The organism is Sorangium sp. KYC3313 (assembly GCF_052075895.1).
GTDB classification, from domain to species: Bacteria; Myxococcota_A; Polyangia; order Polyangiales; family Polyangiaceae; genus Sorangium; species Sorangium cellulosum_B.
Map to the genome: position 1 here is coordinate 2,296,627 of NZ_CP197255.1, position 230,686 is coordinate 2,527,312.

Annotated in this window: 172 protein-coding genes, 1 tRNA gene and 4 pseudogenes (2 of these 177 running past the window's edge); 78 read left to right on the forward strand and 99 right to left on the reverse strand. The window is 71.1% G+C overall.

Features of this window, described 5'->3' with window-relative positions:
* Positions 1-29 carry the 5' portion of a VIT domain-containing protein gene (locus tag ACSRUE_RS09015; protein ID WP_441290633.1) on the reverse strand. The gene continues 4,603 nt to the left of window position 1, outside the view, so 29 of the gene's 4,632 nt are visible here — the first part of the coding sequence; its start codon is at positions 27-29; its stop codon lies off the left edge, out of view.
* 5 nt (positions 30-34) lie between these two features.
* On the reverse strand, positions 35-613 hold the full coding sequence (locus ACSRUE_RS09020; protein ID WP_441290634.1) for an RNA polymerase sigma factor: 579 nt from the start codon (positions 611-613) through the stop codon (positions 35-37).
* 263 nt (positions 614-876) lie between these two features.
* On the opposite strand from ACSRUE_RS09020, the gene ACSRUE_RS09025 reads away from it, so the two are divergent.
* Positions 877-2,070: a S1C family serine protease gene (locus ACSRUE_RS09025; RefSeq protein WP_441290635.1), complete on the forward strand. Its 1,194-nt coding sequence runs from the start codon at positions 877-879 to the stop codon at positions 2,068-2,070.
* A 173-nt stretch (positions 2,071-2,243) separates the two neighbouring features.
* The gene (locus ACSRUE_RS09030; RefSeq protein WP_272102167.1) at positions 2,244-3,017 is read left to right on the forward strand and encodes a Stp1/IreP family PP2C-type Ser/Thr phosphatase; all 774 of its coding nucleotides are present in this window, start codon (positions 2,244-2,246) and stop codon (positions 3,015-3,017) included.
* A gap of 20 nt (positions 3,018-3,037) precedes the next feature.
* On the opposite strand, the gene ACSRUE_RS09035 is transcribed toward ACSRUE_RS09030, so the two are convergent.
* The 7 genes from ACSRUE_RS09035 to ACSRUE_RS09065 form a co-directional block, all read right to left on the reverse strand.
* The gene (locus tag ACSRUE_RS09035) at positions 3,038-3,475 is read right to left on the reverse strand and encodes a hypothetical protein (protein ID WP_441290636.1); all 438 of its coding nucleotides are present in this window, start codon (positions 3,473-3,475) and stop codon (positions 3,038-3,040) included.
* Positions 3,472-4,194: a sigma-70 family RNA polymerase sigma factor gene (locus ACSRUE_RS09040; RefSeq protein ID WP_441290637.1), complete on the reverse strand. Its 723-nt coding sequence runs from the start codon at positions 4,192-4,194 to the stop codon at positions 3,472-3,474. The genes ACSRUE_RS09035 and ACSRUE_RS09040 overlap by 4 nt, the downstream gene beginning before the upstream one ends.
* A 225-nt stretch (positions 4,195-4,419) precedes the next feature.
* Positions 4,420-4,493: transfer RNA gene (locus ACSRUE_RS09045), tRNA-Gln, on the reverse strand.
* A gap of 39 nt (positions 4,494-4,532) precedes the next feature.
* Entirely contained in the window at positions 4,533-5,834 is a 1,302-nt protein-coding gene (locus ACSRUE_RS09050; RefSeq protein WP_441290638.1) for a hypothetical protein, read from the reverse strand.
* A 220-nt stretch (positions 5,835-6,054) separates the two neighbouring features.
* A complete protein-coding gene (locus ACSRUE_RS09055; protein WP_441290639.1) occupies positions 6,055-7,389 on the reverse strand; it encodes a hypothetical protein in 1,335 nt (444 codons plus the stop codon).
* Complete coding sequence (locus tag ACSRUE_RS09060) at positions 7,386-7,691, reverse strand: hypothetical protein (protein WP_437763709.1); 306 nt, start codon at positions 7,689-7,691, stop codon at positions 7,386-7,388. Before ACSRUE_RS09060 ends, ACSRUE_RS09055 begins: the two co-directional genes overlap by 4 nt.
* A gap of 372 nt (positions 7,692-8,063) precedes the next feature.
* The gene (locus tag ACSRUE_RS09065; RefSeq protein WP_441290640.1) at positions 8,064-10,913 is read right to left on the reverse strand and encodes a hypothetical protein; all 2,850 of its coding nucleotides are present in this window, start codon (positions 10,911-10,913) and stop codon (positions 8,064-8,066) included.
* 183 nt (positions 10,914-11,096) lie between these two features.
* On the opposite strand from ACSRUE_RS09065, the gene ACSRUE_RS09070 reads away from it, so the two are divergent.
* The gene (locus ACSRUE_RS09070) at positions 11,097-12,101 is read left to right on the forward strand and encodes a PEGA domain-containing protein (protein WP_441290641.1); all 1,005 of its coding nucleotides are present in this window, start codon (positions 11,097-11,099) and stop codon (positions 12,099-12,101) included.
* Between the two features lie 28 nt (positions 12,102-12,129).
* On the opposite strand, the gene ACSRUE_RS09075 is transcribed toward ACSRUE_RS09070, so the two are convergent.
* The 3 genes from ACSRUE_RS09075 to rseP all read right to left on the reverse strand — a co-directional run bounded on the left by ACSRUE_RS09075 (position 12,130) and on the right by rseP (position 17,103).
* Positions 12,130-13,668 (reverse strand): serine/threonine-protein kinase, encoded by a 1,539-nt coding sequence (locus ACSRUE_RS09075; RefSeq protein WP_441290642.1) that lies wholly within the window; start codon positions 13,666-13,668, stop codon positions 12,130-12,132.
* Positions 13,669-13,952: 284 nt separating this feature from the next.
* Positions 13,953-15,440, reverse strand: a complete 1,488-nt coding sequence (locus tag ACSRUE_RS09080; protein ID WP_441290643.1) for an RsmB/NOP family class I SAM-dependent RNA methyltransferase — start codon at positions 15,438-15,440, stop codon at positions 13,953-13,955.
* Positions 15,433-17,103: an RIP metalloprotease RseP gene (rseP, locus tag ACSRUE_RS09085; protein ID WP_437763714.1), complete on the reverse strand. Its 1,671-nt coding sequence runs from the start codon at positions 17,101-17,103 to the stop codon at positions 15,433-15,435. The genes ACSRUE_RS09080 and rseP overlap by 8 nt, the downstream gene beginning before the upstream one ends.
* A 399-nt stretch (positions 17,104-17,502) precedes the next feature.
* Here rseP and ACSRUE_RS09090 point away from each other — a divergent pair, with 399 nt between their 5' ends.
* Positions 17,503-17,835, forward strand: a complete 333-nt coding sequence (locus ACSRUE_RS09090) for a polyhydroxyalkanoic acid system family protein (RefSeq protein WP_441290644.1) — start codon at positions 17,503-17,505, stop codon at positions 17,833-17,835.
* A gap of 165 nt (positions 17,836-18,000) precedes the next feature.
* On the opposite strand, the gene ACSRUE_RS09095 is transcribed toward ACSRUE_RS09090, so the two are convergent.
* From ACSRUE_RS09095 to ACSRUE_RS09105, 3 genes are all read right to left on the reverse strand, one after another.
* Complete coding sequence (locus tag ACSRUE_RS09095) at positions 18,001-18,981, reverse strand: sigma-70 family RNA polymerase sigma factor (RefSeq protein ID WP_441290645.1); 981 nt, start codon at positions 18,979-18,981, stop codon at positions 18,001-18,003.
* 19 nt (positions 18,982-19,000) lie between these two features.
* A complete protein-coding gene (locus tag ACSRUE_RS09100) occupies positions 19,001-20,290 on the reverse strand; it encodes a phytoene desaturase family protein (protein ID WP_441290646.1) in 1,290 nt (429 codons plus the stop codon).
* A gap of 121 nt (positions 20,291-20,411) precedes the next feature.
* On the reverse strand, positions 20,412-21,035 hold the full coding sequence (locus tag ACSRUE_RS09105) for a Dps family protein (protein WP_441290647.1): 624 nt from the start codon (positions 21,033-21,035) through the stop codon (positions 20,412-20,414).
* A gap of 176 nt (positions 21,036-21,211) precedes the next feature.
* On the opposite strand from ACSRUE_RS09105, the gene metG reads away from it, so the two are divergent.
* Both metG and ACSRUE_RS09115 read left to right on the forward strand, forming a co-directional pair.
* Positions 21,212-23,299, forward strand: coding sequence for a methionine--tRNA ligase (metG, locus tag ACSRUE_RS09110; RefSeq protein ID WP_441290648.1), 2,088 nt, complete (start codon positions 21,212-21,214; stop codon positions 23,297-23,299).
* A 183-nt stretch (positions 23,300-23,482) separates the two neighbouring features.
* On the forward strand, positions 23,483-25,099 hold the full coding sequence (locus tag ACSRUE_RS09115) for a hypothetical protein (protein ID WP_441290649.1): 1,617 nt from the start codon (positions 23,483-23,485) through the stop codon (positions 25,097-25,099).
* A 126-nt stretch (positions 25,100-25,225) separates the two neighbouring features.
* On the opposite strand, the gene ACSRUE_RS09120 is transcribed toward ACSRUE_RS09115, so the two are convergent.
* Positions 25,226-25,870 carry a TetR/AcrR family transcriptional regulator gene (locus tag ACSRUE_RS09120; protein ID WP_441290650.1) on the reverse strand — a complete coding sequence of 215 codons (645 nt, stop codon included), beginning with the start codon at positions 25,868-25,870 and terminating at the stop codon, positions 25,226-25,228.
* 87 nt (positions 25,871-25,957) lie between these two features.
* Between ACSRUE_RS09120 and ACSRUE_RS09125 the strand changes: the two genes are divergently transcribed.
* A complete protein-coding gene (locus ACSRUE_RS09125) occupies positions 25,958-27,466 on the forward strand; it encodes an FAD-dependent oxidoreductase (protein WP_441290651.1) in 1,509 nt (502 codons plus the stop codon).
* A 96-nt stretch (positions 27,467-27,562) separates the two neighbouring features.
* On the opposite strand, the gene ACSRUE_RS09130 is transcribed toward ACSRUE_RS09125, so the two are convergent.
* Positions 27,563-27,979: a thiol-disulfide oxidoreductase DCC family protein gene (locus tag ACSRUE_RS09130; protein ID WP_012240487.1), complete on the reverse strand. Its 417-nt coding sequence runs from the start codon at positions 27,977-27,979 to the stop codon at positions 27,563-27,565.
* 91 nt (positions 27,980-28,070) lie between these two features.
* A complete protein-coding gene (locus ACSRUE_RS09135) occupies positions 28,071-28,547 on the reverse strand; it encodes a hypothetical protein (RefSeq protein ID WP_441290652.1) in 477 nt (158 codons plus the stop codon).
* Positions 28,548-28,739: 192 nt separating this feature from the next.
* Between ACSRUE_RS09135 and ACSRUE_RS09140 the strand changes: the two genes are divergently transcribed.
* The 3 genes from ACSRUE_RS09140 to ACSRUE_RS09150 all read left to right on the forward strand — a co-directional run bounded on the left by ACSRUE_RS09140 (position 28,740) and on the right by ACSRUE_RS09150 (position 30,991).
* Positions 28,740-30,335, forward strand: a complete 1,596-nt coding sequence (locus tag ACSRUE_RS09140; protein ID WP_441290653.1) for an ATP-binding protein — start codon at positions 28,740-28,742, stop codon at positions 30,333-30,335.
* A gap of 52 nt (positions 30,336-30,387) precedes the next feature.
* Positions 30,388-30,639: an addiction module protein gene (locus ACSRUE_RS09145; RefSeq protein ID WP_441290654.1), complete on the forward strand. Its 252-nt coding sequence runs from the start codon at positions 30,388-30,390 to the stop codon at positions 30,637-30,639.
* Between the two features lie 148 nt (positions 30,640-30,787).
* Positions 30,788-30,991, forward strand: coding sequence for a hypothetical protein (locus ACSRUE_RS09150; protein WP_441290655.1), 204 nt, complete (start codon positions 30,788-30,790; stop codon positions 30,989-30,991).
* A gap of 410 nt (positions 30,992-31,401) precedes the next feature.
* On the opposite strand, the gene ACSRUE_RS09155 is transcribed toward ACSRUE_RS09150, so the two are convergent.
* On the reverse strand, positions 31,402-32,859 hold the full coding sequence (locus ACSRUE_RS09155) for a hypothetical protein (protein WP_441290656.1): 1,458 nt from the start codon (positions 32,857-32,859) through the stop codon (positions 31,402-31,404).
* 1,695 nt (positions 32,860-34,554) lie between these two features.
* Between ACSRUE_RS09155 and ACSRUE_RS09160 the strand changes: the two genes are divergently transcribed.
* The 3 genes from ACSRUE_RS09160 (at position 34,555) to ACSRUE_RS09170 (ending at position 38,730) form a co-directional block, all read left to right on the forward strand.
* Positions 34,555-36,453, forward strand: a complete 1,899-nt coding sequence (locus tag ACSRUE_RS09160; RefSeq protein ID WP_441290657.1) for a DUF3696 domain-containing protein — start codon at positions 34,555-34,557, stop codon at positions 36,451-36,453.
* 1 nt (position 36,454) lies between these two features.
* Entirely contained in the window at positions 36,455-37,492 is a 1,038-nt protein-coding gene (locus ACSRUE_RS09165) for a hypothetical protein (RefSeq protein WP_441290658.1), read from the forward strand.
* Positions 37,493-38,265: 773 nt separating this feature from the next.
* On the forward strand, positions 38,266-38,730 hold the full coding sequence (locus tag ACSRUE_RS09170; RefSeq protein ID WP_441290659.1) for a PPC domain-containing protein: 465 nt from the start codon (positions 38,266-38,268) through the stop codon (positions 38,728-38,730).
* Positions 38,731-38,967: 237 nt separating this feature from the next.
* Here the strand turns inward: ACSRUE_RS09170 and ACSRUE_RS09175 are convergent, their stop codons facing one another.
* The 3 genes from ACSRUE_RS09175 to ACSRUE_RS09185 all read right to left on the reverse strand — a co-directional run bounded on the left by ACSRUE_RS09175 (position 38,968) and on the right by ACSRUE_RS09185 (position 41,670).
* Complete coding sequence (locus ACSRUE_RS09175; protein ID WP_441290660.1) at positions 38,968-39,783, reverse strand: ExeA family protein; 816 nt, start codon at positions 39,781-39,783, stop codon at positions 38,968-38,970.
* The gene (locus tag ACSRUE_RS09180; RefSeq protein WP_441290661.1) at positions 39,780-41,150 is read right to left on the reverse strand and encodes a DDE-type integrase/transposase/recombinase; all 1,371 of its coding nucleotides are present in this window, start codon (positions 41,148-41,150) and stop codon (positions 39,780-39,782) included. Before ACSRUE_RS09180 ends, ACSRUE_RS09175 begins: the two co-directional genes overlap by 4 nt.
* Before the next feature lie 118 nt (positions 41,151-41,268).
* On the reverse strand, positions 41,269-41,670 hold the full coding sequence (locus ACSRUE_RS09185) for a hypothetical protein (protein ID WP_441290662.1): 402 nt from the start codon (positions 41,668-41,670) through the stop codon (positions 41,269-41,271).
* Positions 41,671-42,299: 629 nt separating this feature from the next.
* Here ACSRUE_RS09185 and ACSRUE_RS09190 point away from each other — a divergent pair.
* The 8 genes from ACSRUE_RS09190 to ACSRUE_RS09225 all read left to right on the forward strand — a co-directional run bounded on the left by ACSRUE_RS09190 (position 42,300) and on the right by ACSRUE_RS09225 (position 51,742).
* Positions 42,300-44,321, forward strand: a complete 2,022-nt coding sequence (locus tag ACSRUE_RS09190; RefSeq protein ID WP_441290663.1) for a proprotein convertase P-domain-containing protein — start codon at positions 42,300-42,302, stop codon at positions 44,319-44,321.
* Positions 44,322-44,336: 15 nt separating this feature from the next.
* Positions 44,337-45,545 (forward strand): cytochrome P450, encoded by a 1,209-nt coding sequence (locus ACSRUE_RS09195; protein ID WP_441290664.1) that lies wholly within the window; start codon positions 44,337-44,339, stop codon positions 45,543-45,545.
* Positions 45,546-45,773: 228 nt separating this feature from the next.
* Entirely contained in the window at positions 45,774-46,112 is a 339-nt protein-coding gene (locus tag ACSRUE_RS09200; RefSeq protein WP_437763736.1) for a carboxymuconolactone decarboxylase family protein, read from the forward strand.
* Between the two features lie 185 nt (positions 46,113-46,297).
* On the forward strand, positions 46,298-46,897 hold the full coding sequence (locus ACSRUE_RS09205) for a DUF488 domain-containing protein (RefSeq protein WP_441290665.1): 600 nt from the start codon (positions 46,298-46,300) through the stop codon (positions 46,895-46,897).
* Between the two features lie 55 nt (positions 46,898-46,952).
* Positions 46,953-47,834 carry a DNA-3-methyladenine glycosylase family protein gene (locus ACSRUE_RS09210; RefSeq protein WP_441290666.1) on the forward strand — a complete coding sequence of 294 codons (882 nt, stop codon included), beginning with the start codon at positions 46,953-46,955 and terminating at the stop codon, positions 47,832-47,834.
* Positions 47,835-47,905: 71 nt separating this feature from the next.
* Positions 47,906-49,291 carry a sigma-54-dependent transcriptional regulator gene (locus ACSRUE_RS09215; protein WP_441290667.1) on the forward strand — a complete coding sequence of 462 codons (1,386 nt, stop codon included), beginning with the start codon at positions 47,906-47,908 and terminating at the stop codon, positions 49,289-49,291.
* Between the two features lie 292 nt (positions 49,292-49,583).
* Positions 49,584-50,357: a hypothetical protein gene (locus ACSRUE_RS09220; protein WP_441290668.1), complete on the forward strand. Its 774-nt coding sequence runs from the start codon at positions 49,584-49,586 to the stop codon at positions 50,355-50,357.
* A 341-nt stretch (positions 50,358-50,698) separates the two neighbouring features.
* Positions 50,699-51,742: an alpha/beta hydrolase family esterase gene (locus ACSRUE_RS09225; protein ID WP_441290669.1), complete on the forward strand. Its 1,044-nt coding sequence runs from the start codon at positions 50,699-50,701 to the stop codon at positions 51,740-51,742.
* Positions 51,743-51,794: 52 nt separating this feature from the next.
* On the opposite strand, the gene ACSRUE_RS09230 is transcribed toward ACSRUE_RS09225, so the two are convergent.
* A complete protein-coding gene (locus tag ACSRUE_RS09230; RefSeq protein ID WP_441290670.1) occupies positions 51,795-52,604 on the reverse strand; it encodes an SIMPL domain-containing protein in 810 nt (269 codons plus the stop codon).
* A 645-nt stretch (positions 52,605-53,249) separates the two neighbouring features.
* Here ACSRUE_RS09230 and ACSRUE_RS09235 point away from each other — a divergent pair.
* A complete protein-coding gene (locus tag ACSRUE_RS09235; protein ID WP_441290671.1) occupies positions 53,250-54,515 on the forward strand; it encodes a hypothetical protein in 1,266 nt (421 codons plus the stop codon).
* Between the two features lie 54 nt (positions 54,516-54,569).
* Here the strand turns inward: ACSRUE_RS09235 and ACSRUE_RS09240 are convergent, their stop codons facing one another.
* Positions 54,570-55,391 (reverse strand): hypothetical protein, encoded by an 822-nt coding sequence (locus tag ACSRUE_RS09240; RefSeq protein WP_441290672.1) that lies wholly within the window; start codon positions 55,389-55,391, stop codon positions 54,570-54,572.
* A 166-nt stretch (positions 55,392-55,557) separates the two neighbouring features.
* Positions 55,558-56,865 (reverse strand): hypothetical protein, encoded by a 1,308-nt coding sequence (locus ACSRUE_RS09245; protein ID WP_441290673.1) that lies wholly within the window; start codon positions 56,863-56,865, stop codon positions 55,558-55,560.
* On the opposite strand from ACSRUE_RS09245, the gene ACSRUE_RS09250 reads away from it, so the two are divergent.
* The 4 genes from ACSRUE_RS09250 to ACSRUE_RS09265 all read left to right on the forward strand — a co-directional run bounded on the left by ACSRUE_RS09250 (position 56,851) and on the right by ACSRUE_RS09265 (position 60,343).
* Positions 56,851-57,120, forward strand: a complete 270-nt coding sequence (locus tag ACSRUE_RS09250) for a hypothetical protein (protein ID WP_441290674.1) — start codon at positions 56,851-56,853, stop codon at positions 57,118-57,120. The two genes, ACSRUE_RS09245 and ACSRUE_RS09250, sit on opposite strands and share 15 nt — an antisense overlap.
* A gap of 106 nt (positions 57,121-57,226) precedes the next feature.
* On the forward strand, positions 57,227-58,921 hold the full coding sequence (locus ACSRUE_RS09255) for a recombinase family protein (RefSeq protein WP_441290675.1): 1,695 nt from the start codon (positions 57,227-57,229) through the stop codon (positions 58,919-58,921).
* A 660-nt stretch (positions 58,922-59,581) separates the two neighbouring features.
* Complete coding sequence (locus ACSRUE_RS09260; RefSeq protein ID WP_441290676.1) at positions 59,582-60,046, forward strand: hypothetical protein; 465 nt, start codon at positions 59,582-59,584, stop codon at positions 60,044-60,046.
* A 21-nt stretch (positions 60,047-60,067) separates the two neighbouring features.
* Positions 60,068-60,343, forward strand: coding sequence for a hypothetical protein (locus ACSRUE_RS09265; RefSeq protein WP_437300383.1), 276 nt, complete (start codon positions 60,068-60,070; stop codon positions 60,341-60,343).
* 460 nt (positions 60,344-60,803) lie between these two features.
* On the opposite strand, the gene ACSRUE_RS09270 is transcribed toward ACSRUE_RS09265, so the two are convergent.
* Positions 60,804-66,077, reverse strand: a complete 5,274-nt coding sequence (locus ACSRUE_RS09270) for an AAA family ATPase (RefSeq protein ID WP_441290677.1) — start codon at positions 66,075-66,077, stop codon at positions 60,804-60,806.
* A 481-nt stretch (positions 66,078-66,558) separates the two neighbouring features.
* Here ACSRUE_RS09270 and ACSRUE_RS09275 point away from each other — a divergent pair.
* Positions 66,559-66,762, forward strand: a pseudogene (locus tag ACSRUE_RS09275) (hypothetical protein); the annotation flags it as partial.
* 110 nt (positions 66,763-66,872) lie between these two features.
* Here ACSRUE_RS09275 and ACSRUE_RS09280 read toward each other — a convergent pair.
* The 5 genes from ACSRUE_RS09280 to ACSRUE_RS09300 form a co-directional block, all read right to left on the reverse strand.
* Positions 66,873-67,241, reverse strand: a complete 369-nt coding sequence (locus ACSRUE_RS09280; RefSeq protein WP_441290678.1) for a hypothetical protein — start codon at positions 67,239-67,241, stop codon at positions 66,873-66,875.
* Between the two features lie 1,767 nt (positions 67,242-69,008).
* On the reverse strand, positions 69,009-69,221 hold the full coding sequence (locus ACSRUE_RS09285; RefSeq protein ID WP_441290679.1) for a hypothetical protein: 213 nt from the start codon (positions 69,219-69,221) through the stop codon (positions 69,009-69,011).
* Positions 69,218-69,778: a sigma-70 family RNA polymerase sigma factor gene (locus ACSRUE_RS09290; protein ID WP_441290680.1), complete on the reverse strand. Its 561-nt coding sequence runs from the start codon at positions 69,776-69,778 to the stop codon at positions 69,218-69,220. The genes ACSRUE_RS09285 and ACSRUE_RS09290 overlap by 4 nt, the downstream gene beginning before the upstream one ends.
* 56 nt (positions 69,779-69,834) lie before the next feature.
* Positions 69,835-70,722, reverse strand: coding sequence for a helix-turn-helix transcriptional regulator (locus ACSRUE_RS09295; protein WP_441293070.1), 888 nt, complete (start codon positions 70,720-70,722; stop codon positions 69,835-69,837).
* A 128-nt stretch (positions 70,723-70,850) separates the two neighbouring features.
* Entirely contained in the window at positions 70,851-71,969 is a 1,119-nt protein-coding gene (locus ACSRUE_RS09300; RefSeq protein ID WP_441290681.1) for an RNA polymerase sigma factor, read from the reverse strand.
* 212 nt (positions 71,970-72,181) lie between these two features.
* On the opposite strand from ACSRUE_RS09300, the gene ACSRUE_RS09305 reads away from it, so the two are divergent.
* The 3 genes from ACSRUE_RS09305 to ACSRUE_RS09315 all read left to right on the forward strand — a co-directional run bounded on the left by ACSRUE_RS09305 (position 72,182) and on the right by ACSRUE_RS09315 (position 76,603).
* A complete protein-coding gene (locus tag ACSRUE_RS09305; protein ID WP_441290682.1) occupies positions 72,182-73,372 on the forward strand; it encodes a hypothetical protein in 1,191 nt (396 codons plus the stop codon).
* A gap of 221 nt (positions 73,373-73,593) precedes the next feature.
* Positions 73,594-75,036 (forward strand): hypothetical protein, encoded by a 1,443-nt coding sequence (locus ACSRUE_RS09310; protein ID WP_441290683.1) that lies wholly within the window; start codon positions 73,594-73,596, stop codon positions 75,034-75,036.
* Positions 75,037-75,073: 37 nt separating this feature from the next.
* Complete coding sequence (locus ACSRUE_RS09315) at positions 75,074-76,603, forward strand: hypothetical protein (protein ID WP_437552191.1); 1,530 nt, start codon at positions 75,074-75,076, stop codon at positions 76,601-76,603.
* A gap of 11 nt (positions 76,604-76,614) precedes the next feature.
* Here the strand turns inward: ACSRUE_RS09315 and ACSRUE_RS09320 are convergent, their stop codons facing one another.
* The 9 genes and pseudogenes from ACSRUE_RS09320 to ACSRUE_RS09360 form a co-directional block, all read right to left on the reverse strand.
* The gene (locus tag ACSRUE_RS09320) at positions 76,615-77,730 is read right to left on the reverse strand and encodes a hypothetical protein (protein ID WP_437552190.1); all 1,116 of its coding nucleotides are present in this window, start codon (positions 77,728-77,730) and stop codon (positions 76,615-76,617) included.
* Positions 77,727-78,449, reverse strand: a complete 723-nt coding sequence (locus tag ACSRUE_RS09325) for a hypothetical protein (protein ID WP_437552189.1) — start codon at positions 78,447-78,449, stop codon at positions 77,727-77,729. Before ACSRUE_RS09325 ends, ACSRUE_RS09320 begins: the two co-directional genes overlap by 4 nt.
* Positions 78,446-78,988, reverse strand: coding sequence for a hypothetical protein (locus ACSRUE_RS09330; RefSeq protein WP_441290684.1), 543 nt, complete (start codon positions 78,986-78,988; stop codon positions 78,446-78,448). The genes ACSRUE_RS09325 and ACSRUE_RS09330 overlap by 4 nt, the downstream gene beginning before the upstream one ends.
* Before the next feature lie 714 nt (positions 78,989-79,702).
* Positions 79,703-82,399, reverse strand: coding sequence for a protein kinase domain-containing protein (locus ACSRUE_RS09335; protein ID WP_441290685.1), 2,697 nt, complete (start codon positions 82,397-82,399; stop codon positions 79,703-79,705).
* Between the two features lie 274 nt (positions 82,400-82,673).
* Positions 82,674-83,993 (reverse strand): non-reducing end alpha-L-arabinofuranosidase family hydrolase, encoded by a 1,320-nt coding sequence (locus ACSRUE_RS09340; RefSeq protein ID WP_441290686.1) that lies wholly within the window; start codon positions 83,991-83,993, stop codon positions 82,674-82,676.
* 244 nt (positions 83,994-84,237) lie between these two features.
* On the reverse strand, positions 84,238-84,747 hold the full coding sequence (locus ACSRUE_RS09345) for an LUD domain-containing protein (protein ID WP_437763747.1): 510 nt from the start codon (positions 84,745-84,747) through the stop codon (positions 84,238-84,240).
* Positions 84,748-85,185 (reverse strand): annotated as a pseudogene (locus tag ACSRUE_RS09350) (fumarylacetoacetate hydrolase family protein); the annotation flags it as partial.
* A 102-nt stretch (positions 85,186-85,287) separates the two neighbouring features.
* Positions 85,288-85,470: pseudogene (locus ACSRUE_RS09355) on the reverse strand (enolase C-terminal domain-like protein); the annotation flags it as partial.
* A gap of 23 nt (positions 85,471-85,493) precedes the next feature.
* On the reverse strand, positions 85,494-86,591 hold the full coding sequence (locus ACSRUE_RS09360; protein WP_441290687.1) for a non-reducing end alpha-L-arabinofuranosidase family hydrolase: 1,098 nt from the start codon (positions 86,589-86,591) through the stop codon (positions 85,494-85,496).
* 740 nt (positions 86,592-87,331) lie between these two features.
* On the opposite strand from ACSRUE_RS09360, the gene ACSRUE_RS09365 reads away from it, so the two are divergent.
* Positions 87,332-87,940, forward strand: coding sequence for a hypothetical protein (locus ACSRUE_RS09365; RefSeq protein WP_441290688.1), 609 nt, complete (start codon positions 87,332-87,334; stop codon positions 87,938-87,940).
* Positions 87,941-87,952: 12 nt separating this feature from the next.
* On the opposite strand, the gene ACSRUE_RS09370 is transcribed toward ACSRUE_RS09365, so the two are convergent.
* Complete coding sequence (locus ACSRUE_RS09370; protein WP_441290689.1) at positions 87,953-89,335, reverse strand: MFS transporter; 1,383 nt, start codon at positions 89,333-89,335, stop codon at positions 87,953-87,955.
* Complete coding sequence (locus ACSRUE_RS09375) at positions 89,328-91,856, reverse strand: PEP/pyruvate-binding domain-containing protein (RefSeq protein WP_441290690.1); 2,529 nt, start codon at positions 91,854-91,856, stop codon at positions 89,328-89,330. Before ACSRUE_RS09375 ends, ACSRUE_RS09370 begins: the two co-directional genes overlap by 8 nt.
* Before the next feature lie 162 nt (positions 91,857-92,018).
* On the opposite strand from ACSRUE_RS09375, the gene ACSRUE_RS09380 reads away from it, so the two are divergent.
* Positions 92,019-92,621, forward strand: coding sequence for a TetR/AcrR family transcriptional regulator (locus tag ACSRUE_RS09380; RefSeq protein WP_441290691.1), 603 nt, complete (start codon positions 92,019-92,021; stop codon positions 92,619-92,621).
* Between the two features lie 12 nt (positions 92,622-92,633).
* Here ACSRUE_RS09380 and ACSRUE_RS09385 read toward each other — a convergent pair whose 3' ends face one another.
* The 3 genes from ACSRUE_RS09385 to ACSRUE_RS09395 all read right to left on the reverse strand — a co-directional run bounded on the left by ACSRUE_RS09385 (position 92,634) and on the right by ACSRUE_RS09395 (position 97,063).
* Positions 92,634-94,019, reverse strand: a complete 1,386-nt coding sequence (locus ACSRUE_RS09385) for a DUF362 domain-containing protein (RefSeq protein WP_441290692.1) — start codon at positions 94,017-94,019, stop codon at positions 92,634-92,636.
* A 34-nt stretch (positions 94,020-94,053) separates the two neighbouring features.
* A complete protein-coding gene (locus ACSRUE_RS09390) occupies positions 94,054-96,300 on the reverse strand; it encodes a glycosyltransferase (RefSeq protein WP_441290693.1) in 2,247 nt (748 codons plus the stop codon).
* Between the two features lie 82 nt (positions 96,301-96,382).
* Positions 96,383-97,063, reverse strand: a complete 681-nt coding sequence (locus ACSRUE_RS09395) for a methyltransferase domain-containing protein (protein ID WP_441290694.1) — start codon at positions 97,061-97,063, stop codon at positions 96,383-96,385.
* Between the two features lie 524 nt (positions 97,064-97,587).
* Between ACSRUE_RS09395 and ACSRUE_RS09400 the strand changes: the two genes are divergently transcribed.
* The 4 genes from ACSRUE_RS09400 (at position 97,588) to ACSRUE_RS09415 (ending at position 99,276) form a co-directional block, all read left to right on the forward strand.
* Positions 97,588-97,875: an RNA recognition motif domain-containing protein gene (locus tag ACSRUE_RS09400; RefSeq protein ID WP_437527485.1), complete on the forward strand. Its 288-nt coding sequence runs from the start codon at positions 97,588-97,590 to the stop codon at positions 97,873-97,875.
* Between the two features lie 246 nt (positions 97,876-98,121).
* A complete protein-coding gene (locus ACSRUE_RS09405; protein WP_441290695.1) occupies positions 98,122-98,418 on the forward strand; it encodes a hypothetical protein in 297 nt (98 codons plus the stop codon).
* Positions 98,419-98,594: 176 nt separating this feature from the next.
* Positions 98,595-98,810, forward strand: coding sequence for a hypothetical protein (locus ACSRUE_RS09410; RefSeq protein WP_441290696.1), 216 nt, complete (start codon positions 98,595-98,597; stop codon positions 98,808-98,810).
* Positions 98,811-98,919: 109 nt separating this feature from the next.
* Positions 98,920-99,276, forward strand: a complete 357-nt coding sequence (locus ACSRUE_RS09415; RefSeq protein WP_437763760.1) for a hypothetical protein — start codon at positions 98,920-98,922, stop codon at positions 99,274-99,276.
* 77 nt (positions 99,277-99,353) lie between these two features.
* Here ACSRUE_RS09415 and ACSRUE_RS09420 read toward each other — a convergent pair whose 3' ends face one another.
* From ACSRUE_RS09420 to pheA, 11 genes are all read right to left on the reverse strand, one after another.
* Positions 99,354-100,607 (reverse strand): CotH kinase family protein, encoded by a 1,254-nt coding sequence (locus tag ACSRUE_RS09420; protein WP_441290697.1) that lies wholly within the window; start codon positions 100,605-100,607, stop codon positions 99,354-99,356.
* A complete protein-coding gene (locus ACSRUE_RS09425; protein WP_441290698.1) occupies positions 100,594-102,018 on the reverse strand; it encodes a TolC family protein in 1,425 nt (474 codons plus the stop codon). Before ACSRUE_RS09425 ends, ACSRUE_RS09420 begins: the two co-directional genes overlap by 14 nt.
* The gene (locus ACSRUE_RS09430) at positions 102,006-104,135 is read right to left on the reverse strand and encodes an HlyD family secretion protein (protein ID WP_441290699.1); all 2,130 of its coding nucleotides are present in this window, start codon (positions 104,133-104,135) and stop codon (positions 102,006-102,008) included. The genes ACSRUE_RS09425 and ACSRUE_RS09430 overlap by 13 nt, the downstream gene beginning before the upstream one ends.
* 102 nt (positions 104,136-104,237) lie before the next feature.
* A complete protein-coding gene (locus ACSRUE_RS09435; RefSeq protein WP_441290700.1) occupies positions 104,238-104,921 on the reverse strand; it encodes a DUF4956 domain-containing protein in 684 nt (227 codons plus the stop codon).
* A gap of 79 nt (positions 104,922-105,000) precedes the next feature.
* Positions 105,001-107,076 carry a PEP/pyruvate-binding domain-containing protein gene (locus ACSRUE_RS09440; RefSeq protein WP_441290701.1) on the reverse strand — a complete coding sequence of 692 codons (2,076 nt, stop codon included), beginning with the start codon at positions 107,074-107,076 and terminating at the stop codon, positions 105,001-105,003.
* An 84-nt stretch (positions 107,077-107,160) separates the two neighbouring features.
* On the reverse strand, positions 107,161-108,261 hold the full coding sequence (locus ACSRUE_RS09445; RefSeq protein ID WP_441290702.1) for a hypothetical protein: 1,101 nt from the start codon (positions 108,259-108,261) through the stop codon (positions 107,161-107,163).
* Positions 108,262-108,322: 61 nt separating this feature from the next.
* Entirely contained in the window at positions 108,323-109,309 is a 987-nt protein-coding gene (locus ACSRUE_RS09450) for a hypothetical protein (protein WP_441290703.1), read from the reverse strand.
* A gap of 174 nt (positions 109,310-109,483) precedes the next feature.
* Positions 109,484-110,647: a tetratricopeptide repeat protein gene (locus tag ACSRUE_RS09455; RefSeq protein WP_441290704.1), complete on the reverse strand. Its 1,164-nt coding sequence runs from the start codon at positions 110,645-110,647 to the stop codon at positions 109,484-109,486.
* Positions 110,644-111,327, reverse strand: coding sequence for an RNA polymerase sigma factor (locus ACSRUE_RS09460; RefSeq protein WP_012240442.1), 684 nt, complete (start codon positions 111,325-111,327; stop codon positions 110,644-110,646). Before ACSRUE_RS09460 ends, ACSRUE_RS09455 begins: the two co-directional genes overlap by 4 nt.
* A 75-nt stretch (positions 111,328-111,402) precedes the next feature.
* On the reverse strand, positions 111,403-112,746 hold the full coding sequence (locus tag ACSRUE_RS09465; RefSeq protein ID WP_441290705.1) for a hypothetical protein: 1,344 nt from the start codon (positions 112,744-112,746) through the stop codon (positions 111,403-111,405).
* Between the two features lie 170 nt (positions 112,747-112,916).
* Positions 112,917-113,996 carry a prephenate dehydratase gene (gene pheA / locus ACSRUE_RS09470; protein WP_441290706.1) on the reverse strand — a complete coding sequence of 360 codons (1,080 nt, stop codon included), beginning with the start codon at positions 113,994-113,996 and terminating at the stop codon, positions 112,917-112,919.
* Between the two features lie 232 nt (positions 113,997-114,228).
* Between pheA and ACSRUE_RS09475 the strand changes: the two genes are divergently transcribed.
* On the forward strand, positions 114,229-115,617 hold the full coding sequence (locus ACSRUE_RS09475) for a YecA family protein (protein ID WP_441290707.1): 1,389 nt from the start codon (positions 114,229-114,231) through the stop codon (positions 115,615-115,617).
* Between the two features lie 134 nt (positions 115,618-115,751).
* Here ACSRUE_RS09475 and ACSRUE_RS09480 read toward each other — a convergent pair whose 3' ends face one another.
* Positions 115,752-116,732: a hypothetical protein gene (locus tag ACSRUE_RS09480; protein WP_441290708.1), complete on the reverse strand. Its 981-nt coding sequence runs from the start codon at positions 116,730-116,732 to the stop codon at positions 115,752-115,754.
* Positions 116,733-117,165: 433 nt separating this feature from the next.
* Here ACSRUE_RS09480 and ACSRUE_RS09485 point away from each other — a divergent pair, with 433 nt between their 5' ends.
* Together ACSRUE_RS09485 and ACSRUE_RS09490 are read left to right on the forward strand one after the other, a co-directional pair.
* Positions 117,166-117,411, forward strand: a complete 246-nt coding sequence (locus tag ACSRUE_RS09485; protein WP_441290709.1) for a hypothetical protein — start codon at positions 117,166-117,168, stop codon at positions 117,409-117,411.
* Positions 117,405-117,632: a hypothetical protein gene (locus tag ACSRUE_RS09490; protein WP_441290710.1), complete on the forward strand. Its 228-nt coding sequence runs from the start codon at positions 117,405-117,407 to the stop codon at positions 117,630-117,632. Before ACSRUE_RS09485 ends, ACSRUE_RS09490 begins: the two co-directional genes overlap by 7 nt.
* Before the next feature lie 48 nt (positions 117,633-117,680).
* Here the strand turns inward: ACSRUE_RS09490 and ACSRUE_RS09495 are convergent, their stop codons facing one another.
* The 3 genes from ACSRUE_RS09495 to ACSRUE_RS09505 form a co-directional block, all read right to left on the reverse strand.
* Positions 117,681-118,244, reverse strand: coding sequence for a sigma-70 family RNA polymerase sigma factor (locus ACSRUE_RS09495; RefSeq protein ID WP_441290711.1), 564 nt, complete (start codon positions 118,242-118,244; stop codon positions 117,681-117,683).
* Between the two features lie 37 nt (positions 118,245-118,281).
* Complete coding sequence (locus ACSRUE_RS09500) at positions 118,282-119,175, reverse strand: helix-turn-helix transcriptional regulator (RefSeq protein WP_441290712.1); 894 nt, start codon at positions 119,173-119,175, stop codon at positions 118,282-118,284.
* A 116-nt stretch (positions 119,176-119,291) separates the two neighbouring features.
* Positions 119,292-120,377 carry an RNA polymerase sigma factor gene (locus ACSRUE_RS09505; RefSeq protein ID WP_441290713.1) on the reverse strand — a complete coding sequence of 362 codons (1,086 nt, stop codon included), beginning with the start codon at positions 120,375-120,377 and terminating at the stop codon, positions 119,292-119,294.
* A gap of 231 nt (positions 120,378-120,608) precedes the next feature.
* Here ACSRUE_RS09505 and ACSRUE_RS09510 point away from each other — a divergent pair, with 231 nt between their 5' ends.
* The 3 genes from ACSRUE_RS09510 to ACSRUE_RS09520 are packed head-to-tail and all read left to right on the forward strand — an operon-like array spanning position 120,609 to position 124,947.
* Entirely contained in the window at positions 120,609-121,721 is a 1,113-nt protein-coding gene (locus ACSRUE_RS09510; RefSeq protein WP_441290714.1) for a hypothetical protein, read from the forward strand.
* A 15-nt stretch (positions 121,722-121,736) separates the two neighbouring features.
* Positions 121,737-123,383 carry a hypothetical protein gene (locus tag ACSRUE_RS09515; RefSeq protein WP_441290715.1) on the forward strand — a complete coding sequence of 549 codons (1,647 nt, stop codon included), beginning with the start codon at positions 121,737-121,739 and terminating at the stop codon, positions 123,381-123,383.
* Between the two features lie 37 nt (positions 123,384-123,420).
* On the forward strand, positions 123,421-124,947 hold the full coding sequence (locus tag ACSRUE_RS09520; RefSeq protein WP_441290716.1) for a hypothetical protein: 1,527 nt from the start codon (positions 123,421-123,423) through the stop codon (positions 124,945-124,947).
* Positions 124,948-124,958: 11 nt separating this feature from the next.
* Here the strand turns inward: ACSRUE_RS09520 and ACSRUE_RS09525 are convergent, their stop codons facing one another.
* Entirely contained in the window at positions 124,959-125,165 is a 207-nt protein-coding gene (locus tag ACSRUE_RS09525; protein ID WP_441290717.1) for a hypothetical protein, read from the reverse strand.
* 147 nt (positions 125,166-125,312) lie between these two features.
* Here ACSRUE_RS09525 and ACSRUE_RS09530 point away from each other — a divergent pair, with 147 nt between their 5' ends.
* Together ACSRUE_RS09530 and ACSRUE_RS09535 are read left to right on the forward strand one after the other, a co-directional pair.
* Positions 125,313-125,444: a hypothetical protein gene (locus ACSRUE_RS09530; RefSeq protein ID WP_441290718.1), complete on the forward strand. Its 132-nt coding sequence runs from the start codon at positions 125,313-125,315 to the stop codon at positions 125,442-125,444.
* 482 nt (positions 125,445-125,926) lie between these two features.
* Entirely contained in the window at positions 125,927-127,642 is a 1,716-nt protein-coding gene (locus tag ACSRUE_RS09535; RefSeq protein ID WP_441290719.1) for a trypsin-like serine protease, read from the forward strand.
* A gap of 47 nt (positions 127,643-127,689) precedes the next feature.
* Here ACSRUE_RS09535 and ACSRUE_RS09540 read toward each other — a convergent pair whose 3' ends face one another.
* The 3 genes from ACSRUE_RS09540 to ACSRUE_RS09550 all read right to left on the reverse strand — a co-directional run bounded on the left by ACSRUE_RS09540 (position 127,690) and on the right by ACSRUE_RS09550 (position 134,324).
* Complete coding sequence (locus ACSRUE_RS09540; protein ID WP_441290720.1) at positions 127,690-128,829, reverse strand: UDP-N-acetylmuramate dehydrogenase; 1,140 nt, start codon at positions 128,827-128,829, stop codon at positions 127,690-127,692.
* Complete coding sequence (locus tag ACSRUE_RS09545) at positions 128,826-132,947, reverse strand: hypothetical protein (protein ID WP_441290721.1); 4,122 nt, start codon at positions 132,945-132,947, stop codon at positions 128,826-128,828. Before ACSRUE_RS09545 ends, ACSRUE_RS09540 begins: the two co-directional genes overlap by 4 nt.
* 138 nt (positions 132,948-133,085) lie before the next feature.
* Positions 133,086-134,324 (reverse strand): PAS domain S-box protein, encoded by a 1,239-nt coding sequence (locus ACSRUE_RS09550; RefSeq protein WP_441293071.1) that lies wholly within the window; start codon positions 134,322-134,324, stop codon positions 133,086-133,088.
* A 278-nt stretch (positions 134,325-134,602) separates the two neighbouring features.
* On the opposite strand from ACSRUE_RS09550, the gene ACSRUE_RS09555 reads away from it, so the two are divergent.
* The 3 genes from ACSRUE_RS09555 (at position 134,603) to ACSRUE_RS09565 (ending at position 136,707) form a co-directional block, all read left to right on the forward strand.
* Positions 134,603-135,076, forward strand: coding sequence for a macro domain-containing protein (locus tag ACSRUE_RS09555; protein ID WP_441290722.1), 474 nt, complete (start codon positions 134,603-134,605; stop codon positions 135,074-135,076).
* 516 nt (positions 135,077-135,592) lie between these two features.
* Positions 135,593-136,387, forward strand: coding sequence for a glutathione S-transferase family protein (locus ACSRUE_RS09560; protein WP_441290723.1), 795 nt, complete (start codon positions 135,593-135,595; stop codon positions 136,385-136,387).
* A 146-nt stretch (positions 136,388-136,533) separates the two neighbouring features.
* Positions 136,534-136,707, forward strand: coding sequence for a hypothetical protein (locus ACSRUE_RS09565; protein WP_441290724.1), 174 nt, complete (start codon positions 136,534-136,536; stop codon positions 136,705-136,707).
* Positions 136,708-136,797: 90 nt separating this feature from the next.
* Here ACSRUE_RS09565 and ACSRUE_RS09570 read toward each other — a convergent pair whose 3' ends face one another.
* Together ACSRUE_RS09570 and ACSRUE_RS09575 are read right to left on the reverse strand one after the other, a co-directional pair.
* Positions 136,798-137,241, reverse strand: coding sequence for a DUF4419 domain-containing protein (locus tag ACSRUE_RS09570; RefSeq protein ID WP_441290725.1), 444 nt, complete (start codon positions 137,239-137,241; stop codon positions 136,798-136,800).
* Complete coding sequence (locus ACSRUE_RS09575; protein ID WP_441290726.1) at positions 137,124-137,654, reverse strand: DUF4419 domain-containing protein; 531 nt, start codon at positions 137,652-137,654, stop codon at positions 137,124-137,126. Before ACSRUE_RS09575 ends, ACSRUE_RS09570 begins: the two co-directional genes overlap by 118 nt.
* Before the next feature lie 94 nt (positions 137,655-137,748).
* Between ACSRUE_RS09575 and parA the strand changes: the two genes are divergently transcribed.
* The 3 genes from parA (at position 137,749) to ACSRUE_RS09590 (ending at position 139,579) form a co-directional block, all read left to right on the forward strand.
* Positions 137,749-138,432, forward strand: a complete 684-nt coding sequence (parA, locus tag ACSRUE_RS09580) for a ParA family partition ATPase (protein WP_437763787.1) — start codon at positions 137,749-137,751, stop codon at positions 138,430-138,432.
* Positions 138,383-139,051: a hypothetical protein gene (locus ACSRUE_RS09585; RefSeq protein WP_441290727.1), complete on the forward strand. Its 669-nt coding sequence runs from the start codon at positions 138,383-138,385 to the stop codon at positions 139,049-139,051. The genes parA and ACSRUE_RS09585 overlap by 50 nt, the downstream gene beginning before the upstream one ends.
* 105 nt (positions 139,052-139,156) lie before the next feature.
* Positions 139,157-139,579 carry a response regulator gene (locus ACSRUE_RS09590; RefSeq protein WP_012240421.1) on the forward strand — a complete coding sequence of 141 codons (423 nt, stop codon included), beginning with the start codon at positions 139,157-139,159 and terminating at the stop codon, positions 139,577-139,579.
* A gap of 71 nt (positions 139,580-139,650) precedes the next feature.
* On the opposite strand, the gene ACSRUE_RS09595 is transcribed toward ACSRUE_RS09590, so the two are convergent.
* Positions 139,651-142,608: a HEAT repeat domain-containing protein gene (locus ACSRUE_RS09595; RefSeq protein ID WP_441290728.1), complete on the reverse strand. Its 2,958-nt coding sequence runs from the start codon at positions 142,606-142,608 to the stop codon at positions 139,651-139,653.
* Between the two features lie 164 nt (positions 142,609-142,772).
* Entirely contained in the window at positions 142,773-143,903 is a 1,131-nt protein-coding gene (locus tag ACSRUE_RS09600; RefSeq protein ID WP_441290729.1) for an alkene reductase, read from the reverse strand.
* Positions 143,904-144,045: 142 nt separating this feature from the next.
* Here ACSRUE_RS09600 and ACSRUE_RS09605 point away from each other — a divergent pair, with 142 nt between their 5' ends.
* The 5 genes from ACSRUE_RS09605 to ACSRUE_RS09625 all read left to right on the forward strand — a co-directional run bounded on the left by ACSRUE_RS09605 (position 144,046) and on the right by ACSRUE_RS09625 (position 153,534).
* The gene (locus ACSRUE_RS09605; RefSeq protein ID WP_441290730.1) at positions 144,046-144,468 is read left to right on the forward strand and encodes a winged helix-turn-helix transcriptional regulator; all 423 of its coding nucleotides are present in this window, start codon (positions 144,046-144,048) and stop codon (positions 144,466-144,468) included.
* 382 nt (positions 144,469-144,850) lie between these two features.
* A complete protein-coding gene (locus tag ACSRUE_RS09610; protein WP_441290731.1) occupies positions 144,851-146,443 on the forward strand; it encodes an ATP-binding protein in 1,593 nt (530 codons plus the stop codon).
* Positions 146,440-146,880 carry a response regulator gene (locus ACSRUE_RS09615; RefSeq protein ID WP_441290732.1) on the forward strand — a complete coding sequence of 147 codons (441 nt, stop codon included), beginning with the start codon at positions 146,440-146,442 and terminating at the stop codon, positions 146,878-146,880. Before ACSRUE_RS09610 ends, ACSRUE_RS09615 begins: the two co-directional genes overlap by 4 nt.
* Positions 146,881-146,993: 113 nt before the next feature.
* On the forward strand, positions 146,994-151,328 hold the full coding sequence (locus ACSRUE_RS09620; protein WP_441290733.1) for a HAMP domain-containing protein: 4,335 nt from the start codon (positions 146,994-146,996) through the stop codon (positions 151,326-151,328).
* A gap of 16 nt (positions 151,329-151,344) precedes the next feature.
* Positions 151,345-153,534: an ATP-binding protein gene (locus tag ACSRUE_RS09625; protein ID WP_441290734.1), complete on the forward strand. Its 2,190-nt coding sequence runs from the start codon at positions 151,345-151,347 to the stop codon at positions 153,532-153,534.
* 853 nt (positions 153,535-154,387) lie between these two features.
* On the opposite strand, the gene ACSRUE_RS09630 is transcribed toward ACSRUE_RS09625, so the two are convergent.
* The 7 genes from ACSRUE_RS09630 to ACSRUE_RS09660 all read right to left on the reverse strand — a co-directional run bounded on the left by ACSRUE_RS09630 (position 154,388) and on the right by ACSRUE_RS09660 (position 161,061).
* Positions 154,388-155,626 carry a VWA domain-containing protein gene (locus tag ACSRUE_RS09630; RefSeq protein WP_437763796.1) on the reverse strand — a complete coding sequence of 413 codons (1,239 nt, stop codon included), beginning with the start codon at positions 155,624-155,626 and terminating at the stop codon, positions 154,388-154,390.
* Between the two features lie 183 nt (positions 155,627-155,809).
* Positions 155,810-156,196 (reverse strand): AgmX/PglI C-terminal domain-containing protein, encoded by a 387-nt coding sequence (locus tag ACSRUE_RS09635; RefSeq protein ID WP_441290735.1) that lies wholly within the window; start codon positions 156,194-156,196, stop codon positions 155,810-155,812.
* 50 nt (positions 156,197-156,246) lie between these two features.
* Complete coding sequence (locus ACSRUE_RS09640) at positions 156,247-156,876, reverse strand: OmpA family protein (protein ID WP_441290736.1); 630 nt, start codon at positions 156,874-156,876, stop codon at positions 156,247-156,249.
* Between the two features lie 23 nt (positions 156,877-156,899).
* Positions 156,900-157,598 carry a UPF0158 family protein gene (locus tag ACSRUE_RS09645; protein ID WP_441290737.1) on the reverse strand — a complete coding sequence of 233 codons (699 nt, stop codon included), beginning with the start codon at positions 157,596-157,598 and terminating at the stop codon, positions 156,900-156,902.
* 178 nt (positions 157,599-157,776) lie between these two features.
* Positions 157,777-159,162, reverse strand: coding sequence for a sigma-54-dependent transcriptional regulator (locus ACSRUE_RS09650; protein ID WP_441290738.1), 1,386 nt, complete (start codon positions 159,160-159,162; stop codon positions 157,777-157,779).
* Positions 159,159-160,619, reverse strand: coding sequence for a sensor histidine kinase (locus tag ACSRUE_RS09655; protein ID WP_441290739.1), 1,461 nt, complete (start codon positions 160,617-160,619; stop codon positions 159,159-159,161). The genes ACSRUE_RS09650 and ACSRUE_RS09655 overlap by 4 nt, the downstream gene beginning before the upstream one ends.
* A gap of 169 nt (positions 160,620-160,788) precedes the next feature.
* On the reverse strand, positions 160,789-161,061 hold the full coding sequence (locus tag ACSRUE_RS09660) for a hypothetical protein (protein WP_441290740.1): 273 nt from the start codon (positions 161,059-161,061) through the stop codon (positions 160,789-160,791).
* A gap of 868 nt (positions 161,062-161,929) precedes the next feature.
* Between ACSRUE_RS09660 and ACSRUE_RS09665 the strand changes: the two genes are divergently transcribed.
* Positions 161,930-162,271 carry a LysR family transcriptional regulator gene (locus ACSRUE_RS09665; RefSeq protein ID WP_441290741.1) on the forward strand — a complete coding sequence of 114 codons (342 nt, stop codon included), beginning with the start codon at positions 161,930-161,932 and terminating at the stop codon, positions 162,269-162,271.
* Positions 162,272-162,403: 132 nt separating this feature from the next.
* Positions 162,404-163,360 (forward strand): hypothetical protein, encoded by a 957-nt coding sequence (locus ACSRUE_RS09670; RefSeq protein WP_441290742.1) that lies wholly within the window; start codon positions 162,404-162,406, stop codon positions 163,358-163,360.
* Between the two features lie 73 nt (positions 163,361-163,433).
* On the opposite strand, the gene ACSRUE_RS09675 is transcribed toward ACSRUE_RS09670, so the two are convergent.
* From ACSRUE_RS09675 to ACSRUE_RS09695, 5 genes are all read right to left on the reverse strand, one after another.
* Positions 163,434-165,923: a DUF5682 family protein gene (locus ACSRUE_RS09675; RefSeq protein ID WP_441290743.1), complete on the reverse strand. Its 2,490-nt coding sequence runs from the start codon at positions 165,921-165,923 to the stop codon at positions 163,434-163,436.
* A 9-nt stretch (positions 165,924-165,932) separates the two neighbouring features.
* Positions 165,933-167,018, reverse strand: a complete 1,086-nt coding sequence (locus ACSRUE_RS09680; protein WP_437763805.1) for an ATP-binding protein — start codon at positions 167,016-167,018, stop codon at positions 165,933-165,935.
* Positions 167,019-167,097: 79 nt separating this feature from the next.
* Positions 167,098-168,633: an Eco57I restriction-modification methylase domain-containing protein gene (locus tag ACSRUE_RS09685; protein WP_441290744.1), complete on the reverse strand. Its 1,536-nt coding sequence runs from the start codon at positions 168,631-168,633 to the stop codon at positions 167,098-167,100.
* 102 nt (positions 168,634-168,735) lie between these two features.
* Positions 168,736-169,719 (reverse strand): hypothetical protein, encoded by a 984-nt coding sequence (locus tag ACSRUE_RS09690; RefSeq protein WP_441290745.1) that lies wholly within the window; start codon positions 169,717-169,719, stop codon positions 168,736-168,738.
* A 53-nt stretch (positions 169,720-169,772) separates the two neighbouring features.
* Entirely contained in the window at positions 169,773-170,198 is a 426-nt protein-coding gene (locus tag ACSRUE_RS09695) for a MarR family winged helix-turn-helix transcriptional regulator (RefSeq protein ID WP_441290746.1), read from the reverse strand.
* A 314-nt stretch (positions 170,199-170,512) separates the two neighbouring features.
* Here ACSRUE_RS09695 and ACSRUE_RS09700 point away from each other — a divergent pair, with 314 nt between their 5' ends.
* Positions 170,513-171,619: a formylglycine-generating enzyme family protein gene (locus ACSRUE_RS09700; RefSeq protein ID WP_441290747.1), complete on the forward strand. Its 1,107-nt coding sequence runs from the start codon at positions 170,513-170,515 to the stop codon at positions 171,617-171,619.
* Between the two features lie 76 nt (positions 171,620-171,695).
* On the opposite strand, the gene ACSRUE_RS09705 is transcribed toward ACSRUE_RS09700, so the two are convergent.
* Entirely contained in the window at positions 171,696-174,008 is a 2,313-nt protein-coding gene (locus ACSRUE_RS09705; protein WP_441290748.1) for a sulfatase-like hydrolase/transferase, read from the reverse strand.
* A complete protein-coding gene (locus tag ACSRUE_RS09710) occupies positions 174,005-175,063 on the reverse strand; it encodes a tyrosine recombinase XerC (RefSeq protein WP_441293072.1) in 1,059 nt (352 codons plus the stop codon). Before ACSRUE_RS09710 ends, ACSRUE_RS09705 begins: the two co-directional genes overlap by 4 nt.
* A gap of 508 nt (positions 175,064-175,571) precedes the next feature.
* On the opposite strand from ACSRUE_RS09710, the gene ACSRUE_RS09715 reads away from it, so the two are divergent.
* Positions 175,572-177,095 carry an MFS transporter gene (locus ACSRUE_RS09715; RefSeq protein WP_441290749.1) on the forward strand — a complete coding sequence of 508 codons (1,524 nt, stop codon included), beginning with the start codon at positions 175,572-175,574 and terminating at the stop codon, positions 177,093-177,095.
* Positions 177,096-177,171: 76 nt separating this feature from the next.
* Here ACSRUE_RS09715 and ACSRUE_RS09720 read toward each other — a convergent pair whose 3' ends face one another.
* The 4 genes from ACSRUE_RS09720 to ACSRUE_RS09735 all read right to left on the reverse strand — a co-directional run bounded on the left by ACSRUE_RS09720 (position 177,172) and on the right by ACSRUE_RS09735 (position 188,516).
* Positions 177,172-177,786: a hypothetical protein gene (locus ACSRUE_RS09720; protein ID WP_441290750.1), complete on the reverse strand. Its 615-nt coding sequence runs from the start codon at positions 177,784-177,786 to the stop codon at positions 177,172-177,174.
* Positions 177,786-180,989: a hypothetical protein gene (locus tag ACSRUE_RS09725; RefSeq protein WP_441290751.1), complete on the reverse strand. Its 3,204-nt coding sequence runs from the start codon at positions 180,987-180,989 to the stop codon at positions 177,786-177,788. The genes ACSRUE_RS09720 and ACSRUE_RS09725 overlap by 1 nt, the downstream gene beginning before the upstream one ends.
* Entirely contained in the window at positions 180,986-184,663 is a 3,678-nt protein-coding gene (locus tag ACSRUE_RS09730; protein WP_441290752.1) for a protein kinase domain-containing protein, read from the reverse strand. Before ACSRUE_RS09730 ends, ACSRUE_RS09725 begins: the two co-directional genes overlap by 4 nt.
* 319 nt (positions 184,664-184,982) lie before the next feature.
* Positions 184,983-188,516 carry an AAA-like domain-containing protein gene (locus tag ACSRUE_RS09735; RefSeq protein WP_441290753.1) on the reverse strand — a complete coding sequence of 1,178 codons (3,534 nt, stop codon included), beginning with the start codon at positions 188,514-188,516 and terminating at the stop codon, positions 184,983-184,985.
* A 614-nt stretch (positions 188,517-189,130) separates the two neighbouring features.
* Here ACSRUE_RS09735 and ACSRUE_RS09740 point away from each other — a divergent pair.
* The 6 genes from ACSRUE_RS09740 to ACSRUE_RS09765 all read left to right on the forward strand — a co-directional run bounded on the left by ACSRUE_RS09740 (position 189,131) and on the right by ACSRUE_RS09765 (position 199,402).
* A complete protein-coding gene (locus ACSRUE_RS09740; protein WP_441293073.1) occupies positions 189,131-191,077 on the forward strand; it encodes an alpha-amylase family glycosyl hydrolase in 1,947 nt (648 codons plus the stop codon).
* A gap of 39 nt (positions 191,078-191,116) precedes the next feature.
* Positions 191,117-192,196 (forward strand): ABC transporter ATP-binding protein, encoded by a 1,080-nt coding sequence (locus ACSRUE_RS09745; protein ID WP_441290754.1) that lies wholly within the window; start codon positions 191,117-191,119, stop codon positions 192,194-192,196.
* A 7-nt stretch (positions 192,197-192,203) separates the two neighbouring features.
* Positions 192,204-194,528: an extracellular solute-binding protein gene (locus ACSRUE_RS09750; RefSeq protein ID WP_441290755.1), complete on the forward strand. Its 2,325-nt coding sequence runs from the start codon at positions 192,204-192,206 to the stop codon at positions 194,526-194,528.
* Complete coding sequence (locus tag ACSRUE_RS09755) at positions 194,525-195,385, forward strand: sugar ABC transporter permease (protein WP_437763820.1); 861 nt, start codon at positions 194,525-194,527, stop codon at positions 195,383-195,385. Before ACSRUE_RS09750 ends, ACSRUE_RS09755 begins: the two co-directional genes overlap by 4 nt.
* A gap of 238 nt (positions 195,386-195,623) precedes the next feature.
* On the forward strand, positions 195,624-198,485 hold the full coding sequence (locus ACSRUE_RS09760; RefSeq protein ID WP_441290756.1) for a response regulator: 2,862 nt from the start codon (positions 195,624-195,626) through the stop codon (positions 198,483-198,485).
* On the forward strand, positions 198,479-199,402 hold the full coding sequence (locus ACSRUE_RS09765) for a response regulator (RefSeq protein WP_441290757.1): 924 nt from the start codon (positions 198,479-198,481) through the stop codon (positions 199,400-199,402). The genes ACSRUE_RS09760 and ACSRUE_RS09765 overlap by 7 nt, the downstream gene beginning before the upstream one ends.
* Positions 199,403-199,430: 28 nt before the next feature.
* On the opposite strand, the pseudogene ACSRUE_RS09770 reads toward ACSRUE_RS09765, so the two are convergent.
* Positions 199,431-199,889 (reverse strand): annotated as a pseudogene (locus tag ACSRUE_RS09770) (SDR family oxidoreductase); the annotation flags it as partial.
* Entirely contained in the window at positions 199,829-200,074 is a 246-nt protein-coding gene (locus ACSRUE_RS09775; RefSeq protein ID WP_441293074.1) for a glucuronyl esterase domain-containing protein, read from the reverse strand. The gene ACSRUE_RS09775 and the pseudogene ACSRUE_RS09770, both read right to left, overlap by 61 nt.
* 286 nt (positions 200,075-200,360) lie before the next feature.
* On the opposite strand from ACSRUE_RS09775, the gene ACSRUE_RS09780 reads away from it, so the two are divergent.
* A complete protein-coding gene (locus tag ACSRUE_RS09780) occupies positions 200,361-202,460 on the forward strand; it encodes a substrate-binding domain-containing protein (protein WP_441290758.1) in 2,100 nt (699 codons plus the stop codon).
* A gap of 120 nt (positions 202,461-202,580) precedes the next feature.
* Here ACSRUE_RS09780 and ACSRUE_RS09785 read toward each other — a convergent pair whose 3' ends face one another.
* Positions 202,581-203,762, reverse strand: a complete 1,182-nt coding sequence (locus ACSRUE_RS09785) for a serine hydrolase domain-containing protein (protein WP_441290759.1) — start codon at positions 203,760-203,762, stop codon at positions 202,581-202,583.
* A gap of 172 nt (positions 203,763-203,934) precedes the next feature.
* Between ACSRUE_RS09785 and ACSRUE_RS09790 the strand changes: the two genes are divergently transcribed.
* Positions 203,935-204,408, forward strand: coding sequence for a MarR family winged helix-turn-helix transcriptional regulator (locus ACSRUE_RS09790; RefSeq protein ID WP_441290760.1), 474 nt, complete (start codon positions 203,935-203,937; stop codon positions 204,406-204,408).
* Positions 204,409-204,478: 70 nt separating this feature from the next.
* Here ACSRUE_RS09790 and ACSRUE_RS09795 read toward each other — a convergent pair whose 3' ends face one another.
* The 3 genes from ACSRUE_RS09795 to ACSRUE_RS09805 all read right to left on the reverse strand — a co-directional run bounded on the left by ACSRUE_RS09795 (position 204,479) and on the right by ACSRUE_RS09805 (position 208,644).
* On the reverse strand, positions 204,479-205,957 hold the full coding sequence (locus tag ACSRUE_RS09795; RefSeq protein ID WP_441290761.1) for a hypothetical protein: 1,479 nt from the start codon (positions 205,955-205,957) through the stop codon (positions 204,479-204,481).
* 194 nt (positions 205,958-206,151) lie between these two features.
* Positions 206,152-207,690, reverse strand: coding sequence for a hypothetical protein (locus tag ACSRUE_RS09800; RefSeq protein ID WP_441290762.1), 1,539 nt, complete (start codon positions 207,688-207,690; stop codon positions 206,152-206,154).
* 183 nt (positions 207,691-207,873) lie between these two features.
* Positions 207,874-208,644, reverse strand: a complete 771-nt coding sequence (locus tag ACSRUE_RS09805; protein ID WP_441290763.1) for an SDR family NAD(P)-dependent oxidoreductase — start codon at positions 208,642-208,644, stop codon at positions 207,874-207,876.
* A gap of 140 nt (positions 208,645-208,784) precedes the next feature.
* On the opposite strand from ACSRUE_RS09805, the gene ACSRUE_RS09810 reads away from it, so the two are divergent.
* The 3 genes from ACSRUE_RS09810 (at position 208,785) to ACSRUE_RS09820 (ending at position 210,998) form a co-directional block, all read left to right on the forward strand.
* Positions 208,785-209,696 carry a LysR family transcriptional regulator gene (locus ACSRUE_RS09810; RefSeq protein ID WP_441290764.1) on the forward strand — a complete coding sequence of 304 codons (912 nt, stop codon included), beginning with the start codon at positions 208,785-208,787 and terminating at the stop codon, positions 209,694-209,696.
* A gap of 241 nt (positions 209,697-209,937) precedes the next feature.
* Positions 209,938-210,381 (forward strand): IS630 transposase-related protein, encoded by a 444-nt coding sequence (locus ACSRUE_RS09815; RefSeq protein ID WP_441290765.1) that lies wholly within the window; start codon positions 209,938-209,940, stop codon positions 210,379-210,381.
* Positions 210,382-210,413: 32 nt separating this feature from the next.
* Positions 210,414-210,998, forward strand: coding sequence for a transposase (locus ACSRUE_RS09820; protein WP_441290766.1), 585 nt, complete (start codon positions 210,414-210,416; stop codon positions 210,996-210,998).
* Here the strand turns inward: ACSRUE_RS09820 and ACSRUE_RS09825 are convergent.
* The 5 genes from ACSRUE_RS09825 to ACSRUE_RS09845 form a co-directional block, all read right to left on the reverse strand.
* Positions 210,995-211,615, reverse strand: a complete 621-nt coding sequence (locus ACSRUE_RS09825) for a DUF1349 domain-containing protein (RefSeq protein ID WP_441290767.1) — start codon at positions 211,613-211,615, stop codon at positions 210,995-210,997. The genes ACSRUE_RS09820 and ACSRUE_RS09825 overlap by 4 nt on opposite strands.
* A 103-nt stretch (positions 211,616-211,718) precedes the next feature.
* Positions 211,719-212,093, reverse strand: coding sequence for a response regulator (locus tag ACSRUE_RS09830; protein WP_437763833.1), 375 nt, complete (start codon positions 212,091-212,093; stop codon positions 211,719-211,721).
* Between the two features lie 14 nt (positions 212,094-212,107).
* A complete protein-coding gene (locus ACSRUE_RS09835; protein WP_441293075.1) occupies positions 212,108-213,541 on the reverse strand; it encodes a sensor histidine kinase in 1,434 nt (477 codons plus the stop codon).
* Positions 213,542-213,736: 195 nt separating this feature from the next.
* Positions 213,737-215,032: a c-type cytochrome gene (locus ACSRUE_RS09840; RefSeq protein ID WP_441290768.1), complete on the reverse strand. Its 1,296-nt coding sequence runs from the start codon at positions 215,030-215,032 to the stop codon at positions 213,737-213,739.
* Between the two features lie 5 nt (positions 215,033-215,037).
* Complete coding sequence (locus tag ACSRUE_RS09845) at positions 215,038-215,625, reverse strand: hypothetical protein (protein WP_437763835.1); 588 nt, start codon at positions 215,623-215,625, stop codon at positions 215,038-215,040.
* Between the two features lie 337 nt (positions 215,626-215,962).
* Here ACSRUE_RS09845 and ACSRUE_RS09850 point away from each other — a divergent pair, with 337 nt between their 5' ends.
* The 8 genes from ACSRUE_RS09850 to ACSRUE_RS09885 all read left to right on the forward strand — a co-directional run bounded on the left by ACSRUE_RS09850 (position 215,963) and on the right by ACSRUE_RS09885 (position 229,355).
* Positions 215,963-216,997: a BMP family lipoprotein gene (locus ACSRUE_RS09850; RefSeq protein ID WP_437763836.1), complete on the forward strand. Its 1,035-nt coding sequence runs from the start codon at positions 215,963-215,965 to the stop codon at positions 216,995-216,997.
* A 19-nt stretch (positions 216,998-217,016) separates the two neighbouring features.
* Positions 217,017-218,132 (forward strand): ABC transporter permease, encoded by a 1,116-nt coding sequence (locus ACSRUE_RS09855; RefSeq protein WP_437763837.1) that lies wholly within the window; start codon positions 217,017-217,019, stop codon positions 218,130-218,132.
* A gap of 55 nt (positions 218,133-218,187) precedes the next feature.
* A complete protein-coding gene (locus ACSRUE_RS09860) occupies positions 218,188-219,270 on the forward strand; it encodes an ABC transporter permease (protein ID WP_437763838.1) in 1,083 nt (360 codons plus the stop codon).
* Positions 219,267-220,823: an ABC transporter ATP-binding protein gene (locus tag ACSRUE_RS09865; protein ID WP_441290769.1), complete on the forward strand. Its 1,557-nt coding sequence runs from the start codon at positions 219,267-219,269 to the stop codon at positions 220,821-220,823. Before ACSRUE_RS09860 ends, ACSRUE_RS09865 begins: the two co-directional genes overlap by 4 nt.
* Positions 220,820-222,811 (forward strand): DUF1585 domain-containing protein, encoded by a 1,992-nt coding sequence (locus tag ACSRUE_RS09870; protein ID WP_441290770.1) that lies wholly within the window; start codon positions 220,820-220,822, stop codon positions 222,809-222,811. The genes ACSRUE_RS09865 and ACSRUE_RS09870 overlap by 4 nt, the downstream gene beginning before the upstream one ends.
* Positions 222,811-223,545, forward strand: a complete 735-nt coding sequence (locus ACSRUE_RS09875) for a hypothetical protein (protein ID WP_441290771.1) — start codon at positions 222,811-222,813, stop codon at positions 223,543-223,545. The genes ACSRUE_RS09870 and ACSRUE_RS09875 overlap by 1 nt, the downstream gene beginning before the upstream one ends.
* A gap of 292 nt (positions 223,546-223,837) precedes the next feature.
* Positions 223,838-228,715, forward strand: a complete 4,878-nt coding sequence (locus ACSRUE_RS09880) for a hypothetical protein (RefSeq protein WP_441290772.1) — start codon at positions 223,838-223,840, stop codon at positions 228,713-228,715.
* The gene (locus ACSRUE_RS09885; protein WP_441290773.1) at positions 228,696-229,355 is read left to right on the forward strand and encodes a nucleotidyl transferase AbiEii/AbiGii toxin family protein; all 660 of its coding nucleotides are present in this window, start codon (positions 228,696-228,698) and stop codon (positions 229,353-229,355) included. The genes ACSRUE_RS09880 and ACSRUE_RS09885 overlap by 20 nt, the downstream gene beginning before the upstream one ends.
* 265 nt (positions 229,356-229,620) lie before the next feature.
* Here the strand turns inward: ACSRUE_RS09885 and ACSRUE_RS09890 are convergent, their stop codons facing one another.
* Together ACSRUE_RS09890 and ACSRUE_RS09895 are read right to left on the reverse strand one after the other, a co-directional pair.
* A complete protein-coding gene (locus tag ACSRUE_RS09890; protein WP_441290774.1) occupies positions 229,621-230,106 on the reverse strand; it encodes a hypothetical protein in 486 nt (161 codons plus the stop codon).
* An 11-nt stretch (positions 230,107-230,117) separates the two neighbouring features.
* Positions 230,118-230,686: the 3' portion of a hypothetical protein gene (locus ACSRUE_RS09895; RefSeq protein WP_441290775.1), read on the reverse strand. 142 nt of this gene lie beyond the right edge of the window; only the last 569 of its 711 coding nucleotides appear in the window; the start codon falls outside the window, past its right edge — the gene reads right to left on this strand; its stop codon occupies positions 230,118-230,120.

The following is a 230,686-nucleotide window of genomic DNA, read 5'->3' on the forward strand; positions in this document are numbered from 1 at the left end:
CCAACCGAACCCGTCTCTGTCGCGCCCATCGCCCTCACTCCTCGCCCAGCTCGGCCCTGAGCCGCGAAAGCGCGCGGCTCACCCGCTTCCGCGCCGCCGCCTCGTCGATCCCGCACGCGATGGCCACCTCCTTGAAGGAGAGGCCCGCCTCGAAGCGCAGCACCACCGCCTCGCGCTCGCTCGGCTTGAGCCGCGAGAGCGCGGCGCGGGCGCGCTCGGCCCGCTCGCGCTCCGCGGCGAGCTCGCTCGCGTCGGGCCGCGGCCGGGTGTCGTGGACGAGGCGCAGCCGCGCCTCGCGCCGCGCCCTGAGCTCCGTGTGCCGCCCGCAGAGGCGCCGCGCGATCCCGAAGAGCCAGGCCCGCACGCTCCCCTCGGCGCGGTACTGCGGGAACGCATCGAACGCCGCGAGCAGCGTCTCCTGCACCAGCTCCTCGCTCTCGGCCTGCGACCCCGTGAACGCCATGCACAGCCGGCCCAGCGGCATGGCGTAGGCCTTCGCACACCGCGACAGCGCTTCCCGGAAGTCGCCTGCCCCGATCAGCACCTCGATCGCGCGCGCCTCGTCGGCCCGCGTGTCGCCCTCCGACCCAACGAGCGCTAACCCAGCTGCCATCGCTGCCTCATCGCCGGCCATGTGCCCCCGTCCCCCGAGTTCGTGACCGGATTTTTTTTCGCCCCCGCCCCCGGCGGACTCCGGTGCCCGATCCCACGGTACAGCGCGGTCCGGCCTTTGCCTTTTGCAATGCGATCCCCGCCGCAGCAGAATCGGCCGTCGCCTCAGGAGCCGCGCTTATGAACGAGACAAGCCCGCCTGGTGTCACAAAGGCCGCCGCGCCCCGAGGCGCGGCGCCGAGCGATCCCGTTGACAGGTCGCGTGTGAAGCGATGGAGACGGTCGCTGGCGCTCGCCGCTGCCGTGTCCGCCGCCGCAGCGCTCGCCGCCCCCGCGGCGCTCGCGCAGGGCGCGCCGGGCGAGGCGCAGGGGGAGGGTGAAGCCCCGCCGGCCGGCAAGCGGGGGGTGCTCCCGACCCGGGCCAGCGCGGGCGGGAAGGAGAAGAAGGCGGCCGCCGCCGAGCCGAAGGGGGGCCTGGCCGAGAAGGACAAGGCGGAGCCGCCGGTGGAGGAGCGCGCCGCGCGCGGCGTGGTGGTCATCGAGCGCGGCGGGCAGGTCCTCGGCCTCGGCGCGGCGCTCGCCGGCGACGGGCGCATCCTGACGGCGCTCTCGCCGCTCGGCGCGGGCAACGACCTCACGGCGCGCCTCGCCGACGGGACCACCGTGCGGGTGAAGCTCGGCCACCACGACCGCGTGTGGGATCTCGCGCTGCTCGTGCCGCAGACCGGCAAGTGGGCCGAGGGGCTCACCGCCTCGTCGCGCGATCCGGTGCGGCCGGACGCGCAGATCCGCTCGTTCTCGGCGGCGCGCGGCAAGGTCGCGGCGACCTCGCTCGTGCTGCGATCGCACCGGACGCTGATCGGCGGCGACGACCGGCCGCTCGAGCGCGCGATCGAGCTCGGCTCGCGCGTCTCGCCGCTCGATCTGGGCGCGCCCATCATCGACGAGGACGGCCGCGTTGTCGCGATCCTGGGCCGCGGCTGCGTCCCGAACGAGGGCAAGCCCTGCACGCCCGTCGCGTTCGGCGTGCCGATCAGCGCGATCAGGGCGTTCCTTCGCGCGGTGCCGCCGACGGCCGTGCCGCCCGCGGCGTGGCTCGGGATCCAGGGCGTGAGCGAGGCGACGCCGGTCGCGAAGGGGGTCCGGGTCACCGTGGTGCACCCCGAGAGCCCTGCGGACGAGGCCCGCTTGACGGGCGGCGATCGCGCGGAGAGCGACATGATCCTCGCCGTCGACGGCGTGCCCGTCACCAGCCCCGAGGCGCTCTCCGACGCGATCCGGACGCACGCGGTCGGCGAGAAGGTCCCGCTCACCTTGCTGAGCCGCGGGAAGTACCGGCAGGTCACGGTCGTGCTCCGCGCTGCGCCGGAGCCGTCGGCCGCCGCGGCGAAGCGGCCGGAGGCCGAGCTCCCGCCGCCGAGCTCAAGCGGCAAGTCGACCGAGGAGTACCGCAAGTAAGCAAAAAATGATGCGGGGCCGCGCGCGGATTCTATAAGCTCGGCGCTCGGGCCCGACCCGGTTGACACCCCGTCGACCGAACCTCCAGGATCGGGCTCGAGCGGCTCGGACGGGCGCGCTCGCGGTTCTCATTCAACCCCGCGCCTCGCGCGGGGCCATCGATCGGGTGATCCGTGTCCCAAACGTTTCGAATCGAAGTGGCCGGCGAGACGAACGTCGGGCGCAAGCGCAACCACAACGAGGACAACTTCGGCATCATGGTGGAGTACGGCCTCTTCATGGTCGCCGATGGAATGGGGGGGCATGCGTCGGGCGAGGTCGCGTCGAAGATGGCGGTCGACGCGATGCAGGACTTCTTCGCCCAGACGCAGGACGACCCGGAGCGGACCTGGCCCTACAAGATGGACCGGTCCAAGGGCTACGAAGAGAACCGGCTGATCACGGGGATCAAGCTCGCCAACCTGCGGATCTACGAGACCGCGCAGCGCGAGGCGAAGAAGCGGGGCATGGGGACGACGTTCGTCGGCATCTTCACGGCGAACGACGGCGTCTACGTCGCCCACGTCGGCGACAGCCGGGTCTACCGCTTCCGCGAGGGCCGGCTCGAGATGCTCACCGAGGACCACTCGCTCCTCAACGACTACATCAAGATGAAGCGCCTCACGCCCGAGGAGATCGCGAACTTCCCGCACAAGAACGTGATCGTGCGCGCGCTCGGGATGAAGGACACGGTCAAGGTCGACACCCGCTTCGAGGTGCCGCAGCTGAACGACACGTACATCCTCTGCTCCGACGGGCTCTCCGGGCCGGTGAGCGATCTGGAGATGACCCAGATCCTGACGGAGCATCAGGACATCCAGGTCGCGACCGCCAAGATGATCGAGCGCGCCAACGAGAACGGCGGGCCCGACAACGTCACGTGCGTGCTCGTTCGTTGGACCCAGTGACCGCCGCTCGGCGACGGTGATCAGGGCAGGGCGCCGCCGCTCCAGGGGATGAGGACCAGGAAGACGAAGGCGATGAGCGCGAGCATGAAGAGGCTCGTCATCAGGTAGGTCGAGCGCGGCGAACGCGCGGTGCTCCAGCCGTCGCCGTAGAACTTCCCCCGCGAGCGCACCCGGATCCGGCGCTGCACGCCGCGGAGAAGGCTCGGCGGCGCCGCTGGCGGCGGACGCATCGCCCCCCGGACCAGCTCGCGCAGATCCAGCTCGTCGACGAGCGGCAAGTCGCCGTCCTCGGGGAGATCGCCGTCCTCGGGCAGGTCGCCGTCCTCGGGCAGGTCGCGCAGGGGCGCGGCGGGCGGGCGCTCGATGGGGGGCGCCGGGGGACGGCTGCCGCTCTCCGCGCCCGAAGCGGCCGGCTCCTCGGCTCGCCCCGTGCGCTTCGGGTCGTCCGCTCCGCTCATTTCCCGCCCCTCACCTTCTCGCCCATCATCTTCTCGACCAGCGCGCGGAGCTGGCCGCGCGCGCGATGGATCCGGCTCTTCACCGTCCCGTCCGGCAAACCCGTGACCGAGGCGATCTCTTCGTACGACATGTCCTCCACGTCGCGAAGGATGAGCGCCTCCCGGAACTCGGGATCGAGCTGCCCGATGGCGCGCTTCACGACCGCCTCGAGCTGCATCCCCTCCACCAGCTCGTCGGGGCGGCTCACGTCGCCGACGCTCACGCCCTTGGCCGCGGACAGCGGCACCCGCTCGGCCATGGCATCGACGTCGTCCTGGGCGCCGGCGTGCCGCCGCGAGAGGTACTTCGTCCGGTTTTTGCAGAGATTCACGGCGATCCGATAGATCCACGTCGAGAGCTTCGATTCGCCGCGGAACTGATCGATCGCCTTGAAGACCTGCACGAAGACTTCCTGGGACACGTCCTCGGCCTCGTCACGCCGGCCGAGCATGCGGTAGACGAGCGCGAACACGCGGCGCTCGTACATGATCACGAGCTCGTTGAACGCGCTCTCGTCGCGCGCGACGAGCCGCGCGATGAACTGCGCCTCGCCCGCCTCGAGCGGCGCCGACGACGCGCGCCCGAGCTCAGCGCCCGCAGGGGGCGGAGAGCCGCCTCCGCGGTCCGTATCTACATGGGTAGGGGCTCCGCGTCCGCGGGCCCCTTCATCGCTCGCCACGCCGTCCGGTCCTCCAGGAGCCAGGGGCTCGCGCACGCCCCGCGGCAGGCGCAGAGCCCTCGGTGAGACCACGGTAAACAACCCCGGCTCGACCGCGCCAGACAATAGCGAGCGGGTGACGGCGCAGGACGCACCCGCGAGGCGGCGCGACCTCGCCCGAGGCGCTCTCGCCCACGCGATGAAGATCGGCCGCCATGACCCCCCTCAGAGGGCGTGAGGGCTCGATGGTTCCGGCGCGTGGATTCGAACCACGATTAGGGGATTCAAAGTCCCCCGTCCTGCCCTTGAACGACGCCGGAGTGCTGCGGGACGGAGCCGACCGCCGCGCGGCGCGCACCTTAGCGCGAGTCGCGCAGGATGGCACCCGTCCCGGTCCATGAGTCGGCTCTGCGGGCCGGATGGCTGATGCCGCGCGTGGCGTCCGCCTCGGATCGGCCTCGCCTCAGGCGGAACTGCCCGCGCTCGCGGCGACCCGCCGGCGCCGGCTTCGCGCCGGACACCGAGGCCTTCTCCGCCCGGTGGAGCGGCAGCGCGGGCGCGCCGGTGTCGTCGCCCGGGGTCGCGGCCGCTTCCTCGCGCGCCGAGGTCGCGTCGGCCGCAGCGCCGTCGCGCGCCGGGGCCGCCGCGGCGAGCGCCGCAGCGCCGTCGCGCGCCGGGGCCGCCGCGGCGAGCGTCGCAGCGCCGGCGCTCGCGGCGAGCTCCGGGGCGGGCAGGGCGACCTGCGCGGCGGCAGCCGCGACGCCCTGGGCCACGCCGAGGTGCGCCGCCGGCGCGGCCGCAGGCCTCGCAGGCGAGGCCGCAGGGGCGACCACGCTCAGCACCGAGAGGCCCAGCACGAGCACGAGCGCCGCGCTGCCCGCGGCCGCGCCGGCGGCGCCGCGAGAGACGCGGGCGCGCCGCGCGAGCCGCGACCAGGTGCCCGACACGCGCCCGCGCGGCGTCTGATCCGCGTCGCGCGCGCCGCGCGCCGGCCCGAGCCCGGGCCTCGCGGCGCCGGGCCTCGGCGCCACGGCGCTCGGGAGCGTGTCGGGCGGGGACGAGGGGGCCGAGGGGAAACAGGACGGAATGTCAAGAGAAATCGGCTGCGAGGGGCTGTCCCGCCGCAGCACGGCCTCGGCCAGCGGGAACCGGCCGAGGGTGAAGGCCTCGGCGCGCTCGCCGCGCGCCTTCGCGGGGGCGCCCTGGTGGAAGCGGGGCGCGACGGAGCTGAGGTCGTCCGGCGTCAGCGCGAAGCTGAGCGGGCCGGTGGACTCAGGCGCCTCGCCCGCGGCGGAGAGGGCGGGCGCCTCGTCGCGCGGGGGCGGCTGGGAAATGGTCCAGCCGAGCGCCTTCACGTCGCCGGCAGGCGTCCAGCACTCGAGGCCTTCGCGCCAGACGCGCGTGCTGTGGGGGAGCTCCCCCAGCTCCAGCGCGCGCCAGAGCGCGACCGTGCTCATCGCCTCGAGAAAGTCGCCGCGGTCGATGCACCAGGGCTTCGACTCCGCCGGTGCCTCCTCCGCGCCGCCGGCGTCCGACGTGAACGGCATCGTGGGGGCGCTGCAGAGGCTGCTCAGCTGCCCCTGCTCGCGCCGCTCTGCGCCGCCCGACGCCGGCACGCCGTCGCCAAGCCCCTCCACCTTGTACGCTGCGCTCGGGCCCATCGCTGTCTCCCTAGCGAGCCGCGGCGGCCCACCCGATGCTGCTTCCGGGTGCACCTCCGCTGCTCTCGTGCGTCGGTAGCGGATGCTGGCGCGGTGGGCCAAGAAAGGTGCCGGGCGGGGCAGGCGCCCAGGCCGGGGGCGCGGCGACGCTGCGCGGGCGAGGGCGCGGCGACGCACGCTGCGCGGACGAGGCGGCCGCGCAGCGTGTCGCGGCCCGACGTCAGAGGTCGGTGTAGTTGTCGGCGAACATCGCGCGCTGGCCGAGGAAGGCGATCTCGAGCGTGCCGCTGACGTCCGTCCCTCCGGTCGAGCTACGGATCACGTTGAGCGCTGGCATCAGCCGGATGAGCCCGCGGTACTCCGTCCCCACCGGCGCGCGCGCCAGCGTCACGTGGACCGGGGCGCGGAGGCTGAGGCGGACATCGGCGGGCGCCTCGTCGTTGAGCGCGACCGCCACCTTCGCGCCGAGCGCCGCGCGGAACGTGGCGTTCGCCACCTTGTCGACGAGCCCGGCGTGCGCCGTGATCGTGAGCTCCTGGCTCTGCACCGGCGCGCCGAGCACCTCCTGCCTGCAGCGCGTGGCAGGGACGAACGCGGTGGACTGGGTGACCGGATCCACGCCGTGGACGACGTCGCCCGCGGGCTCGCACCACTCGAGCGTGTCCGTCGACGCGGTCCAGCGCGAGTCGAACTTGATCTCCCCTTCGAGCGTGGGCGCGACCTTCTTCCCGCCCTCGCCGACGTAGACCGCCGCCGCGCCGACGCTCCAGGGGACAGCGGTGAGCTCGCGCGGCGCGTAGGTCGGCGGCAGGCTCTGGTCGCGCCGCTCGGGGCCCGGACCCAGGTAGCTGAACCGGGTGCGGCCGATCGCGCCGCCGACGTAGAGGATCAACGGGGGATAGGCCGAGCTGCCCTCCCCCTCGAAGTCGAGCCGCGCGAACGAGGCGGACAGGCGCAGGGTGCCGGTGGGCGTCTGGGCCGCGTCGCCGGCGCCGGAGAACCCGAACAGCGTGGCCAGCCCGTCCTCGGCCGCCACCTCGGCCTCGAGCACGGCGCTCACATCCCATGCCGTCGGATCCGTCACCTCACCGAACCCGGCCAGCACGCCGAAGCCGGCCCGCGCGAGCGCCGCGCCCCCGGAGCTGCTCGTGACCCCGACCGGAACGAGGTAGACGAGCTCGCGGCCCGTGGCGGCCGGCGAGATGGCCGCGCCCCCGGCAGGCGCGAGCGGCGCAATGGGGGCGATGGGAACGCCCGACGCGGCCGGGGCGACCGGCGCAATCGCGTGGCCCGGCTGCGCGGGCGCCACGGCCGCGCCAGCGCCCGGCGCCGGCGCGGCGGGTGTGCTCGGCGCGGCAGACGGGACCGGCGCCGTGGGGGCGCTGGCCGCCGCGGGGGCGCCGGGCGCGGTGGCGGCCGGCGGGATGGGCGCCGGCGGCGCTGCGCCCGGCGGCACGGGAGCCGACGGCTGCCCAGCGCCCTGGGCGAGCGCGGGCGCGGCCAGCGTGAGCGAGAGCAGCGCCGCGGCGCGCTGGAGCAGCAGGGCGCCCCTCACGGCGCCACCGTGAAACGGAACGTGAGGCAGTCGGCGCCGCTCGACGTGTCGTAGTCGGCGCGGGTGCTCTGGTTCGTCTTGGGATCGAAGGCGAAGATCTGGAACTTGCCGATTCCGTTCCGGACCCTGAAGCGGAACACGTAGTTGCCGGGATCCAGATCGAACTCGGAGAAGACCGTGTTGCGGATCGAGAACGGCCTCACCCCCGCCGGATCCGCGGTGGGCGCCGGGTCCTCGAACAGATAGCCGACGGCGCTGAGGTGGTACTCGTCGCTGTGGAGCTTGAGCTTGATCCTCTTCATGATCGAGAGCGATCCTCTCACACGCGCGCGGCACGGTACAGCGGCTGGAGGGCGCGCTACATGGCATCGATCGGGCCCGCCCGCCCGTCCGGGCCATTTCTGACGAGCGCAGGTGGCTCATTTCTCGTGAGCGCCGGAGGATACCGGAGCGGTAATGTTTTCAACTGGGCATATACATAGGGGAGCGTCGGGGGCGCTCGGGTATCCGTGATAGTTTTGACTTCAGGTGGTACCGGTCATCGGGTGGTGGGGGCATTTGCCCAGAGAGATGTCCCATGAAGGCGGGAAGTCGGGAAGATCATTGATGATTTTCTTCCCGCCTTGATGTTCAAATGACCCCACCATCGGGAGGAGCGTAGCGCCTCGAGGCGCTCAGCCGCCGCTGGCGCGCCGCACGGCGACGCCGACGCCGGCGGTGCTGTAGCAGCCGCTCACCGTCCAGGAGATGGTGGTGTTGGAGTTGGCCACGAGATAGCCGGCCAGCGCGACCATGGTCGTCGGATCGGTCAGGCGCCGGTTCATGGTGGAGGTCGCCGCGGTGGGGCTGATGGTGGCGCCGGTGTTGCCGTTGCGCGCCGCCATCACCGTGTACACGAACGAGTTGGTCGCGCTGAAGGTGGTGCTGACCCCTCGGGTCACCGTGCCGCTGCAGTCCGTCGCGTTGGCGTGGGTGCCGGTCGAGGTGGCGTTCGCGAACGGGTTCGACTGGTGCACGCCCTTCAGCTCCACCACGTTGGCGAAGTACACGCCCCAGGTGTTCGCGTTCGCCATCTGCACCACCACGGGCTTGTTGCCGGTGGCGGCCGGAAGCTGGCTGTCCAGGAGGTAGTAGATGTGCGCGGCGGAGTTGTTGTCGGCCTGCCGCGAGTTGAAGAGCGTCATCGGCGTGCCGTCGTAGGTGACGCTCACCGGCACGAGCGAGTTCTCGGAGGCGACGATCCCGACAAGGACCATGCGATCGTTGTCCCGTGGTGTCTGCAGGGCGTGGGTCACGTTGATGATGGGCGCCGAATTCCCAATGGTGCTCAGGGTGCCGGTCGTGCCCGAGTTGACGACGACGATGTCCGGCGAGACGACGCAGTTGCCGTTCGAGCAGATGGACCTCGTCCCCGAGCACACGTGGCCGCAGTCGCCGCAGTTGCTGGCGGTGCCGAGCTGGGTCGTGCAGCCCTCGCGGGGGTCGCCGCAGGCCTTCCAGCCCGGGTCGCAGGTGGGCACGCAGGTGCCGGCCGTGCAGGCGGTGGCGCTCGCGTGCGCCTGGAGGCACTGGGTGTTGCAGGCGCCGCAGGCGTTGACGTCGCCGGAGACGTCCTTCTCGCAGCCGTTCATGCCGTTGCCGTCGCAGTTGCGCCACAGGCCGCTGCACACCGGGGTGCAGCCCGACGAGCTGCATTGATTGCTGGTGACGTGGGCGCTGGCCCCGCTCTGGCACACGAGGTTGCAGCCGAGGCAGTTGCTCTCGTCGTCCCACAGGTCGATGTTGCAGCCGTTCCTCGGTACCCCGCAGTCGTCGTACTGCGCGCTCGTGCACACCGGGTTGCAGGTGCCGTCGAGGCACAGGTTGCTGGTGGTGTGGATTGGGTTGCACTGGGTGCCGCAGGCGCCGCAGTTCCCCTCGTCGGTCCTGACGTTGGCCTCGCAGCCGTCGGTCAGCGAGCTGTTGCAGTTGCCGTAGTCCGCCTTGCAGCCGGCGAAGGAGCACGCGCCGCCCTGGCAGGTCGCGGTGGCGTTCGCGTAGATCGTGTTGCAGTTGACGCCGCCGGCGGCCGCGCAGGCGCCGCAGTGGGTCTGGTTCGAGTTGACGTTCGTCTCGCAGCCGTTGTCCGGATTGCCGTCGCAGTCGCCCATCCCGCTGTTGCACGTCCGCACCTTGCAGTCGCCGCCCTCGCACTTGGGGGTGCCGCCGGCGATGGTGCAGGTCTCGCCGCAGGCGCCGCAGTGGCTGAGGCTCGTGTCCGTGCTCGTCTCGCAGCCGTTGTCGTAGCTGCCGTCGCAGTCGGCGAAGCCCGGCTCGCAGCTGCCGATGGCGCAGCCGGTGGCCGTGCACTTGCCGGTGCCGTTGGCGACCGTGCACAGGCCGCCGCACGTGCCGCAGTTCTCCGGATCGGCGGCCAGATTCACCTCGCAGCTGTCCTCGGGGTCGCCGTTGCAGTCGCCCCTGCCGGCCGGGCAAATCGTCTCGCCGCAAACGCCGTTGCGGCACCAGGGCCTGCCGCCCGCCTCGGGCACGCACTCGATGCCGCACCCGCCGCAGTGCAACACGTCACGGGTAGTCGCCCTCTCACAACCGTCGACGACCTGGCCGTTGCAGTCGGTGAAGCCCGCGTCGCACTCGACCTTGCACTCCGACGCCTCGCAATACGCGTCGCCGTTCGCGGCCGGGCACAGCTCGTCGCACCCGCCGCAGTGGCTCGAGTCCGTCGCAGTGTTCACCTCACAGCCGTTCTCGGGATCGCCGTCGCAGTCGGCGTAGGGCGCTTCGCACGCCTTGACCTTGCAGGCGCCGCCCTGGCACTCGGCGGTCGCGTTCGGCAGCGCGCACTTCAGGCCGCAGCTGCCGCAGTTGTTCGTGTCGGTGCGGACGTTCACCTCGCATTCGCCCTCGGCCTGGCGATCGCAGTTGGCGTAGCCGTCCGAGCAGGTGGGGCCGCACACCCCGTCGATGCAATCGTCGCTGAGGCAGTCCCCGCTCGAGCGGCAGTTCCTGCCGTCCTGGCAGCCCCCGCAGTCGGCGCCGCAGTCCACGTCGCTCTCGGTGCCGTTGGGAACCCCGTCGGTGCAGGTCGCCGCGACGCATTGGCCCTCCTGGCACACGCCGCTCTCGCAGTCGCTGGCCCGGTTGCACTTCTGGTCGGTCGCGCACTTCTTGTCGCAGCTGCCGCCGCAATCGATGTCCGATTCCGAGCCGTCGCGGGCGTCGTTCATGCAACCCGCTTCCTGGCAGACGCCGTCGATGCACTCGCCCTCGGCGCAGTCGCGGCTCGCCGCGCAGCCGGAGTCGAGCGGGCATGGATCACACTCGCCGCCGCAGTTCAGGTCCGTCTCGCCGTCGGACTGCACGTCGTCCGTACAGTGCGCCGGCGGGCCGGATACCGACGCGAACTCGAAGTCCGGCACGCTGCACGAGGCGGCGGCGGCGAAGATCCCCGCCGTCAGCGCGGCGGCCGAGAACGCGCGGAGCAGCGCGAAGCGACGCAGAAAGCCAAAGCTAGGGGTCGACATCCAGCGACAAAAGTACCATTCGCGGGCGGATTTCGCGGCCATAAAGTGAGAAGGCGGCGTCAGGATCCGCGCATGAAAGCTCCGCCGGCGCGCGCGCACCTCCGACCACGACGCGGTGCGGCGTCGCGCGAGGCGAAGGCCGCGGCGCCGCGTTGACGCGCGCGGCGAAGGCGCGCCGCCACGTTGACAGGAGAGGAGGCGTCAAGTCACCATGGCGAGCGCCGCATGAGGAATTCCCCGCGAATTTTCCGCGTCGCAGCGGTGCTGCTGCTGCTGCTCGAGGCGCCCGCGCTCGCCCAGGACTCCGACGCGCTCAAGCAAGCCCGCGCGCAGTTCCAGCAGGCGACCGAGCTCGAGCAAGCGGGCAACTGGGCCGCAGCCCTGCAGCGGTTCCGCGAGGTCGGCCAGGTGCGGATGACCCCGCAGGTGCGCTTCCACATCGCCGTGTGCGAGGAGAACCTGGGGCGGCTCGTGGCCGCGCTCGGCGGTTACGAGCTGGCGCTCGCGGAGGCCGACGCCGTCGGGCCCGATTTTCGGGCCGAGGTCGATCAGTCGATCGGCCGGCTGCGCGCCCGGATCCCGAAGCTCGTCATCGTGCGCGGCAAAGGGGCGGCTTCCGCGGCCATTGCGCTCGACGGCATCGCCCTCGGCGGTACGTCCATCGGCGTCGAGGTGCCGCTCGATCCCGGGCCTCACGCGCTCACCGCCAAGGCCCCGAATTACAGGCCGTTTCAACAAACGGTGGAGCTGAAGGAGGAGGGGGTGACGCGCGTCGAGGTGTCGCTCGAAGCATTGCCGCAAGAGCTGCTGATCCAGGCGGGCGCCTTGCGGGAGAGGCCGCCGTCCAAGGTGGTGCCGTACGTGATCGGGGGCGTCGGCGCCGCGAGCCTGATCGGCGCCGGGGTGCTGTTCGGGCTCCGCCAGGGAGCGCTCCAGGACCTGGAAGACGCCTGCGGCCCGGACGGCAAGTCGTGCCCGCCCTCCCTGCAGTCGCGCTACGACGACCTCAAATTCTATCACTACGGCGCGCAGGTCGCGCTCGGCGTCGGCGTCGCCGCGCTCGGCACGGCGACCGCGATCTTGCTTCTTCAGAACAGGAAGCCAAAGCAGCCCGAGAAGACCTCGCTCCAGCTCGTGCCCATCACGAGCGGATCCGAGATCGGCGCGAGTCTCTCAGGGACATTCTGAGGGAGCCGAGTTCGTCCAGAGCGGGGTGCTAGAACCCCGGATCGTGCTTCCACGACTTGGGCGTCGTGGGGGCTGGCGTCGGGCTCGGCGAGCTGGTCTGCTCGGCGGGCTTGGTCGGACGGCGGGGCGCCGGGCGCGCGGGTGACGCCGGGAGCGGAGCCGGCGTCGTCGGGGCCGGCGCAGCGCTGGCCGAGACGGAGGCAGAGGGCTCGCCGGGCTCGGTCGCAGGGGGCGCCTCCGCCTTGGAGGGCGCGGGCGCCGGGGCGGCGGACGCCGGGGCGGCGGGCGCGGCGACGGAAGGAAGAGGGGCGGGCGCGTCGCCGCTCCGGAGCAGCACGGCGAGCACGCCGGCGACGAGGAGACCGAGGATCACGACGACGGGCAGCGCGCGGCTCCTGGAGCGCGCGAACGGCGGGATCTCGTCGTCGAGCGCGCTCATTCCGGCCACGTCTCGGGCCGCGCCGCGGAAGACGACGGTCCTGAAGGCGCTCACCGACGAGGGGCCCGCGCCGGTCACGTCGGAGCTGCCCCGGTTGTTGCTCAGCTGATTGCGGTCGGCGCGCTCCAGCGCCTCGGTGAGGGCCGCGCGCGTTTGCTCCTGCTGATCCTCGAACAGCTCGCGGACGAAATTGGCGACGTCCTCGTCGGTGGCTCGCTGGTTCGGCGGAAGCGCCTTGTCGAGCGCTCGCATCAGCTCGTTGGCCGTGGCGTAGCGCTCGTCGCGCTCCTTTTCGAGCGCGCGCATCAGCACGGCCTCGAGCGACGCCGGGTAGTCGGCCTGGAACTCGTGCGGCGCCTCCACCGGGTCCGTGGACGAGATGGCGAACAGCGTCGCGCCCTCGGATTCCCTGCGGAACGGGTGTTTGCCGGTGGTGAGCGTATAGAGCACGATGCCCATCGCGAACACGTCGACGCGCCGGTCGATCGCGTCGCCGCGCACCTGCTCCGGCGCCATGTAGCTCACCTTGCCCTTGAGCTGCCCGGCCTGCGTCGTGCTGTCGTTGAGCGCGGTGGCCTTGGCCACGCCGAAGTCCACCACCTTGGCCAGGCCGTTGTACGTGACCAGGATGTTCTGCGGGGAGATGTCGCGGTGCACCAGGCCGACGAGCTTGCCGCTCTTGTCCTTGAGCTCGTGCGCGGCGTGCAGGCCGGCGCAGGCCTGCGCCACGATGCGCACCGCGATCGGGATCGGCATGCCGCTCTGCCGCTTCGCGACCTTCATCACCTGGTTGAGCGGAATGCCGTCGATCCACTCCATCGCCAGGAACAGCACGCCGTCCTGCTCGCCGAGGTCGAGGATCTCGACGGCGTTCGGGTGGCGGATCTGGGACGCGAGCGACGCCTCCGAGAGGAACATGCGCTCGAACTGGTCGTCCTCGGACAGCGTCGGCAGCATCGTCTTTACTGCGACGATCTTCTGGAAGCCGCGCGTTCCCTTCAGCCGCGCCGCCCACACCATGGCCATGCCGCCTGCCGCGATCGGCAGCAGCAGCTCGTAACGACCCAACACGGACCCGGGCCCGAGCTCGGCCGGGGTGTTGGGCAGGAGGTTCGGCGCAGGATTCACGCTACTCAGAAGGTTTGTTAAGTGCCCTGACCGTACGAGTGTGCGGCGTCACGGAGCGAGTGACTAGCGATAAGAAACACCGCGGAGACGAATTGCGGCTGTCGCACCAATGACCCCACCTCCTTACATCTGCCGACAGCTGCGGCGGCGCTTCGTGGATGGGCAGCTGCCGCCAAAGCGTCGTTAGGAAGTCCAAACGCCGTCCGGAAGTCAAGCTGCTCTTATCCGCCTACCATCGTACAAGGACGGCGGACGGGCGCGCCGTCACGCGCCGTCGCACGTCGTCATCGCCGCACGACGAACATCGCGGCGAAATACCCGTCCGTGCCGTGCACGTGCGGCAGCAGCCGGAACGCGTCGCCGCCGCCCGCGAGCTCGCGCGCGAGCTCCGCGTCGAACGGCGCCGGCTCCAGCCGGACGCCGAGGTCGTCGTCCGCCGGGGCCGCGAGCCGCGCCGCCACGGCCTCGCACTCCTCGCGCAGCACGCTGCACACGGCGAACACGAGCCGGCCGCCGTCCCGGGCGCGGGTCGCGGCGCGGCGCGCGATCGCGACCTGGAGGTCGGCCAGGCGCGGGAGATCGTCCGCCTCGCGCCGGAGCGCGATCTCCGGGCGCCGCCGCAGCGTACCCACCCCGGAGCAAGGGGCGTCGACGAGCACCCGGTCGTAGCCCTCGGGGACGTCGCCCGCGCCCACCGTCCAGTCGACGGCGTAGGTCTCGCGCACGGAGGCCGCAGCCCGTCCGAGCCCGCCGCGCGCGCCGGCCTGCGCATCGCCGGCCTCCGCGCCCTCGCCCTCGCCCTCCGCGCTCGCGGGAGGCGCGCCCAGCGCCGCGCGGAGCTGCGAGAGCTTCGCAGGGTACAGATCCGCCGCGTCCACCGCGCCGGAAGGCAGCACCGCGCGCGACAGGAGCCACGACTTGTTGCCCCGGCCGGAGCAGGCGTCGAGCACCGCCTCGCCGGGCCGCGCGCCGAGCGCGAACGCGAGCGCCTGCGCCCCCTCTTCCTGGCCGATCCACGCGGCGCCGAAGCCCGGGAGCCGCCGGAGATCGCCCGCCCCCCGCGCGACGATCGCGGCCGGCGAGACGCGCCCCGCCTCGAAGGTCGCGGTGGGCGCGGCGGCCCGCAGCGCCTCGAGCCACGCGCCGCGGTCCTCGCCAGGGGCGAGGCAGAGGCCGGTCGGCGGCGGCACCGGGCCGGCCGACAGGAACGCCTCGGCCGCGGCCCGGCCGAGCGAGCGGCGCAGGGCGCCCCGCAGCCACCCCGGCGCGGAGGCGACCACCGCGCTCGCGAGCGGCGGGCGACCGCCGGACTCCACGGCCGCCGCGAGCCGGCGCAGCACGGCGTTCGCGAACGCGCCGACCCGCGGCCCGCCGGCCGCCTGGGCGCCGTCCACCGCCTCCGAGACCGCGGCGAACGCGGGGACGCGATCGAGGAAGCAGAGCGAGTACGCCCCCATCAGCACGTGGGCGCGCACCAGCGGGTCGGCCGTCCAGCGGCTCTTCGCGGCGAACTCGGCGATGCGCGCCTCGAGCGCCGCCTGCGCGCGCAGGACGCCGTAGACGAGCTCCGTCGCGAGGCCTATGTCCCGCGGGTCCAGCGCCGGCGCCCGGCGCAGCTCGGCGTCGAGGGCCGCCGAGGCGAAGGCCTCCGAGCCCCACACCCGCGCGAGCACGCGCGCCGCGACCGCGCGCGGCGCGCTCTCGGCCGGATGCGGCGGGCGCGCCGCGCCGCGGCCCCCGTCGCGCCCGTCACCTTGACCCCGGTCAGCCAACGAGCTCCTTGAATTGCCCCTGGATCACGTCCCAGCGGCGCTCGACGTCGTTCTTGAAGGCGATGCCCATCAGGCCGATGAGCACCACGAGCCCGACAAGGCTCGCGATCTCGCGGACGCGCAGCGGCAGCGGGCGCCGCAGCACGGCCTCGAACGTGAAGAACAGGAGGTGGCCGCCGTCGAGCACCGGGATGGGCAGCAGGTTGATGAGCCCGAGGTTGATCGAGATGACCGCCATCGCCCAGACGAAGTAGCTGACCCCCTTCGCGCCCTCCTCGCCGATCACGTCGTACACCGTGATGGGGCCGCCCAGCGTGGAGATGCTGACCTTGCCCTCCATGATGCGGACGATCCCGACCACGATGAACCGGATGACGTCGTACGTCTCGTCGACCGCGCTCTCCAGGGCGAACTGGAAGGCCGACGGGCTGTCGACGAACGGCTCGGCCACCATCGGCGACCAGTTCGATGCGCGCAGGTAGAAGCGCGGGCGGTGCTGGCCGTACTCGTCGATCCAGTCCTCGCGGCGGAGCTCGATGGTGCCGCTCTTGCGCTGGCCCGAGCGCTGCCACGTGATGACGTGCGGCCTGTCCGGGGCCGCGAAGAGCCGCTCGACGAAGGTCGACCAGGCGGTGACCTCGACCCCGTCGACCTCCGTGATGCGATCGCCCGGCCGGAGCTCGGCGTCCCACTCGGCCGAGCCCTGGGGGACCTCGGCGACGTAGAGGTCGGCCGGCTCGATGCCGGTCCGCGCGAGCAGGTCGCCGTGGCCGCTCTCCGGCGTCAGCGCGGCGACGCCCGACTCGTAGACGGCGAGCTCGGCCAGGCCGCCGAGCGCGCGCGGCACCGTGATCGGCCGCAGGTACGTGACCGGCACCGTGGCGCCGCGGCTCTCCTCGAGCGCGAGCTCCAGGTCGGCGAACGTCTTCACGGGCGTGCCGCGCACCTCGGTCACGACGTCGAACGTGCGCAGCCCCGCCCGGAACGCGGGCGAGTCGGGCCGCGAGACGCCCACCACGGCGGCGGGGCGGCTCGGCCGGATGCCGATCTCGCCCACCCGGTCCACGATCTCGAGCGGCTTCTGGACGACCTTCTCCTCCGGGACGACCGTGACCTCGACGTGCGTCTTGTTGCGGAACACCTTGAGCCGGAGCTCCTGGTTGGGGCTCTTCGTCACGATCCGGTGCAGCTCGGCGAAGGTGCTGACGCGCTCGCCGTCGACCTCGAGGATGCGATCGCCCGGGACCAGCCGGCCCTCGGCCGGGTGCCCCGGCAGGACCACGCCGACCGTCGGCGGGACGAAGCGGGTCTCCCCGATGAAGACGGCGAAGTAGAGCAGCACCGGGAAGAGCACGTTCATCGCCGGGCCGGCCATGACGATGATCACGCGCTTCCAGAGCGCCTGGGACTCGAAGGTGCGCTTGCGATCCTCGGGGAGCACGGCCTCCTGCCGGTTCTCCTCGAGCATCTTCACGAAGCCGCCGAGGGGCAGGAGCGCGACGCAGTACTCCGTCTCCCGGCCCCGCAGGCGCAGCACCCGGGGGCCGAAGCCGATCGAGAAGGTGAGGACCTTCACGCCGAAGATCTTCGCGCACACGAAGTGGCCGAGCTCGTGCACGAAGATGAGCACGGAGCAGAGCAGCGCGAAATACAGGAGGTCCACGGCGGCGGCTCTCTTTACGCGAGGCCGGGCTCGGTGACCACTGGCCACTGAGGGGCGCAGGGCCGCGGCGCCCCCGCGCGAAGGGCGGCCTCCGGCGCAGGGCCGGCGTCCGGTCCGTGGAGAGGCGCCCTCCGGCGTGACGATGCCTTCACGGCGATGGCCCCGGCCGGCCGCCCACAATCACCCGCAGCGCCGCCGCGTGGCGAAATGTCACAGAGCGGGCGCGCCATGCGCGATGCGCGATGCGGACGAGCGCCAGAGGGCCGCAGGCGCCGCCCATCCGTGTTATCTCACCGATGGAACTCGGCCGGGCGCCGCGCCCGCGAGCGACGCCTCGCGGCGCGCGATCCCCTGGCCGGTTCTCGCGATGTGCCCTGATACGAACTGCGAGGTCCCATCATGAAGCACACGATTGAGCACGACCTGAGCGACAGCGAGGCAAAGCTGGCCACCGAACGAGCTATCGCGCAGTACCGAGAGCGGTACGCCGAGTACGAGCCTTTCCTCGTGTGGCGCGACGCGCGGCGCGCCGAGCTCGGCTTCTCGGTGAAGGGCGTCAAGCTGAAAGGCAGCATGGAGCTCCGCCCCGGCGCCGTGGACGTGGATCTCGACGTGCCTCTCCTGATGCGCCCCTTCAAGGGGGTAGCGATCGCCGCCATCGACAAGGAGGTTCGTCACTTCATCGCAGAGGCGCACCGCGAACGGGCCCAGGGAGGCGGCAAAGCCACCTGAGCGAGCGGGCTGTTCCACTATGGACATGAGCGCCGGCCGGCGCTATGTTGCTCCAACAGTATCTACTTCGCCGGCCGAAGTACGCCCCGCGACACGACTCACTCCAGTGCTCGGCCGGCAGGGGGCTGTCTCCTCGCTGCTCACCTGCCGGTCTCGTCGTCGCGCTCACGGAGCGAGCGCCTTCACGGCTGTCAGCTTGTGCGAGGCCAGCACGGAGTGGATCGCCGTGATGAGGCCGCTCGCGTCGATCTCGCAGCGCATGACGAACCGCGGCGCCAGCTTCTCCACGGGGGTCGTGCGCTCGATGACGACCGCCGGGAGGCCGTTGATGAGGCGCACCTCGTGGCGGAGCGCTCCGGGGTCGTCGAGCCTCAGCAGGCCGACGTAGAACCGCGCGACGCGGTTCGGGCCGACGACGATCCGGCGCGCCGCCTTGAACTCGCCGTTCGCGTCGTTGACGACCCGGACGCCCTCGCTCAGGAGCGCCTCGATGGCGGCGACGTCCTGCGTCGCCAGCGTCTGCAGGAAGCGCACGAGCGCCGCGCCCGAGCGCTCGACGAGCTCGGGTGAGGGGCGGCAGCGGTCGCGCTCGTACGGCTCGAGGGCGCGGCGGGCGCGGTGGTGGGTCGTCTTCACGCTGGCCTCCGACAGGTCGAGCGCGGCGGCGGTCTCCTGCACCGAGTAGTCGAAGACGTCGCGGAGCAGGAGCACCGCGCGCTGCTGCGGGGTCAGCGCCTCGAGCGCGATGAGGAAGGCGAAGGAAGCGCTCTCGAGGAGGTCGTAACGGCCCTCGGTGCCGTCCTTGCCCGGGATCTCGAACGACGGGGGCTCGGGCTCCGCCTCGATCGGGGAGGGGAGCCACGGTCCGTCGTAGGCGAGGCGCTTGCGGCGCCGGAGGGCGTCGCGGCCGAGGTTCAGCGCGACGCGCGCGAGCCAGGGGCGGACGGGCTCTCCGGTGCGCGCGGGCGGGCGCTCCAGCGCGCGGACGAACGTCTCCTGCACGATGTCGTCCGCGTCCGCGGCGCTGCCGGTGAGCCGGTAGGAGAGGGCCCAGAGGAAGCGCTCGTGCTCGCGGTAGCTCGCGGCGACGAAGCCGGGGGCGGCGAGCCCGGCGCTCGGGGCAGGAGAGGCCGTGGAGCTGCTCATGGAGCGTCGGGTAACCCCGTCACGCCGCGCGGTCGAGCGCGCGGCGCGAGAGGATGGCCCGCGCGGCGTCCCGCGCGCTGGCGAGGCTCGCGTCGGCGAGCATGCCCGTCGGCCCGACCCAGTCGCCCGCGAGGAAGAGCCCGTCGAGATCCGGGACGCGGGCGCCGGGGCGCCCCGCGGGGCCGCCGCCCTCCGCCGTGACCACGGCGTTGGAGACGATGAGCGACGGCAGGAAGCGGCGCTCGACGATCGCGCCGCGGTAGCCGGGCTGCGCGCGCTCGAGCAGATCCTCGAGCTCGCGCTCGGGGTCGCCGCCGGCGAGCTCGGGGCTGTACTGGGCGGTGTGGATCACGGCGCCGCCCGCGGGGGCGAGGCGCGCGGCGTCGGTGTGGACCGACAGGTAGAGCGGGCGGTCGATGCCGAGCACGAAGCCCGGGCGCTGGCGAGGGAGCCTCGACAGGGCGACGTCGAGGCACGCGGCGCGGACCGGGACGGCGCGCTCGGCGTGCGCGGCGAGCGCCGCGCTCGCGGGCACGAGCGCGGCCGCGGCGCGCGGGCTCGCGGCGACGAGCACGGCGCCGGCGCCGAGGCGGTCGCCGTTCGCGAGCTCCACGCCCGAGGCGGCGCCGCCCTCGGCCGCGATCTGCGCCGCGCGCGCGCCGGTGAGGATCTCCACGCCGGCCGCGACGGCGGCGTCGCGCAGGCCGGCGACGAGGGTCCTCCAGCCGCCGTCGAGGTAGAGCACGCCGTGGCTCAGGGCGAGCTGCACCTGCGCGAGCGCCGCGCCGGCGCTCTGGCGATCGTCGTCGGCGCAGTAGGTCGACAGCCGGACGAGCGCGCCGACGAAGCGGCGCGCCTCGGGCGTCCGGAAGGCGTCGCGGAGCCAGGCCGAGACAGGGACCGCCGCGAGCGGCGCGGGGTTCGCCGCGGCGAGGCTGCCAAGGACGCGCCCCATCTCGATCTTCGCGGCGAGGGGGAAGAGGCCTGTCGTGAGGAGCGACAGGGCGCCGGACGGCAAGGTGTGGAGGGCGCCGCGGTCGAGCGCGAGCGCGCCCGACTGGGACGGCGCCGCGCCGGTGAACCGGACGCCGAGCTCGCGGAGCACCTCGTGCGCCGCGCCCCCGCGGTAGAGCGCGTGGGCGCCGAGGTTCAGCGAGAAGCCGTGGCTCTCCTGCGTGGAGGCGCGGCCGCCCGGCGCGTGCGCCTTCTCGACGAGGGCGACCGACCGGCCCGCCCGGCCCAGGTACGCCGCCGCGGCCAGGCCCGCGAGCCCGCCGCCGATCACCACCACGTCTTTTGTAGTGCGCATCCCATGATCCCTTTCCTGGCGGTACCACGATCGGCGGGCCGGAAAGGTTACCCGCGCCCCGTCGAATTTTCGGAGCGCGCCCGGAGGGCTGGACGGCGAGGGGGAAGCGGCGCGCCGGCGCTCAGGTGGCGCGGACGAGCGGCGTGTCGACGAGGTGCTCGGACAGGAACCACACATGCATCTCGTTCGTGCGGAGGACGTCGCTCATGAGCAGGTCGGCGGTGCCGTCGTCGCGGTTCTCGGTGGCGAGCTTCACCGCCTCGCGCGTCTCCGCGAGGATGACCTCGTGCGCGTCGAGCAGGCGCGAGAGCTGGGCGGGCACCTGCTCGCGGCCGCGGGGCGCCCGCTCGATCCTCGTCGTCTCCGCGACGTCGTGCGCCATGGCGATCGCGACGCCTCCCAGCATCTGGACGCGCTCGCCGAGCATGTCGATCAGCGCGGTTTGCTCCTTGAAGTGCTTGTCGAAGAGCAGGTGGAGCTGGAAGAAGGTCGCCCCGGACACCTGCCAGTGGTGCTTCTTGTACATGTCGCGCAGGACGAGCGTGTCCGACAGGATCTGATTCAGCGCCCGGATGCTCTCCGCGCGCGACTTCGCGGCGAGCGCCAGCGGATAGTCCACGACCGTCCCGAAAGGCTGGATCTCCTTGCCTCGCTGGCGGAGGAGGGGCTGGGCCTCCAGCGCCCGCGCTCCGCCTTCCTTGCCGCCACGCCTCTCTTTCCTCTGTTGCTTCCTCTGGACTGCCATGCTCCCCTCCCCGTCGATCGGTTCACTACGTATCTAGAGCCCGAGCCCGCTCCGTCCATGGCTGCACGTCCGCTGTCGTGTCCACGCGGGCCCGCGCGGCGCTCCGCTGGAAGGCGCGCCCGCGCGCCATCGGCGGCTCGCATCCGGCCGGGATTTCGGGCAAAGTCCAGCGCAGCATGAAACGGCTCCTGCTCACCAGCGCGCTGCCCTACGCCAACGGGCACATCCACATCGGCCACCTCGTCGAGTACACCCAGACCGACATCTTTGCCCGTTATTGGCGGATGACCGGGCGGAGGTGCATTTCCCTGTGCGCCGACGACACCCACGGCACGGCCATCATGATCCGCGCTCGGCAAGAGGGGCGGAGCGAAACCGACGTCATCGCGGACATGAGCGCGGCGCACCAGCGCGATTTCGCGGCGTTCCAGATCCGGTTCGACCACTACGGCAGCACGAACTCCCCCGCGAACCGCGCGCTGTGCGAGGAGATCTGGGCGTCGCTGCGCGAGCGCGGCAGGGTGACCACGAAGGAGGTCACGCAGCTCTTCGATCCGCAGGAGGGCATGTTCCTGGCGGATCGCTTCGTCAAGGGCACCTGCCCGAAGTGCGCGGCGCCGGACCAGTACGGCGATAGCTGCGACCGGTGCGGCTCGACCTACGCCGCGACCGATCTGGTCGAGCCGAGGAGCGCGCTCACGGGCGCGCGGCCCGAGGTGCGGAGCGCGCAGCACCTCATGGTGGCCATCGAGCCGGAGCGGCCGTTCCTGTCGACCTGGACGCAGGGCGAGGGGCGGATGCCGAAGGAGATCGCGAACTACCTCGCGGGGCACTTCCTGTCGGAGCCGCTCCGCGACTGGGACGTGTCGCGCCCCGCGCCGTACTTCGGGTTCGAGATCCCCGACGCGCCGGGGAACTACTGGTATGTCTGGTTCGACGCGCCGATCGGGTACATGGCCGCGAGCAAGGAGTGGTGCGACCGGGAAGGCGAGGCGTTCGACGACTGGTGGCGATCCGAGGAGACGGAGATCGTCCACGTCATCGGGAAGGACATCGTGTATTTCCACACGCTCTTCTGGCCGGCGATGCTGAAGAGCGCGAGGTTCTCGCTGCCGTCGCGCGTGCAGGTGCACGGGTTCCTCACCGTGAACGGAGAGAAGATGTCGAAGAGCAAGGGCACGTTCGTGCTGGCCTCGACGTACCTGAAGCACCTCGACCCGGCGTACCTCCGTTATTATTACGCGAGCAAGCTGAGCTCGAAGGTCGACGACATCGATCTGAACCTGGAAGAGCTCGTGAACAAGGTGAACGCCGAGCTCGTGAACAAGGTCGTGAACCTGGCGAGCCGGTCGTCGCGCTTCGTGGCGCAGACGGGGCTGTCGGCGGTTTACCCCGAGGACGGGGGGCTGTTCGCGGCGGCGGCCGCGGAGGGCGACGCGATCGGGGCGGCGTACGCGGCGTTCGACTATGCGCGGGCGACGAGGAGCATCGTGGCGCTGGCGGACCGGGCGAACGAGTATGTCGACCGGATGCAGCCGTGGGCGCTGGCGAAGCAGCCGGAGAAGAAGGCGGAGCTGCAGGCCGTCTGCACCGTGGCGCTCAACCTGTTCCGGCAGATCGTGCTCTACCTGGCGCCGGTGCTCCCGAAGCTGGCCGACGACGTCGTGCGGCTGCTCGGGTGCCCCATGGACCGGTGGGCGCTCGCGAAGACGCCGCTTGTGGGCACGCCTGTGGCCGCGTATGAGCACCTCATGAAGCGGGTCGAGCCGGGTGCAGTGGAGAAGATGATCGCGGAGGGCCGCCCTGCCGAGGAGGCGGCGGCGCGGGGCGGCGCGGCGGGGGCGCCGGCTGCTGCGGCGGGCGCGCCAGCGGTCGCGGACCACGCGGCGGGGGCGGCCGCGGAGGACGACGGCGCGGCGCTCGCCAAGGAGCCGCTCGCGCCGGAGTGCACGATCGACGATTTCAGCAAGGTCGACCTGCGCGTCGCGCGCATCGTCGCGGCGGAGCACGTGCCCGAGGCGAAGAAGCTGCTCAAGCTGACCGTCTCGCTCGGCGGGGAGGCGCGGAGGACGGTGTTCGCCGGGATCAAGGCGTATTACAAGCCGGAAGATCTCGTCGGGCGGCTCGTCATCGTGTGCGCCAACCTGGCGCCGCGGAAGATGAAGTTTGGTCTCAGCGAAGGGATGGTGCTCGCGGCGGGGGACGAGACGGTGCATCTCCTGTCGCCGGACTCGGGGGCGAAGCCGGGGATGCGGGTGCACTGAGGGAGCTCACGGAGGTCCTCGCCGGCGGTCGCGTGCCGCCCGCGAGGACGGCCCCGCCGATGTGAGAGCTGCCGGATAACGAGCGGGTGCCGATCGTCGCCCGGATATCGGCTCGCCAACGTATCCTCTCCTCGGCGCGTGGCCCGTACCGCCCCGGTCCCGAACATCCCTGCCATCCCTGGCATGAACCCCGGCGTCTTCGTGATGGGGGGCGGCGGCGGCGGTGGTGGCTCCGGCGGTCGTGGTCAAGATCTCGCCGCCAGGCGAGATGCACTCCACTCCTTGCGCGGCCCGGAGGGCGGCTATACGCGTTCGCATCGCGGGCTTGCCTCGTTCTGGCGAGCCATCGCGGACGAGGTTCTCGTTCGGCCAACTCCGTCAGAGTTCCTCCCCTTGCTCACACAGCTCGACGACTGGCTTGCCGGCGGGCCTGCCTGCGCCTTGGTGGTGAGCGCCGATCCCGGGACACGTACGGCCCTCCTGGCGCGATGGGCTCTATCGATCGTGGAGCGCAAGTCAGCCGAGGTGATCTTCGTGCCGGTAAGTCCCTGCTTCGGAACCGCGGTCGAACGCGATATGCTGAAGCTGTTCTTCGGTCTATTTCGGAGTTCAGCCACGGCGGTCTTCAGTCGACCGCGCAGCCCCGAGGAGCTGATGCTGTCAATCCGAATGGCGCTTCGGGGCGTCGACTCAGTCTCGTCGGTTCCCAACGAGGAATGCCCTCAGTTGCTCGTGATCGTGGACGGGATCGAGCGGGCGGCAGATGGGTGGCCGCACAGGAGAATGCCCTTCCTGGGTGAAGCCTACGACGGGGCACATATCCTTGTCTCGACCAGCCCGGAGAGTTCTTCGGCGCGCGGCGTTGGGTTGCTGACGCTCGTGTCACCCGAGTGGCTCCGAATCTGGATGAGCCATCCCGGCGGCTTGGTCGGGTTCACCACTGACGCTCGTCGCGCGCGCTACGCCGCCGAGGACGCGCTCATCGAAGCCTGCCGTCCGGAGCGCGCTGCAGCGGCCGAGCAAGAGAGGGCAACGCTTCTCTGCGTTATCGTTCGGTGCGCCCTGGTCGAAGCGTCCTTGTTCGCGAAGGAGGGAAGTGTCGAAGAAGTAGATTATCGCACGGCGCCTTATGTAGAGCCAACGGTGGATGTGACGAAGCCGACTGGAGCCGTGCGTGAGCGCGCCGAGGCGCTGGTGACGTTCGCCTCCCTGTTGACAGGCTCGGAGCAGCAGCTGGTTCAGGGATGGGCAACGGATGCGTGCGCAGGTCTCGATGAGATCCTTCCCCGGCCCATCCCTCACGTGACGACGGACCGGAGCGCGGCCGACCCCGAGCGCACCCGCCGGATCCGCGCGGGCGCGACGTACGACGAGGTCGACGCGTATCTGTCGAGGGACATGGTGATTCGACCCACGGACCTCTCGCCCGATGAAGCTTGGCGCCTTGCGGAGAGCCGAGAAGGGGAATCTCGGATGGTCTCCTTCGCGGGCATCTTGCCCGATCTCTCCGAGGAGATGCGCGAGAGCGCCGTTCGAGAGGTCATGTCCTCCTATTGGGCCCACGGCGACCGGCTGGCCTTGCGCGTCCTTTCGGCTTGCGCGCCCTGGATGGCCCTCCCCGATGCAGCCAGGGTCATCTGCAGCGAGCTAGGCAACGACTGGACCGGCGACCTCCCCGGGATGCTGGTAGGCTTCGGCAGCCTCACCGAGCTCTCTCCGCTCCTGCAGCGGTTGGGCGGGACGACGGCGATCGTGGGGGTCGCCCGTGCCATTGCCGAGGTGGGCCGATGGCTCCCGTAGCTCCGTGTGCCACAAATCCCGCCAGAAACACCGGTCGATGACGGCGAGCTGATCGAGATCCGTACGAGCGAGAGCCGCGTTCTCGACGAGCTCCACGCGCCGCGCTTTCGTGGACCCGTCAGCACGTCATCGACGCCGAACGCGACGTGCTGCATCGCCTTCGCGCGCTCCAAAGCTCTGTACGAGGGGCAGGAAGAGCTCGTCCACGATGGACTGGATGCGTGCGGGCTTCAGCGGCCTGAGATCCATGAGCAGGTCATGCCGCACGAGGTCGTACGGCAGGGCGAGCACGGCCGAGGGAATGCGCTCGAGGTCGATCTCACCGCGGTCGTGGGCGCGCTGGTAGGGGATGCGGACACGCGGCTTCCGGGTGTCCATGACCTTGTCGCGCACCTGCGCGGGGGTCAGGCCGGTGCCGGCCAGCAACCCCGAGAAGGCGGCGGCCGCGGCGATGGCGAAGAAGCCGGCGAGGGCGTCGCTCAGGGCCGTCAGATGGGCGAGCAGGTCGCCGCGCAGCGCGCCGGTGTCGGGGACCGCGACCGGGCTCACGTCCCGGCGGTGCTGGAGGGCGGCGAGCACCAGCTCGTCCTTGTTCGCCCAGCGACGGTACAGGACCGCGATCCCCGTGCGAGCGCGCGCGGCGACCGATTCCATCGTCAGGTTCGCGAAGCCGACCTCGACCAGCTCCTCCCAGGTCGCATCGAGCAGATCGGCCTCGAGCTCCGCGCCGCGTCGCCTCTGGCGCACCCGCGTCCCTGTTCCCGTCGTCATGGCCCCGATCGTTTAGAGAGATTTTCATTTCTTATCAACGCCGCGGATGATAAGAGATGGATCACTCTCTTCAACCGGAGGCGGACGATGGCGGATCCCGAGGCGTGCGCAGTGCTGATCGTCGGCGCCGGCCCGACCGGGCTGACGCTGGCCTGCGAGCTCGCCCGCTGCGGCGTGTCCTTCCGCCTGCTCGAGGCCGCCCCAGGCCCGCGGCCCGGCTCGCGCGGCAAGGGCATCCAGCCGCGCACGCTCGAGGTCTTCGACGATCTCGGCATCGTCGATCGCGTGATCGCCCACGGCCGGATGGCGATGCCGATCCTCTCCACGGCTCCCGACGGCCGGGAGACGCTGGGCGGCGCCGTCCCCGAGGCGTTGAAGGGTCGCTCCGACATCCCCTATCCGGCGAGCCTGATCACGCCCCAGTGGCGCACCGAGGAAGCGCTGCGGCTGCGGCTCCTGGAGCTAGGCGGCGCGGTCGAGTTCGGAGCTGCGCTCGCGAGCTTCGAGCAGTCCGACGAAGGCGTGTCGGCGGTGGTCGTCAAGGGCGGTGAGGCCGAGACGGTCGCCGCGCGCTGGCTGGTCGGCTGCGACGGCGGCCACAGCATCGTCCGCAAGCAGGCCGGCATCGCGTTCGAGGGCGAGACCCGCGAGGACGTGCGGATGATCGTCGCCGACGCCGGCGTCGACGGCCTCGACCGCGACACCTGGCGCATCTGGTGGCATGAGGAGGGCGTCGTCGGCCTCTGCCCGCTGCCCTCGACCGACGTCTTTCAATACCACGCCGTCGTCGCGCCGCGACAGGACCCCGAGCTCAGCCTCGCGAACCTGCGGGCGATCCTCGAGCGGCGGAGCGGTCGCACCGACCTCCGGCTCCACGAGCCGACGTGGTCGTCGCTGTGGCGCGCGAACGTCCGCCTCGTCGACAGATATCGCGCGGGTAGCGTGTTCCTCGCCGGCGACGCGGCGCACATCCACTCGCCCGCCGGCGGCCAGGGGATGAACACGGGCATCCAGGACGCGCACAACCTCGGCTGGAAGCTTTCGGCGGTCGCGAAGGGCGCCTCGCCGGCATTGCTCGACAGCTACGAGGCCGAGCGGCGGCCGATCGCGGCCGGCGTGCTTGCGCTCTCGAACTCACGCCTCCAGCAGGTGCTCGAGCGGAAGGACGTCGCCCTCCGCCGCGATGCGAGCATCACCCAGCTCGACATCCACTACCGCGGCTCTTCCCTGGCGCGCGACGACCGCGACGAGGCGGCCCTGCTCCGCGCCGGCGACCGCGCCCCCGACGCGACGAAGCTGACCACGGTGGCAGGTGAACGCCGGCTGTTCGAGCTGACGCGCGGCGGGCGCTTCACGTTGCTGAGCTTCGGGCCCGCGCCTGCGATCGGCGCCTCAGCCTCCGACCTGAGGACGCTCCATGTCGTCGGACAGCCGGCGGGCCCCGACGACGTCGCCGACACCGCTGGCCACCTCGCCCACGCCTACGGCGCGACGGAGCGCACCCTCGTGCTCATCCGCCCCGACGGCTACGTCGCGCTGATCTCCGACGCCGGCGACGCCTCGGCCGTCTCGGACCATCTCGCCGCATTCAGCTGAGCGTTGCGACGGCGGGTCTGGGCGGGCGCGACAGAGAAGCGCACGTCCGATGAGAGCGAGCGGGAAATTGCTTCGACCGGGCGGAACAGCTTCTCTTCACCGATAAGGCCCTGCCGCCGGCGCTCCCGGCAGCCGGCAGGAGCCGCTCGCGCAGGACGGGTGGCCGAACCAGCCCGCGAGCCACTTCCTGTTGCCCGACAGCGCGTGGAAGAAGCGCTCTGCCATCTTCGAGAGCGTGTCGCCGCTCAGCCGGTACGACCACTCGCGGTACCCCTCGAGCGCCCAGAGCGCCACGATGAAGGCCGCGGGGCCGGCCCAGACCTCGCCGCGATCGCTGATCACGACGAGCTCCTCGCCGAGCCACGGCACGGCCCCGTACCGCTCCGCCGCCTCGGGTGAGCCGGCGGGCAGGAACTCCATCTCGACAAGCGCCGTCTGGTGCTCCATCCAGTGGCGGCACCGCGCGCACAGCGCGCACTCGGCGTCATAGAGCACGGTGATTCGCTCGATCATGGCCCGCTCTCCTCGCGGCGCGGAGGCCAGGGCGCCTGGCCGCGCCGCCAGCGCGAGGCGCCACGGCGCCTCACGCCCGCGTCCGGGTTCGTCACGCCGAGACCTCCGCGACGGCCCGCCGGCGCTGTCGCTGCGTGGCCATCTCCTCTTCCGCGCGCTCCGTGCGCGGATCGATGTGCATCTGCGGCGCGACCGGAGGCGGCAGGACCGCCAGCTTCGCGCGGCGGCGGATGCGGTGGAACACGAGGAGGTTCATGAAGTGCATCAGCGCGAGCGAGAGCAAGAGCAGGCCCAGCTTCGACGACAGCACCTCGACCGCCTCCGTTATCGTCGCCGAGCCTTCCGCCTTCAGGATCAGCGACGCATACCCCAGGTTCACCAGGTAGAACCCCACCACGAGCAGGCGGTTCACCGCCTCGGCCATCCTCGGGTTGTCGGCGAACACCTCCTCCAGGAACACCGCTCCATTCTTGAACAGCGTGCGGGCGATCCAGATCGTCAGTCCGACGCTGATGACCGCATAGGCCCCGTACACCGCGATGAGATAGCTTTCGACCGGGTCTGCCATGGTTCGTCTCCTCGACAGGCCTCTCAGCAGCGCCCGTGCCATCCGCGGGATCCGCGCTGATCGGCTCGATCGAGGCGCGGCGGCGGGCCGCGGTGCCCAGGCCCTGGGCAGGCCGCTGTCCACGCCGTGGACACCTCGCGCCCCCGGGGCCTCTGGCGCTATCGTCGGGGCTTCCTACCCTGCCGAGGCCGTGTGAGACCCCTGGTTGCTCTCGCGTACTACCCGCTCTGGGCCGCTGCCGTGACCGTCGCGGTCACCGCGCTGCGGCTCGGGCGCAACGTGGGCCGCGGCCTCGTCGCGCTCTGCTTCTTCCTCGCCTTCTGGGTGACGGGGCTCATCCTGCTCGAGACCGACGGCACGCTCGCCCTCGCCGAGCACGTCATTCCGAGCGGGATCATCGTCGCCGCGGGCCTCGCCCACGCCTACGCCGACGTCGCCGGCGCCTCGCGCCGCCCCGTCGCCCTGGCCTACGCCGTGAGCGCCGCGGTCGCGCTGCTCGGGGCCGTGGACCCGCGCCTCCTCTACGGTCCTGGCGCCCGCTCGCCGGGACCGCTGTTCTTCCCGCTCTCGGTCGTCATGGGCGTCGCCTGGGTCGTGGTCGGCGTTCACATCGGGCGCGCGGCGCTCGCGGCCCGGGGGCTCCAGCGGCGGCGCATCGCCGCGCTCTTCTTCGGCAGCGTGCTCGCGACGCTCGGGGGCGGCTTCGTCGTGGCGCTGCGTGTGCTCCGGCTCGGCGACGTGCTCCTCGGCGCGCCGCTCCTGCTCCTCGCCATCCTGCTCGTGGCCTACGCCGTGCTCATCGGCGAGCTGGGCCGCTCCCGCCGCGTCTTCGCGCAGGGGCTCGCCTATGCCGGCCTGACAGCGCTCCTCTCGACGCTCGGGCTCGTTGTCTTCTTCAAGGTCCTTCCCGCGCTCGCGCCGGGCGGCGGCGCGTCGCTCGGCTGGCTCGCCTTCGTCGTCTTCCTCGCCGCGCTCCCGTCCGATCCGCTGCGCATGCTCGTCGTGGAGCACCTCGGTCGCCGGCTGTTCTCGAGGCCCATCGGCGTCCGCGACCTCGCCGACGAGATCGAGCGCGTCGAGGTGCGCGCCGACCAGGCCGAGCGGCTCGCCGAGCTCGGCCGCCTCGCGAGCGCTGTCGCGCACGAGATCCGCAATCCGCTCGGGGTCATCGCCGCGCAGGCGAAGCTGCTCGAGCGGCAGGGCGCAAAGCCCGAGACCGTGGCGTCGCTGCGCGCCCAGGTCGACCGGGCGAGGCGCTTCCTCGACGATCTCCTCCGCTACAGCCGCCCGAGGCCGCTCGAGGTGAGCGAGGTCGACGTGCTCTCCACGCTGCGGCTCGCGGCGAGCCAGGTCCGGCAGATCGTCGGCGAGGGCGCGCCGCCCATCGAGGTGGCGTCCGAGGCAGGCGGGTCGATCTTCGTCGAGGCCGACCGCGGGGCGTTCCTCGACGTCGCCACGGCGCTCCTGCAGAACGCGGCCATCGCGCTCGACGGGAGCCCCGAGGGGCGGATCCGGGCGGTGGTCGCGCGCGGCGAGGGCGGCTTCGTGGTCGTGCGCGTGGAGGACAACGGCCCTGGGGTGCCGGCCGAGATCGAGGCGATGCTGTTCCAGCCGTTCGTGACGGGGCGGGGGCGAGACGCGAAGCACCCGGGCACGGGCCTCGGCCTGGCCGTCGCGGCGCGCTGGCTGGAGCGGCATGGGGGAGCGCTGCGCCACGAGCGCGCCCCGGGGGGCGGCGCGCGCTTCGAGGCGCGGTGGCCCGAGCGGGCGGCGGAGGCGGCGGGGTGAGGTGACGCGGATGACCGCAGTCGGGTAGGTCTCGGGATCGAGACCGCGGAGCTTGAAGCTCGCCACGAGCGAGAAGCGGTTGGCCGCGGCAGAGGCGTGGTCGAACACGCGCCTTGCGGTGATTCCGCTGGAAAGCCTGGATGTGCTCTCGAAGGAGGAGCATCAGCGCTTGTGGGCCGAGATGGCCGTGCGACGAGGCGCGGAGCTCGATGCCGACCCGTTCCGGGGGCGATTTGCCGAGATATCTCTCATGATGCGCGCGCACGACTCGATGACGCCTGCTGCTCGCCCACATCCCACGTAAACCAAGTCTTGCAGTAGAGGCTTCCAGGCGACCGCTTCGATCCTTATGAATCTTGCGGACACAAGGAGGTCGCCATGCAGCGTTCCGCGTTTGTTGGGGGAGTGTTTGCCGCAGCAGCGACGACGGGGCGGAGTAGAACGCCATCATCGTGTCGCTGAGCGCCTCCTGCGCCCTGCACCAGATTGATCCCTGGGCCTACTTGGGCGACGTGCTGATCCTGTTGCCGAGCTGGCTGCGCGATCGGGTCCTCGATCTAGCTCCCAAGTCCTGGAAGCAGACCCTCGAGAACACCGACGCTCGGCAGCGGCTCGCTGCCAGCCCATGGACGGCGCTGGTCACGCTGGCCGCGTAAGCGCCTCGAAGCCTGCTCTGCGCTACCGGTAGCGTCCGGCGACGTCGCGCTGGGTGTGGGCTCCGCTCGTCGGCGTTGCTGCGGCGGCGCCGCTTCTGCGCCATCGACCGCGGCGGACGCATTCGACTTGCCGGGATGCCGTCTCCGCACGCCGGCGTCACCGGTCCCGCGCTCCTCGGTCGTCGCCTCGGGGTCCGTCAGTCCGGTCTCGCCGCCGTCGCTGGCGGCCCGCCGTCGCTCTCGCATCGCACGGCAAGCCTATGTTCCTGGTCCGCTCGGCGTCAGGATGTGCTCTACCGAACGCGTACCATCGCACGGCAAGCGTATGTCCGCAGCCCGCTCCGCGTCAGGATGCGGGTCGCTGAGCGGAGATGATCTAACCATCGCCTCCAGACGCGTGGCGCGACGGCCTATTCGGGGAGAATTGCCGAGCCCCTCAGCACCTCAAGCCGGGCAAAGGTGTCCATGACCCGCGTGCGCAGATTGGCGTCGTCTAACATAGTCACTGTGTCGGTAAGAACCATGAGATCCCTCGGGACAAGTTCTAGGTAGCGCTCAAGCGCGCTTTTTAACTCGCTCTCATATTTCCGCAGGCTTGTCCGAAGGGCAGTCTCAAACGTCTCCTTTGTTGTTGCACCATTCAGTGCCGTGATTGCGATTCGATAACGAAGTTCCTCATCGGAGGCAGGCGCATGCACCTTGGGATCGTAGCCAGCCAAGCATCGTTGATATTCCCCGAACATCTCCGCAATGTGTGCACCAACGCGCTCGTCAAATGAGGCGTTTTGGTAGGCAGATGCTGCTGGAACCTCAGGCATAAATCGCGCCGGCAAATTTCTTAACTTCAGCATGGCACTCATGAGCATGACCTTTAACAGCGCAGGAGCCACAGCGGGGTGGTCCGGTCGCACCATCTGACGGAATTGTCCTGCCGACACGAGCGCCTGCCGTGAGAGCGCCTCTACAATTGCTTTGTAAACACTGAATGTTGCCTGTGTGGACGCCTCAGCAAACGCCTGAAACTCCTTTCGATTAAGCTGCGCAATCAATGTTTCTGGAACCCCTAGAACATATCCAGAGAACGTGGCATGGCGCGTATCAGCAGGGAATGTGGAAATTCGGTCGACGACGCGACGTATATCGACATCTGAAAGCTGTCGATGCAGGCCGCTCGCGTCTGCCACTGCTGCCCAAACCTCTTCTGAGACGGCGGAGCGGACCTCGTTGAGCGGTGCGACCACCATCGCATCGAAGAACTCTCGATAGACCTTTGTATTGGCGCGCACTCGTCGACTGATGTCGGTTCCCTCTATGAGTTGAGGGCGTGTCTGCGCAGGAAAGCGTTCAAGGACAGCGCCTCGGACCTGCTCCCAGCGAAGCTTTTTCAATCGCGCATACTTGCGGGAGACTCGCTCTACCGCACCACGAGCAACCGCTTCGGTCCAGCCTGTCGGCCATTCAAAAAACAGATCTCCCGCGGTTTCCGTGACACCGCGCGGACACCACAACTCATACTGGACTTCGCGATCGCTGAGTATACCAGGCTCACGAAACGCGTGGAGAGCTAGCTTGGCCAGTTCGTCGACAAGATCTTTGAGCGCGAGCCGGGTTCGCAGGTTCTTGCACTGAACGATCACGGACAGCCGGTGCTCACCGTCGTAGACCACTACATCGCGCCCACGCTCGGATGTTCCTTGCATCAAGCGCACCCTCGACCCCCCGACGGCGTCGCTCTTGAGGAAGTAGACCAGAACCTCGAAGTCTCGATCGTTCAAATACTCGAACGGCAAGCACGCGTCCGCGGGGTCTGGAATGCGTTGTCTGCGCTCAGGATCCGGGGAGGGCTTGAACTGGGAGAAGTATGTCACAATCCGAATGATAGCCTTCGCCGTGGGAAAGTCGCTGATTAACAACCAGCTGCAGCGGACGGCGCTTCGCCTCGCCGAGGCGCTCTAGCTCTACTGCGGGAAGTCGGCCGGGGGAGCGAACCGCCAAGCCGCCAAGAACGCCAAGAAGACCGGGGAATAGGGGGGGACGCCCGGACGGCCCCCTTTCCCCTCTCCCCTTGGCGTCCTTGGCGGCTTGGCGGTTTTTCTGCTGATCCGGGGCAACTTCCCGCAGTAGAGCTAGCCCCGACCACGGATATGTAGGTGCGCATGCTACACGTGCGGGACGTGTGCCGTGGGATCATCTCCGCCGGTGCCCCTGACGGCTGGACTCCCGCAGGCTGTCGAGTGAAGGCGGTCCCTACGATGCATGGATAATCTGTTGATAAAACGTCAATTTTCCGGGGGTTGTTGGGTCGCATAGAAAATCTTCTGTCGCCTGAGGCCATGAAGACGGGGACTACAGCAATGGATGCCGGCGCTTGAGAACAGTGGCTAGGCGCCTGCTGCCTCGGCGGACCCGCGAGAACGCGGTCCCAAGCGGCAGCCCAAGGTTTCGGGCGACCAGGCTCATCCGCTGGTGTAAGCGGCCACGCAGATCCGCGGAAATTGGGCGCGAACTGGCCTCTCGGGACGGCCCGCCCGTAAGCTCGCCGGCTTTGGCGCGCTGGTGCCGCTTCTTCGGCGCTCCGTCGGGCGACCCGTGGCCTCCGGCGCCTTGCCGACGACTCGGGCGCGGCAGAGGCATCGGTGGCACGCGGCTTCGCCGCGGTGCGCCTGCGGGCGAGCTGCACGCGGGCGGCGACGTCGGCGTCGACCGCCCCTTCCCCAGCTCGCTGCAGCGCCCAGCCACCCGTCGTCGCAGGCCGCTCTTGCTCTCGCATCGCGTCGCGAATCTACGGCGACGGCCCGCACCTCGCGAGGATGGGGTCTACAGAACGGATACCTTTTACAACGAGATCCGACGCGTCTGGCGCAAGTGGCTTCACCGCCGCTCGCAGCGGGCGCGTATGTCGTGGGAGCGCATGGCCGCGCTGCTGGAGCGTTACCCGCTCCCGCAGCCGCGCATCACCGTGCACTTCCGCATCGCGTAGCGAAGCTGTGTCACGAGGAGCCGGATGCGGGAAATCCGCACGTCCGGATCTGTGGGAGCCCCGGAAGGGCAACCTCCCGGGGCCACCCGACCGCCCCGGCGACCGCGTCGCGCAGGCGATGGGCGGACGGAGCCTCCCGGCGGGGGCTCCGGGCACGGGATGGGCGGGCGATGGCCATCGCGCGCGTGAGCGAACCATCATCCAGCGTGAGCGGAAAGCGGTCCCCGCCCATCATCTACCGGGAGCGTCAACACGCCCTCACGCCGCTCCGCTTGTCCGCTGGGATCGCCCAACGATCTCCGGCCGATGCCCTCGAGCATTTCCTACGCCCCAGCGGCGGGCTTGGCATGCGCGGTGGGCGTCCGGTACCATCGCCGCCATGCCGGCGCCGAACGACGAGCTAGAAAGTCTCGCGTGTAACCTGTTGCCTGTCCGGGAGTTCTGCGCTGAGCGTCCGGAAGTGCGGTGGCTGGCCACGACAAGTCCGCTCCGCGACTCCGCGCCGCCCGACGACTACTGGCCACGCGCACGCAACAAAGTCTCCGGGCGCATAACTAAACGATAGACCAAAGGACAAGAAGAAGTGCTTACCCGCTGGCAGATATCAAATTTCAAGTCCGCGTACGATACGACCGAGCTAGCGCTGCGGCCAATTACAATATTTGCCGGCGCCAATAGCTCGGGAAAGAGCACATTCATTCAGTCGATATTGCTGGTCGCTCAAAGTCTAAGCAGTCGCGTCTACAGTCGTCCAATTGTTCTCAATGGTCACATTGCGAGGCTTGGCAGCTTCGATGATGTTGCATCTACAAACAGCGAACAGGATGAGATATCAATCGGATTTACGATTCGTGTGCCGGGTGATGGTCGAGAGTCAGGAGTAAGGCGACTGCGCTACTTCTACGAAACGGAGGACCTTGCCGAAGTAGGGTGCGAATTTGCCTTCTCTCCAGGTGGCGACTCTCCATCGCGTGAATTGGCCAGGCTTCAACCGAGGTTGATCCGTGGCAAGCTCTGGAGCATTCGCAAGGGAGCCGAACAGGACGAATTGATTGAGTATCGATACTCTAGCACCTTGGCTCAAAGTCGACGGAGCGCCCTAGACCCGAGCCGCGCATCGGTCGACGATGTTGATTCGCTAGAATATGAGGTCGTGTCGCCAACTACACTTCCTGCGCGAAGTGGACGCTATCTTGCAAATGAGCTGCCAACTGGTGCAACACTGGTAGGCGCGCGATTGTTTCATTTCCTCCCTAGCGATTTTGCATTTGCTTTCGATCTTACGGAGCATCTGGCGACTGTGGCGGTTCGCCGCTTGATTCAGCCATCCTATGGATCTGGCCAGTCTGCGCGCGCACAGAACTTGGACACATCATATATCACTTCATCCCTAATGAGGCGCGTGTTCGAAATCGCGAGAGGTTTCATTGAGCCAACAAAGAGATCTATCGAGTCCGCTAGACGCACGATATTGAGTAGGCGCAGACAGCTCGAAATCGATGAGGCATACAAGGAAGCCAGTCGCCATCTAACCATGGAAAGTCTCCAGCGTCTCCAGCGTTCGTTGGGTTCGCCGGCGCTGGCTGTTGCCTATGGGGAGAAGTTTCAGGAATTGGTAGATTTGGCGCGAGATGGGCGTCCAAGCGTGCGACAATTCATTCATCTGCCGCCAGCTCCGGAAGTCACTCGGGTGGTGCAGGTCGTATTCACGCAACTGTTCAAGTATCTCGGTCCGCTGCGAGACGAGCCGAAGCCAGTGTATCCTATGGAAGGAGCCGTTGATCCATCAGATGTTGGTCTTCGCGGCGAATTCACTGCGGCCGTGCTCGATCTGCACAAGCACCGAAGAATTGTCTCGATTCCATCAAGTTGTTTCGCGCTGTCGCAGTCTCAAATTGTTCGCAAGGAGATGAGCCTTCAGGATGCTGTCCTGGACTGGTTGAACTACCTTGGAGTTGTTCGCAAAGTGGAGACCAGAGACAGAGGCATCTTTGGTCACGAGCTACGTGTTGCTACCGGAAACACCGATACTCTCCACAACTTAGTTCACGTGGGAGTCGGCGTAAGTCAGGTTCTCCCGATATTAGTGATGTCGCTGATGGCAGAAACTGGATCGATCTTGGTATTTGAGCAGCCTGAATTGCACCTTCATCCGAAGGTGCAAACACTGTTAGCCGACTTCGTTCTTTCGATGGCGCTTCTTGGGAAGCAATGCATAATCGAAACGCATAGCGAATACATCATTAATCGTCTCCGGCTGCGTGCTGCTGAGGATCCTGCTGACAGCATACAGGCGCTTCTTGCGCTGTATTTTGTAGAGAAGGAAGGAGCAAAGTCACGCTATCGCATGGTCAATATAAATGAATTCGGCGCGATAGGCGATTGGCCGGAAGGTTTTTTTGACCAAGCACCGCAGGAGGCCGAACGCATACTTCGAGCAGCAATCGAAAAGAGAAGAACTCGGAGGGTCAAGAATGTATAGCATGATCCTCAGTGCAGATGCGCTCGCTGTTCCCACCCGCACGACCCATAGCGATGTGTTCGAAGCCTACGTGGACCGTCTTCTTGGATGGCAGAATATCGCAAACAGTAGACTTGTAAACACGGTAATTTCGGAGCGCACCGCCGAGGCGTTACTGGCTGCAGGGCTCTACCCGTTTGGTCCTCATCTTCGCCAAATGATCGAATCGTGCGGCTTGGAAGAGATCTCAGTAAACGACATTCTCCGAGTTGCCAATGATCTCTTGGGCCGAGGCGTGTACATTGAGGATGATTGGGGCATAAGCGACGTGTCATGGATTAGCGTGACCTCTGTTCCCGATCTGACTGCCGATTGCTGTGTTCCAGACTTGCGACGTGACATCGAACGGCTCTTGGCGCTGATGACATTGTTGGGTCGCATCGCCCCAGATGTCTGCGCTGCTTCTGTGCTCATTGTAGCGCAACAATGTTCAGAGGTTGCTAACGTAACTTCCATGATTGACATTGTTGAGCCTAAGGCGGTCAACGACGGACGTGTTGCATGCTTTGCTTGCCCTGTCCCGATGTCGGCTTGTGTTTGCGTTGGCTTTGATGTTGTGTCTGCGGCACAGCACCTTGATAATGTAAGACTTTGGTGCGCCGTGGAAACGGTTGAAGAAGCAGATATGATTATTCGCCTTGCATACCTTAAGGAGGTCTTTGGGGTTGACAGGTCTGTGCAGTGGACAAGTGTGCCTCATTTTCGAATTCGCCAGCAGTTTTTGGATAGTTGTGGACGCTATGGGTTTATGCGTGAGCCGTCGAGAGTGAAACGGCTTCTGTCGGCACTGGTGGACCTACTACTGTCAAGAAATGAAAGTCGTGGACATGCGCTTCGCACAGGGGCTGGCGGAAATGATCCTCCGCGCCTGAGGGGGAAAGATCGGGCGTGGCGTCATGATGTGGACTATGAATTTCATCTTCATGTCTGGAGAATGGAATCTGGTGCTATTGAGTTTGCCTGCCTGGTGACTCATAATGACTTTTATATTCCGGAGTAGATTCGGTAGGGCGGGTAGTCGCAGCATTTGGAACTTCTAATGAGTACGCGCCTTGCTCTCGGATGGGCGATCACGAGAACGCGGCATGCGGCAGCCTGCGGGGTCCGGAGCCGCGGTCTCGGTAATAGTCGAGACCGGCGGCGGAGAGGACGGCCGCGGGATGGCATTCAGAAATGGCTACGAGCGGGCGTGGCATACGCTGGCGAGGTCGACCACTGGCGCGACGTGTAGCACCTGGTGCGGGACGTTGAGGCGCTTCGTGAGGGGGCGAGCGACGATCTGCGCGGTCGCGAGGTCGCCCGCTGCATGTGCAGCGGTGATGGTCTGCGTGAGGGTCGCGACGAGCTCCTGGCGTGGGCTGCTCGTCGGAGGCGTGGCCGGGGCTGCGTCGGGTCGGGGAGGGATCGCCGACGCTGTCTCATGCGCGGCCGCCGATGGTACCGCCGGCAGCGTTGCGGAATCGTCCGGCCAACCAGAGATCGCGGGCTCAGCGCCTCCGGTCGGCGTGTTCACGTCGGCCTCGACCTTTTCGAAATCCGCGCAAACCTGCCCGATCTCGTCATCCCGCTATCCCTGGAAAAGCGACGCTGTATCAAACGCTTATCCATGTATCGAAGGAGCCGCCTTCATCGCACAGCCTGTGGGGCGCACAGCGACGTACCTCAGACGTCCCGCTCGTGAAGTCGGCACCCACGGCGTCAAGACGGCAGCTATGATGTCGCCCCGCCAAGGAGCCTGGGCGCTGTGGGGCAGCTGAACAGAAGGGAAACGACGTGAGAAGCAGGGATTCCATCAGCTCGTCCGTCGCGCAGGGCGCGGTGGCGTTGATGCTCGCCGGCTGCGGCGCGAGCGAAGGCGACGGCCTTGGCAGGGCACAACTGGCCGTCGGACAGGCGCTCGCCTCGGAGGCGGAGCCCAACGGGACGGCGTTGCAGGCGAACGCCATCTCCAGCGACACGGTCGTGCGCGCCAACCTCTTTCCAGACGGCGACACGGATCTCTTCTCGTTCCAGGCGCCCGCCGGGAGCCGTGTCTACGCGGCCGTGATGACAGCGTCTTCCACCGCATCGCAGGACGCCGACCTCGACATCCTCGATCAGGACGGCACGACCGTGCTGGAGACTGACGTCTTCAACGGGTCGTTCGGAGGCTCCTCGCCGAGCATCGCGGGCACGCCCCTCGCGGCTGCAGGAACCTACTACGCGCGCGTCCGCGTGCCCTCCGCGACCATCTGTTGACGCTCAGGCTGATTGATGGCGTTGCGCGCCGTCTGGTTGATGGCCATCACGAGCCTGCGCGGGCGAGGTCGAGGAGGGCGATGGCCATCACCCGCCTGCACGGGCCGCGCCGCTGGGCGATGGCCATCTCCGGCGCACGGGGGCCCTCAACGCGCGATGGCCATCGCGTCGGATGACCCGTAGGCGCCGACGGCGCGATGGCTGCCGGCGCCTGCCACGCGTGAGCGTAGACGTCGTTCAGTCGGCGTCACTCTTCACGTCGGCGATCACCCGGGCCATGACGTCCCGCTCGACGAGCTTCTTTTTCCGCCGAGCCGACTCGCGCAGCGCGGCGGTGGCCACGCGGTCGATCTCGCGCAGGCTCGAGCCGGCGGCCTCGTGCAGCGAGGTCAGCGCCTCGGAGGTAAAGAGATCGCGATCGCAGCCGGCACGGCCGAGCCGCAGGCGGACATACTCGCTCGTATCATCCGCCGTCATCGGTCCGATCGACAGGCGCCGGTCGATCCGCGAGAACAGGGAGCGGTTTTTGCGCAGTTCAAGCCGGTCCTTGAGGTCGGGCAGCCCCACCAGAATCAGACTCAGCAGCGCCCGGCTGTCCCATTCGTAATTTGCCAAGATATGAAGATGGTCCAACGTGTCCTGATGAAGTAGGTGCGCCTCGTCGAGCAGAAAGACCGGGTGAATCCGTTCTCGTCCGAGGTTCTCGACGTGCGCGCTGATCGCGTAGAAGACGGCGGCCGCGGTCGCGGCAGGGGTCAGGCCGAGGGCCTGGCAGAGCTGCCGGTAGAAGTCGCGGCGTCCGAGCGTGGCGTTGTGGCAGTAGGTCAGGCGGAATCCGGCCTGCGGCAAGCGATGGCGCAGCGCGCGCAGCACGCACGTCTTGCCGGCGCCCGGCTCGCCGACGAGCAGCACCTGGGAGCGCTCGTGGACCGCGTCGCACAGCTCCTCGACGAGCTCATGTTTCGAGGGCGGCAGCCAGAGATCGCCGTCCGGGATCTCCTTGGAGAAGGGCGACTCGGAGAGCCCGAAGAATCGGACGAAGGACTCGCTCATCGAGCACCTCCCTCGGAGCTGTCGTCGGGCTGGGAGGCCTGCGGCCTTTCGCTTCCAGCCCGCAGCAGCGCCCTCGTCGGAGCGAAGTCGGTGGGGCGGCTCGGCCCTTGTGCGAGCGGACCACCGCGTGGCGGCCGCCGGCGCCGCGCGTTCTTCGCCGGATCGAGGAGGCGGAGCGGCAGGCGCTTGCCCTCGTGCTCGACCCACGGGGTCGCGTCCGGGGCGACGTGACAATGAGCCACCGTGACGAGCTGGCCAGCCAGGTAGCCCTGGTCGAGCTCCCACGCTTCGCCGTCGATGGAGATCACGTTGTCGCTGGACACGCGCCGCCGGCTGCGTTCGGTCAGCGCGGCGCGCAGCGCCCGCTCCTCGACCGCGCCCTCGCCTGCGGGCTTTTGCGCGTACAGCTTCGCGGGGCTCTTGCCCATCAGCCCGGCGTGCGGTGCCGCGTGATAACGCCGTTCGAGGAAGGCTTTGAGCCGTGCGTCGATGTCCTTGAGCGACGCGACCTCGCCGAGGAAGCTCAGGCACCCCTCGCGCAACGTCCGCCAGAAGCGCTCCATCTTGCCGCGCGCCTGCGGGTCATAGGGCTTCGCATGCAGCAGGGTGATACCGAGTCGCGAGCACGCCGTCCGGAGGACTTCGCCCCGGTAGGTGGAGCCATTGTCCAGGTAAAGGGCATCCGGTTTGCCGTGACGGCGAAGCGCGTCCACGAGCAGCCCGAGCATGTCGACCTCCCTCTCGGTCGAGTGCGCCTCGAGCGCGACGACGTAGCGAGAGGCATCGTCGAGCAAGCCATGGATGCGGACAGGCACCGTCCGACCGCCCATCTTGCACTGCGGCAGGTGGCAGACGTCACCGTGCCAGAGCGCTCCGGGCCGCTCGGCCTGCCAGCGCAGCCGTGTCCTCGGCTGTTGCTCCGAGCGCTCCGCCCGACGCGACAGACCCGCCGCCGCGTACAACCGTCGCACGGTCGGCGCCGAGACCTGGCCCGGATCGATGCGCCCCTCGTCGACGAGCGTGCTCAGGATGAGCGACACCGAGGCCGCGGGATGCTCGCGCCGGATGTCGAGCAAGAGCTCGCGCAGCTCGGCGCGCAGCTCCTGCGCGAAGCCGCGATCGGAGCGCGGCTCGGGACGAAGGCCGGCGAGGCCTGCGGCGCGGTAGGCGTACAGCCAGCGCTCGAGCGTGGGGACCGAATAGGTGCGTGTGCTGTCGGCGCCCGGCGGCCGGAATCGCTGCGCGCTCAAGGCGCGCAGCTCGGTGGCGAGCCGTCCGCGGCCGAGCTCGCGGTGCATGACGGGGCCGATGACCGAAGCGCGAAAGATCGCGACGGCCTCGGCGTGATCGGCAGGTCCGAGATCCATATCGAAGGGTCCTTTCTGCGCCCTGTGGCGCGGGGCCCTTGTGCGCCACCGAGGCTCGTCGAGGGAGGGATCCTCTCGGGTGGGCCTTGTTCTCTGGGCTCGTCGCTGTCAGCCGCCCTCACGCTGCGTGCGCGGCGCCGAGGAACGCTCGGTGCTCCAGCGCTTCGCCCCGGGAGGTCGGCTCCGCGTAGGCGGCGAGCGAGGCCGCCGCGCTCGCTGCCACGCGGCGCAGCATCGCGCTGGGATCAGACAACGGCAGTGCGGCAAAGAGGCGTCGATGCGCGACGGCGCGCGCCCAGCGGCGGAGCGTGGCCCAGCCGGTGAAGGCCGTGGCGCCCAGGATCGTCTGCGGGCTGATCCGCCGGCGCACCTCGCGGGCGGTCGCCAGCACCAGCCCGTAGAGCGCAAGAGCGAAGCCGATCGCCGCGGCGCTGTAGTGCCGCCGCGGCAGCAGCTCGCGTGGACCGACGAGGATCACCGCCCCGCAGGGCAGGCAGCGGTAACGGCGCAGCTTGAGCACGAGAAGAACGGCGGGCGCGTTCGGGTCGGCCGGGCCACGCACCTGCCGCTCGCGAAGGCCATGGCCGTGGAGGCCAAGAGGTCCCCCGACGGGCTGGCTCGCCGCTCCGCACGCAGGGCAGCGAGCGGGGCGCACCGCCTCGACCGTGGGCAACTGCTGCTGCCAGCTCTTGATATCGAGCGCGCTGTGGACGAGACTGTGACCGCTTCGATTCCTCGACATGCGAACCGGAGCACGACGAGGAGGTTGTCCGCCAAGACTGGGCCTCCTCGTCGCCTTTTGTGGCTGGCACCGCGCCGATGCTCCGCTCCCACTCCGCGGCCGCTCCTACACCCGTGGGCGGCGGGAAAAATGAGGATGAGCGTGACAATTTCGGTCGGGACGAAGCAATGCATCTCGACGTGGCGCGCCGGGGCGGCGACGCGAACGTCCGCGCTCCCCGTGATCTGAGAAAAAGCGCAGGGAGGAGCAGACGGCGTGAGAATTTGAGATAGGTCGCGGGAATGCAGCCGGCGGGCACGAGGAGGCGCCAGGAGGCGCCCCTGCACTCACGGTGGACGATGCCTCGTGCGGGGATGCGTACCCTCCTCCATCAAGGAGCTTGAGCGAGATGTCGGCCTGAAGCTTTATTGAGGCTGGGCGCTAACACCATCCAGCTGCGCCCCTACGACCTCCACCTCAAGGTGCAGAGCGGCGCGCCCACGGCGGAGGTCGAGCCGAACGACACGACGCCGCAGGCGCTCCCCGCGAGCGGCTGGATCGCTGGCACGCACAGCAACGCGAGCGATGTCGACAGCTACTCGCTCTCCCTCAACGCCGGCGACACCGTCTTCGCGAGCCTCGATCAGGACCCGACGCGCGACCTCACGCAATTCGCCGCCGCGCTCGCGATCGGTCCCTTCGGGTCCGGGTTCGACATCCAGGTGGACAACCAATCCGGGCCTGTCGAGACACCGTACTCGGACGCCATCTTCGCGACCGTCAAAGCAGCGGGCACCTACAGGGTGACCGTGACGGGCTCGGTGACGTCGGGTGATTACGGGCTCAGCGTGAGCGTGCATCCCGCGGCGCCGAGCGTGGGGTGCACCACGTACGACAGCGCAGCTGTGCCCAGGGAGATCCTCTTCGGCGCGCCGACGACGTCGTTCATCGACGTCCCGGGGGCGCCCCGTATCGGTGACCTGAACGTGAGCGTCCGGCTCAGCCATCCCATGCCCCCCGATGTGGACGTGTACCTCGTCTCGCCGGCCGGCAACACCAACGCTCTCTTCACCGATATCGGCAGCAGGACCTACTCGAACATCGATATCACGATCGACGACGATGCCGCGTTCCCGGCCGGACACTTCACCCTGCTGAACGGCATGATGGTGCAGCCGGAGCTCGACTACCGCTTGCACTGGTTCGACGGGGAAAACGGCGGAGGCCGGTGGACGCTCACGCTCCGGGACGATACGGACAACTCGAACAACCTCGGCGTGTTGTCCGCGTGGAGCCTCACGATCTGCGACGCGCCGATCCCCGCGCTCTCGTGCTCGAGCGGCGACGCCCCGGCCGCCCTGCTGTCGTCGGACTTCGAGGGCGGCGCGCAGGGCTTCACGCACGCAGGCACAGCCGACGCGTGGGCGCTCGGCACGCCGAGCGCCGCGCCGATCGCGACGTGCAACGGCGGGACGCAATGCTGGAAGACGAACCTCTCGGGCGTGTACAACGCGAGCTCGAATCAGGACCTCGTCTCCCCGCCGATCGACCTGTCCGGGGTGCAGGCGCCCATCCAGCTCCGCTGGGCGATGAAGTACCAGCTCGACAACGCCTCCTCGGATCACGGATGGGTGGAGATCCGAGAGGTCGGGGGTGCGAACGCCAGGCGTCTCTGGGAGTTCCTCGACGCATCGATGACCACGACCGTCGGTAGCTCCAACCTGGTGCTCCAAGAGAGCGCGGGATGGGGCACGCACTACGCCGACATCAGCGGATACGCCGGAAAGCGAGTGGAGGTGGTGTTCCACCTCGACAGCGACGCGAGCGTCCAGCTCGCCGGTCTCGCGATCGACGACGTGTCGGTCCTGGGCTGCCCACGCAGCAGCACGGGCGAAGGCGGCGGTACCGGCGGCGGAAGCACCACGGGTGAGGGCGGCGCGACGGCCAGCGGCGCTGGCGGCGCGGGCACCGGCGGCGCCACGGCGACCAGCGGCGCCGTCACGAGCGGCGGAAGCACCACGGGTGAAGGCGGCGCGACGGGCAGCGGCGGTGGCGGCGCGGGCACCGGCGGCGCCACGACGGCCAGCGGCGCCGGCGCGGGCGGGGGCAGCACCACGGGCGAAGGCGGCGCGACAGCCAGCGGCGCCGGCGGCGCGGGCACCGGCACCGCCACGGCGGCCAGCGGCGCCAGCACGAGCGGCGGCAGCACCACGGGCGAAAGCGGCGCGACAGGCAGCGGCGCTGGCGGCGCCGGGACCGGCTCCGCCACGGCAGCCAGCGGCGCGGGCGCCAGCCCGAACGGCGACCCGCCCGCCAGCACCGACACGACGGGCGGCTGCGGCTGCCGCTTCGCTGGCAGTGACGAGCCCCCCTGGCCATGGCCCGCGGCGCTCGCGCTCATCGCGCTGCTCAGAATGCGTCGCAAGCGGTTGCGCTCCCGCAGCTCCTGAGGAGATCTTCCCCAGATGACCCCTCAAACCGTCGATATCCTCGATCCGGACCTCTACCTCGCGGGCGCGCCGCACGATCGCTTCGAGATCCTCCGCCGGGAGGCGCCCGTCTACTGGCACCCCGAGCCGGCGGGCAGGGGGTTCTGGGCGATCACGCGGCACGCCGACGTCGCCCGCATCTCGCGCGATCCGGCCGCGTTCTGCTCGGGGCGCGGCCTCTTCATCGAGGATCTCCCGCCGGGGGACATGCGCGACAACCCCGATGTCATGATCATGATGGATCCGCCCCGGCACGCCCGGTTCCGGGCGCTGGTCAGCAAGGGGTTCACGCCCCGTGTCATCCAGCGCCTCGAAGGGCACGTTCGCGAGCTCGTGACGAGGCTCATCGACGACGCCTGCGAGCGCGGCGGGTGCGACTTCGCCAGCGACATCGCAGGCAAGCTGCCCCTCGCCGTGATCCTCGAGATGATCGGCGTCCCCCGCGAGGATCAGGGGCAGATGCTCGACTGGACGACCCGGTTCTTCGGGGCCAGCGATCCCGCCTATGGCGTCACGCCCGAGGAGCTGAACGCCGTGCTCCACAACATGAACGCCTATGCGCACCAGCTCGCCGAGCAGCGGCGGAAGGAGCCCAAGGACGACATGCTGAGCTTGCTCATGGCCGCCGAGGTGGACGGCGAGAAGCTCTCCTACACGGAATTCGGCGGCTTCTTCAACCTGCTGCTCACGGCCGGCCACGACACCACGAAGAACCTCATCTCCAACGGGATGCTCGCGCTCCTCGAGCACCCCGACCAGCGCCGGCGCCTGCTCGACGATCCCTCGCTCCTCCCGACCGCCGTCGAGGAGATGCTGCGCTTCACGCCGCCGGTCTATTACTTCCGGCGCTCCGCGGTGCGGGACACCGAGCTCCACGGGCAGCGGATCGCCGCCGGCGACAAGGTGGTGCTGTGGTACGTCTCGGCCAACCGCGATGAGGCCGTCTTCAGCGATCCGCAGAAATTCGATGTCGGCCGGGCGCCCAACGAGCACCTCTCCTTCGGCATCGGCCCGCACGTGTGCCTGGGCCTCGCGCTCGCGCGCCTGGAGGCGCGGGTCGCCTTCGAGGAGCTCCTGCGCAGGCTCCCCGATCTCGAGCTCGCCGGGCCGGCCGTGCGGCTCCGCTCGAACTGGGTGAGCAGCGTGAAATCGATGCCGGTCCGGTGCGCGCGCCCCGCCAGGTAGCCCGGCACGGGCGGCGAGAAATAGGCATCCCGTGCTGGGAATGGGCACGCGCGACGGCGAGCGCGCACGTCTCCGCGATCGGTGCGTCGGGGAATGCCAGGGCGGGCGGTCGGTCGAATGCCGTAGCCGGCACCCGGTGCGCCGGACGCAGAAGGGAGAGGCTTCCTTGCTTGTGCGGCGCGGCCGCCGCATCGAAAGAGCCCCTGGGCCAGCTACGAGGAGAAGCCTATGGGAGACCAGGTGTACCCGCTGCAATCGAAGGAGACCTCGCAGAAACGGCACGAGCTGGCGCCCGGGCCGGACGAGGCCTTCCGCGAGTTCAGCAAGCGCGTGTTTGCCGAGGGCGCCCTGCCGGCGAAGGTGAAGCAGCTCATCGCCGTCGCCGTGGCGCACGTCACGCAGTGCCCGTATTGCATCCGCGGCCACACCCAGGGCGCGCTTCGACACGGAGCGAGTGAGCAGGAGATCATGGAGGCCATCTGGGTCGCCGCCGAGATGCGCGCGGGCGGCGCGTTCGCGCACTCGGTCATCGCGATCGACGCGATGGGGGAGTCGCCGACCCGATAGGCCGGCGTCGAGGCCCATGTTCGAAGGAGGAGGGCCACGAGCACCGGGAAGGCGGAGTCCACGGATCACCGGCAGATTGGCCGGGAGGCCGTCGTGCAGCGCGAGGGCCTGGAGGATCTTGCGCTCGTCGTGGTCAAAGCGCGCCTCGCGTCGTAGGGGTTGCAACGAGAAGGGAAGAAGGGGGCATGGCCAACGTGAGGCGACGAACGGCGACGGAGAGGGCGCGGACTGCGCGCGTCGGCGCCGAGACGGCGAACGCGGTGCTCCTCAAAAGGGCTTACGAGCAGCCCGAAGCGGCCGACGGGTACCGTGTGCTCGTGGACCGGCTGTGGCCGCGAGGCGTGCGCAAAGACGCGCTCGCGATCGACGTCTGGATGAAGGAGATCGGGCCGAGCGACGAGCTCCGCCGCTCGTTCGGTCACGACCCTGCCCGGTGGGAGGAGTTCGCGGCGCGCTACCGCGAGGAGCTCCGCCGCCAGCCGGCCTCGGGGCTCGTGGACGAGCTCGTCGCGCAGGCGAAGCGCGGGACGCTCACGCTCGTGTACGGAGCCAAGGACGAGCTCCACAACCAGGCCGTCGTCCTCCGCGAAAGCATCAAGCAGCGGTTGCGCAGCGCTCGCACCCGTGCGCCGGCCGCCCACGTCCCGGCAGAGGCCGCCCCCCGGGCGCGAAATCGAGCCCTCGCGGCGCCACACCCTACCTCGTCGAGGGGGCGGGCCCCGGGCGCGACGAAGGCGCGTGCGTCGCCCGCGCGGCGCACCGGCCCACGCGTGCGCTCGCATTGAGCTCGGCACGATGTCGCACCGAGCCGCGGCCCGAACGACGAAGATCACCGTTCCGGTGAGGACGCCCTTTCGCCTCGCGCTCACCGTTGCCGCGCTTCAGAGGCGCCCCGAGAACCCGGTCGACACGTGGTCCGAGGACCGCCGCTACCTGCGGGCGTTCGACACCGCGCGCGGTCCGGTGGCCTGGGCGGTGACCGAGGAGGCAGGGGGGACGCGGCTCCGCGTCGAGCTCTTCGGGGACGTCCACGATCCGAGGATGTGGCGCGGCCTGGTGACCCGGCTGCTCGGGACCGACATCGATCTGGCGCCGTTCTACGCGCGAGCGGAGCGGTTGCCCGCCGTCGCCGCGCTCGCGGCACGGTTCCGCGGGGTCAAGCCTCCACGCTTTGCCTCGCTCTGGGAGGCGATCGTGAACTCGGTGGTCTTCCAGCAGCTCAGCATGGCAGCGGCGATGGCGGCGGTGCGACGCCTCGTGCTTCGGTTCGCGAGCCCCGTCGACCTCGCGGGGCAGCGGCTGTTCCCGTTCCCTCCGCCCGAGGTCGTGGCGAGCTCGACCCCGCACGATCTGCGCACCCTCGGGCTGAGCGGAGCGAAGGCGGACGCGCTGCGGACATGCGCGCGGATGATCGCGGCGGGCGAGCTGCGGGAGGACGAGCTCGAAGCGCTGCCCAAGGGTGAAATCGAGCGGCGCCTGCGCGAGCTCCCGGGCATCGGGCCCTGGACCGCTTCGGTGATCCTGCTCCGTGGCTTTCGCCGGCTCGATGTCTTTCCGGGCGGAGACGTGGCGGCCGCTCGCGGCCTCGGCGCCATGGCCGGCGAGCACGGGGGCGAGCTCGTCGAGGCGCTCGGTCCCTATCGCGGGATGTTGTACTTCCATCTGTTGCTGAGCTCGCTGGCTGCGCGCCGATTCGGTGCCATCCCGCCTCGATCCGCCTGACGCCGGCCCCGCCCGCCGCCGCGCCCCGCGCGACCCTGGATCCGCGCCCGGGTCACGCGGTACGGTCACCCGTGACCGAGACCGTCCTGCTCATCGACGACGATCCGGGGTTCCGCGACGCCTACCGCGAGCTGCTCGCGCTGGAGGGGTACGCCGTCGCCGAGGCCGGCGCCGCCCCGAAGGCGCTCTCGGAGCTCCGCCGCACGAGCGCGCGCCTCGTCGTGCTCGACCTGATGCTCCCGCCGACGGGCCGCGCCGAGGAGGGCGCGGCGCTCGCGGACAGGCTCCTCGCCGAGCGGCCCGCGGCCAAGGTGATCGTCGTCTCGGGCGCGGGTGAGACCCCGCTCGCCCTGCGCCTCGTCGAGCGCGGCGCGTACGACTTCCTGGCCAAGCCCGTCGACCCCGACGTGCTGCTCTCCGTGGTCGCCCGCGCGGCCGCGCGCCTCGCGCTGGAAGATCGGGTGGCGGAGCTCGAGCGCTCGCTCGCCGCCCGCGAGGGCGACGCCTCGGCGATGCTCGGCCAGTCGCCGGCCTTCCTCGAGGCGAGGACGCTGTGCGAGCGCGCGGCGCCGACCGACGTGCCGGTGCTCATCACCGGCGACTCGGGCACGGGCAAGGAGGTGTTCGCCCGCTACCTGCACGCAAGGAGCCGCCGGAAGGACAGGGCCTTCATCGCGGTCAACTGCGGCGCGCTCGCGCCGACCCTCCTGGAATCGACGCTGTTCGGCCACCGGAAAGGCGCCTTCACGAGCGCTATCAAGGACGCTCCCGGCCTGTTCGTCGAGGCGGACGGAGGGACCCTGTTCCTCGACGAGATCGGCGACATGGAGCCGGCGCTGCAAGTGAAGCTCTTGCGCGTGCTCGAGACGGGCGAGATCCTGCCGGTGGGCGCGGCGCGCCCGCTGACCGTGGACGTCCGTGTCGTGTCGGCCACCCACAGAGCGCTCGAGTCGATGGTGGCGGACAGGACCTTTCGCGACGACCTCTACTGGCGCGTGCGCGGGATCGAGATCGCCTTGCCCCGGCTCGCGGATCGCGTGGGCGATCTGCCGCTCCTCGCGCAGCACTTCCTGAACCTGTCGCGGGCCCTCGTGCCGCGCTCGCCGGCGACAGCGATCTCGCCCGGCGCGATGCGCCGGCTCGAGGCCTGCGACTGGCCCGGCAACCTGCGAGAGCTCCGGCACGAGATGCAGCGCGCGCTCGTGATGGCCGGGGGTAGGGGGGAGATCCTCGAGGAGGACCTCTCGCCGGCGCGGCGAGGCAGCGCGCCCGCGGCGCCGGCAGGCGACGAGCCGGCCGAAGGGGCGACGCTGGAAGAGAAGATCGCGGCGCTGGAGCGGCGCGAGATCGCCGCCGCGCTCCGGGCGACCCAGGGCAACAGGAGCCAGGCAGCGACGCGGCTCGGGCTGTCGCGGCAGGGGCTGCTCAACAAGATGGATCGTCACGGGCTGAAGTGATCTCGGTCGCTCGTGCGCTGATGGAGGAAAAATTCAATCAATCGAGAACGACACGGGATCAAAAAGCACCCACAAAAACATGAGCCGCGCCGAGCGCAGGCCGGCACTGAAGGAAGCGGGAGCGCGGCTCCTCATGAGCTGCAGCTGGGGCGGGTGGATCGAGAACATGATCCCACCGGCTCGGGGTCGCCTGTGCGCCCCGATCCGGCGATGCCCGCCGCCTGACACGCGCGATGTCGCTCGCTCCTCGCGGGGAGCGCCCATCGCGCGATGCGCAACTTCAGGAGGAATCATGACGCTTGGCAGGTTGGTGCTCGTGGGGTGTCTGTCGCTGGTTGGCTCCGCTCTCGTCGCCTGTGGGAACGGCGGCCCGGATCGCCTGGGCGAGGGGAGAGGCAACGTGGTCGGGACTCCGCCCCCGTCCGAGGGGGACGGCTGTACGCTCACCCAGGGCTACTGGAAGAACCACGAGGAGAGCTGGCCGACGTCGACGCTCACCATCGGAGGAGTCGAGTACTCCCAGGCGGAGCTGCTGGAGCTCTTCCGGACGCCGCCGCGGGGCGACACCAGCCTGATCCTGGGCCACCAGCTGATCGCCGCGCTGCTGAACGTGGGGAGCGGCGCGAGCGACGCTGCCCTGGGCGGGGCGCTCGCGGACGCCGAGGCGTGGATGAACGACAACAAGGACGCCGACGGCCGGCTCCCCTACGGCGTCAAGCGAGGCGACGCGGCCGAGGATGCCGTCGCGCTGTCCGGTGCGCTCGCGGACTTCAACGAGGGCGGCATCGGCCCTGGCCATTGCGACGGCGGCCCCGGCAGCGGCTCCGACGACCCCGGGGACAGCAGCTCCGGCGATCCTGGCGGCAGCGACGACGGCGGGCACGATTGCCCCGACGACGGAAGCACGGGCGAGGGTGATGGCGGCGGCGGCTCCGACCCCGGTGGCAGCTCCGACCCCGGCGGCGGCGAAGGCGGGTCGGCTCCGACGTGCGCGGATCCTTGCAGCGACGGTTGCGCCGACGGCTACATCTGCGTCGTCGGGTGCTGCGCGTTCATCGCCGACTGAGCCGGGAACGACGAGCTCGCGCGAGCCGAGCTCCGATGACGGCTCACGCGGGTGCCGCGGCTGCCGCCGTTGCGCACCCGCCGGGATCGAGGCGGGCGTCGCGCCGGTCCAATTTGATTGACGCCACCCATGTGAGCGCTCACAATCAACCTGTCGATCCTTCTTCCGCTTTGCCACGCATCGGCGTGCCATGCGCACCGGCCTTTCGTCCTTCTGCGCGTCCGCCGTGACGGTCGGGCTGGTGCCTCCACGTGAGGCGCGTCCTCGCCCGAGATCATCGCGGGATCGGCACGCGGCGAGCGTGGATAGGCGAATCGGGCGATCACGAGAGGGTCTGGACGATGCCGAGATCTGCTGCTTATTCTTCGTTTCCTGCCGTTGCTTTGATCTTCCTCGCTTGCTCGTCCGAGACAGGCTCGCCCGGCACGGGAGGCGGCGGAGCCGGTCAGGCGACGGGCGGCGCAGGCGGGGCCCACACGTCTGCGAGCGGTGGAGAGACCACCTCGACAGGGGAAGGGGGAACGAGCGATGACGCCAGCTCCTCCAGCAGCGGCACGACAGGTGGTGGGTCGGCCGGGGGCGCGCAGGCCGGGGGCGGTGGCATGGGGACCGGCGGCACGGAGCCGCCGGCGGGCAACCCGAGCCCAGGCTGCGGCAAGTCGGGGCGGCCCGAGAGCGGAACGGTGAAGGTCGACGGCGATCACATCTACACGTTCCCGGACAGCTACGATGGCAACACCCCTCTCCCCCTCTTGATGGGCTTCCACGCCTGCGGCAACCCGATCGACCAGTTCATCAACCTCACGCGGGGGTCGGCCTTCGAGACGGAGTACGTGCGCGCCGTGGGGAGGTCGTCGGACGGGGGTGGATGCTGGAACTACAACAGCGACATCGCCAAGGTCCTGCGGATCTACGACGACCTGATGGACAACTACTGCATCGACATGGACCGCGTGTTCGCCACCGGCCACAGCTCCGGCGCGCAGATGATCGTGCAGATCTTGGCGCACAAGTCCGATGCCGAGCACCTGAACTTCAGGGCGGTCGCGCCCGTCGCCGCCTCCGATTATGGCGCGCTCCAGGTGCCCACGCCCGTGATGTACATCCAGGGCAAGAACGACACGGTTCGCGGGGGAGACGGGGCGAGCACGGTCGCGAGGTTCCGCACCGCCAACAAGTGCGAGATGAGCTCGACGCCGTATTCCCAGGTGATGGGCTGCCAGAGCAGCGGCAAGGCGGTGAACCCCGGCTGCATCTCCTACAGCGGCTGTTCGGAGCCGACGATCTGGTGCTCCCACGACGATCCCGCGTACAGCAACACGAGCCACGGCGTGCCGTGTTTTGCCATCGAGGCGATGTACGACTTCTTCACGGGCATGCCGTGAGGACACCCCGCGCCGCGATCGCGCGCGCCGCCTGAGGGCCGCCGCCCCGAGCTCACGGGTTCGGTGCGAACGCCACGCGGACCGTCACCGCGGCGGTGACACGGACGTCGCCGGGCTCGACGGGGAAGCCGTCCGCGCCTCCGAGCCCCTTCATCTGCTGCGCGAATGCATAACGCTCCTGCTGAGCGACCGAGATCGACTGCAGCTCGACGATCCTGACGTTCGCCGCCTTGGCCACCGCCTTGGCGTTCGCCTGCGCGTCCTGCACGGCAGCCGCGATGGCGCTGCGGCGCGCCTCGGCGCGGTCGCTCAAGAAGAACTCGAGTCCGCCGACGTCATTGGCGCCCGAGGCGAGCGCGGCCTGGAGGACCCTCGAGCCTGCGGCCTGGAGCTCGGCCGGCGACGCGCGCCGCAGCGTGACGGAGAGCTGGCTGGAAGCCGAATAGCCGATGATCCTGGGCTCGGTGACGTCGCCATGCGCCACGTGCGACTCTCGGATCGGCGAGAGCGAGATGTCGACCGTGCGGATCTCCAGCCCGGGGATGGCGAGGCCACGCAGGGCGGCGAGCACGGCCTGCGACCTGCACGCGGCCCTGTCGCGCGCGGCCTCGAGCGTCTTTTCGCGCACCTCCACGCCGATGCTCGTGCGCATCGAATCCGCAGGCCTCGCGACCTCGCCGACGCCGCCGATCGTGATGGTCCGGTTCTCGTCATTCTCCGCCGTGGCGCCGGGTTCCTTGGCTGCGAGGCGATCCGCCGCGAAGACCTCGGCGACGGGGCGCCCGGCCAGCGCGGTCGACGAAACGCAGGTCATGACACCGAGCGCGAGCCCTGCGATCAGGCTTCTCGTGAGGGTCGGCATAATAGGACGCATCGCGATTCTCCTCCTTCGAGCGGATCGGCTGCCCTGGCAGTCGAATTGGCCGTCAGCGCACCGAATCTAGGGCCGGGGAGGCTCGACCGCGAGGGGCGGGCCCAAGGGCCTTCGCATCGGTAAAGTGCGGCCTCTGCCCGCGAGGCGCCCGCATGCCCAGCTGCGGGCCTGCCCCGGGTTGACAGGACCTCCTTCTCTGCCCGGTTCGCGCCTCGCGCGCCCAGCTCGAAGAGCTGCAGAGCAGCGACGGCATCCTCGACCACGCGCAGCGCGGGGCGCTCCACCGGGGCGACGACGGGGCCGCGCACCTCCGCTCGCGCCGGCGCGCCGCCGCTCGTCCGGCGGGCGAAGACGCCTCGATCGGCGCATGCCTTCGCTCATGGCGCCGCGCGGCCGTGAACGCGAGTTGACAGCGCTGCGATCGGCGCAAACGTGCGTCTCTTTGCACTTCATCACACGACATCGGTCGATGAGTTTTTTCTTCGACGGAGCTTGACGGTGGCGCTCACCTCGAACACTGTTCTGCCTGTATCGAAGCTGACGCTGCTCGGGTTGCTCGCCGCCGCCTTCATGGCGTGGCTTGAGCTGGGCCGCGCCGAGCGGGAAGCTTGCTTGGGAGAGCAAAGACGAATCATGAAGAAGACCATGGGATTGGCCGTCCTGCTGCCGTTGCTGATCAGCTGCGCGGCGCCGGTTGGAGGCGAGGGCTATCAGGAAGAGGAGGAGGGCTCGGAGAACGATGTCGGCGTCGCCGAGCAGCAGTTGATCCAGCCTGGGATCATCAACTGTGACACGGGCCCTCAAGAGGTCAGGTCGTTGTGTAAGATGGCCCTGGACCGCGTGAACTCGGAGCTCGACGCGAGAGGCATCACGGTCGACAGCGAGGGGATCCTCTTCGAGCTCGACGACCCGACCGACAGGAAGATCGACACCGGGCACTCGTGCACGGTGAGGGCCGAGCAGCGGCACGCCACTTACTCGGCGCGCCTCAAGCGCTCTGCCAGCCTGGACATCACGGGGGACTCGCTGACTCGACCGCTGGCCGTCAAGCTGTCGCTGCCTGTCGAGTACTCCGCGAAGATCGACGTCAACCAGACGTTCGGGTACAGGGTCCTCGGCTCCTGCAACAAATCGGGGAGCGACAGCTACAGCCTGCGTGGCAGCCTGGCGACCACGGCGGACATCGTGCTGGGCCTGGATCTGAACCCCACGTTCGGGGTCCGAGAGAACGGGGACTACGCGATCACCCTGGAGCCCAAGGTCGCCGTCGCGACCGCGCTCCGGAACACCAACGTCGATCTGCGGGTGTCGGGGGTCAGTCCGATCACGCCCGTCGTGACGTTCGCGACCGGCTTCAGCTCGACCGTGGCCAAGTCGGCCACGGCCCTGTTCAGCGGGGACAGCGTGTCGCGCATCGTGGAGGGGAGCGCCGCCTGGGATTTCGGGGTTCCCGTCCTGCTGGGTATCGGGGCTCTGCCCAGGCCGCTCGAGGACGCGATGTTCGGCGTGATCGAGTCCCGGGCCGCGCGCGAGATCGAGCGGTCCGCCGCGCGCTTCGGGCCAGGCTTGCAAGGGGCGCTGCAGCAGAAGCTGAACGCGGCCCTCAAGCTCGAGAACGGCAAGCGCGTGCTCATCGTGAAGCGGGATTTCTTGGCGCAGCTGGGCGCCGGGGCGGCCCCGTCCTCGCAGTTCGTCGAGGTGTGGCGCCCGCAGAACCCGCGCGCGGCGTGTGAAGCGCGGGCCAATGAGCAGTGCCGGTACGGCGGGGCGAGCTGCGAGGCGCTCTCGCGCCAGTGCCACGCGGAAGAGCAGGAGTACCTGCGGCTGTACCCGCCCGTCGCGTCCACGATCATCGGCGCGAGCCCGATGCAGCCGCGCTACGTGCCGAGCTCGCGCTAGGCGCTGTCTGACGTTGGCGCAGGCGCGCCGTCCCGGGTTGCGGCGGCGCGCCGGTCAGGGCAAGGCGGTGGTGATCACCTCCTTCGTGGTCGCGGTGCTCTGGCCGGGGCGGTCGACGCAGGACGGGTAGTACTGGCCGGCCCCGTTGAGCTTCTGGCAGACCCGGCTGCAGGGGCCGACCATGCGGATCACCCCGCACCCCACGACCTGGCCGTCGGACATCAGGTGGCCCGCGGCGCAGTCGCGCTGGTAGGCGCGCGAGTTGTCGAGCGTCGCGCTGTTGTAGCAAGCGTTGAGGTAGGGCTGTGCGGCGAACAGGTTGCCCCAGAAGGCCCCCTCGACGTCCGGATAATCGATGAGCTCCCGGCTGGAGGACAGCGTCTTCAGCGGCTCCCGCAGCGAGCGGGCGGAGAGGAGGACCGGCACTTGATAGTAGTTCACGCGCGCCGCCACGCAGCTGGAGACCATGCGCTGCCCGATCTCGTCGAGCGGCCCGGTCGCCCAGGTCGGCGCGGCGCCGAGCAGCCCGGGGTAGCGCTCGTTGTGGACGGCGCCGCTGGAGTCCGTCCACGAGAAGTTGAACGACGCCGTGCTGCTCAGGGCGCAGCTCGTCGCATACCGCATGAACTCGCGCGCCAGCGCCCCGCTCGGGCCTGGATCCCGGATCGCGGCGAGGTTTTGCGCGCTGAGACCGTTGAGGTTCAGGGCGTTGAGGTTCAATGCGTTGAGGTTCAATGCGTTGAGGTTCAGGGCGTTCGCGCTGAGCGCGTTGCCGCCCAGAAGGGCCCCCTGGGATTCCCCCACGCGCTCCTCCAGCGCCTCGGTGTCCCCCACCTCCGCGGCGCAGCCCGACAGCACCCCAGCCCAGACAAGCACGATGAATGTCTCCTTGAGCGACATGGGTTCCCCCCCCCATTTCTGGCGCATCACCCGGCGGCTCCCTGCGCGCGGCGCGCGAGCGCGGGCTCACCAACATCGCCCATAGGTTGACTATGGGTTCAATATTCTATCTTTTCGCATTATCGCGCCCGTGCAAGGTGATTCAGCGGCGACGAGGGTGGGTGTCCGGGGCCTCCGATTCTGTCAGCGCCGTCAGCTCCGTGTGCCAGCGGCGGAGGCGACTGCCCATGACGGTCGGCGTGGTGGAGGCGGCCGCGAGGGCGCGCTCGATCTGCTGCCGTGCATCGACGTACCGGCCGCGACGGAAGGCGGCGAGGGCCCGCGCCTCGAGCACCTCGATCCGCTCCTGCCCTACCGAGCAGCGCGCGGAGCGCTCCTCGAGCGCGGCCCACGCGGCGCCGTCGTCGTCGCGCGTCGCGAGCTCGATCATCGAGCAGAGCACGTCCTCCGAGGGCTTCAGCGCGTCGCCGCCGGCTCCCTCTTGCGCCGCGCGCAGCCGCAGGGCGATGCCGCGAGCGCCCGCCTCGTCGCCCTGGTAGAGGCGCAGGCGCGCGGTCAGGAGCGCCACGGCGATCGGCGCGTGGTGGTCGTCGCAGCGCGGCCCCATCGCCTGGACGGCGTGCGCGTGAGGCGCCGCGGCCTCGAGATCGTCCATCAGATACAGGTGCTCGGCGAGGTTGTAGCGGCCGACGAGCTCGAACGCGGGCTGGCCGAGGTCGCGCCCGAGCGCGATGGTGCGCTCGAGGTCGGCGATCATCCCGGCGCGGTCGCCCTGGAGGGCCCGCGCGAGCGCGCGGTTGTTCAGCGCTGCGCCGAGGTGCATGAGATCGCTGCGCTCCTCGCAGCTGAGGATCACCGCGTCGAGATCCCGCGCCGCCTCGTCGATCCGGCCGAGGCTGGCCAGGATGAAGCCGAGCATCAGCCGGGCGATGATGTGCGTCTCGTAGCCCTCGTCCCCGAGCCGCGCGGCTTGCTCCGCGGCGCGCGACAGCACCATGGCGGCCTCGTCCTCGCGGTCGTCCCGGTGGAGCGAGCGGCCCACGCCGAGGAGCAGGCGGGCGTTGAGCAGGGGGGAGTCCACCCAGTCGGCGAGGCGCTCGGCGGCCTCGACCCGCCAGCTTGCCGCCCTGTAATCGCCTGTCCAGTCGAGGATCATGGCCTCATCGAGGAGGAGCTCGATCTCCGCCGCCGGCTCCGACGCCGCGGCCGCCTCCTCGCGCGCCGCGGCGAGGTCGGCGAGGGCCTCGGTGTGGCGCCCGAGCCGGAAGCGAGCGAGGCCCCGCGCGTGGCGCGCCGCGGGGAGCAGCGCGCCGACCAGCGCCTCGGCGCGCCCGTAGCAGCCCTCGGCGTCGAAGTAGGCCCGGCGCGCGGCCGCGAGCTCGGCGCCTCGGACGAGCAGCGACGCCGCCCGGGCGGTCAGGCCGCCGCGCTCGCAGTGCGCCGCGAGCACCAGCGGATCGGCCTCGCCCGCGGCCTCGAGCCACTCGGCGGCGAGGCGGTGGCCGAGCGCTCGATCCTCCTCGGTGAGCTGCGCGTACGCGCCCTCGCGCAGGAGCGCCTGGCGGAAGCAGTACTCCTCCTCGCCGGGGAAGCGGCCCTCGCGGCGGCGGACGCAGAGCTCCCCGGTGACGAGCGCGGAGAGGTGATCCGCGAGCAGCGCGGCGTCGCCGCCGAGCAGGTGCGCGACGGCGCCTCGCCAGAGTAGCGAAACTTTTAGTACACGCAGAGGAGGCCGAAATTCCGGCCAAAACCGGCGATTTGCTCAGCCGGCCGGGCTGAACTACGATCAACCTTTCTGACAGGTGAAACAAATGAAAGACGCAACCCCCAACGCCGCGATCCGGCGGACGCTCGGCTACCCGCGCGTCTCGACGAGGGAGCAGGAGATCGCAGGGGTCTCCCTGGACGCCCAGGCCGAGAAGATCGGCAACTACTGCCGCCTCCATTCGCTGCCGGAGCCGATCCTGTTCCCGGAGGTAGAGAGCGGTGGCGAGGAGAACGAGGCGAACCGGAAGAAGGTCGCCGCGCTCCTGGCGGACGTCCGCCGGGGGGACATGGTCATCGTGACGGACATCGACCGCTTCGGGCGCGACGTGGTCTTCATTGTCAAGAACGTTCGTCAGATCATGCGCAAGGGCGCCGTGTTCATCGCGGTTGACAAGGGGTTCGATTCGCGATCGCCGATGGCAGAGGACACGCTCGCCAATTGGGCGGTCGGGGCGGAGCAGGAGCGCCGTCGGATCAAGGAACGAACCGAAGGGGGGCGGAAGCACCTGCGCGCCCAAGGGTACTTCGTCGAAGGGCATCCGCCGTTCGGCTACGAACGCCAGCCGAAGCCCAAAGGCACGAAGACGCCGCTCCCCCTCCGCGTGGTTCCGGAGCACGCCGCGGTGGTGCGTCGCATGTTCGCGCTCTGCCTTGAAGGCTATAGCGTATTCGAGACCGCCAAGCGGCTCCGCCAGGAGTATGGCAGCATCAAGGCGTTCGGGCGCGCCTGGGTTCTTACCGCGCTGCGCAACCGAACCTACACGGGCCGTGTCGCAAAGACCAGCGTGCGGCCGAACGCCACGCGCGGCGTCGTGCAACTTCCGGCCGAGTGGATCCCTGCACATGAGGCGATCATCGACGATGAGACATTCAACAACGCTCAGCTTGCGTTGAGAGGCCGCCGCCGCGGGAGGAAGCCCCAGGCCGCGTCTGCGACGGCGAACCACTTGCTCCGTGGCATCTGCCGTTGCGCGGAATGCGGCGGTAGCGTCGCTGCCGTTCCGGTGGACCGCAAGGGCCGACACAAGGTGGGCTACTACGCCTGTCGTGGCCATATGGAGCAGAAAGAGAAAGGCGTCCGGTGCAAGCTCAGCGCATGCTTTCGCCAGCCGGACGCGGACGCCGCCGCGAGCGAGCAATTCTTGACGTTTGCTCGCTCGCTTCTCACTTCGCTGACTCGACCGCCGCGCCAGATCGAGAAGCCGGATTTCACCGCCCAGCGCCGAGAGATCAAGACCTCGCGACAGCGAGTTGTGGAATTTGTCGCAAAGGGACTTTTCACCGTCGACGACGTGAAGGTGGAACTGAATCGCCTCGACGACGCGCTTGCAGCAATCGATGCGAAGGAAGCCGAGTTCAAGGAAACGGAAGGCAACGATACCGTCGAGACTCGAAAGCATGCACACGCCTATGTCCAGCAGGTAATCGATGAGTGGGATATCTTTCCGCTAGACATCCAGCGAGCACTGATCCGCTCGTTCTCCTCGAAAGTCGAGGCGACGAAGGACAGGCAGATCAGGACCACATGGCGCGATCCATCGCAGATATCAGCGGCGCATGGAGCGCAGGAATTGCCAGCGCTCCGCCCTGAGCCGAACGTCGATGCGCTGCCCGCCCCCTCGCCCGTCGCCTCGCTGTCCCCGATCGTCGCTGCGCTCCCCGCGCCGTCGATGTCGGCGCGTGACTATCTCGGCACGATGGAAGGTGCTTCGACTCCGGTCGAGCGTTCGCAGAGCTGACCACACGACTCCGCGTCCTCCGCGCGGACGGTGATGAAGCCCATGATAGTTGCTGCGCGATTGAGCAGGCTGCCTGCTGGCCATCGCGAGAGTGAGCGGTGCCAGTCACGCCAATTCACGTCATCGCGAGGGTGAGCGCTCTCGGTCACGGCCGTGATGGTCGGCCTCCTCCCGGATGCCCTGCTTGCAGGTACCAGCCCGTCCCGATCTGCTCAGCCGGCTTCGCCGTGATCCACTTGACGGCTCGGCCATGGTCTGCTTGTCATTCGGCCGCCATCTCCGGCGATGCGTAGATGCATTCCAGGTACCTGCCTCCGATTCTCTCCTTCGAAGTGCCCTCCTTGTCACTGGGTGATCGCTTGCCGGGCGTGCCTCGCCGACCCGAACCCGATCCCCTTGGCTTGTGCGAGACCGATCCGCTTCGCGATCCCGCTTGCGATCCACGAGGCCGGTCCCTCGTACCGCCCGCCGCGTCCGGAGTGGGGGCGACGACGCTGTCCGGCGGGGGGTACTCGATGGGCCCGGCCGGGACGGCCGCCGCGAGCGGCTTGCTGGCATCGCGAGGATGGGGGCGAGCGCACGGCCGCGACGTCGGTCCCTCTTGACGTCCGTTCCTGGCGCTGGTCTTTGTCGCAGCATCTCACGGCTGGAGGAATTGCGATGAAACCCACCCTGTTCAATTGCTGCATTCTGTTCGCTCTCAGCGCGGTGATTACCTCGGGCTGCAACGAAGCCAAGCAAGCAACAGAGTCGCTTGCCGACCATGCTGGGGTCAACGTCCGCACACCTCAAGTGGTAGTTGACGAGGAGATGGCGATCGACGCTGACGGATGGCAGGCAAGGAGTTTCTCGCTACCATCGCCTAGGCCCGTTCAGATTACCGCACAAGGCATCAAGCACACCGACAAGGGATTTCGCGTTCTTCTCATGAATTCCGCCCAGCTTGAGAACTTCAAGACAAAGAAGGAGTTTCGACACATTCCGAGCTTTGAAGGACTGAAGATTCGTTCGTACTCTCACACTGGCGAGCTCCCAGCGGGAAGCTGGGTCGCCGTTGTGGCGAATTCGGAGAACATCATAAATAGCATGGTCGTAAAGCTCAAGATCGTTGTTGATCCCAAGTAGCCCGGCGCAGGATCCGTTCATATGCTCCTACGCTATCGATGGTCGGCGGTCGGCACGTCGTCGCTGCTGGCGATGCTCAGCCTTGCGATGAGCGGGGCACTTCTCGACAATCCGGGCGTGGATCTCGTCATAGGGATTCTGGGAGTCACTATGGTGCTCGTCAGCCTGGTCCAGCTTGGCGCGTCGTTTATGATGCCAGACGACGTGCGATGCCCGAAGTGCGGCGAAGGATGCCGCCTAAAAGTGCGGATGTCCGGCGTGCCAGAACTCCGGTCAATTGTCGACGGCGAGCGTTGAAACGCTGCCGGATCCGGCACGCCTTCACCTCCGAGCAGGAGATCATCAAGTAAGCACAGGCACGCCGCCGATGGTGGCACGCTGACGGCCGCGCGCGAGGAGCTGGGCGAGCGCGCCGTGCGCCACGCGCCCTAGCGCGGCCCGTCGCCTCGCGCCGTGCGGCAGGCCGCCGCCGATGACGGCGCCGTGACGGCGCCCGAGCTCCACGACGTGGTATCCGAGCTCCGCCGCCGCGCACGCTGCTTCGTCGCGCGACCGACGCGCCTGTCCCGGCGGGCTGGCCGACGGTGGCGCCGATCTCGCCGGCGTGTGCTCCCTCATTCTTGGCGCCGCGTTCCTGCTGGGGGCGCCGCGAGTCGCGTCTGGGACCGCTCGGGAGAAGAGTTGCCCAACACGACGGCATTGAAGCGCTGTATTATCTGACGCTGGTTCCTCCCGTGGAGATGGGCGGCGGGAGACATCACCCCGTTTCCCCTTCCCCTCCGGCGCGGCTGTAAGGCGCGCCCGACGGGGCCTGTCGGCTCGTCCGCGCGTTCGGGCTCGGCCGGCTGCCGTCCCGCATGGGCTCGCGCGGCAGCTCCACGATGAACGTGGCGCCCGCGCCGGGCTCGCTCTCGATCCGGATGTTCCCGCCCAGCGCGTCGACGAAGCGCCGCGCGAGCCACAGCCCGAGGCCTAGCCCTCCGAAATGGCGCTCTGACACGCCGCGCTCGAACCGCCTGAAGAGCCGCGCCTGCACCGCGCGGGGGATGCCGGCGCCGCGGTCGCGCACGACGAGCCGGGCCCAATCGCCGTCGCCCTCGGCCCGGACATCGATGGGCTTCCCCTCCCCGAACTTGACGGCGTTCGACAGCAGCTTGTCCACCACCTGCCGGAGACGCGCGCGGTCCCAGACGCCCACGACCCCCGGCTTCGCGTCGAGGGACAGCGTCGAGCCCGCGTGCTCGAGCGCCACCGCGTGGCTCGCGGCGACGTCGCGGACCACCTCCGCCAGATCCACCGGCTCCATCTGCATCTCCGGATGGCCCGCGGAGAGGCGCGCGACGTCGAGGAGATCGTTCGCAAGCCGCTCGAGACGCTCGATCTGGTCCACCGCGCGCTCCAGCTTCCTGACCGCGCGCTCCGGCCCCCCGTCCCTCATCCTGCCGGCGCGCGCGTCCCGGAGCAGGACCTGGACTTCCATCAGGAGCGGCGTGAGCGGCGTCCTCAGCTCGTGCGCGGCGAGCTCGAGGAACGTGTCGCGCGCCCGAACCCCCTCCTCGGCTTGCGCGAGCAGGCGCGTCCGCTCCTCCAGCAGGCGCGCGAGGTCGTCGTAAAGGAACGCGTTCTCCAGCGCGACGGCGGCCTGGGCCGAGAGGATCCCGACCACCTCCACACGCTCGGCCGTGAACGCGCCCGTCGCGAGGTCGTTCTCGAGGTACAGCACGCCGTGCAGCGCGCCCCCCGAGAGGACCGGCGCGCAGAGCATGGAGCGGGTCTGTCGCGACACCACGTAGGGCTCGTCGCGCGTCGCCGGAGACGTGCGCGCGTCCTCGAGGACCATCGGGGCCCGGGTCCGCGCCACCGTGCGCACGACGGATAGGCACGCGCGATCGCCGGCGCGCTCGACGGGTACGCCCCCCGCGCGGACGGCCCCGCGGGACGGGTCGCCGGCCGCCTCGAGGACGAGCGCGCCCTCCCGCTCGACGAAGAGCGCCCCCCGCTGCGCGCCGGCGTTCTCCATGACCGTGGAGAGAAGGCGCGTCGGGAGCTCGTGGAGCGTCAGGCTGCTCGTGATGGCGTGCAACGCCTTGAAGAGCGACGCCGCGTCGAGCAGGACGGCCGGCGCCTGCGAGGTCGTGAGCAGCGCGCCCATGGGGGCGTGCATCGGCAGGAGGCTCGCGTACTGCTGCTCGAGCTGCGCGACCTTGGCCACGGCGCCCCACCGGGCGTAGAGCCGCCGCGCTCGCTCCAGGTAGGCGCGCGCCAGGAAGGCCCTGCCGGCCGCCAGCCAGAAGCGGCCGGCGAGCTCGCACGCGAACGCGGCGTCCTGCACGTAGCCCTGCGCCTCCGCCCCGGTGACTGCCTCGTCGTAGAGCCTGGCCGTGGTCCAGGGGTGCTCGCCCTGGAGCCCGGAGCGCATCGCCTCGACGAGCGCGACGTGGTGCCCGAAGTTCATCGGGGCATGCCGTGCCGCCTGCCGCAGCTCGGCGAAGATGCCGTCGGCGCGCTCGACGAGCGCGTCGCGCCGCTCCCCCGCCTCTTCCGCGGCGAGCATCAGACAAGCGAGCGCCTCCGGGACCTGCACCCGGGTGTACATGGGGAGCGTGCGCACGGCCGAGAGATGAGGTCCGACCCGATCGAGCTCCTCGAGGACGCCCTGGAAATCGCCGAAGAGGCTGAGCAGCAAGGTGCGATGGAAGGCGATGTGGAACAGGGAGGACGAGTCGCCGGCGGCCTCCAGAGCGGGGCGCATCGCCTCCGCGTCGAACGCCTCGCCCCGAAGGACCGTCGGCTGCTCGCCCGCCCCGAGGAGGTTCAACATGGCCTGCTGGGACGTCTTGATGACGCGCATCATGGGCTCCTGGTGGAGCAGCGTGAAGGAGCGGCGCAGCTCCCCGATCTCCTGCGAGAGCCCGCGGAGCGGCGCGCCGCTGATGTAGGCGTGCATGCCATACGCCGCGCCGCAGTAGGTTGCCGACTCGAAATCGCCGTGCGCCATTCCCTCCTGATAGCCCACGCGCAGTGGCCCGAGCGTGTCGCGGAAATGCGCCGTGCGCGGGTGGATCGTGCACTCGAAGATCGCGACGATCACCGCCGAGAGCTCGCGGGCTCTGAGCCGCCTCATCACCTCCATTGCGAGCCGGCCGAAGGCCGCGCCGCCCTCGGCGTCGCCCTCCATGACATAGAGAAAATGGCCGAAATACACGTACGACTGCGCGGACGATAGGGCATTGCCGCGTTCGATGGAGAGCCGCACGCCCTCCGTGACGAGCAGCGGGTAGTGCGCCGGCGCCACCAGGAAGGCCATGCCCATGAGCTGGCGGATGATCTCCATGGCGGCGAGGGCGCCTGGATCGCGCATCGGCGGCAGCGCCGCGAGCTCCTCCACCGCCTTGCCCGAGAGCCGCTCGCGGATGGCGACGATGGCACGTTGCACGTCCTCGACCGCGGGCTTCTCGGGGAACGTGAGCCCGAGCCGCCCGAGCGCGCGGAAGCCCAGACGCAGGGCCTCGGCGCGGCGGTCCTGCGCCTGCGCGCTCCGGATGCGGAGCCCGTCGGCCTGGACCTCGTCGAGGACCGAGGCCGCGTGGGCGGAGAGCGCGGAGGCGAGCCGCTCGACGCCGTCGAAATCGCCGACGAGGCAGGCCGCGAGCCCCGCTGCCCGGTACAGCGGGACGGCGAGCTCGCGCGCCCGCGCGAAGCCCTGCTCGCCCAGCACCCGGGTGCCCGCGCCGAGCAGGCTCGCGGCCACCTCGAACGACGCCGCGCCGAGCGCCCGCTGGCCGCCGCGCAGGAACAGCCTGGCCACCTCGATCCGCTCCCCCTCCTCTGCGAGCAGCGCCTCCCCGGCCTTGAGCTGGTCCAGGATCACGAACAGGCGCTCATCCAGGCGCTCGGCCGGCGTCATCGCGAGGAGCCGCCGTCCGAGATCGAGGTGCACGGCGGGCCGATCCCGCTCCTCGATGAGCGCATAGGCCGCTTCCCGGATCCGATCGTGCGCGAACGCGAACGTCGCGCCCGAGGGGTGGCCGGCGGGCGCCCGGAGACGGAGCGGGATCAGCATCCCGGCCTCCACCGGCTCCCACAGCTCCGCGAGCGTGTCCTCCGTGGCAGCGCCGCGGAGGGCCGCGAGCGTGCCGAGGTCGAACGTATCGCCGAGGCACGCGCCCACACGCAGCGCCTCCCTCGCGGCCGGCGAGAGCTCGCCGAGCCGCGCGCGGAGCAGCTCGGCGGCGTTCTCCGCCATCGGCGCGGCCTCGGCGCGGGCCTCGTCCCACGTGAAGCAGGCGCCGGCCAGGTCGAACGTGATGACGCCGTCGCGGTGCAGCCGCTGCAGGAGCTGGCCGATGGCGAACGGGTTGCCCCCCGTCTTCCGCTCCACGATCCGCGCAAGGCTCGTCGCGCGCGAGGCCGGCGCCCGTAGCGCGCCGGCGACGATCTCCACGACATCGCGCTCGCGCAGAGGCGAGAGCGTGAGCGAGGTGACCCTCGCAGCGCCGTCGTGCATGCGCTCCATCGCCGCGCGGAGGGGGTGCCCCTCGGAGAGGTCGTTGTCGCGGTATGCGAGGATCATGCAGCAGAAGCGCAGGTCCGGATCGGCGGCGAGCTCGCAGAGCAGGTCGAGCGTCGCGGCATCCGCCCACTGGAGATCGTCGAGGAACAGGACCAGCGGCTGGCTGTCCCGGCACAGCGCGCGCACGAACCCGCGGAGCACCAGCATCGAGCGGTTGCGCGCCTCCACGGGATCGAGCTCCCGCAGCGGCGGCTGCGGCCCGACCAACAGCGAAAGCTCGGGCACGAGCGCGGTGACCAGGGCGCCGTTCTCGCCCAGCGCGGAGAGGAGTGCCTGCCGCCAGGACGCGACGGCGTCAGGCTCGGCCCCGAGCAGGTGCCGTACGACGTCCTGCAGCGCGCTGGCGAGGACGGCGTATGGCGTCGCGCGCTGGAACCTGTCGCATTTGCCCGCAGCGAACAGCCCGCGCTTGCCCGTGATGGGGCGCAGCAGCTCATGGGCCAGCGCCGATTTGCCGATCCCCGGCGGTCCGCCGACGAGCACGAGCTCCGCGCGCCCCTCTGCGGAGGAGCGCTCCAGGGCGAGCGCGACGGCCTCGATCTCCTCGTCGCGACCGTACAGCCGGCGGGGGATCGCCAGCCGGTCGGGGACGTCGCGCCGGCCGAGCGGGAAGGGCTCGATCCGCCGCGCGCGGCGCCATGATTCGACGCACGAGCAGAGGTCCGCCTCGACGCCCCAGGCCGTCTGGTAGCGATCCTGCGGCTCCTTGGCCATCAGGCGGAGCACGATGTCGGACACGACCTCGGGAATACGGGGGTCGACCTCGCGCGGCGGGGCGGCGGCGCGCGCGAGGTGGCAATACACCAGATCAAGCGGGTCGCTCGTCTCAAAGGGCCGGCGGCCCGTGAGCATCTCGTACAGCGTCACGCCCAGCGCGTAGAGGTCGGCGCGGGCGTCGAGCGGCCTGTTCATGCGGCCCGTCTGCTCCGGCGCCATGTACGCGATCGTCCCCTCGATCTGGGACGGCGGCGCGAGCTCCGCTTGCTCCAGCGGCAGCTCGCTCGCGACACCGAAATCGATCAGCTCAACAGCGCCCGTACGCTCGTTCCACACGACGTTCGAAGGATTGACATCCTTGTGGATGACGCGGCACCGGTGCACCTTGGACAGCTCGCCCGCGACCGCAGCGCCGATCGCGAGCGCCTCGTCGATCGCGAGCCGCCGCCGGGCGCAGACACCGGCGACGGAGACGCCGCCGATATCTGGTGTCTCCAGGTACCGCGTGCCGCCGAGGGTGAGGAGCTGAAAGGTGCGCCCCAGGCGACGGAGCACTGCAGCCTCTCGGTCAGGACCCTCGCGCTCGTCGGTGTGGATCTTGAGGATCACGGAGCGGACGGCGCGCCCGTCCGGCGGCGCGACGGCCCGGAACACCGCACCCGATCTCGTGCGGGCGACCGCCTCGATCTGCCCATAGCCGGCAGACTTCAAGGCTTTGACGATCTGAGCCGCGACGTCCATGGGCCTCGTGCTGGCCGCCCGCTTGGCGCGCGAGCGGCGGGATGCGCGGTTTGCGCTCGGTGCGAGGGAGAGAGCATAGCGACATCTCGTCGCCTGGGCACCGGCCGCGCGCGAGGAGCTGCGCGAGCGCGCCGTGCGCCACGGCCGAGGAGCTGCGCGAACGCACCGTGCGCCACGGCCCCGCGAGGAGCTGCGCGAGCGGGCCCGTGCGCAACCATCGCGCCCGAGCGCGGCCCGTCGCCTCGCCGTGAACCAGGCCACCGCCGAAGACGGCGCGTTGTCGGCCGCGCTGGAGGAGCTGCGCGAGCGGGCCCGTGCGCCACCGTCTCGCCCGAGCGCGGCCCGTCGCGGCGCCGTGAAGCAGACCGCCGCCGAAGACGGCGCGCTGATGATCGCATGCCAGGAGACGCACGACCGCGGCCGTGCTCCAGCGTACCCGGAGAGTGTGCATGGGTCTACGGCGAGCCTGACGCGACCGCGCCAAGGGGGCGACGGCGGCTTTGGCGGCCCCGGGCGTGGCGGTGATTCGAACGGAATCGCGTATCTCGACGAGGACCAGCTCACGCGGGAAGGCATCATGTACGAGCTGGGACCGCCGAGCCAGGGCGGCACTCGCTGGGATTGGTGGGGCGAGATGGTAACGGGGCAGGACGGGATCCAGGTCGAGACGCTCCGTTTCCCTGAGTGGGATCGGCGAGCGGGCGCGATAGGCACGTACGGGAGATGTACGCAGCGAAGGTCCAACGCGACGCCGCTTCATGTGCTCGACTGGCGCGCTTCCCGCCGGGCAGCGCTTCACCGCAGACGAGCATGCCGATCGCCCGGACGTGGGCTTGGCACCGCGCGCGTCCCGCGCTCCGCCGCCTCCCACGCGGCTCGCAGGCTGCTTGCAAGTTTTCCTCCTCCCTCCATCGGCGGTCCCATTCGCTTCAGCGCCTCCAGGCGCACAGCCTCCAGCCTCGACCGGCGCGGCTCGGTCGCCCGGCGCTTCTCCACGAGCTCCCCGAGCACCTGCGCCGCGCGCTCCCACTGCGCCGCCGCCCCCGGCGCGTGCGCGATCCTTCGCACGGCGTTCCAGGGCGCTTCAAGCTGATCACACAGGTTGCCGATCTCGGGGTGCAGCCGTGCGATCGCGCGCAGGTGGCACCGGGTCTGCTTGTTCATCTGGAAACACTCTTCCAGGACGTGGCTCGGCGCGCGGGCAACTCCGCACGCGAGCTCGTACCAGCGCCGCGAGCTCATGCGCCTACAAAAGCACCGAACCACAAACCTGCCAGAGCGAAGCCTTCATTTTCCGTTCAACTTTAAAGAGCGTTAAAGCACAGTACAAGAGTCGGCTCCTGGCGAGGGCGACGGCGTTAAAGTCTGATGTAGCGTGCGACCACGAGGACGCCGGTTCTCGCCCGGCACCGTGGCCTGAAAGGCATACGCTGGGGCTCGATCACGGGACCTCGGTGTGCTGGATGACCCCCTCTGGCGATCCCACGGCCTGGCCGTCGAGTGGGGCCAGCTCGCCCGACGCCGCGGCCGCGAGCCGCGCTGGCGTCCACCTGGGCGAGCTCCGCCTTGCGCCGGCCTCCCTCCTGGATGAGCTCCGCGGCCCCGTGCGCCGGGTTCGCGCCCTGCCGCGTGCTCGGCCCCAGGCCCAGGCCGCCCCGGCGTCCGCCGGGAAGGGTTCACGCCGCGCCCAGCGGGCCGCCCCGCAGACGTGCCGCTGCGCGCAGTCGTGTCGCTATGTGTGCGACAAATCGGAGGTCGGCGGCTCGCAGAGGCCCCTCAGCGGACCCCGCGCGAAATTACCAAATCGACCCCCTTCGGGTCCCCCCAAATCGGCCCCTCGGGAGCTCCCTCGAAGCGGTCTAACTACGCGTCACCAGAGCGGTTTCCCCATCTGACCAGATCCCGGTAACTCGCGACGAGATACCGGATCGTCAGAATTACCATTTCGGGCCTCCTCACGGGCTTTCGTTCAGGCTCCGTCTCGAACCCGAAACACCACAACAACGGAGGTTCGGATGTGGCAGGAGCGGCTACCCTCGCGCCGTCGGTGGCTCCAGACGCGCGGTCGTCAGCCCGCGCTAGCGGGCGACGCTGCTCCACAGGCGGCATCGTGCGCAGCCCAGGCGTTCGGCCGTCAGCGTGCGGTGACCGCGACCTGCCCCACGGCGCGCTCCGACGAGCCGCCCGCGCGCGGCACGGCCACGCATGGGCGACATCGTGCAGCTCCAGCCGCGCGGTCGCCAACACTCCCGCCAACGCCGTCGAGCGCCGTCCTGCCCACGGCGTCACGCCGGGCCGGGCAGGCGGAGATCGCTGGCGCACGGACGGCGACATCGCCAAGCCAGCGGGCCGGCGTCGCGGCGGTCGGCGCGCGCCTCCGTGACGCCGCCCACGCTCCCCGCGCCTGTGACGGGCGCGAGGCCAAGCGCAAGCGGCGGCCCTTCACGTCAGACCGGGCAGACCGGACGATGGCGCGCGCGATCGGCCAGCTTGGCGCCTCCGACTGTCTCCCGAGAAAATGTCTCCCAGGGCGCCTCGCGCGCGGACGTCCACGCGCGCCGATCCGGGCCGCGCATGGCGACGCTGAACGCGGGCGCCACGTTGGGGCCCTGCACCCATCGATCGCGTACGAGACCATGGGGCTGCCGGCCGACGTCGCAGGCTCGCCGAGCTCCCTCGCGTCCGCTCGGCTTCAACTGCGCACGGTGAACACCATCTCTTGTGGGAATGGAATCCAGCGCGACCCCTGGCATGTGCGCGTAGAACCCACACGATGCCGATTCGCCGCGCTCGGCTCGCGCATCGTGATCAGAGGCGCACGCCTGGAGCGGCACGACGTCGTCCGGGCGCCAGCGTCGCCCGCGAGCGCGGCCCGATGCGGCACCGCGGGCCTTTTGCGTCGACACCACGACGACGCGGGTTCGTCGGCAGCTAGATCGGGACCTCGTCATCTCTCAGAAGCCCATCAATCTTGCTTAGCAGTTCTCGCTTGACCCGCTGCCGGTTCAGTTCGTCGTCGTAACCGGCCTTGACAGATGATACCTTGGCGACGCCCTTCAGCATCATCAGAGCGTCGATCATTCGCTCCGCCTCGTCGTCATCCAGGTCGCGCCGGAAGTGAACAACCAGGCCCTTGACGCTCATTGCAGTCCCACTCCCCGCGAAGAGCTCTCGCTGGCTTCCCGACGCATAAGGAGATTACGCAACTCACCGATGGCCCGTGCGCGTCGCCTGTAAAGCGTCGAGAGGGGCAGCCCTGCATCTTGGGCGATCTGGGCCATCGAAACTCCGCCCAAATCGTGTGCCACGAGAACGAGTCGCAGCACCGGTTCGAGCCCATTCACTGCATCCATGGTGCTGGCCCTGACGTTGTCGGACTCCATCACAGCAGCAGCATCTGGCGCTGGATCAAGCACCTCGATCGAACTGACCAATTCCTCCCTGCGCTTTCGCGCACGCTCGTGGTAGTGGGAGGCAACGTGTACGGTGATCGCGTTCAACCAGCGCTCCGGCCTGCCGCGTTTCGGATCGAACCTGGGCCAGCTCTCGCAGACGTTGAGCCAGACCTGGCCCGCGACGTCACCACGCTGGCACTGAGGGACCCCCATCCTCTCCAACCAGAGCAACACCGCACGGACCAGCGTCGGGCAAAACAAGCGCGCGTACGCCGCAGCGCGCTTTCCTTCATCCGGACAATCCATGACATTACCCCCCTTGCGAAATCGCACCCTATGATGAATGCGAGGCACGGCTGCGCTCACCCATGGCTCCCTACTCCCGGAAGTGTCGTGTTCAGCGGAGAGCGCTCAACGTCCTCCCAATCGGCAATGTTCGCGGAACCCGGCCCGCCTTCGTCACGCTGTAGCGGGAAGCTCGTCAGCGTGGCAGCGCGCCGGGCGGGCTCAGTCCCCGTGGCGGCGCGGGCAGGGAGCGGCGACCGAAGCCGCGGCTGTGGAGGCGGCGGGAGCTTCGCCCGCGGGCTCCTGGCCGCAAGCTCGGGAGACGGCACCACAGGCGGAGGAACGTCGAGCGCGCGGGGAGGTAGCGTCGGCGGTGGCGAGCTCTGCACCGGCGACGACGCGGGACACACCGAGCTCTCGCGCTTGGTGACGGGCTCGCCGACCTGGATCACCACGGTATCCTCCGCGTCCGTTCGGCGGTCGTCGTGCAGCCGCCACAGGCGCTCCCAGTACCGCGCCGGCGTGCCGGTGAAGGTCTCCAGCTGCCGCGCGAGGCCGGGCGTCATGGGCAGGTCGCTCCTCAGCAGCCGCTCCACCTCCCTCGGTTCCAACCCCGTGCACTCGGCCAGCTTCCTCCTCCACGAAGGCGCCGTCGCGCAGAACGACTCGAGGACCCTTCCCGGCCAGGGGACGGGGCGCCCTCGGGCGTCTCTCAGCTCGGCGAGCGCCGCATCGACGTGACAGTCCAGGAGGCGCCGGTAACGGTCACGCTCCCCCGCTGCCTGCGCCTTCGCATCGGTGAGGGCTGCCTCCTCTTCAGCATGCGCCTGCTCGCGCGCCTCGCGAAGCCCCCGCTCCCGTCCCAGCGCTTCGCGCGCGGTGACCGCGAAGCCGATCGCGACGCAGGCTATCATCGCGAGCCCGAGCGGCGAAATGAGCCACATCGCACCAAGTAGATCCTCCATCCTATCCATCGCGTTTCGTCTCCTGGACGTGAACGTTCTTGTCTGGAACAAGGCGGATCTCGGCCTTGTGCTGTCCGAAGACATCACCAGGGGCACCGCCTGCTAGCTGCCGAAGGACAGCCGAGGATTCAGCGAAGCTGCCGGAGGAGTGCTTCGCGCTCGGCGACGAGCCGCCCACGGGGGAACTCCCGCGCGTGGGTGTTCAGCAGCCGGAGAGCCTCGACGTTCGCCGTGACGTTGCGGGCCTCGATGGCCCTTCGGGCCTGGTCGATCAGGCTCCGCTCGCGCTCCGCGCCGGTCGGTCGAACGGGGCTCGCCGGAGACGCGGGCCGGCGATCTGTCGTGGTTGAGGGGGCGGCCGTGCTGCTCGCCATCACCTGCGCGCTTCCTTGCTCCCTGGGCGACGCGATCTCGCGCGCGATCGACGCGGCCGGCGCCGCGGCGCCGTGCGCGCGTTCGCCACCGGCGGGCGCCGCGGTGCCTGGCGCGCTGTCTCGCACGAGGAACGCCGCGGCGTCCTGCGCTGCGGGCGAGGTGGCAGGGCCGCGGAACGCCGCCGCCCCGAGCCACGACTCCGGGTCGGGCAACGATGACGCTGAGGAGACCAGCGCGCCGGTCAGCATTGCAAGCGCGCCTTGGACGAGGATTCTCACGCCCAGACGGCGCAGCGAAGCCACCCAAGACGCGCGACGGCCGAAGCCCAGCGCGAGCGGCACGCAGACGCTGGCGTCCCGTCCCTCAGAGTGCTGCTGCGCCTGCCACCGATCCCACTGCACCCTGAGCTCCTGGTGCGCCCGCCAGTGTCGCGTCCTCACCGTGTCCAGCGGGAGTCCCTGCTCGGTGGCGATCTCGGCAAGCGGGACCTCTTGGAGATCGTGCTTGATCACGAGATCCCGGTACTTGGGATCGAGTTGGTCTATCAGCTCCCGCGCGAACTCTTCCCGCTGCCGTGTCCGGAGCAGCTCTTCCGGCGTGGGGCACCCGTCTCGGATCTCGCACTCATCGAACGACGTCAGCACCTCGCCGCGGCGGCGTGCGTCACGGACGTGATTGCGCGCCTGGTTGACGGCGACCGTGACGCGGTACGGGGCTGGATCTCGCCCCGGGTCGAGCCGCTTGTCGGCCTCCAGCCCCCGCAGCAGCGCTTCCTGAGCGATATCCTCGGCGTTTCGCTCCGGCACACCGTGGCGCCGGGCGAGGCGCCGGAAGAGCTCGAAGCCGGGGGAGACGGACGCTGGCTTGTCCACGGTAAGCAGCACACTTGAGCCGGCCAAGCTGCTTCACAAAAAAGAACCGAGGAGCAATTTTGGTCGGACTATGTGGTCCAAGGTAACACCTTCATCTACGCAGAAGCGGACGTATGAGGACGCCTGAGCACATTCCGTCATACGACCGCGAATTCTCGCCCAAACGGCCGAGGTGTCGCGGTTTCTGCCGGTTGACGCCGAAGGACCGGTGTATGTACCGTCACTGGATGCGTCGCATTGCGCATTCGCTCTCGATTTTTCTCACGCTCGGGGCCGCAACGGGCTTCTCGACCTCGGCCAGCGCTGATGACGTCCCGCCGAAGGCGCAACAGACTTCACGAAGTCTGTCAGCGCCGCCGATCTCCACCCCGAAGGCGGGACCGAACGACAGTTCATCGGTGAAGGACCATGTTCGCCGCGGTCAGAGGGCGCGCAATGCCGGGCGGTGGAGCGAGGCATACGCTGCCTACAAGGCTGCTTTCGACGCCGCGGACCCGACGACCAGCACCGAGCGAGAGCGGGCGGAGATCGCCGGCGAGCTCGGCCTTTGCGAGGTCGCGTTGCACAAATACCGCGATGCGGCCGAGCACCTTGCCAAGAGCCTCGAACAACGCGAAGCGCTGCCGGAGGCGCTCGAGCGGCGATTCGAGGCAGGACAGCGCGAGGCAGTGAAGCGCGTCGCTACGCTCGTGCTCTCGGTCGATCCGCCTGACGCCGAGGTGCTCGTCGGTGGCGAGCGCATCGGGAGGACCGCGCGCACCTATACGCTCTTCTTCGAGCCGGGCAAACACGTCATGGTGCGGGGTCGGGCACCGGGCCACGCAGACGCCTTTCAGGGTTTCCTCGGCGTGGTGGGCGCGGAGCACCAGATGACGTTGGAGCTATCCCGCGCGGCGGCGGGGAGCGCCGAGGAGGCGAGCAGCGCCAAGGAGACCGCGCCAGCGACGCCGACCCCCTCGCGCACGTTGCCCGCTGCGCGCGCGAAGGCTCCCAGCCCGTGGGCCTCCTGGCCGGGGACACTGCGCATCACGGGGATCGCCGTCACGACGGCGAGCGTGACGGTGGGCACCATCCTCTTCGTCCGGGCGGGCAAGCTCGATGACGATCTGAGCGCCCGGCGGGATCGGCTCCAAAGCGAGCCGTCATCGAGCGCGTCGATGTGCTGGCAAGCGCCTCGGAACTCGCCGTGTGGCGAGCTGGCCCGCTTGCAGGACGCGCGAAACATGTTCGGCCGCGCCGGTCTGGCCACGGTGATCACGGGCGGTGTCGTCGGTGCTGTGACCGTCGCATCGTTCTTCACGGACTTCTCCTTCCTGAGATTCAAGCCGGCTCAGGACCGGGTCAACGTATCGCCCGTGGCGAATGGGAACGAAATCGGCGCGCGAATCGAGGGGGTATGGTGAGCACGCGGGGGGCCAAGAGAATGGGTTCGCTGGCAGGCCGAGGCGCCGTGACGTCGGTCGTCGCTCTCGCAGTCTGCGTGTGGGGAGCTAGCACGCTGACAGCTTGCGCTGCCTATTCCGATGATTGCTCGGAAAAGCTGGCGTGTGCTCCCGATCCGGAGCACACGCCCGACCCGTGCGCGGGAGAGCCCGGCACAGCGCCAGCGCTCGACAAGTGCGGGGTGTTCGTCAGCGAGGAGGGCAACGACAACAGCCCCGGCACGAAGGACGCGCCGGTGAGGACGTTGCAACGCGCGATCGGCCTCGCCGCGCACGTTCGACGCAACGGCCAGGCGCCGACCCGGCGCGTGTACGCGTGCGGCGGGTTGTTCGAGGAGGCCATCTCGCTCCCCCAGGGTGTCGATATCTGGGGCGGCCGTCTGTGTGCCGGCGGCGACTGGTCCTATGGAGGGCCGCTCGACGAGCAGAACGTGTTGACCGTCATCGCGCCGCCCGTGGGGATCCCGGTGCGGGTCCTCGGGGGGGACGACGATGCGGTCAGCGCGGAAGAGGATGCGACGTCGGTGATCTTCGGCGTGCGCGTCGAGGCGGCCGACGCCTCCGCGAGGGATGGCAAGTCGTCGATCGCGATGATCCTGGAGCATGGGGCCAGGGCGATCGTGCAGTCGAGCGTGATCCTCGCAGGCGACGGCAAGGACGGAGAGCCGGGCGAGGACGCGCCGAGCTTCCGTGCGAATGCCGGCGTGGTGGGGAACGACGGCGTGGATGCGTGTACGGCGAACATGGCGCCGGGCGCCCTTCCGGTCGTGACCGTGTGCGGCGATGGGATCGAGTCGACGGGTGGCCAGGGGGGCGATGGAGGCCTCGAGACGGGTGACCATGGGACGTCAGGACTGCCGGAGCCGGTCGGGACTCCGGACAATCGCGGCTCGGCTGGCACCGGCGCGTCCAGCATGCCGTGCGCGGATGGGGGCCGCGGAGGAGACGGCGCCGACGCGGACCGCGCTGCCGGAGCGGCAAGCGCTGGCCTCCTGGGCGTCGAGGGATGGGTCGGCCCCCGCGGGGAGAACGGCAAGCCGGGCGGCGTCGGTCAGGGTGGCGGCGGGGGTGGCGGTGGCAAAGGGCGCGACCCCATGAACGCGTGTCCGGCGGGTCGGCCCCAGGGCGGTGCGGCCGGCGGATCGGGGGGCAGCGGCGGCTGCGGTGGCAAGGGGGGCAAAGGGGGCGATTACGGCGGTGCGAGCATCGGGATTGTGGCCTTGCAGGGAAGCGACCTCACGGTCGAGGACAGCAAGGTCCTCGGAGCCAAGGGCGGCAATGGTGGGGTCGGCGGAACGGGCCAGTGGGGAGGATTAGGCCCCGACGGCGGCCACGGTGGGCACAGTCTTGGGCCCGACTGGTCGCGAGGCTGCGCCGGCGGTGGTGGCGGCAACGGCGGCCGCGGGGGCGATGCCGGCGGCGGTCTCGGTGGCCACTCGCTCGGCATCGGCTCCGTGAGCGCCACCGTGACCCTTGGGTACAAGGCGACGGTCTCGCCCGGACAAGCCGGCACCGGGGGGATCGGCGGCAATTCAACCCCGGAACGCCCGCTCGGCAAGGGGAACGATGGGACTGCGCAGTTCTGGTACCGGTTCGATGCGCCAGACCCGGAGCCGCCTCAATGAACCGCCCTGTGCTGGCGGCGCACGTCAGGAGAGGCCCATGAGGAAGACCACCGCTGCTACCTTCGTCCTTCTGTTGTCGCCGTGGGCTACTGGCTGCGGAACTGCTCCCGGCGTGAACGACCCTGGCGTGACGCCGTGTGAAGGCACCTCGTGCGAGAACGAGCCGCCTCCCGAGTCGGTCTGCGTCGAGCACGTCGCCGCCGATATCCTCGACGACGGCTGCGGCGTGTTCCTCGCCGGAAACTACGGTTTCGGCGACGACAGGAACCCCGGCACGAAGGCGAAGCCGGTGTACACCGTCGCGCGCGCCGTCGAGCTCGCGCGCGCTGGACGAGGGCGCGTGTTCCTCTGCAACGACGGATTCGTCGTGGAGGAGATCCGGGTGCCCTCCGGCGTGGATCTCCTCGGGGGCTTCCACTGCAGGAGATGGGATCGCGACCCTCTACGCCCGCAGACCACGTTTACGCACGATCGGGTCTTCGGCCCCATGGTGATCGTCGAGCCCGCGGGCCCCGAGGACACGGGGGCCGCGGACGGGGTGTCGACGCTCGCCGATCTCTACGTCAGGTCGGCGGGCCAGGTCGGAGTGCTCGTTCAGTCGAGCACCGCGGTGGAGATCCTTCGCAGCGAGATCTCCGCCCGCGGTGGACTGAGAGGGGAGGCAGGCGAGAAGTGGCAGACCTCGCAACCCACCGGACCGGATGGCATGTTCGGTGGGGACGCTTGCTCGGCGGCTGTCGTCGCCGGCGGCCCTGCGGCCGTGAACCGGTGCGAGAGCGGGCTCACGAGCATCGGTGGCAAGGGAGGCGATGGGCTGCCCGACAGCGCCGAGGATGGAGGCGACGGGGAGCCCGCGGACCTTTTGCCGCCCGCACGCGGTGGTATCGGGGAGCGGGACAACGTCAGTTGCAGCAGCGGATCCGAGGGGGGCCCGGGGGCTCCGGGGACGCAGGGCGCGCCCGGCAAGGGCAGCGGGCGCCTCACCGAGACAGGATGGGAGGGCGACACGGGGGCCGAGGGGACCTGGGGCACGCCGGGCCAGGGCGGCGGCGGCGGCGGCGGTCGCTGGGGCGGGCTCGCCGTGTGCGGTGTGGCCTCCCAGGGAGGCCCAGCAGGCGGCTCGGGAGGGGCCGGTGGCTGCGGAGGCCGAGGAGGCCGCGGGGGAGCGAACGCACCGCCGTCCATCGGCGTCATCGCGCTTCACGCCCGGGTGACCGTGCGCGACACCAAGATCACGGCGGACTTTGGCGGCAATGGCGGCGACGGCGGGGAACCCCAGCGCGGCGGCATAGGCGGCCGAGGCGCACCGGGCGGAACGCTCGGGGATGAACTCGCCGCCTGTTTCGGCGGCCGGGGCGGCCAAGGAGGGCCCGGCGGCTACGGCGGCCCGGGGCGCGGCGGCGACTCGATCGGCGTCGCCTACCTCGACGAGGACCAGCTCACGCTCGATGGCGTCACCATCGAGACCGGACAGCCGGGCAAGGGCGGCACCAGCTGGAACCACGATGGCAGCACGACGGTGGGAGAGAGCGGCAAGGCCCACAAGACGCTGCGGTTTCCTGAATAGCCGAAGTCACGTCATGGGAGATCGGCGCGGAGATCGGCGACCGAGTCCACGGGCCAGCTCGCCAGGAAGCTGGAGGCCCAAGCGACCATGGCGGCCGGCGGCTCGCCTTCACCGTCCCACGAAGCGACCAGCGCTTCGAGCTCGCGCTTGGCCGCCATGGCGCGGAGAGTCTTCGGCGATTCGTCGTGCGGACGCATGCGAGCAAGCTCCTCCAGCATCTTGTCCTTGTGCAGGAAGCCGTCTGTAGACGCCGACCAATAGAGCCCAAACGACTGTCGATATGGCTCCGGCATCTGCTGAATCATTCTGGGCAAATCGAGCAGTAGTCCTATCTGGTAGTGCGCGTGGAGCACGGTAAGCACCGTAATGAACCGTTCTGTCAAGCTACTCGGGTCGAGCGTCACGACCGCTCCTCGCTCTGGCGGCGACGGTTCCACCCACTGACTATCTATGGTAAAAAGACAATCGTACAACGTCGCACCGCGCATGCCAACCACCACGCCGGGCACGAGGGTGGCACCGACCTCCGGTGGCATGGGCTCGCAACCGAAGGTCGACTCGATGTCATGGGCGATCCACGTCGCGCAAGGCCGCTCGTCTGGCGCCAAATCGAAGGTGAGCTCATGCCGGGTGACGGTCGCGCTATGTAGCCTCTCATCATATGGGTTCAGTACGAGTTCTGGCCCCAGAGCACTTCGTGGAATGGAGAAATTGATACCATACGGAACCACGAAGCCGGCAGGCGGCCTGACGAGATCGATCATGCGATAGCTGTATACGACATAGTACGGAGCCAGAAAACTTACGTGAAACCAAAGCGTTCGACGGTCGGGTGCGTTCGGCAGATCGACCGTGAACGAATAACACGCGTCACAGGCTCCGGCGGGCAGGTGAAGTGATCGGTCCATGAGTAGCACGTCAGGGAATCGCTCTGATATGCGACGTCGCATGGCATGCCAGCGTTCGTCCTTCGATGCTTGGATCCGCGCAGCGACGAGCCGAGCGTGTTCTTCAGTCTGTTCGCGCTGGGAGTCGTCCTGCCAAAATTGGTTCGGGTCGGGACCGCCGATCCCACGGGGGAAATACCGGTAGACTACTTCCAGTAGTTGACCGACCGTGTGCTTCATGACTTGTTGACCACCACACCAAGTTTCTTGTATTGTTCCGCGAACATATTCTTTACGTTCGTGAAAAACTCTGAGCAGAATATGCCAGGTGGCAGCGCAAAGCGACCCGTCCTCTCCATCTCACCTGCGACCATATTTGTCACTTCAGCGCTGTACATTGCCGCATTGTCAGCCGATATAGCCCCCCAAAGGTGATTTCTTATCGGCATCCCAATGCGAAGAAAACACGCTGCTACGCCATCTTCTAGGTAGATGATCAATCCTGACTTTGCCTCCTGCCAACCACCTGCTACGGTCCCGTCGTAGGCGACGATCGTGACAAACTTGAAATCAGACGGGCCGAACCGTTTACTTGCGCACCCCATGGTCGGAGTGCCGCTCTGCTGGCAGGGATCTGGCGGGCTCGTCGGGCTAGCTGTCGGCCTCTCCGAGCTGTCGCTCGGGCTTTCGTCTTCGTCTTCGTCTTCGTCTTCGTCGTCCGTTTTGTTGCACTGGAGCTTGCGCTCGCTGCCGTACTCCGGTCCGCTCGGCGGCTCCGCCCCGAAGTCCCCCGACGCGACGGAGGTATAGACAGGAACGGACGGCCCGACTGGTCCACCTGCACCTTCGCCCTTCACCCACTCCTCGATGGGATAGCAGTCTCCTACCGTCAAGTTGCAGGCCGCCAGCGTGTAGATGGCGACAGCCAGAATCGGCAACAGAATTATTCTTGCGTTCATTTTATACTCCATCGAAGCACGGGGCCGACGACGACAATCACGGACACGTAACCTGGGAGCACGAGGCTGCTCCCGCCGACCCAATCCACATTGGCGCTCACCGACACGCCGAGGGGGCCTGCAACGTACGCGTTGGTCTGCGCATGCGCGCCTACAGCCATCCCGGCGACGTGCCCACACAATGTGCTTCCGCAAGCCGGCATGAAGTAGAACGCAACGGATGGGCCAGCGCTAAAATCGCCATTCTTCCAGCTGTATCCGAGAGCGGCAATGGTGCTATTGTAGACACCGGACCCACCTATCTGGACTGGGGGAATAATACTGAGTAGATCGTGAATATTGAAAGTGATGTCGCCGTTGATGCGCCACGATATTCCCGCGTGCGGACTCACCGCCAGGCGCGTCACGGTGCCGGCCTGGATCCCCCCGAAGCTGATTCCGGCACTCAGCTCGGATGCGTCTGCCTGTGTCGGAACGACGACGCTGAGCAGGAGAGCGAACACTGCTGACGCTGAGATCTGCCGGTCTGTCGTCCTCATCGTCTCTCTCTCCGTCGTCCGAAACACACGAGCAACGTGGCGACGTGGGCCATTCTTCTGATCACGGGATCGGCGTCAAACGGAATCTAGACGAGGACACCGCCACGGACGTGGGTCGTACCGTCCAGAGCGTGCGCCGGCGCGCAGCGACCTGCGCGGCTCCAGCGCGTGTCGACCCGCGGGCGCCCGCTGCCTGTCCACGCCGCCGCGAGAGCGCGCTACCGGCCACGCGCCCCGGGCTGCGCGTGTCGGCTGCAAGCCCGACCCAGCGCGGCGCCGCGCGCAGGCAGCGGTGACCGGCGCTGTGACGGCCACGCGCGTGGCGCGGGATGACATCGCTCGCGCGGCCACGCCGCCCGCGAGTTCGGCGCCTGACGGTGGCCTGCGCGGTCGGCGCCGGCGACGCGCTAGCGCTCACGCGCCTGGAGCTGCACGACGTCGCTCGCGCGTTCGCGTCGGCGCGACCGTCACACGTCGTGGCCCCATCGGCGGGCAGCCATGAGACCGGCTACGGATGGCCCGATAGGGCTCCGCGGGCCCGCAGCCCGGACGATCCCGCAGGCCGCTCCGCTGCTCGACGTCGTCGCCGCTGTTGCCCCGGCGGCCTCTCGGGGTCGTCGAGCTGCTTAGCCGCGCCTAAGCCGATCACCTCGCGCATGCGTTGCAGATCGCCCAGGAGCGCCATCACCTCGATCACCGCGCGCGGTACTCCGGCTAGGGGAGCGGGAGAGCAAACGGATCAAGCGCTCGATCACGCCGCTGACCAGCCTCGCGTCTTCGATCGACGGTACCCGCGCGGTAAGGGCGGGCCGCGCCGCGTGGCACACGATCTTGCCGTGCGACGACCACGAGCGGCTTGCACCCCTGCGATCGCAACGGGCGACGACCGGGCACGACGCACTCGACTCGGGAGCCCTGCCTTCGGGCGTCGCAGCGGTGCACGACGGAAGCTCTCGGCGTTCGGCTCGGCGCCGCCGTAGCTCCTGCCCAGGCGCAGCGCGCTCCGAACCGCGCCCCCGATGATCCGCGATCCCCAAGACCGCACGGGCGCGCTCCGATGGCCCGGGTGCAGCCTCCACGGCGTCCGCCCGCTAGCCGCCGCCGATGCCGGGCACAACCGATAACTGCTCGAAACCACTCAGCATTGTTTTTGCGTGTAGAAATTGTTTCCCCCTTGCAGAACACCTCGCCGAGCACGCTGGCGGCGCGCAGGATCCGGCGCGCAGGGGGCGGGAGCGCCTCGAGCCGGACCTGCACCATCGCCACCACGGTGTCGGGCAGCGCTTCGCCCCGGCCTTCCGCCGTCGCGCGGATCAGCTCCTCGAGGAAGAAGGGCTGCCCCTCGGACTGGGTGACCAGACGATCGACGAGCGCCCCGTCGGCCGCGCCGCCCAGCGCCTCCCGCGTGAGCTGCGCGCACGCCTTCGGCGAGAGCTGCCTGAGCCAGAGCTCCTGCCGCCCGCGCTCGCCCCAGAGATCGGGGTAGGCTTGCTTGATCTCGGGGCGCGCCGTGGCGAGCACGACGAGCGGCTGGTCCGCGAGCTCGCGCAGCGCCGCGTCGATGGCCGCGACCGAGGCGCGATCGGCCCAGTGCACGTCCTCCAGCGCGAGCACCACCGGCTGGGCCGCGCACTCGGCGCGCAGAAAATCGCGCAGCGCGCGCTGCATCTGCTCGCCGAGCAGCTCGGGATCCTGCCGGGCGGCGCGGAGCGGGAGGCTGTCCTCGTCGCGGAAGGGGACGCCGGCGAGCTCTCCGAGGAACTCCTCGATCCGGCGCCGCTCCGCCTCGGGCGCGCGGCGGGCGACGCGGGCCCGGAGGAGCGCGCGCCGCTCCTCGATGGGCTCGCCGCCCTGGATCCCCGCCGCGCCCCGGATCACCTCGGCGAGCAGGCCGCCGATGGAGCCCGCGCGCAGCGGATCCCCGAGCCCCGCCCAGATCTCCGCGGGCGCGCCGGCGCGCCGGAGGGCCGCGAGGTGCTCCTGGAGCAGGCGGGACTTGCCCATGCCCGCGGCGCCGATGACGAGCACCGCCCGGGCGGCGGGCTCGCCGGCGCAGGCCGCGAAGGTCTGCTCCAGCACGCGGAGCTCGTGATCGCGGCCGACGCAGGGCGTGGGCCTGCCGAGGAGCGGGCGCCACGGCTCGGCGGCGCTGCGCTCGCCGCGCAGCTCGACGGCGCCGGACGCGGTGATCGCGGCCTCGAAGCGGGCCTCGATCAGCCCGGCGGTGGTCTTGTCGAGGAGGATCTGCGGCGCGCCCGCGCGGCCCGCGCTCCGGAGCAGCCCCGCCGCGCGCTGGATCGCGTCGCCGACCGGCAGGCCGCGCCCGAGCTCGCCCCAGCCGACCGTGATCGCGATCGGGCGATCGGGGACGCGCTCCCGCAGCGCCAGCGCGCAGCGCGCGAGCTGCGCGGCGACGTCGGTGGGCACGTGCGGGCGGCCGACGATGAGCACCGCCGTCCCGTCGGCGAGCAGCTCCAGGCGCCCCTCGAAGCGAGCGGCGGCCTCCCGGAGCGCGCCGGCGTCCGCGTCCGCCTCGCAGCGCGAGAGGGTGGCGTCCAGCGCGGACGCCGGCGCGCGGCCGATCACCGCGACGCCGTGGAAGCGGCGCTCGCTGCTGGTGAGGGCGGAGCTCGTCGGCCCCGAGCTCGACCCGCCGTGGACCTCCTGCGCCGCGAGCGCGGCGTGGGCCGCGGCCCCGTCGCGCGGGCGCCGCGCCGGATCCTTCTCGAGCATCTGCGAGACCAGCGCGTCGAGCCACGGGGGCGCGCCGGGGCAGCGGTCCGACAGGTGCGGCGGATCGTCGAAGATGATCCTGGCGAGGAGGGCGACCAGGTGATCGGCCTGAAACGGCGGCGCGCCGGTGGCGCACTGGAAGAGCACGCAGCCGAGCGAGAAGATGTCGGCGGGCGCGCCGACCTCATCGCCGCTGCGCGCCTGCTCCGGGGCCATGTAGTCGGGCGTGCCGACCAGCATCCCGGCGCCGGTGATCGGCGCCATGTCCGGGAGGCGGGCGACCCCGAAATCGAGGAGCCTGGGCTCCTCGATCCGTCCGCCGACGAGGAAGATGTTGGCCGGCTTGAGGTCGCGGTGGACGATCCCCAGCGCGTGGGCGGCGCCCAGGGCCGCGGCGACGCGCGCCCCGAGCTCCACCGTCTCGGCGACCGAGAGCCGCCGGCGCGAGAGGAGCCGGGAGAGGTCCTCTCCCTCCAGCCATTCCATGACCAGGAAGGGCGTGCTCTCGCGCGCGGCGCTGTAGGCGACGTACCGGACGATCCCGGGGTGCGCGAGGCGGGCAAGGAGCTCGGCCTCCCGCGCGAAGCGCGCGAGGTGGTGCGGCGACGGATCGTGCAGCACCTTGGCGGCGACCCGCCTTCCGGTGGTGACGTCCCAGGCGCGGTAGACCGCGCCCATGCCTCCGCTCTCCGCGAGCGCTTCGACGCGGAAGCGCCCCCCCAAGAGCTCCCCCGAGCGCACCGCTCAAGGATAGACGGAGAATGCCGTTCGTCCAGCGATCCCCTGGATTCAGGCCGCGGATCCTGCGCGCGCGGCGCCCCGGACGCATCGATGGTTTGCCCCGATCACGACCCTGGCCGATGTCGGCCCGGGCTCGCCGGGGAGGCGCCGATCGGGAGATCGGCGCTTCTGCCTGGACGTCCCTCCCGAGAGATCGAGGAGGGGCGCGGCGTCACTTCTCGAGCGTGATCAGACCCAGCTTGTACGGCAATCTCTCGTAAGCCCCTCCGGCGTTCGGATCCCTGCCCTGGTAGAGGAACTGCATGTTGCACGCGTTGATGGTCATTCGCTCGTCGCTCCCGGAGCGGACCATCTCACCATGGCTGATGTCGTCGCTCCACTTTCCGCCTTCGAACGTCACGTTGGCAGGGCCGGCGAAGGGCTTCTGCTTGGTGTCCGCCAGGGGAGCCCAGGGGCCGTCGAGGCTCTCGGAGGTCCACGACCTGAAGAAGCGAGGGCTGTTGTCGAACGCCTCGACCATGAGCAGGTACTTGTTCGTGCCATCCACCTTGTAGACGTTGCTGGCCTCGAACAGGAGCCCCGAGCTGGGCGCCGACATGACGGTTTCGTACCCGTCGAAAGCCGGGAACTTATCGATGCTGACCTTGGAGCGGTAGAGCTTCCCGTCGTCCCGCGAGAAGAACAGATGGCAGTTCTTGTCGTCGCAGATGTTCCAGAAGTCCAGCGCGCCAAGGGTGTTCCCCATCTGGCCTGGCTCGCCCTTGAGCAGCGACTGGGGCCGGCTCCAGCCGTTGACGTTGTTGATGTCGTCGTTGGTCGAGTACCGGCCGTTCCACTGGAAGATGAGGTACCACTTGTTGTGCGGCCGGAAAAAGAAGACCTGGGGCGCAACCGTGCCGCCGGTGGGCCAGTTCGCCATGTGCTGCTGCTGAGCGGAGGCCGCCTGAGCGAAGTCGGTGAAGTTCAAATACACGGAGCTCCACCCCCCGTTGCCCGCCGTGTCGTACACGGTGGCAAATACGTGGTACTTGCCGTCGTGGAACACGATCGTCGGGTCCTTGATGGAGACGAAGGTGCGACCGGCAGCCGACTTGGGGTTGATCACCGGAGGCCCCGACTTCCACTTGAACGTGGTGGGCAGGTCGCAGGTCACGGGCGAGCCGCCCGCGCCCGTCCCCGCGCCCGCGCCGCCGCCGCCGTCCCCCGGATCGCCGCCGCTCCCCCCGGCCCCGGACGTCGGGTCGCCGCCCGTGCCCGGGTCGCTTCCGCTGCTCGTGCTCGTGCTCGTGCCGGGGCCAGATCCACCCGTGCCGCTTGCGCTCGTGCTCGCGCCCGCGCCCGCGCCTGTCGTGCTGCTGGCGCTCGTCGTCGGGTTCTCCGAGCCACCCGTACCACCACTGGACGGCTGGTCGTCCCCCGTGTCGCTGGCGCAACCGGCGAGCGCGGCGAGCACGCAGCCGAGGGCAGAGAGACGAAGGATGGAACGGGAAGGAGTCAGGGTCTGACGGTGCAAATCGAAGGGAGTGATCATGCTGGTCTCCAGAGGGATGCCCGAGCGGGCGGCGAGCTCCTCAGAGCCCGACTGTCAAGGTTGACGCGCACGAGGACGAAGGGCCCGGTGCCGCATGGCGGCCTACCCAGGGCAAAGCGGAGGAATCTCCGAGCCAAATTGTGAGCGCTCACATCTACGGCGTCAATTGAAAACCGGCGCGCGGGACTCGCCGGCCACGATGCCGATCGCCGGAAACTCCTCAGAACGCGCTCCCGGCGTCGCTCTACCAGGCACCGACGATCAGGGCGATTGGCTCGCCCGGTCCGTGCACGCCCTGAATCAGGATGCCCTCCACGTCGGCCGTCTTGGATGGCCCCGTACACCTGACCACGTAGGGGGCGCCGCCGAGCGCGGAGATTTCGGCGCAGAGCGAACGGTGGATGTCGGCGCGGCGAACGATCGCCACGTGGATCCAGGGGGCGAGCGCGCTGAGGCGCGTCGAGGTGGTCGCGTCGTCGAGGATGACGGTGCCCGTCTCGGCGATCGCGCCGGCGGCGCGCGTGATGCCGAAGTCATCGGCGTCGATTCGAGCGCGCGCGAGCGTGGAATCCAGCTCGAACGCGCCGAGCGACCGGGTCGACGTCGCCGGGGGCGAGCCATTGCGGCAGGATCTGGACCCGACCTCCGGGCGCGAGCGCCGCGCGCCAGACGGTCGGCTGGCTGAGGAAATCGAGGAGCTCCCAGGAGCGGGCCGCGAGCTGCCCGGCGCCCCGCGCGGCGGGGCCGCCGTCATTCACGCTTCCCCTTCGGAGACGACGTGGTTTTCGAGCACGCCGATCTTCTCGATCTCGATCTCGACCCGATCTCCCGGGCGCAGCCAGCGCGGCGGTGTTCGGGCCATGCCGACGCCATGCGGCGTCCCCGTGAGGATCACGGTGCCCGGCAGCAGCGTCGTGCTGCCGCTCAAGAACTCGATGAGCTCGGGCACGCCGAAGATCATGTCGCCGGTCGTCCAGTCTTGCACGCGCTCGCCGTTCAGGAGGGGGGCGATGCGGAGCGCTCCTGGATCTCCGACCTCGTCCGCGGTGACGAGGCGGGGGCCGAGCGGGGCGAACGTGTCGAACGTCTTGCCGCGACACCACTGCCCGCCGCCGCGCCGGAGCTGCCAGTCGCGAGCCGACACGTCGTTCGCGCACGTGTAACCGAGCACGTGCTCGAGCGCAGCGGTCCTGCCAGACCTGCCCGCCGGGGAACGTGTGCGCCGCGAGCGAGTCGGCCTTCATGGTGATCGATGTGCCTGGCGCCGTGGGGGCGAGGTAGCGCCCGCCGCGCCGTCGATCATCAGCGTGTGCTCCGGCCCGATCATGTCGCGCACGAGCGCCGTACGCCGCAGGTCGTCCCCGAGATCCAGGCCGACCTTGAGCTTGAAGCGCGAAAACCCCTGCTCGATACCTTCGCGGCACGCGCGCCGGATCTTCTCGTCCGGATAGCCGAGCCAGCCCACGGAGGTCGTAAAACCACAACTGGAGGGGAGCGGAGCTACTTCTGGAGCGTCAACATCCCGAGCCTGTAGGGCAACTTGCCGTAATCACCCCCGACTTTCGGATCTCTGCCCTGGTAGAGGAACCGCAGGTCGCACGGGTCGATGGTCATCTTCTCGTCGTGCCCGGAGCGGATCAGCTCGCCGTGGCTGATGTCGTCGCTCCAGTCCTGGCCTTCGTAGGTCACGTTGGCAGGGCCGGCGAAAGGGTTCTGCTTGGTGTCCGCCAGGGGAGCCCAGGGGCCGTCGAGGCTCTCGGACGTCCACGACCTGAAGAAGCGAGGGCTGTTGTCGTACGCCTCCACCATGAGCAGGTACTTGTTCGACCCATCCACCTTGTAGACGTTGCAGGCTTCGAACAGGAGACTCGCGCTGGGGGCCGACATGACGGTTTCGTAACCGTCGTAATTCGGGAACTTGTCGATGCTGACCTTGGAGCGGTAGAGCTTTCCGTCGTCCCGCGAGAAGAAGAGGTAGCAGTTTTTGTCGTCGCAGATGTTCCAGAAGTCCAGCGCGCCGTTCGGCTCGCCTCGGAGCAGCCCTTGGGGCCGACTCCAGCCGTTCATGTTGTTGATGTCATCGTTGGTCGAGTACCGGCCGTTCCACTGGTAGATGAGGTACCACTTGTTGTGCGGCTGGAAAAAGAAGACCTGGGGCGCGACCGTGCTGCCGGTGGGCCAGCTCGCCATGTAGTGCTGCTCAGCGGCGTTCGCCTGAGGGATGTCCGTGAAGTTCGAGTACATGGACTGCCATCCGCCGTTGCCCGACGTGGTGTCGAACACGGTGGCAAACACGTGGTACTTGTTTTCGAAGAACACGATCGTCGGGTCCTTGACGGATGCCCAGCTGCGGCCGGCAGGCGGCTTGGGGCTGATCACCGGAGGCCCCGACTTCCACTTGAACGTGGTGGGCAAGTCGCAGGTCGGCGGGGAGCCGCCTGCGCCTCCACCACCGTTCCCTGGATCGCCGCCGCTCCCCGAGGCCGACGTGCTCCCGCCGGTACCCGTCGTACCGCTTCCCCCGCTCCCGACGGAGCTCGACGTACCGGTGCTCCCGCCGGTGCCCGTCGTACTGCTGGCGCTGCTGGCGCCCGTCACCGGATTCTCCGAGCCACCCGTCCCATCAGAGGAGGGCTGGTCGTCGGTCGTGCCGCTGCTGCAGCCGGCGAGCGCCGCGAGCACACAGCCGAGAGCAGAGAGACGAAGGAGGGAACGGCACGGAGCCAGAGCGTGGGAGGGCAAATCGAGGTGAGTGATCATGCTAGTCTCCAGAGGGATGCCCAATCGGGCCAGCGAGCTCCTCAGAGCCCGACCGCCAGGGTGAACGCGCATGAGGACGAGAAGCCGGGGCGCATGACGTCCTACCCAGGGCAAAGCAGAAGGATACCCGGAGACCAAATTGTGAACGTTCACATTGCCGGCGTCAATCAAAAACCGGCGCGCGAACCTCCCCCTGGCGGCTCGCGCACACCGGCGCGGAGCACGGTGTGCGCGGCGCATTTTGGCACAAATTTGAGACGAATTGTGCCGCTGTGCCTGTGCGCCAGGCGCGAGGTCCAGAGATCTCGTGCATCTCCGCACTGGCGCACGCGTTGCTTTTACGTGACGGCATGAAGCGCACATCCTCCGTGGTTGCTCTTTCGGTGATATCTCTCGTCCCCCTCTGCATGACGCCCGCGTGTGGTCCCACAGAGACCTCGTCACCTGGCACCACGAGCAGCGGCGAGTCGACGGGACCAGACCAGACGTCCGCCTGCGAGCCCCGGCAGGCCGGGATATCGGCTGAATTCGAGGTCACCGTCGAGGCTTGGCCGGACGAGGGGTTCGATTCCTACGAAGTGAACATGGCCGCGCCATGCCAGGTGGAGGCGGCCAGCTCGACATCACGCTCCCTTGCCTGCACGGACAAGGACGGCGTCGCGCATGGCGTGACGATCGCTGTCCAGGATTCCGACATCCTGGGCGCCGTTCCCGAGAGCGGTCCCGTGTTCCTGCGGGTTGTGCACTACACGGATATCGTTCCTGTCATCGACCATCAATGGTTCGAGGTGCGCGCCGGCTCCGACATCACCGGCGCGCTGCTCGCGGGAGGCGTCCGAGGTTCCAACCCGTGGCCCGACACGGACGTTGAACCTTATTTCGCGCCGATCAGGATGGCGATGAGCCCCGAGGAAGGGTGTCCCGAAGAACTTCGAAAGATGTGCGTGGCTCACCGCAGAGGTCGGATCGATTTCTGGATCGACGAGCTGCCAGCCGGCTCGATCCTCGACGGGCACGAAGGTGAGGTGGGCGCGAGCGGGGCCTATCGTGTGATCGTGGGCGCGAGCGTGGATCGCTCCATGGGAGGGGACCCGGACCTCTGCGGCGGTGACGACGCGGAGTACCTCGACGACTTGCGCATCCTGATCGGAGCGAGAGCGCCGGAGCCCTCCGTCGGCGCCCCGTAGGCCGTGGACTGACTACCGTGATCCCGCGGCTGCCACCGGCGCGGCGACCCGGCCGGGAAGGAGGAAAGCGCAGCCGATCGTCAGGAGCAGCGCCGCGCCGAAGATGGACGTGGCCATCGTGTGCTCGCGGTTCACCACATCGGCCGCCGGGTGGTCGGTGAGGACGAGGCCGAGCACGGTGAGGCCGGCGATGCCCCCCATGTAGCGCATCGTCGACGTGAGGCCCGCGGCCATTCCGCTCTTCTCGCGCGGGACGTCGCTCATCGCCGCGGACTGCGCCGGCGGGGACGTCAGGCCGAGGCCGGCGCCGAGCATCACGAGCGCGGGGATCGCGTCCGTGAGCGCGCCCAGCGGCCGCACCGCGAGCAGGAGCATGCCGGCCAGAGCGAGCGAGCTGCCGGCGAGCGCCAGCGCGCGCGGCCCGAAGCGATCGGCGCCGCGCCCCGCGAGGGGCGAGACGACAACCATCGTCCCCATCATGGCCAGCAGCGTCGTGCCGACGTCGCGCGGCCCGACGTGGAACAGCCGCCCCGCCACCTGCGGCAGCTCGAAGATCGTCGCGTACATGGCGAAGTTCTGGAGCGCGATGAGCAGGCTGCCGCCGAGGAACGCGCGCCGCCGGAACAGGGAGAAGTCGATGACGGGGTCCGCGGCGCGCCGCTCCCAGAGCACGAAGGGCACGAGGCCCAGCGCGCCGAGCACCGCGGCCCAGCGGAGGTGCGCGGACTCGAGGCCAAGGACGAGCCCGATGAGCGACCCGCCCAGCAGCACCGAGCCCACGACGTCGAACCGCGGTCGCGGCGCGGCGGGCGTCACGGCCGCGGGGCGCGGCGGCGCGCCGATGTGCGCGAGCGCCGCGGAGAGGAGCAGCACCGGGACGTTCGCGAGGAAGATCGAGGTCCACCCGAAGGTCCCCACGAGCAACGCCCCGATCGTCGGTCCGGTGCCCGCCGACAGCCCCATCACCGCCCCGAAGGCGCCGAAGGCGCGCCCGCGCACCTCGGGCGGCAGCTCCGTGCGGAGCATGGCCGTCGCGCTCGGGACCACGATCGCGCCGCCCGCGGCCATCACGACGCGCGACGCCGCGAGCACCGGGACCACCGGCCAGAGGTAGGCGAGCGCGGCCCCGACCGCCAGGAGGAGCTGGCCCAGCCCGAGCGCGCGCCGGTGGCCGAGGCGATCTCCGAGCTTCCCGCCGGGGCTCTGCAGGACGATGTTCGTGAGCAGGTAGCTCGTCACGAGCGCCTGCCGGAGCGCGCCGGAGTCGACCCGGAGCGTGCGCGACATCTCCGGCAGCGCCACGGCGACCATCGTGGAGTTGAGCGGCGCGAGCGCCGTCGAGAGGGCGATGGCGGCGAGCAGCCGCACCGGCAGGCGCGACGAAGGCTCAGGCACGGGCGAGCTCGCCCGCGCCGTCCCGGCGGTCGCCCCGGCGCAGGAGCGTCACCCGGCCCTCCGTCCCGTCCACGAGGATCTCCTGGCCGTCCGTGATGCGCTCGGTCGCCCCGGCAGCCCCCAGCACCGCCGGGATCCCGTACTCGCGCGCGACGATGGCCGCGTGGGAGACCGCGCCTCCGACGTTCGTCACGACGCCCGCGGCCAGCGTGAAGAGCGGCGTCCACGCGGGGTTCGTGTAGCGGCAGACCAGGATCTCCCCCGCCTTCAGCCGCTCGAACTCCCGCTCGTCCCGCACGATGCGCGCCTTGCCGCGGACCACCCCGGACGACGCCCCGATGCCGCGGAGCTCGTCGCCCGAGGCGCCTCCCGCGCCCGCCCCGAACGCCATCTTCTGCCACCTCGCGTTGACCACCCCGTACGTCGCGCGCCGCCGTCGAACGAGCCGCTCCACCTCGTCGAGCGGCGGCGCCGCCCCCTCCAGCCACCCCCGGAGCTCGGCTTCCGTCAGGTAGAAGACATCGTCGGGGCGCGGCAGGCGCCCGCGCTCGCAGAGGCGGCGCGCGATCTCGGCCACGATCGCCTGCAGCGCGGAGAACGAGCGCACAAGATCGAAGTGCGTGCGCTCCCGGAACACGATCGCGCTCCGCAGCCGCTCGAGGGTGCGGTGGAACGCGTCGGGCAGACCGGGCACGAGGCGGAGCGCGCGGGTGACCTCCTCGAGCGCCGCCCGGTATCGCGCGAGCCCGGCCTCCTCGGACGGCGGCTCGGCGACGTCGAGCAGGCCGCGAAGGAGCCGCCACAGCGGCGCGGGATCCTGCCGCCACGTCGGCGCCGAGAGGTACAGACCGGTGCTCTCCCGGTGGCCGTGCTCGTCCAGGAACGCGTCGACCTCGGCCAGGTAGGCCCGGCCGGCCTCCGATTCGCGGAGGTCCTCCGGTCGCCCCTGCCGGATCGCGCCGGCGACCTCCGGTCCGGCGCTCGCCGCCCTGCGCGCGAGGTGGAAGATCGCGAGGTTCACGTCGGAGGTCCGGGTGCGCAGGCCCGAGACGAGGTCGCGCATGACGGTCGCTGTCCGCTTCGGTCCCACGGCGAGGGCGACCGGGACGCGGAGGGCGATCGCGGCCAGCTGGCTGGCGCTCCTCTCGAACCGCTCGCCCAGGACCGCGGTCGTTGTCTCCGTGATCCGGTCGGCGCGGCGGAGGAGCGCGGCGTCGTCCAGCGCGCGGAGATCGACCGGCGCGCAGGCCTCCTGGATCCGCTTGAACCCGTCGCCCTCCCACCACCCCATCGCGTCGTCGCGCAGGCTGGCCGCGACCTTCTGCGGCAGCCGGAGCAACCGGAGCGTGGGCCGCGCCTGCGGTGGGACGAAGATCGGACGCCACACCTGGTCGACCCACGCGCGCTCCTCGGCCTCGTCCACGTCGAGCCCGAGGAAGCGCACCATGCGCACGAGCGCGGGGAGCGTCGCCCGGAAGCCCCATTGATCGAGCGGCCTGGGGGCGACGGGGAACCTGTCGTTGTCGTTGGCCTCGAGCAACCTTCGCTGCATGCGGTTGAGCTGCGGGGGCGGAGGGAGGGGCTCGATCTCGGCCGCGCCGAGCGTGGTGATCGGGCGCGACTGGAGGAGGTGGATGGAGCCCCCGGCGAGGGCGAACTCCACGTCCTGCGGGCAGCCGAAGTGGGCCTCGAGGCGGAGCCCGATGCGGCCAAGATCGAGCACCAGCGCGTCGCTCGGCGCGGGGCGGCCGACCTCGCGGCGGTCGCGGTCGTCGATCGCGAGGTCGTTCGTCCCGGGGCCCGCGGCCCCGTTCGGCTGGTCCGGGCCGGGCGCCGCGGCCCCGGCGAACGGCGGGCGCCGCAGGCGGTACACATCGCCGGTCGTGTGCCCTGACACCACGGCCTCGCCGAGGCCCGGGGCGACCTCCAGGAGCATGCGGTCGGCGCGCTGGGCCACCGGGTCGACGGTGAACAGGACGCCGGCGAACTCGGCCGGGACCATGCGCTGCACCACCACGGCGATGTCGACCCCCAGGTGATCGATGCCCCGCGCCGCCCGGTAGCCGAGGGCCCTCGGGCTCCAGAGGGACGCCCAGCACCGCCGCAGCGCGAGGAGCAGCCCGTCCTCTCCCGCCACGTCGAGGTACGTCTCGTGCTGGCCCGCGAACGAGGCGTCGGCGAGGTCCTCGGCCGTCGCCGAGGAGCGAACCGCGACCGGCGGCGCGCCGAGCTCGCGGTACGCGTCCCGGACCGCGCTCTCCATCCCGGGCAGCATCGCGCCCCGCTCGAAGAGCTCCGCGGCCTCCGAGGCCGCCGCCTCCCAGCGGCTCGCGGCGAGGTGCGCCGAGAGGCGCTCGGCGAGCCCCCATGCGCGCGCCTGCTCCGCGTACGCGTCCGCGCTCACAACGAACCCGGGCGGCACGGCCAGCCCGAGCTGGATCAGCTCACCGAGGTTGGCGCCCTTGCCGCCCGCCGTGGCGACGTCGGCTCGGGACAGCTGGCTCAAGCGATGAACAAGCATCAGGCATCTCCTTCGGCCAAGAAAGGCTGCTTCCGCTGCGCCCCGCGCTCCCCGGCGCTCGCCCGCCCTCCGGGCAGCGCCTCGCTCGAGCCGCCAGCGTCCACTCGACCGTCACCTGAAAGTCATTGTGACGTCACGAAGTAAGTATCATGATACTTACAAATGGCAAGGCCGCGGAATATCACCGACGCGCAGATCCTCGACGAGGCACGCGCGTGCTTTCTGGAGCACGGCGCGGGCGTCTCGACGACGCTCATCGCGGAGCGGCTCGGCGTCTCGCACGGGGTGCTGTTTCAGCGCTTCGGCACCAAGGAACAGCTCCTGCGCGCCGCGCTGCTGCCGCCGTTCGAGCCGCCGTGGATGGCGCGCGCGCGGGCGGGCCCGGACGACCGCGACGCGCGGATCCAGCTCCTCGAGCTCGCCGAGGAGCTCTCCGCCTACCTGGAGCGCATCGTGCCGTGCCTCGCGGTGCTCCGCTCGGCCGGCATGCACGTCGAGTCCATGGCCGATCGGCGCGAGGACCTGCCGCCCGTCCGCGCGCGGCGCGAGGTGGTCGCGTGGTTCTCGCGCGCGATCGCCCGCGGCCTCCTGCGCCCGGTCCGCCCGGAGCACGCGGCCGACCTCTTCCTCGGCGCGCTGCACTTCCGGCCGTTCCACCAGCACCTCTCGAGCCAGGGGTTCGATCGGTCCGAGGGCCAGGCCTATGTCACGTTCGCGATCGACGCGATTCACCGGACGCTCGCGCCCGCGGCGGAGCGACCGTGACGCGCGGCCCCGTCACGCCGCTGCGTCCGGCAGCAGCGACGGCCAGCTCCGCGGCGGCTTGAACCGGTAAGTCGGCGCGGGCCCGTCGACGACGTGCTCGACCTCGTCGAGGCGACTGTCAGGGAGCAGCACCCCGCCCAGCGACTCCCGCACGAGCGGTATCCGCGCCGGATCGAAGCCCATCACCTGCGAGGCGATCGCGTCGACGAGGCCCGGATCGAACCCGCCGAGCAGGAGCCCTGCGCGCACGGGCGTCGCTCCGAGCGGCCCTTCGCCCTCGCCCGCGACGATGCCGTCCACGATCGTCAGGTACCGCCGCTGCGGCTCCCCGCGCAGCGCGCCGCCGCGGTCCGCGAAGAACAGGATGCGGTTGAGATCCAGGATGGTCCGCCAGAGCGTGTTGTTCCCCTCCCAGCTGCCATCGATGACCTTCGGCGGCGCCCCGAGCCGCGGCGCGCGCGCGACGAGCGAGTGATCACCGGGGAGCGGGAACCGGCTGAGCTTGTTCTCCACCGCGTCTCCGAGACCCTGAGGCCGATCGAACTCGTCGCCGCCGACCGACGGATCGCCCTCGGTGAAGTGCGGGAGCCAGTACTTCTCGTTCGTCAGGCCGATCACGCTCTTCAGCGAGAGCGTGATACCCGTCTTCTTGTGCGTCTTCAGCTTGGGAAGGTTGATGACGACATCCGCGTCGAGGAGCGTCTGGGGAATGCTGTACTCGTGCCGTTGCCCGGTGTGGTGCGGCACCGGCGTCGCGTAATGGCTCCGGTGGAAGCGGAGCGCGGCGCTGCGCGGGGCGCCCGCGCCGGCGAAGAAGCTGCTCGAGCCCAGATCGACGACCCGGTAGCCCCGCGGGTCGCCGGGCAGGCGGCGGCGGAGGAGCAGGCCGAGGTTCCAGGAGCGGCCGAAGCGGCGCACGTCGTCGAGCGCGAACACCGGCGCGATCCGGAAATACCGCAGGTCGATGAAATCGACGTCATGCCCCTGGGCCTTCAGGTGATCGATGACGTCGAAGATGCCGAGCGGGCCGGCGACCTTCTCGATCTCGCAGCCCTCGACAGGGGAGTCGACGACGCGCACCCTCCCGCGCGGGCCGGCGGCGCGGAGCGCATAGTCGAGCACGGGCCGGAGCAGCGAGCCGTGCGTGCTGGAGGCGGCGAGCCGCTCGCCCGTGATCTTCTGGTGGAGGTTCTTCGAGGAGACGAGGTTCGGCTTGACGACGACGCGGTCCCCCGGCGCGATCAGGTCGCCGAGCGGGTTCCACGCGGGCGTGCCGGCGCGGGCCGCGTCGAGGCCGAGCCGGCGGAAGAGCGCCTCGACGGCCTCGTAGACCGGGCTCGGCGGGCCGTAGGGCGCGCTGCCCCCGTAGCTCACGCCAGGCCGAGAGACCGTCACCACGCGGCGGCTCGTCGCTGTCATCGGCAGCCCCCGGTCAAGCGCCCGCGCCGCTCAGGCCGGACGAGAGGATCTCCGCGGGCGCGGCGCGCTGGAAATCGACGTTGAGGCGCGAGACGCTCGCGAGGTGCTTGCCCGTGCGGACGAGCGCGATGTCGTCGGCGAACTCGACGTCGATGCGCATCCGCTCGCCGAGGTGACGGCGGAACGTCGCGAGCACCTCGTCCAGGACCTGCTGCGAGAACCGGCCGCCCTTGACCACGCGGAACGTGATGGCGTCGCGCTCCGACTGAACCACCTGGAAGCGCTTGATCGCGTAATCGAACTCCTTGAGGTAGTGCGCGAAGAACGTGCCGGGCAGATAGCGCCCGTCCGTACCGCGGATGATGGACTGGACGCGCCCCTCGATGCGGCCGACGCGCGGCGCCCCGCGGCCGCAGGGGCACGGCGCGGACGGGGACATCGCCTCGGCGAGATCGCCGATGCGGTAGCGGACGAACGGCATGCAGAAGTTGTTGAGATCGGTGATCACGACCTCTCCGATCTCCCCCGGCTCGGCGGGGCGCCCGTCGCGCAGGACCTCGACGATGTAGCCCTCGGCCACCACGTGGTGGCCCTCGTGCGCGTCGCACTCGTACGCGATGCCCGAGAACTCGCGGCTGCCGTACTTGTCGAAGACCTTGCAGCCGAACGCCTCCTCGATGAGCCGGCGGCTCGGCAGCGGCAGCGTCTGCGCGCTCGACATGATCGCGCGCGGCCGGGCCGCGACCTTTCCGGTGCTCTTGACGTAATGGGCCAGGAAATCGAGCGCCTCGGCGTAGCCATCCATGAGCACCGGCCGCGCGCCGGCGATCCTCGCGATCGTCTCGCCCAGGTTGTCGTCGGACAGCTCGAAGATGGGGATGAACGTCCGGTTCGACAGGACGGCGTCCGCGCGCTCGCGGGCCGCCTGCCACTTCGTCATGCCGATCGTCTGGTGCCAGAGCCGCACCGTGGGGTCGCCGAAGCGGTAGCCCGTCCACTCCTGCGCCCGGAGCGTCGCCGCCCAGCGGAACTCGAGCTGAGCCCGGTCCGCGTAGCAGACGAAGGGCTCGCCGGTGGAGCCGCTCGTCGTGATCTTGAGGACCTGCGACTTGTCGTGGTTCTCCGACATGATGTCGAAGTAAAGGTGGCGCCGGATATCCGCCTTGGTGAGGAACGGCAGCTTGTAAAGGTCCTGCTGGCCGCGGATGTCCTCGGGCCGGAGCTTGAGCTCCTGCATGCGAGCGCGGTAGTAGGGCACGTTGCGGTAGCAGTGGCGGAGCAGCCGCCTGAGCTTCTCGTCCTGGAGCTCGCGGGTCTGCGACGGCGTGAGCCACTGCGTCCTGCGCAGCGTCTCGTAGTAGTGCTCGACGTCGCGCGTGATCATCCAGTGGGTGTGGTTGAACGCGGCCAGGTACGCGCGCCACCTCGCCGTGGAGAGCGGGTCGCGCTCCGGCGAGCGGTCGACCACCGGGTTGCGGCGGAGGTACTGCGTGGCCACGTCCGGCGGGATCCGGTCCACGCGGTACTCCCACGCGGCCTTGCCGAGGTCGTAGAACGATTTGACCACGGCGCGCGCCGCGGCCTGGTCGAGGAAGGAGACGCCCTGCCGCCGCTGCTCGAAGAGCGTCTCGACCTCCTTGTAGGAGTAGCCCTTGGCGTGGGCGGCGACCAGGATGAAGGACTGCCAGTAAAAATAGCTGCCCTTGTACGTCAAGAGATCCTGGAACACCTCCCGGGCGCACATCACGAAGCCGCTCTTGTTGTCGTGGAGCGACATGCCAAAGGTGGTGTTCAAGAGGTGGTTGAGCCCGCGGCTCAGGTGGTACCGGCGGTCCCTGCGGCGCCCGACGGCGCTCCGCCAGCCCTGGACGACATCGACGCTGTGCTCGTAGAGCTCGCGCCGGAGGCGCAGGAGGTCCTCGGGCTGGTACTGGAGATCGGCGTCGATGGTGGCGACGAGCTTGCCGCGCGCGGCGGCGGCGCCGGTGCGCCACGCCGCCGTGATGCCGCGGTTCTGCGGGTGGAAGCACCCCACGACGAGCCCCGGGTGCGCGGCCATGAGCGCGCGGATCGTCGTGGCGGTGCCGTCGGTCGAGCCGTCGTCGACGAGGATGAGCTCGCCCGTAAGCGCCCCCTCGCGGAAGACGCCGAGGATGCGGTCGGTGAGCTCGGGGATGTTCAGCTCCTCGTTGAGGCAGGGCACGAGGACGGAGAGCTCGATCGGCGCCTCCGGAGCGAGCTCGGTTCGGGGTTCGGACATCGTGTGTTCGCCTATCTTGCCTTGAAGGAGACACCGCAGCAGGGCGAGGGGCGCGCCCGGCGGCCCGGGCGCGCGGGAGCGTTCACCTGGGGACGCAGCGGAAGCACGCGCGGATCGGCAGCGCGCCGTGCGGCGCCGCGCGGCGCTCGGTCACGCGGAAATGGCGGTCGAGGAGGCGGCCGAACTCGTCGGGGGTCCACCGGTGCAGGTGGTAGGCGTCGCCGCCCCAGTGGATGCGATCCCGCAGGAGGTAGCCGACGGGCGTGCGGCGGACGATGCCCTTCAGCCGCCCGATGAGCGGGTCGTTCGGCACCGTGATCGCGGCCACGCCGCCGGGGCGCAAGAGGCGCGCGATGGCCCCGAGGACGGCGGCGGGATCCACGGTGTGCTCCAGGACCTCGGTGCAGACGACGCGATCGAAGCTCGCGGCGGGGAGGTCGAGCTTGTCGACCTCGCCCTTGAGGAAGCGGGCGTCGTAGCCCGCGAGGTTCTTGCGGGCGGTGTCGAGGAAGACGTCGGAGACGTCGATCGCCGTGATGCGGGCCCGCGGGAACATCCGGAGCACGTGCCCGCCGCCCGAGCCGACCTCCGCGAGGTCGAGGCCGGCGCAGTCGCCCAGCATGCCGCGGATGATGGCGAGCCGCTCGCGCTCGATGAGCCGGATTGGCAGCGGGGCGCGGTCGTAGTAGTCGTCGATCGGGTGCTCCCGCGCGAGGCGGTCGTTCAGCGCCTCCACGTCGATGTCGCCGGCTGTGTTCGGCATGGCGGCCCCATAGCACGGGTGCGGCGGAGCCTCACCCCGGCGGCGGCCCCGCGCCCGGCGATGGGACCGCGCGCTCATCCTCCGCCGTGAACGCCCGGCCGGCGGCGGCTCCCTGGTCGCGCGAGAGGCCGCTGACGATGCTGCGCGGCGCGGATCGAGCTCGCCCGCCGGCAGACGCTGCTGAGCGCCCCCGGACGCGATCACGCGCGCATCCCGTGCGTGATCGCGCGCTGGTTGCCGCTGCGGGCGGAAAGAAAGAGAGAAGATTGCCGAGACACTTCTTGCTGATGGCGCCACAAGGGAGTAGCTTGGGCCCCTCACGACGTCACTGGCTCTCGACACGATGCGTTCTCTCTCTCCTCGACGCGAGGGAGATCGTTGCTCGCGCGGATGACTGGACGACGCACCGTGTGCCTGCGCGGGTTCGCTGCGCGGCACGTCCCCGTTCGATCCGCGACGGCTTCATCGAATGGCAGGCGAAGAGCGCTCACGAGCGCAGCTGCAAGCCGTGAAAGTAACGTGTCATGGGTAATCGTCTCTACGTCGGCAATCTCTCCTACAGCACCACCCGCGAGTCCCTCGAGGCCGCGTTCGCTGGCAGCGGCGAGGTCCGCGAGGTCTCGATGCCGACCGATCGGGAGACCGGCCAGCCGCGCGGGTTTGCGTTCGTCACGATGGGCTCGGCCCAGGCGGCGAACAACGCCATCTCGCAGCTCAACGGCATGATGCTCGATGGGCGCTCGCTCAAGGTGAACGAGGCGCAGGAGCGTCCGGCAGGTGGCGGCGGCGGCGGCGGTCGCGGTCGTTACTGATCGCTCCTTCGTCGCGCCGGAACATCGCGGCGGGTCGTGTAGGCCCGCCGCGTTTATTTTGTCTTCGAGACGCCCGAGCCGCGCGCCGGTGCGCGCGAGCGCCGCGCCAGCGCCGCGCCAGACGAGAGGGCCACGGGACCATGGGGCCGCTGCGCGGCGCCATCGTGAGCTCGTGCGGCCACCGCTACGGCCGACTGGAGCTTCAGCGACGACGACGGCTCGCGCGACACGCTGGCCCCCGATAGCGTGACGCTCGGCGAGCTCTCCCCGAACGACCGCCACGAGTCCTCGATGAGCCCGAGCTTCGCGGTGCGCTGGTTCGAGGTCGACCCGGCCTATCAGGTCGCTCGCCTGGAGCCCGCGGCCGCGCCTGCCGAGGGGGCCACAGTCGTCTCTGGCCGCTGGTGCCTGAAGCGCAGGATCGTGAAAAAGCCCCGCATCGGCGAGATCGGCCTCTCTATTATCATGGTGCCGCGGCTCGTTTTCTGGTACAGAATGACGCTTGCGCGGCGAAGTTGGACGCTCGCGCAGCGAAATCGATAGCGATGCCGCCTGGACCCGTTGGGCTCGAGCGACAGGCAAGGCCGTAAAGCGCCGCTCGAGGCAGCTCCTGCAAGCACATGCGGAAGCGCGCGCCCGGCGTGCCTTCCGCGTCCGTGCGGCTGAGCGCAAGGAAAGTGGTCGCCATGAAAGCGTGTTTATCGCGGGTCGTGGATGGCGTGGAACAGAGGCTCTGCTGGCGCTTCCAGGTGCACGGGAGGAGCGAGGCCCTGTACGAGCCGGCGGACGGCTCGCACGGCCCGTTCGATCGCGACCGCCAGCGGAACCTCAAGCTGGGCGAGACGTTCCAGCGGCTGGACCGCTCGGGATCTCCCCGGAAGTACGATGGGCTCTTCTGGCAGCCAAAGAGCTCGATCGACGGGTTCAGTCCGTGAGTGAGAGGCTGGACCGTGGCGGCCAGAAGCGAGGACAGCATCCATCTCTGGCACGACACGGAATCTTGAATTTGTCCCCGAGCTAGCAACCGAGTCGCGCAATACACCCATGTCTACCTCCCAGAAGCCCGTCCCCTCCGCCACCTTGCTCGCCACCGCTGCCCACCTCAACTTCCGCGCGACGTCCCGCGACCGGAGCGGCTCGACGCTCGGCGTGCTCGTCGACGCGTCGGGCGCTCAGCAGTACCTCGTGATCGCCTCTGGCGGCGCGGAGGGCACCTGGACGCTCGCGAGCGAGCTGCCCGTCGGCCTCGCGCCCTTTCTCCTCTACGAGAGCGCCGCCAACGTGCTGCGCGGCGGAAGCTTGAGCGAGGACGGGAGCATCTCCTTCCATGGAGCGCTGTATACGATCGAGTCATCGGTCGACGGCAGCACCCGCACCGCGAAGGTGAGCGGTAGTGTTTGAGCGCTGTCGCGCTCGGATGCCGCTCCGAGGACCTGGTTCAGCGCGGCTGCAGCGCTGAGGGCCGAGCTCGCCTGCCTTCAAGGCTCGACGCGGCACCTCGCGCTGCACCCGTCGCCAGCCGCCGTGTTGCCGTCATCGCACGTCTCGAGCCCCGCGACGTCGCCGTCGCCGCAGACGATCGCCGGATCGACCAGCGTGCGGCGCAGCGTGAGGTCGCTGCGCAGGGCGCCCACGCGCGCCTTGAACTCGCTCAGGTCGCCGCGCGTCGCGTCGCCGGCGCTGGCCTTGCCGAGCACCTGCTCCGCCTGATCGATGGCCGCGAGCACGGCGCCCTCGTCCCACGCCGCGCTCACGACGCGCTCGAGCTCGGCGCGATACCGCTCGTCGAGCGCCGGGATCTCCCGGATCCGGCGCGGGAGCACGGCGACGGGCTCCGTCTCGGTGTCGAAATGCGGGTCGTCCAGGATGCGGTCCATCCCGTGGGGGATGAACACGAAGCGCCCGTCGGCCGGGTTCTCGTACAGATAGTAGTTGTTCGCCCGGTAGGCGTAGCCGTCCCAGTGGCCGAGCAGCGCCTCGAGGGCGTAGGTCGTGAGGAACCGACTCAGGTCGAGGCGCTCGCTCAGCTCCGCGGCGAGCTGCTCGTCCGGCGCGTCCTGGATGGCGGCGGCGAGCGACCGGAGCTCTGCCCCGCCGCCGTCGTCGCCGCCGTCGAGCTCCACGGCGTCGATGTCCTCGGCGAAGTCGCCGCAGCACGGGCCCTCGTAGAGCGCGCCCTCGTCGTTCACCTCGCCGAAGTGCCGCCGCAGGAACCGCTTGTCGATGGCCTCGGTGACGACGTAGATCCCCCTGTCCACGCCGTTGACGCTCACCACCGCGTGCGCGGTGCGCGCCGCGGGCACGCCGGCGCGGTCGTGCAGAACCTCGCCGATCTGCTCGCGAAGGAAGCTCGGGTCCTGCTTGGAGTTGTTCAGCAGGAGCTTCTTGAGCCCGTGCAGGTTCGCCTCTTCATCGAACTCGTCGAACTTGACGCTGAAGCTCGGCTTCTCGGACAGATCCACGGCCGAGTTGCCCTTCTGCCGGATGCCAGCGCCGCTGACGACGTCGCCGTCGTAGACGATGGTGCACGGGACGCGCTCGTCGAGGTCCGTGCGGAGCTGCCCCAGGTGGGCCTCGTCGATGGTGATCGCGATCTCGTGCAGCGCCGTCCGATCGAAGACCACGTCGCTGCCCGGGTCGAGGGGCACACAGCCGCCCTGGCTCGCCGCGACGAGCGCGAGGACCGCGGGCGCATGAACGGATCTGCTCGTTCCCGGCCTACTGTTGAGCATCTCGCCCGCTCTCCGTCTTCCGGCGGTGGGCGCCCGCCTCGGCGGGGAGCCGGCCGCCGACCGCGTGCCGGAGCTCGCCGACCGCGGTCCAGTAGCGGCGCACGAAGCGCAGCAGCCGGAGCTCCAGGCGCACGCGGCGCTCGTCGACCTCGAGCACCCGCCCCACGTCGACGCTGCGGCCCTCCATCGCCCGCTGCGCCTCGACGCCCGCGCGCTCGGCGGCAGGGGTCATCCGGCGCCGTAGCTCGGTCACGAGGGCCCGGGTGGCCTGGGCCTCGGCCAGGCTCGTCCGCACCTCGCGTGTCACGAGCTCGACCGCGGCGCCGAGCGAGCGCTGCTCCGCCTTGCGCGCCGCGTCCGCCGCGACGACGGCCGGGCGGTGCGTGTCGAACACCGGCAGCTCGATGGCGAGCCCGAACGTCCACCCGAGGCCGAGCACGCTCTCGGGCCGGAAGTCGTAGCCGACCTCGACGAAGGAGAGCCAGGGCCACCGCGCGGCGCGCTCGGCGTGGAGCGTCGCGTCCGCCGCGTCGCCCTGCGCGGCCGCGAGCTCGATCTCGGGCCGGCGCCTGAGCGCGAGCTCGACGGCCTCCTGCTCCGTGGGGAGCTCCGGGGGAGGCCACGCGCTCTTCGGCGCGCCGAGGAGGCGCACGGGCACCGCAGGGTCGAGCCCCATGCGCGAGAGGAGCGCCGCGAGCGCCGCGCTCCGCTGCGCGCGCAGATCCACGCCGTCCTGCTCCGCGTCGACGGCGGTGAGCTCCGTCATCGCCTCGTCCACCGCCGTCGTCCGCGCGGCCGCGAGCTGCCCCTTCATCCAGGTGGCGAGCGACCGGCGCGCCTCGGCCACCGCGTCGGCGGCCGCGATCTCGGCGTCGAAGAGGAGCACCTCGTCGAACAGCAACCGGATGTCGGCCTCGAGGGCGATCTCGATCTCGCGCGCCTCGGCGAGCTCCTTGGCCTCGTCCGCGCGCGCGGCCGCGACGTTCGCGTCGACCTCGCCCGGACGGGCCACCGGGAAGCGGAGCGCGGTGCTCACCCTCGGCTCGCGCTCGATGATGCGCTCGAGCTCGATGTTCGTGATGCGGAGCTCCGGGTTGTCGAAGTGGTCCTCCGCGTCGACCTGCGCCGCGGCCGCCTCGGCGCGGGCGTTCTGCGCGGCGAGCTCGGCGCTGTGGTCCCTCGCCCAGGCGACGGCGTCCTCCACGGTCATCGCGAGCGGCCCCGCGCTGGACGCGCCCGGGCCCGCGCGGCGGAGCGCCGTCGCGCCGGCGGGCGCGCGGCCCTCGCGGTAGAGGGCGATCGCGCGGTCGGACGCCGCCGGCCTCGGCGAGGAATAGCAGCCCGAGAGGGCCGCGCAGAGCCACATGACGGGGATCGCCGCGAGGCGGCGGCGCTGGCTCACGGGCCCCACGGGAGCTCCTCGAACGAGGGCGTGGCGCTGCCGGCGTCGAACACGATCGTCAGCGAGCCCGGCGTGAGCGACGGCGTGATCCCCTCGGGCTTGAGCCCCGGGAACCGCTGGACGAGGCGCGGCGAGAGCACGCCGCCCTCGGGGCGATCCACCCGCCACAGCGCGCCGGCGTCGCCGTCCGCCGTCGACGGCGTGGACGTCATGGCGAGCGCGCCGTCCGGCATGAAGACGAGCTCCGAGATGCCGCCCGGCGTGGGCTTCCCGGCGAGCTCCACGTCGACGCGCGCGCGCGCCCACAGCGAGACGCCGGCCGCGTCGAAGCGCGCCGCCTCGGCCGCGATCCGATGCTTCTTCTTCGCGCTCGCGGCCTCGACCGCCGCGGCCCGCTGTTCGCCGGGGAGGCCGCCGAACAGCGCGCTCGGGGAGCCGACCCGCCAGATCATCGCGTTGCCCTGCGCGTCGAGCGGCGCCTTCAGCCCGAGGTACAGGGCGCCCTGCCGGAAGGCGAGGCCCTCGATGTCGAGCGCCCGCGTCCCGTCGGGGAGGCCGAGCGCCGCGGCGCGCGCCGGGTTCGCGTCGAGGACCTCGGCCAGGTGGATCCCGCCGTCGACGCGGAAGCCCTGGCCGTCCTGGCGGAGGCGGAGGAGCGCGGTCCGCTCCGACTTGCGCTTCCCCTTCTTGCTGTAGCTCTGCGACGACAGGAGGTAGATCTCGCCCGCGTCGCCGGCCGCGATCCCCTCGACGTCGCTCAGCTCGTCGACGCCGCTCACCTGCACCGGATCCGCGGCGACGGCGCCGCCCGCGGACATCGCGAAGAGCCACGGCGCGCCCTCGTTGTTCTGCTCGTGGCCCGTGTCGTCGCTGACGAGGAGGTACCGGGACTCGCCGGGGCGCGCGAGGACACCGGACGGCTCGAAGCGCGTTCGGCTCGCCAGGGTCGGGGGCACCTTGATGGGGGACTGCGACGCGACGGCGCCGGCCTTCGGGACGGCGCCGGCCTTCGGCGCGGTCGTGGTCGGCTTCGGCGGCGGCTGGGCGGGGGCCGCGCCGCGGCGCGCGTCGAACGTGATGTCGAAGGCCTGGCCGGGGACGAGCGCCATCGGCGCGTCCAGCGAGATGGTGACCACGCGGCCCCATGCGGGGAGCTCCGGCGTGAGCCAGCAGCGCGGCGGGAGCTGGGAGACGAGCGGGCCCACCGCGATGACCGTGCCCGGGATCGGGTCGCTGAGCTGGCCCCGGACGTAGAGCTCGGCGGCGTCCCCGTCGCTGACGCCGAGGGCGAAGCGCTCGGGGACGCAGGCGACCGCGCGCGCGCCCGTGCGCGCGCTCAGGAGCTGCACGAGGGGCATTCCGGCCGGGACCACGTCGCCGGGCTGCCTGTCGACGGAGATGACGCGCCCCGCGTTCGCGGCGCGCAGCACGTAGCTCGCGCGCCGCTGCTCGAGCATCGCGATGTTCTCGACCGCGACGCGCACGTCGGCGTCGAGCTTCGCCGCCAGTCCCGACGTCCGATCCCGCAGGCCGTTCCGCCGCCGCTCCGTCGCCTTGAGCTGCTCCGTGAGGACGCTCAGCGTCCGCGGCTTCTCGCTGGCGATCGCCGTGACCGTCGCGTGCGCCAGGTCGAGCTTCGTCAGATCCTCGTGGACCGCCTGCCGGTCCTCGACGAGCTGCTTCATCCGCGAGATCTCGCTGTCCAGCACCTTCGCCTCGGCGACCGCCCGGCGCTGCTCCTCGCGGTGCACCGCGAGGTGGCGCTCGACCGTCTCGCGGTTCGTGTCGAGCTCCTGCTCGAGGAGGGCGAGCTCCATGTTCAGATCGGCCTCGACCTGGGTCTTCTCCGCCTTGGCGACGGCGATCTCGGCGTCGATCACCGACGTGTCCAGCGTCGCGATGATCTGCCCGGCCTCGACCTCCTCGCCGACGGTCACCTCGATGGAGGCCACCCGGGCGGTCTCGACCGGCGAGAGCACCTCGGGCAGCGCCTCCGCGTAGCCGAAGACGCGCCCGCGCGGGCCGCTGCCCACGTGGAGCCACAGGGCGGCTCCGAGCGTGAGCACGAAGGTGATCGCGGGGGCGGCGTCCTGGAGCGCCGAGCGGAGTCGCGGGTAACTGTACATCGATGATCCTTGCGCGGTGATGACGACGGCGGCTGCGTCAACGAAGCGAGAGGGCCTGCTTGGGCGTGATCGACAGGCATCCTCCGCGATGGACCTCGGCCGCTAGAGATCCAGCGTCGGCTCCTGAAGCATGAGAGAGACATCCTGCACGCCCGGGATCGCCTGGAGCTTCGCGACGAGCGCCGAGCGGAGCTCGGGCGCGAGGATGGTGAGCTGGTAAGCATGCTCCATCACGGTCCCCTGCGCAGCCTCCCGGAGCGTCACCAGCGAGAAGGTCCGGCAGTGCGCGCGGAGCACCTTCGCGAGCGCGTCCTCCACCTCGGGCACGGCGGGCGCGGTGAAGCGGAGCAAGCCGTCCGGCTGGCGTCGCGAGCCCCAGCCGGTGAAATGGAGGACCAAGGTTCCGGCGGCGAAGATCGCAGTCCCGCCGAGGGCCACGCCGACCGCCTGGAGCCCGCAGGCGATGCCGACGCCGAGGGCGGCGAACACGAACATGATGTCGCGGGGGTCGCGCATGGTCGTGCGGAACCGGACCGCGCTCAGGCCCACGGCGACGCCGATGCCGGCGGCGATGCTGCTGCCCACGGAGAGCATCAGCATGCAGGTGATGACGCTGCCCATCGCCATGCTGTGCACGGATGAGCGGGAGTAGGAGAGCCCGCGAAACGTGGCCATGTAGACGAGCGCGACCGCCTGGCCGAGCCCGAACGCCAGCAGGAGCGCCACGACCGCACTGCGGAAGTCCATGGCGCTCCCCTGGGTGACCCATCCGACCCAGTCTATCACGGCGAGCCGCTCTTTCTCGGGGCGATCGCCGGATGCGGCGCGCGCCCGGCGCCATCCACGCGATCCACGCGCGTCCGCGTCACGGCGCCCCGGCGCTGGCCCCGCGGCCAGGGTAGGGGCGCGCTTGCTTGATGTAGAGCGTCGGCGGCTCGCCGGGGTTTGCGTCGTCGTCGAACTTGAACTCCACGTCCATCGCATACCAGCCGTCGTTGCCGCTCGCCGGCCCGTACGCGGGGGAGAACCGCTCGTGGATGGCGTCGAGCGCCACGCCGAGCTGATGGACCTGCGCCGTCGAGAGGACCGTCTGGCCCTCCGGCATGAGGCTCGAGTGCGTCAGGTAGGTGACCGGCTGGTTCGGCTGGTTGAAGAAGTAGAGGAACGCGTCGTTCGTCACGCCCGCGGGCGGGGCGACCACCTCCACGTCACCGCCGAACTGCACGTTGACGTAGAAGGCGGGCTGGACCCCGGCCGTGTCGAACGGGTTGTTGGTGATGGCCACGCCGTTCGCCTCCTCGTCCGGGAAGTTGTGGTGCACGAGCAAGGCCATCCCGATGGTCCGGTGGTCGATGCCGTAATAGGTGCGCTCGTCGAAGGTGCGGAGCTTCCAGGCGCTCGCGTACGTCTTGCGGATGGCGTCGAGGACGTCCTCCCAGTCCGTCGGATCGCCGGTGTTCGAGTCGTAGCAGCCGGCGCACGGGAACCCGTCGAGATCCTCGCTGTTCGTGCTGGTGCGGAAGCGGATCGGGTGCCCGGCGTACTCCGCCTCGATCTTCGCCTTGAGGAGCTCCTGGAGCTCGGCGTCGACGGGCGCGGTCTTCATGGCGTCGCGGAGCGCCTTCAGCTGCTTGTCGCGGGCCGCGGCGTCGGTGGCGAACTTCGGGTCGGCGAGCATCGCGTCGATCTGCTCGTAGAACCCGTTCTGCTTCATGAACTGGTCATAGTAGTACATCGGGATCGAGAAGGCCTTCTGGATGGGGACCTCGGGGATCCTGGCCAGGATGGAGTAGTGGGCCGACTTGCCGCCGAAGGCGAGCACGGCCTTCTTGATCGCGTCCCGGAGCGGCTCGCCCTCCGCCGGATCGGGGGTCACCTCCTCGAGGTCGCGCAGATCGGTGACCGTCAGATCCATCTCGGGGAGCGTGACGGGCGTGGGTTTGTGCGCCTCCCAGAACGCCTCGGCCTCCGCCTCGGTGACCTCGCGGACGCTCCAGGACGACGGCCCCGCGGTGAGCTCGACGAGCTTGTCCTTCAGCGCGAGCAGGTCGGGGTGGCTCATGGCGTTGCGCAGCCCCATGTTGGGGGTGCGCCGGTTCTGGGACAGCACGTTGACGTGCGAGAGCGGCGTCTGGAACTCCTCGGTGATGATCCCCTGGACGACCGAGATGTCGTTGGGCGCCTCGTCGAGGACGACGATGTCCTGGTGGGACAGGTACTCCGTGTCGAGATCCGCCGCCTTCGCGAAGTGGAGCCGGCCCACCGCCGTGCCCAGCGAGAGCGGCTGGTAGTCGATCCCGGCGTAGAGATCGCCGGTGCTGACGACGGGGATGTCGGCGGGGAGCTTCTTCGCCTCGGCCGCGACGGCCTCCGACGTCGGGTGGAAGGCGAGCTTCGACCCGAAGAAGGAGGCCGCCTTGACCGCCCTGAACAGGGTGGCGATCATGTCCGCGGACGCGGTGTCGTAGGGGGAGAGCTCGACGGCCCACACGCCGGGCCCCTCGTAGTGCGTCACCGCGCCGAGGACGAAGCGGCGATCCGGCGTGAAGTACTCGGTCGCGTTGAACTCGCCGAGGGGCGGGACGAGCGGCAGCGCGTCGCCGGAGAGGTGCGATGACACGAAGTCGTAGTGGATCAGGTAGAGAACGCTGTTCTGGAAATACAGCGCGTTCTGATCGGCTTGATCCAGCACGACCTTGACCGACCGCGCGCCGGGCAAGCTGGCGTCGATGGGCACCGAAGCGAGCGCCTCGAAGTCCGCGGCGCACCCGACGCGCTTCAGGAACTCCGTGGATTCACCGGGGTCCGTGCGTTCGCAGACCTCTTCGGTCACGCCGGGGTCGTCCGTGCCGCCGCCGCCGCCGCCGCCGCACGCGCCCGGGAGCGCCGAGGCGAGCAAGGCGAGCGCGACGATCGACGTGATGCGAGTGCCTTTGTACATGATTCCTCCTGAGACAAGTAAGCTGACCGCGCAGCGGCGCGCGCCGGTCATCCCGCGTCAATCCCGCGTCAAGGTGTCAAGGTGTCAGGGCGTCAGCGCGAAGCAGTAGAACCCGCCGTAACCGCCGCCGGACCCGACGGTGACCGTGCCGGGCAGCGGCCCCCCCTGCTCCAGGAGGTTGATGCCCGGCGCGCACCCCGCCTCGTCGAGCGACGACATCCAGTTGGCCATGTTGATGTTGCCGCCGGGGCCGGCGCCGGTGCTGCCGCCGCCGGTCGGGAAGCCGGCGCCGGTGCTGCCGCCGCCGGTCGGGAAGCCGCCACCTCCGAAGTTCCTGGGCCACGAGTGACCGACGCGCGGCCTCCCCTCGCTCGTGTCGCCCGACTTGGCCGTCCAGTCCTTGCAGGTCGCGGTCGCGCTGTAGAGCTGTCCCTTGTCGTTCGTCCCCGTCAGCATGTCGTGGTTGTCGACTTCGGGCTGGCTCGGATCGGGCTGGTGGTTGGGGACGCCGTCCTCGTTCGGGAAATCGTCGATGATCGCAGGGTCGGCCGCGGAGGGGCGGTCGTTGAGCAGCTCCTCTTTGTTGTTGGCGAGCAGCCGGCCGAGCCGGTCGTACCAGGGACCCTCGCCGATCCGATCGATCGCGTTGACCTGCTTGCCGTCCTCCCCTGCGACGGCGCTCAGGAAGGCGCGCCACTGCTTGGCCCCCGCGCCGGGCATGCTCTTCTCGGCGATGGTCGCACAGATCTTGTCCGCGCCGCGGAGCCCGGCGCCGGCGCCCGTCTCTCCGAAGCGGAGATCGCCGCCGAAGCCGTCCTGGGAGCCCGACAGCTCCTGCAGGGCGACGAGGCTGGTCACGAAGAAGCTGAATTTCTCGGTCGTCCCGCCGGAGCTGGACGAGGTGGTGTTGTCGCCGCCGGAGCTCGACGAAGTGGTGTTGCCGCCGGAGCTCGACGAAGTGGTGTTGCCGCCGGAGCTCGACGAAGTGGTGTTGCCGCCGGAGCTCGACGAAGTGGTGTTGCCGCCGGAGCTGGACGAGGAGGTGTTGCCGCCGGAGCTGGACGAGGTGCTTGTCGAGCTGTCGCTCGAGCCGCCCACCTCCGGGTCCGAGCTGGAGCAGCCGACCATGGGGCAGAGCAGCGCGAGGGTGAGGGGCAGCAGCAAGGGGCGATAAGTGCGTGTCATGGTCTCTGTGTCCTTTTCCTTGTTAAGCTAGACGGTCGGCCGCGCCGCGGATCGGCGAGGCTCACTTGCAGGTGAGATCGCTCTGGCAGGTCTGGCCCTCGGGGCACTGCGAGTCGTCGTTGCACGACGTGAGCCCCGCGATCACCACGGCCTGCTCGATCTGGGACGAGACGACCAGATCGACCCGGCCGGGCGGGATCGTCGTGGAGCCCACGGACCTGCGCGTGACGATGATCGTCGGGAAGCCCGCGACACCGAGGTCGAGGAGCTGCTTGACGAGCGATGCCGGGACATCGAGCGAGCCGGTGTCGTCGACGTTGCACTCGATCATCCCCTTCGTGCCCCCGTGATGGCTGATGTCGAGCTTCACGTGGACCCTGGCGATGTCGGCCTGCCCCGGCGGGGTCCACTCGAGCTGCAGCGGTTGATCGGGCTCGAGCTCTATCGTCTCGTTCAGGAGATCGAGGGGGCTCACGCCCTTGGCCTCCACCGTGAAGGCGCTGAAGAAATCGCCGCTCGCCTCGAAGCGGAGCGCCTCGCCCTCGTCGACGGGCGGGTAGAGGAGCTTCACGCCGGCGGGAGGCTGGTAGTTGTTCGCCGTGGGGCTCATGACGAGGGACGCCGCGCCCGACTCGAGGTTCAAGCCGGTCACCGTCACGTTGCCGGCGCTGTGCGCGGCCGGGTAGGGCTGGCACGTGTCGTCCTCCACGCAGACGGCGCTGCCCCCGCAGGGCTCGTTGCAGAACGGGACGCGCGGCGTGAGGAGCTGACAGCCCTCCTCCTCGGCCTGCACCTCCCAGATGAGCTGCGAGGGCGTGGGGCCGTCGTAGATCTTCCCGATCACCGCCGTGCTGCCCGCCGCGCCCGGCTCGGCAGCAGGCAACGAGCGCACCTGGAAGGCGCCGACGAGCTTCGTGGGGTCGCCGGTCGGTTCGCCCGACCCTGTGGAGCCGCCGGAGCCGCCGGCGCCGCCGGCCGAGCCCCCCGAGCCCGACGGGTCGTTGGTACCACCCCCGGAGCTCGAGCAGGCGAGCGACACGAGGGCCACGACCGCGCCAAGGACGCCGGCGCGCCATCCGCCTCGTGAGGGGAATTTTTCAATTCGGCAAAGGTTTTGCGACATGTCGATGGCCAGGTGGCGACGCGACGGGATCAGGGGTCAATCTTTTTTGAAGAAGCCCCACCGCGCGGACGCCGGCGATCCGGCGTCAGGCCCCTGCGCTCAGCCGCCGCCGAGCTCGGACAGGCGCGCGCGCAGCCGCGGCGCGTGGACGCTCTCGCCGTGACGCGCGAGGAAATCGGCGATGGCCGCGCGCTCGTCGGCCGCCCGCCCGAGCCGGCGCAGGCTCTGCACCCGGCCGACCCGGGCTTCCGCGGCGAGGGGGCCGCCGGCGCCGGCGAGGTAGCGATCGAAATAGCCGAGCGCCTCCGCCGCCTTGCCCTGGTGGAGCGCGATCTGCCCGAGCGACACCAGGGCCGCCCGCGCCTCGGGGCTCGCCGGGTACTGCGCGAGCAGGGCGCGGTAGGAGGCGTTCGCCTCGGCGCTCTTCCCCTGGCCGAGCTGGGACTGCGCGCGCAGGAGCAGCGCTTGCGGGCCCGCCGCGGGCTCCTCCGCGCGCGGCCTGGGCGGCTGCTGCGCGCGATCCCGGGCGCCGGCGGCGCCGGCGGCCGCGAGCTCGCCGGCGCCGGGCGAGGGGTCGGCGGCGGGCGCGCTCGCGCCGGGCGGCGGCTCGCCGGCGGGCTCCCCGGCGCCTGACGAGGGCGCGCCGGCGCCTGGCGAGGGCTCCCCGGCGCCTGGCGAGGGCTCGCCTGCGGGCGCGCCGGCGCCTGGCGGAGGCGCTTGCGGTACCGAAAGCGTCGGGAGGCTCAGGACCGTGCGCCGCGCGCCGCTCGGATCGAGCGTCTCGCTCCCGCTCGGCGCCGGCGCCTGCGCGGGCCCGTCGAACAGCTCCGCCGCGAGCGCGGCCAGGAGCGTCGCCGCGGCGGCGACGCCCGCGAGCGACCCGGCGATCCCGCGCCGCAGCATCGGCCGAGGCGCCGCGCGCAGCCGCTCCGTGCTCTCGGGCGCGGCCTCGGCGCGGGCGCCCCTCGGGTCGAGGCGACCGGCTCGGGGCTCGACGCGGGCGCCCCCGGGCCCGAGGCGGGCGCGCGCGAGCACCTGCTGGAGCATGGCGGCGTCGCTGAGCTCGCGGCCGTCGCCGCGCGCGTCGCCGAGCCTGCCGATGGCGGCCCAGAGCGGCGCCTCGCCGCGGAGCTCGGGGTCGTCCTGCTCGGCGCGGCGGAGGAGCTCCGCGTCCTCGGGGCGGATCGGCTCGCCGCGCGCCTGCGCGGCGAGGATCGCGGGCAGGAGGTCCAGATCGATCTCGGACTTCTGCGTCCCTGTCATGATGCTCTCTTCCGGCCGACGGCGAGGTCCTGTCGCACCTGCTTGCGGAGCGCGCCGATCCCGAGGCGCAGCCGGCTCTTCACCGTATCGGCGCTGACCTCGGTCATTCCGGCGATCTCCTCGATGGAGTAATCGAGCGCGTGGTGCAGGAGGATCACATGGCGCTGCGCCTCCGGCAGCTCGTCGAGGTACGCGCGCGCCTCGCGCGGGAGGGCCTCGAACGGGGGTTGGTATGGCGCCTGGGCGATCTCCTCGTCGATCGCGCTCTCCGGGGCCACGGGCGCGCCTTCCCTGCGCTGCTGCCTGGCGTACCGGAGGATCGTCCGGACGGCGACGCGCCTGGCCCAGGCCTCGACGGCGGCGTCGCCGCGGTAGCTCGACGCGCTCTCGAGGATCGCGAGCAGGGCGAGCTGCGCGGCGTCGTCGGCGTCGGCCGCGCTGCGGAGGAACGTCCGCGCGATCCGGCGGACCCGCGAGATCACGTGCGTCATGAGCCAGGCCTGGGCCTCCGGGTCCCCCGCGCCGGCGTGGCGCATCCGTTCGAGGTCAGACGGCGAGGACACGGCGGCCGACGGGGCAGGCGGCGGGGCGGGGACGGGGCGCGTCATGGCGCTGGCCAGGAGCGGCTCGGGCAGGGGGCCGAGGCTCCTGGAGAGAGCTCGCGCGTGCTCAGCGTCCATCGCTTCGACCTGGTGCGTCGCACGGCCCGAAGCGGGTCAATTTTCCTTTCGTGTCGGGTCATGCGGCGCGGGTGGTCATTTCCTGACCATGCCCGCGGGGGCTGGCGGGGCCGGCAGGGCGAGGCCGAGCTCCAGCCCGACGCCGGCGAGGATCCGCACCGGATTGGCCGAAAGCGCGAGGGCCGGGTGTACGGTGGCGTCAGGCTCCGTCAGGAGCACGTCCACACCCAGCGTCGTCTTGAGGCGGAGCCACCCGGTGAGCGGGACCCCGAGCTCCGCGACCGGCGCGACGCTCACGAGCACGTCGGTCCGGGCCTCCGGCGGCGGCAGCTGCTGCGGAAACATCCGCGGCCACCGCCACGGGGGGGGCGGTGGCGGGCCATGACCGGGAGGCGGAGGGAACGGTGGTGGCTCCGTGAGCGCCTGCTGGGTCGTGCCTTCCTCGGGGACGCGCTCGACGATATCGACGGTGGCGCGCGCGCCGAGCTGCAGGTCGAGGCCAAGGGGGAGCCTGAGGCGGACCTGGCCGGTCGTGCTCACCGGGTGGCGCGAGAGCTCGAACGTGGACTGCTCGTCGCCGAGGGAGGTCGAGGGGATCAGCTCGTACCCCAGGCCGAGGACGGCGTAGTCCACCGGCGCCCAGGAGGCGCGGAGCGCGGCGGCGCTCTGCCAGGGCGCGGCGCTGCTGAAGCTCGCGCCGGTGTAGCCGGCGAGGAAGGCGAACGTGGGCAGCGGGCTCGCTTCGCGGCGGGCGCGCGTGGAGGGCGACGGCGGGCCCGCGGGCGGCTGCAGGTCCGGCGCGGCGCCCGCGGCCGCGGCGCCCGCGGGGGACGCGGGGGATGCGGCGAGCTCGGGGGCGGCGTCCGGCTCGGGCGGAGCCGCTGGAGCCGGCGCGACCGGGGCGATCTTGACCTCGGCCAGGCCGGCGACGTGGCCCTCGCGGAGCTCCTCGGCGACCGCGCCGGCGATGTTGGCGAGCGACTCGAGGGCGGTGGCGGTCTGCCCGGGCAAGACGGGGATGCGGCGGCCGTAGATCTGCTCGCCGTTGCGCTCGACCACATACAAGGCGAGCTCGTCGCTCGCCCCGGCGTCGATCCAGAGCACGCCTCGCGCGTCCCATGCGTCGGCGAGCGCGTTGGCCTCGGGGAGGAGCGTCTGCAGCACGGGCCTCGGCGTGCCGGTGCGGACGATCTGAAGGCGGACGCCGACGGGGCGGATATGGGCGACGACGAGGTCGATGGCGCGCTTGTCGATGCCGCCGGCGCCCGGGAAGGCGGCGAGGACGAGCACCGGCTCGCCGGCGCCGCGAGGCTCGCCCGCTGCGGCGGGCAGGGCGACGGCGGCCAGCAGGATGCCGGCGACCGCGCTCGCGGCCGTTCGGGCAGCGCGGAGGGCGAGCGCGAGCGACGCAGCCGGCACGGGCGCCGAAAATTATCACCCTTCCCCGCGGGGCACCATCCCCCGTCGGCCGTGGCCGTTCCCATCCATCGATCACCAGCGTGAACGTTCGGATGCAGGAGACTGCGGCGCGAGGCTTCGTTGGCGCCTCTGCCCCCGCCCGGGCCCGGCGGGATGCCCGCCTCCGCGCCTCAGCGCGCGCCGGTCGACCGCGGGTAGCTCCCGAGCACCTTCACCATCTCGCAGCGCGCGCGGAGCCGCTCGATCGCGTCGGCGACGCGCGGATCGCTCCGGTGGCCCTCCAGATCGACAAGAAAGACGTAGTCCCAGTGCTTCTGCCGGCTGGGCCTCGACTCGATCCGGGTCAGGTTGATGCCCGCGTCGTCGAAGATGGCGAGGACCCGGCGGAGCGCGCCGGGCTCCTCCTGCACGGAGAAGACGATCGAGGTCTTGTCCGCGCCCGTGGCGGGCGCGTCGCCCGGGGCGATGACGATGAAGCGGGTCGCGTTCTCGGCGCGGTCGTGGATGCGCTCGCGCAGGAGCGGCAGCCCGTAGAGCTCGCCCGCCCCGCGGCTGCCGATCGCCGCCGCGGCGGGGTCGCCGAGAGCCTCGTGCGCCGCCGCGGCCGCGGAGACGGTCTGGACGATCTGCGCGCCGGGGAGGTGCTTCGCGAGCCAGAGGCGGCACTGCGAGAGCGCGTGCGGGTGCCCGTGGACCCGCGCGACGCCGCTCAGCCCCTCGGCCTTGCTGAACAGGCAATAGGCGACGTCGAGCACGAGCTCCTGCCGGATCTGGAGGTCGCTCTCGATCAGGGCGTCCGCCGTCAGGGTCACCGAGCCGTCGGTCGAGCTCTCGACGGGGACGACGCCGCAGGCCGCCTCGCCCGCGCGCACGGCGTCGAAGACGCCCTCGATGGTGCCCGTCTCCCGGTAGCGCGCGGCCAGCCCGAACAGGTGTCGCGCCGCGATCTCCGCGAAGGCGCCCTCCGTCCCCGGAAAGGCCACCTTCATGGGCTCTTCCAGCGACAGGCAGGCGCTCATCACCTCCCGGAAGACGACCCGGATGGCGTCGCGCGGGAAGCGCCCCGCGCCCTTCGCCTGCAGGCGGGTGAGCACGCGCCGCTCCCGCTCCGGGTCGTGAAACTGCGTGGCGTTCGCGGCGCGCTTCGCGTGCGCGACCTCGACGGCCACCTCGGCCCGCTCGGCGAGGAGATCGAGGATCCGGTCGTCGATGCTGTCGATGCGCTCGCGAAGGTCGCCCAGGTTCGCCATGGTTCGTTCCACCTTGGATGGGGAAGGGCGGGCATCAAAGCGCAGGGGACGCCGCAGCGCAAGGCTCGCCTCGGCGCGGGGAATGCAGCGCGGAACGCGCGCGACGGAGGCGCACGTCGGGGGCGAAGCGGCGCCCGTGCGGGCTCGACGCGTGGCGCGGAGGGGCGAGAGAGCGCCGGTGAGGGGGGCGCCGGTGAGAGGGGAGAGGAATAAGCTAGAATCCGCTTACGACGTGGGGCATCAACATCACTTCCTGTCCAGGCTCGATCGCGTCTCGCTCCCTCATGTCGAGCTCGCGCTCACGCTCTACCGCGATCACGGCCTCGTCCAGTACCTCCTTGCCCGCGCCAAGCTCCCGGACGGCGCCGAGCGCGTCGCGATCGCGCTCGACGATCCCGAGCGCGGGCCGTTCCTCGTCGTCACGCGCGAGGGTCGCTTCGTGACCTGCCTCGGCGCCGGGATGCGCGCGGGCGACCTCCCGGTCATCACCCGCGGGCAGCTCGACGGGATCACCGCGAAGGCCGCGGATCTGCGCGCGCGCATGGCCGCGGCGAGCGCGCTCGCCGGGCCGAGGGGGCACACTGCGCAGCTCCTCGACCGCATCTTCCACGCCGGCCCGGACCTGTCGCGCGAAGAGTTCGTGGGCATCTCGGCCTTCCGGCCGCTCTTCGGCTTCGAGTTCCTGCGCGCCTTCTTCGGTTCGGTGACCGAGCTCGACGAGCTGCGCGGCGCGCTCCTCCGCATCGAGCACCCGAAGCGAACGCTCACACCCGTGCTCCGGCGGTACTGGGACCTGTTCTGGGCCGTCGGGCACCTCGCGGTCCTCGCGTTCATGGACGGTCGCGCGCTCCTCGAGTCGCTCCCGGAGGAGCTCGATCTCTCGACCTCCTGCCTCGCGTGGGGCGCCTCGCGCCAGGGGAGCGTCGCCCTCGCCCAGCGCGGCTTCTGGGGCGTCGCCAAGGTCGGGAAGGCGCAGCTCCGCGCCTGCAAGACGGCGTTCGACGAGGCCGCGTCGCCGCTCCGGCTGGTGACCAGCGTCGGGAGCCTCGTCGCGCTCGGCGTGGGTCACGCCAGGCTCCGCGCCGAGGTGCGGAAGGTGCTGTCGGCGCCGCGGGATCTCTCCGGGGCCCATTTCCACGAGTCGCTCCTGACCCTCTTCCGGACCACGGCCGACATGGCGTTCGACGAGCCCGAGTCGGCGGCCGCCGTGCAGCGGGAGCTCGGGTCGCAGATGGCCGTTGCGCTCACCCGCAGGCTCGCCGCGGGCGATCCGTTGCGCTTCGAGCGCGAGGAGGACGTGCCCGAGGCGCTCGCGATGACCCTCGCGGTGAACACCCGGCAGTCGTTCGTCGACGACGCGGAGGTGATGGCCTTGACCATGCTCTTCGTCCCGTGGGCGGTGCGCGCCGAGCCGGAGCAGCTCTATCTTCCGCGCGAGTTCATCCGCGTCGTCCATACCCGCTGGACGCCGGAGGCCACGATGCAGCTGCTCGCGCCGCTGCGCGAGCACTACCACCCGAAGAAGGCCCAGGCGCCCCGGCGGGAAGGACCGTCCCGCAAGGGCCCGTGCCCGTGCGGGAGCGGCGAGAAGTACAAGCGGTGCTGCGGGAAGAGCGCGTGAGCGGCCCCGTCGACTTCGCGCCGCGTTGTCCTACATCCGAAGGTTCACGTCGGTGACCGATGAACGAACGAGCTTGGTTGAACGCCTGTGGGTCGATCCCCCGCGACCAGGCGCAACGCCGGCCCGGACGGGCGTCACCCCTCTGGCATCTCCGCCGTTCCGTTGGCTTGCGGGGCCTCTGTCGCACCGGCCATCGCATCGGCGGTTCCCATGGAGCCGAACGAGACCGCCGAACGAAGCGCGGGCAGGAGCTCGTCCGCCTTGCGCTTGCCGAGCGCGACGGCCGCGAGCACCTGGAGCTGGTCGTAGCGGGCGACGACGAGCGACGCGAGCTGGTCGCGCAGGATCGACTCGGGGGTGCGCTTCGCCACCGTCGCCGCGGCGTTGCCGGGTCGCACCTGCTGCACGAGCGCGCCGCCCAGGGTGGCGAGCAGGTCGAGCCTGTCCGCGGGGAACGGGTGCTTCCCCTCGAGCGCGCTGGAGAACTCGGCGAAGAGCCCTGGAAGGGCGACGAAATCGCGTGCCTTGTCGAGCTTGCCGGAGCCCGCGCGCACCGCGGCGACGCGCTCGCGCGGCAGGAGCCCGAGCAGCGGGTGCGCGGCGATCTCGAGGAAGCTCAGCATCAGCTCGCGCCACGGGGCCCCTTCTGCGAGCATCTTCTCGATCTCGCCCGCGCTGAGCTTCGCGACAGGCACCCGCGCCGTGGCGAAGTCGAGCGCCATGACCAGGGAGGGCAGCTCGAAGACGTCCTTCAGCCTGGGCTCACGCAGCGCGCTGACCGCCGCGGGCAGGTGCGGCTCGACGGCGGCGAGCGCGGTCTTCACGTTCGCGCGCATGAGGAGCGGCTGGCCCGTGAAGATCGGCAGGTCCGCTGCCGGCACCTGCTCCGCGATCGGCCGGAAGTGCGCGAAGGCGCGCTCGGGCATCTCGTCGACGAACGCGTCCGCCCGCGCCGCCGCGATGAGCGAAGCCGGATCGGCGTCGCCGGGCTTGCCTTTGCGCAGGCGCCGCGCGTCCTTCTTGCCGGCCTTGCTCGCCTTGTCGGCCTTGCTTGCCTTGTCGGCCTTGCTCGCCTTGTCGGCCTTGCTCGCCTTTTTTTCCTTGTTCCCGCCCATGGGTCTCCCTTCACGTGGAGGCGACTCGCCCAGCGGATCGCATGGGACGGCTCGCCGATCGGACGCTGCCACGAAACCAGCGGCCTGTTCAATTCGTCCGGTCGGTCGGAGGGCAAGCGCCGCCGAGACCGCGCTGCCCGGCTGCGCGCGGCTGCCGCGATGCTGCCGGGCCGAAGGGGGCTGCCGCCTGCCGCGCCCCCGGAGCGAGGCGACGGGTAGAGCGTAAGTTCTGTTATATGTCTGCTGGCCGATCGGCGGGGGTGGCGTTGGTTGGATTACAGATCTGTGCCTGGAGCGGCGGGTGACCCGTCGAGGGAGCGGGAGATCTGCGTCCCATTCGGCGGTGGGACCGCTTCCGGGCGCATCGGAGCGTGTGCTCGCCGCCGCCCTGGGACCGTCGGATCGAGGATCTCGCCGCGGCGCAGAGGAGGAGGTGCGACCCGGCGTGGTGGGTGCGGTGCTGGAGGACGATGCCCATGTCCTCGCCGATCGCCTCGATGCGATCGGGGTCGAGCAGCGGGAGCGCCGTCTCGGCAAGCTGGTTCGCGAAGGCGTCGCGCAGGGCGTGTGGATCTCCTGGCTCAGCGTAACCGTGCGAAGGCTGCGAACAGGGGAGAGTTGTCGATGGCATTCCGCGCGACCCGGCGCCGGAACGCTGCTGCGCCGATTCGCATGCTGAGCTCCGAGGGCGCGGTTCCGCACCCGAGGCGCGCCGGTCACCTCGTCGACGCCATCATCACCTCTCCTGCAGCGGAAATCACTGAACGAGAGCTTCTCCTCGGCGGCGGCGTCGCGGCGGCCCGAGCGGCCGCCGGCCACGGGCTTCGCGTCGAGCGGGTCATCCCGGATTGGGCTGAGCGCCGGCAGGCGCTGCGAGACGTGGGACGGAGCATCTGGTGAGCCCTGGCGCTCGCTCGTCCGGCGCCTGTACCATCAGACCTTTCATGCTCATCGCAGCGCCACTTTCTGCGTGGAACGCTCCCTGAGCTCGCGGCGACGAATGATATCGCGCAGTGCGCCGATGGCATTCGCACGTCGCCGGTAGAGTGAAGAGAGCGGTAACCCTGCGTCTTCGGCTATCTGGGCCATCGAGACTCCGTCCAGATCGTGTGCCATGAGAACAAAGCACAGCTTCGGATCGAGCTCGTTCACCGCGTCGATGGCGCCGGCTCTGATGCTGTCGGATTCCATCGCAGAAAAGGCATCCGGCGCTGGATCGGCTACATCGATCAAATCGACGAGCTCCTCCCTGCGGCGCTCCACACGCTCATGATAGTGCGAGGCAACGTGCACGGTGATCGCGTTCAACCAGCGTTCCGGCCTGCCGCGCTTCGGATCGAACCTGGGCCAGCTCTCCCAGGCGGTGAGCCAGACCTGACCTGCCACGTCGGTACGATGGCTCCGCGGGACCCCCAGCCTCCCCAGCAAGCTCAGCACGGCACGAACGAGCGCCGGGCAAAACAGGCGCGCGTGCGCGGCGGCTCGCTCATCTTCATTCGACGGACGATCCATGGTTTCACCCTCCCCCGACTGCGATGGACAGCTGCGCTCATCCATGGCTCCCCACTCCCGGAAGGGTCGTGTTCAGGGGAGAGCGCTCCGCGTCCTCCCAATCGGACGCATTGGCAGAGCTCGCCCCTTCATCATGCTGTACTGGGAAGCTCGTCAGCGCTCCAGCGCGACGGGCGAGCTCCGACCCAGCGGCGGCGCGGACAGGGAGCGGCGACCGAAGCCGCGGCAGTGGAGGCGGTGGGAGCTTCGCCCGCGGGCTCCTGGCCGCAAGCTCGGGAGACGGCACCACGGGCGGAGGAACGTCGAGCGCACGAGAAGGCGTCGGCGTCGGAAGTGGCGGCACGGAGGTCGGCGCAGGTGGCGACAGCAGACGCGCAGAGCTCTCCCGCCTGGTGACGGGCTCGCCGACCGGGATCACCACGGTCTGCTCTGCGTTCGCTCGATGGTCGTCGTGCAGCCGCCACAGGCGCTCCCAGTACCGCGCGGGCGTGCCGGTGAAGGCTTCCAGCTGCCGCGCGAGGCCGGGTGTCATGGGGAGGTCGCTCCTGAGCAGCCGCTCCACCTCCCTCGGTTCCAACCCCGTGCTCTCGGCCAGCTTTCTCCTCCACGAGGGCGTCGTCGCGCAGAACGACTCGAGGACCCTGCCTGGCCAGGGGACGAGGCGTGAGCGGGCGTCTGTCAGCTCCGCGAGCACCGCGTCGACATGACAGTCCAGGAGGCGCCGGTATCGGTCCCGCTCCCCCGCGGCCTGCTCCTTCGCATCGGTGAGGGCTGCCTCCTCGTCATCATGCGCCTGCTCGCGCGCCTCGCGAAGCCCGCGCTCGCGTCCCAGCGCTTCGCGCGCGGTGACCGCGAAGCCGATCGCGACACACGCGATCATCGCGAGCCCGAGCGGCGAGACGAGCCACATCGCACCCAGCATCTCCTCCATGTTCCCTCCTGAACCGTGAGCATTCGTGTCCGACGCACGGCGGAGCGCGGCCTTGTGCTGCCCGACGACAGCACCGACCTCACCGCCTGCTTGGGTGTTGATGGACAGCCGACGCGTCAGCGAAGCTGTCTGAGCATCTCTTCGCGCTCCGCGGCGAGCCGACCGCGCGGGAACTCCTCCGCGTGTGCCTCGAGCAGCCGGTGCGCCTCGAGATCCGCCTCTGGGCTGCGAGCCTCGATGGCCGTCCGGGCCTGGCTGATCAGGCTCCTCTCGCGCGCGCTGATCGCCGGCTGCGCGGACGTCGTCGAGGACGAGGCGCGAGGAGCAGCCGTCACCGGCGGAGGAGGCGTCGTGCTCGCCGCGGCGCCGGCCTGTCCGGCGCGGCGCTCCACGGGGAGCGCAGCGGCCTGCGCTGCGGGTGACGCGGAGGACGTCCCCGCCTGCCCGGCGAGGCGCTCCGCGGGGAGCGGCGCGGAGCCCTGCCCCGTCAGCGCGGGCCAACCGTCATCGAGAGCCGATCGAACCCACGCCTGCAGCGTGGACGAGGAGGTCACGGCAGCGACCATGGCGCTCATGAGCACGACGCTCGCCCCCTGCGCCAGGAGCCTCCAAGTCCAGCGGAGCAGGGAGCCAATCCATGCCCGGCGTGGAGTGAGCCCGAACGGAACGACGCAGGGGGTCTCGTCCCATCCGCGCGAGCGTTGCTTCGCCCTCCGGCGTTGCGCCGCCTCCTCCAGCTGCTCGCGGGCTCGACGGTGCAGCGTCTTCACGGCGTCAGGGTGAAGCCCGAGCTCCACGGCGATCTGGGTCAGCGGGATCTCCTCGAGATCGTGCTTGATCAAGATGTCCCGGTACTTCGGCTCGACACCGTCGATGAGCTCCCACAACACGGCTTCCCGCTCGCGCCACCTGAGCAGCTCTTCCGGCGTGGGGTGCTCGTCGTGAAGCTCGGGGTCGTGAGACGGCGTCAGCACCTCTCGCCGGCGGCGCGCGCTTCGAACATGGTCGCGCGCCTGGTTGGCCGCGATCGCGACGCGGTACGGCGCCGGGTCCCCGCCTGCCTCGATCCGTCCCTCCGCGTCGAGCCCGCGCAGCAGCGCGTCCTGCGCGACGTCCTCGGCATCGCGCGCCGGGACCCCGAAGCGCCTCGCCAGGCGCCGGAAGAGCTCGAAGCTGCTGAAGGTCCCCGCTGGCTTGCCCATGCCGGTAGCACGTCCGAGCGGCCTTCCCGGGGTCAGAAAAGTGAACGGTCCGGGTCATTTTGGTAGGACAACGTCCCCCAACACGCCACCTGCGCGCGCGCACAGCGCTCGGCGCCCAGGAGAGAGAGCGACATTGCTGGTTCGGTATGAAAATTCTCATGGCAAATGCAGGTGGGTGGCGATTTCACCCCCCCATTGACGCCGAGCAGTTGACGCAACTACCGTCGTGACATGCGTTGCGCTCCACAGTTCCTCTCGATTCTCCTTGCGGTCGGGGCATCGACATGCCTTACGAGCGCAGCGCGCGCCCAGGGCGGCTCATTAACGACGAGGTCGGGAGGCCACTCGACGGTGAAGGACCATGTTCGCCGTGGCCAGAGGGCGCGCGCGGCGGGGCAATGGACCGAGGCACACGCCGCCTACAAGGCGGCATTCGACGCCGCGGACCCAGCGTCGAGCACGGAGCGTGAGCGCGCGGAGATCGCCGGGGAGCTCGGCCTCTGTGAGCTTGCATTGGGCAAATACCGCGACGCGGCCGAACACCTCGCCTGGAGCCTCGAGCAGCGCGAGGCGCTGCCGGCCGCGCTGCAGAAGCGATTCGAGGAAGGGCAGCGCAAGGCAACACCGCACGTCGCGAAGCTCCGTGTCTCCGTCGAACCGCCGGACGCCCAGGTGATCATCGACACCAAACCCATCGGCCGCATCGCGCGCGTCTATACGCTGTTCGTCGAGCCCGGCCTGCATACGGTGCGGGCCCAAGCACCGGGCCGCGAAGATGCGTTCCAGACCTTGCGCACCGTGGCGAAGGCGGAGCACGAGATCTCGCTCCATTGTCCGCGCGCGTCGGTGAGCAGCGTCAACGAGGACGCGCCGGGTTCACCGAGCGAAACGCCGCGCGCCCCGCGCTCTCCGGCGGCTGCGCAGACCCGGCGTCCCAGCCCATGGGCTTCCTGGCCGGGGACGGCGCGGATAGGCGGCATCGTGGTGACGACGGCGACGGCGGCGGCCGGCGCGGTCTTTCTCCTGCGCGCTCACGTCGTCCATGGCGATCTGCGCGAGCGAGACATCACGCGTCGCGCGCAGGGGTGGACGTCCCATACGTGCCGGGAAGCCAGCGCACCGGCGACGTGCGCCGGCATTCGTGACCAGGTGAACGAGCGGGATCTGTTCGCGACCCTCGGCAAGGTGTCGCTGGCGACGAGCGCCGTGTTCGGCGTGGCGACGGCGGCCTCGTTCTTCACGGAGGTTGCCTTTTTCGGTGGTGCGCCCAGAGCCGCCGGCGTCCGCCTCGTGCCGGTGACGACGAACGAACGGGCGGGTGTGCTCCTCGAGGGAGCCTGGTGAGGGGAAGGCAGGGTCATGCGTTCTAGATCGATGGGTCGCCGTCGAGATGTCCTCCGTTCGCTGGCGTCTGTCGCGTTCGGTTTGGCAGGCGCCGCCGGGAACACGGGGTGCTACTCCGACAGCTGTGCGGACAGCTACTGGTGCGAGGTTCCGCCGCCGGAGCCGTCTCCTTGTGATGGGGATCCGAAGACGGCGATGGCGCTCGACATGTGCGGTGTGTTCGTCAGCGAGGAGGGCGACGACAACAGCCCCGGCACGAAGGACGCGCCGGTGAGGACGTTGCAACACGCGATCGGCCTCGCCGCGCACGTTCGACGCAACGGCCAAGCGCCGACCCGGCGCGTGTACGCGTGCGGCGGGTCGTTCGAGGAGGCCATCTCGCTCCCCCAGGGTGTCGACCTCTGGGGCGGCCGTCTGTGTGCCGGCGGCGACTGGTCCTATGGAGGGCCGCTCGACGAGCAGAACGCGCTGACCGTCATCGCGCCGCCCGTGGGGATCCCGGTGCGGGTCATCGGAGGAGACGATGCGGTCATCGCGGAGGAGGAGGCGACGTCGGTGATCTTCGGCGTGCGTGTCGAGGCGGCCGACGCCTCCGCGAGGGATGGCAAGTCGTCGATCGCGATGCTCCTGGAGCAGGGGGCCAGGGCGATCGTGCAGTCGAGCGTGATCCTCGCAGGCGACGGCAAGGACGGAGAGCCGGGCGAGGACGCGCCGAGCTTCCGCGCGAAGGCCGGCGTAGTTGGGAACAACGGCGCGGACGCCTGCACCGCGGACGCCGCGCGGGGCGCCCTTCCGGTCGCGACCGTGTGCGACGACGGGATCGAGTCGACGGGTGGCGAGGGGGGTCGTGGAAGCCTCGAGACGGGTAGCGACGGGACGTCAGGACTACCGGAACCGGTCGGGACTCCGGAAAACCGCGGCCTAGGTGGTAGTGGCGCGTCCAGCATGGCGTGCAAGGAAGGCGAGCCGGGGGCGAAGGGCGCCGATGCGGAGCGCGCTGCCGGAGCCGTGGATCCTGGTCTCCTGGGCGTCGACGGATGGATCGGCGTCCGCGGCGAGAACGGGAAGCCAGGCGGCGTCGGTCAGGGCGGCGGCGGGGGTGGCGGCGGCAAGGGGCGCGACCCCGCCAGGGACGCGTGTCAGACAGGTCGGCCGCCGGGCGGTGCGGCCGGCGGATCGGGCGGCAGCGGCGGGTGCGGGGGCAAGGGGGGCAAGGGGGGCGACTACGGCGGCGCGAGCATCGGAATCGTGGCCTTGCAGGGGAGCTTCCTCACGGTCAACGCCAGCACGGTCCTCGGGGCCAAGGGCGGCAACGGCGGGGTCGGCGGAACGGGCCAGTGGGGAGGCTTTGGCTGGGACGGCGGCAATGGTGGACGTGGTTCTGATGTGGCCGTCTGGGCGCGCGGGTGCCACGGCGGCCTTGGCGGCGAAGGCGGTCGCGGGGGCGACGCCGGCGGCGGTCTCGGGGGCCACTCGTTCGGCATCGGTTCCGTGGGCGCCTCCGTGACCATCTTGCAGGATGCGACGGTCTCGCCCGGACAAGCCGGCACCGGGGGGCTCGGCGGCAATGCACCCGCGGAAAGCGAGCTAGGCCAGGGGAAAGACGGGATTGCGCTGTTCTGGTACCGGTTCGATGCGCCAGATCCGGAACCGCCTCAGTGAATTGCCCTGTGCTGGCGGCACACGTCAGGAGACGCACATGAGGAAGAGCACCGCAGCAACTTTGATACTTCTGCTGTCCCCGTGGGCGACCGGCTGCGGAACTGCGCCCGACGTGAACGACCCAGGCGTGACGCCTTGTGAAGGCACCTCGTGCGAGGACGAGCCGCCTCCGGAGTCGGTCTGCGTCGAGCACGTCGCCGCCGATATCCTCGACGACGGCTGCGGCGTGTTCCTCGCCGGAAACGTCGGTGGCGGCGACGACAGGAACCCCGGCACGAAGGCGAAGCCGGTGTACACCGTCGCCCGCGCCATCGAGCTCGCGCGCGCTGGACGAGGGCGCGTGTTCCTCTGCAACGAGGGATTCATCGTGGAGGAGATCAGGGTCCCCTCCGGCGTGGATCTCCGCGGGGGCTTCAACTGCTGGAGATGGGAGCGCGACCCCCTGCGCCCGTGGACCCTGTTTAATCACGATCGGGTCTTCGGCCCCATGGTGATCGTCGACCCCGCGGGCCCCGAGGACACGGGGGCCGCTGACGGGGTGTCGACGCTCGCCGATCTCCACATCCCCTCGGCGGGCGAGGTCGGCGTGCTCGTTCAGTCGAGCACGGCAGTGGAGATCCTGCGGAGCGAGATCTCCGCCCGCGGAGGATACAGAGGCGGTGCTGGCGAGCAGTGGCCGACCAGGCAACCGGACGGACCGGATGGCATGTTCGGTGGGGACGCGTGCTTGGCGGCCGTCGTCGCCGGCGGGCCCGCGACCGTAAACCAGTGCGAGCGCGGGCTCACGAGCGTTGGCGGCAAGGGAGGGGACGGGCTGCCCGACAGCGCCGAGGATGGAGCCGACGGGGAGCCCGCCTACGCTTCGCCCTCGCGCGGCGGTCTCGGGGAGCGGGACAACCGCAGTTGCTCCGATGGATTCACTGGAGGCTCGGGGGCTCCGGGGACGCAGGGCGCGCCCGGCAAGGGCATCGGGCGCCTCACCGAGACAGGATGGGAGGGCGACACGGGGGGCGAGGGGACCTGGGGCACGCCGGGCCAGGGCGGCGGCGGTGGCGGCGGTCGCTGGGGCGGGCTCGCCCGGTGCGGCGCGGCCTCAAAGGGTGGCCCAGGAGGAGGCTCGGGAGGGGCCGGCGGTTGCGGAGGCCGAGGAGGCCGCGGGGGAGGGAACGGACATCCGTCCATCGGCGTCCTCGCGCTTCACGCCCGGGTGACCGTGCGCGACACCAAGATCACGGCGGACTATGGCGGCAACGGCGGCGACGGCGGGGAACCCCAGGACGGCGGCAGAGGCGGCAGAGGCGCACCGGGTGGAACGCTGGGGGATGAACTCGGCGCCTGCTTCGGCGGCCGGGGCGGCCAAGGAGGGCCCGGCGGCTTCGGCGGCCCGGGGCGCGGCGGCGACTCGATCGGCGTCGCCTACCTCGACGAGGACCAGCTCACGCTCGAGGGCGTCACCATCGAGATCGGACAGCCGGGCGTGGGCGGCACCAGCTGGGACCACGATGGCAGCACGACGGTGGGAGAGAGCGGCGAGGCCCACGAGACGCTTCGGTTTCCCGAATAGCCGAAGTCACGTCATGGGAGATCGGCGCGGAGATCGGCGACCGAGTCCACGGGCCAACTCGCCAGGAAGCTGGAGGCCCAAGCGAGCATGGAGGCTGGCGGCTCGCCTTCACCGTCCCACGAAGCGACCAGCGCTTCGAGCTCACGTTTGGCCGCCATGGCGCGGAGAGTCTTCGGCGATTCGTCGTGCGGGCGCATGCGCGCAAGCTCCTCCAGCATCTTGTCCTTGTGCAGGAAACCGTCTGTAGACGCTGACCAATAAACCCCTGGCGATTTTCGATATGGCTCTGGTATCTCTGAAGCAACCCTGACAACGCGAGAATCATTCCAATGTGGCAGTGTGCGCGGAGCACGGTAAGCACCGTAATGAACGGCGCCTCGGCGCTGGGCAGCGCCGGCGCGGCGAGCGCCCTCCGGTTCGGGCAGGTGATCGCGCTCGCGGATTGCTCGGCCGCGAAGCCCGCCCGGGCGCCGGCCACCCTCGGCGTGGCGGCCTGACGTCCCGATCCGAACCTCGCCTCCGCGGGGGCGCGTTCGTGCTGAAAGAGCAGGGATCCGTCGCGCTGGAGCTCCGGATCCTGGCGTGATGCCTCACTCGCCCTGTCTCTGTGGAGGAGACACCTGGTCCTCGCGGGGCGACACATCGCTCGATACGACGGGCTCGCGAGGGGGCCGGAAGAAGCGTCCCTCCCCGCCCATGCGCATAGGCGACCCGCGGAAGCGAGCGCCGCCCCGACCCGGCACGTGCGTTGCTGAAGGCTGAAGAGCTGAAGAGCTGAAGAGCTGAAGAGCGACGCGTTGCTGAAGAGGCCCGCTGAACGCCCTCCGAAGACCGGGGGCGCGAGCGCGCACCAGAGCAGCAAACGATGCGTGTCCCCTTCGCGCGCCACCACGGCGGGCGAAGCGAAAAGGAGGGTAGCGATATGGCAATTGAACCGATGACTCAAAAGCATGTTCGTCGACGGCGCTGGCTGTGTCCCTTGCTGGCCTTGCTGACGGCGCCGCTGGCCGCCTGCGCGGCCGACGCCGGCGGGGCGGGCGACTTCGAGGAGACGGCCCAGGCCGCATCGCCGATCGTCGACCCGACGCCGGCGGGGCCCGGCGATCTGCTCGCGATGGTGAAGGTGTCGACCTCGCAGGGGAGCTGCTCGGGCATGGTCATCGCCGCGGACACGGTCCTCACCGCCGCGCATTGCTTCTGCGAGGAGGGCTACGTCGGCGACAACGCCTGCTCCACGGACGCGACGGTGACCTTTCGCCCCGACCCGGCGACGCCGGGCGCGCGCCCGCGCGTGCTGAGCGGCGTGGCCAAGATCCAGCCGGACTACAACCCATCCTGGACCGAGAGGCAGATCGAGCACGACGTCGCGGTCATCAAGCTGAATGGCGTCGCGCCGGCGCACGTGAAGCCCTTCGTCGTGGCCAGCGATTACCCCGCCGAGGGATCGCGGGTCACGATCGCTGGCTTCGGGCGCACGGGCGCCGATTGCAGCACCCCCTTCGGCACGCTGAACTTCGACGCCGCCGAGGTCGGCGGGTACGAGGACGGCCACGACATCCTGCGCTTCAACGACCAGGTCCTTTGCAGTGGCGATTCGGGCGGGGCCGTCTTGAACGTCGAGGCGAGCCGGCTCTACGCCGTCCACTCGATGCTCACGTGGACGGTGACCCACGGCTGGGTCAGCAAGGGGGTCACGACGGGCTCCGAGTTCGACTGGATCAAATCGCACATGTGCCCGTCGTCACGCTCGAACCAGTGCAACGGCCACGGCGACACGTGCGACTGCTCGGCCAGCACCAGCTTGCTGTGGCGGCACGCCAATGGCCAGGTCGCCATCTGGTTCATGGACGGCGGCGACATCGTCGGCGAGGCCTACCCCGGCGGCCAGGACCCGAGCCTCTCCTGGACGATCCAGGGCTCCGGAGACTTCGACGGCGACGGCCAGAGCGACGTGCTCTGGCGACACACCACGGGTCAGGTCGCCATCTGGTTCATGGATGACGGAGCCGTCGTCGGTCAGGCCTACCCCGGCGGCCAGGACCCGAGCCTCTTCTGGAAGGTGGCTGGCGTCGGCGACTTCGACGGCGACGGGCGCTCGGACGTCCTGTGGCGCGACGCCAACGGCCAGCTCGCCATCTGGTTCAAGGGCGACGCCGCTCAGGCCGCCTATCCCGGCTACAACAACCAGCCCGCGCCGGTCGACAACGCGTGGAAGGTGGCTGGCGTCGGCGACTTCGACGGTGATGCGCGCTCGGACATCCTGTGGCGAAACACGAACGGCCAGGTCGGCCTCTGGTTCATGTCGGGCGGGACGCGGGTGGGCGAGGCCTACCCCGGCGGCCAGGACCCGAGCCTCTTCTGGAAGGTGCAGGCCATCGGCGACTTCGACGGCAACCTGCGCTCGGACATCCTGTGGCGGGACGAAAATGGCCAGCTCGCCATCTGGTTCGGCGGCGAGCAGGGCTTCGACTCACCCTCGTACAACAACGCGCACGGGCCCGGCGACCTCGCATGGCAGGTGCAGGGCGTCGGCGACTTCGATCACGATCGCCGCGACGACATCGTCTGGCGGCACACGAACGGCCAGGTCGGCATCTGGCTGATGCACGGCGCGCACTTCGTCGGCGACCTGTACCCGCGCCAGGTCGACAGCGGCTGGGCGATCAAGGGCATGCTCCACGACGCCGGGCGGTGAGCTGTCGAGGAGGGGTCCCCGGTCGCCCGGGGCCCCTGCCCCTCTTCTTACAGGTGGGCGCCGCTGACGAGATCGTCGATCTCGCCGGGCGCAAACCCGACGAGATCCGGCTCGGCCGAGAGCGCCACGCCGAACCGGTCGAGCACCGCCCGCCGCACGCGCCGCGCGAGGCCGAGCAGCTCCTCCGCCGTGGCGCCGCCGCGGTTGACCAGCGCGAGCGTGTGGCGCGTCGAGATGCCCGCGGCGCCGTGGCGCGTCCCCTTCGCGAAGCCGGCGCGCTCGATCAGCCAGGCAGCGGACAGCTTCACCCGGCCGCCGTCCGCCGGGTACCGCGGGATCGCCTCGCCGGGCGCGAGCACGCCCGCCGCCTCGATGCGCGCGAGGACGGCCGCGGCGGCGCCGGGAGCGAGCGTCGGGTTCATGAAGAACGACCCCGCGCTCCGGCCGTTCTCGTCCGCCGGATCGAGCACCATCGACTTGCCGCGGCGGAGCGCGATCACCGCGCTGCGCACCTCGCCGAGCGGCGGCGCGGCGCCCCCCGCAGGCGCGGCGAGCGCCCGCTGGAGCTCGGGGTAGCGCACCGTCGCGGCGCCCCCCGGGCGCAGCGCGAACGTGACGGCCGTGATGACGTACCGCCCGCGCCACGCGCGCTTGAAGCGGCTGTCACGGTAGCCGAAGCCGCACTCGGGACCGGCGATGACCACGGCCGCCCCCGTCGCGCGCTCGATCGCCCGGACCTCGGCGATCGTCTCCGCGACCTCCTGGCCGTACGCGCCCACGTTCTGGATCGGCGTCGCGCCGACGTCGCCCGGGATGCCCGACAGGCACTCGACGCCCGCCAAGCCCTCGGCGACCGAGCGCGCCACGAGGTCGTCCCACGCCTCGCCCGCCCCCGCGCGCACGAGGGCGCGCCCGGCTTCTCCGCCGCCGTCCTCCCCGCGCCCGCGCAGCAGCTCGATCCCGCGGACGCGCACGCGCAGCACCAGCGCGTCGACGCCCCGGTCCGCGATCAGCAGGTTCGAGCCGCCGCCCAGCACGAAGAGCGGCACGCCGCGGGCCTCGGCGAAGCGGAACGCCTCGACCACCGCGGCCTCCTCGGCGGCCTCGGCGAAATAGCGCGCCGGCCCGCCCACGCCGAGCGTCGTGAGCGGGGCCAGCGGGACCGACTCGCGGACGTCGAGGCTCACGGCTTCTTCTCCGGCGCCTGCGGCTTCTTCTCCGGCGCCTGCGGCCGCTTCTCCGGCGCCTGCGGCCGCGCCCCGCCGCCGACAGCGCCCGGCCCCTGCGCGCCGCCAGAGGGCCGCGCCGGCGCCGCCGGCCGCGCCACCCGGATGCCCGCCATGAAGCCGCTGTCGACCGCCTGCACCCGCTCGACGAACGCCTTGTACTCGTCGATCGACACCGTCCCCGTCGGCAAGCTCAGCGCGAAGTCCTCCTCGATCGCCGCGCCGTAGCTGCCCTTGCGCGACGCCGCGAGGCCCGCGTGCTCGACGCGCACGCCCTCGGGCGCGCGCGCGACCGCGTAGCCCTCGGGCAGCTCGATCCTGCGGCGCACGTGGTACTGGAGCGCGGTCTCGATCGCGAGCGCGCTCTTGCGGGCCCCCCGCGAGGCGTACGAGGCGCCGAGCGTGCTCGTGTACGCCCGCGGGAACACGAGGTGCACCGGCTCGAGCCCCGGCAGCGTCCACGCCGCGGCGTCCTTGCCCACCGGCTGCGCGAAGCCGTGGATCGTCACGGCGGCGCGGAGCGCGACCTCCCACGAGCCCTCCGTCGACGAGACGACCACGTCCTCGACGTCGGCCCACGGGAGCCAGCCGAGCACGACGCCCCGGAGCATCTCGCGCCGCGCCGTGCCCACCACGGTCTCGAACGCCTCCGAGAGCGCCTGCGCCGCCCGCCCGTGCAGGAGAATCGTGAATGTTCCCGTCGCGTTACCCTGCGCGTCGACCGCCAGCCGGAGGTCGACCTCGTCGCCGGTCTCGCCGCTCGTCCCGGCCACGGTGACGAGCTCGCCGCCCGGCAGCATGGCGGCGCGGCCGCGCAGCTCGGGGCTGATGCGGCCGGGGGGCAGCGGCGGGCCCTCGACGTCGGCGTCGATCCACACGTCGCCGCTCGAGAGGCGGGCGATCACGAGCGGGTGGCGGAAGCGCCCCGCGTGCGGCGGGAAGTCCGCCGACGAGCTGAACGGCTCGGTCTCGGCGATCGCGAGATCGGCGCGCACGCCGAGCTCGCGCAGCGCGCGGTAGACGACCCACGACCGGCTGCCCTGGCCGAGCTCGATCATCGCGCGCGCCGTCGTGCGCTGCGGGCCGCCGCCGAGGAGCGCCGCCATGTCCGAGAGCTCGACGCCGCCGGCGACCTTGACCGCCTTGCCCGCGGCCGCGACGACGCGCTCGAGCAGCGCGGGCGACGGCGTCCGGTCGGCGCCCGCGGCCTCCCGCGCCCAGCGGGTCATGTACGGATCGCGGTCATCGAGCGCGCGGACGTTCTCGTCGAGCGCCGCGGCCACGTGGTCCCAGGTCTGCGTCCCCAGGCTGACGCCGACGCCCATCTCCATGCGAGGCACGCCGTCCTCCATGCGCCGCGGCGGCTGGTCCTTGATGCGCCAGACGCTGACCGTGGAGGCGCCCTCGGCGCGCTGCTCCGCGGCGCCGAGCAGCGGGTGCGACCAGAGCGCGAGCGGGAGCGACGTCGGGCGGCGGACCTCGATCGCCGCCTCGCGGACGCTCGTGCGCTCGGGGAGCAGGTCCCACGTGTCGATGACGAGCTGGCCGCCGTCGCCCGGCAGCGCGTAGCCCTCGGTGACCTGCTCGACGTAGTCGCCCTGCTCGAGCTGGGAGAGGTCGCTCTGGTCCTGCGCGGCGTTCGACGCGGCGTCGGGCGCGAGGATGCGGCCGTCGCGCTTGTGGATGCGGCGGCGCAGGAGGCGCGTCATGGCGCGGCCCTCGATGAGCGGGCCGTAAATGGCCGCGCCCTGGGCCACGTCCGTGGTGCCGGAGACGCGGCGGAGGTCGTACGTGACGAAGTGGACGAGCCCGTCGGGCGAGATCGTGAACCGCTCGACGTGGCGGAGCACCGCGGTCGCGGCGCCGGGGAGGAACGCCTTCTGCTGGTCCTCCAGCACGAGCTTGCGGCCCTCGGCCTCGAGCGCCGGCGCCGGGTCCGGCGCGAGGCCGAGGGCGCGGGTGATGGGGCCGATCCCGGCGGGGGTGTCGCGCGCCGTCGTGCGGTCGCGGGCGAGGCGGCCCCGCACGGCGCGGGCGTCGCCGCGGCCGGCGGCGAGGCCGAGCGCCTCGAGCATCGCGCGCTGCCCCGGCGGCATGGCGTCGTACACGGCGAGCGCGCCGCGCAGGTCGCCGCGGGCGACGCGCTCGCGGAGCTCGACGTCGCGCAGGGCGTCCGGCGCGCGGCGGAGCCGGCGCAGCCGCTTGATCTCGGCGAGGACCGCGGCGCGGTCGCTCGCGTCGAGGAGCGCGCCGAGGCACGCGGCGCTCGAGCGATCGAGCCCGCCCTCGCAGGCGGCCTTCACCGCGTCGACGCCGGCGCGGCCGTGGATGCGGTCGTCGACGACGGCGAGCAGCGTCGAGCCGGGCGCCGCCGCGGCGAGCTTCGCGTAGGCGGCCTCGGCGACGTCGGTGACGTTCGCGCGGCGGGCGGCCACGGCGAGCTCCGCGAGGACCATGCGATCGGCGTCGGCGACGGCGGGCGCGTTCAAGCCGGCCGGCCCGGGGGGCGCGACACGGACGCCGAGCTCGCGGAGGGCGTCCATGGTGCCCTCGCCCCGGCCGCCGCGGCGCTCGGCGAGCTGCGCCTTGTAGAGGCGCGCTTCCCAGGACGCGGGCCACGCGGCGAGCACGCGATCGACGGCGGCGCGGGTGCGCTCGACGACCTCGGCCTCGGGAAGATCGCCCACGCGGCGGATGGCCCTCGCGTAGAGCAGGTCGAGGCGCGGCGAGCGCGGCACGGCGGTGGCCGGAGGCGGCGCGGAGGCGGCCGGGGGCGGCGCGGCGGCCGGCGAGCGCGCGTCGCTCTGGCGGAGGCCGCCGTCGCCGTCCGGATCGAGGAGGTGCTCGGCCGCGCGCGCGTCGCCGAGCGCGAGCAGGGCCGCGGCAGCGACCTCGATGCTCCCCGCGCCGGGGCGCTGGCCGGCGGCGCCGCGCGACGCCGGGGCCGGCGCCAGGCTAACGGCGGCGGGCCGGGACGCGGACGCTGTCGCGGCGGCGCCGGGGCGCGGCGCGCGGGCGCGGAGCGGCAGGCCGTTCTCGCCCCACGCGGTGAGCTCGATGGCGTCGCCGTCGCCCTTCTGCGCCACGCGCACGACGACGCGCAGCGTCCCCGGCTGGGCCTCGACCGTCGCGAAGCGCGTGACCTGCGCGCCGCCCGCCGCGTAGTCGCGGCGGAGGGCGGGAACGCCGCCCACCTCGAGCACGGCGGCGGACGCCGAGGCGAGCGCGAGGCTCACCCGCTGGGCGATCGGGTTGTGGAGGTCGACGACCACGGCGCGCGTCCCCTGGAGGGCGCTCACCGCGTCGATGTCGATGGCGCACGCGTCGGCGCGGACGACGATGGGCGAGGCGCTCTGCGCGAACGGCGCGAGCCCCGGGTAGGCCCTGGCGAGCGGCGCGCCCGGCGCGGAGCTCACGGGGGACGGCCGGGCGAGGCCGTGGAGGGGCGCCGCGTCGAGCGGGCCGACGAGGGCCGCCTCGCCCGCGCAGCCGCGGCGCGCGCTCCAGGTCGCCGCCGCGGCCTCGTCGCCGACGAACAGGGCGATGCGGTGGAGGGCGCTCGCGAGCGCGCCGCGCACGAACGGCATCTCCGGCGCGCCGCGGCCGGCGACGTCCGCGAACGCCCAGGCGCGCTGGAGCCGGCGGGCGACCTCGGGGAGCGCCTCGCGCGAGCGGAAGGCGATGGCCGCGGCGTCGGGGTCGGGGCCGCCCGCGGTGCCGGCGCCGAAGACGAGCGCGTCGAGCGACGCGATCACGGTGGCGAGGGCGCCGTCGTCGCCCGGCGCGTCGACGGCGCGGTCGAGGGCGTCGAGGTACGGCGCGGCCGCGGCGGAGCTCGTGATCTCGGCCTCCAGCGCGGCGGAGAACGCGACGGGGAGCGGCGCGTCGGCGGGGAGCGGCGATGCTGCGCCCCGAGGGGCGCACGCGGCGGGCGCGGCGGCGGCGAGCGCGAGGGGGAGCGCCAGGGCGGCGCGGCGAGCGACGAGGAGGGCGCGGCGAGCGACGAGGGGGCGCTCGGCCAGGCGAGGGCTCCCGGGGCGCTGGCCGCCGCGCCAGGGGCTGCGGGGGTGGGTGGTCACGATCGGCGTCTCCACGGCGCCGCGCGCGCGGTGCCTGTCCGCCGTTCCTTACGGGCCTGGGATTGCCGACGCAAAGGTGAACTTCCGCGGGCCACCGCGATCTGCCCGACCTCCGAGGCCCGCCTCGCGTCCTGGACCTCAGCGCCCGCCGCTTCCCGGGAGCCTCGGCGCCGCGCCCCCGGGGGCGCGCGGCGGCGCGCCGGGCGGCGCCGCGCCGCCCGCTGCCAGGCGCCGCATGCAGAGCTTCAGGCCCGCGCGGAGGTTTCCGACGGTCGCGATGCCCGACAGATCGAGCCCGAGGGAGACCATCGTCTGCGCCACGTTGGACCGGATGCCCGTGATGACCCCCTCGGCGCCCAGGAGCCGGATGGCGCGGATGAGCTCGACGAGATAACTCGCTGTCTTCGTGTCGACGACCTCGACGCCGGTGAGGTCCAGGATCGCGAAGCGCGCCCGCTTGTCCACGATGGCGGCCAGGAGGTCGTCCATCACGTCGGCGGCCCTCCTGCTGTCGACGACGCCCACCATCGGGAGGGTCAGCACGCTGTCCCAGACCTCGATGATCGGCGTCGACAGATCGCGGATCACCTGCTGCTGGCGCTCGATGAGGTCGAGCCGCGCCTTCAGCTCGGTTTCCCTGAGCAACGCCTCCGTGGCGTCGAGCGTGAAGCTGACCGCGCCGTTGCGCTCCCCGCGCTCGTCGGTCAGCGGGACGAGCCACGTCTCCCAGGCCATCCCGTACGCCTCGACGCGGGTGCGGACGAACTCGCCCCGGACCGCCCTTCGCATCGGCTCCATGTCCATCGGCGCGGGAGGCTCGTCGAACACGTTCAGTCCGACGAACTGGCCCGGCCTGAGGCCGAGGGACTGGAGCGTCTTGCCCTCGTGGAAGGTGGTGACTCCATCCCGATCCATCCGGGTCACGGCCGTATCCACGGTGCCGAGGATGGCCCGGAGGATCATGTCGCCCTCCTTGACCTTCTCGAAGGCCTCGACCTGCTCCGTGACGTCCTGCCCGAAGCAGAGCAGCCGGATCGGCTCGCCGCCGTCGTCGAGCACGGGTGCAACCCGCCACTCGCACACGACGGCGCGCCCGTCCTTGCGGGTATGGGTGCAGCGGCGCGGGGCGCTCTCCTGCCCGAGCGAACGCCCGAAGGTCCTGGCGTCCGCCTCGCTCACGATCATGTCCGTCAGGCGGCGGCCCACCGCTTCGTCAGCGGTATATCCAAAGATGCGTTCTGCCTCGCCGTTCCACTCGGCGACCACGAGCTCGTCGAGGTTCCCCGCGCACTCGATCACCGCGAAAGGCGCGCTGCGGACAGCCCTCATGTAGCTCGCGGCGAGGCCCGGGGAACCGGGAGCGGTCACGGTGCTCATCATCTTTCGTCCAAGGTAAACTGGGCCGGCTGTCGGTGTCGAGGACGACCGACCGGAGGCCGGCAGCGAGGACGAGGGGTAAGCCGAGCTTGTGAGATGAACTTCGTCGGGCCGCCCTGCGGGGTCGAGCCCTTCGAGGCAAGGCCCCTTTCCATCGGATGAGGTCGGGGACGAGGAGCCGCTCCACGTCCATCCATCCGTCCTCATCACGGAGCCAGCCTGGCGTGCTCATCCGTGAACGGTTACATTCAACAGGACGAGGAGGCGCTGCGACTACAATGAACGCGATCGACTACCGCACGGCTGATGCGACAGATCCCGTCGGAGAGGGGGCGAGGATCATTGGCCATGTCTGCAACGACATCGGCGGCTGGGGGCGTGGGTTCGTGGTCGCGCTCTCGAAGAAGTGGCCCGAACCCGAGTCGCAGTACCGCGCCTGGCATGCCCGGGGTGAAGCAGCTGGATTCAAGCTTGGTGAAATACAGGTTGTGAGCGTGAAAGGCGATCTCTCCGTCGCGAACATGATCGCCCAGCACGGCGTGCGCTCGCAGCACGGCGTTCCGCCGATCCGGTATGATGCGCTCGAGCGATGTCTCGCCATGCTCGCGGAGCACGCGCAGCGTGTCAGCGCATCGATCCATATGCCAAGGATCGGTTGCGGCCTGGCGGGCGGGGAGTGGCCAGAGGTCGAGGCGATTGTCCAGAGAACGCTCTGTGATGCCGGACTGTCCGTTCACGTTTACGACCTCTAGAGCGGCGGTCACCCGCTTCGGATACGGGCCCATCTCGACGTTTTCGGTGCTCAGCGCACAGGAGTGCGCTTCCGCGCCGAAAACGCCGATCTGGGCCCGTCTCCTGTGCGGGTGACCGCCGCTCTGCGACGCTCGTACCAGGCTCAGCTGAAAACCGCTCTAACACCACTGCGGGAAGTCGGCCGGGGAAGGGAACCGACAAGCCGCCAAGGGCGCCAAGAAAACCGGGGAATAGGGGGGGGATGCCCGGACGGCCCCCTCTCCCCTTGGCGTCCTTGGCGGCTTGGCGGTTTTTCTGCCGCTCCGGGGCAACTTCCCGGAGCAGTGCTAACGCGGGGAACGATGCCAAGCAGATGAAGCGCATACGCGCAGAAGACAGCCATGTGCAAGCTCTGATCCAGCCAGCACGACGACGCGCGCGCGGCTCGCGTCGCCCTCCGACAGCGAGGCGCAGCCGAGCAGATCGCCGCCTGGCCAGGCGCTCGCCGGGGCGCGGCGGTGGTACGCTTCGGCTCGATGAGCGCTCCCGCGAGCCCCGCACGCCTTTGCCTCCATCACGCTGCCTCGTCGTACTACTCCATGATCGCGCGCCTCGCGCTGGTCGAGCGCGGCGTCCCCTTCGAATCGGTGCGCGTCGACATCCACCGCAGGGCGCAGCAGCTCGCGCCGGATTACGCGCGCCTCAACCCGAACCTGACCGTGCCGACGCTGGAGGTCGACGGCCGCGTGCTCTCGCAGAGCCGCGACATCCTCCTGTTCGCGTTCGGCACGACCGAGGCCGCGCTCGACGACGCGACGCGGGGCTGGCTCGACCGCCACTACGCCTTCCCCATCGAGGAGCTCACGTTCGGGTGGCTGCTCTCGTGGAACCCGCTCGCGCGACCGGCCGTGCGAAGGACGCTCGCGGCGACGGAGAAGCGCCTGCGCCAGCTCGCGGCCGAGCACGCGGACCTCGCGGACGTCTACGCGCGGCGCGCCGAGGTGTTCGCCGGGCGCGTCAAGACGTTTGACCCGGGGGGCGTGGTGGCGATGTTCGGCGAGCGCAAGCGCGCGGCGTTCGAGCTCCTGGACGCGCTCGATGATGCGCTCGCGGATGGGCGCGAGTCGCTCGTCCCCGGCGGTCATGGGCCCGCGGACGTGGTGTGGACCGTGTTCCTCGCGCGAATGGGCTTCGTGCGCTTCGACGCCGAGATCGCCAGGCGAGCACACCTCGCCCGGTATGCGAAGGCCGTCAAGGCGCGGCCCAGCTTTCGCGAGGCGGACGTCTGGGACCGGCTGAGCCCGCTGAAGCTGATCAAACAGGTGCTCTGACGCCGCTCGTGCGCTGGTATATGACGTTGCTGCCCGCGATGTGCATGGCACAATGCGTTTTGGCGCCGAGCAGGCCGCTGCCGACCCACCATGCGGGCAGTCAGGGGCCAGCCTGCTCGTAGTGCATCCGTGCCTCGGGGGATCGCATGAAGACCCACAAGAAGGCAGATTTTCCGGTGGCGGACGTCCGGCGCTTCCTGGAGCTGGAGCCAATCGACGAATGGCCTTCGAGCTTTCGTGCCTGCCTTGGGGCCTGGCCGGATGAGATCGAGCGGCCGGCACAGGAGCCAGTCACGGGCATAGAGGATCCGTTCGAATGACGCTGCGTTACATGCTAGACACGGACGCCGTGAGCTTCGCTCTCCGCGGATTCGGTAGCGTTCCACGCGGTTGCTCGAGCATAAACGGTCTCAGCCGTCGTCGTGGACGATCGCCCAGCCGAACTCGGGTGCGAGCGCGCCGGTCGCGGCTTCCTGCGTGACGCCGAAGAGCCCTGCGACGAAGCGCAACGGGTGCTCCGTGCCGTCGCGCACATCGACGAACCTGACGGGGGCGCTGGAGATCGAGCTCGGGATCTGCAGGAGGCTCGGTCCCTCGGGGTTGAAACTCCAGTCCGTGCGCTTCTCCGCGGCGCGCAGCGCCTGCTCCCACCGGCTGAAATACGGGTTCGGCCCGAGGCGCTCGCCGTTCCGATCGAACGTCTTGAGGTAGGGAAAGAGGACGAGGATCCAGCCGGTCAGCTCGCTCGGCCCGGAGCCGCTCTGGTAGCGGAAGAGCGACGGACGAACCGCCCGCGCAGCGCTTCGGCGTTCAGCGCGACGTGGTGGGCGAACCCCTGCGCGAGGCAGAGCCACACGGCATCCGGCGACAGGACCCATCGGATGGTGAAGGTAAAACGCGTCGTGCGCCGCGTGCGCGAGCGCGTGGGCATCGGTCGCGGAGACCAGCGGCGCGTCGCTCGGCGAGAACGCCTCGATGCGCGCCACGGGAGGTCGCGGCCTGCCCCAGGGCATTCGCCGCTGCCCCGGCGCGGCGCGCTCACCCCCGCCGAGCAGGCTCGGGATGGCCTTGGCGCGATCGAGCACCTGCATGAGTTGTTGCGGCCGATCGACCTCGGACACGGCGAAGGTGATTGACATCGATGCATCCTACCCTGCCCATCGACGACACCTCCACGTCGAGACGCTCCCGCCGGATAGAGAGCTGAACCACCTCTTGCGATGTGCCGGCCAACCCGTCGACACGACCGAGAAATCAACGTCCCCATCGGGAATTCCCCTCAGGACGGCTCGGTAGAAGCCCTGTCCGCGCTCGCAAGAAAGTGGACCGCCCGGCGAAGGTTCTGCTAGGGGGGGTCTATCATGATCATCGCGCTCACCGGACAGAAAGGTGGGATCGGCAAGAGCACCACGGCCGTGAGCCTCGCCGTGGCCGCGCTGGCGAGCGGCCGGCGTGTGCTGCTCGTCGACGCCGATCCCCAGGGGACCGTCCGCACGTGGGGCGACGTGGCCGCCGAGGCGGGGCACGATACGCCGACCGTCATGGCCATGGGCGCCTCGATGCACAAGCCGGGACAGCTGCCGGAAGTCGCCGCCGCGTACGACCTCACCGTCATCGACTGCCCGCCGCGCCACGGCGAGATCGCGCGATCGGCGCTGATGGTCGCCGACATCGCCGTCTACCCCTGCGGCCCCACGGCCGCGGACGCCTGGGCCCTCACCGCCGCGATCGAGGTGTTCCGCGAGGCCGCCGCGCTGCGGAGCGCGCTCAAGGGCTGCATCCTCATCACACGCAAGCAAGGCCGCACGGCGCTCGGCAAATCGGCGCGCGCGGTGCTCGAGACGTCGGGCTTGCCGGTGCTCTCCACGGAGCTCGGCTATCGCATCGCCTACCAGGAGTCCCTCGCCTGCGGGCAAGGGGTGACGGGCTACGCGCCGCGGGACGCCGCGGCCAGAGAGATCACCCACCTTCTCGAAGAACTGGAGAAGCTTCACCATGGCCAAAAAGCAAGTCGCGGTCTCGCTACGAAAGCCGCCGTCGCCTGAAAAGGCCGACGCGTTCGTCGCGGGCGGCGAAGGCGGCAAAGCGGCGGTCGACGTCGTGAGGTCGAGGCCCGCCGCCGAACAGCGAGCGCACGACGGCGAGAAGCCCGTCGAGGCGCGGCAGGAGCGGGAGCGAGCGCAGGAGGCGCCGCAGGACCGAGCACCGGAGGCGCGGCCAGGCGCCGAGCCGCCCGCGGCGACGGCGCCGCAGGCAGCCAGCGCCGCCGCCGGGCCCCAGGCGCTCGCCACCACGTCGGAGCCGCACGCCGGCCCGCCGGTGCTGCTCGGCAACGACGGCCGCTCCCGGCGCGCGGTCACCGTCTACCTGCCCGATCCGCTCGCGGATCGGCTGCTGCTCCATTGCATCGAGAACGACCGCGACATGAGCAACCTGGTCGGCGAGGCGGTCGAGGTCCACCTCGACAAGCGCCTCGGGCCGGCGTCCGTCTCCGCGGCCTCGGCCGAGGCCGCCGCTCCCCGCGAGGCGCCGCCCCCGAGCGCGAGCTACCGCACCGAGCCGTTCCGTCCGGCGGACACCGGGCCGAAAGGGCGGGTCGGTCGCGTGGTCCAGGTCGGACGGGTGCTGATGACGCTCTGGCGTCAGCGGCCCCGGGCGAGCTGACCGACCAGCGCCCATCGACGCCGCCCCTATCGCACCTGGCTGGCGCGGCCGCCTCGCCGGGAGTTGACGTTCACGTCCTCCTCGCCAATGAGAACCTGGGAGACAATGGACGTCGAAGAAAAGCTCTTGAACATCCTCCTCGTCGAAGACGACGACGTCGATGTGATGAATGTCCGCCGCGCGTTCAAGCGGAACAACATCTCGAATCCCCTCTGGGTCGCCGGGAACGGCGTCGAGGCGCTCGAGATGCTGCGCAGCGGCGTCGTCCCGGCCGAGCGGCGCCTCATCCTGCTCGACCTGAACATGCCCAAGATGAACGGGATCGAGTTCCTGCGCGAGCTGCGGGCCGATCCAGAGCTCGGGGCCACGTCGGTCGTCGTGTTGACCACATCGAACGACGATCGCGACAAGGTGGGAGCCTACAACCTCAACGTGGCTGGCTATCTCCTCAAGCCGGTCACGTTCCTCAGCTTCGTCGAGCTCATGGCGGCGCTCAACAAGTACTGGAGACTCGTGGAGCTACCGTAGCGAAACGCATGCTGTGGAGTACGGCCCCCCAGGGCGGCCGATGGGATCGGGGGCGGCCGGGCGGCGTCCGGCTACTTGCTGCGCTTGACGACGCCGAGCGCCTTCTGCGCCGCCTTGACGGCCGCCTGCGCCTCCTTGCCGGAGGCGCCCGAGAGCGCCGACATGAGGGCTGTCGCGACCTCGCGCCGGCTGTGCGCGTGCACGTCCGCGAGCTTGAGGTAGAGCGGCGCCTTGTCGGCGAGATCGGCGTCGCCGCGCCGCGCCTCGATCCGCTCGACGAGGCAGGCCGCCACCGCGGTGTCGTCCATCTTCTTCAGCGCGTCGAGCGCCGCCGCGCGCTTCGCGAGCTCCGGCCGCGCCTCGATGAGGTCCACGAGCGGCGCGAGCGCCACGGGGCCGAACGCGCGGATCGCGTCCGCCACGATGCCGGGCTTGTACCCGTCGGCGTAGGCCGAGAGCAGCTCGCTCAGCCCGCGGACGTCGCCGAGGAAGCCGAGCGCGTACGCGGCGATCTTCGCCTCCCGCTCGTCGACGCCCCGGCTCGCCAGCATCCGCACGAAGGTCTCGACCATCTCGACGTCGCCGAGCTGCGCGAGCGCGTAGGCGGCCTCCTCGCGCACCTCGCGGGAGGCGTCGGCGTAGAACGCGCGGCGGAACGCCGGCAGCGCGGCGAGGTCGCCCAGCTCGGAGAGCGCCTTCAGCGCCACGAGCCGCTCCTCCTTGGTCGGCGCGGCGCCCAGCGTCTTCGCGAGCTCGTGCACGCGCCCGAGCCGCGCGGCGCGCCGCGCGCGCACCGCGTCGTTCCCCGGCCCGCCCGGCGGCGCCGCGTGCGTGAGCTGCGTGACGTCGATGACGTCGAGCGCGTCGCGGGCGAGCGCCCGCAGGCCGGCGTCCTTCGCGTGCTCCGCGACCTTGCCGAGCATCGCCGTGGCCTCGGCGCGGGCCGGGCCGCCGTGCAGCACGACCGCTTGCAGCACCCGCACCGCCGTCAGCTTCGCCACGCGGCCCGCCTTCACCGTGAGCGCCTTCTCCGCGGCGGCGATCGCCTCGGCCCCGAGCGGCGCGAACGTCCTCGCGATGGTCGGCGTCGCGGTGCCGTCCGCCCAGATCGGGAAGATGCTCGCCACGAGCTCGCTCGCCGGCAGCGACGCGTAGTAGCGCGCGTGGTGGACCGCGGCGACGTAGCGGTTCATCGCGCCCGCCGCGCGCCGCCGCGCCACCTCGTCCGGGGTGAGCGTCTCGTCGGGCCGCGCCACCGCGACGCTCTCGTAGGTCGGCACGCGCTCGGTCGAGGCGCGGTCGATCTGCGTCGCGCCGGCCAGGCGGACGAGCGCCATCTCGAGCACCTGGTAGAGCTTGATGAAGTCGTCGAGCCGATCGGCCGGCTCCGGCCGCTGCGGCAGCGCCTGGAGCAGCGCGGCCTGCTTCTCGAGGCGGAGGTCGCGCAGCCGCGCGGCCAGCGGATCGGTCGCGCGCGCGCTGAGCCCGGTCAGGCCCGTGACGAGCGCCTCGGCGAGCTCCTCGCGGACCTCGCCGAGCGCGATGGCCGCGGGCGACGCGCCCGCCTCGCGGGCGGCGGCGTTCCAGGCGGAGCCCTCGAGCGGCCCGCCCCGCGCCGCGAGGCCCTGATCGAGGACAGGGCGCAGCTCCAGGCCGAGCGGCCCCTCGACGACGGCGGCGAGCGGCCACAGCGTGGGCAGCGCGGCGTCGATGCCGACGTCCCCGAGCAGCGCGCGGAGCCGCGCGTCGCGGAGCGAGCCGGCGAGCCGCTCCTCGAGCGCCGGGTCGTCGGGCAGGTGGAGCGCCTCCCCCTTGTCGTCGACCGCCGCGAGCCGCGCGCCGCGCGCGAAGAGCGTGTCGGTGAGCACCGCCACGGGCACGAGGTCGGGCGCGAAGACGTCCTTGCGGTGCTCCTGGAGCGCCGCGAGCGCCGCGCCGACGTCGGGCAGCGCCCGCGCGAGCACGGCCTCGAGGGCGGCGGCGTCGAGCGGGCGCTTGTCGCCGAGATCGCTGAAGTCGACGCGGAGCGGCGGGTAGCCCGGGTAGGTCGTCGCCCGCGCCCCGGCGAGCACCTCGCCGGCGAAGCTCCGCTTCGGGTCGGTCCGCTTCGCCAGGAACACCGGGAGGATCTGCTTCTCGCTGACGTGGCGGCCCGACTCGAGATCGATGAAGCGGCTCTCCCGGATGACGAAATCGTCGCTCGTCGTCCGCGTCGAGAAGGCGTACTCGATGAGCGTGAGGCCCTCCGCGGGCTTCCTGTCGGACGCCTTCCACGTCTTGCCGACGAGCTCCTCGACGTGGCGGTCGTCGAGCGGCTCGCCCGCGAGGTGCTTCTCCAGCTTGCGGGCGGTGAGCAGGAGGTCGGCCATCACGTTCGCGTAGGCGACAGCCGGCAGCGCGCCGCGGGGGGCGCCCCGGGCCTGCCGGCCCCCCGCGGCCTGCCTGCGGAGCAGCGCGGCGAGGTCGAGCGTCCGTGCCGAGAGGCGCCGGAGGCGGTTCTCCCGGAGCGCCTCGGCGAGCTTCTCCATCTGCTCGATGCGGTCGCCCCCGATCGTCGCGACGCCGGACACGCCGAGCTCGCGCACGAGCGTGCCGACCTGCTCGACGCCGGACTTCATCATGGCCTGCGCGTTCGCGCTGCCCTTCTTCACGCTCTTGCGCGCGGTGTCCCCGCCCGGCGCGCCGGGCGGCGGCGCCTCGCTCACGGCGAACGACTCGGGCGCGCGCGCCCACGCGACGAGCAGCGCCGCCGCGTGCTTGCAGAACGCGGTGCTGAAGGTCCGCGCCGGGCAGGAGCAGCGCCCCTTGAACGCGGGCGCCGGCGCGTCGCTGTAGACGAGCGACACCTTGTAAGGCGAGGCCCCCGAGCCCCTGGCGTCGCAGAACAGCTTGTTCTCGTAGCGCGCGAGGTTGAGGAGCTGCCCGCCGTCGTAGAGCAGCGTGCCCTTCTTGAGCTCTCCCGCGTCCTGGATGAACGCCCGGAGCTCGCCGGCCCCGATGCGCTTCACGTCGCCCGGAGCCGCGCTCACGGCGCCTCCGCGGGCGAGCGCGCCGGGCGCGGCGCCGTGGGGATCTCGTCGTTCGGGAGCAGCGGATGGGCGGCCGGCATCGGCCTGGAAGGCTATCACGGGCGGCGGGCGCGGGAGCTCCTCGCCACCTCCGCCCGCCTCCGCCCGATCGGGGCATCAAGCCATCAGGCCACCTGTGCGCCGGCGCTGGCGCGCCCCGCCGCGGCCTCGTCGAGGCGCGGGTAGTCGATGTAGCCGCGCGGGCCCTCGGAGTAGAAGGTCGCGACGTCGGGCGCGTTGAGCGGCGCGCGGCGCGACAGGCGCTCCGGAAGATCGGGGTTGGCCAGGAAGGGCGCGCCGAAGGAGACGAGATCCGCCGCGCCGGTCCGCAGCGCTTCCTCCGCGGTCTCCAGCGTGTAGCCGCCGTTCACGACGAGGGCGCCGCGGAACCGCTCGCGGAGGAGGGGCGTCACCCGCGCCGCGGCGTCGAGCGCCTGCCCCGAGAGCGGCTCCACGACGTGCAGGTAGACGACCTTGCGCGCCGAGAGCTCGGCGGCGACGTGGCCGAAGAGCGCCCTCGGATCGGAGTCGCTCATGTCGTTGAAGTCGGCCAGCGGCGAGACCCGCACGCCGACCCGGTCGGCGCCGAACACCCCGGTCACGGCCTCGGTGATCTCGAGCAGGAACCGCGCCCGGTTCTCGACCGAGCCGCCGTACCGATCCGTCCGCTGGTTCACGCCGTCCCGGAGGAACTGGTCGATGAGGTAGCCGTTCGCCGCGTGGAGCTCGACGCCATCGAAGCCGGCGGCCTTGGCCCGGCGCGCGCCGTCCTCGAACCGCGCGACGACGCCGGCGATCTCGCCCGTCTCCAGGGCGCGCGGGGTGGTGTACGGCTGCGGGCCCTCGGGCGTGTGCGCGTGGCCCTTGCGGATGGCGATGGCGGAGGACGAGACGGGCGCCTGCCGGTTCGGCTGGAACGAGGTGTGCGACGCCCGCCCGACGTGCCAGAGCTGAAGGAAGCCGCGCCCCCCCGCCCGGTGGATCGCGTCCGTCACGAGCCGCCACCCGGCGACCTGCGCGTCCGTGTGGATGCCGGGTGTGCGGAGATATCCCACGCCCTCCGGGGTGACCTGCGTCGCCTCGGTGATGATGAGGCCCGCAGAGGAGCGCTGCTCGTAGTACCGCGCGTTGAGCTCGGTCGGCACGTTGCCCTCGCCGGCGCGGCAGCGCGTCAGCGGCGCCATCACGAGGCGGTTCGGCAGCGAGAGGGGGCCGAGCGCGAAGGGGCTGAAGAGCAGGTCTTTGGCGGTGGTCACGATCGATGCTCCTTGCAAAGAAGATGTAGCTTCCGAAAGGGAAGTGGCATCCGTTCGGCGAGCATCATGAATCTGCACTGCACGATGTCAAGTCACTTCCCTTTTGGAAGTGGATAGGTCATTCTGATGTCTGGGACGACACATGAAGCACGCGTGCCAGCACCTCTGCGAGAAGTTTCAGGTCGCGATGGACGTGCTCGCGAAGCCCTGGAACGGGCTCATCATTGCGACGCTCGAGGAAGGGGCGCTGCGCTTCGGCGAGATCGGCGAGCGGCTCGACGCCATCAGCGATCGGATGCTCTCCAGCCGGCTGAAGGAGCTCGAGGCGCTGGGCCTCGTGGTGCGGCGCGTCCTGCCGGGGCCCCCCGTGCGCGTGGAGTACGAGCTGACCGACGCCGGCCGGGGATTCGGCGAGGTGGCGCAGGCGATCTCGCGGTGGGGAGAGCGGCTCGCGGTGAGCGCGGCGCGCGGCGGGGGGGCGAAGCGCGCCGCGCGGGCGGCACGAGCGGCACCGGCGGCGAAGCGCGCGCGGGCGTCATCCACGTCATCCACGCAGCGTCCGTAGCGTCCACGCAGGTCGCGTGACGGATGCCACGAAGGAGTCCGCCTGGTCCTGAGCAACGCTCAGGCAATACCTGACGCCGAGCGCTCGTGTGGCGAGGTCGCGAGATGAGCTCCTGTGTCGCGCTCGAGGTTGCGCTTGCCGCTCAGGTGGAATGGTGATGTAATTCGAGGGCTTCGCATCTCGGTGGCTGTCAATGCGGGGTGCAGATTCGTGGGATACGAGCTCAGCCGTTAGGCAGGCGAGTGAGGCGTACGAAAGTACGCGGCGACGAGCCGAACGACGCGGATGAGCCCGCCAGATACCCGAACACGAAGATGCATCCCGTTATAACGCGAAGCGTCAAAACGAGAGCGTCCCCTGGGGGATCGCGGTGGATCGCCGTATGGTACTGCATCACCAGCGCCGACCGGGGGGGATGAGGCTCGCGCACCAGTTCTGGTTGTCTCTCGTCCTCCCCATCGCGATGGCCATCCTGCTGTATGGCATCTTCGCGTCGGCGCACCGCAAGCAGGTCCTGCGGGAGGAGGCCACGGCGGAGCTCCGCAGCTACGCCACCCTGCTTCAGGCGTTCGTCGAGAGCGCGCTGCAGCGCAGGGACGTCGCGCTCGTCCGGCGGAGGGCAGAGGACTTCGCGAGCGCCGAGCGCATCCTTGGCATCGCCGCGTTCACCAGCGAAGGTGAGGCGATCTTCATCACGAAGGGAGTCGAGCGCGAAGCGGAGCGCCTCGAGCAGCTGGCGCGCCAGGCGTTCCGTGAAGGCGGCGACATCGAGGAGGCCGCCAGCCTGGCCGGGCAATCCGTGCTGCTCCGCACGGTCTCCATCCGGCCGAGCAGCGCCAATCAGCCCCTGGTCGCCGTCCTGGTGCGCGATCGCAACTACGTCGAGGTGCTGGAGAGGACGTTGAACCACGGCCTCGCGGTGACCGGCGTCGTGCTGCTGCTGATCAGCGCGGTCGTCGCCGGGCTCGTCGGGCGCTTCACGGTCGCGCTCCCGGCGCGGGCCATCCTCGCCGGGGCCGAGCGCGTCGCGAGCGGCGACCTGGACGCGGCCGTGCCCGAGCGCGGCGCGGAGGAGCTCTCTCGCCTGGCGAGCGCCTTCAACACGATGACCTGCTCTCTCCGCGAGGCGCGGGAGCGCGCCATGCGGGAGGAGGCGGCGCGCGTGAACGGGGAGCGCAAGCTGCAGCAGGCGCAGGCGCTCGCCGCCGCGGGGCAGGTGGCGACCTCGCTCGGCCACGAGATCGGATCTCCGCTGAACGTGATCCATGGCCGCGCGCGCCGCGCGGCCGACCTGCCCGGCTGCCCGGAGCACCTGCGCGCCGAGCTGGAGACCATCGCCCGGCAATCCGAGCGGATCACGCGCGTCGTCTCTCGCCTCGTCTCCCTCGCTCGGCCGCCGAGACCGCAGCAGGCGGACAGCGATCTCCGGCGCGTCATCGACGATGTGATCGCCTTCGTGGGCCCGGAGTGCAGGAGGCGCGGCATCGAGCCGAGCGTCGTGTGCGAGGGCGCCGCGAGGGCGCGCGTCGCCCTCGACTCCGATCGTCTGTTTCAGGTCGTGTTCAATCTGTGCTTGAACGCCGTCGAGGCCCAGTCCCGCGGCGGTGAGCTCGAGGTGCGCGTCCTGCCCGAGTGCGATGGTCCAGCGGGCTCTGCCGTCGTGTGCTTCGAGGTCGCCGACGCGGGGCCGGGGATCCCCGGCGAGGATCTACACCGGATCTTCGACCCGTTCTTCACGACGAAGGCGGCCGGCGGCGGCAGCGGGCTCGGGCTCGCGATCGTCCGTGGGATCGTCGAGGAAGCCGGCGGTTCGGTGGAGGCCGCCGCCTCGTCGACAGGCGGGGCGCGCTTCCGTGTCATGCTACCCGCGATCGTGTCCGGTTCACCGGCGAGCGTGGAAGCGAGCTCAGAGGAGAGCTCGGAGTCGAGTAGAGGGGCCAGTCGAGGGGGTAGAGAGGAAGGGCAGAAAGCATGAGTCTCAGCTCACCGAGCGTGTTGGTTGTCGAAGACGACGATGATCTCGGCCGGTTCGTCGTTGACATCGCCAAGGACCACGGCTACCAAGCGACGCACGTGGCCGATGCGATGTCGGGCCTCGGTCTGCTGCCGTCGGGGGGCTTCGATCTGCTGATCACCGACATCCGCATGCCGGGGATGGATGGCATCGAGCTGATCGCGCGGGCCAAGGAGCGCGACCCGTCGCTGGCGATCATCGCGATCACCGCGTTCGGCTCCGTCGAGACCGGGATGCGCGCCCTCCGCGTCGGCGCCTCCGACTACCTCTCCAAACCTTTCCGCTCCGATGAGCTAAGCTCTCGCATGCGACGCGCGCTCGAGCGCCGCGCTCGCGATATCGAGCATGCTCGTCTCCAGCGGCAGGTCGCAGAGGTCTTGCGCCGCGGCAAGTCGTGAAGCGGAGGTACTCCAGGGTCTCGTGACGCCGCGCTCCCCGGCGTGGACGAGGCCCGGACACCTGCAATGGGAACAAGCACTCCAGGCGCGCTATCGTCGTCAGGAAGGTGGTCATGCAATCGAACAACATCGCGGCGACCTCGAAGGACAAGCACGGGAGCGGAGCGAGCAAGAAGAAGCCGCCGCCCCGCAAGCGCGGCGCCAACGGGAGCCACCTGGATGTGCGGGAGATGCAGCTCCAGGCGGTGCTGGAGGTGCTCAAGGCGGTGAAGGCCGGCAACTTCTCCGCGCGCGTCGGCATCGGCGAGGTGCCTGGGACGATCGGTCAGATCGCCGACGAGGTGAACGACGTCGTCCAGCAGCTGCAGACCGTCGGCTCGGAGATCACGCGCGTGGCGCGCGAGGTAGGCACCGAGGGCAAGCTGGGCGCGCAGGCGGAGGTGCAGGGCGTCAGCGGGACGTGGAAGGACCTCACGGACAACGTGAATGTCCTCGCGGGCAACCTGACGAACCAGGTGCGCAACATCGCGGTCGTGACGACGGCGGTGGCGAACGGCGACCTGTCGAAGCAGATCACGGTCGAGGCGAAGGGGGAGATCCTCGAGCTGAAGAACACCATCAACAAGATGGTGGAGCAGCTGCGCGCGTTCGCGTCGGAGGTGACGCGCGTGGCGCGCGAGGTAGGCACCGAGGGCAAGCTGGGCGCGCAGGCGGAGGTGCGCGGCGTCAGCGGGACGTGGAAGGACCTCACGGACAACGTGAATGTCCTCGCGGGCAACCTGACGAACCAGGTGCGCAACATCGCGGTCGTGACGACGGCGGTGGCGAACGGCGACCTGTCGAAGCAGATCACGGTCGAGGCGAAGGGGGAGATCCTCGAGCTGAAGAACACCATCAACAAGATGGTGGAGCAGCTGCGCGCGTTCGCGTCGGAGGTGACGCGCGTGGCGCGCGAGGTAGGCACCGAGGGCAAGCTGGGCGCGCAGGCGGAGGTGCGCGGCGTCAGCGGGACGTGGAAGGACCTCACGGACAACGTGAATGTCCTCGCGGGCAACCTGACGAACCAGGTGCGCAACATCGCGGTCGTGACGACGGCGGTGGCGAACGGCGACCTGTCGAAGCAGATCACGGTCGAGGCGAAGGGGGAGATCCTCGAGCTGAAGAACACCATCAACAAGATGGTGGAGCAGCTCCGGACGTTCGCCGCGGAGGTGACGCGCGTCGCGCGCGAGGTGGGCACGGACGGCAAGCTCGGCGGCCAGGCGCAGGTGCCGGGCGTCGCCGGCACGTGGAAGGACCTCACCGACAACGTGAACCAGCTCGCCGGCAACTTGACGAACCAGGTGCGCAACATCGCCCTCGTCACGACGGCCGTCGCCAAGGGCGATCTCTCTCAGAAGATCACCGCCGAGGCGAAGGGGGAGATCCTCGAGCTGAAGGACACCATCAACAAGATGGTGGAGCAGCTGCGCGCGTTCGCGTCGGAGGTGACGCGCGTGGCGCGCGAGGTGGGCACGGAGGGCAAGCTGGGCGCGCAGGCGGAGGTGCGCGGCGTCAGCGGGACGTGGAAGGACCTCACGGACAACGTGAATGTCCTCGCGGGCAACCTGACGAACCAGGTGCGCAACATCGCCCTCGTCACGAAGGCGGTCGCGAGCGGCGACCTGTCCCAGAAGATCGCGGTCGAGGCGAAGGGGGAGATCCTCGAGCTGAAGGACACCATCAACAAGATGGTCGATCAGCTGCGCGCGTTCGCCGCGGAGGTGACGCGCGTGGCGCGCGAGGTGGGCACGGACGGCAAGCTCGGCGGCCAGGCGCAGGTGCCGGGCGTCGCCGGCACGTGGAAGGACCTCACCGACAACGTGAACCAGCTCGCCGGCAACCTGACGAACCAGGTGCGCAACATCGCCCTCGTCACGAAGGCGGTCGCGAGCGGCGACCTGTCCCAGAAGATCACGGTCGAGGCGAAGGGGGAGATCCTCGAGCTGAAGGACACCATCAACAAGATGGTCGATCAGCTGCGCGCGTTCGCCGCGGAGGTGACGCGCGTGGCGCGCGAGGTGGGCACCGAGGGCAAGCTCGGCGGCCAGGCGCAGGTGCCCGGGGTCTCCGGCACGTGGAAGGACCTGACGGAGAACGTCAACGTCATGGCCTCGAACCTCACCTCGCAGGTGCGCGGCATCGCCAAGGTCGTGACCGCGGTCGCGAACGGCGATCTCCGCCAGAAGCTCGCCCTGGAGGCCAAGGGCGAGATCGCGTCGCTGGCGGACACCATCAACGACATGACCTACACGCTCCGCGTGTTCGCCGAGCAGGTGACCACGGTCGCGCGCGAGGTCGGTATCGAGGGCAAGCTCGGCGGCCAGGCCAAGGTGCCCGGCGCGGCCGGCACGTGGAGGGACCTCACCGACAACGTGAACCAGCTCGCGGGCAACCTCACCACGCAGGTGCGCGCCATCGCCGAGGTCGCGACCGCCGTGACGAAGGGCGACCTCACGCGGGCCATCTCGGTCGAGGCGCAGGGCGAGGTCCTCCAGCTGAAGGACAACATCAACCAGATGATCTCGAACCTGCGGGACACGACGCGCGCCAACCAGGAGCAGGACTGGCTGAAGACGAACCTGGCGCGCTTCTCCGGGATGATGGCCGGGCAGCGGACGATCGAGGCGCTCTCTCGCCTCATCATGTCCGAGGTGACGCCGCTCGTCTCGGCGCAGCACGGGGCCTTCTATGTGCTCGAGTCCGAGGAGAAGTACCCGGCGCTCAAGCTCACGTCGAGCTACGCGTTCCAGAAGCGCAAGGGCATCTCCAACCGGTTCGCGCTGGGCGAGGGGCTCGTCGGGCAGTGCGGCCTGGAGAAGAAGAGCATCGTCGTCACGGATCTCCCGGACGACTACATCCGGGTGAGCTCGGGCCTCGGCGACGCGCCGCCGCGCAACATCTGCGTGCTGCCGGTGCTCTTCGAGGGCGGCCTCAAGGCGGTCATCGAGCTGGCGAGCTTCCAGAACTTCACGCCCATCCACCTCACGTTCCTCGAGCAGCTCACGCAGTCGATCGGCGTCGTGTTCAACATGATCGGCGCCAGCATGAGGACGGAGGAGCTGCTCCAGGAGCTCCAGAGGTCCAACACCGAGCTCGGCTCGCGCTCGCAGGAGCTGGAGGAGAAGGCGTCGGAGCTCGAGATCAAGAACCGCGAGATCGCGCGCGCCAGCGCCTCCCTCGAGGAGAAGGCGAGGGAGCTGTCGCGCACCTCGAAGTACAAGTCCGAGTTCCTCGCGAACATGTCGCACGAGCTGCGCACGCCGCTGAACAGCCTGCTCATCCTCGCCAGGATCCTCGCGGACAACGAGGAGCACACGCTCACGCCGAAGCAGGTCGAGTACGCGAAGACGATCGCCGCGGCGGGGCAGGACCTCCTGCAGCTCATCAACGAGATCCTCGACCTCTCGAAGATCGAGGCCGGCAAGATCGACGTGAAGACCCAGCGGGTGCTGCTCTCCGAGCTGGCCGAGTACGTCGAGCGGAGCTTCCGGCAGATCGCCGAGCAGAAGGAGCTCGAGTTCTGGGTGCGGGTCGCGACCGGCGTCCCCGCGGGGATCATGACGGATCTGCAGCGGCTCCAGCAGATCCTGAAGAACCTGCTGTCCAACGCGTTCAAGTTCACGTCGTCCGGGCGGATCTCGCTCGAGATCGAGGTGGCCAGCAAGGCGCTCACGTTCAAGCGAGAGACGCTCGTCAAGGCGAAGACCGTCCTGGCGTTCGCCGTCACCGACACGGGGATCGGCATCCCGACAGAGAAGCAGACGCTCATCTTCGACGCGTTCCAGCAGGCGGACGCGTCGACGAGCCGCACCTACGGCGGCACGGGGCTCGGCCTGACGATCAGCCGGGAGCTGGCCAGCCTGCTCGGCGGGGAGATCTCGCTGAACAGCACGCCCGGGCTCGGCAGCAAGTTCACCCTGTACCTGCCGGCGGAGCGGACGGAGCCGAAGGCGACGAGGCCGGCGCGCGCCGAGCTGCCCGAGCCGGTCGCGCCGCTCCTCACGAACGGCGCCTCCTCGGTCGCGCTCGCCGGGCGCAGCGTGCTTGTCATCGACGATGACGCGCGCAACGTCTTCGCCATCACGAGCCTGCTCGAGCGGCGCGGGGCGCACGTCGTCCTGGCCGAGAACGCGAGGCACGGTATCGAGATCCTGCGCGAGGCCGATGCGGCCATCGATGTCGTCCTCATGGACATCATGATGCCCGAGCTCGACGGCTACGAGGCGACGCGGGAGATCCGGAGCGATCCTCGCTTCAACGAGCTGCCGATCATCGCGGTGACGGCCAAGGCGATGCCGGAAGATCGACAGAAGTGCCTGGACGCCGGCCTGAACGATTTCGTGGCCAAGCCGGTGGACGAGGGGCGGCTGATGTCGACCATCCTGCACTGGGTGCGGCCGGATTGAGCCGCGGAGCCGCACCGTGTCCACCCCGCCCGCGACGACCAGCATTCTCCTTGTCGACGATCAGCCGGAGAACCTGACAGCGCTCAGGGCGATCCTGGCTGACGAGAGCTACCGCCTCGTGACCGCCGCGAGCGGCAAGGACGCGCTCCTCAGGATCCTGTCCGAGGACTTCGCGGTCATCCTGCTCGACGTGCGGCTGCCCGACATCGACGGCTTCGAGGTCGCCTCGCTCGTGAAGCAGCGGGAGCGGTCGCGCCACACGCCGATCATCTTCCTGACGGCGGCGATGGACGATCTCGCGGCCATTTACAGGGCGTACGCCGTGGGCGGCGTCGACTACCTCCTGAAGCCGCTCGAGCCGGAGATCGTCCAGGCGAAGGTCGCCGTGTTCGTCGAGCTCCACCGGCGCGGCGAGCAGATCAAGGAGCAGGCGGAGCTCCTGCGCCAGGCCGAGCAGCGGCGGCGCGACGCCGAGGTCGAGGACCTCCGGCGCGCCGCGCAGGCGAGGTACCAGAACCTGGCCGACGCCATCCCGCAGTGCGTCTTCACGGCGAAGCTCGACGGCGGCATCGATTACGTGAGCTCGCGCTGGCTGGAGTACACGGGGCTCGCGTTCGAGGCGCTCCGCGGCTGGGGCTGGCAGGCCGCCGTGCACCCGAACGATCTGAACCAGTTCGTCAGCAAGTGGCGGCGCTGCCTGGAGTCGGGTGAGCCCTTTCAGGGCGAATGTCGCCTCAGGTCGATTCACGGCGCTTACCGCTGGCACCTGTGCCAGGCGGTCCCGGAGCGGGACGTCTGGAAGCGGGTGGTCGCCTGGCTCGGCAGCTTCACGGACATCGACGACAGCAAGCGCCACGAGCAGGAGCGCCTGCACCTCCTGACGCGCGAGCGGGCGGCCCGCGCAGAGGCCGAGGCCGCGGTGCGTCGCTCGGAGATCCTCGCGGAGGCCTCGAGCTCGTTCTCGGCGTCGCTCGACGAGGACAGCGTCGTGGCGGCCCTCGTGCGCATCGCCGCGGAGCGCATCTGCACCTGGTGCGTGCTCGATCTGCGGGAGGAGGGCGGCGCGCGCCGGCTCGCGGCCGCGCACAGGGCCCGCGACGCGGCGCGGTTCATGGCGCGGTTCGGCCCGCGGGAGCTCGCCTTGACCGCGGACGGCGTCGGCGCGGTGCTCACGACCGGCCGCCCCGACCTGCGCGTCGAGTGCGCTCCGCGCGACGTGGCCGTGGCGCTCGACATCGGCAATCCCGCCGTGATCCAGGAGATCGGCGCCAGCAGCTACCTGTGCGTGCCGCTCGTCACGCGCGGCGAGGTGCTCGGCGCGCTCAGCATGGTGTGGGTCGAGCCGGGCGAGCGCTTCGAGCCGCCGGACTTCGCGGTCGCCCTCGACGTCGCGCAGCGCGCGGCGCTCTGCCTCGAGAACGCCCGGCTGCTGCAGATGACGCGCGAAGCCGTGCAGATCCGCGAGGACTTCGTGGCGGTCGCCTCGCACGAGCTGAGGACGCCGCTCAGCGCGCTGGTGCTCCAGGTCCAGGGCCTCACCCGCGCCCTCCACCGCGCGGACGGCGGGATGTCGGCGGAGCAGGTGCTGGCGAAGCTCTCCCAGGCCGGCGGGCAGATCGACCGGCTCACGCGGCTCATCGACACGCTGCTCGACGTGGCGCGCATCAACAGCGGCCACCTCGAGCTCAGCCTCGATGACGTGGATCTGTGCGACGTGGCGCGCGACGTGGCAGGCCGCCTCGAGGCCGAGCTGGAGCGCGCCGGCTGTACGCTCGATCTGGACATCCCGGTGACCGCGGTCGGCCGGTGGGACCGCTTGCGCATCGATCAGGTGATCACGAACCTGCTCATGAACGCCATCAAATACGGGCGGGGCAAGCCGATCCAGGTGCGCATCTCGGTGGATGGGCGCTCTGCGGTGCTCCAGGTGGCAGATCAGGGCATCGGTATCGCTCAGGAGTACATCGCCCGGATCTTCGGGCGCTTCGAGCGGGCGGCGCCCACCAGCTCGTATGGCGGGCTGGGCGTCGGCCTGTACATCGTGGACCAGATCCTGAAGGCCCACGGTGGCAGCATCCAGGTGGAGAGCGCCCCGGGCATGGGGGCGAGGTTCCAGGTGGCGTTGCCGCTCCCGCCCCGAGCGGCTGGTCCGTCCGGGCCCCTGGGCGAGCGCCCTGGATCATCGTTGACCGGTCCCGCTGGCTGAGAGGCGCTCTCCCGAGCTCACCTGGCGCCCGCGAGCCAGGGAGGCGGTCGCGCTGCGCCACCGTTGCAACCGGTGGTTTCAACCGTGAAAGGCGCCTCACGGTCCCCCTGGGAAAAGAGGCGATGCCGGCATCCGTCCATCGTTGGCCTGCATCGTGCAACAAGCTCGTGACAGAGCGCCCGGTGCGACACCCGGGGGCAGTCCCTCGCCGAGCACCACGGAGACACGGAGGCACGGAGCGAACCCAGACCCGTGCCTCCGTGCCTCCGTGGTGCCCGCGTGCATCCGCCGTGAGAGGCGGAAGGCGAGTGGATCTCCCGGGTGGACAAGTTCACGTCCGGACGGGCGCTCAGGGCTCGTGATCTCCGCACTGCGACGCTGCGTAAAAGATCAAAACGGTTTATAGGTGATGAGCCCTCGCTGAGCGACGTGATCAGTCCGCCACACACATCGGTAGTTCAAGTGAAACTTTCTATCAGCCTAGTTGGCCCCTCGATCAGCGCCGCGAACAGCGCGGGTCCCCTCCTGGTCAAGACACCCTCTCTCGAAGAGGTGGTTCGGGCGGCCGGGGCCCGCCGTCGGGTCTCTGCGACCGCTGCCCGGGGCGCCACGTCCCGGAAGCGCGCCGCCGCCCGGCGGACGGACGAGCGCTCGGCGAAGGTGACCCGCCGCGCGCGGTGACAGGGCCGGCGCGGGGCGTCGCGGACGCTCTCGCTGACGCCGGCGGTGTCGAGAGAGCACGCCGCCCCCGCTCTGCGGCGCGAGGGGCCACGGAGGCACAGACGACGCAGAGGAAGGAAAAGAACCTCTGTGTCCTCTGTGCCTCCGTGGTCTTCGTGCCCTCGCCGGGCGCTCAGCGCGCCTCGGCGTCGAGCAGCGGGCCGAGGTCCTGACCTCGCATGAGCCGCTCTACGACCTTGACGAGGAGCTTCGGGGTGCAGCCGAAGCACGGGGTCCCGAGGGCGGCGAGCTTCTGCGCCATGTCGTGGTCGTACGAGGGTTTGCCGCTGTCGGACAGCGCGAGCAGGCAGATCGACTTCACCTTGCTGTCGGCGAGCTGGCGCATGCGGGCGAGGAGCTCCTCGGCGTTGCCGCCCTCGAACAGGTCGGTGATCAGGATGAACAGCGTCTTCTCGGGGCGCTCGATGAAGTTCGCCTGGGCGTAGGCCACGGCGCGGTTGATGTCGGTGCCGCCGCCGAGCTGCGCCGTGAACAGCACGTCGACCGGATCGACGAGCATCGGAGTCACGTCGACGACCTCGGTGTCGAAGAAGAGGAGCCGAGTGCGGAGGACGTCGAGGGACGCGAAGATCGCGGCCATGATGGAGCTGTAGACGACGCTCTCGCCCATGGAGCCGGACTGGTCGACGAGGATCGCGACGTCCCACTCGTGTCTCCGCGTCTGGTTCGCCCAGAAATAGAGCTTGTCGGGGACGAGGCGGCGCCGTTCCGCGTCCCACCCTCGGAGGTTCTTGCGGATGGTGCGCTTCCAGTCGAGGTTCCTGAGGACGCGGAGCGGGCTCGTCGTGTTCCGCCGCAGGGCGCCGAGGACGGCGGTGCGGATCTCGGACTCCAGCGCGCGCCGCACCTCCTCGACGACCTCGCGCACGATCTGCCGGGCGGTCTCCCGGGCGGCGTCGGGGATGAGGCCCTTCGCGCTCATGAGGGTGGCGACGAGCTCGACGTTCTTCTCGAGGAAGGGCAGCGTCTCGGGCTCGAAGAGGAGCTGCGTCAGCCCCCGCTTCTCGATGGCGTCCTTCTGGACGAGCGCGACGATGTCGTGGCTGAAGAACTCGCGCACCGCGGAGAGCCACTCGGGGACGTACGGCCGCGAGCCGCCGAGGTTGCCGGCGCGCTCGTCGTAGATGAACGAGAGGGCCTTGTCGAGGTCGCCGAGCCGCCGCGGGTCGACGTGAAGAGCGGACGCTCCGCCGCCGAGCCCCCCGAGCGAGAGCCGAGGATCGACGCGCTCTGCCTCCGGCCCGAGCGCGAGCCGCCAGCGCAGGAGGGCGTCGCGGTCGCCGTCGGTGAGGTCATCCGTCGCGCCGGCGAGGGGAGGCGGAGGGGCTTGCTTGGGGGTGCGGGCGCTCATCGCTGTGGGGGTGTCGGAGGGATCGCGAGCTCTCCAGAGAGCCTGTCTGGCGGGAGCCCGATGAGCCGCCGAGCGGCCGCAAGCGCCGCGCGCGCGCCGCACAGCGGCAGGATAGGGGGCGTGGCCGCCCGGCACAAGGAGGACGGCGCGGCGGAGCGGCCAGGCTCCGCCGGCGCGGCGGGGCTACGCCTTCGGAGCCCCGACGGTGAACTCCCAGACGAACTTCCCCTTTCCTTGCTTCTCGTCCGGCGGGGTGAGGACGAGCCCGTCGATCGACTTCACGACGCAGCTCGCGACATCGTCCGACGCGGTGGTGCCGGCGGGGTCGACGGCGACGTTCGTGATGCGGCCGCTGTCCTCGAGCACCGTGAAAGCGACGGTGACCTTGCCCTGCGCGCGGGGGTTCCGCTCGAGCTCCGCGTCATAACACGCGCTGATCTCGTCGCGCCTCGTCTCGAGCAGCGCGGCCGTATCGTCGCGGTACATCTCGGCGTTCCGCACGGCGAAGGAGCAACCCGCGGACGCGAGCGCCAGGACCATCATGGTGAGACCCGAAAACAACTGCTTCATGCTCGTCTCCTTGCGAGGAGCGCCGCTCGCGGGCGGCCTCGGATCAGCCTTCATTTCCCGGCTTCCACGGTCTTCTGCGCGGTGTCCTGCTCGACGATGTTGAACTCGACGCGACGGTTCTTCTCGCGCCCCTCGGGCGTGTCGTTGTCCGCGATGGGCTTCGATACGCCGAAGCCCTTGGCGGTGAGCATGCCGGCGGCGATCCCGTGGTCGACGAGGTACTTCATCACGGCCTTGGCGCGGCGGTCCGAGAGCTTCAGGTTGTGATCGTCCGACCCCTCGGCGCTCGCGTGACCCTCGATGGCGATCTTCTTGATGTGCGTGTGCTTCTTGATCGTGCCGACGACCTCGTCCAGCAAGCTGTGGGACTCCGTCCGGATCGTCGCCTGGTCGTACTCGAACTGGATCTTCTCGTTGATGACGATCTTGTCGTCCGTCACGACCACGCGCTCCGGCGGGGGCGCGGGCGGCGGGGGCGGCGCGGGCGGCCGGCCCACGACGGCGAGCGCCTTCCCTCCTTCGAACGTGGTGACGCCGCCGCAGGCGATCGGGCCCACGCCCATCACCGTGAGCGCGGCGCCGGCGACCCAGGGCCCGAGGCCCGTGGCTCGCCGTGCGACGAGCCAGCGGCGGGGGCTCGGGCGGCTCGTCACATTTCGTTTATCGTCGATATCATTCATGATCGCGTCTCCATGGCCCGCTGTCACGGGCCCAGACCACCGGGGCGCTCTGCCTCGCCCCTCGATGAGACCGCGGGGACCGGCAGGCCGGAGCGCGTCGCGCGCAGGAACTCTGCGAGCGACGTGAGCGCGTGGAGATCGCCGGGCGCGAGGGCGCTCGCCGCCGCGTAGAGCCGCTGGCGAGCCGAGTCGGCGGCGTGAGATCTCCTCGGCTCAGCGCTTTCGCCGGGCCACGCATGCTCGAACGAAGCCGGTATCAGGCCGCGGGTGTGAAACCATGCGAGGATGGTGGCACGGATTTGCGCGAGCCGGAAGACGCGCCAGCGCCGGAGCTGCTCCGGCCTGCCAGAGAGCACGGCCTTGAACCGCCGAAACGATCCGCGCCCCTGGAGGCACTGCAGGAGCAGCAGCTGGAGCTCGAGGTCGTCGACCGTCGGGATGAACGCCTGCAGCCATCGGTACTGCTCCGGCGCGCCGATGGCATCGACGCGCACGCAGCCCGGATCCGCCTCGACGCGCGCGCGCGTGTCCGGGTCGGCGAGCCCGTCGACCAGCCGGATCACCGCGCCTGTCTCGAGGTGAAGGAAATAGCGGATGTGCTGAGCGTTGTTGTCGAAGGCGTTCGCGAGGGCGTTCCAGTCGACAGGGATGCTCCGGTTCGCAGCGGCGGACTCCGGCGTGATGGTGCTCATCTGCGCGACCGGCCCGCAGGCAGCTCGCATGCCAGTCACGCAGGAGGCGCGCGGCCGCGCGGCGCGCCTGGGAGCATGGTTTTCGCCGGCCGCTGCGGGTGTCGCGTTGTGCAACAGGCCGGCGAGGAGCGGAGTCGCGCCCCCTGGGAGGCCGCGGCGCGCGCTCGACCGGGCGCGGCTGGGCGCTGCTGCGGGGCCGCCGGGCGGATCACGGCTTCGGGTCGATCGAGCGTCCTCCGCGCATGCCGTACCGCTCGAGCTTCCGGTAGAGGGTCGCCCTGTCGAAGCCCAGGATCTGCGCCGCCTGGCTCTTGTTCCCGCCGACCACCTCCAGGACGCGCAGGATGTAGCGCCGCTCGACCTCCTCCATGGGGACGAGCTCGGTCGGGTCGTCGCTCGAGACAAGGACGTGGGAGCGCCGGTACGTGCGGATCTTCTCGGGCAGGTCGTCGACGGTGATGTGATCGTAGCGCGCGAGCGCGACCGCCCGCTCGATGCAGTTCTGGAGCTCGCGCACGTTGCCGGGCCACGCATAGGCCATGAGCTTCTCCGCCGCGGGCGCCGAGAGGCCCTGGATGGGCCTCGCCTTGACGGTCGCGAAGTGCTCGAGGAAATGCTGCGCGAGCAGCAGCACGTCGGCGCCGCGGGAGCGGAGCGGCGGCAGGTCCACGTGAACCACGTTGATCCGGTAGTAGAGATCCTCGCGGAAGCGGCGCTCCTCGATCGCGGTCTCGAGGTCGCGGTTCGTCGCGGCGATGAGCCGGACGTCCACCGGGAGCTCCTCGTCGGCGCCGACGGGCCGGACGACGCGCTCCTGGAGGGCGCGCAGGAGCTTCGGCTGGAGCCCGATCGGCAGCTCGCCGATCTCGTCGAGGAACAGGGTCCCGCCGTGGGCCCGCGCGAACAGGCCGCTCCTGGCCCCTTTGGCGTCGGTGAACGCGCCCCGCGCGTGGCCGAAGAGCTCGCTCTCGAGGAGGGCGTCCGGGACCGCGGCGCAATTGACCGCCACGAACGCGCCCTCGCTCCGCCGGCTGCGCTGGTGCAGGGCGCGGGCGACGAGCTCCTTGCCGGTCCCGCTCTCTCCCGTGATGAGGATCGACGTGTCCGAGTCGGCGATGCGATCGAGCAGGTCGAACACGCTCCTCATCACCGGGCTGCCGCTGAGGATCTGCTCGTAGCCGTGGGCGTCTGCCACGGCGCGCCGCAGGCGGCGCACCTCCTCGCGGAGGGCGCGGTGGCGCAGGGCGCGCTCCACGGTGAGCCGGAGCGCGTCGAGCTCGAACGGCTTGGTCACGAAGTCGTACGCGCCGGCGCGGATGGCGGACGTGGCGGTGTCGAGGCTCCCGAACGCGGTGATGACGATGACCGGGAGATCGGGCCTGTTCTGGACGATCCGCTCGCAGAGATCGAGGCCGCTCATGCCGCGCATGGTCATGTCGGTGACCACGACGTCGAAATCCTCCACGCCGAGGAGCTCGAACGCCTCGGCGGCCGACGTCCGCCACGCCGTCCGGAACCCGCGCTTCTTGAGCCCGGCGTCGAGGAGCTCGCAGACGCCGCGCTCGTCATCGACGATCAGGACGCGCCCTGTCATGAGTTCCCCCGCGGCAGCATCATCGTGAAGCGACTCCCGGAGCCCACCCGGCTGTCGACGTGGATCCAGCCGCTGTGCTCCTTGATGATGCCGTAAGCGACCGACAGGCCGAGCCCGGTCCCTTCGCCCACGGGCTTGGTCGTGAAGAACGGCTCGAAGATGTGCTCCAGGACGTCGGCCGGCATGCCATGCCCCTCGTCACGAACGGACAGCGCGACATAATCGCCCTCGGCCCCTCCCTGGTCGGCCGGGGGACTGGCGCGCTCTGCCCGGAGGCCGACGGTCAGCGTGCCGCCGGACGGCATGGCCTGGATCGCGTTGACCACCACGTTGGTGAGCGCCTGCTGGAGCTGGTCGGCGTCCGCGTGGACGATCAGCTCCGGCGTGTCTCCTTCCTGGACCATCGTGACGCCCTGCTTCTCGGCCAGCGGCCTCAGCATGACGAATGTGCTGTGAATGACGCTCCTCAGCGGGGTCTCCTGCTTCTCTGCGCTGCGGCGCCGGGCGAAATCGAGCAGCTGGCGGATGATCTGGGTCATTCGCTGCGACTGCTCGAGGATGATCTGCCCGTTGGCCGGCACCTCATCCCCCGTGACGTCCCCGTCCACCAGCATGCGCGCGCGCCCCGCGATGATCTGGAGGGGCGCTCCCAGCTCGTGCGCGATCCCGGACGCGAGCTTGCCGACGGTGGCGAGCCGCTCGGCGTGGCGGAGCTGCTGGAGCGCGGCGAGCCGCGCGGTTGCCTCGGACTCGAGCTTCCGGTTCGCCGCGGCGAGGCGATCACACATTGCGTCCATCTCCCGTCCGAGCTCGCCGATCTCGTCCTCCTGGCGCAGCGACAGGCGCCGGGAGAGATCGCCCGCGCCGATCCGCCGCGCCTGATCGATCAGCGTGCGCATGGGACGTCCCACCAGCCCGACTCCGAGGGACGTCGCGAGCAACCCGCATACCAGCGTCAGAGCGGCCGTCGTGACCGCCGTGTTCAGGATCATGCCGTGGATGGTCCGGCGGGCTCCCGCCAGCGACTCGGAGAGCTCCAGCGCGCCGGCGCGGTCGCCGGTCACCGGCACCGGCACGCACGTGACGAGCACGTCCGCGCCTTCGTGAGGGAGCCTGTGCACGACCGCCTGCCCCCGCGAGACGGGGACGAGCAGCTCCGGCGCGAGCCGGGGCCGATGGGCATCATCCGCCTGCTCGTCGAGCCAGACCCACCGGAGGTCCACCTGGCTCTCGCGCTCGTTGGCGTCCTCGACCAGGCGCAGCGCCCGCGCGGGCCCTTCCGTGCGCCACACCCCCGTGATGGCGGCGGCCAGCGCGCGGCCCATCGCGTGATGGTCCCGCTGGACATCGTTCTCGAAGGTCTTGGCCTCTCTGCGGATCTGCACGTAGGCGCTCAGCGCGAGCACAAGGAAGACCCCGAACACCAGGGCGAGCGTCAGCTTGCGCGCCAGCTTCATGCCCGACGTCGTAGCGCAGGTCGAGCGCGGCGAGCCAACGCCGCTCGACGCCGCCGCAAAGTACGACATGCCGCATTTTGCGGCACCGGCGATGGCCCGCGCGCGGGCAGCGCGGGCCGCCAGAGCGCGCTCCCCGGAGGAGCCTGGCGGGCCGCTCCGGGAGGACCTATCACCGCGGCGCGGCGGGCGCCTTCTCCGGGCAGCAGAACAGGTGATCTGGCACCAGCATGGCGCAGCCGTCTTTCCAGGGGTCGTCAGGAGCGTAGTCCGTCCGGTTCTCCGCAGGATAGAAGTACGCTTTGGGCTTCGCGGGATCCGCGCAGGCGCTGTCGCGCTCCGGCGCTGCCTCGCGGCCCTTCGGCGCGCCGGTGACCCTGGAGCAGGCCGCAAGCGCGGCGCCCGCCACGAGCAGCATGAGGAGCGCCGAGACGGGCTTATGCACCCGCGGCGACGAGCGACCGGGCTGTCGCCGCGGACATGGCTGTTGTCGAGAGCTGCCCATCGCCGCGCCCTCCGGGGGCATGGATATCAGGGGTTGCATCGGGCCTGAGGGGGGGTCGATTTCAAGAGCTCGCAGGACGTCAGAGAGCAGCCGAGGGCAGCACAGGCTGCATCGAAGCTGGGGTAGCAGCAGCCGGCGGCGAAGACCTCGCGGGCGACGCAATCGACGAAGTCCTGAGCAGGTCGGGCCGGAGCAGCGCATCGTGCCGGCCTGGTGGGCGGCGGGAGGTCCGCTCTGGGCGCGTGACCGGAGGCAGGGCTCTGGTCGGGATCGGACGTCGGCGCGCCGACGGTCGCGGGCTCGGGCCCTCGGGCCGGCGCTTGCTCGGGGGCCGCCTCCGGGCCGGGCCCTCGCTCCGCGATTGCGCCAGGCCCTCGGCCGGGCGGAGCGTCCGTGGTCGCGGCCGAGGTCGTCGGGCTCGGCGTGCTCGTGCAGTGAACGAGGAGCAGAAGAAGCGAGAGCGACCGTCCGAGAGCGAGCGCCTGGAACGATGCGATCTTCCGCGTCATCGAGCGAGCATCGCACGATGGCCTGCGCGAAACCAGGGGAGCCCGCGTCGTACGCGCGCTCGTTCAGCCGCCAGGGTGCCCCCCCCGCGCCGGCGACGTCGGTCAAGGCATAGTGCCTCATCTCCTGGATGCACGCGTAGAAGGGCTTCACCTTGGCGAAGAATGACGGGAACGACGCCTCCTTGCGAAACCCCTGGAGGTGGCCTTCCAGCGAGTCCCAGCGGATGCGGACGACGAATCGATAGCAGGCGCGTCAACACATAGGTGATGTCTATGGGTCGTCGTGGTATCCATCGACCATGCGTCTGCAGTCGGTGGACACCCACCTTGTCGTGGCCTTGCACGCTCTGCTTCAGGAGAGGAGCGTCACGCGCGCTGCACGCCGGGTGGGTGTGACGCAGCCCTCGATGAGCCACGCGCTTTCACGGCTGCGCGCCCATTTTCTCGTGGTGCGGCCGTGTCTGCTCGAGGCGAGGGGCTACACCTTGACGCTCGTCTGGCCGGAACGCTCCGAGGGCGACGAGGGCCACAGCTGGCTTCGCGCCGCCATCGAGCGCGCCGTCGCGTGTGAGCCGGTCGCGGGCCCGGGCGAGGGCGGCCGAGGATCCGCTCCTGACGCGCAGGGGGAGCTCCCCCGCTAGGCGCTGGTCCAGGCCGGATCGCGATGAGGCTGACCTGCCACGCGGCGTGGGCCCGCGGCGACACCGATCCTCGGCGCGGTGTGGGTTTTCCGGGGGGCGCTTCGCGGCATGTGCCGTGCTCCTCCGGCCGGCATGCCGCGCCCCCGACTCGCCACGTCGATCGCTTTGCTTGCGCTGATCTCCGGCTGCGCCGCCCGCCCGCAGCCGGCTCTTCCCGTTGCCCTCGACGTCCCGCCCCCGCCTGCCCCGCGTTCGTCCGAGTCCACGGGCGCTGAGGGCGCCGCGCTCGGCGGGGCGCTCCTCGTCTGGGGCCGCACGGGCGATGGGCCGCCTCGGACATGGCACCTCACCGAGGAAGGCGCGGTGATCCGCGAGGAGCCCGGGATCGTCGTGGCGACCGGTCGAGGGGAGTGGCGCTGGGAGGTGCGCGAGGTGAAGGTGGAGACCTCGGCCTGCGAGTTCGGGCCCGAGGAGACGCGCGAGCCGGGCGAGGGCACCGGGAACCGCGCGGAGCTCGTGCTGCGCGGGACGGGCGCGCGCCAGCAGGTGATCGCGCCGTCGGACGCGGACGGGAGCAACGTGGTGCAGCACGAGGCGGAGGCGATCGGGAGCGTCGGGCCGTACCTGTTCATCGAGGAGCGGACGTACAACTACGCGTGCGGCGCACACGGCTTCGTGGGCGTGGAGTTCACGGTGTGGGACGCCGAGAGGGGGGCGAGCGTCAACCTGCTCGCCGAGGTGTCCGGCGTGCCGGCGCTGCAGGGCGAGGCCGAGGCGCTCCTCGACGAGGACGAGGCCGACCCCGAGGCCGCCCGGCAAGAGGAGGATGCGCCGGAGCTCGTGCAGATCGCGCCGGCCTACGACGCGCGGGGGGCGCTCCGGGTGACCGCCAAGCTCGCGCGCGCCGCGTGTTATGCCTGCGGCGACGGCGCGTGGAGCTCCTACACGCGCTCGGCGGTGGTGCCCGCCAAGAAGGCGCCGGCGCGCCTCGCAGCGTGGGCGTCCCCGCCGCCCGGCATGCAGAGCTTCCTGGCGCAGCACCCGGACCTCAACGTCGGCGGCTGGTCGCGGGCCGGCCGGGAGGAGTGAGGCGAGCGAGCCCCGCTGGCCCGGCCGGCCGCGTGGTGAGGGGGGCGCGCGGCGCCGCGGTCACGGCCTCGCGTCAGAGCAGGTCGTCGAGGTCGTCCATGGCCTGCGACAGGTCCTCGCTCATCTCCTTCAGCTTCTCGCGGTCCTTCTCCAGGAGCACCGCCTGCGCCGCGCGGGCCTTGTCCCCGAGCTTCCGCGCGGCGAGCACGTTCTCGAGCAGGTACCGCCGCTCGGTCGCGCCGAGCGCCGCGAACGCGCGCCGCAGGACCGGGAGCGTGTCCTTGAACCGCTCGGGAAGGATGCCCCCGAGGAACGCGTCGAGCGCCTCGACCACGGGGCGGCTCTTCACGAGCACGAGCGCGTTCACCTCGAGGAAGCCGGCCAGGAACGACGCCGCCGCCTCGGGCGGGGCCGCGCTCCCGAGCCGCAGGCCGACGATCCGCGCGACCGCGCCATCGTGGTCCGGGGAGCCGCCTTCGCGGTCCCCTCGGTCGTCGAGCTCCTGCGCCAGGTAGAGCAGCCCGCACGCGAGGCCCGACGCCGTGGGGTTCACCGCGTCGCTGTCCACGAGCGCCCGCGCCGCCTCGAACCACGCGGCGCGGTCGACGATCGGCTGCGACAGCGCCACGTCGTGCAGCGTGCGCAGCGCCTCCTTGGCCGGGGCGACCGCCTCGTCGCTGCCCGTGCAGCCGCCGTGGACGCGCAGGACCGCGCGCGCGAACGTCTTCTCCAGCATCGCCGCGATCACCCCGTCGCCGAGCGACGACAGCGACCGCGACGACCCGAACGACGCGAGCCCCGCGAAGGCGCGGCACGCCCGGGCGAGCGACGGCAGATCGCTGTCGCCCGTGGCGAACCGGTCGCACGCGTCGAGCGCCGAGGCCGCCGCGCGGGCGCTCGACGCGAGCACGGCGTTCAGCAGCACGTCGGCGGCCTCGCCGGTCGTGTGGCACGCCGCGAGGTCCTCCTCGAGCAGCCGCGTCGCCACCTGCTCCAGCGTGTCGCCGAGGACGATCTTCTCGACGAGCGCCACGTCGGTCGCCGGCGTCCACTGCGCCTCCCACGTCTCGCTCAGCTGCCGGAGCAGCTCGTCCGGCGGCGCCTCGCTCGCCGCCTGCCCGCGCCGCTGCCCGCGAGCGCCCGCGCCGCCCCGCCCGGCCGCCCGGGTGCCGGCGTACGCCGCGTAGGGGATCTTCGCGATGCGGAGCCGGTGCAGGAGCACGCTCGTCCCGACCTCGACCTCGTTCGTGAGCGACAGCCGGAACGACTCGGGCGCGTCGGTGGCGGGGAGCCTGCGCTCGCGCACCTCGCGCCAGAACTCCTCCTGGAGCGAGTTCTTCCCGATGCCGCCCCCGACGCGGCCCACGTTGCGCCCGATGACGGCCGGCCAGAGGAAGCCGTCGACGTGCGTGGCGTCGCCGCGACACATCGTGGCGATCGTCGCCTCGCGCACCTCGTCGAGGCCGGGCTCCGCCTTGCCGCGGAGCTCGGCGAGCGAGACCGCGAGGCGGAAGGCCTCGATGGTGTCGGCGAGCGAGGCCATGAAGCCGCGGAGGCGGAGGTGCTCGGTGAAGTCGATCAGCACCTCGAGGGTGGCGCGCCGGAAGTCGCCGCCCGCGTCGTGCGCGCGCTGGTAATACTGCGGCGCCCGGTTGCCCGCGCCGTAGCCGAGCTGCTCGGAGAGCCGCGGAAAGCTGAACGGGATGAGCGTCACGGCGCACGGGATCGGCGCCGGCAGCCGCGCCTCCAGCGCCGGATCGACGTCGCGCGCCGCGAACGCCGCCGCGTGCGCCGCGCCGAGCACGGCCGCGACCTCGTGCGGGGCGAGGTCCGGCCCCATGCGCTCGAGGATGCTCCGCGCCATGTACGCGTCGCGCGCCCTGTGGATCAGCCGGTCCCCGTCGCTGCGCACGAGGTCCGCGTACGCGAGCAGGGCCTCGCGGAACGGCCCGGGTTCGTAGCGGGGCGCCTCGAACGAGGCCTCCCAGAACTCCTCGAACGAGCGGAAGCCCCGGGCGCGCGCGCACGCCGCATAGATGCTCTCCTGCTCCCCCTCCGCGCTGGCCGGCCCGCCGTCGCCGCCGTCCCCTGCGCCGCCGTCGTCCGCGTGCTCGCCGGGCTCGCCGTGTCCGTCGTGTTCACCTTGCTCGCCGCGGTCCTCGTCGATCTCGCGCTCGTGGCCGCCCGGATCGTCGGCGTCGTCGTGGCCGACCAGGGCGCCGTCGAAGGGCGCGAGCGTCGTGCCGACGGGGATGTCGATGAGCTCGACGCGCACGCCGTGCTCGAAGGCCCATTTCACCGCGACGTACTCGGGCGAGTAGGCGGCGAACGGCCACAGCGACGACGCGGGCTCCCCGTCGGTGCGGTAGCCGAGGATCGCCACGGGCGGGACGGTCTTCGGGTCGACGAGCGCCTCGAGGAGCGGGGTGGCGTCGCTCGGGCCCTCGACGAAGATCGCCTTCGGGCGCACCTCGTCGAGGTAGGCGCGCAGCGTCGCGCTGGAGCGCGGCGAGTGGTGGCGCACCGGGAAGAGGTGGACGGCGGCGAGCCGGTCGAGGTCCATCGGGTCCCTTCAGGTCGCGAGGCGCTTCTTGGCGGAGGTGTAGAACTCCTTCCAGAGCCCTGCGCGGCCCTTGGCCACGGTCTCGCAGTACTCGCGGACGGCCTTGAGGTCGTCGCCGCCCTCCTTGCTCACGGCGCCGAGCAGCGAGCGGGAGAGGTCGTCGGCGGTGACCTTCCCGGTGCCGAAGTGCTGCGCGAGGATGCCGCTGTTGAAGAGCACGCTGATGGCCTCCGCGGTCGACAGGACGGAGCCCGGGGTCTTCACCTTGGTCTTGCCGTCCTTGGTGACGCCGGCGCGGAGCTCCTGGAAGAGGGTGACGAGCAGCTTGGCGAGCTCGGCGGGCGGTTCGACGCCGACCTGGTAGTCGCCGCGGAGCTCGGCCTCGCGCTTCTGCACGATGCGGATCTCCTGCTCGAGGTCGTCGACGACGGGGACGGTGATGAAGTTGAAGCGGCGCTTGAGCGCGGCGCTCATCTCGTTGACGCCGCGGTCGCGGGTGTTGGCGGTGGCGATGAGGTTGAAGCCGCGCTGCGCGGGGACGACCTGGTCGAGCTCCGGGACGGCGATCTGCTTCTCGGACAGGATGGAGATGAGCGCGTCCTGGATCTCCGACGAGGTGCGGGTGATCTCCTCGAAGCGCGCGAAGCGCCCGTCGCGCATGGCGCGGAGGATGGGCGAGGGCACGAGCGCCTTCTGCGAGGGCCCTTCGGCGAGGAGCAGGGCGTAGTTCCAGCCGTATTTGACGTGCTCCTCGCTGGTGCCCGCGGTCCCCTGGACGACGAGGGCGCTCGTGCCGCTGATGGCGGCGGAGAGGTGCTCCGAGAGCCAGCTCTTGGCGGTGCCCGGCTCGCCGACGAGCATGAGGGCGCGGTCGGAGGCGAGGGTCGCGAGGGCGACCTGCACGAGGGCGCGATCGCCGATGTACTTGGGGGAGATCGCGACGCCGCCGACGGGTTTGTCGCTGCCGAGGATGTAGGTCTCGACGGCCCTCGGCGAGAGGCGCCACCCGGGCGGCCTCGGCGCCGTGTCGTGGGCGGCGAGGGCCGCGAGCTCGTGTTCGTACTTGGTCTCGGCGGGCTGGCGGAGGTCGCTCATGGGTGGCGCAGGAGATTACCGCAGAACGGGGCGGAGAGCGGGAGGGAGAACGGCGCGAGCGCCTTCGAGCTCCTCGCCATCACAGCACCTGCTCGACGATGTGGTCGAGCTCCTCCTGTGGAAGGCCGGGATCAGGCACGCGCCGCCCGAGCCGCTCGATCTGTTCGACGGTCGGGTACCCGAGGTTCCTCAAGTCGGTCGCGTTCACCTGCGTGTGCCCGTTGAACTGCCGAACGTGCGTATCCACGAGCGTCGAGTTCAAGAAGGCGACGAGGCCGCGGGCCATCACGGCCGGCAGCCCCTTGCCGCTTCGGTGGAGCACGTTGAGGTGGTTCTCGAACCCGATCCTGTCTCCCGGCGCGCTCTCGGGCGTGAAGAGGGCGGCGACGACCCGCCGCCGCTCCTCCTTCGACGAGAAGCGCTTGACGAGCACGTAGTTCCCGCTGGGCATCCAGAGATCGGCCGTCTCAGGCGCGTGCACGAGGGCGTTCGGCTTCTTGCCGCGTCTGGGCCAGCGAACGACGCCCGACGCGAAGTGCGTCGGGTAGATCAGCGGACCGGTGCTCCTGTCGGGCTCCTGCCGCAAAAACTCGCGCGCTCGGAAGTCGACGACCTTTCCCGTCGAGACGCCCACGTCCAAGTCCGTCAAGCGGGATGGCATGCGCGCGAACGTGGCGGCGACCTTCTCCCCGGCGTCGTCCGGCACCACGTGGACGAACAGCTCGGGATCTCCGGGCCGGACGACGTGTTCGAATGGCACCGAGCGGACGGACAACGGCCCTCCCCCGGGACCGCGCGACGACGAGATGGTGACGGACTCGCACCGACCGCCCCTGACGGCGTGAATGATGACGTTCTCTTGAAGGACCTCGTCCTCCGCGAACGCCGCTTTGCGCGATTCGAAGACGTGCACCCTTCGCAGCGACATCTCCCGGAAGAACAGCTCCCGGAACGGTCGAAAGTAAGGACCATTGCAGAAGCTCCGGGGGGTGATCGCGACGAGCTCCCCGCCCGGCTCCAGGAGAAGGATCGCGAGACCAAGAAAGGCCGTGTACAGGTTGCTGGTCTCGAGGCCCACGCGCCGCAGCGCCGCCCTGGCCTCGGTGTCCGAGTTGAGCTTCTTGTAGGGTGGATTCAGGATCGCGTGCGTGAACGAGCGCGGCATGCCCGGGCGAGGCCGGCCGCCGTCGAGTTGCTCGACGGCCGACCGGATGAAATCGGCCTCGATGATGCGGGCGGTGAAGTCGATCCCGGCGCCGGCGCACTCGTCGCGACACGCGCGCGCCGTCCGACGCAGGTACGCCGCGAGCCGCGGGTCGATCTCGAAGCCGGTCGCGCGGATCGCGCTCGGTCGCATCCGGCGGGCACACGCGCTGGCTGTGAACGCCGCGAGGAGGCTGCCCACGCCGGCGCCGGCGTCCAGCACGCGGATCTCCTCGCAGGACCGCTCGAACAGCGACGCCATGAACGACGCCACCGGCGGCGGCGTGAGGAACTGACCCAGCGCCGAGCGCGTGCGGGGATCGAGCGCCCGCGCGGCCTCGATGCGGTGGAGGTCGACGCGGTCGAGGAGCGACGGCAGGGCGACTGCCTCGAGTCTCGCTGTCCGGCTCATCGATGACCTGGTTACCGCAGCTGGGGCATCGAGCCAACCGTGCCTCGGCGGTGAACGCGCCGTGGGCGCCTTGCCAGCGAGGCGGCGCCCGCGGCGCGCCGCTCAGGCGGCCTCTTGCCGCGCTGCCATCGCGGCGAGCGGCGGTATCCCGAAGCGCTCGCGCACCTCGCCGAGCGGCAGGTGAACGACGCCCCAGAAGTCCCAGCGATCGCTCAGATCGACCTTGCAGGCCGCGCCGCGCGCCACCGCGCGCAGCACCTTGCGCGCCTCGAATAGCCCGACCTGCGGCGCGGCGACGGGCGTGATCTGGATCCCGAGGTGGAACTGCAGCATCACGAAGAGCAGAAAGGCGAACCCGTCGCGCCGGATGAACCCCGCCTGGAAGGAGCCGGCCTGGATCTCGCCCGCAGGATCGGTGTCGTACTCCGCGAGCACATGGCCGAGATCGTGGAACACCATGCGCTCCGGGATCGCGTTCCGGCTCTCGCCGGGGAACAGGAAGCCGCGCGCGGTGCAGTGCTCCCAGAACACCCGGCCGAACGTGCCCTCGGGCAGGAGCCCGAGCTGCTTGTAGCGGAGGGCCCGCGAGCGATCCGCGACGCCCGCGCGGAAGAAGGGCCCGACGAGCCTGCGCACGCCGGCCAGGCCCTCTTTCCTCAGGACCTCGCCGGCGAACGCGCCGACGAGCCGGCGCCTCACGGCGGCCCTGGCGAGCCCCCTGTGGCCGCGCGCCACGAGGCGGAGCACGCCCACGCCTTGCTCGCGCACGCCGAGCGCCCGGGCGAGCGCCTCGATCGCGTCCACCTCGGCCGCGGTCACCTCGCCGTCCGCCATCGCGGTCACGAGCGCGAGCTGCACCAGCCGCTTGCGCCTGTGCGGATCCGGGATCGCGCTGGCCACCGCCTCGGGCGCGACACGCGGCAGCCCGTCGACGTCGGCGCGGGCGCCGTGCAGGGCCGCGAGCTCCTCCAGGACGGCGCGCTGCTCCGGGTCGAAGCGCGCTCGCGCGCCGTCGGCCAGGGCCACCTCCCGGAGCGCGCCGAGCGCGGCCGGGAGCTCATCACAGCTGAAAACCACGATATCCATATCGACCTCCTCTTCACACAAGGGGTTTCACGCGAGACGTTCCATCGAAGGGCTCAGCCGCGCTGGTACGCGTCGATCGCCGACAGGATCGCCGCCGAGATCTCCCTGGGCAGCGACTCGGCCGTTTCCATGATCATCCGCACCCGCTCCACGCTCGCCCGATCGACGAACCGACGACCGAGGGGCGTGAGCGCGAGCGTCTTCGCGCGGCGGTCCTCGGGATCCTCCTGCCGCGCCAGGAGCCCCCGCTGCACCAGGCCATCGGCGAGCCGGCTCCCGGCCGAGGCCGAGAGCCCGAGCGACGTGGCGAGCGCGGTGACGCGCACCGGGCCGTCCTGATCGACGAGGTGCAGCGCGGCCACCTGCGCCACGCTGAAGTCCTCCTCGTGCAGCGCGCGCGCGAGCCCCGCGATGATGCGCGAGAACATCATCCGCGTGAACCGCTCGATGGGCGACCCCAGAATAATTCGCGCCTTCACAATATTTGTGATAACTCATTAGTTGCGTTATTGCAAGTATTCGTCGCGCGAACGTCCAGTTCGATCCGTCCGCCCCGGAGCGCCGGCAGGTCCGCCGCGTCAGGTCACTTTCGCGCGCCGGCCGCCGTGGTTGCTCGTCGCCAACAATCGCCATGAGCCCGCCGGCGGACGCTCGGCCGGCACCGGTGACGATAACCTGCTTTTCCCGAGCGTGGCTTGACGCCGCTTCTTCTCCCAGAAGACCCTACCATACTAACGCGGGCTCCACCGGAAGGGCCGCAATCGAGGCGCGTGAAACGGAGCGGAGGCAGGCGATGGCGAAGAGCAAGAGCCGTGGTCGAGGCACGTGGATCTGGATCATCGCGGCGGTCGTCCTCGCCGGTGGTTGCGTGGAATTCCGCGGGGCCGATCCCGAACAGGACGCCCCCGGCGAGGGTGGAGGTGGAGGCGGCGGGGCCGGCGGGGATTCGACGGGCGGCGGCGGGGCCGGCGGCGCGGGCGCCGGGGAGCCGGCTGCTCCTCGGAGCTGCGGCTCACGAGAGCTGGGGACGGAGCTGCTGTGCGGATCCGAAGAGATCAGCTGCTGTGACCGCAAGCTGGTTCCGGGAGGCACGTTCGACCGGAACTTCGCTGGTGCGCGCGAAGCCGACGGCGCCTATCCCGCGACGGTGAGCGGCTTTCTCCTGGATACGTTCGAGGTGACAGTGGGGCGGTTTCGCGCGTTCGTCGATGCCGGAGGAGGCACGCGGGCGAGCGCACCCGAGGCCGGCGCAGGGGAGCACTCGAAGATCCCGGGGAGCGGCTGGTCTGCCGACTGGAAAGGCTGGCTCGAGGAGGACACGGCGGCGCTCAAGGCCGCCCTGCACTGCGACCCGCCGCGCTCGACCTGGACCGATGAGGCCGGGCCGAACGAGAATCTGCCCATGAACTGCATCACGTGGCCCGAGGCCTTCGCGTTCTGCGCGTGGGACGGAGGGCGCCTCCCGACGGACGCGGAGCTGAACTACGCCGCAGCCGGCGGGGACGAGCAGCGGAGCTACCCGTGGGGCGAGGGGATCGACCTGAGCCGCGCGAGCTACGGTTGCCTCGGGGATGCGGACGCCGCGGCGGCGTGCTCGCTGGACGACTTCTCCCCTGTCGGGTCGAAGCCGATGGGAGCAGGGCGATGGGGCCACCAGGATCTCGCCGGAGGCGTGAGCGAGTTCGTTCGGGACTCCTCGGACCCGCTCCAGGTCCCGTGCGTCGACTGTGTTCGTCTGGAGCCGTCGTGGATGGGCAACTACGTGGTCGTCCGCGGCGGGAGCGCCCTCGACGATGAGGCGTCTCTGTACACGACGAGCCGCGGCATTTACCGTATTCCGGGTCGCTATGACTCCGGGATGGGGGTCCGGTGCGCGAGGAACCCGCCGTCCGCGGAGTGAGCGAGCTTCACCCGCGACGTCACGAGACGTTCCGCGAGCCGGTGACCCCCGCGAGCCGGTGACTTCCGCGCGGCGATCACTTGCGGGCGCCGGTCACGTGGACCTCGCGGAGGCGCGCCCGCGCCGCCGCGTAGTACGGCTCGATCTCCTTCGCCGCCGGCGTGCCCCAGAGGTTCTTCCGCTCCTCCGGGTCGCTCGCCAGGTCGTAGAGCTCGAACCGGGCGCCGCCCGAGATCGTCAGCTTCATGTCGCCGCGGAGGAACGACCGCCGCGCGTCGTTGTACGGCCCCGCCGGCATGTCGATCAGCACGTCGCGCGCCTGGGCCTGCTCGCCCGGGGCGAGGAACACGTCGGGCAAGAGCGACGCGCCCGACAGGAAGTCGCTCGCGGGCGCTCCCTCGGCAGGCCCGGGCACCCGCATCAGATCGAGCAGCGTCGGCGCGATATCGATCAGACTGCGCCGCGCCGAGACCCGGGACGGCGCCGCGCCCGGCACGTGGACGACCAGCGGCACCCGCACGAGCTCCTCCCAGAGCTCGAAGCCGTGGCGGAACATCTTGTGCTCGCCGAACGCCTCGCCGTGATCGCTCGTCACGACGATCGCCGTGCGCGCGCCGAAGGGCGCCGCGGCGATCGCGTCGAGCAGCCGGCCGATGTGCCGGTCCGTGAACGCCACCTCGCCGTCGTAGAGATCCCGCTGCGAGGCCGCGCCGAAGCCCGCCGCGCCGTCGTGCCGGAGGTAGTCGGCGTGCGGGTCGAGGTAGTGGACCCACAGGAAGAAGCGCCCGGACGTGTTGTCGGTCGAACCGAGCAGCCGCAGCGCGGCGTCGGTCAGCGCGGCGCTCGTCGCCTTGTTGTCGACGTCCCAGGGCGCGCCCTCCGGCGGCGCCGCGGACATGTCCACCACGTCGAAGCCGCGATCGAGCCCGCCGAAGCTGCCGAAGTAGCGGTGCCCGTGCACGCTCATCGTGCGCACCCCGGCGCGCTTCAGGCGCTCGGCGACGAACGTGTCCTCCTCGCTGAACTTGTTGAAATGCCCCCAGTTCCTGTGGGTCTCGCTCCCATACTTGCCGATGAGCATCGGGCCGACGCTCTTGCCGGTGTAGGACGCGAGCGAGTACGCGCGCTCGAACACCGTGGAGCGGGCCGCGAGGCCGTCGAGGTTCGGCGACACGGGCCGCGGGTTGCCCGCGTAGCCGAGGTCCCAGCGGAGCGTGTCGACGGTGACGAGGACGACGTTCAGGTCCGCCGGCAGGCGCGCCGCGTACGACCCGCGCGCGTCGGCGCTCGGGGCCGCCTTCGGGGCGGGGGCGAGCGCGGCGAGCGCCGCGGCCGTCAGATCGCCGCCGGAGCAGTCGTCGTCGACGCCGTTGTCGAGGATCTCCTCGGCCAGCGGGTGGACGCGCGCGTCGCTGTCGTCGCAGTCCCCGCCGCCGAAGAGGGCGGCCGCGCGGTCGCCGTCGCGATCGGCGAGGCGGCGCAGGACCGCGAGGCCCTTGCCGCCGACGGGCGCGCCGCGCTCGATCGCCTGCGCCACCGCGGGCTCCTCGTTGAGCGCGGAGGCGGCGCGCGCGGTGAGCGCGAGCGGCAGGAGCGCGGCGAGGAGCGCGGCCGGCGCGCGAACCGTCCGGACCGCGACCGGCGCGAGGAAGGCGGCGAGCGCGACGACCAGGAGGAGCGCGGGGGCGCGCAGGTCGAGCTCGGGGCGCTTGAAGATGCCGTAGATGCCGAGGAAGCCGCCCTCGCCCGAGACGCCGCCCGTGGCGACCCCGAGCGCGAACAGGGCCGCGGCGATCGCGAGCGCGACGCCGCCCGTGACCGCCGGATCGACGCAGGCGGGGCGGCCGTCGCTGGCGTTGGCGAGCGCGCGCCGGAGCGGCGGCGTGAGGGCGAGGACGGCGAGGCCCGCGATGAGGCCGAGGCCGAGCGCGCCCGCGGCGACGGCGGTGCCGACCAGGAGGGGCGCGGCCTCGAGGCCGAGCAGGGCGCGGGCGAGGTGGGCGGACAGGGTCATCCAGAGGAAGGCCGCGAGCACCGCGAGCGGCACGAACGCCGCGATGTCGGCGGGCCGGCCGATCGCCCGCACCCGCAGCGCGCCGATGAGCGTGGCCGGCGACGGCGGGCTCGACGGGTCGACCACGATCGCGGAGGCGCCCGCGAGCAGGCCGACGACGAGCGCGACGGGCGCGAACACCCCGATGTCGGCGAGGTAGGTGGCGAGCTGGAAGGCGGCGTCGTCGCCGGCGCCCGCCGTGGCCCACCCGGCGTCGAGCGACGCGGCCACGACGCCGAAGACGCTGGCGCCGAGCGCGCTCCTGGCGAGCCGCCCCGCCCACGCGCGGGCCAGCGTCGGGACCGCGGGGCCCGGCGAGCTCGAGGCTCGCTTCACGCCGGGCCCCGCTTCCGCGCCATGGGGTGAGCGGCGTCGTAGACCTTGAGCAGGTGGTCGATCGAGACGTGCGTGTACCGCTGCGTGGTGGCGAGCGAGGCGTGCCCGAGCAGCTTCTGGATGGCCCGGAGGTCGGCGCCGCCGTCGAGCAGGTGGGTCGCGCAGGTGTGCCGGAGCGCGTGCGGGTGCAGGTCGGCCCGGCCGGCGCCGAGCGCGCCGTAGCGCTGCACCAGCGCCTGGACGCGGCGCACGCCGATGCGGGCGCCGCGGCGGGACAGGAAGAGGGCGCGGGGGTCGCGGGCGCCGGTCGTCGGATCGGCGAGCTCGTCGCGCCGCTCGAGGTAGCGCTCGATGGCGGCGAGGGCGTGGGAGCCGAGCGGGACGATCCGCTCCTTGTCGCCCTTGCCGACGACGCGCACCGCGGCCCTGTCGGCCGGGCGCCGGTCGACGTGGGTGAGGTCGAGCCCGCAGAGCTCGGAGACGCGCAGGCCCGCGCCGTAGAGGGTCTCCAGCATGGCGCGGTCGCGGAGCCCCTCGGCCGTCTCGGCGCCGGGGATCTCCATGACCTCGGCGGCGGCGTCGACGTCCAGGAAGGTGGGCAGCGGGCGCCGGACCTTGGGCAGGGCGAGCTGGGCCGCCGCGTTCTTGTCGACCTCGCCGCGCCGCTCCAGGTAGCGCAGCAGGGCGCGGGCGGCGCCCACCTTGCGCGCGATCGAGGCGGGCGCGTGGGTGCGCGCGAGCGAGCCCAGCCAGCTGCGCAGGAGGAGCACGTCGAGGCCATCCACGCCCGTGGCGTCGTCCGGAGAGGGGGCCTCGCCGGTGGCCGGGGCCTTGCCGGGGGCCGGGGCCTTGCCGCGCGCTCGCGCAGGGCGGTGATCGGCGTTCGCGGCCGCCTTCTCGCGGGCGAAGCGGGCGAGCTGCTCGAGGTCGCGCCGGTACGCAGCCACGGTGTGGCGCGAGGCCCGCCGCTCGGCCGTGAGGTAGGTCAGGAAACGCGCGACCGCCTGCTCCAGCGTGGTCCCGCCGGATCGATCGCCGCTCCGCCGCGCGTGCATCACGGGGTTTGCCCTACCACCAGGACGGCGCCGCAGGCAAAGACTCGCCGGCGGTGCAGCGCCGCTCGGCCGGCGCCGCTGCGCGGCGCGGCAGGGGAGGCGGGCGCTGGCCGGAGGGGACCGCGGTCGCCACGTCCCGCGGCAGGCAGGTGGAGGTCGCGGGGCGCGTCTCGCCATGCCCTGAGAAGAAACGCCCCTCACGGATCACGAGCGAACCACCCACCCGGTGGGCGGCATGGCGCGAGCGCCGCTCGCTCCCGGTTCTGCTGTCCAGGATGATCCATGAGCTGCGCTGTCGAACCGTGAATCGGACTGCAGAGCGAGGCGGTGAAGACCGGCTGTCTCGACGCGCGTGAGACCGGCGCCCGCTCGCTCGCTGCGAAGGAGCTGCTCAATCGTAATTGCCCCTGACGGACCGCGGCGGGACACGCTTGTGATCCAGGTGTGTACGCTGCTCTCGGTGTGGTACGAGGGCTTGCCCGGGGCCCGGGCGCACGAGGAACATGAAATGACCAACGCCGCCGTGAGCGAGCCGGCCGTCGAGGCGCCGCCGAAGCTTTCCTTTGCTCAGACCATCAGGAGCCTGCCGCACTCCTTCTGGATGGGCTGCACCATGGAAATGTGGGAACGGCTGGCCTACTACGGCGTGCGCGTCGTCATGCCCATCTACATCGCCCAGGCCGACGAACCTGGAGGGCTCCACTTCAGCCAGCAGGACAAGGGCACCATTTACATGGTCTGGGCCCTCATCCAGTCGCTGCTCCCGATGGTCTCCGGCGGTTACGCCGACCGGTACGGCTACAAGCGCACGATCTTCATCACGGTGTGGCTGAAGATCATCGGTTATCTGCTGATGGCGACGCAGCGGAGCTTCGCCGGCTTTCTGCTCGGCGTGGTCCTCCTCGCGACGGGCACGGCCCTCTTCAAGCCCGGGATCCAGGGCACCCTGGCCCAGTCGATGGACAAGTCGAACTCGTCGGTCGGCTGGGGCCTCTTCTACTGGCTCGTCAACGTGGGCGCGGCGATCGGCCCGCCGCTCGCCGGCTACCTCCACGGCAAGAGCTGGCCGTGGGTCTTCTACGGCTGCGCCGCCATCATCTCCCTGAACTTCCTGATGCTGTTCACGTACAAGGAGGTCGACTCCGGCGCGGACAAGACCTCCGGGGCGTGGAAGGTCTTCAAGGACACGATCAAGAACATCTGGGACGCGCGGCTCATCACCGTGATCCTGCTGCTCTCGGGGTTCTGGCTGATGATGTACCAGCTCTGGGACCTGATGCCGAACTTCTACACGGACTGGATCAGCAGCACCTCCTTCGTGGAGAACAACCCCTGGCTCCCGGCGTCGTGGCTCGATATCAAGGATCCGCGCGGGGTCCAGCTCAAGCAGGAGAACGTGCTCAACGTGAATCAGGTGAGCATCGTCCTGCTCCTCGTGCCCTTCTCGTTCCTGGTGGCGAGGATGAAGGTGCTCTCGGCGATGACGCTGGGCATCCTCGTCGCCATCTTCGGCATCCTCGTCTCAGGGACCACGACGTCGCTCTACGTCCTCTTCCTGGGCATCCTGCTCTTCTCCATCGGCGAGATGCTGACCGGCCCGAAGAAGAGCGAGTATTTCTCGCTCATCGCGCCGAAGGGAAAGAAGGCGCTCTACCTCGGCTACATCAACATCCCGGCGGCGATCGGCCCTGCGATCGGCGCGCAGATGGCGGGGATCCTTTATGGGACCCGGGGCGAGAAGGCCACGCTGGCCCTGCGCTACCTCGCCGAGAAGACCGACTTCGCCAAAGGGAAGGCCTGGAACGGCGACGTGGCGTCGCTCTCGGAGCTCCTCGGGGTGTCGCGCCAGCAGGCCTTCAGGACGCTGCAGGAGACGCTGCACATCGACGCCGCCGAGGCGACGCGCCTGCTCTGGGATACGTACCGGCCTTACGAGATCTGGTATTCGTTCGCGGCGATCGGGGTCGCTTCGCTCGTGGGGATGCTGATCTTCTCCCGGCGCTCGAGGCGGTGGAAGGACCTCGACGTGTAGGGCGCGTGGGCCGCGCGGGCGCGGGCGAACTCGCTTCGGATCAGCCACTCCTCTGCTGGAGTCGCGGCGCTCCGGCCTACTCGCACGCCTCGCCGAGGACGTACCCGTGCTTGCAGATGCAGCGGCACTCGACCTCGAACTCGGGCTCGTTGCACGCCGGCCGGACCTGCCGCACCTGCTTCGCCGTCCGGCCCTCCCTGTCCTTCACCTGCACCTCGATCTCGTAGTCGTGATCGAAGATGTCGCTGCCCGACCAGTGGTTCGGGCAGACTCCCACGTTCGCGAAGGTCGAGATGTCGGCGTCGACGCTCGCTCCCCAGCCGTCGCCGGTCGGCCTGAGGTTGACCGTCCTCGCCTCGGACATCACACGCCCGGACCCGGGATCGCGGAGCGAGCCGGACAGCTGGACGCCGCAGGCGCTCAGGTTCGTCGCGCGGACGCCCAGGAAGAGCACCCGCCCGCCCTGCGGCGGCATGATGATGTCGATCCCGTCGCCGTCGCTCACCGGGTGCGCCGCGTCGCTCGAGTCGAGCGCGATGACCTCCATGCGGATGTCGGCGCCCTCCTCGCCCAGGTACCCGAGCTTGCAGGCGTGCTCGACCGGCGGGGGATCCACGCCGTCGTCGGCGCACGCCGGCGCGGCGAGCAGCAGCGCAGCGAGCCCACGGCTCGCCGCAGCGGGCCAGGCCATCAGCGGTCCCGCCCCTCCGGCGCCGGAGGATCACCCCCGTCGTCCTCCGGCTCCTCCCGCGGGATGGGCGCGCGCGGGCGCCTCGTGGCGCCGAAGGAGCTGGAGCTGGTCGGCGCCATGGTGATCGGCGCCATCACCCGCGAGTCGGGCGCCGGCCGCTGGGACAGCACGTCGCCACGCCACCTGCCGTCGACGTCCGCCTCGGCGCGCCCCGGCGCCTCGCTGGGCGCCGAGCTCCATTCATGAAGACCTGCCTGCGGGAAGGGCGTGCGCTCGGCCAGGTACGCCGCGAGCAGCCGATCGCGCTCGAGCTCTTCCGTGCTCGGCGGCGGGGGAGGATCGAGCGTCGGCAGCTCGTCGGTCCACGTCAGGTCCGCGTCGTCCAGGCTCGAGCCAGACCCGGCGCTGGAGAACGCGCGCGGCGCGTTCCGCTCCGTCGGGACAGGCTCCGGGGCGTAGCTCGGGGCACCGCCCGGCGCATGGCTGGAGGCGCGGGCCGGCGTCGGGCTGAGGGTACGGGGCGGCGCGTGGCTGGAGGCGCGGGCCGGCGTGGGGCTGGGGATGCGGGGCGGCGCGTAGCCCGGGGCGCGGTCCGACGCGTGGCTGGAAGCACGGGCCGGCGTGGGGCTGGGGGTGCGGGGCGGCGCGTAGCCCGGGGCGCGATCCGACGCGTGGCTGGAAGGACGGGGCGATGGATAGCGAGGGGCAGGGGCCCGGTCCGACGCGTGGCTGGAAGGATGGGGCGATGGATAGCGAGGGGCAGGGGCCCGGTCCGACGCGTGGCTGGAAGGACGGGGCGATGGATAGCGAGGGGCAGGGGCCCGGTCCGACGCGTGGCTGGAAGGATGGGGCGATGGATAGCGAGGGGCAGGGGCCCGGTCCGACGCGTGGCTGGAAGGACGGGGCGGCGGATAACCCGGGGCGCGGTCCGACACGTGGCTGGAAGGACGGGGCGGGGTGTACGTGGGCGCGTGATCGAGCGCGCTGGCGGGCGGAGGCTCGGACGCGAAGGAAGGGCTCCGCGAGGTCGGCGGCGGCCCCGGCGGCGGCGGATCGATGGTCGGGAGCTCGTCGTCCCAGTCCCAGTCCTCCCGATCGACTCGGGAATCCGACCGGCGCGACGACGCGCCGAGCCGGAGATCCCCCGACCTCCGCGACGCCGGGAACGCCGCCGGAGGGCCGATCGTCGGCAGCTGGCCCACGCCCGGGTCCCGCGCCGGCGCGTCGTCCCGGCGCTCGATCTGCCGCGACGGGCGCGTCGGCTCGGGCGCCGGCACGGAGTACCTCGTCGACGCGACCTGCCCGAAGGGCCGCGAGTCCCGCGGCAACCGCGGCGGAGGAGGGACGGCCATCGCCGCGCGCGCCGCCGCCGTCGAGGGGGGCGGCTGCGTCGAGATGAGGTTCTCGTCACGACCCCGCTCGGCCGGCGCCGGGCGATCCGCCGGCGCAGGATGCCGGGGCTGCACGCTGGTCGGCGACGACCCGGCCTGCGCGGAGCCCGCGAGCGGCCTGCCGAGCCACGCGGCCTCCTTGCGCGCCTGCGCGGCGCGCGCGCCTTCCTCCGAGCGGACCGCGCGCGGCGCGAGCGTGTCGCCCGGCTCCGTCGGCGGGATCTCGTCGCCGAAGAGCACCGGCGCGGCGGCCGTCACGCGCGACTCCACCCCCGCGGCGCCCCTCCCGGAACGGAAGCCGAACGCGGCGCGGATCGCCCGCTCGTGGTGAGGCTCGACCTCGACGGGCCGGACGATGAAGCACGGCTCCGCGCCCGGCGCCCGCACCGAGAGGTCGACGTCGAACGGCGCGCCGAGGAGCTGGCCCTGCTCGTCGAACAGGATGCGCACCGGCGGCTGCGCGAAGTGCGCGGGCGACATCGGCGTCGAGAGGACGACCCCGAGCTCGCCGGTGCTCAGCTGCACGAACGTCCCGGTCGGGATGATGCCGAGCGCGCCGACGAGCAGCTTGCCGATCGCCCGGTCGGTCGCGCTCTCGGCGCCCGTGATCATGCGCTGGAGCACGGCGTCGAGCGACGAGGCGCCGCCCGACGCGGTCTCGATCGTCGGGAACGGCGCCGTCCGGAGCTCCGTGAACTGGCGGGCGGCCGCCAGGATCCGCGCGAGCACCGTGGGGCTGCGCCGGCCGCCGTAGAGCGAGCCCTGCCGGCCGCCTTGCCGGAGCGCGAGCGCCTCGTAGGCGATCACCGTGCGCGTGATCGAGGGCGCGTGCAGCTTGCCGAGCGCCGTCAACATGACGGCCGCGCTCGCGGGCAGCCGCTCCTTCTCGTCGTCGCTCAGGCCGCGCTCGAGGAGCGAGCGCGCGACAGGCTCCCCTTCGTCGGCCGAGCCGGCGAGCACCCCCGTGAGCCGCAGCCGGCTCACGTCGTAGAGCAGCGCCGCCGTGACGAGGCTGCCGAGCATCCTCCTGTCGGTCGTGAGCTGCCGGGCGATGCCCAGCGCGACGATCGCCGTGGACACGCTGAGGCCCCCCTCGTCCGGGTCGGCGATCTTGCCGGCGGCGACCGAGAGCAGGAGGCGCGCGTCCTCCTCGGCCGCGGCGACGAGCTTCTGCGCGACGCGCTTCACCCGCTGCGGCAGGATCGCCGGGGACGAGCGCAGGGCCGCGTAGAACGACCGCATCACGAGGATCGCCGCCGCGTAGGTGCGGCTGATCCGGCCGATGCGGGTGCCGTCGCCGTCGATGGCCCCGCCAGGGAACGGGTTCGTGAGCTTGCGGACGCGGACGCCCCGCAGGCTCGACTGGAGGAGCCGCGCGGCGATGCTGCGGTCGCGCTGGGCGTCGGCGAGGAGGCGGGCGAAGGCGGCGAGCTCGGCCCGACGGACCGCCTTGTCGAGCACGAGCTCGGAGACGTCGCAGGCCTCGAAGAAGCTGCCGAGCTCCAGGGCGACCTCGTACGTCTCGCGCGACGCGCGGAGCATCTGGCCGTTGAGGAAGAGGGTGTTGCCCGCGAACACGATCGTCGCGGCCTCGCTCCCCGACAGCTCGCAGAACTGGACGATGCTGTCGATCGCGGACGGAACGAGCGACAGCACCGCCTGGTTCGAGTCGCTGTGCAGGAGGCACGCCTTCGCGAGCCGGTAGATCATCTGCACCAGGCCGAGCGCCGCCCGGCGCCGCCCGTCGGCCTTCACGCCCGAGATCGCCGTGTCGCCGGTGCTCTCGTGGAGGTTGGCTTTCTCCTCGCTCACGGCTTCCTCCCGCCGCGGGGCGACGGAGACGGCGCCGGCTTCGTCGAGGGCACCGCGCTGCCGGGCGCAGGCTCGATGGCCGTGCGGGACGGCGCGCCGAACGGCAACGAGGCGGGGCCATGCCGCACGCTGTACGGCGCGGCGCTGGCGCTCGAGGGCGGGGTGGGGGACCTCGGCGGCGTGGCCGGGCGCGGCATCGACGGCGGCATCGGCGGCGGCGCGGCCGTCGGGGTGGACGACGACGTGGAGGAAGGCGGCGGCCCACGCCGGCTGAACGGCACGGAGGTGGGAGGCGCCGAGGCGGCCCTCGCCGAGGCGGGCACCGGCGAGACGAGCGGCGGCCTGTAGGCGGATCGGCCGGCGTCGCCGCCGTTCGGGGTCATGGCCCCGGGGCGCGGGGTGCTCCACGGCTCGAGCGGGTCCGGCAGGCTGAGCGGCCCGCCCGGGCTCACGCGCCGGACCGAGACGGGCGAGTACGAGCGCTTTGCGCGGGAGGGCGGCGCGCTCGCGTCCGGGTGCGCCTGCGCCGGCGGGCGCTCGCTCGGGCGGGTCGGCGCGACGAGGCGCGCGGCGATCGCGACCGCGGCGCGCGCGGCGGCGTCGCGCACCGGCGGGGTGTTCCACCAGCGCGGCTTGGTCGCCTCCTTGACCGCGCGGAGCGCCTCGTAGCTCCGCGCCTGGCAGAGGAAGTGCGCGGCCAGCTCGCGGGTCTGCTCGATCGCCTCGGACGGGATGAGCTGGCGCTTCTCGAGCAGCTCGATCGCGAGCTTCTCGGCGCGCGCGGGGTTCAGCTGCGCGACGGTCTCGAGCCACTGCCGCCGCTCTGCCCCCGAGAGGTCGTGGAACGACGGCGCGACGATCCGCCGCACGAGCGTCGGGCCCGCGGCGAGCACGCCGAGCTTGCCGATGAGGCGCAGGGCCTCGCAGCGCACCGGCGGCGCGGGGTCGTCGAGGAGCTTCTGGAGCTCCTCCCGGACGCGCTCGGCGGCGGAGCCCGCGGAGCCGCCCTCGCCCGTGGCGGCGTCGGGGAGCTCGGCGAGCGCGTTGATGCGCACCTCGACGTGCGGGCTCGCGAAGCCGGCCTCCAGCGCGGCGAGGGCGCCGGGGGTCTTGAGCTGCGCGAGCAGCTGGAGGAGCGTCAGGGCGAGGGGGGCCGGGGCGCGAGAGAGCAGGTCCCCGAGCTCGGCCTCCCGGCCCGGCGCCCACCGCCGCATGTAGGCGAACAGGACCTCGCGCAGGCGCTCGGACTGCACAGCGCCGTGGCACTGGCATGCGGCGCTGAAGAGCGAGCCGTCCTCGAGCGCGTCGAGCGCGTGGGCCAGCCCCTCGACGATCGCCGGGTCGAGCGGCGCCACGCTCCGGCTCGCGCCGGCCTGCGCCGCGCTCCGGCCCGCGCCGGCCTGCAACGTGTTTCGGCTTGCGCCGGCCTGCGCCGCGCTGCGCCCTGGGTCGGCCTGCGCCGTGCTCCGGCCTGCGTCGACCTGCGCCGCGCTCCGGCTTGCGCCGGCCTGCGCCGCGCTCCGGCTTGCGCCGGCCTGCGCCGCCACGCCTGCGGCCGCCGCGCCGCCGAGGGCAGCGCCCGCGGCCGCCACGCCGTGGCCCGCCGCGCCGGTGGCCGACGCTCCCGTGGCCGCCGCGCCGGTGGCCGCCGGCTCCTCCGGGGGAGCCGTCGCGAGATCGTTGAGGATCGCCCGGAGCGCCTCGACCGGAAACATCGCCTGCGCGAGCGCCCGGTCGACGGCGCGCGGCGAGAGCTGCGGCAGCGCAGCGCTCGATCGACTTGCCGCACTTGCCGCACTTGCCGCACCCGCCGCGCCGCGCTGCATGCCGTCGAGCCGCGCGAAGAACGCGCGCCGGAGCATCGTCTGCACCTCGAACGCGAGCTCGTAGCTGTGCAGGACGATCTGGTCGGCGGTCCACGCGGTGAGCGCCCCCGTCATGCGGTCCTCGTCGCCGTGCCGGACGGCGTCCACGTAGCCGTCGACGAACGCGTCCATGTAACGCTCGTTCCACTGCTCCGACGGCAGCGCGATCTGGGCGCCGAGGGTGCTCCGGGTCAGCGGGTCGATGGCGAGCGCCGAGGCGGCCGCGCCCGTCTCCGCGAGCGCGGCCTCGACGTTCCGCTGCAGCGCCCTGCCCGCGAGCGAGCTCTCGTCCCACAGGCTCTCGATCTGCGCGAGGGCGCGCGCCCCCACCGCGACCTCCCGGCACTGCTCCTCGAAATCCTCCAGGTCCGCGTCGCCCTCGGCGAACTGGTCGATCGCCATGTACGCGATGTGCTCGAAGCGCCGGTCCCAGAGCGCCGTCACGGCGTCGTCGTCCTCGCCCATGCCGAAGCTCTGGTCGCGGAGCAGGATGGCGGCGAAATCGCGGAGCTCGGCCTCGGTGATGCCGGCCTTGATCTGGATCTTCCGGACGCCGTCGGCGAAGAGCTGGTAGGGGATGCGATCGAACGGGGGCCTGTCGGGCTGCCAGATCGGCTGGCCGCCCGAGGTGAACGCGCTCGGGGTGACCTCCCAGCGGACGCCGAAGGGGTTCTGCGCGAGCGTCCGCGTGATCTCGTCGAACGCGAAGTGGATGCCCTTGTTCACGTGGGGGTGGTTCCACCCGTACTGGCGGATGTTGCTGAGCACGAGCGCGAGCTGCCTCCAGACGCCGACGAGCCGCTGGCAGGTCTGCTCGACGAGCGCGAGCGACGGCGGATCCTGGTCCTCGTCGATGGTGTCGTTGCCGCGGACGAGCACGCGCGGCGCCTTCTTCTCGCGCGAGGGCGTCAGCTGGCCGGCGGCGTGCGCGGCCGTCAGCCGGCGGAGCTCGCCGCGCATCGCGGCGGCGCTCTGGAAGCGGCCCCCGCGCTCGAAGGCGAGCGCCTTGTCGACGAACGCCACGATCTCGACCGGCAGGTCGGGGACCTCGGTCGCGATCGACGGCGCGGTCTGCGTCGCGGCGAGGAAATACGACTCGGACTCGCTCCGGCCGCGGTTGAGCCGCTTGCCCGACAGGAGGGTGAACAGGCTCGCGCCGACCGACCAGAGGTCGGACCGGCCGTCGATGCCGGACACGCCCATCGCCTGCTCGGGCGACATGAAGGCCGGCGTGCCGAACGTGAGCCCCGCGCGCGTGGCCTGCCGCTCGGGGTCGCGCATCCGGGCGATGCCGAAGTCGAGGACCTTCACGTGGCCGGCGCTCGTGACGAAGATGTTGGCCGGCTTGATGTCGCGGTGGACGATGCCGAGCGAGTGGCACTTCTCGAGCAGATCGAGCACGACGTCGAAGACGGGCAGCACCTGGGCGAGCGGGAGGGTGCCGCCGGCGCTGCTCGCGAGCCGCTGGAGCGTGGTGCCGGAGAGCAGCTCCATGACGAGGAACGGCTCCCCGCGGTCGCTGAGGTCGTCCTCGACCACGGCGACGCGCGCCGGGTGATCGACCCGGTTCGCGATCTTGCCCTCGCGCAGGAAGCGGTCCCGCAGCTCGCCGTTGCGCGCGAACTCGATGTGGAGGACCTTGACCGCCGCCCGCGTCCCCCTGCGGTGGGTCGCCGCGAACACCGCGCCCATGCCGCCGACGCCGAGCAGATCGTCGAGCCGCCACTTGGCGTTCAGGGCTGTCCCGATCCGCGCAGCGGCGGTGTCCACGAGGTTGGGCTCCTCGGCGTGCGGGTCGAGCGGGGCCATAGACCGGGCAGCGATCAGGGGCCGCGCAGTGCGCGGCAGAGGGCGAGCAAGCCTGGCCGAGCATACATGGTTCCCGCTGAAGCGCGAACCATGACAAGAACGTCCGCCCTCACGGAATAAAGGTGGGAGAAGCATCCCGTGGGGCTGCTGCCAGGCGCCTCGCAGCGCGCCGCGCGCGGTTCACGTGGGGTCACGTGGGTTCACGTTGGTTCACGTTGGTTCACGTTGGTTCACGTTTCCGCGCGCAGCCCATAGCGACGATCACGGCCCGCCGCGGAGCGCGCCGACACGCCCGGACAAGCACGGACGATTCCCTGCTTCAGCGCACGTCCAGCCGCGGCGCTGCGCCGGCGTCCTGCTCGGGGGCGCCTGGCCACTCGGGGCACGTGGCGCGGTAGTCGATGCCGGGCATGAGCTGCGCCCATTCCTCGCGCGTGAAGTTGCGCCCGGCGTAGGCGCACGCGCGCGCCATCAGCAACTCGGCCGCGATCGAGAAGACGCGCGCCGCGCCGTCGTTCGCGGCGGTCACGACGCGGGTGGCGTCGGGGCTGAACACGGCGTCCGTCAGCGTGACGCCCTCGGCGCGGAGGGTGATCGCCTCGCCCTGCCCGTCGACGGGGAGCACCCGCGCGATGCCGTCGCTCGACACCGCGACGAGGCGCGCGCTGTCGCTGCTGAACGCGACGGTCCGGACCGCCGCGCCGAGGCCGCTCAGGAGGAGGGGCTGGCCCTGGCCGTCGACGCGGAGCAGCCGCACGCAGCCGTCGAGCGCGGCGATCGCGACGTGGCTCCCGTCCGGGCTCACCGCGATCGCGGCGATCGCCCGGTCCTCGTACCCCGACGGGAGGACGCGCGGGGCGCCGCGGCCGTCCGCGGGCCAGACCTTCACGTCGGGCCCCGACGTCGCCACGATGTGCTGGCCATCCGGGCTGAACGCCGCCCGGAGCAGCCCCGCGCGCTCGTCGCGCAGCACGACGGGCTCGCCCGGGACGCCGTCCTCGAACACGCGCAGGATGCCGTTCCACGAGGTCGTGACGATCCGGGTGCCCTCCGGGCTGAAGGCGACGCCCACCACCCGGTCGTCGTGGACCCCGAGCACGATCGGCTGGCCCCGCCCATCGGCGCGCCAGATCCGCGCCGTCCTGTCGGCCGAGCCGGTGACGAGGCGGCTCCCATCGGGGCTGAAGTCGACGCTGAGCAGGTGCTCCGCGTGCCCGCGGAGGACGACGGGCTCGCCCGAGCCGTCGGCCCGGAAGACGCGCGCGGTCTTGTCGGTCCCGGCGGTGGCGATCCTGCTGCCGTCGTGGCTGACGGCGATGCCGGTCAGCGGCCCCTCATGGCCGCGCAGGAGCAGCGGCTCGCCCGGCCCGCCGAGCCGCCACACCCGCGCGGTCCCGTCCTCCGACGCGGTGACGACGCTCGCGCCGTCGCGGCTGAAGGCGGCGCTGTTCACGACGCCCTCGTGGCCCTCGAGGACCATCGGCGCGCCCTTGCCGCCTTTGCTCCAGACGCGCGCGGTCCCGTCCGCGGAGGCCGTGACCACCGCACCGCCGTCGGCGCTGAACGCGGCGCTGCGCACCGCGCCCTCGTGCCCGCGGAGGACGACGGGCTCACGCCGGTCCGCGCCGAGGATGCGCGCCGTTCCGTCGCCCGTCGCGAGGACGATGCGGTCGTCCACCGGGCTCGTGTCCGCGCTCTCGACGCCCGGCCCGTGCCCCTTCAGCGCCGCGGGAGCGCCGTGCCCGTCGGCGCGGACGACGTGGACCGTCCCGCTGATGGCCGTGGCGAGGATCCGGGCCCCGTCGTGGCTGAACACCGCGCGCCGGATGAGCCGCTCGCCCAGGGGCACGACGAGCGGCGGCTCGCCCTCCATGCCGGGGCGCCACACGTAGATCGCGCCGCCCGTCGTCCCCGCGACGACGCGGCTGCCATCCGGGCTGAACGCCACGCTGGTCGGCGCGGCGTCCCTCGTCTCGAGCGCGCGAACCTCGTGGCCGTCGGGGCGCCACAGGCGTACCGCGCCGTCGGTCGACGCGGTCGCCAGGAGGCTCCCGTCGTGGTTGAAGGCGACGGCGACGACGCCGGCGGACGTGGGGGCGCGCAGCACGAGCGGCTCGTCGCGCCCGCCCAGGCGGAAGATCCTCGCGGCCCCGTCGGCCGAGGCGGTGGCGACGAGGCGGCCGTCGGGGCTGAAGGTCGCGTGGTGGACCGCGCCGCCGTGCCCGACGAGCACCTCCTGGTCGACGGCGGGGCCCCAGACCGCGTCGCCGAGCGCCTGCACCACGGCGGGGCCCGCGGGGCGGCCGCTCGCCCTGGCGGCGAGGGCCGCCTCCACGGCGAGCAGGCGCGCGCGGGGCAGCAGGCCCTCGGCGCGCTCCTTCGCCGACTGGGCCGCGAGCCGCCGGGCGCCGTTCTCGCGCGACTCCTGCTGCGCGCGGACCAGCGCCCGCTCCTCCTTCCCCATCTTCCAGAGGAGCACGAGGGTGAGGCCGCCGAGCAGCGTGACGGCGACGGCGAGCACGGTGACGAGCCGCCGCGCCGACCGCTTCTGGCCCTCCGCCCGCGCGCAGGCGGAGAGGAACGCCCTCTCCTCCGCCGAGAGGTCCGCCCGCCCATCGCACCACGACGTGAGCTCCGCGAGCGCCGCGCCGCCCACGACATAGTCGTCCCTCCGCCCGTGCGACAGCCAGCGCGCGAGCGGCTCCCTCGTGGCTCGGTCCGCCTCCCGCGACAGCACCCACGCCCGGTCGAAGACCTCGCGGACGACGCGGTTGCGCACGTCGAGGTACGGCGCGCCCGAGGCCGCCGTCCGCTCCACGGAGAGCCCCGAGAGCAGCAGCGCCCGCTGGACCGGGTCCCCGGCGTCGACGCCCACCCGGTGGCCGTCGAGCAGCTGCTTGTAGAGCTGGAGGAGCGCCGGCGCCCGCCCGCAGCGGGGCCCCTGCGCCTCCAGGCACCGCTCCGCGTGGCGCAGGTTCGGGTCCTCGGTCCGGCCCTGGTCCAGGAACCGCCGCGCGACGGCCTCGTCGACGTCGAGATCGCGCCGCTCTCCGGCGAGATCCGCGCAGAGCCGCTGCGTCATGTAGGGGTGCCCCGAGGTCCACGCGAAGACCGCGTCGAGCAGCGCGTCGGGGTCGGCCACGAGCCCCTCCAGGCCCGCGCGGAAGCCGCGCACCTCGGCGCGGGTGAAGTCGTCGAGCCGGATCGGGCGGCCGGTGGTGAACGGCGCGCGCGCCGGATCCGCGGCGAGCTCCGAGGGCGCCGCCGCCCCGAGCAGGCAGAAGGTCAGCCGGGCGTTGGCGGGGCGCTCCGCGCGCCGGTTCACGAAGGCCCGGAGGATGGCGAAGAAATCGTCCCGCGAGAACGGGAGGGACAGCGTGGCGTCGACCTCGTCGATGAACAGGACGATCGCGGAGGAGATCTCCACGAGCACGACGTCCTCGAGCCAGCGCAACCAGCAGTGCGCCGGCCCGAGGTGCCAGTGGGCATCCCAGAACTCGTCCGGCGGCTCCAGCCCGAGCTGCTCGGCCATCTCCGACGCGATCCCGAGGTACCAGCCCACCGGCGAGGTGGTGTCGGTGCCGAGCGCCCCGAGATCGACGCTCGCGCACTCCACCTGCGCGGCGCGGAGCCGCGTCGAGACCTGGAGTCGCAGGCTCGACTTCCCGATGTGCCGGGTCGACAGCACATAGCAGAGCTCTCCGCGCAGGAGCGCCTCGAAGAGCTCTTTGTCCGCGGGGCGCTCGATATAGATAGCGCCCTCGCCCACGGTCCCGCCCGCCTGGAACCGGCGCCTGTGATCACCGGCACTGGCCTTCGCCTGATCGAGGTCGGGAGGCGCCGAGAAGGTCACGAATCTGACGGTGCCATGCGACGCCAGGACCGTCAACGGAACGACAGCCCGCGTCGCAGGCGTCCGCGGTGAAACAACAGGGCTCGCGACGGCGCGGTGAATGTCACGCGAATGTCGCGTCGACCGGATGGGCTGGCGCTCACACGATCGGGATTCGCCGGCGAAGGCGCTGGCGAGGCGCGCGGCCCGGCCCCGGCTGTGCGCCTGCGCGACGGTGTTGCGCGCGGCGCGATTGCGTGTGCGTCGGTGGTGTCGTGCCGCGAAAACCCGCTTTTACGTCCAGAAATCGTGGACCGCGCCGCTGCTGCTGGTGTAGCGTTCGCGCCGTGCGAGGGGTGTTGAGGGCGGGGCAGAATCACGTCGTGGCCGCGCTGGCCGCCGTGCAGCTGCTCGTCTGCGCATTGCGCTCCGCGGCTCGGAAGGCTCCTGCAGGCACTACGGCTTTGCCTGACATTCCAGAAGTGCCTGCCGGAGCACGCGGGCGGCCCGGACGCGCTCGCGCCGGCCGCGTCGCTGCCCATCGGGCTCATCAGGCGAGATGGGCTCTCGTCCGGCGCGTGTGCCGGCTCGCGTGGATGCGTGATGGCTCGACACGCGGAGCTGAGGTGAACACGATGGACCGGCGGCGATCGAGACTCTCCCTCTGGCGGACGGCGCGGGCGGCCGGGGCCGCCTCGCTCGCGCTCCTCGCGGCGGCGTGCGCCGAGCTCGACGAGGAGCCCACGCGGTCGGCCTCGCTCGGGGCGCGCGCGAGCGACTGGCGGGAGGAGATCATCTATCAGGTGCTGACAGACCGCTTCGCCGACGGCGACGCGGGGAACAACACCCGGGTGTCCTCGGCGCCGGGCAGGTGGCACGGCGGCGACTGGAAGGGGCTCGAGGAGCGTCTGCCCTACCTCGAGGAGCTCGGCGTCACCGCGCTCTGGATCTCGCCGATCGTCAAGAACGTCGAGACCGACGCCGGCGTCGACGGATACCACGGTTACTGGACGCAGGATTTCACCGAGCTGAACCCCCATTTCGGCGACCTCGCGTCGCTGCGCCGGCTCGTCGCGTCGGCCCACGGCCGCGGCATGAAGGTCATCCTCGATATCGTGACGAACCACGTCGGCCAGCTGTTTTATTATGACATCAACGAGAATGGGCGGCCCGACGAGGACGTCCGCGGCGGCGGCGAGGACGGGCGGCTCCAGCACGCGGCCGTGAACGAGTACGATCCGGAGTTCGACCCCCGCGGCGTCCGGGCGCGGACGTCGCTCGGCAAGTCGTCCCGTCGGGCGCCGATCGTCTTCCGTCACGACCCCGCGACCAACCACCTCCCGCCGCAGCCCGAGCTCTTCCAGGACCCCGAGGTCTACAACCGCAAGGGGCGCATCCTCGATTTCGAGGATGTCGACCAGCTCGTGCACGGGGATCTCCCGGGCGGCCTCAAGGACATCGACACCTCCCGCTGCGACGTGAAGCGGGCGATGGTCGACATGTTCGTGCGCTGGGTCGAGCTCACCGACGTCGACGGGTTCCGCATCGACACGCTGAAGCACGTCGAGCACGAGTTCTGGCGCTATTTCACGCAGAACGTCCGGCTGCAGCTGGCGGCGATGGGCAAGACCGATTTCTTCATGTTCGGCGAGGCCTTCGACGGCAAGGACGACCTCGTCGGCAGCTTCACGAGGCACGAGGTCCCGGCCCACCCGCACGACGAAGCGCTCGGCGGCGATCTCGAGCGCGAGAACGGCGACGAGGCGGAGGGGGGCTGTCCGGGCGCCGCGCCGATCACGGGGGACTCGGTCGACTCCGTGCTGTATTTCCCCCAGCATTATCGGGTCTTCCGCGACGTCTTCCGGGACGCTCGGGCCACGCGGCGGATCGAGGCGCTCTGGGACGCGCGGGCGCTCAACTACGGCGCTGAGCCGAACGCGAACGGCATTGGCGTCCCGCCGCTGAAGGCGCTGGTCAACTTCATCGACAACCACGACGTCCCGCGCTTCCTCCATGTCGGCCCGGGCGCCTCGCCCTTCAAGGCCGATCCCGAGGCGGCGCTCAAGAATGCGCTCCTGTTCCTCTTCACGGAGGACGGCATCCCTTGCCTGTACTACGGCACGGAGCAGGGCTTCAGCGGCGGCGACGATCCGGCGAACCGCGAAGACCTTTGGGAGAGCGGCTATGACACGGAGCACCCGCTCTTCCGGTGGATCCAGCGGCTCACGGCGCTGCGCAGGGGCTACCAGGCGCTCACCCTCGGCGAGCAGCGGGTGCGCTGGTCGACGGAGCGGACGGGCGAAGGGGACGAGGACGCGGGGATCTTCGCGTTCGAGCGGGGGGAGCCGGACGGCGACTATGCGCTCGTGGTGCTCAACACGCACCCCCGGAAGCAGAGCGCCACGCGCTTCAACGGGGCGGCGATGACCACGGGGCTGGCGCGGGGGACCGTGCTCGTCGACGTGCTCTCGCCCGAAAAAAAGACATATAGGGTGGGCGCGAACGGCGCTGTCACCGTCAAGCTGCCTCCGGTGAGCGGGGCGCTGCTCATCCCGGAAGACCAGATCATCCATGGTCTCTGATCCTGCCTGGCACTCCTCCCTTCCAAGAGAGCCTCCAACATGGCGTCTGTCAAAGTGCGCGGACTCAACAAGCGATTCGGCCAGACCCACGTGCTGCGCGGCGTCTCGGTCGACGTGCCCGACGGCTCGTTCGCTGTCCTCGTGGGGCCGAGCGGCTGCGGCAAGTCGACGCTGCTGAGGCTGCTCGCCGGGCTCGAGGAGGCAGACGACGGCACGATCGCGCTCGGCGAACGCGACGTCACGCGGCTCTCGCCGCGCGATCGCGACATCGCGATGGTGTTCCAGTCGTACGCCCTCTACCCGCACCTCACGGTGCGCGAGAACCTCGCCTTCGGCCTGAAGCTCCGGAAGACGCCGCCGGCCGAGATCGAGGCGCGCGTGAAGGAGGCGTCGGAGATGCTCGGGCTCGGCCCGCTCCTCGACCGGCACCCCCGGGCGCTCTCCGGCGGCCAGCGGCAGCGCGTGGCCATGGGCAGGGCCATCGTGCGGCGGGCGCAGCTCTTCCTGTTCGACGAGCCGCTCTCGAACCTCGACGCCGCCCTGCGCGCGCAGGTGCGGGTCGACATCCGCAAGCTGCACGATCGGCTCGGCGCGACCAGCGTCTACGTCACCCACGATCAGGTCGAGGCCATGACGCTCGCCGACGAGATCTTCGTGCTCAACAAGGGCGTCGTCGAGCAGTCGGGGCCGCCCCTCGAGGTCTTCGCCCGGCCTCGCACCCGGTTCGTGGCGAGCTTCCTCGGCAGCCCGGCCATGAACTTCGTCGAGGCGCGCCTGGAGAGCCGGGGCGGCCGGTGGGTCGCGGCCCAGGGCGACCTCGCCATCGACGTCGACGCGGCCGACTTCCCCGGCGCGCTCTCGTCCGGGCGGCAGGTGACGGTCGGCGTGCGCCCGCACGAGGTGGACCTCGCGTCGGGCGACGACGGCGCCCCGTTCGAGGTGGCGATCGTCGAGGCCCTCGGGGCCGAGTCGTACGCGCACGGCACCGTCGCGGGGGCGCCGTTCGTGGCCCGCCTCGACCCGGCCGCGCGCGTCGCGAAGGGGGACACCGTGCGGGTCGCGCTCCGCCAGGTGCACCTCTTCGACGCGGGCTCCGGGCTGAGCCTGCGAGAAGCGTGAGGCGACCGTGCCGAGCCGTCGCTGTCGTCTCGCGCTCACGCTCGCTGTGTTCGCGGCGTTCGCTGCGCCCGCGCTGATCCTCCTCTGGCCCGCGCTCGCGGCCGCGGCGCCGATCCGGCTGTGGCACGCCTACCGCGACGACGAGGCCAGGGCGCTCGACGCCATCGTCGCGGCCTTCAAGGGCGAGGAGGTCGAGGTCCTCGCCCTCCCGTTCGACGCCTACGCCTCGAAGCTCCAGGCCGCGATCCCGATGGGGGAGGGGCCCGACCTGTTCATCGACGCCCACGAGCGGCTCGGCGACTTCCGCGCGCGCGCCCTCGTCGCGCCGGTGGGCGACGCGCTCGAGCCGGGCGGCGAGGCCGTGTTCCTGGGGCCGGCGCTCGCCGCGGTTCGCCAGGGGGGCGAGATCCTCGGCCTGCCGATCAGCCAGAAGTGCGTGGCGCTCTACATGAACACCGCGCTCGTGAAGGAGGCCCCGGCGACCCTCGAGGACATCGCGGCGCTGGCCGGCTCGCTCCCCGAGGGCGTGTACCCGCTCGCGTACGAGGCGTCGAACGCCTACGCGCACATGCCGATCCTCGCGGCGTTCGGCGGCGCGATGCTGCGCGAGGACGACCAGTTCGGCTTCGTCGGCCCGGGGCCCGAGCGCTCGCTCGAGCTCGTCCGCTCGCTGATCGAGCGCCGGGTCGTCCCGGAGGACGCGAACGGCGCGCTGGTGACCGACCTGTTCAACGCGGGCCGCGCCGCGTTCGTGATCAGCGGGCCGTGGTTCGCGGGCGGCCTCGGCGAAGAGGCGCGGCGGCGCGCCCGCGTCGTCCCGCTCCCGAAGGTGCGCGAGACCGGCCTCCCGATGCGGCCGTTCCTGACCGTCGAGGCGGTGATGCTCTCGCCCCAGGGCGCGCGGCGCGCCGGGGCGCGGGCGCTCGCGCGCCACCTCGCGGGCGCCGCGGCCGCGGCCACGCGGCTCGAGGTCGCGCGCACGCCGCCGGTGCGGAGCGACGTGGCGGTCCCGGCCGGCGACGCCTTCATCGCGGCGTTCACCGAGCAGGCCAAGACGGCCATTCCGATGCCGACCTCGCCGGCGATGCGCTCGACCTGGGAGCCGGCCACGCGCGCGATCCGCAAGGTGCTCCGGGGCGACGCGCCCCCCGACGTCGCGCTCTCCGAGGCCAAGCGCCGCTTCGACGACGTCCGCCGGCCGCCCCCGCCCCCCGCCTCGCCGGCGCCGCTCCTCGTCGCGCTCGGCGCGCTCGCGCTGCTGCTCGCTCTCCGGTGGGTCCGCGCCGCGAGGGCCGCGGCCCCCGGCGTCGCGTCATGGCGCTCGTTCCGGCGGTCGCTCAGGCGCTCGTTCGGACGCTCGTTCAGACGCTCGATTCCGGCCTACAAGTACGTCGCGCACGCGGTCGTCGCGATCGGCGTGCTCGTGATGGTCCCGCTCGTCATCGGCGCGGCGACGTCGCTCTTCGCCGGCAGGGGCGAGGGCCTCCGGTACGTCGGCCTCGCCAACTTCATCAGCATCCTCACGGCCCGCGGCGGGCCGCTCTTCGCGAGCGGCTCGTTCTACCTCGTGCTCGCGGTGACCGTGCTCTGGACCGCCGTGAACCTCTGCCTCCACGTCCTCCTCGGCGTCTCGCTCGCGCTGCTCCTGCACCGCCCGACCCTGCGCCTCCGGGCGCTCTACCGGGTGCTCCTCATCGTGCCCTGGGCCGTGCCGAGCTACGTGACCGCGCTGTCCTGGAAGGGCATGTTCCACCGGCAGTTCGGGGCCGTCACCGGCCTCATCGAGGTGGTGAACTCCGCGCTCGGGACGAGCATCGAGCCCATCTCCTGGTTCTCGAGCTTCACGACGGCGTTCACGGCCAACGTGATGACCAACGTCTGGCTCGGGTTCCCGTTCATGATGGTGGTCACGCTGGGCGCGCTCACCGCCGTGCCGGAGGACGTGCTCGAGGCCGCCGAGGTCGACGGCGCCACGCGATGGCAGCGTCTGTGGAAAATTACGTTGCCTCTGATCCGTCCGGTGCTCGCGCCCGCGGTGACGCTGGGCGCGATCTGGACGTTCAACATGTTCAACGTCGTGTTCCTCGTGTCCGGCGGCGACCCGGACGGCACGACGGACATCCTCGTCTCCGAGGCGTACCGGTGGGCGTTCACCCGCGAGGCCCAGTACGGCTACGCGGCGGCGTACTCGGTGCTCATCTTCCTGCTCTTGACGCTCGCGACGCGGGCCTTTCGTTTCCGGCGGCGGCGGACGCCCGTCTCCGCCATCCCGCAGGGCGGGGCCGAGGCTGGCTCGGCGCCCGTGCCGGCGGCGGCGACGGAGGTCGCGTGACGCGGAGGCCCTCTCCTGTCGAGTCGATCGCGGTGCACGCCGCGCTGGTCGCGGCGGTCGCGTTCGCGCTGTACCCGGTGCTCTGGGTCGCCTCGATCGCCTTCTCCGGGGCGCGCCCGCCGGTGCCGGAGGTGCTGCCCATCCCGAACCAGCCGACGTTCGAGCACATCGTGGCGGTGGTCACGACGTCGAAGAAGGTCGGCGGCGAGCCGATCTGGCTCTTCCCCCGCCAGCTCGCCAACTCGATCGTCGTCGCGCTCGCGACGGCGGCCGTCGGCGTCTCCGTCGCGGTCCCGGCGGCGTACGCGCTCGCGCGCTTCCAGTTCCTCGGCAAGGACCGCGGCCTGCGCGCGCTGCTCGCGACGCAGATGTTCCCCACGGTGGCGAGCGCGATCCCGCTGTACCTCCTGCTCGACGCGCTCGGCCTGCTCAACTCGCGGACCGGGCTCGTGCTCTGCTACGCGTCGACGGCGGTGCCGTTCTCGATCTTCCAGCTCCGGGCGGCGTTCGAGGCGATCCCGGTCGACCTGGAGGAGGCGGCGATGGTCGACGGGGCGACGCGCTTCCAGGCGTTCCTCCGGGTCGTGCTCCCGGCGGCGCGGCCGGCGATCGCCGTGACGGCGCTGTTCGCGATCATGACGGCGTACAACGAGTTCATCCTCGCGGCGACGCTGCTCGGCAAGGAGGAGATGTTCACGCTGCCGGTGGTGCTGCAGCGGTACATCGGCGAGTACGACGCGCAGTGGGAGCGGTTCGCGGCGGGGGCGCTCCTCGTGTCGCTGCCGGTCATGGCGGCGTTCTATGTGGTGCAGCGCCACCTGATCGCGGGGTTGACGACGGGCGGCGTGAAGGGGTGAGCGCGCCGCGGTGAGCGTGGCTGCGGGCGCCCCGGCGCGCGGCGGCCGGGGCGCCGGCGGCGCGGGCCGCCAGCGCCGCGTCCGCCGGCGGCGCGACCCGCGCTGCCCGGCCTCGTGCTGCTCGGGGCCGAGGGGCGTCCCTCCTACTTGCCCGCTGTGCCCAGGCGCCGCCCGTCCATGGGGCCCGGCCCTCGCGGCCGTGGACGCCCGATAGCGACACCGCTATCTCCATGAAGCCATGCCGAAGGCCGAGGATCCCCCGCCCGCCGCCGCGCCGGGGACCGCTCACGCGGACCCCCGCCCATGGGTGGGCGTGGGCGGCGAGCCCCGCGCATCCATGGGCGTGGGCGACGCCGACGGCCGCGGCACGTTCCTGCCGCTCCCCACCGCGCAGCGGCGGCGCCTCGGCCGGCCCTCGTGGGAGAAGGTCGTGCTCCCGCTGCTCGGCCCCGCGCTCGCGCTGCTCGTCATCGGCGCCGTCGCCACGCTCGAGGCCGCGCTCGACTGGAGCGTCCCGAACCCGCCCGCGATCCTCTCGATGATCATCGTCTTCGCGGCGTTCAGCGGCGGCCTCTGGAGCGGCATCGTCACGGCGCTCATCTCGTGCGTCTTCTTCGCGCTCTACTTCTCCAAGGATGGCGTCCTTTTATCGTACGACGAAGACAACCTCCTCCGGGTCATCGTCTACGCCGTCACCACCCCCGCCATGGCGGTGATGGCGAGCATCGCCAAGCGCCGCGCGGACGCCATGGGCGAGGCCTCGCTCGAGAACGAGCGCGAGCACTCCGCGAGCCTGCGCGCCCTGCTCATGCAGCGCCAGGCGGTCGAGGAGGAGCTCCAGCAGGCCAAGGAGGCCGCCGAGGCGGCGAGCCGCGCGAAGAGCGAGTTCCTCGCCAGCGTGAGCCACGAGATCCGCACCCCGATGAACGGCATCATCGGCATGACGTCGCTCGCGCTCCAGACCGAGCTCACCCAGGAGCAGCGCGAGTACCTCGAGATGGTCAAGATCTCGGCCGACGCGCTGCTCTCCATCATCAACGACGTCCTCGACTTCTCGAAGATCGAGGCCGGCAAGCTCGAGATCGAGCCCGTCGTCTTCGACCCGAGCGAGATCATCGGCGACGCCGTGAAGACGCTCGCGCTCCGCGCCCACGAGAAGCGGCTCGAGCTCGCCTACGACGTCGGCCCCGACGTGCCCGAGGCCCTGGTCGGCGATCCGCTGCGCCTGCGCCAGGTCCTCGTCAACCTCGTGAGCAACGCGGTGAAGTTCACCGACGCCGGCGAGGTCGTCGTCCGCGCCGAGGTCGAGTCGCGCGCGCCCCTCACCGCCGAGGAGGAGGCCAGCGCGGACAGCCAGGGCACGCCGAGCCTCTACGCCGGCGAGGCGCTCGGCGACGCCGTGGTGCTCCGCGTGAGCGTGATCGACACGGGCATCGGGATCGCCCCGGAGAAGCAGCGGGTCGTCTTCGACGCGTTCGCCCAGGCGGACGGCTCGACCACCCGCAAGTACGGCGGCACGGGGCTCGGCCTCACGATCTGCGCCCGCCTCGTCGAGATGATGGGCGGCAAGATCTGGATCGAGAGCGAGGTCGGCAAGGGCAGCGCGTTCCACTTCACCCTCCAGCTCCGGACGCTCGATGGCGCCGCCCGGTCGCGCCGCCTGGAGATCCCGAAGGACCTGCTCGGCACGAAGGTCCTCATCGCCGACGACAACGCGACCGCGCGGCGCATCCTCGCGGACACCATCGAGGGCTGGGGGATGAAGGCGGTCCCCGTCGACTCGGGGGCGGCGGCGATCGCGGCGCTCTCGGAGGACTCGGGCGTGTGGGCGCTGCCCTGGGGCAAGCCGGGGGGCAACGCGGTCGGGCCGAGCAGCTCGTTCGGCCTCGTCATCGTCGACGCCCGCATGCCGAAGGTCGACGGCTTCGCCGTGGTCGAGCACTGCCGGAAGCGCGAGATCTTGAAGGGGCGCGTCCTCATGCTGCTCAGCTCGACGTCCGCGCAGGCGGACGTCGCGCGCTGCCGCGATCTCGGCGTCTTCGCCATCGTCACGAAGCCCGTGAAGACGTCCCACCTCCAGGAGGCCGTGTTCCACGCCTTCGGCGTCCCGACGCGGACCTCGCTCCGGTCGGCCGACCCGCGCCGCGCCGCGCCCGGGCCGCGCGCCCGCGGCCTGCGCGTGCTCGTCGCCGAGGACAACGCGATCAACCAGAAGCTGATGCGCCGCTGGCTGGAGCGGCAGGGCCACCACGTGCACATCGTCGAGAACGGCCGCCTCGCCGTCGAGAAGATCGCGGGCGGGCAGTACGACGTGGCCCTGCTCGACGTGGAGATGCCCGAGATGGACGGCCTCCAGGCCGCGCGGGTCGTCCGCGCCCGCGAGCGGCGCGAGGGCGGGCACATGCCGCTCATCGTCGTGACCGCGTACGCGATGAAGGGCGACCGCGACCGCTGCCTCCGGGCCGGCTTCGACGGCTACGTGTCGAAGCCGGTGCAGGTCGAGGAGCTCTACGACATGATCGACCGGCTGGCCGCCGGGCCCTCCGCCCTGGAGATCGAGGACCCGGCGCGCATGTCGCTCGGCGCGCCGAGCTCGGACGCGTCGGCGCCCTCGTCGGCGTCCGACAGCGGGCCGCCGAGCACCCGATCGGAGGAGCGGCTTCTGCCCTCGCCCTCCTCGATCACGGCCCGGCCGATGTTCGATCGCACGAAGGCGCTGGAGCGGACGGGCGGCGACGCCGATCTCCTGCGCGAGCTCGCCGAGGTCTTCCTGGAGGAGTGCCCGCGCTGGATGGGCGACATCGACGACGCGGTGGCCGCCGGCGACGCCCGCAAGCTCCAGCGGGCCGCGCACAGCCTGAAGGGCGGGGTCGACAGCTTCGGCGCGCGGGGCGCGTTCGAGGCCTCCTTCGCGCTGGAGAAGATGGCGCGCGCGAACGAGCTCGGCAGCCTGGCCGAGGCGCAGTTCGCGCTGCGGGCGCAGATCGAGCGCCTGCTCCCCGAGCTCGCCGCGTTCGTGCGCGAGGGCGCGCCGGCGGACCCGGCGCCGCCGGCGCAGGGCGGCGAGCGGCGCTCTGATAGCGAGGTGACGCGATGGTGAGGGTGCTCGTGGTGGACGACTCCCCGATGGATCGGCGCCTCTCCGGGAGCTTGCTCAAGAAGCGCGCCGGGATGGAGCCCGTGTACGCCGAGAACGGCGTCGAGGCGCTCGAGACGATCGCCAGGTCGATGCCCGAGATCGTGCTGACCGATCTCCAGATGCCGGAGATGGACGGCCTGGAGCTGGTCGAGGCGATCCGCCGCGAGCACCCGTACCTCCCGGTGATCCTGATGACGGCGCACGGCAGCGAGGAGATCGCGGTGCAGGCGCTGCGGCGCGGCGCCGCGAGCTACGTCGCGAAGCGGAACCTCGCGGCGGAGCTCGTGAACACGGTCGAGAACGTCCTCGCGGTGGCGCGGCTCGATCGGCGGGAGCAGCAGCTCCTCTCGTGCCTGACGGCGACCGAGTCCCATTTCGAGCTCGACAACGACGTGGCGAAGGTCCCCGCGCTGGTGGGCCACGTCGAGCAGAGCCTCGGCCGGATGCGGCTGTGCGACGAGACGGGCCGGATCCAGGTCGCGGTGGCGCTGCGCGAGGCGCTCGTGAACGCCATCGTGCACGGCAACCTCGAGGTCAGCTCGAAGCTGCTCGACGAGCAGCCGAGCGCCTTCTCCGCGCTCGTCGAGCGCCGCCGGGCGGAGAGCCCGTACCGGGACCGGCGCGTGGTCGTCGTGGCGCGCGAGACGCGCACCGAGGCGACGTACGTGGTGCGCGACGAGGGGCCCGGCTTCGACCCGCGCAACCTGCCGGATCCGACCGACCTCGCCAACCTGGACAAGCCGAGCGGCCGCGGCCTGATGCTGATCCGCACGTTCATGGACGAGGTGCGGCACAACGACAAGGGCAACGAGATCCGCATGGTGATGAAGTGCCGCTCGCCGGGGGCCGGCGGCGAGCCGGGCGAGGACGGCGGCTGACGCGGTCTCCGGTCGCGGCTCGGGAAGATCAGGCGGTGAAGCCGCCGTCGATCTTGAGGTTGGCGCCCGTGACGAAGGCGCCCTCGGGGCCGGCCAGGTAGGCCACCATGCCGGCGATCTCGTCGCCTTGTCCGTAGCGTTGCACGGCGATCTGGCCTTTGAACCCGGAGGCGAGCGGGCCGTCGGCCGGGTTCATCTCGGTGTCCACGGGGCCCGGCTGGACGTTGTTGACCGTGATGCCGCGCGGACCGAGATCCCGGGCCCAGCCGCGGGTCAGGCCGGCGACCGCTCCCTTGGTCGCGGCATAGACGGCCATCCCGGGGATGAGCGCTCCGTCGCTGCTGATGCTCCCGATGTTGATGATGCGCCCGCCCTCGCCCATGTGGCGGGTGGCCTCGCGGGTGGCGGCGAAGAGGCCCCTGACGTTCACCGCCATGAGGCGATCGAACTCCTCCAGCGAGGACCGATCGAGGGGGGCGATGGCGGCACGGTTGTGTGGCCGGCTGGCGCGCTCAACCGATGTTGGTGCGGGTCGTCGAGGACGAGCAGGCCGCGTGGCCCGATCACGGCGACCAGCGCATGGGTGTCGATGGGAAGATTGGTAGCGTCAGCGTTCCGCACGAATGGACCGAGGTGGTTTGCGAGCGAGCAATCGAGCGAGCCATTCGACATCGCCCCGTCGCAGAGGGACACGTCCGGACCGTGGTATACAGGTGGGCACGCGAGCGCAGCCGTGGGACGGGGGAGCAGGGAGACCGGGGCGATGGTTCAGGGTAGCCGGGGCAGTGAAGTCGAGTTGCCGGAGCCGCAGGGCGGCCGATCTGACGGCTCGGTCCAGGGAGATGGCGCGGACGGGCAGCCGGCCGCGGGCGGAGATGCCGGCCGCTCGACGCGTGACGTGAATCGCCTCGCGGAGCCGCCCCGCCGCGGTACAGGCGTTCATGGGACGCCACGTGTGATGACCGTGGGCGTCATCACCCCCTATCTGGACGGCTCGTTCTGGAACCCGGTCCTGACGGGTATCCACGAGGCGGCGCGGCAGCACGGCTGTCGCATGCTGGTGATGCGCGGCACGGCCGGCTCGCTCCAGGCCCCTTCGCTCGCCAGAGAGCAGGTGGATGGGTGGATCGTCGTGATCGGGGTGGACGGCATCGAGCAGCTCGCCGCCGAGCGGGTCCCGCTCGTCGTCGTCGGCACCCATGTCCACAAGGGCAACTGCCCGTCCGTGATCCCGGACAACCACAGCGGGATCCGGGGCGCGGTGCGCCACCTGCTCGGACACGGGCACCGGCGCATCGCGTTCGTCGGCTGCTTCCACGAGTCCGATGTGCGCGAGCGCTTCGACGCCTACCGAGAGACGCTCGCCGAGGCGGGGATACCGCTCGATCCAGAGCTGGTCATCCGGACCGACGACAACTGGTATACCGGCGGCGAGAACGCCGCCCCGCGGCTCATCGCGCTGCGGAGTGCGTGTACGGCGGCGGTCTTCGGGACGGACAAGAACGCGATCGGGATGATGCCGTCGCTGAAGGCGGCGGGCGTCCGCATCCCCGAGGAGCTGGCGATCGTCGGCTTCGACGATGTGCCGGAGGCCCAAACCGCCGACCCGCCGCTGACCACCGTGCGCCAGCAGTTCGAGATGCTGGGGAGCGCCGCGTGTGAGCTCGTCGTCTCGATGCTCGCCGGCGAGACGGCCCCGCCAGAGCTCGTGCTCACGCCAAACACGTTGATCCAGCGGATCTCGTGCGGATGCGACGTGCTCCAGAGCTTCCTCGACGAGGACGCGGCGCCGGGGGAGCACGGCGGCGGCGACCTGGCTCGACGGATGGTCGAGCTGCTCCTCGCGCCCCGGCCCCTTCCGCCCGATACGTCGCCTGCCGCGGTATGGCCGGGGGTCGCCCTGGTGCTCGAGGCGTATGAGGCGGCGATCGAGGGCGCCGCGCCCCCTCCGGCGAAGGCGCTGGAGCGCGCCTACAAACAGGCCATCGACGTCTCGTCCGATATGGGCACCTTGATGGCGATCGTGCGCCTGCTCCGCCGGTCCCACGAGCGGCGCCGCGCGCGGCTGGGCGGGGACGCGGCGTCGGCGCAGCGGGTCGAGGCGTTCCTGGACGGCGCGCACCTCTCGATCGCTCGGGCTCGGCTCAGCGTCGAGGCCGAGTTCGTGGCGCAGCTCGGGATGCTCGTGCGGTCCAATCACGACGTGGGCCTCGCGCTGGTCAGCGGTTCCCAGGAAGAAGCCATGTCGCTCTCATGGCTCGCGAAGACCAGCGCGATCTGGGCCTGCCTTGCGCTCCGGGAGGACGCGAAGACGCTCGTCGTCGCCGGCGCCTACAGCCGTGACGGCAGCGCGACGCCCCCGATCGGCAGCCGCCATCGGCTGGAGGCGTTTCCGCCGGAGCACCTGCTGCCGCCCGCGGCCGCGAGCGGCGCGCTCATGATGATGCTGCTGCCGATCCGCACCGAGCGGCGCGACTGGGGGGTCGTGGCGCTCATGGGGCCGACCCTCCGCGAGCTGGCCGGCGACGAGGGCACCGTCGGGGTCTGGGCGTCGCTGCTCGCCGCGGCCCTCGAGCGCGGCGAGCTCGTCCAGTCGCTCTCGACGAAGAACGCGGAGCTTCAGGTGGCCTATGCGAGCGAGCGGACGCTCTCGGAGACGGTGCGCGAGCTCGGCTGCCCGCTCATCCCGCTCCTGCCCGGGGTGCTGCTCGTGCCGCTCATCGGCGCGATCGACCGGGACCGCGCCCTCCAGGTGCTCACGGCCGTGGTCGAGGGGGTGGGCCGGCACGAGGCGCGCTTCGTGTTGCTCGATATCACCGGCGTGGCGGCGGTGGACGCCCAGGTCGCCCACGCGCTGGGCCAGACCAGCCGCGCGGTCGCCCTGCTCGGCGCGCGCCTCTTCCTGGTCGGCGTGCGTCCCGAGCTCGCCAGGAGCCTCGTGGACGTGGAGCTGGGGAGTCTGGCCACGTACTCGTCGCTGGCGGGCGCCCTTCACGAGCTGACGACAGGAGGCCTCCGCCCTCGCGGCGCGAGGCGCGGCGCAGCGCGCCTCGCCTGATGGCCGCCCGCGACGGTGTCGCCGCCTGACCTCGAGCCCCGGTGGGAGGTGATGGGTCTGTTTTCAGGGCTCCTTCTCTCAAAAAGCCAGGCACGCGCCCCGGCCGCGCAAAACCAGCGCTCATAGACACGAGTACACGGCCTCGATCAGCGCCGGCCACCGCGGGTCGCCGCCCTCGCCGCTCGCGATCGTCTGGTTCGGCGTGTAGCCGAACCCGAGCCCCGCGTCGGGGTCGGCGAAGCCGAGCGCGCCGCCGGCGCCGGGGTGGCCGAAGGTCCGCGGGCCGCGCCCGAACGGACGCAGGGCGCTCGGCAGCATGAACCCGAGCGAGAACCGGCTCTCCGCGAGGAGGACGGCGTCGAGCCCGGCCGATCGCTCCGCCAGCGCGGCCTCGACCGCCTCCGGCGACAGCACGCGCGCGGTGCCGGCGAGGGCCCCGCCGTTCGCGAGCGCTCCGTACATCCGCGCGAGCGCGCGCGCGTTCGCGTGGCCGTTCAGCGCGGGGATCTCCGCGCGCCGGGCGCGGGCGGTGTTGACGAGGCCCGGCGTCACGAGGTCGCGCGGCCTGGTGAAGGCCATCGAGGTGAGCGACGCCGGGTCGCGGAAGCTCGCGCCGAACGCGCCGCCCAGGCCTTTCGCGCTCGCGATGGTCGGGGGCACCTCGGCGATCCGCCCGTCGTGCTCGGCGCCGGTGCCGATGTGGAAGTCCAGGCCGAGCGGGCCCGCGACGGCCTCCCGGAGGAACGCGCCGACCCGCTGGCCGCTCGCGCGCCGGATCACCTCGCCCACGAGGAAGCCGAACGTCACGGCGTGGTAGCCGTGCCGGGCGCCCGGCTCCCAGAACGGCGCCTCCGCGGCGAGGGCGGCGGTCATGGCCTGCCAGTCGTAGAGCGCGCCCTCCTCCGGCTCGGCCCGGAGCGCCGGCAGGCCGGCGCTGTGGTCGAGCAGCTGGGCCACGAGGACGCGCCCCTTGCCGGCAGCGCCGAACTCCGGCCAGGCGGCGGCGACCGGCGCGTCCACGTCGAGCGCGCGCCGCTCCGCGAGCACGTGGGCGCACAGCGCCACGGCGCCCTTCGTCGCCGAGAAGACGTTCACGATCGTGTCGAAGCGCCACGGCGCGGTCCTCGCCGCGTCCCGGAAGCCGGCCCAGAGGTCGACGACCACGCGGCCGCGCACGGCGGCGCACACCGCGGCCCCGAGCTCGCGAAACCGCTCGAAATTCGAGGCGAACGCCGCGCGCACGGGCGCGAACGCCGGGTCGCAGGAGCCATGGATCGCGAGGTGCATCGCTCGTCCCTTCATCCCTTCCTCGGGGCCGCTCGGCCCGGGTGCGCGGGCGAGCCGCCCGGCCCTTCGCGCCCGACCCCGACGATACGCAACCCATGTTGCGCAACCTTGGTTGATGAATAGGGCCGCCGCCCGCGGTCGTCAACGTCATTTGCGCAACCTCGGTTGCGGGTTACACGCTCCGGCCGTGAAGCCTGCGCGCCCGGACGAGGACCTCGTGCTGCTCTTCGCCGCCATCGCGGCCGCGAACAGTGGCGAGGTGATGCGCCGCGTGGAGCGGGCCGGCCACGGCGATCTCCGGCCGAGCCATGGATACGTGTTCCAGCACCTCATCCCGGGGCCGGTGAAGGTGAGGGAGCTCGCGGAGCGGCTCGGCATCACGGCGCAGGGCGCCTCGAAGGCGGTGGCGGAGCTGGAGGAGCTCGGCTACGTGCGCCGGCGCGTCGCCGAGGACGACCAGCGCAACCGGCTCGTGGAGCTCACCGACCGCGGGTGGGCGGCGGTCGAGGCGGGGCGCGCCGCGCGCGCCGCGGTGAACAGGCGGCTCCGCGCGCTGCTCGGCGAGGAGCAGGCCGGCGCGCTGCTCGCGTCGCTCCAGCGCATCGCGGAGCGCACGGGAGGGCTCGAGCTCCTGTCCTCGCGCCGGCTCCGCCAGCCGTAGCGCGCCCGGGTCCGAGCCGGCGGCTGCGCGGCCGGGTCGAGGGCCGACGCGTCGATGTGCGGCGCGCGTCTCAGCCGCCCGGCGCGGCGGGCGCGAGGAGCGAGGTGTCGATGCGCAGCACGCGTGCCGTGAAGGGCCCCTCGCGTGACGCCTGCGTGCGCATGGCCACGGTGAGCTCCGTGCCGAACGCGGAGACATCGACGAGCGGATGCTGCTCGTGCAGATCGTTGAAGTAGCTCCCTCCTGCGATCGCGGGGAGCGGCAGCGTCACAGCGACCTCGGGCGCGCCTCCTTCGGCAGGCACGCGCACGAGGCGCAGCTCGCCGCGGCTGTCGTCCGCCACGGTGTGGCCGACGCACACCCGGTCCAGGCCGGTGTCCCGCAGCTCGTACGTGAGCGTCTCGTCGATGTGGCTGATCAGGAGCGCGATCCACGCGTCGCCATCGCTCGTGCGCGCGGCCGCGAAGGCCGACCACGCGAGCCCGGAGGCCACCATGTGGCATTCGGCCGGGCAGCTCGTGGAGCCCGGAGGCGGGATGTCGACGCCGTCCTGGCAGCGGTACGTGGGCGTCTCGGTGCCGGGGAGTGCGACCTCGTCGAAGCCGCCGTCCTCGCCGGCGCTCGCCAGCCGCAGCCCGTCGGTGTGCTGCACGACCGCCGCGAAGCGCGGAAACGTCGCTTGTCCGGCGGGCTGCGGCGGCGGGACGGGCTCGTAGTCGAGCAGGAAGCTCGCCGATTTCGGGGTGCCGAGGCTCCGCTCCGTGGTGCCGTCGAGCACCGTGAGCTGCCGGACCCCTGCTTGCGGTTCGACGAGCCCGAACGCCAGCGGCGCGTCGTCGGGCGCGAGGGCGAAGCGGGTGTATTCGCTGCCGCTCGGCCGGCTCGCCGGCGCGACGTCCCAGGCGCCGCTCGACGTGCGCGTCGCATGCGCGAGGCTGTTGTCGCGCACGTCCGTGTCGATCCAGATGTGGGGCTCGCCCCGGGAGTCCACCGCGACATCGAGGACCGGCACGTAGTCGTCGTCGCGATCGAACACCACCTGCTTCTCCGCCGCGCTGCCGGCCAGCGGCAAGAACACGACACCGCCAGGATAGTCGTCACCGCTGCCGTTCGTCTCATCGACCGCGGCATACGCCCTTCCGTCCGGCGAGAGCGCCACGCTCACGGTGGTGGACTGCACGTCGAAGTCGCGTTGCGTCGCCCCCTCGTCGTCGAGCTCGAACAGCCGCGTCGGGTCGTTGCTGCTCGTCACGAGGTATGTCGCGCCCGCCGCCGGCGCGGCCCGCACCCCGCCCGCTGCAAACGTGGGATCGGTGCACGTCACCTCCACATCGAGCGTGATCGCGCAAGGCGCGTCCCCGGGACAGGCCTCGTCGTGGTCGCCTCGCCGCGATTCACACGTCGCCGGGGCGTCGCCGGCGCCGCCCTGACCGCCCGCGCCGCCTTGATCTCCGGCGCCATCGGCCCCGCCTGTGTCAGCTGGCGCGGTGGTATCGCCCTGGCACCCGAGCGTCACCGACAGGCCGGCGAGCATGCCGGTCCCAAGCATTCGAAGGATCTGAGTTTGCAATTCCTGGCGCATGAGCGATCGCCTCCCTGCGATGCGCTGGCACCTAACATCAAACGTGCCAGTCGATCTTTGCGCAAAAGCCGACGTCACACGTGATGGCTTGTGTCGTTCTGTGTCAAAATGCGCATTCGGCCCGAGGCGCAGGACCGAGGCGTCGAGGTGCAGCGCGCGTCTCAGTCGCCTGGCGCGGCGGGCGCGAGGAGCGAGGTGTCGATGCGCAGCACGCGGGCCGTGAAGGGCCCCAGGCGTGACGCCTGCGTGCGCATGGCCACGGTGAGCTCCGTGCCGAACGCGGAGACATCGACGAGCGGGTGGCGCTGGTACACATCGCTGAAATGGCTCTCGCCTGCGATCGCGGGGAGCGGCAGCGTCACAGCGACCTCGGGCGCGCCTCCGGCGGCAGGCACGCGCACGAGGCGCAGCTCGCCGCGGCTCTCGTCCGCCGCGATGTTCCCGACGCACGTCGGCTGCAGGTCGATGTCCTGCACCTCGTAGGCGATCGTCCAGTCGATGTGGCTGAGCAGGAACGCGATCCACACGTCGCCGTCGCTCGTGCGCGCGGCCGCGAAGGCCGACCATTCGAGCCCGGAGGTCACCTCGTGGCAGTCGGCCGGGCAGTCCGGCCACGCGGGGTCGCCGAAGCCGCGCTGGCAGCTGTACGACGGCGTCGCTGTGCCAGGGATCGTTACCTCGTCGACGCCGTCGCCCTCGCCGGCGCTCTCCAGCCGCAGCCCGTCGGGGTGCTGCACGACCGCCGCGAAGCGCGGAATCGTCGCTTGACCGGCGGGCTTCGGCGGCGGAATGGGCTCGTAACGGACCGGCGAGCCCGAGGGGACCGGAGCGCCAAGGCTCCGCTCCGCGGCGCCGTCGAGCACCTGGAGCTGCCAGCTGTCGGAGCCCGCCTGGACCATGCCGAACGAAAGCGGCGCGTCGTCGGGCGCGAGGGCGAAGCGGGGCCAACCGCTGTCGGCCAGCCGGCTCGCCGGCGCGACGTCCCAGGTGCCGCCGGACGTGCGCGTCGCGTGCTCGATGACCTCCGGCGCGTCCGTGAGGATCCAGATGTGCGGTTCGCCCCGGGAGTCCATCGCGACATCGAGGACCGGCACGTATTTGTCGTCGCGATCGAACACCATCTGCTTCTCGGTCGCGCTGCCGGCGAGCGGCAGGAACACGACACCGCCGGGATAGCTGTTGGGGCCGCCGTCCGTCTCATCCACCGCGGCATACGCCCTTCCGTCCGGCGAGAGCGCCACGCTCACGCTACTGCTCTGCACGTCGAAGTCGCGTTGCGTCGCCCCCTCGTCGTCGAGCTCGAACAGCCGCGTCGGGGCGTTGCTGCTCGTCACGAGGTACGTCGCTCCCGCCGCCGGAACCGCCCGCACCCCGCCCGCTGCGAAGTCATAACCGGTGCACGTCACCTCCACGTCGAGCGTGATCGCGCAAGGCGCGTCCGCGGGACAGGCATCGTCATGGTCGCCCCGCTGCGAATCACACGTCTCCGGGGCGCCGCCGGCGCCGCCTTGACCGCCGGCGCCGCCTTGACCGCCGGCGCCGCCCTGACCGCCCGCGCCGCCTTGACCGCCGGCGCCGCCGGCCCCTCCTGTGCCAGCTGGCACACTGGTGCTGCCCTGGCACCCGAGCGTCAGCGACAGGCCGGCGAGCATGCCGATCCCGAGGATTCGAAAGATATGGTTAGGCAATTCCCTGCTCATGAGCGCTCGCCTCCTAGCGATGCGCTGCCACTCAGCACCAAATGTGCCAGTCGAGCTCCTTCGCAAAAGCCCCGGTTACGCTCGATGACCTGTGCCGTTCTGTGTCGGAATGCTTGTGTGTTCGCTGCTCCCGTTGCAGGCGCGGGCCCGACGACCACGCGCCTGCCGCGAGCTCGGAGCGCCTCAGAGATTCATGCCGCCCGACGCCTCGATGCGCTGGCCGTTGATCCACTGGCCCTCGGGCGCGAGCAGCACGGCGACCGCGCCGCCGATGTCGTCGGGGAGGCCGACCCGGCCGAGGGCGGTCTGGGCGGCGATCATCTTGTTCAGCTCGGCGTTGTCGCGCACGACGCCGCCCCCGAAGTCGGTCTCGATCGCGCCGGGCGCCAGCGTGTTCACCGCGATCTTCCGCGGCCCGAGCTCCTTCGCCAGGTAGCGGGTGAGCACCTCCACGCCGCCCTTCATCGCGGCGTAGGCGGCGTAGCCGGGGAAGCTGAACCGCGTGAGCCCCGACGAGACGTTGAGGATCCGCCCGCCGTCCGCGATGAGCGGGAGGAGCTTCTGCGTGAGGAAGAACGTCCCCTTGAAGTGGACGTTCATGAGCGCGTCGAACTGCTCTTCGGTCGTCTCGGCGAAGCTCGCGTGGCCGCCCATGCCGGCGTTGTTCACCAGGTAATCGAAGCGATCGCGCCCGAAGCGACTGGCGAGCTCCGCCTTCACCGCGGCGGCGAACGCGTCGAATCCGCGGGTGCTCCCCAGATCGAGCGCGATGGCCGCCGCCTTCCTCCCCTTGGCCTCGATCTGCTTCACCACATCTGCCGCCTCGGCCGCGGCGCCGCGGTAGGTGATGATGACGTCCACGCCGCGATCCGCGAGGTGGAGCGCCATGCTCTTTCCCAGCCCGCGGCTCCCGCCGGTGACGAGGGCGACGGGGCTACGCTTGGATGTGCTCATGGTCGGGTCCTTTCGATGGCGACGCGGCTGCCCGCCGCTGTCCGTGGCGGCTGCGCGCCGCGCCTGCGACAGTGAATAGTGATCCGATCCCGGTTGCGGAAGGCCCGGGGCCCCGACACACTGTTTCGCCAATCGAAACAATGACCGTCGACGTCGGATCGCTGAAGATCTTCGTGAAGGTGGCGGAGCTCGGCAGCTTCACGCGCGCTGGCGAGCACCTCGGCATGCCCAAGGCGCGCGTCTCGCTGCGGCTGAAGGCCCTGGAGGCCGAGCTCGGCACCCGGCTCCTCCAGCGGTCGACGCGCGTCGTGCGCCTCACGCCGGACGGGGAGGAGCTCCTCCCGCGGGCGCGGCGCCTCGCGCTCGAGGCCGACGAGCTCGGCGCGATGTTCCAGGCCGCGCGGGGCCTGCGCGGGCGGGTGCGGATCGATCTGCCGGTGAACTTCGCGCGCGACGTCATCATCCCGCGCCTGCCCGAGCTGCTCGCGCGCCACCCCGAGCTCGAGGTGCTCCTCAGCACGACCGATCGGCGCGTCGAGCCGCTCCGCGAGGGCTTCGACTGCGTCCTGCGCGTCGGCGCCCCGGGGGGCGACGGGCTCGTCGGCCGCAGGCTCGGCGTCCTGCGCATGATGAACTGCGCGAGCCCGTCCTACCTGCGCCAGTACGGCACGCCTCGCCGGCTCGAGGATCTCGATCGGCACCTCCTCGTGCATTACTCGACGACGCTCGGCGCCGACGCGCCGTCGTTCGAGTACCCCCACGACGGCGGCTACCGCGAGCGGCCGATGCGCAGCGTGGTGACGGTCAACAGCGCCGACGCCTATTTCGCCGCGTGCCTGGCGGGCCTCGGCATCATCCAGGCGCCGCGCGCCGGGAAGCTCCCCAGCATCGCCGCGGGCGAGCTCGTCGAGGTCTTGCCCTCCCTCACCTGCGCGCCGATGCCCGTCTCGCTCCTCCACACGCACGGTCGAAGCGTGCCGCGCCGCGTGCGCGCGGTGATGAGCTGGCTCGTCGAGGTCCTCTCTCCGCACCTCGAGGCGCTCGACCGCTAGAGCGGCGGTCGCCCGCGTCGGATACGGGCCCACCTCGACGTTTTCGGTGCTCAGCGCACCGGAGTGCGCTTCCGCGCCGAAAACGCCGATCTGGACCCGTCTCCTGTGCGGGTGACCGCCGCTCTGCGACGCTCGTATCGGGGGCGGGTGGGAACCGCTCTAGAGCGGTTTTCGTTCGGGTTCGGTGCAAGCAGAGCACGTCCGGTAGGGTGATGGCACACAGGCTGCGTGGGCTACGCGCATGGGACCGTACAGTGTCGACCTGCGACAGCGGATCGTTGACGCCTACCGCAACGGCGAGGGAAGCATGCGAGAAATCGCCGCGCGTTTCGCCGTCGTTCTCAGCACTGTGCAGGAGTATCTCAGTCTCGAGCGGTCGACTGGGAGCGTAGCGCCTCGTCCGCACGGTGGCGGAAGGGCCTCGAAGATCGACGACGCCCGAGCGCAGCAGCTACGAGCTCTCGTCGACGAGAAAAACGACCGAACCCTGGATGAGCTCATCGAGCTGCTGGAGCACCGCACGGGTGCGCGCGTGAGCCGCCCGACGATGTGCCGCGCGCTGATGCGGCTCGGTTTGACACGAAAAAAAAGACGCTATGTGCAAGCGAACAGGACAGGCCCGATGTCCAAGTCGCGCGTCGGAGGTTCCGCCGCCGAGCGCGGGCGGCGGGTGCGCGTCGGCTGATCTTCGTTGACGAATTCGGCGCTAACCTGGGCATGGCGCGCCGTTATGGGCGGGCGCCTCGCGGGAGGCGTGCATACGGCAAAGTCCCCGCCAATCCGGACCCGAACATCACGCTGGTGATGGGGCTTGGCTTGCGAGGTGTCGTTGCACCGTGGGCCTTCGAGGGGGCGATGAACGGTGAGCACTTCGAGGTTTACGTGCGCCAGGTGCTCATGCCCGAGCTGAAGCGCGGAGACGTGGTCATTGTCGACGGCCTTGGCGCGCATCGCCTACGTGGCGTGCGCCAGGCGCTTCGTACCCGAGGCGTCCGCTACTGGATTCTGCCCGCCTACTCGCCGGACTTGTCGCCGGTGGAGAACTGCGGCTCCAAGGTCAAGGAGGCACTTCGCGCCGCCGCTCCGCGCACCGTGCCGGCGGTTTACGACGCGATGGTCCATGGGGTCGACAAGGTCTTCCGACAGGACGCGCAGGGCTGGTTCGCGCTGAAAGGCTACGTCCGACGACCTCGTCGTCCTACTCGGCGGCGCCCAGTCCGGTCGCAGGCTCCTGCGCGCGCTGGTCGAGCCCGTGCCCCGCCGAATGCTGGGTGTACCGCACTCGAACGAAAACCGCTCTAACCCACGCGCCCCGGGGCGATCCGGAGCCGATCGAACTCCGCCACGAAGCCCTCGCCGAGCGGGCTGCACGCATAGAGGCCGCACTCCACCTCGCGCGCGCCGTCGTCCTCGTGCAGGTGGGCCATGCGGAGCTGCGTCCACGCCGCGCCGTCGTCCGAGCTGTCGACGAGGTAATCCGGGCCCTCCCGCCGGACGCGCAGCCAGATCTCGCGGCGATCCGAGGAAAACGGCTGGGTCGACCAGTCGCTGTAGCCCGCGTTCGTCACCACCGCGCCGAGCCGGCTCGGGCCGTCCGGCTCGAACTCGACCGACGTCTTCAGCCAGCACGACGCCGCGATCCGCACCATGAGCCCTGCCTGGTCGTACTGGTGCGCCGGCCGGAACCGCACATGGCAGGTCATCACGAAGTCGCCGCCGGCGCGCGTGAAGAGGAAAGGCCCGTTGTCGTTGCGAAAGCCGTAGTGCGTCCGCTGCCAGTAGTCCGTCTTCGCGGCGGGCTCGACGACGAGCACGCCCCTCTCCGGCTCCACCGCCCAGCGCGCCGGCGGGTTGCGCCACGTGAGCCGCGGATCGATTCCAGGGTTGGTAAAGCCCTCTTCCAGAAGCTGTCCTGTCATGACGCAGACCTCCGAGCGCCGCACCCGCGCGCGGGCGAGCGGCGGGAGGCTACCACGGGGCGCGCCGCGTCCGGGGGCGCCCCGCTGCGATCGGCCGCGCCGCTCACGCCGAGGGTTCGCGCGGGCCGAGCACCGCGTCGTAGAGCTGGTCGAGATCGAAGGGTTTGGCGAGGAACCGCGCGAGCCCGAGCTCCGCGGCCCGCGCCGAGACGTCCACCGCCGCGCTCACGAGCACCACGCGCACCGCCGGATCGACCCGCGCGCGGATCGCCTTCGCGCAAACGCTGGGAGAGAGCCCCGGCATGAAGTAGTCGCACAGCACCGCCCGCAGCCCGTCGCGCTCGCGCTCGAGGAGCGGGAGCGCCCCGGCGCAGTCGCCGACCTGGAGGCACTGGAGCCCCCACCCGTTCAGGCTGAGGACGACGAGCTCCCGGAAATCAGGGTCATCGTCGATGACCAGCACGAGGTTTCGCACCATGTTCCCTCTGCCACCTAGCGCCTTAGCTCCAGCGAAAAGACCATGAGGTCACCGGGCCTCCGCTCGATCCAGAACCTCGCGCCGTGGAGCCGGGCGATCCCCTGGACGAGGTGGAGTCCGACACCCGTGCTGCGGGGCTCGCCACGCCGCCCCTCGAACGCGACGACGGCGAAGGGCTCCAGCAGCTTCTCGAGGTCCTCCGGGAGATCCTTCCCGCCCCGGACCTCGATCGTGATGAGCACGCGCGCGGCGGCGCCGGCGTCGATCGTGACGAGCACCGGATCGTGCTCCAGCGCGACGGACACGGCCTGGACGAGCAGGCTCCAGAGCGCCTGCTCGACGAGCTCTGGATCGCCCAGCATGTGCGCGTCTCCCCGGGGCGCCAGGCGAATGCTGTGATCTTTGGCCACGAGCTCGAACTCTCCGATCACCCGGCGGGCGAGCTCCTCGACGTCGATCGCCTCGGGCCTGAAGGGGAGCTCGCCTCCGGAGATGCGCGCCGACCACAGGAGATCCTGGACCAGGTGGCCGAGGCGCGTCGCCTGGCGATCGATGATCGCGAGGGCGCGCTCGCGGATGGCCGTGTCGTTCCGGTGGGCGAGCGCCACCTGCGAGAACCCCTTCATGGTGGTGAGCGGCGTCTTCAGCTCGTGCGCGGCGACGGCGAGGAACCGGTCGCGATCCTTGTCGCGCTCGGCGATGGCCTTGAAGCTCGTGTTCAGCGTGTGGGCGAGCACGGCGAGCTCGTCGTCCCCCCGGTCCTCCAGCGGCTCGTAGACGCCGAGCTCGCGAAAGCATCGGACGGCGGTCACCATCCGGTGGATGCGCGGCGCGATCGCGCGGCGCACAGCGAGGCCGAAGAGCGACGCCGCCGTGACGCCCCCGAGGCCGACGGTCATGAAGACGAGGAAGATGCGCCGCCGGATGCGGTCGAACGCGTCGTAAGCGACCTCCATGTAGCGCAGGTTGATCTTGTGCAGCCTGACGAGGGCGCCGCTGAGGTTCTCCACGTCGGCGCGCCGCACGTGCGGCGCGGCAGGCATCGGGCCCGCGAGCCCGGTCGTGCGCTCGATGTGCGCAATGGCAGCGGCGATGGTGTCCGCCGCCTCGCGCTCTTCCTCCAGGAGCGCGAGCTCACCGGCCCGCGCGAGCGCAGCGCGGAGGTGAATGGCCTCCGGTAGGGTCGAGGTCGCCGTCAACCACTCGCGCTGGTACCGATCGATGAAGGAGCGGAGCCGCGCCATCGGCTCCCGGATCTCCACCGCGACGTCCGACGGCGGGCGAGCGAGCAGGGTATAGAGAGCGTTCGACGACTCGATGCCGCTGCTGATGACGACGAACGGCTGGAAGACATAGTGACGCAGGTAGGATGTCTCGATAGCCAGCCGCTTGAGCGCGACGATGGACATCGTGATGCCCAGGGCGGCCAGGATCAGCTGACTCAACACGAGCAAGGAAAGACGCCTTCCTATGGACATCTTCCCCGGAGGCCCGTTGCCCCCGTCGCTCGGAGGCGAGCCCGCGTGCTGAGCGCGTTGAGACCACCGAGGCATCGGCCACCTCCTCGGTGTCGCCGTGGAAGCAAGGGGGGCACCACGACAAGGCCGGAGCGACCCTGGCGATCGCCCCCTCCCGCTCGTCCGCTATTGCGGCCGCCCCTGCGCGATCCAGCTCTCGACGAGCTGGATCTCCTCCGGCCCGACCGCGGGCAGCCCGAGCGGCATCCCGCGCACCGCCGGAGCCGCGCGGCCCGCCTCCTCCGCCTGCCGCGCCAGCAGGGCGGCGACGAGGCGAGGGGCGCCGTCCGGCCCGCGCGAGAACACGCTCCGCCGCTCGCCCTGATCGTCGACGTAGCCCGCGGCGATCCCCTCGTACGTGGCGAGGTTCAGCCCGCGCGGCTTGAACCCGAAGCCGCCCGTGTTCCCGGGCCCGCCGTCGCCGAGCGCGTAATCCGGCTCGGAGTGGCAGTGCCTGCACGTGACGCGGAACACCCGGCGATCCACCTCGGCGTAGGTCACCCGCCGCGTCAGCAGCGGCAGCCGCTCGGGCGCGCTCGCCGGCGCCCGCGGCGACAGCTCCGCCGTCACGACGAAGGCCGCGATGTCCCGCGCCTCGGCGGGCGACATCGGCACCTGGGGCATCGGCGTGCCCGGCTTGATCGCCGCGGGGTCGAGCACCCACGCGGCGAGATCGGCGGGCTCCATCCGGTCGCGCGCGTGCCTCAGATCCGGCGCCAGGGCGATCGCGGCCCGCGACTCCTTCTCCATCGCCTTCACGGGCGCGACCGCCGTCACCCCGGCCGCCCCGGAGAAGGCGTGGCACGTCCCGCACCCCTTGGCCTCGTAGAGCTCGCGCCCCCGCGCGGCGCTCGCGCCCTCCAGCGGCGCGCTCGGACGTTCGCGCCGCTCGCGCTCCGCGCGGCGATCGCGGCGATCGCGCGTGAGGTACGCTGCGATATCGCTCGCCTGCTCGGGCCCGATCGCGAGCCGCGGCATCGTCGCGTGCAGGCGCGGGCGCACGTCGTGCGGCGACAGCAAGAAGGCGCGGATCCAGTCGCGGCGCAGCCTGTCGCCGGCGGCGGCGAGCGACGGCACGTCGCGCAGCTGCACGAGGTTCTCGTTCCACCGCTTCATCGCCGCGGCCGGCGCCTGGAACCGCCCCGCCGCGATGTCCTGGTGGCACTGGACGCAGTGGGCGTCGCGCGCCGCGGGCGCCTGCCCGGTCCCGTCGTGGCAGCGGTTGCACTGGAGCTCCGCGACGAGCCGCTCCCCGCGCGCCGGATCGCCGGCCGGCGCCGCGGCCACGGCGGCCGGAGCGGCGCGCTGGTCGCTCGCGCGCGGCGCCGCGGCAGGGGCAGGCCCCCGCGCGTCCTCGGAGGTGCACCCCGCGGCGCCCGAGGCGAGCGCCGCGAGCAGGGCGAGCAGCGGACGGGCGCGCATCGGCGTCAGCTCTGCGGACCGACCGCGCCGACCGCGCCGGTCGTCCGGCAGAGCGCCTTGTTCTGCGCCATCATCTCGCACCGGGTGGCCGCGGCGTCGTGCCCCGCGTTGTCCCCCGAGAGCGCGCGCAGCCGCGCCAGCGTCGCGTAGGCCTCGGGGCTCGTCAGGAGGTCCTTCTCCGCCAGATCGCCGAGCAGCTTGAGCGCCTCGCCGCGGTGCTCGGGCGCCCTGGCGAGCGCCTCGCCCAGGTCCGTCTGGAGCGCCGGATCGTTCTTCCTCTGCTCGTTCAGCCGGCGCAGCGCGCGGACCGACCAGTCGATGTTCCCCTTGCGCTCCTCGGCCGACGCCCCGCCCCACGTCTCGAGCAGCTCGCGCGGCAGCTCCGGTCCGACCTGCAGCGCCCCGCCCGCGCGCGCGGTGGCCACCGCGAGGACGCGGAAAGCCCGGTTGATCAGCGGGTCCTTGTCATAGGAGATCCGCCGGATCTCGGGGAACATCCGGATCACGCTCCCCGCCGCCGCGGTGAACCGGCCGTCGTGAAGCGCTTGCTCGGCCTGGGCGATCCCCATCACGCGGTGGTCGATCGCGGGCATGATCTCGACTCCACCGCAGGCCGACGCGTCCGCCGAAGGGACGAGGGCGGACGCGATGAGAGCACAAAAAAGCGTGAATCGAACGGCGGGACCATTCATGGAAGGACCTCCTCGGGAAGGCTGCGCTGGCGCGCTCCGTCGCTCATCGGGCGCTGCCGATCGACTGTGACAACGCTCGAGGAAAAAATGTTGCTCCGCCGATCGCGATCTCGAGGGGAGGCGCGCCGCGCTTCCGCAGATGAGAGCGCCCGGGTGATCAAAGGTGCGCCGGTGCGATGCGGTGGTTGCCTTGGTGCGCGGCCCGGTGTCCAATGCGGGCCTTCCAAGGAGATCCGCCATGTTGAAGAAGCGGCGCGTCGCGATCGCGGTCCTGCTGGCCCTCGCCAGCGCGCTCGCGGGGTGTAACAGCAGCAGCAAGAAGGCCGACTGCGCGAGCCCCGAGGTGTTCTGCGTGGGCCTCGTCACCGACATGGGCAAGATCGACGACAAGTCGTTCAACCAGTCGGCCTGGGAGGCGATCCAGCGGGCGCAGAAGGAGCTCGGCGCCACGACGCAGTACATCGAGACGACGGATCCGAAGGACTACCCCAAGAACATCGGGACGTTCGCCGAGGAGCGGTACGACGTGGTCGTCACGTCGGGCTTCGGGCTCACGGAGGCGACGCGCGCCGCGGCGGATCAGTTCAGCGGCGTCAAGTTCATCGGCATCGACCAGTTCCAGATCGCGAACAAGCCGAACGTCGTGGGCCTGGTCTTCCCCGAGGACCACGGCGGCTTCCTCGTCGGCGCGCTGGCCGCGATGATGACCAAGACGGGGAAGATCGGCGCCGTGCTCGCCACCGACGCCGTCCCGCCCGTGTGGCGCTTCGGTGAGGGCTTCCGCGCCGGGGCGCGCCACGTCAAGCCCGACATCGAGCTCAGCGTCGTCTACCACAACGACGTCGGCTTCGATAAGACGTTTACCGATCCCGAGTGGGGGAAGACGACCGCCGTCTCGATGATCGACAAGGGGGTCGATATCGTCTTCGGCGGCGGCGGCAAGACGGGCAACGGCGCGCTGCTCGGCGCGGCCACGAAGGGCGTTTACGCCATCGGCGTCGACACCGACCAGTACTTCACGGTGCCCGAGGCCCAGAAGGTCCTCCTCTCCAGCGCCGTCAAGCTCATCTCCGACGGCACCTTCGACCTCATCAAGTCGGCCAAGGAGGGGAAGCTGCCGTCGGGGAACTTCCAGGGCAAGTCGGGGTATGCGCCGTATCACGATCTCGACGCCAAGGTCCCCGCCGAGGTGAAGGCGAAGATGGAGGAGCTCCGGAAAGGGCTCCTCGAGGGGACGCTCAAGACGGCGGTGCCGCCGGCCAAGGGGCCGTGATCGCCCCGGGCCCCCGAGGATGCGAGAGAAGCTGATCCGGCGCCTCGAGCCGCTGCTCCGGCGCCTCCGGCCGCTGCTCCTGCCGGCCCTCTCGGTGTTCACCGCGATGGTCCTGGGCGGCGTCCTCATCGCCGTGGCCGGGGGCAACCCGCTCGAGGCCTACGCCGGCATGCTCGAGGGCGCGCTCGGGTCGCCGCGGGCGGTGAGCGAGACGCTCGTGTGGGCGACGCCGTACATCCTGGCCGGCCTGTCGGTCTCGCTGGCGCTCAAGGGCGGGCTCTTCAACATCGGCGCGGAGGGGCAGCTCGCGCTCGGGGCGCTCTCCGCGGCCTGGGCGGGCCACTGGTTGCCGCAGCTCGTGGGCGGCCTGCCCGCGGCGCTGCACGTCCCCGTGACGCTGCTGCTCGGCGCGCTCGCGGGCGGGCTGTGGGCCGCGGTGCCCGGCTGGATCAAGGCGCGCGCCGGGGGACACGAGGTGATCAGCACGATCATGCTCAACTACGTCGCCCTCAACGCGGTCAGCTTCCTCTTGAACGGCCCGATGAAGGATCCCGAGGCGTCCAACGTGCTCTCCCGGACGCCGCTCATCGACGAGAGCGCGTGGGTCCCCGCGCTCGTGGACGGCTTCCGGCTGCACTGGGGCTTCCCGCTCGCCCTGCTCGCGGCGGCGCTCGTCGGGTGGGCGCTCCGGCGGACGACGTTCGGCTTCGAGATCCGGACGGCGGGGCAGAGCCCGGACGCCGCGCGCTACGCCGGCGTGCGGGTGAGCCGCACCGTGATCGCGACCATGGCGCTCTCGGGCGCCCTCGCCGGGCTGGCCGGCGCCATCGAGGTGAGCGCGCTGCACCACCGGCACGAGCTCGGGTTCTCGCAGGGATACGGCTTCGACGCGATCGCCATCGCCCTGCTCGGCAAGGCGCACCCCGGCGGGACGGTGCTCGCGGCCCTCTTGTTCAGCGTGATGCGCAGCGGCGCGACCCGGATGCAGTACCTGACGCAGGTGCCGATCGACGTGATCTCCGTCATCCAGGCGCTGATCCTGCTCTTCGTCGCGGCGGACGCCCTGGTCCGGCGCATCTACCGCGTCCGGGGCGAGCGCGAGCGGCTCGTGCTCACGCGCGGGTGGGGCGGTTAGCGCGCCGGCGCGGGTGAGGAGCCGGAGCGGGGAACGGGAGCAGGGAAGGACGAAGATGGGCTATCGACGCTACGCATTCATCGCGGTGGTCGTGGGCGTGCTGGTCCTCGTCGTGACGCTGGTCGGCGCGTCGCAGGTGCCGCCGCTGACGATCGTGGCCAGCATGGCGGCCACGACGCTCGCCGTCGCCACCCCGCTCACCCTGGGCGCCCTCTCGGGCGTCTTCTGCGAGCGCTCCGGGGTCGTCAACCTCGGCATCGAGGGCATGATGCTCGCGGCGGCGTTCTCGGGCTGGTTCGGGTCGATCTACGCGAGCGCGATCCTGGGCCTCCCGCCGCTGCCGAGCCTGCTGATCGGCGTCGTGATCGCGGTCGCCACCGGCGCCGCGCTGGGGCTCTTGCTGGCCGCGCTTGCGGTGACCTTCTCGGTGGACCAGATCCTCGCGGGGACGGTGATCAACTTGCTCGCCGTGGGGCTCACCGGCTTCTTCAACCGCCAGCTCTTCTTCGGGTCGGGCAGCGTGTTCGGCGGGCAGGTGCCTCACGCGCCGGGCGTCCTTCCGCGCCTCGGCGTCCCGCTGCTCGCGGACATCCCCGTCGTGGGCCCCGTGTTCGAGCAGCAGCCGATCGCCGTCGCCGCCGTCGCGCTGGTCGCGCTGACGCACCTCGTGCTCTTCCGCACGCGGTGGGGCCTGCGCGCGCGGGCCGTTGGCGAGCACCCCCGCGCGGCCGCGACGGTCGGGATCGACGTGGCCCGCGTGCGCTACGTGAACGTCGTGATCGGCGGCGCGATCGCCGGGCTCGGCGGGGCGTATTTCACGCTGGAGTCGGTGCCGTCCTTCGAGCCGCTGATGACGAACGGGCGCGGCTTCATCTCCCTCGCGGCGATGATCTTCGGCGACTGGACGCCGTTCGGCTCGTGGGCCGCGGCGCTCGTCTTCGGCGCGGCGCAGGCGTTCCAGATCAACCTGCAGCTCTTCCGCGACCAGATCCCGCCGTCGTGGTCGTTCCTGCAGCAATCGTCGGTCGTCGGGCTGGTGCCGTACCTGCTGACGCTGCTGCTTTTGACCGGCGTCATCGGCAAGACCACGCCGCCGGCCGCCGACGGCCTGCCGTACGAGCGGGAGGGGCGGCGGTGACGGCCGTCCTCGAGGCCCGGGGGATCACCCGGCGGTTCTCCGGCGTCCTGGCGAACGACAAGGTCGATCTCGACCTCCGAAAGGGCGAGATCCACGCCCTGCTCGGGGAGAACGGCGCCGGCAAATCGACCCTGATGAACATCCTCTACGGGCTCTTGCGCCCCGACGAGGGGGCGCTCCTCCGGAGCGGGCGCCCGGTCGCGCTGCGCTCGCCGAGCGACGCGATCGCGCTCGGGATCGGCATGGTGCACCAGCATTTCATGCTGATCCCGGTGTTCACGGTCGCCGAGAACGTCGTGCTCGGCGCGGAGCCCGTGCGCGGGGCCCTGCTCGACCGCCGGCGCGCGAGCGCCGAGGTCCGCGAGCTCTCGGCGCGCCACGGGCTGGACGTCGATCCCGACGCCCGGGTGGAGGACCTCCCGGTCGGCGTGCAGCAGCGGGTGGAGATCCTCAAGGCTCTTTACCGGAAGGCGGAGATCCTGATCCTCGACGAGCCCACGGCCGTGCTCACGCCCCAGGAGGCGGACGAGCTGTTCCGCGTGCTGCGGGGGCTGACGGCGCGGGGGGTCTCGGTGCTGTTCATCACGCACAAGCTCAGGGAGGTGCTCGCGGTCGCGGACCGGGTGACGGTCATGCGCGCGGGGCGCGTGGTGGGCGCCGCGATCCCGGCGGAGACGGACGAGCGCGGCCTGGCGGCGATGATGGTGGGCCGCGAGGTGGCGCTCCAGGTGAGCAAGGCCCCGGCGAGCCCCAAGGACGTCGTGCTCGACGTGCAGCGCCTCGGCGTCGCGGGCCGCCGCGGATCCGGCGGCGACGTGGTGCGCGAGGTGAGCTTCTCGGTGCGCGCCGGCGAGATCCTGGGGATCGCCGGCGTGCAGGGCAACGGCCAGACCGAGCTCTGCGAGGCCATCACCGGCCTCTCGCCGCCCCGCGCCGGGCGCGTGCTCCTCCGGGGCCGCGACGTCACCGGCGCGCTGCCCCGCGCCCTCATCGAGCGCGGCGTCTCGCACGTGCCCGAGGACCGCCAGCGCCACGGGCTCGTGCTCTCGTACGCGATCGCGGACAACCTCGTGCTGTGCACCTACTACAAGGCTCCATTCGCCGTGCGGGGCGTGCTCCGCGACGACGCCCGCGAGGAGAACGCGAGGCGGTTGATAAAGACCTTTGACATCCGCGCGCCCGGCCCGGAGACGCCCGTCTCCGCGCTGTCGGGCGGCAACCAGCAGAAGGTGATCCTCGCCCGGGAGATGAGCCGCCCCGTGGAGCTGCTCGTGGCCAGCCAGCCGACCCGGGGCGTGGACGTCGGGTCGATCGAGCACATCCACCGCGAGATCGTGGCGGCGCGCGACGCGGGGGCGGCGGTGCTGCTCGTGTCGGCGGAGCTCGACGAGATCCTGGCGCTGTCGGACAGGATCGCGGTCATGTACCGGGGCGAGATCGTGGCGACGCGGGGCGCGGGCGCCGTATCGCGGACGGAGCTCGGGATGCTGATGGCCGGGGTGCTCCCCGGCGAGGAGGCCCCGCCGCCCGCCGCGGAGGAGGTCGACGCATGAGGGGGCGCGCGCTGCGCGCGCTGGCCGTGGCGGGGCCGCTCGCGGCGGCGGCCGCGGCCTCGTTCGCGCCGCCGTCCGCCGCCGCGCCGACGCTGGAGCAGTACCGGTATTTCCGGGCGCTCTCCCTCGACCTGAAGGGGCGGCTCCCGACGCGCGAGGAGCTCGCCGAGCTCGAGTCGCCGGGCTTCGATCTGGACGCCTGGATAGAGCGCCACCTCGACGGCCCGGGGTATGCCGAGCGGCTCACGCGCATCTACATGGATGTCCTGCGGCTGGAGCTCGGCCCTGCGGGGCTGTTCACGCCGTCCGCGACGACGCTCCGCCGGGTGGAGGTGCTCGGCCCGGAAGGCAAGCCGCTCTACGTCCATTACCGCATCGGCCAGCGCCGCCTGAACCCGGTGATCGACGGCGAGTTCTGCTTCTCCGACGCCGAGAGCGGGCTCGCCGTGGCGGCCTATGCGCCCATCACGGGGACGCCCGCCCGCATCTCCCAGAAGCTGCTCGACGAGCGGACGACGCTCGTGCGCCCCTACTGGCTTTACCGGGATTACCTCTCCGTCGTCCCGACGCAGCGTTATGGCGACGGGTGGAAGGACCCGGACAGCGCCTATGTCCCGCTGCCGCAGCTCCTTGTCGAGCCGGACGGCAAGACGCCGACCGTCGAGGTCCGGGTCTGCAAGGAAGAGGCGCAGACCGCCGAGGTCGGCCACATCTACGCGAGCGACATCCCCCCGCCGCCGGGCCGCGCGCGCCCGCCGGTGCGCGAGGATCGTTATGCGAAGGCGCACCGGGGTGAGCCGATCTCGTGCCGGAGCGCGCTCGCGCCCGTGATGAGCGTCGACTGCGGCTGCGGCATCGGCCTCGAGCATTGCTTGCCCGCCGACAGCGCGGGCAGGGATCCGCGCGCCTTCGCGCTGCCGGCGAATACCCCGCTCGGCATCGAGGATCCCATCGGCTCCGCGCCGCACACGATCACCGGCTGGAACAAGTTCTGGTGGTCGCAGGAGGCGATTCATCTCATCCATCACGTCTTCGCGGCGGATCGTGATTTCCGGGAGATCCTCACCGGTCGTTCTACGTTCATCAACGGCCCGCTCGCGCAGTTTTACCGGTCGAGCGCGCCCGCGGCGTGCTGCTCGCTGCACCCGTCGTTCGGGATGCGCGAGGACGAGGCGCCCCTGTTCTTGCCGGGCGCGGTGCCGCCGGTCGTCGCGCCGCACGACGTCTCGGCCTGGACGTTCATCCCCGATCGCGGGCCGCGCGCGGCGGGGATCCTCACGACGCCTGTGTTCCTCACGAAGTATTCCTCGCGGCGCGCGCGGGCGGCGGCGCTCTACAGCGCGTTCCTGTGCAAGAGCTTCACGGCCGAGCACGCGGAGCTCCCGCCGTCGGAGGAGCCCGATCTCATGGTCCGGCCGGGCTGCTCGAGCTGTCATGCGACGCTGGAGCCGCTCGCTGCGTATTTCACGCGGGTCGAGGAGACGACGTGGACCTATCTGCCCGCCGAGCGGTTTCCGATCGAGAACCCGGTGTGCAAGCTGAACGCGGAGGGGAAGACGGGGCAATCGTGCGAGCGCTTCTACGACCCCGTGTTCTCGAGCCGGGAGCGCGGCGTGCTGCGGGGCGCCTATGCCTCGGCGGATCACGCCGAGCGCGGCCCGGCGGGCGCCGCGGCCGATATCACGCGCACGCCGGAGTTCGCGTCGTGCGCCGTCGAGCGTGTCACCGAGTCGTTCCTGGGGCGGCCGCTGCGCGAGGAGGACGAGGCGCTGCTCGGCGCGCTGCGCGAGCGGTTCGTGTCGCGCGGCTACCGGATGCGGCCGCTGGTCGAGGCGATCGTCCGCTCGCCGGCGTATGCGCGCGCGAGCAACGTGCGGCCTGCGCTGGAGCGGGGCGGGGGGGCGAAGGGCGAGGCGGAGCGGGGCGGGCCGGCGAAGGGCGGAGCGGGGGAGCGGGGCGGCGCGGCGCGCGGCGAGGGGGCGCGGTGATGCAGGGCCGGGGGAGGGCGCCCGGCCGGACGGGGGCGTTCGCCCTCGCTGCCGCGGCCTCGGTGGCCGCGCTGGCCGGCGCGTGCGGCCCGCCGGAGGCGATCGCGCCGCGGCCTGCAGCGCCGCTCCGGGAGACGGGGCGCGTCGCGCAGAGCCGGGCTCCGAAGGAGGATCTGCGGCTCATCCCGGCCGAGGCGTACCTGAGGACCTATCTCCGGCTCTTCGGCGGCCTCGCGCCCGCCGAGGTCGAGCGCCGCGCGCGGGGGGACGACAAGGCGGCGCTGTTCGACACCTGGGGCGACTACCTCGCGGCGCTCGGGCTCCCCGATCACGGCCTGGATCTCCCGCGCGCCACGCAGACCAACGCGCTCATGCTGGCGGCGTTCGAGCGGCTCGGGATCGCGCTCTGCGACCGCGCCCTGGAGCACGATCTCAAGGCAAAGGAGCGCGTCCCGATCGAGCGGCGGCTGATCTTCGCGTTCGATCTGCCCGCGCAGGACCCGGACGAGGCGGCGTTCGCCCCGCGCTTCGACGTGCTGCACCGGACGTTCCTGAGCTACCCGGCGCGGCTCGGGCCGCCGGATCGGCAGGGGAAGTTCTTCGCGCTGTACGAGGGGACGGTCGCGCGGCACCGCGCGAAGGGCGCGGCGAAATCGCGGTTCTCGCCGGAGGAGGCGGGGTGGGCGGCCGTCTGTTACGGGCTCGTCCGGCACCCGGAGTTCCATCTGTATTGACCGCCCGGCTCGCGCGACGTGACGTCCGGCTGGCACGAGGGCGCGCTGCGGGAGCTCCTGTCGTCCTCGACGTTCAGCCGCGCGCCTGCTCGTGCTGGCCTGGTTGGGACGGAAACTTCGCTGGCTCGGTAGAGTGCGCCGGGTGCCTGCTCGGCCAGGGGCGTGAGCACGACGCGGTGGGCGCTCCCGCGAGCGACGATCTCGTACACCGACCGGCTCGCGTCCGGCGCCTGGACAGCGCGCAGGGTCGAAGCGGCTGGGACCAGCTTGCGCACCGGGGGCATCGAGGGGCATGTTGGTCGCGAGAGGCATGGACTGGAGCCGGTTCGACGCGCACGGGGAGAACAACTCCGAGGCCTTCGAGGCCTTCGCCGGTCAGCTCTTCGAGCGCTGGTGCCGGAAGGAGTATGCGCGCGAGCTCCGGGAGGTCCGGATTCCCGACGGGCGGGGGGGCGATGGCGGTCTGGACGCGTACGCCGTGCTGGCCTCCGGGAAGGTCGTCGGCCTGCAGGCGAAGTGGTTTTCGGGACACCTCGATCGCGACCGAATCGGTCAGATTCACGACTCCTTTCAGCGGGCGATCACGGTACGCCCGCACCTCGTACGCTACTGCGTCGCTCTGCCCCGCGCTCTGACCGACGACCGCGGACGCAAGGAAAAGACAGAATGGGCGAGGTGGAGCAACTGGATCGACAGGGCGACCGCGATCGCGCCGAACGTTCGAGTCGATCTCTGGGACGAGGCGAGGCTCCGGGAGCTGCTCGGCGAGCGGGAGAACGAGGGGTTGCACGCCTACTGGTTCCCCGGCAGCGTCCTCACACTGAATGACCTGACCCACCGTTTCGCCGCTGCCCGCTGTGGCTGGCTTAACGCGCGCTACGCTCCGAACCTGCACGCAACCGGCTGGCTGGAGCAGGATCTCGCGCTCCGTTTGGGTGAGCGTGAAGCGCGCGCGGAGATCCTCCTCTATGTGAAGGAGGCAACGGCCAAGCTGGAGGCGCTTCGCGAGGACGTGGCTCGCCTGGAGCGGTTATCGATGTTCGGGGGCGAGGTCCCTGACGCGGAGCAACTCCGCGTGGCAGCCCTCGACGCCCTGGACCGCATGATGGACGCGGGCAAAGCGCTGGCATATGCGCTCTGCCACACCACGCCCCTCCCGGCGCACCTGGAGCCGAGCGAGCACGACGAGGAGCACCTTCGTCGGCTCGCCGGGGTGCTCCTCGATCTCGAGCGCGACCGCTTCCATGTCCCCACGCGCAGCATCCGCGAGCACCTGGAGCGCTGCGTCGACGAGCTGGGGCGTCCATTTTCGTTGCTTCGGGATGCGTGGGCGCGCTGGCGCGGAGCGCGACTCCTCGGCGCCTACGTCGGTGCGCCGGGCGTCGGGAAGACTCATGGGCTGGCGCATGCCGTCGAGCAGCAGCTGAGCCGCGGGATGCCAGCGGTGATCCTCCGCGCCAGGGATTGCCCTCTCGGAGGGTGGGACGAGATCCTCCAGAAGGCGCTGGACCAACCTCGCTCCCGGCTCGCCGAGATCCTGAACGCCATGGAAGCGACGGCGACGCGCGCTGACGTGCGACGGGCGCGAAGGCCGGTGCAGAACCCGAATGGCGCTGCTGACGTCCAGAGCCCTGCCGCGCCGTCCGGAGCCGCCTCGGGCCATGATGACGGGGTCGAGCCCGAGCCGGTCTGCTTCCTGCTCGCGATCGACGGCCTGGAGGAGTCGGGGAAGCACCGCCGCTGGGCCGAGCTGCTCGGCGAGCTCTCGGCGCACCTCGAGCGCCACCCCCGCATACGGGCCGCGGTGACCCTGCGAACGGCCAGCCGCGAGGCGATCCTGGGCCGTGTACGCGTCGACCTCTTCCACGAAATCGCGCTCCCCACAGGCGGTGAGGTCGACACGCTGCTGCGGAAAACCTGTGAAGCGTGGGCTATCGAGCTCCCGGACAGGCGGATCCGCTGGGCGATCCGGGAGCCTCTGAGCGTGCGGCTCTACTGCGAGCTCCGTCGCCACAGGCCAGCGCGCCCACAAGCCTGGGGCTCTCGGCCCCAGGACGTGTCCCTCACGGCGCTGCTCGGCGAGAAGCTCCGGCGCATCGAAGAAGAGCTGCAAGACAGGGGCGGGTGGACCCGGCGCGTCCCCCTGCGCGAGGCGCTCACGGCGCTCGCCGAGGCCAGCATGGGACGCGGTGCCATGAGCCGTGACGACGCTGTCGCAGCGGTTTATGCAGCGGTCCCGCCCGCGCAGGGGCTCTCGATCCTCGACGCCCGCTGGCTGCTCGAACAGGCCAAGGAGCACGACCTCGTCACCGAGTGGCCGGTCGAGTCGGACGATCTCGGTCCGCCGATCCATCATGTCGAGCTGGCATTTGAGCCCCTCGTGGACTACCTGATCGCCCGCCGAGCATGCGACGCGGCGCGGGACGCGCTGGCTCGAGGCGAGGCGTCTCCGCTCCCCGAGGTGCTGCGGGATCGGCGCGACGCCTTGACGCAGACGGCGATCCTGCTCGCGCAGAATGGTATCAGCCTGGTTCGCTCGGGCCTCTGGCGCGATCAGCTGCCGCGCGAGGAGATAGAGCGTCTGGAGCTGAGGGCCATCGCCGCGCTGGACGACGGCGCAGCCCGCGCCTACCACGGATGGGTGCTTGAGCGGCTGCGGGCCAGCATGCCCTCGTGCCGGCGGGTGCTGGTGGAGCTCTGCGTTCCGGTGGCTCGGGACGTGACGCACCCTTTCGGCCCTCGCTTCGTCCATGAGGCGCTCCTGTCCCTCTTGCCGGCGAGGCGCGATCAGTTCTGGTCAGGTCCGCGGCATCTGCCCGGAAACGGCGGGCAGCCATGGGAAGGGAGCGGCGATCCGGCCTTGGAGGAGCTCACGCTCGAAGACGACCCGGCGGACGGTCCTCCGCTGCTCCTGGCGTGGGCGCTCACGTCGGTGGACACGGCCTGGCGCAGGCGCCTCCGCGCGGAGCTGGCGCGCTGGGCTTCCAGAGATATCGGCGAGCTGATCCGATGGTTGGATCTGGTGATTTGCACCAACGATCCCCAAATGATCGAGGACGTCTCGATGGTGGCCTTCGGGGCCGCCTGCCTGACCGGCGCGGATCCGAGCCTGGTGCAGCTCGTCCGGTGGGTCGACGAGCACATGCTCGCTCCGGACGCCCCGCATCGCCGGGAGGACGTCGTGGTGCTCCATGCAGCGCGCGGCATCGTCGAGCGCGCGCGCGCCGTGGGCGTCGTCGTGGATCCTGCCATTCTCGAACGGGCGCATCGGTTCTATGCGCCGATCGGGGAAACACTCCCCATCGACGCCGAGGCCGCCCGCGCGGCGAGCGATCATCACGGAGTCAAGCCTGTCTCGGCGAGGTTCGCCTGGTACGTCGTGCCTCCGGCCATCGATCCGTTCTTCCGATATGCGGTCTCGATGGATCTGCACATGTGGTCACCGGAGCGAGCAGAGGGGCTCGACCCGCGCGCCGCTCGAATCCTGCGCGCGCATGCGGAACAGGCGGAGCTCCCCGCGCTCTCTCCGCTTCGGTTCGCGTGCGGCGCGCTCGTGGCACACCTGCGTGCGGCGGGTTGGAACGAGGCTGAGTTCTACGGCGACTCGCGCGACGGGGCGCCGGCCGCGACCGTCGGGATGGATGTAGCGATCGCGCGGTACCACGGCGACGCCAGGGTACGTGGGGAGGTCAGCCCGGTGTGTACGGTGGCCGAGAAGTACATCCGGACCGGCTGCCGTCAGCTGCAAGCTTATCTCGCGGCGCGCGCGCCTGCGGACGTGCGCGGCGGAGCCAGCGGGTTGATCGAGCCGCCCGTGGATCCTGTGCGCATCGCCCAGATCGAGCCCAACCCTGCGAGCGACGCAGCTCTGGAGTCCTCCAGGGAAAGAGAGCCCTGGGTGTTCTGGGCGGATGGCGGCCTCGTCTCCTCGATCCACCTGGGCTGCCACGACCAGGTGGATCGAGCCGTCGAGTGGGTGAGGACAGCCCCGCCACCCGAGATCGAGCCCTGGCTTCGTCTTCCGAGAGGCGCAGCCCCGTGCTTCGAACCGGAAGAAGACGAGTGGATCACCCTCTGGGGAGAGGTTCGCGCGCGTGAGCGGGAGAGTCAGGCCGACTCCACGCTATGGATCGGAGCCGCCGCGGTGGCAGAGCGCGACGCTGGGTTGCTTGCGGTTCATGCGCGCTCTGTTGACCCACAAACCCTCGGTCGCCTCTGCAAGGACGGCGAGTTGGGGTGTGATGGCGTCGATGCTGGGGAGGCCATGTGGGCTCCCTGGTCGGAAGAGCGCATCGGAGCGTACGAGATTCCGATGGGCAATCGAGCGATCGAGCTGACGGGCACCTCTGTCGAGGCCGGCTATCATGGGCTTCGTGGCATCGCCCGATCCTGCAGGCTCCCGGCCAGATGGCTACGAGTTCTCCTCGGTCTCGTCGACGCGAAGCCCGTGGGAGGAGGCGCGAACTGGTGCTTCATGGATCGCGAAGGGCGCGTAGAGGCCGTTTATTCTCATCATTCAACGGGACAAATCACATGGCAGAAGGCGCTCGTGGTCAGGCGCCGCGCGCTCGAGCGAGCGCTGGACGCCCAGAATCAACGCCTCGTCTGGAGCGTCAGACTGCTTCGTGAACCCGCCCCCGGGATCATCGACCATCTCTCGAAAGACGCGCCATCTGCGCTTTACAGCTGGCTCTGGCTCGCGGTCATGGACGACTCGAGCGTCGGCGGCCCGAGGATCGACGTCGTACCCTTGCCCGGTTCAGGCAGCGTCCGCGGGGCTGACGAACCCGATGCTGCAAGCCGAGCGTCCCTGGCTCGATGCAGCGCTTCCGAGGCTCCGAGCGCCCCTGGCAACCCGGAGCTGGCCACACCGCTCTCCAGCGATCTCGATGACGATGAGGTCATCCCCTATTTTCTCTGGGACGATCCCATTCCTGTCAGCGAGGTTCGGCGCCGGCTGAAGAGCGCCTCGCCGCCCGAGCGCGACCGTCTGCTGGGCAAGATCCTGCGCGAAGCCCAGGACCCAGACGTCTGGCGGTTCACCACACCCGAAGAGGTCGCAGCGCGGTTCAGTCGTCTGGCGCGGCATCTCGGGCGACGCAGGCGCTTCTGGGAGTTTCTGCTGAAGCTATGGCACAAGGAGGGTCTACTTGAGCAAGAGCCTGCTTAGCCCGTTGCAGGAGGAGGTGCTCGCGGCCTTCTTTCGTCGCGAACGGCGGTTCTTCGTGACGGGGGGGGCGGCGCTCGCTGGCTTTCACCTCCACCACCGGCGAACTGCGGATCTGGATCTCTTCACGACCTCCATGGATCTCGACCACGCGGACGATGCCTTGCGAGCGGTCGCGGAGGAGCTCGGCGGCGCGATCGAGAACAAGGAGACAGCGCCCACGTTTCGCCGCCGCCTGGTGAAGCGGGGGAAGGATCGGGTGATGGTCGATCTGGTCGTCGATCGCACCTTCCAAGTCTACCCGGAGAAGCAGCTCTTCGGCGATATCCGGGTGGACCCGCCGGAGGAGATCTTGGCCAACAAGCTCTGTGCGCTGCTGTCCCGCTCGGAGATCCGCGATCTGGTAGACGTCTTCGCGTTGGAGCGGGCAGGCCACAGCGTGGAGGACGCGCTGCCTCGCGCCAAGCGAAAGGATGGTGCTGTGACGCCCGGCTCCCTGGCATGGATCCTCTCGGAGATCGAGATCGGCGATGATGCCTCCGTCCCGGGTGACATCCCGGTGCCGGAGCTGCGTGCCTTTCTCCAGGATCTCATCTCTCGTCTAGGGCGCTTGGCCTATCCCACGCGGAGCGACGAGTCCTGAGGAGCCTCTCGAGCGGCGCGAGGCTGGGGAGGCACGGATGTGCCGGCACCCCGATCCGTTCGATCTCTTGTTGTCGCCGATTACCAGCGTACCTGCGGGTTCGCCAGCCGCCCGGGGAGCGCCGGTGAACACGCCCAGCAGCCCCGGGAACGCGCCTAGCGCGCCGAGCGGTGAATGGCCAAGGCGTAGCGCGTCGGCCAAGCTGGCACCAGCGGGCCCACGGCGCGGCCGGCGTCGCGCGTGCTCCCGCTGCGCTGGCCGTGACCTACTCGTCGCACTCCTTGACGTGAAACAAAGCAGAGACGAGCAGCGCGGGATGGCCGTCGAGGGCTCGCTGCAGTTCGCAATCACCTGTCGAGAAGTCCACCTCGTGCGGGTCGCTGCCGACCGTCGCCACGACGTGGCAAAAGCCATCGTAGAAATCCTCTCTTGTGTGCATCGCGACATTCGGTAGAGGCTTGCCGTCGTCATCCTCGCGCTTGACGAGCAATGCAATTGAGCTGATCGGCGGGTCGTCGTCGCGCGCGCGGTCCAGGTACATCTCCGGCAAGGAGTCTTTCAGGTAGCACCCCGTCGACCACCTCTCCCCTGTTTTCACGAACCTCCGTCCATCATCGCCGGTATCGTAGCTCAGGGTTTCACCGTCGAGGGCGACGACCGCCTTCCCCGCGATGTCCGGATGGTTGGCGCACGCCATCGCTGGCAGCGACAGCACGGCCAGGAGCGTGAGCCGCGCGCTCGACATGGACATCGTCATCCGCCTCACGGGGTGTCCCACCAGATCTCGGAATAGGAACATACGATGTGCGGCTCGCGTCGCTCCAGGGTGCCAAGCACGGCAGCGACGCTCGGGGAGCAGGCGCCTGGCTCTTCCTCCACGAGCGTGGCGCGCATCGCGCTGAGCGGGAGGGGCGAGGTGACGTCCGCGCAGGCCGTCTCCCCGAGGCCGACGGGGAGCCCCGCGGCCATGCGGTCGCTGCATGCGCTGTCCCCATACAAACCGACGTCGGCGACGCACCTGCCCCCTGCTGGGGGACCACACTCGCACGGAGCGCAGGCGCGGTTGTCGATCAGCTGTTCGAAGAACTCGTGTCGTGTCAGGCCACGCCTGCAGGTCCCCTCGCTGCTGGCCTGCATGCAGGGGATGAACCCCGGCGGGTCCTGCGCCGTGTTGCCGGCGCACACCCGGACGAACCTTGCAGGAACGGGCGGCGGCTCGAATGTCGCCGAGGGTGTGCACGGCGAGAGTGTCGGCGGCACGTAGACGACGGACGCGAAATCGTCCGGCTGGACGGGCGACGGGAGCGCAGCGCACGTCCCATCCCATCCCG

Coding starts and splice junctions, on each gene's coding strand:
- ACSRUE_RS09020 (WP_441290634.1), bottom strand. CDS start 613: ATGGCAGCTGGGTTAGCGCTCGTTGGGTCGGAGGGCGACACGCGGGCC.
- ACSRUE_RS09035 (WP_441290636.1), bottom strand. CDS start 3,475: ATGAGCGGAGCGGACGACCCGAAGCGCACGGGGCGAGCCGAGGAGCCG.
- ACSRUE_RS09050 (WP_441290638.1), bottom strand. CDS start 5,834: ATGGGCCCGAGCGCAGCGTACAAGGTGGAGGGGCTTGGCGACGGCGTG.
- ACSRUE_RS09060 (WP_437763709.1), bottom strand. CDS start 7,691: ATGAAGAGGATCAAGCTCAAGCTCCACAGCGACGAGTACCACCTCAGC.
- ACSRUE_RS09065 (WP_441290640.1), bottom strand. CDS start 10,913: ATGTCGACCCCTAGCTTTGGCTTTCTGCGTCGCTTCGCGCTGCTCCGC.
- ACSRUE_RS09090 (WP_441290644.1), top strand. CDS start 17,503: ATGAAGCACACGATTGAGCACGACCTGAGCGACAGCGAGGCAAAGCTG.
- ACSRUE_RS09095 (WP_441290645.1), bottom strand. CDS start 18,981: ATGAGCAGCTCCACGGCCTCTCCTGCCCCGAGCGCCGGGCTCGCCGCC.
- ACSRUE_RS09100 (WP_441290646.1), bottom strand. CDS start 20,290: ATGCGCACTACAAAAGACGTGGTGGTGATCGGCGGCGGGCTCGCGGGC.
- ACSRUE_RS09105 (WP_441290647.1), bottom strand. CDS start 21,035: ATGGCAGTCCAGAGGAAGCAACAGAGGAAAGAGAGGCGTGGCGGCAAG.
- metG (WP_441290648.1), top strand. CDS start 21,212: ATGAAACGGCTCCTGCTCACCAGCGCGCTGCCCTACGCCAACGGGCAC.
- ACSRUE_RS09115 (WP_441290649.1), top strand. CDS start 23,483: ATGAACCCCGGCGTCTTCGTGATGGGGGGCGGCGGCGGCGGTGGTGGC.
- ACSRUE_RS09120 (WP_441290650.1), bottom strand. CDS start 25,870: ATGACGACGGGAACAGGGACGCGGGTGCGCCAGAGGCGACGCGGCGCG.
- ACSRUE_RS09125 (WP_441290651.1), top strand. CDS start 25,958: ATGGCGGATCCCGAGGCGTGCGCAGTGCTGATCGTCGGCGCCGGCCCG.
- ACSRUE_RS09130 (WP_012240487.1), bottom strand. CDS start 27,979: ATGATCGAGCGAATCACCGTGCTCTATGACGCCGAGTGCGCGCTGTGC.
- ACSRUE_RS09135 (WP_441290652.1), bottom strand. CDS start 28,547: ATGGCAGACCCGGTCGAAAGCTATCTCATCGCGGTGTACGGGGCCTAT.
- ACSRUE_RS09165 (WP_441290658.1), top strand. CDS start 36,455: ATGATCCTCAGTGCAGATGCGCTCGCTGTTCCCACCCGCACGACCCAT.
- ACSRUE_RS09175 (WP_441290660.1), bottom strand. CDS start 39,783: ATGAGCGAGTCCTTCGTCCGATTCTTCGGGCTCTCCGAGTCGCCCTTC.
- ACSRUE_RS09180 (WP_441290661.1), bottom strand. CDS start 41,150: ATGGATCTCGGACCTGCCGATCACGCCGAGGCCGTCGCGATCTTTCGC.
- ACSRUE_RS09195 (WP_441290664.1), top strand. CDS start 44,337: ATGACCCCTCAAACCGTCGATATCCTCGATCCGGACCTCTACCTCGCG.
- ACSRUE_RS09200 (WP_437763736.1), top strand. CDS start 45,774: ATGGGAGACCAGGTGTACCCGCTGCAATCGAAGGAGACCTCGCAGAAA.
- ACSRUE_RS09205 (WP_441290665.1), top strand. CDS start 46,298: ATGGCCAACGTGAGGCGACGAACGGCGACGGAGAGGGCGCGGACTGCG.
- ACSRUE_RS09220 (WP_441290668.1), top strand. CDS start 49,584: ATGACGCTTGGCAGGTTGGTGCTCGTGGGGTGTCTGTCGCTGGTTGGC.
- ACSRUE_RS09225 (WP_441290669.1), top strand. CDS start 50,699: ATGCCGAGATCTGCTGCTTATTCTTCGTTTCCTGCCGTTGCTTTGATC.
- ACSRUE_RS09230 (WP_441290670.1), bottom strand. CDS start 52,604: ATGCCGACCCTCACGAGAAGCCTGATCGCAGGGCTCGCGCTCGGTGTC.
- ACSRUE_RS09235 (WP_441290671.1), top strand. CDS start 53,250: ATGAAGAAGACCATGGGATTGGCCGTCCTGCTGCCGTTGCTGATCAGC.
- ACSRUE_RS09255 (WP_441290675.1), top strand. CDS start 57,227: ATGAAAGACGCAACCCCCAACGCCGCGATCCGGCGGACGCTCGGCTAC.
- ACSRUE_RS09260 (WP_441290676.1), top strand. CDS start 59,582: ATGAAACCCACCCTGTTCAATTGCTGCATTCTGTTCGCTCTCAGCGCG.
- ACSRUE_RS09265 (WP_437300383.1), top strand. CDS start 60,068: ATGCTCCTACGCTATCGATGGTCGGCGGTCGGCACGTCGTCGCTGCTG.
- ACSRUE_RS09270 (WP_441290677.1), bottom strand. CDS start 66,077: ATGGACGTCGCGGCTCAGATCGTCAAAGCCTTGAAGTCTGCCGGCTAT.
- ACSRUE_RS09280 (WP_441290678.1), bottom strand. CDS start 67,241: ATGAACAAGCAGACCCGGTGCCACCTGCGCGCGATCGCACGGCTGCAC.
- ACSRUE_RS09285 (WP_441290679.1), bottom strand. CDS start 69,221: ATGAGCGTCAAGGGCCTGGTTGTTCACTTCCGGCGCGACCTGGATGAC.
- ACSRUE_RS09290 (WP_441290680.1), bottom strand. CDS start 69,778: ATGGATTGTCCGGATGAAGGAAAGCGCGCTGCGGCGTACGCGCGCTTG.
- ACSRUE_RS09295 (WP_441293070.1), bottom strand. CDS start 70,722: ATGGAGGATCTACTTGGTGCGATGTGGCTCATTTCGCCGCTCGGGCTC.
- ACSRUE_RS09305 (WP_441290682.1), top strand. CDS start 72,182: ATGTACCGTCACTGGATGCGTCGCATTGCGCATTCGCTCTCGATTTTT.
- ACSRUE_RS09315 (WP_437552191.1), top strand. CDS start 75,074: ATGAGGAAGACCACCGCTGCTACCTTCGTCCTTCTGTTGTCGCCGTGG.
- ACSRUE_RS09320 (WP_437552190.1), bottom strand. CDS start 77,730: ATGAAGCACACGGTCGGTCAACTACTGGAAGTAGTCTACCGGTATTTC.
- ACSRUE_RS09325 (WP_437552189.1), bottom strand. CDS start 78,449: ATGAACGCAAGAATAATTCTGTTGCCGATTCTGGCTGTCGCCATCTAC.
- ACSRUE_RS09330 (WP_441290684.1), bottom strand. CDS start 78,988: ATGAGGACGACAGACCGGCAGATCTCAGCGTCAGCAGTGTTCGCTCTC.
- ACSRUE_RS09335 (WP_441290685.1), bottom strand. CDS start 82,399: ATGGGCGCGGTCTACCGCGCCTGGGACGTCACCACCGGAAGGCGGGTC.
- ACSRUE_RS09340 (WP_441290686.1), bottom strand. CDS start 83,993: ATGATCACTCCCTTCGATTTGCACCGTCAGACCCTGACTCCTTCCCGT.
- ACSRUE_RS09345 (WP_437763747.1), bottom strand. CDS start 84,747: ATGACGGCGGCCCCGCCGCGCGGGGCGCCGGGCAGCTCGCGGCCCGCT.
- ACSRUE_RS09375 (WP_441290690.1), bottom strand. CDS start 91,856: ATGCTTGTTCATCGCTTGAGCCAGCTGTCCCGAGCCGACGTCGCCACG.
- ACSRUE_RS09380 (WP_441290691.1), top strand. CDS start 92,019: ATGGCAAGGCCGCGGAATATCACCGACGCGCAGATCCTCGACGAGGCA.
- ACSRUE_RS09390 (WP_441290693.1), bottom strand. CDS start 96,300: ATGTCCGAACCCCGAACCGAGCTCGCTCCGGAGGCGCCGATCGAGCTC.
- ACSRUE_RS09395 (WP_441290694.1), bottom strand. CDS start 97,063: ATGCCGAACACAGCCGGCGACATCGACGTGGAGGCGCTGAACGACCGC.
- ACSRUE_RS09400 (WP_437527485.1), top strand. CDS start 97,588: ATGGGTAATCGTCTCTACGTCGGCAATCTCTCCTACAGCACCACCCGC.
- ACSRUE_RS09415 (WP_437763760.1), top strand. CDS start 98,920: ATGTCTACCTCCCAGAAGCCCGTCCCCTCCGCCACCTTGCTCGCCACC.
- ACSRUE_RS09420 (WP_441290697.1), bottom strand. CDS start 100,607: ATGCTCAACAGTAGGCCGGGAACGAGCAGATCCGTTCATGCGCCCGCG.
- ACSRUE_RS09430 (WP_441290699.1), bottom strand. CDS start 104,135: ATGTACAGTTACCCGCGACTCCGCTCGGCGCTCCAGGACGCCGCCCCC.
- ACSRUE_RS09440 (WP_441290701.1), bottom strand. CDS start 107,076: ATGTACAAAGGCACTCGCATCACGTCGATCGTCGCGCTCGCCTTGCTC.
- ACSRUE_RS09445 (WP_441290702.1), bottom strand. CDS start 108,261: ATGACACGCACTTATCGCCCCTTGCTGCTGCCCCTCACCCTCGCGCTG.
- ACSRUE_RS09455 (WP_441290704.1), bottom strand. CDS start 110,647: ATGACAGGGACGCAGAAGTCCGAGATCGATCTGGACCTCCTGCCCGCG.
- ACSRUE_RS09460 (WP_012240442.1), bottom strand. CDS start 111,327: ATGGACGCTGAGCACGCGCGAGCTCTCTCCAGGAGCCTCGGCCCCCTG.
- pheA (WP_441290706.1), bottom strand. CDS start 113,996: ATGGCGAACCTGGGCGACCTTCGCGAGCGCATCGACAGCATCGACGAC.
- ACSRUE_RS09480 (WP_441290708.1), bottom strand. CDS start 116,732: ATGGGCGGGAACAAGGAAAAAAAGGCGAGCAAGGCCGACAAGGCGAGC.
- ACSRUE_RS09490 (WP_441290710.1), top strand. CDS start 117,405: ATGCTGAGCTCCGAGGGCGCGGTTCCGCACCCGAGGCGCGCCGGTCAC.
- ACSRUE_RS09495 (WP_441290711.1), bottom strand. CDS start 118,244: ATGGATCGTCCGTCGAATGAAGATGAGCGAGCCGCCGCGCACGCGCGC.
- ACSRUE_RS09500 (WP_441290712.1), bottom strand. CDS start 119,175: ATGGAGGAGATGCTGGGTGCGATGTGGCTCGTCTCGCCGCTCGGGCTC.
- ACSRUE_RS09505 (WP_441290713.1), bottom strand. CDS start 120,377: ATGGGCAAGCCAGCGGGGACCTTCAGCAGCTTCGAGCTCTTCCGGCGC.
- ACSRUE_RS09510 (WP_441290714.1), top strand. CDS start 120,609: ATGCGTTGCGCTCCACAGTTCCTCTCGATTCTCCTTGCGGTCGGGGCA.
- ACSRUE_RS09515 (WP_441290715.1), top strand. CDS start 121,737: ATGCGTTCTAGATCGATGGGTCGCCGTCGAGATGTCCTCCGTTCGCTG.
- ACSRUE_RS09520 (WP_441290716.1), top strand. CDS start 123,421: ATGAGGAAGAGCACCGCAGCAACTTTGATACTTCTGCTGTCCCCGTGG.
- ACSRUE_RS09525 (WP_441290717.1), bottom strand. CDS start 125,165: ATGCTGGAGGAGCTTGCGCGCATGCGCCCGCACGACGAATCGCCGAAG.
- ACSRUE_RS09530 (WP_441290718.1), top strand. CDS start 125,313: ATGAACGGCGCCTCGGCGCTGGGCAGCGCCGGCGCGGCGAGCGCCCTC.
- ACSRUE_RS09550 (WP_441293071.1), bottom strand. CDS start 134,324: ATGAGCACCGTGACCGCTCCCGGTTCCCCGGGCCTCGCCGCGAGCTAC.
- ACSRUE_RS09555 (WP_441290722.1), top strand. CDS start 134,603: ATGAACGCGATCGACTACCGCACGGCTGATGCGACAGATCCCGTCGGA.
- ACSRUE_RS09560 (WP_441290723.1), top strand. CDS start 135,593: ATGAGCGCTCCCGCGAGCCCCGCACGCCTTTGCCTCCATCACGCTGCC.
- ACSRUE_RS09565 (WP_441290724.1), top strand. CDS start 136,534: ATGAAGACCCACAAGAAGGCAGATTTTCCGGTGGCGGACGTCCGGCGC.
- ACSRUE_RS09575 (WP_441290726.1), bottom strand. CDS start 137,654: ATGGGGACGTTGATTTCTCGGTCGTGTCGACGGGTTGGCCGGCACATC.
- parA (WP_437763787.1), top strand. CDS start 137,749: ATGATCATCGCGCTCACCGGACAGAAAGGTGGGATCGGCAAGAGCACC.
- ACSRUE_RS09585 (WP_441290727.1), top strand. CDS start 138,383: ATGGCCAAAAAGCAAGTCGCGGTCTCGCTACGAAAGCCGCCGTCGCCT.
- ACSRUE_RS09590 (WP_012240421.1), top strand. CDS start 139,157: ATGGACGTCGAAGAAAAGCTCTTGAACATCCTCCTCGTCGAAGACGAC.
- ACSRUE_RS09605 (WP_441290730.1), top strand. CDS start 144,046: ATGAAGCACGCGTGCCAGCACCTCTGCGAGAAGTTTCAGGTCGCGATG.
- ACSRUE_RS09610 (WP_441290731.1), top strand. CDS start 144,851: ATGGTACTGCATCACCAGCGCCGACCGGGGGGGATGAGGCTCGCGCAC.
- ACSRUE_RS09615 (WP_441290732.1), top strand. CDS start 146,440: ATGAGTCTCAGCTCACCGAGCGTGTTGGTTGTCGAAGACGACGATGAT.
- ACSRUE_RS09620 (WP_441290733.1), top strand. CDS start 146,994: ATGCAATCGAACAACATCGCGGCGACCTCGAAGGACAAGCACGGGAGC.
- ACSRUE_RS09630 (WP_437763796.1), bottom strand. CDS start 155,626: ATGAGCGCCCGCACCCCCAAGCAAGCCCCTCCGCCTCCCCTCGCCGGC.
- ACSRUE_RS09635 (WP_441290735.1), bottom strand. CDS start 156,196: ATGAAGCAGTTGTTTTCGGGTCTCACCATGATGGTCCTGGCGCTCGCG.
- ACSRUE_RS09640 (WP_441290736.1), bottom strand. CDS start 156,876: ATGAATGATATCGACGATAAACGAAATGTGACGAGCCGCCCGAGCCCC.
- ACSRUE_RS09645 (WP_441290737.1), bottom strand. CDS start 157,598: ATGCGAGCTGCCTGCGGGCCGGTCGCGCAGATGAGCACCATCACGCCG.
- ACSRUE_RS09650 (WP_441290738.1), bottom strand. CDS start 159,162: ATGACAGGGCGCGTCCTGATCGTCGATGACGAGCGCGGCGTCTGCGAG.
- ACSRUE_RS09655 (WP_441290739.1), bottom strand. CDS start 160,619: ATGAAGCTGGCGCGCAAGCTGACGCTCGCCCTGGTGTTCGGGGTCTTC.
- ACSRUE_RS09665 (WP_441290741.1), top strand. CDS start 161,930: ATGCGTCTGCAGTCGGTGGACACCCACCTTGTCGTGGCCTTGCACGCT.
- ACSRUE_RS09670 (WP_441290742.1), top strand. CDS start 162,404: ATGCCGCGCCCCCGACTCGCCACGTCGATCGCTTTGCTTGCGCTGATC.
- ACSRUE_RS09675 (WP_441290743.1), bottom strand. CDS start 165,923: ATGGACCTCGACCGGCTCGCCGCCGTCCACCTCTTCCCGGTGCGCCAC.
- ACSRUE_RS09680 (WP_437763805.1), bottom strand. CDS start 167,018: ATGAGCGACCTCCGCCAGCCCGCCGAGACCAAGTACGAACACGAGCTC.
- ACSRUE_RS09685 (WP_441290744.1), bottom strand. CDS start 168,633: ATGAGCCGGACAGCGAGACTCGAGGCAGTCGCCCTGCCGTCGCTCCTC.
- ACSRUE_RS09690 (WP_441290745.1), bottom strand. CDS start 169,719: ATGGATATCGTGGTTTTCAGCTGTGATGAGCTCCCGGCCGCGCTCGGC.
- ACSRUE_RS09700 (WP_441290747.1), top strand. CDS start 170,513: ATGGCGAAGAGCAAGAGCCGTGGTCGAGGCACGTGGATCTGGATCATC.
- ACSRUE_RS09710 (WP_441293072.1), bottom strand. CDS start 175,063: ATGCACGCGCGGCGGAGCGGCGATCGATCCGGCGGGACCACGCTGGAG.
- ACSRUE_RS09715 (WP_441290749.1), top strand. CDS start 175,572: ATGACCAACGCCGCCGTGAGCGAGCCGGCCGTCGAGGCGCCGCCGAAG.
- ACSRUE_RS09720 (WP_441290750.1), bottom strand. CDS start 177,786: ATGGCCTGGCCCGCTGCGGCGAGCCGTGGGCTCGCTGCGCTGCTGCTC.
- ACSRUE_RS09730 (WP_441290752.1), bottom strand. CDS start 184,663: ATGGCCCCGCTCGACCCGCACGCCGAGGAGCCCAACCTCGTGGACACC.
- ACSRUE_RS09740 (WP_441293073.1), top strand. CDS start 189,131: ATGGACCGGCGGCGATCGAGACTCTCCCTCTGGCGGACGGCGCGGGCG.
- ACSRUE_RS09745 (WP_441290754.1), top strand. CDS start 191,117: ATGGCGTCTGTCAAAGTGCGCGGACTCAACAAGCGATTCGGCCAGACC.
- ACSRUE_RS09760 (WP_441290756.1), top strand. CDS start 195,624: ATGCCGAAGGCCGAGGATCCCCCGCCCGCCGCCGCGCCGGGGACCGCT.
- ACSRUE_RS09765 (WP_441290757.1), top strand. CDS start 198,479: ATGGTGAGGGTGCTCGTGGTGGACGACTCCCCGATGGATCGGCGCCTC.
- ACSRUE_RS09775 (WP_441293074.1), bottom strand. CDS start 200,074: ATGTCGAATGGCTCGCTCGATTGCTCGCTCGCAAACCACCTCGGTCCA.
- ACSRUE_RS09780 (WP_441290758.1), top strand. CDS start 200,361: ATGACCGTGGGCGTCATCACCCCCTATCTGGACGGCTCGTTCTGGAAC.
- ACSRUE_RS09785 (WP_441290759.1), bottom strand. CDS start 203,762: ATGAAGGGACGAGCGATGCACCTCGCGATCCATGGCTCCTGCGACCCG.
- ACSRUE_RS09795 (WP_441290761.1), bottom strand. CDS start 205,957: ATGCTTGGGACCGGCATGCTCGCCGGCCTGTCGGTGACGCTCGGGTGC.
- ACSRUE_RS09800 (WP_441290762.1), bottom strand. CDS start 207,690: ATGAGCAGGGAATTGCCTAACCATATCTTTCGAATCCTCGGGATCGGC.
- ACSRUE_RS09805 (WP_441290763.1), bottom strand. CDS start 208,644: ATGAGCACATCCAAGCGTAGCCCCGTCGCCCTCGTCACCGGCGGGAGC.
- ACSRUE_RS09810 (WP_441290764.1), top strand. CDS start 208,785: ATGACCGTCGACGTCGGATCGCTGAAGATCTTCGTGAAGGTGGCGGAG.
- ACSRUE_RS09815 (WP_441290765.1), top strand. CDS start 209,938: ATGGGACCGTACAGTGTCGACCTGCGACAGCGGATCGTTGACGCCTAC.
- ACSRUE_RS09820 (WP_441290766.1), top strand. CDS start 210,414: ATGGCGCGCCGTTATGGGCGGGCGCCTCGCGGGAGGCGTGCATACGGC.
- ACSRUE_RS09825 (WP_441290767.1), bottom strand. CDS start 211,615: ATGACAGGACAGCTTCTGGAAGAGGGCTTTACCAACCCTGGAATCGAT.
- ACSRUE_RS09830 (WP_437763833.1), bottom strand. CDS start 212,093: ATGGTGCGAAACCTCGTGCTGGTCATCGACGATGACCCTGATTTCCGG.
- ACSRUE_RS09840 (WP_441290768.1), bottom strand. CDS start 215,032: ATGCGCGCCCGTCCGCTGCTCGCCCTGCTCGCGGCGCTCGCCTCGGGC.
- ACSRUE_RS09845 (WP_437763835.1), bottom strand. CDS start 215,625: ATGCCCGCGATCGACCACCGCGTGATGGGGATCGCCCAGGCCGAGCAA.
- ACSRUE_RS09850 (WP_437763836.1), top strand. CDS start 215,963: ATGTTGAAGAAGCGGCGCGTCGCGATCGCGGTCCTGCTGGCCCTCGCC.
- ACSRUE_RS09855 (WP_437763837.1), top strand. CDS start 217,017: ATGCGAGAGAAGCTGATCCGGCGCCTCGAGCCGCTGCTCCGGCGCCTC.
- ACSRUE_RS09860 (WP_437763838.1), top strand. CDS start 218,188: ATGGGCTATCGACGCTACGCATTCATCGCGGTGGTCGTGGGCGTGCTG.
- ACSRUE_RS09870 (WP_441290770.1), top strand. CDS start 220,820: ATGAGGGGGCGCGCGCTGCGCGCGCTGGCCGTGGCGGGGCCGCTCGCG.
- ACSRUE_RS09875 (WP_441290771.1), top strand. CDS start 222,811: ATGCAGGGCCGGGGGAGGGCGCCCGGCCGGACGGGGGCGTTCGCCCTC.
- ACSRUE_RS09880 (WP_441290772.1), top strand. CDS start 223,838: ATGTTGGTCGCGAGAGGCATGGACTGGAGCCGGTTCGACGCGCACGGG.
- ACSRUE_RS09890 (WP_441290774.1), bottom strand. CDS start 230,106: ATGTCCATGTCGAGCGCGCGGCTCACGCTCCTGGCCGTGCTGTCGCTG.